The sequence below is a fragment of the Salinisphaera sp. S4-8 genome, assembly GCF_040361235.1.
Lineage (GTDB): Bacteria > Pseudomonadota > Gammaproteobacteria > Nevskiales > Salinisphaeraceae > Salinisphaera.
Genome location: NZ_APNF01000001.1, coordinates 57,672 through 288,357 on the forward strand (window position 1 = coordinate 57,672; position 230,686 = coordinate 288,357).

The following is a 230,686-nucleotide window of genomic DNA, read 5'->3' on the forward strand; positions in this document are numbered from 1 at the left end:
GTGCAGGTGGTGACCATTCGCCCCGGCATGGTCGACACGCCCATGACCGCCGACTTCGACAAGGGCCCGCTGTTCGCCAGCCCCGAGAAAGTAGGCAGCGATATTCACAAGGCCATCGAGAAAGGCACGGCGGTGTGCTACACACCCGGCTTCTGGCGTTTGATCATGACCATCATCACCGCGCTGCCGCGGGCGATCTTTCATCGCACCGGGCTTTAGGGATCAACGGTCCATGAAGAAAGACGCGTTTCATTATCCGTCGGACCATCCGGCACTCTGGCTGATCGGTATTTATGTGATATCGCGGCTGTGTTTCTTCGCCGCGGGCGTACGGTTCGACCTGGAGCCGATCGCGACCTCCTGGCAGCTACTCGATCCGATACTGCTGCGCGAAAACCTGGCCGAAAGCCTGTTCTATATGCCGGGCCAGCCGCCGCTGTACAACCTCGTCATCGGCCTCGTGCTCAAACTCGGCGACGATCCGCTCACGTTGACCATTGCGTTTCGTGCGCTCTACAGCGCGCTGGCCATTGCCAGCGTGCTACTGCTGTATTCGTTGGTGCGCAAGCTCACGGACAACGCGAAGCTGGCCTTCGGCGTAGCGACGCTGTTCATGCTCACCCCCGCGCTCGTACTCTACGAGGCGATTCCCTATTACACGCTGATGATTCTGGCGCTGCTGGGCGCCATCGCCTGGCTGTTTCATCTGTGCATGGAACGCTTCACCTTCGTGCGCGCGCTGGCACTGTTTTTCGCCATGGCCGCGTTGATCTATACGCGCTCCATGTTCCAGTGGCAGTGGTTCGTGGTGCTGGCCTTGTTCTGTGCGCTGGTGCTGCCAGGCTATCGCAAGGCCGTGTTCGCAGCAGCGCTCGTGCCGCTTGTGCTGGTGTTCGCCCTGTACGGCAAGAATCTGATGGTCACCGGCCATTTCGCCACCTCCGACTGGATGGGCATGAGTCTGTCCAAGCTCACGACCCTGGCCATCGACAAACCCGAGCGCGAGCGCATGGTCGCCGCCGGTACGCTCACTGACATGGCGCTAATGGATTTCCCCTTCAACACGCCCGAGGCGTATGCCGACATCTTCGACAAGGTCGAACCCACCGGCATCACCGTGCTCGATCAGAAGCGCAAGTCCACCGGACACGTGAACTACAACCATCTGGCCTATGCGGATGTGTCGGAACAGGCGCTGGCCGATGCCATCACTGCGGTGCGCATCCATCCCGAGGTCTATCTGCAATCGATGGGCACGGCGTGGCTGATGTTCATGCGCCCCTCCAGCGATTATCCGTTCCTGCAGGACAACCGGGCAGCGATCGAGCCCTACAGCCGCGCGTTTTCGCTGTTGCTGGCCGGCCAGCCGGCCTATCCCACCGAACCGAAATTTGATCTCGAAGACGGCCAGATCGGTATTCTGATTACGATCGGCTATGCGCTGGCCGTGCTCTACGGTCTGTTCGTGCTCGTTCGCTGTGCGATCAGGCGCCGGGTGAGCGCAGTCGATGCCACGCTGATCTTTCTGTGTCTCAACATCATGTACGTCAGCGTGATCGGCAACGCCTTCGAAGTGGACGAAAACCAGCGCTTTCGTTTTGCGGTGAACCCGTTTATCGCGGCCACACTGGCGGTGCTGGCCAGCCGGATCGTTGCCACGCTGCGCAGGCGCAGCTGACCCGCCCCAGCGCTTGCGGGCTTTCAATCCGCCTGCGTACCGAAAGTCGTTCGAATCCGACAGAAAACCGGTTTCAAACGCATGTACAGCCCGCGAAAGACATCACGATAGATCGTGTCGTAGGCCGCGATCGCGAGCGGATTGGGCACGAAATGCGCGCCCGCATGCACCATCGCCTGGACCGCGGCCGCATGGTCGGTATACCAGCCCAGGCCCACGGCCGTATTGATCGCCGCACCCAGCCCACTGGTTTCATGCGTATGCGCACGCTCGGCCGGCAGGCCGAATACATCGGCCAGAATCTGCATCGCCTGATCGGACTGGGAGCCACCGCCGGACACACGCAGGCAGGTGATCGGACTGTGGGTACGTTTTTCGATACGCTCGCGGCCTTCGCGCAGGGCGAATGCCAGGCCTTCGAGGATGGCGCGATAGACATGGGCCCGGGTGTGGGTATCGGTAAAGCCGATAATCGCGCCCCGTGCTTCCGGGCCGGGTATGCGCACGCCGGGCGACCAGGTCGGCAATACCACCAGGCCGTCGCTGCCGGGGCCGATCGGCGCGATGCGCTCGTCGAGCAGGGCCTCGGCGGCGCGCTGTTCGCGCGCGGCGGCATCCACGGTGTCCAGCGCGAATTCCTGCTTGAACCACGACACCAGCCAGAAACCGCGATAGATCTGGATCTCGTCGGTGAAATAGCCCGGCACTGCTGCCGGGTAGGCCGGCACGAAGCGTGTGACCTCCCGATAGACAGAGCGGCAGGTATTGATCGTGGCCGTGGTGCCCAGCGATACGCAGGCTGTCTGCGCATCGATTGCGCCACAGCCGAGCACCTCGCAGGCCTTGTCGGCACCAGCGCTGAATACGCCCAGCCCCGGCGCCAGGCCCAACGCACGTGCCGCTCCGTCGGTGAGCATGCCCAGCGGTTCGCCCGGCTCGACCAGTTCCGGCAATTGATCGCGTGCGATCGCCACCGCCCGCCATTTCCAGTCGAAGCGCGATGCCCAACGCCGGCGTTTGTAGTCGAACGGCAGATAGCCGACCTGGGCACTCACGCTGTCGCGCCAGAGGCCAGTCAGTCGGTGCACCAGATAACCTGATAGCAGCACGGCGCGGCGGGTTCGTCGATGCGCCTCGGGCGTGTGGGCGGCGCGCCAGTTCGCGGGGGCAGCACGCTGAAAACGATCGATGGTGCGGGTCAGCCCCAGCACGGCAAACAAGGTTCGCCACAGCCGCGGCAGGGCCGGCACTTGCGTCGCGCGTCGCTGGTCGAGCCAGGAAATCGCCGGACCGATGGGCTGGTCATCGGCATCCAGAAATACGCTGGTCGCACGTTGTGCGGTCAACGCCATGCCGGCAATGCGCGCGCCTATGTCGGGATGTTCGCGGTGCAGGGCCTTGCACGTCGCCACGATCGCATCCCAGAACACCGACGCCTGTTGTTCGGCATAGCCCGGCTCGGGGGCATGATACGGGGGCTCGATGGGACTCTGTATGCGGGCATGCAGTGTGCCGTGGCGATCGAATACCAGCGCGCGCACGCTCTGGGTGCCGACATCGATCGCCAGCAGCCGGTCGCGCGTGCTCATGCTGGCGCGTGCACCTGCTGCCAGTGCGCAAGATAGCGCTCGACTTCCGTATTCCAGCGCGTTGCGTCCCAGCCGAGCGTGTCGCGCACCAGCGATTCCAGAGCCGGCAGTTCGGCCAGCCCGCCCTCCGCGAGCAACAGCCCGGCCCGGGTGCGACGCAGCAACAGGTCATCGAGATGAACCACCGCTTCGTGCGCCAGCGCATAGCGCAGTTCGCGCCAGCGGTAGTCGGTCGCCCCCAGGCGCGTGTCGTCGTCGGGCCGAGAGGCCATCTGCGCAAATTCCGGCCCGTGCCGCACCGCGCCACGAGCGTGTTCGCCACCCTGCACGCCGTGAATGATGGGTGCCTTTTCATTACGCACGAAGCGCCGGCCGAGTGCGACGCCTACCTGTTCGAGCACATCGTTGGCGGTTACGCGAAAAGTGGTGAGTTTGCCGCCGGTGACGGTGATCAACCCTTTCTCGCGCTCGATCGCCGATTCGCGCGATTCCTCGGACGCCGAGGCGCCCGGCGCGCCGCGCACGATCGGGCGCACACCCGCGAAGCCGGAGAGCGCATCGGCTGCCTTTATATCGCGGCCGGGAAAATAATGGCGTGCCGCTTCGATCAGATAATCGGACTCGGCCGCGCTCATGCGCGGCGCCTCGTCCATCGACTGGTCGTGATCGAGATCGGTGGTACCGAACACGGTCGCCCCCTGCCAGGGAATGGCGAACAACGGCCGCCGATCGGTGGGGTGAAACAGCGTGATCGCGCGTGCCACCGGCAGCACATGAAACGGGAAGACAAAATGCGAACCGCGCAGCGGCCGCAGCTGGGCCGGGCCATCGACCTGGGCACGCAGGCGATCGCTCCAGGGCCCGGTCGCATTGACTACCACGCCGGCACGAATATCGAAGCCGTGCCCGGTTTCGCGATCACTAACCCGCGCGCCGACCACGGTATCGGCCTCGAACAGCAATTCGTCGGCGCGCACATAGTTGGCCGCCAGCGCGCCATGCGCGCGTGCTTCGATGAGCACGCGCAGGGTCAGGCGTACGTCGTCGGTGAGCGCGTCCCGATACACGAAGCCGCCCTTGAGGCCGTCGCTGTTCAGATACGGCATATGGCCACAGAACGCAGCCGGCTTCATGTAGTGCGAATAGCGCTTGTGCGCCATCAGATCGTAGACGCCCAGCGCGGCATACAGCGCCCAGCGGCCCGGCTTGTCATGCGCATAGACTGGCAGCATGAAATCCAGCGGCGACACGAGCCCCGGCAGATCGTGCATCAGGCGCTGGCGTTCCTGCACCGATTCACGGGTGAGCCGCCAGTCGCCGCTGGCCAGATAGCGCAGCCCGCCGTGCACGAGCTTGGACGACCAGCTCGACGTGCCGGACGCAAAGTCGTTCTGCTCGATCAGCGCCACGCGCAGGCCGGCCCTAGCGGCTTCCAGCGCCACCCCGGCGCCGGTGATACCGCCGCCGATCACGAGTACATCGAATGACTGCTCGGCGGCGGTTTCGAAATCCGATCGCCAGTGCTGGCTCCACATAGGCCTGCCTACCTCGAAACGAGTTTGTGCGGGTTCATCATGCCCTGTGGGTCGAGCTCGGCGAGCGCAGCGCGGATCAGGCCCAGGCCAGCCTCGCCCTTCTCGGCGCCCAGATACCGCGCGTGGTCGAATCCCACACCATGCTGATGGCTGATGGTGCCGCCACAGGCGACGATCGCCTCGCTCACAGCTTGCTTGAGTGCGCGCCAGCGCGCCATGTCGGTCGCGTAATCGCGCCCACGCCGCCAGACCACGGTCATGTAGATACTGCAGCCCGCCCCATAGACATGCGACAGATGGGCGAAGGCGAGCGCGCGCTCATCGAAACCCTGCAGCGCCAGATGGGCCGCCTGCTGCATCGCGGTCATGGTCGCAGTCGCCTGCGACCAGGGCACGGCTGTTTCCATGGTGTCGACCGCAAAACCGGCATCCCACAGCCCATTACGCAGATAGGCCCCGGCAAATCGGTTTTTCGCCCAGACGCGGCCCATGGCCGTGCCCACGTGCACCCCACCCGCATCCCGGGCCAGGGCCAGCGCATCCGCGCGTAGGCGGCGCGTGTCGCGCCGGCTGCCGGTGATGCCAATCATCATCACGGCCGGACGATCGCCGATACGACGCACGTTCAAATAACGGCGCAGCCAGGCGATGGCCGATTCGTGGCCCGCAATACGCAGCTGGGTATCGGTTTCCTCTTCGTTGGATACGCGCAGCATCGATACGGGCAACCCGGCCTGCGTCATCGCGCGGGCTGCCGCGAACGCGGCCTGCCAGTCGGCAAAGAACACGGCATGAAAGGATTCGCGCTCGGCGATCGGGGTGATATGCACTGTCGCCTCGGTCACGATACCCAGCCGGCCTTCGCTACCGAGCACCAGTTCGCGAAGATCCGGCCCGGCCGATGAAGCCACCTGGCCGCCGACCTCGAAATCCGTATTCGGGCAGGCCAGGCGTGCGCCGTGCAACAAACGCTCGATACGCCCGTAACGACGCGACTGCTGGCCGGCCGAACGGGTGACGACCCACCCGCCGAGCGTGGAATAGTCGAACGACTGCGGATAGTGGCCGAGCACGAAACCCTGCGCACGCAACTGGGCTTCGACCACCGGCCCGGCAGCACCCGCGCCAATACGCGCAATACGATCGTGCACATCGAGATCTAGCAGACGTGCACAAGCACTCATATCCACGCTGACTACCGGCCGGCCGTCGTCGACCACCTTCAAATGGCCGACCACGCTGGTGCCACCGCCATAAGGAATGACCACGGCCCCGGCCCTGCGCGCGGCATCCAGCGCTGCCCGGGTCTGTTCATGGGTTGCAGGCGACGCCACCGCATCCGGAAAGGGGCCGACATGTCCATGCCGAAGCGCAGCCCAATCGGCAAAACTCTGGCCATGCGCATGGCGTAGCCGGGCCTCGGCGGACCGATCGAACCCCGGCAACGCATCGACGCGCGACTCGGGCACCTGGGCACAGGCGTTCGCCAGACTTTCATCGGGCAGCGCATCGCCCCGGCCCAGCCGCGACTCCAGAAACGCGCGCGCCGTGGCCGGCAGCTTCCTGTCGATCGTATCGTCGCCCCAGCCGTTCCATCGCCGCATGCGCTTGGTATTCCTATGCTGTTGATAGGACGAAATTAGCGAATCTTGGAGTCAAAAAAATTGACCCCAGACGCCATCCTGGTTGAATAATAGGCTTTGCGTATAGCCCCTAGTTCGCCGATGCACGCCACCGTCGCGGTTTCACTGGTCAGCGCTCTGCTCGATCATTTGGAAAACGCGGGGCTCGAACGGGCCGCGTTGCTGCATGCCTGCGGCCTGGAGCCGGCCGCGCTGGTGCTGCCCCAGCGTTGTATCGATGCCGCGTATTACGAACAGCTGTTATGGGCAGGCATCGCCCGGCTGCATAATCCATTGATCGGACTGGAATTCGGTATGGACGCCCAGCCAGGCCGCTGGGGGCGGCTGGGATTTTTGTTGCGTCATTGCGCAACCCTGGGCGAAGCATTGGCCTATCAGGCGCGTTTTGCGCATCTGGTCAATGCCATCGGCGAGGGGCGCTTCGTCGAACGCACAGACGACGTGGCGATCGAATGGCACGGCCCGCGCCCGGTCATGCCCGCCGTGCTCGAAGAAGCGTTTGCGGCCTGGCTCAATTTCGCACGCTGGGCAAGCGGGCACGACGCCTCGCCCCTGCGGGTCGAATTCGAACATCGCGCCCAGGGCGATCCGGCGATTTATCGCCACTTCTTCGGCTGCGACGTGCACTTTGGCTGTAGCGCTTCACGTATCTGTTTCGATGCCGCGCTGCTGGCATTGCCCCTGCGCGGCGCCGATGCCCAGCTGACCGCTTATATGAGCGCCGAAATCGACCAGAGCGCGCGCCGGGTCGCATCGCAGGACATCGTCGACCAACTACAGAACTGGCTACTGGCCAGCCTCGGCATGCCCGCCCCTACCCTGGCCGATGCCGCCGCAGCCCTGCAGATCAACGAACGTACGCTCCAGCAAAGGCTCAACAGCCGCGACACCAGCTTTCGCAAAAGCCTCGACGCGGCCCGCCATACGCTGGCCCTGCGCTATCTCGGCGATGCCGGACTGTCGGTCGGCGATATCAGCCACCGGCTCGGTTTTTCCGAACAAAGCGCGTTTCAACGTGCCTTCAAACGCTGGACCGCGACCACGCCGCTGGCCTGGCGGCGACAGCGCTATCGTCATTCAGATCCTGCTTAGCGCGACCCGCGACGGCTCGCCTAACCCGTGAAAACCGTCTAGATACGCAATTAATCGCCCCATAACGGCAACAGATGGACGCTGCCCAGCGGCCCGGCAAGCGCCATCCCCAGCAACGCGAGCCCGGTATGACGCGCGCTCAGCGGCCGGGATTGGCCGAACCCGCCATCGAGCAGACGTGTGGTCACGACCGTCAGGCTCAGAATGGCGATCAGTCCCATCCAGCGCGCATAGTCGATACCGAAACAGAACAGGGGCAACACGGCCAGCGGCGACAGGATGAACGGGTCGGCGCTGCGCCCGTTGGTACGGGCAAAGCCGATCACCACGGCTACGGCGGCTAACACCAGGGCGGCCATCACCAGCAGCTCGGCCGCGCCGAACAGGCCCTGGTCGAGTCGAGCGAGCACATAGTGCGGATTGTCGAGCCCGCTACGTAGCCAGACATTGAGGGCGTTGTGGTTCGGATCGGCCAGGCGCGTACCCAGGGTGTCGATCAGCGCTGCGCGGCCGGGTTCATAGCGCCCGGCCAGCGCAATCGTGACAAGCGTTGCAAGCCCCGCGGCGACCGGCCATGCCAATCGGACCACGGCCGTGGCTAACGAGACGGGCCGATAACGCACCCAGGCATAGGCCAGGACCGGTATCAGACCATAAAACAGATAGGCCTCGTGGATGAGCAGGCCGGCCACGCTCACGACCGTGAGCCAGACGATGCGGTTTCGATAGACCAGATACAGACTCAGCGCGAGCAACAACAGATTGAGCTGATCGAGGCGGGCGAAATCGTAGCCGAGGTTCATGAACGTCCACGGCGCGGCGATCCACAAAACGGCCAGCAGGCGGAACTGGTCACGATCCATACGTCTGCGCAGCACGTACAGCAGCCGGGTCACGAGCCCGGCCAGCACGGCGATGACCACCCAGCCGAAAACCACGATCGCGGGCGTGCGCGCGGCCTCGGGTACGCCGTGAAAGAGCGTGCCCACGAGCGCGCGTCGGACAAAGCCGTGCTCGAGATAGTTGATCTCGAAATGCAGGGCATTGAAGCTGCTGAAACCCGGGGCCGAGGGCGACAGCACAAACTGCACACCAAAGCCCACCGCGGCGAACAGGAGCATTGCACCCGGCATCAACGCACCGGCCAAGCGCGATCGCGTACCCGCCGGTGAGCCGTGCACCGGCGGCGCGTTGTCGTTCAGGCCGCGCCGCCCAGACTGGTGGGCTGCGCGGTGGCCAGCCGGGCCATGTCGCGTACGGCCACGGTCAGATGGGCATGCGCCGGCTGATCGATGGCCTTGAGCTCGTCCATGCGCGCCGCGATAAAGGCCAGCGTACGGGCATGGGTTTCACGCCATTCGGTGAGCGGATCGTCGCCGGCGAAATCGAGCACCTGGGCGACGATCTGCTGATGAATGCGGTAGCTGTCGCCACGCAGGCTGGTTCGCGCCAGCGCGGCCCAACGCCCGTCTGCCGGCAAGGCATGGATCGCGCCCTGCAGCCAGTGCACCGACAGCGCATCGCCCACCGCGAAATACAGCGCGGCAACCGATTCGACATCGCGCCCGCGCTCATCGGCCAGCGATACCACGTCCATGATGCCGCCGCCGGCATCCGCGCTGGCGATCCGGCAAGCAAAGTCGTCGTCCAGGCCGGCTTCGACCCAGGCGCTGCGATCGGCCTGCCAACGCTGGGCATAGCCGCCGACCAGATAGTCGGGCAGACGCGCCAACAGCCGCTGGGCGTCCTGCTGATAGCGTTCGACCAATGACGACAGATCGCCCTGGATGCCGGGCGTGCCCAGCCACCAGCTCATCGCGTGCTTGAGCAGGCCGATCACGATCTTGTGCAACGCGTACTGATGCTCGGTGGGCAACTGGTTGTCCAGCGCCTCGATATCGGTAAACAGCGCTTCGCCGCCCAGCCAGGCATCGGCCAGCACATAGGCACGCACGGCTGCATCCATACGTGCGCCGAACCCGGCCGGCAGCCGGTGGGCCGTGGCGATACCCAGGCGATCGACCATCTGGTTGGTGATCAGCGTGGTGATGAGTTCGCGCTTGAGGCGGTGGTTCAACACCGCGTCCGGGAACTGTTCGACCATGGCCGACGGGAAGCCAGCTTCCAGCAGATGGGCGAACCAGGGATCGTCCGGCAATTCGCTGGCGAGCACGCCATCAGCCAGCGCGATCTTGCTATAGGAAATGAGCACGGCCAGTTCCGGGCGCGTCAGCCCCTGACGATTGCGGGCACGCTCTTCGATGGTTTCGTCGTCAGGCAGGCGTTCCAGGCGCCGGTCAAGACGGCCTTCGCGCTCGAGCGCACGCATGAAGCTGACCTGCTCGTCGAAGCGGGTGAGCCCCTCGGCTTCCATGAGGCTGATCTGCTGGGTCTGCAGATAGTTGGTGGTCAGCACCAGATCGATCACGTCGGGCGTCATCGAGGCCAGTAATGTATTGCGATCCTCACGGGTGAGCGCGCCGCCGGCCTCGACCGTGCCGAGCGCGATCTTGATATTGACTTCCAGATCGGAGGAATCCACACCGCCGGAATTGTCGATGGCGTCGGTATTCAGCCGCCCGCCAGCCAGCGCATATTCAATACGCCCGGCCTGGGTCAGGCCCAGATTGCCGCCCTCGCCGACCGCGGCACAACGCAAATCGCGCCCGTTCACGCGCAGGCCATCGTTGGCCCGATCGCCGACCTTGGCATGGGATTCGGTGCGCGCCTTCACATAGGTACCGATGCCGCCGTTCCAGAGCAGATCCACCGGCGCCTTGAGGATGCGGTTGATCAGTTCCAGCGGACTCAGGCGCGCTGCATCGATATCCAGGGCCGCACGCGCCTCCTCGGAGAGTTCGATGGTCTTGGCGCTGCGATCGAACACGCCACCGCCGGGCGAAATGAGCGTGCTGTCGTAGTCGCTCCAGGCCGAGCGCGGCAACTCGAACAGGCGCTTGCGTTCGGCAAAACTTACCGCTGGATCCGGGTTCGGATCGATGAAGATATGCATATGGTTGAAGGCGGCGACCAGCTTGATCTGCTCGGAAAGCAGCATGCCGTTGCCGAACACATCGCCGGCCATATCGCCGATCCCCACCACCGTGAACGGCTCGCGCTGAATATCGCGGCCCATTTCCCGAAAATGACGTTTGACGCCCTCCCAGGCGCCGCGCGCGGTTATACCCATGGCCTTGTGGTCGTAACCGGCCGAGCCGCCCGAGGCAAAGGCATCGTCAAGCCAGAAACCATAGGCCTGCGACAGGCCGTTGGCGATATCCGAGAACGTGGCCGTGCCCTTGTCGGCCGCGACCACCAGATAGGGGTCGTCGCCGTCGCGGCGCACTACATCCTTGGGCGCCTCGATCGCCTGACCGACGCGATTGTCGGTGATATCCAGCAGCCCGCGAATGAATATCTTGTAGCAGGCGATGCCACGGGCCTGGCGCAGCTCGCGCGATTCGTCGGCGGGCGCGTTCTTGACCACGAAACCGCCCTTGGCCCCTACCGGCACGATGACCGCGTTCTTGACCATCTGGGCCTTCATCAGACCCAGCACTTCGGTGCGAAAATCCTCGCGTCGATCGGACCAGCGCAACCCGCCGCGGGCGACCTTGCCGCCGCGCAGATGCACGCCTTCCACTTCCGGCGCGTAGACGAAGGTCTCGAACATCGGCAACGGCCGCGGCAGTTCGGGCATCACCGCCGGGTCCAGCTTGATACTGACATAGGGCTTGAATGCGCCCTGGGTGTCGCGCTGGTAGTAGTTGGTACGCAGAGTGGCCTGCACCACGCCATGGAAAGCGCGCAGCACGCGATCGGCATCGAGACTGGCGACATCGTCGAGCAGCTGATCGATCTCAGTCTGCTGCTGGGCATCGTCGGCGCCTGCCTGGCCCGGCTCGAATCGCGCCTCGAACAGGCGCACGAAGCGCTCCACCAGATCCGCATGGCCGGCCAGCTGTTGCTGGATATAGTCGGGCGAGAACGGCAGCTCGGTCTGCAACAGATAACGGGTGATCGTGCGCACCAGCACGACCTGACGCGGGGTGAAGCCGGCAGCCACGATCAGCCGATTGAGGCCATCGTTTTCGGCCGCGCCCGACATGACGTCGGTAAAGGCCTCGGCCACATTCTCGCCGCAGCCATTTTCCGCCAGCGCCTGGGCATCCGGGTGATCGGCTTCGTATTCGTGGATCCACTGGCGATCCTGGCCGGCGCGTTCGACCCGGTATGGCCGCTGCGTATGCACCGACAAGCCGAAATTCTCGAGAATCGGCATGGTCGCCGACAGCGGCGTCTCCTCGCCGCTGCCATAGAGCTTGAGCTGCACGGTATTACCGTCCACGCCGACCACCCGCAGCACGGGCGCGCCGCCGGCCTGGACCGTGGACAGCAGCGTGGCATCGTCGACCGCGGTCTGGGCAGTAAACCGCCCGCGATAGGCGCTGTCGAACGCCCGCGCATAGGCCGGCATGACCTGCCCGCGCGCCTCGGCCACGGCGGCAAAGCGGTCCGGCCAGGCGCGTGTGGCCGCGATCAACGTCTGTTCAAGCGTGCGGGCGTCGGGCGTATCGACCGTCTCGGCCTCGATGGCGATCTGATAATGAATACGCACCAGCGCGCCGCGCAGAAACTGGGCATCCGATTCCTGGGCGCGCCCGCGCAGACTGCGTTCGAGTTCGGCCTGAATCTGTGCACGCAGACGGACCGTGTAGCGCTCGCGTGGTACATACACCAGACAGGAATGAAACCGGGCATAACGATCGCGGCGCATGAACAGGCGCAGGCGCTCGGTTTCCCGCATGCCGAGTATGCCCATGACGGTGTTGTAGAGCTCGTCCTCCGAGGACTGGAACAGCTCGTCGCGAGGGAAGGTTTCGAGGATGTAGCGCAGGCTCTTGGCGCTGTGCGAGCGCGGACGCAGCGCCGCCCGGGCCGCCACGTCACGCACCTTCTGGCGCAGCAACGGGATCTGACGCGGACTCATGGCATAGGCCTCGCCCGAAAACAGCCCCAGAAAACGATGGGCGCCGATCACGTTGCCCATGTCGTCCATACGCTTGATGGCGATCACGTCCATGGTTTCGGCGTGATGAATCCACGAGCGTCGGTTGGCCTTGGCCACTACCAGGATACGCGGCGACTGGCTGTACTTATCCAGTGCCGCGGCCGGCGCCACATAGCCGTCCGGGTCGATATCCTCACGATCCTCACGCAGCAGCCCGAGACTGGTGCCGGGCATGTCGACCATGGTGTCGGTATCGTCTTCGCCGATCTGCACTTCGCGCTGACGATAGCCCAGCAGCGTGAAGTGGTCGTCCGCCAGCCAGCGCAGAAACGCCTGGGTCTGTTCGCATTCGTCGATATCCATGCCGCTGGGCACGGTATCCAGCTCGGCCACAACCTTTTGCAACTGCCGCCGCATCGCCTGCCAGTCGCCGACCACGCGCGCCAGATCGCCCAGGTTGCGATGCACGCGTTCGACCAGCGCGTCGCGATCCAGACCGGCGGGGGCGGCGAATTCCAAACGCAGCAACGATTCCTCGTCGCCGTGTTCGGCGCTGTCCGAGGCGCTGCGAATATCGGTGGGCACGCCGGCCGAATCGCGCGTAACGCGCAGAATCGGATGCATCATCCAGTCGATATCGGCCCCGGCCTCGCGCACGGCCATGCTCACAGTATCCACGATGAAGCTCATGTCATCGGCGAGCACCAGCAAGGCCGTATCACAGGCGCCTTCGCTGGCGTCGAGCGCGCGGGTGAGCACGGCGATGTCCTGCTTCTGGCGCGGCTGGCAAAGCAGCTCGAACTGGTCGCAGACCGCGGTGTAAAGCGCCTCCACCGATCGCGCGGCGAGTTCGTCGAGGGTGATGCCTTCGAACCAGGCATCGACAAAGCGCAACAACAGGTCGCGGCGCTCGGCCGGCTCGAAACCGTTCGCCCTTGCCCGCACATCTGCAACTATCGTGGCTATCGTGCTCATTACCCGCCGCCTACACATCTGGGTGGTCGATGCCGCCACCCTAGACCGGGGTGTGCGTCATTCACAAGCACTACGATCAAACCCTGTCCCGCGCCTTACATGACGCAACATACGCTTGAGCCAACCAGGGCTTCGCCGTTCGCGCAAAACACCGCGCACGGACTGCGACAATAGTCTAAGACGCTACCCTAGCGGCCGGTATCAGGCTGGGTTTCCGGGTCGGCGGCCTGGAATGCGGCAAGTGTCATGCAGGCACGATAAACCCGGCGGATGGTCGGGTAATCGCTGAGGTTGACGTCGTAGCGGGCAGCCATGGATACCTGGGGCACCAGGCACACATCAGCCAGACTCGGCTTTTCGGTAAAGCAGTAGCTTTGTTCGTCGTGCTCGCGCGCATGCGCGGCCAGAATCGATTCCATCGGCGCGAAGGCCTTGTGAATCCAGTGTTCGAACCATTCGCGCCGTTTTTCGTAGGGCACGTTCATGGCATCGCGCAGATAGCGCAGCACGCGCAGATTATTCAGCGGATGGGTATCCGCAATGGCGATCTGGGCAAACGAGCGAATACGCGCGCGTTCGGCAATATCGCCATGCAGCAGCGGTCGTTCAGGATAGCGCTCCTCCAGGTACTCTAGAATGGCCGACGACTGGGAAATCACCAGGTCGTCTTCGGCCCAGAGGGCCGGAATGAGTCCCTGCGGATTGACATTGAGATAGCTCAACCGATCGCCACGGGTATGGTCCATGTCGGTGAATATCGACTTGTAGGACACACCCTTGTAATTGAGCGCGATACGCACGCGATGCGCGGAGACACTGCGATGGTGCGTGAACAGTTGAAGCATGCCGGTTCCGAGAATGTTGAGCATCCAGACGAATCACGAGTCTAGCAAACCGCGACGTACGTACCCCATGTTGCCGCCCACGCATTCGAACAGGTCCAGCCGATGAGCCAGCCAGGCGACAAGCTAATCGACAAGCCAATCGACGATACCGGCGTATCCCGCCGCGAGCTCGAGCGCAATGTGCTGCTGGTGACCTATATCCTCTACGGGCTGGGCTTTTTCAACGGCATTACCGCGATTGCCGGCGTCATCATCAACCACGTCAAGATGGGCGACTGTCGGGATCGCGTGGCCTATAGCCACCACCGCTGGCTGATGCGCACCTTCTGGTTCACGCTGGCGTGGTCGCTGATCTGTTTCGTGCTGAGCTTCGTGATGATCGGCTTTATCGGCTACGCGATTCTCTGGGTCTGGGGCGTGTATCGCTTCATTCGGGGCGTGCTCGCCTTTGCCGAACACCGCGCCATGCCGGGCATGACGCCGTGAACACGCCCGTCAACGCAGACGCCACGCTGGTGACGATCGGCTATATCGTCGCCGCGGCCATCGTGGCCGCACTCTGGCTCGGGGTCGGTATTCTGCTGCTGCCGGTCATGGCAGTCATCGCCCTGCTGCACTGGTGGGCGGCAGCCGGCCAGGAGGCGCTCGTGGCCTCGCATCATCGCTGGCTGGGCCGCCATCATGCCCTGTCGGTACTGACGTTGCTGTTCGTGCTTGTCGCACCGCTGGCCGCCCTGCCGACGCTTTTCACCAGCGCCATGACCGTACTCAACACCCTGGCCTATGCGCCCCATCCGGCAGAGACGCTGGCCGCAGCCTGGCCGGAACTGGGCATCGGCACGCTCATGCTGGCCGTGTTCATTGCCACCGCCGGCTGGCTGCTGGTCACGCTCTGGCTGAGTATCCGCCTGGTTCGGCGCTGGTTACGCTGGGCGGATCGACGCCCGGCCTAGGCGCGGGTTCGCGCTAAGGCCCGATCACCTGCAAAGCCGTGGCCGCCGCGGCCGCGCGCGTCTCCACGCCCAGCTTGGGAAAGATATGCTCGAGGTGTTTGTTCACCGTGCGCGGCTTCATCGCCAGGATTTCACCGATATCGCGATTGGTCTTGCCCCGCGATACCCAGAGCAGCACCTCGGCCTGACGCGGGGTGAGCCCGAAGCGCTCGACGAAATCGTTGATCGAGGCTTCGTCGTCGAATTCGATGAGCGTGAGTATCCAGCCATCGCCACCCGCGGGCCCGGCCAGCCGGATCGACAACCGCGCCTGGCCGTCGGCGACTTCATAGGGCCGGGACGACGGCTCGGCCTGGCGCATCCAGCGCACCAGCGCGCCCGGCAATAGGCCCTGCCGGTCGACACCGAGATAGCGTTGCAGAAAAGCCGCCGCACGCGAGCTGTGCCAACGGACCCGGCCTTCGTGATCGGCGATGATCGCCGCACGCCCGCCCGCATTGACGACCATATCCGCCCGGCGCTGGGCCTGGGCGCGCTTGAGGTGTGCTTCCACGCGCACACACACTTCATCCGGCTTGACCGGCTTGGTTACATAGTCGGCGCCGCCGGCCCGAAAACCCTTGACGATATGTTCGCTTTCGGTGAGTCCGGTCATGAAGATCACCGGCACGCTGGCAAGTACGGCATCCGCACTCATGCGCAGACATACTTCGAAGCCGTCCATGCCCGGCATCAGCGCATCCAGCAGAACCACATCCGGGGTGATCATGCGGGCCCGCTCGAGCGCGGTCGCGCCATCGGTGGCAACGATCACGGTATAGCCTTCGTGATCGAGCACTTCCGATAGCAGTGCCAGCGTTTCCGGCTGATCGTCGACCACGAGCACCACGCCGCGCACGAGCGCCGGCGCAGATGTCGTCGGCCAGTCCGTCGTATTGTCGTAAGCCACGCTCATAGGCTGTCTCCCTCGCTCGTCGCGCTCGATGCCGAGGCCACCAGCCGACGCAGGCGATCGAACTCGAACCGGCGTGCGGCCTCTCTCAAGACGCGCGTTTGCGCCTCGCCGTCCGGCACGGCGCGTTCGATATCGTCGATCACTGCCTGCACCCCGTTCATGACCCCGGTTTCGAGCGCAGCGGATAGCCGCTGCAAAAGCCTTGGCGGCAGCCCCGCCCCGGCCAGGGTTTCGCCATCCTCGGCCCCGCCCACGGCCGGTGGCAGGCGCGCCGGCGACGCCGGTATCCATTCCAGATGCAATAACGTTGCCAGCGTGGATTGCAGGCGGGTGATATCGACGGGTTTGGGCAGGAACGCATCGCAACCGGCAGCCTGGCTACGCGCGACATCCTCGCCGTAGGCGTTGGCCGAAACCACCACGATCGGCGCGCTACACAGGTTGCGCGCGCGGATGAGCCGGGCGGTTTCGAAACCATCCAGGCCGGGCATGGCGACATCCATGACGATGGCATCGGTCTGTTCGGTGGCCAGCCAGTGCAACGCGCTCGCGCCATCGCTGCATTCGTCGATGGCAAAACCCAGCGGTTCCAGAAAATCGCGCAGAATCGCGCGTTGATCGGCCAGATCATCGACCAGCAATACATGCCGCCGTGGGCCGCTATAGCCGGTGGTCGACGCATTCTCGCCTGAGTCGGCGCCGGCCAGGCGCTGTTTGCTGCGGGCTAGAAACAGGCGGAGGGTGAAATGGCTGCCGCCGCCGTCGGCGTGCTTGACCGCCAGTTCGCCGCCCATGAACTGGGTCAGTAGCCGGCAGATGGTCAAACCCAGGCCGGTGCCACTGGTCAGACCGCTCAGATCGGCGTCCAGCCGTTCGAACGGTAGGAATATCTGTTCGAGCTTGTCCTCGTCGATCCCGGGACCGGTGTCGATGACCTCGAATGTGGCGACTTCCCAGGCATAGCCGATCCGCAAACGCACCAAACCGGTGCGGGTAAAGCGAATCGCATTGCCGACCAGATTGATCAGAATCTGGCGTAGCCGTTGTTCGTCGCCACGCACGACGGGCGGGATACGCCCGATTCGCTCGATCCGAAAATCCAGGCCCTTGGCATGGGCCTGCGGAGCGAACATGGCATCGATCTGATCGAGCAGTGCCGCCGTATGGATCTCACCGATATTCAGGCTGATGCGTCCGGCCTCGATACGCGCGATATCCAGCAGACCGTCAACCAGCGCGAGCAGATGTTCGCCGCTGCGCTGAATGGTGGCCAGCTTAGCCGACTGGTCGCTTGCCAGGCGATGATCACGCAGCAGCAACTGGGTATAACCGAGCACGTTGTTCAAAGGCGTACGCAGTTCGTGGCTCAGGCCGGATACATAGCGGCTCTTGGCCCGGTTGGCGGCCTTGGCTTCCTGGGTCGCTTTCTGCAGCTTGGCATCGGTTTCTTCATGGGCGCGGATTTCGCGCATGAGTAGCTGGGTCTGACGCGAGGTTTCCTGCTGGGCGACGGTGCGTGCTTCGCGGGTAAGCACCAGCCACCAGGCCAGCACGCCGGTCAGCGCGGTCATCAGCAAAAATGTGCGGATGAAGATATCGAACAAAAGCGCCGTATCGCTGGCCGATACCAGCGGCGCGACCTGCGCATAGATTGCGACCAGCGCACCGAATACGACGACGCTGAGCAATCCCAGCACCAGCCCATAGCGCACAAGCCGCGTATAAAGATGCGGCAAGACCGACTTCGGCAGTACACGGCGCACGACACTCGCGGCCTGGGCCGACACCGTGGCCTGCGGCCGGCACCGATCGCCACAACGCATATCCAGGCTGCAGCACAACGAACAGATCGTGCCGCGATAGGCCGGACACAGCGCCATGTCCTCCACTTCGAAGCGGTTGCGACACAGCACACAACGCGCCTGGGCGGCGCCATCGGGGGCCAGCTGCAGGGGGCTGGCCGGGCGTCGGGCGCGATAGAAGCGCCCGCCGGTCGCCCAGGCAATCAGCGGTGCGATGGTGAAGGCCCCGCCCAGGGCCAGCAGCGGCGCGGCCGCGCGCAGGGCATGGCCGAACAGGCCGGTATAGGCCGCCAGCGATAATGCACTGGCAATCGCGAGGGCGCCGATGCCGACCGGGTTGATGTCGTAGAGATGCGCACGCTTGAACTCGATGCCCTTGGGCGAAAGGCCGAGCGGCTTGTTGATCACCAGATCGGCCGCCAACGCCCCGATCCAGGCGGCGGCGACATTGGCATACAGCCCCAGCACCCGTTCGATCGCGGAGAAAACGCCGACTTCGAGCAGGATGAGTGCAATCAGCACATTGAATACCAGCCATACGACCCGCCCGGGATGGCTACGCGTGACCCGGGCGAAGAAATTCGACCAGGCCAGCGAACCGGCATAGGCATTGGTGACGTTGATCTTGACCTGGGAGACGATCACGAACGCTACGGTCGCAGCCAGCACCACGCCGGGCGAATCGAACACATAGCCAAAGGCCACCTGGTACATATGCGTGGGTTCGGTGGCCTGTTCGAAGGGCAACTCATGCTGAAGTGCGAGAAACGCTAACAACGCCCCGCCGAACATCTTCAGGCCGCCCATGATTACCCAGCCCGGCCCGGCGACGATGACTGCCGACCACCAGCGCAGCCGGTTGGCGTGTTTTTTCTCGGGCAGGAAACGCAGGTAATCCACCTGTTCGCCGATCTGCCCAATCAGCGCCAGCGCCACCCCGCAGGCCGCACCGAATGCGCCCCAGCTGAAACTGCCGTCATGCTGGCGGCCGACGAAACCGACGAAATCGGTAAAGGTTTCCGGCCGTTTGAGGGCCACGCAGATATAGGGCAACACCAGCAGCACCAGCCAGATCGGCTGGGTGAACCATTGCAGGCGGTTGATTGCGGTAATGCCGAAGGTCACCAGCGGAATGACCGCCAGCGCGCTGACCAGATAGGCCACCGGCAACGAGACCCCGAAATACATCGAGATCGCCTGACCCATGATCGCGGCTTCGAGCGCGAAGAATAGAAACGTGAAGCTGGCATAGATCAGCGACGTGAATGTCGAGCCGAGATAGCCAAAGCCCGCGCCGCGGGTAAGCAGGTCGATATCCACACCGTAGCGCGCAGCGTAGTAGCTGATCGGCAACCCGACCAGGAATATGGCGGTACATACGGCAGCGATCGCCCAGGCCGCGTTGACGAAGCCGTAGCTCATCATCAGCACCGCACCGATCGCTTCCAGCGCCAGAAACGAAATACCGCCCAGCGCGGTATTGGCGATCCGCAGCTCGGACCATTTACGAAACGTGCGCGCGGTAAAGCGCAGCGCGTAGTCCTCGAGCGTTTCGTCGCCGACCCAGCGGTTATAGGCACGCCGGATCTTGACGATGCGTTGGGGTGCGTTGTCCATGAAACAAGTCGTTCTAAAGCCCGCAACGGGCACAGCAAAAGGCCGATAGCCCGCCTGCAGGAAACGCGCCATTACGCGCGCATGGCGCGGGCCACGGCCACCCAGCATCGGCCGCGTGGCTGCAGCAGGCGAATGCGTCAAATGACGTAGGCCGGTGCGTTGATCGGCGTATGGGCGGCTCGGATGAGACAGGCCAGTCTGAATGACGAGCGAGGCCGCCGGCGCCGATCCGGCTTTACCCGATGGCGGCGAGCGCGGTCTGTTTCGTTACCCAAAGGGAGACTATCGATGAATTTGCATACCCTGAGCCGATCATGGCTCGCCGGCCTGACCGCCGTGACGCTGGGCGCGTCCACGCTGTTCGGCGCCGCCCAGGCCGCGGCACCGGCCACCGACGAGGTCATGACCACGGGTCTGGCCGTGACCGACGACACCGTGAATGTGGGCATTCTGCATTCGCTGACCGGCACCATGGCGATCAGCGAAACCGGCTCGATCCAGGCCGAAAAGCTCGCCATCAAGCAGATCAACGAACAGGGCGGCGTGCTGGGCCGTCAGATCAAGTACACGGTCGAAGACGGCGCCAGCGACTGGCCGACCTTTGCCGAAAAGGCCCGCAAACTGCTCCAGGGCGACAAGGTCGCCACCGTGTTCGGCTGCTGGACCTCGGCCTCGCGCAAGGCCGTGCTGCCGGTGTTCGAACAGAACAACGGCCTGCTCTACTACCCGACCTTCTACGAAGGCCTGGAGCAGTCGCATAACGTGTTCTACACCGGCCAGGAGGCCACCCAGCAGATCCTGGCAGCCCTGAACTGGGCCAACAAGGAACTGGGCGCCAAGACGTTCTATCTGGTCGGCTCCGACTATATCTGGCCGCGTACGTCCATGAAGATCGCACGCACCCATATCGAGAAGCATCTCGGCGGGCGCGTGGTCGGTGAGGACTACTACCCGCTGGGCAATACCCAGTTCGGTTCGCTGATCAACAAGATCAAGCTCAAGCGTCCGGACCTGGTCTTCGCGGCCGTGGTCGGCGGCTCCAACGTGGCGTGGTTCAAGCAGCTCAAGGCGGCCGGCATGACCGCCAAGCGCCAGCCCATGCTCACCATTTCCGTCACCGAAGACGAAGTGCTGGGTATCGGCAAGCAGAACGTCGAAGGCTTTTACTCGTCGATGAAGTATTTCCAGAGCCTGGATATCCCGGCGAACAAGGACTTTGTCGCCGCATTCAAGAAAGAGTACGGCGAGGACGCGGTCATCGGCGACGTGACCGAATCCGCCTATCTCGGCCCGTGGCTGTGGAAGCGCGCGGTGGAAAAAGCCGGCAGCTTCGATGTCGACAAGGTGGTCGCCGCCTCCGACAACATGGAATGGAAGACCGGCATGCCGCACGGCTATACCAAGGTCGACCCCAACCATCATCTGTGGATGCGTACCCGTATCGGCCAGTGGGGCAGCGACGGCCAGGCCAAGGTGGTCTGGGAATCCGACGTGATCGAGCCGAACCCGTTCCCGGAAGGCTACTAGGCCAACCCCTGACCGCTTGAGCAACACGCGTCTGCCGGGGCATCTCAGCGCCTCGGCAGACGCCCAAGGGAGCAACCATGGGCGACTTCACCGCACAGGAATTGACCGCAATCTTTGTGATGCAGGGGTTTTCAGGCCTGAGCCTGTTCTGCGTCTTTCTTCTCATGGCCCTGGGGCTGGCGATCATCTTCGGCCAGATGGGCGTGATCAACATGGCCCACGGCGAATTCCTGACGCTGGGCGCCTATATCACCTATCTCGTGTCGTACCAGGCTGCCGAATGGGGCGCGACCGCGCTTACCTGGTACTTCCCGGTCGCCATCGTCGCGGCCTTTATCGGCACGTTCGCGCTCGGCTATCTGGTCGAGCGGTTCATGATCCGTTATCTCTACAACCGACCCCTGGATACGCTGCTGGCCACCTGGGGCCTGGGCCTGATTCTCCAGCAGGTGTTTCGCTCGGTCTTCGGCCCGCGCGAAAAGACCGTGACCATGCCGGACTGGCTGCTGGGCTCCTACCGCGCCACCGACATGATCGATATCCCGCTCAACGGGTTGTTCATTCTGGCGATCACGCTCGTGCTGACGATCGCCCTGTTTGCCCTGCTTTATCGCTCGCGCTGGGGCATCAAGGTCCGGGCGACCACCCAGAACCGCAGCATGGCGAATGCCGCCGGCATCAATACCGACCGCGTCGATCGCATGACCTTCGCGCTGGGCTGCGGCATCGCAGGCGTGGCCGGCGCGGCGTTCACCACCATCGCCTCCACCGGGCCGACCACCGGCTCGCTGTATATCGTCGATACCTTCCTGGTGGTCGTGTTCGGCGGCGCGGCCAGTCTGCTGGGCACCGTGGTGTCGGCGTTCGGCATCGCCCAGTCGCAGTCGATCCTGTCGTTCTTCTGGTCGGGTTCGATGGCCAAGGTCTTCACCCTGCTCACCGTGGTCGTGATCCTCATGCTGCGTCCGCAGGGCCTGTTCGCCAGCAAGGTGCGCCGCTAGGCGGCCCGGGAGAGTCATCGTGCAACGTCTCATCAAGGCATTCGGCGGCACATCGGCACTGATCCAGATCGCGGTCATCGCCGCGATTCTGATGGTGCTGCTGCCCGCTACCACCGAAATCTTTCGTCTGAATCTGTTTGGCAAGTATCTGACCTATGCCTTCGTGGCCGTCGGTCTGGTGCTGTGCTGGGGCTATGGCGGCATCCTGAGTCTCGGCCAGGGCGTGTTCTTCGGCCTGGGCGGCTATTGCATGGCCATGTTCCTCAAGCTGGAAGCCTCCACGCCCGAAGCCACCAAGATCCAGACCACGCCGGGCATTCCCGACTTCATGGACTGGAACCAGCTCACCGAGCTGCCCTGGTTCTGGGAGCCCTTCCACAGCTTCGCGTTTACCGTTTTCGCGGTGATCGCGGTGCCCGCCTTCTTCGCCTGGCTGATCGGCTATGCCATGTTCAAGCGCCGGGTGGGCGGTGTGTATTTCGCCATCATCACCCAGGCGATCGCGGTGATTCTGACCATTCTCATCGTCGGTCAGCAGGGCTATACCGGCGGCATCAACGGCATTACCGACCTGCGCACCCTGCTGGGTTGGGACATTCGTACCGACGGCGCGAAATACATCCTCTACTACGCCTGCTGTATTGCCCTGCTGCTGTGTCTACTGGTGGGCAACTTCATCATCAACAGTCGCTTCGGGCGCCTGCTCATCGCCATGCGCGACCAGGAAGACCGGGTGCGTTTCTCCGGCTACGACGTGGCCAACATGAAGGTGTTCGTGTTCGTCATGGCGTCGGTGTTCGCAGCCATTGGCGGGGCGTTCTTCACCCTGCAGGTGGGTTTCATGTCGCCCACCTTCATTGGCGCGGTGGCCTCGATCGAAATGGTGGTGTTCTGTGCCGTCGGCGGGCGTCTGTCGATCGTGGGTGCCGCCTGCGGCGCCTTCATCGTCAGCTGGGCCAAGACCTCGCTATCCGACAGCTTCCCGCAGATCTGGCCGGTGGTCATGGGGGCGTTGTTCATCGGCGTGGTCATGTTCTTTCCGCGCGGACTCGCGGGCCTCGTGTCCGACTACGGCACGAAGCTCATGCCGGGGCGTAAATCCCAACGCCCGGTCAAGCCATCGACCAGTGCGCAAGACACCGCCAAACCGTCATCCACCGGCGCCACCGCCCAGGAGCAAGCCTGATGAACAACGCCATGATTCTCGAGGTCGAGGACCTCGGCGTGTCCTTCGACGGCTTCAAGGCCATCGATGCGCTGAACTTCTATGTCGAACGCAACGAGCTGCGCGTGGTCATCGGCCCGAATGGCGCCGGCAAGACCACCCTGCTCGATCTGATCTGCGGCAAGACCCGTGCAACCAGCGGCAAGATCAAGTTCAAGAACAAGGACCTGACCAAGCTCTCGGAGCACCAGATCGTGCATGCCGGCGTGGGCCGCAAGTTCCAGACGCCGTCGATCTACGAAAACCTGACCGTCCGCCAGAACCTGGAGCTGTCCTCGCCCGGCGGGCGCACCGTGCTTTCCAGCCTGTTCTTTCGGCGCACGCCCAAGCTCGTCGCCCGTATTCAGGAAATTGCCGAGACCATCTATCTGGTCGACGAACTCGATATGAGCGCCGGCCTGCTCAGCCACGGCCAGAAGCAGTGGCTGGAAATCGGCATGTTGCTCATCCAGGACCCGGAGCTGCTCATGCTCGACGAACCCGTGGCCGGCATGAGCGTGCCCGAACGCGAAGCCACGGCCGCCCTGCTCAATCGCATCAAGGAAAACCGGGCCGTCATCGTGATCGAACACGACATGGATTTCGTCAAGGACATCGGCCGCAAGGTCACCGTGCTGCATCAGGGCAAGATCCTTGCCGAGGGCCCTATGGAGAAGGTGCAGGCCGACGAACGCGTCATCGAAGTCTATCTAGGCCACTGAGGACATCATCATGCTCAGCACACAGGATCTGCGCGTCAGCTACGGCATGAGCGAGGTCATCCACGGCATCTCGTTCGACGTGGGCGAAACAGAAACCGTGGCCATCATGGGCCGCAACGGCATGGGCAAGACCACGCTGTTCAAATCGCTTATCGGCATCATGCCCGCCAAGGGCAGCATTCGTATCGGCGACGAGGACGTCGGCAAGCGCCAGCCCTACGAACGCGTGCAACGCGGGCTCGCCTACGTGCCCCAGGGGCGGCTGGTATTCGGCACCCTGACGGTCGAAGAGAATATCGCCGCGGGTCTGGAAGCCACAGGCCGGCGCAAGATCCCCGGCGATATCTACGACCTGTTCCCGGTATTGCGCGACATGCGCCGCCGCAAGGCCGGCAACCTTTCCGGCGGCCAACAACAGCAGCTGGCCATCGCCCGGGCGCTGGCGGCCGACCCGAAAGTGCTGTTGCTCGACGAACCCACCGAAGGTATCCAGCCGTCGATCATCAAGGACCTCGCCAAGACGCTCAACGAGATCAAGCGCACGCGCCAGATCAGCATCGTGGTGTCCGAACAGGTGTTGAGCTTTGCCACCGCGATCGCCGACCGGATGCTGGTGCTCGACAAAGGCAAGATTGCCCACGAAGCGGCGGGCGACGAGATCGACGCCCAGCAGATCAGCCGCTACCTGACCGTCTGATGTGCTGCCTTGCGACCAACACGGCGTTACGTCATCCAACGTATTGCCGCGAACCCGACCGCATTCAAGACTGATTCCCGACCCACGCGAGCCGCGCTCGCACCGTTGAAACCGTTCGCAGGAGAACAACGCCATGACCGATACGCTCATCAAGGTCGATCTCGACACCCCGGCCACCCAGAACGAAAAGGTGCACAACCGCTGGCATCCGGATATCCCCATGGCCTGCTGGGTGAACCCGGGCGACGATTTCATCCTCGAAACCTACGACTGGACGGCGGGCGCGATCGCCAACGACGACGACGCCTCGGACGTGCGCGACGTGGATCTGTCGACGGTGCACTACCTGTCGGGCCCGGTGGGCGTGAAGGGCGCCGAGGCCGGCGATCTGCTGGTGGTCGATATTCTCGATATCGGCGCCCTGCCCGGCGCGGAATGGGGCTTCAACGGCTTCTTCTCCAAGCAGAACGGCGGCGGCTTTCTCACCGAGCATTTCCCGCATGCCCAGAAATCCATCTGGGATTTTCACGGTCTGTACACCACCTCACGGCACGTACCGGGCGTGAATTTCGCCGGGCTCATCCATCCCGGCCTGATCGGCTGCCTGCCCAGCCAGGACCTGCTCGATACCTGGAACAGCCGCGAGGCCGATCTGATCGCCACCGATCCCGATCGCGTGCCGCCGCTGGCCAACCCGCCGGTGGCCGATACCGCCCATATGGGTGCGCTCAGCGGTGACGCCCGCGACAAGGCTGCGGCCGAAGGCGCGCGTACCGTGCCGCCGCGCGAGCACGGTGGCAACTGCGATATCAAGGATCTGTCGCGCGGCTCGAAAGTGTATTTCCCGGTCTATGTCGATGGCGCGGGCCTGTCGGTGGGCGATCTGCACTTCAGCCAGGGCGACGGCGAAATCACCTTCTGCGGCGCCATCGAAATGGCCGGCGGCTGGGTGCACATGAAAGTCGAGCTGATCAAGGACGGCATGAAGAAATACGGGATCAAGAACCCGATCTTCAAACCCAGCCCGATCGTGCCGACCTACAACGATTACCTCATCTTCGAAGGCATCTCGGTCGACGAATCCGGCAAGCAGCATTATCTGGATGCCAACGTGGCCTATCGCCAGGCCTGTCTGAACGCGATCGAATACCTCAAGAAATTCGGTTATTCCGGTGCCCAGGCCTACTCGATTCTGGGCGTAGCCCCGGTCCAGGGTCATCTGAGCGGCGTGGTGGATATTCCGAACTCCTGCGCAACGCTGTGGATTCCGTCGGAAATCTTCGACTTCGACATCATGCCCGGCGCCGATGGACCGACGAAATTCCTCGACGGCAGCGTCGATATGCCCATCGCCTACGACCAGTAGGAGATTCGTCATGCCGATGTACGAATACGCCTGTAACGACTGCGGCACCTTCAGCGCCATGCGCCGCATGGCCGAATGCAACCAGCCGACCGACTGCCCCGACTGCGGGGCGGCGTCGGCCCGCATCATTTCGGCGCCGCGTCTTTCGCTGATCTCCAGCCATGCCCGTGTAGCTCACGAGACCAACGAACGCAGCGCCGACCGGCCGCATACGTCCAAGACCTACGACAAGCGCCATCCGGTGGGCTGTGGCTGCTGTTCGAGCAGCAGCCGCAAGGCCAGCAGCACGGGCGCCCCACCGGCGATCAAGACCAAGACCGGCCCGCGGCCCTGGATGATCAGCCACTAACGTTTGCTCCCGGCGGCGTCGACCTTTTTCGAACGGCGGCGTCGCCACCTATCACCGCGTACCGGCGCTGCCGGTACGACAGCCGGAGACACCATGCGACACGGAGATATTTCCAGCAGCGCCGATACTGTCGGCGTGGCCGTGGTCAACTACAAGATGCCGCGTCTGCACACTCGTGCCGACGTGCTCGACAACGCCCGCAAGATCGCGGACATGATCCAGGGCATGAAGGTCGGCCTGCCCGGCATGGATCTGGTCGTGTTCCCCGAGTACAGCACGATGGGGATCATGTACGACCCCGACGAAATGATGGACACGGCCGCCACCATTCCCGGCGACGAAACGGCCGTCTTTTCCGAAGCCTGCCGCCAGGCCAACACCTGGGGCGTGTTCTCGATCACCGGCGAGCGCCACGAGGAGCATCCCAACAAGGTGCCCTACAACACGCTGATTATGATCGACAACCACGGCGAGATCGTCCAGAAATACCGCAAGTGCATTCCCTGGTGCCCGATCGAGGGCTGGTATCCGGGCGACCGCACTTATGTGGTCGAGGGGCCCAAGGGCCTCAAGATCAGCCTGATCATCTGCGACGACGGCAACTACCCGGAAATCTGGCGCGACTGTGCCATGAAAGGTGCCGAGCTGATCGTGCGCTGCCAGGGCTATATGTACCCGGCCAAGGAACAGCAGATCATGATGTCCAAGTGCATGGCCTGGGCCAACAACTGCTATGTGGCCGTGGCCAACGCCGCCGGCTTCGACGGCGTCTACTCCTATTTCGGCCATTCGTCGGTGATCGGCTTCGACGGCCGGACGCTGGGCGAATGCGGCACCGAGGAAAACGGCATTCAGTATGCCCAGCTGTCGGTTTCGGCCATTCGCGATGCCCGCGCCAACGACCAGTCGCAGAATCATCTGTTCAAACTGCTGCACCGTGGCTACAGCGGCACGAACGATTCCGGCGAAGGCGACAAGGGCGTCGCGGATTGCCCATTCGAGTTCTATCGCAGCTGGGTGCTCGATGCAAAACAGACCCAGGCAAATGTCGAAGCCATGACCCGTAGCACCGCGACCACGGCGGATTGCCCGGTCGGCACGCTCTCGCATCCCGAGGTGGAAAAAGAGGCCGGCGCCTGAGCCGAAGCGCCCTGTTCGCTGCCCGTGCCCGTACTGCGTGACAACGCGGGCACGGGCAGCAGCACCAGGCCGCCGCTGTCATGCCGTTCATCAATGACATGCTCACCGACGGCGAACGCAGGCCACGCCCTGCGCAGACGCCACCCAATCGCAGTTCGCGTTTTAAATTCGAGCCCGCGGCGGTCATGGGCCTGCTGCGCGAACGCATCGTCGGTCAGGAATCGACCCTGGAGACGATCGAGGCCACACTGAAAATCATCAAGGCCGATATTGGTGATCCGGAACGTCCACTGCACGTCGGCCTGTTGCTGGGCCCGACCGGGGTCGGCAAGACCGAACTGGTACGCGTGCTCGCCGAAGCCATCCATGGCCGGCGCGATGCGATCTGCCGTATCGACATGAACACACTGGCCCAGGCGCACTATGCCGCCGCGCTGACCGGCGCGCCACCGGGCTATGTCGGCAGCAAGGAAGGCACCACCCTGCTCGATGCCGACCGGATCGCCGGCCATTTCAGCGCCCCCGGTATCGTGCTCTTCGACGAGATCGAGAAAGCCGATGACTATGTGCTGCGGGCATTGCTCAACGTGTTCGACACCGGCTGGCTGACACTGACATCCGGTGCAAAGCGGATCGATTTTCGCAACGCGCTGATCTTCATGACCAGCAACCTGGGCGCCCGTGAGGTCGCCGCGCATCTTCATCGCATGCAAAAGGGCTGGCGACGATTATTGCCATCTTTTTCACGCCGGCGCCTGCACGACATCGTCGATCATGCGCTCACGCAACGATTCGACCCCGAGTTCGTCAATCGTATCGATACCGTCAGCCGGTTCGACGCGCTGGAATACGACACGCTCGATACGCTCATCGATATCGAACTGCGCAAGCTCAACAGCCGTCTGGCCCGTATCGGTCAACAGGCCGAACTCGACGCCTCGGCCCGTGCGCTGCTTCGAAAGCGAGGCTTCGACCGACGCTACGGCGCCCGCGAGATGCGCCGGGCCTTTCGCCGCCATGTCGAACTGCCGTTGGCCGAAGTCTTGGCTGACGCCGACCTGCAAAAACGCGACGCCACCCGGCTACAGACTTGCTACGGCCGCGCCTATAAAGCGGATCAGCTGAAGTTTTATAGCGACGATCCTTCTGACCAATCTTAAACCGATTTCTGTATGCGTCATTTGACTTATATCAGGGTGTTACCGACACATATTCAAAAACAATTATTGGCGCGCTTCGTGCTTTTCAATGACCGGGAAACCCGGTTTCGGGTCGTTTCTAATCGGACATTTTTCAGGGAGACACATGAACACCAAAGTCACTACCTCGCTGGGCTGCGCTGTCGCCGTGCTGCTATCCGGCGTGAGCCCCCTCGTCTTCGCACAGATGGGTGAAGACACCACCCATACTGCGCCCAACAGCGATTCGCCCTCGCAGGCCCAGTACGAAGCCGCCACGCCAGCGGGGCCTGCGGACAAGATCCATGGCTCAGTGGGCCTGGACTTCGCCTCGCATTTCGTATCCTACGGCGGCGATGTCTGGGGCGGCGGCCATGATTTCTATGGCTCGCAATCCACCAAATTCGCCTATATCGATCTCGGTGCCGATCTGCCCAACGGCTTCGCGCTCACCTTCGGCGCGTGGAGTGATATCAACAACAACGCGGACGAAGACACCATCGGCGGCAATATTCAGGAAATCGACGTCTACGGCGGTCTAACCTATACCACGGGTGCGGTCACACTCGGCGCGATCTACCAGCAGTGGTATTACGGCGGCGATACCGAGCGCGTGCTCGATTTGAGCGTCGGCTACGACGACAGCGCCCTTTGGGGCGGCGATTTCGCGCTCAACCCCAGCTTTTTGACCCATATCCGGGTCAACGGCCAGGAAGGCCAGGACGACGGCGCCGTATTCGTCGGCGCGATCGAACCCGCCTTCGATCTGGTCGACAGCCCGAGGACACCGGTCACCCTGTCGATTCCGGCCAGTATCGGTTTCATGACCGACGACTTCCAGGGCGGCGACAGCGGCTTCGGCTATGCCTCGATCGGCGCAACCGCGAGCATGGGGCTGGGCTTCATCCCGGCGGGCTACGGCGATTGGTCGGTCGCTTTCAATACCACCTACTACCACACCGATGAAGACGTCATCCCGGGCAATCCGGAAGACGACTTCCTCACCGGCACGGTGAGTATCGGCATGGCGTTCTAGCCCACCAAGAAAATCAGCTACGACAGCCGGCTGCAACGGCCGGCTGTCGCTTTCAAACCGACCACTGCGACACAGCCCGGCAGATCGCCGCAACACCGCCCATCGTTAAGCAACCGGCATTTGCGCCGATAACATGGCTACGACCATGCATGGCAGGTGCGTAGAACGCCGGCCGCGCTGTGTTAACGTCCACCCTTTAATTTTAACGGGCAGACAACCGGTTGAGGACGTTCGACCGTCGGCGAGCCAGCGTACGACACCCGAACCGCACGCCAGAACGACCAACGCCGGAGCCCGTGCCCGATGGCCCGTCAAGGCCATCCGTTCACTGGAGGGCGATCCATGGCCCAGGTCACAGTGGGCAGCCTGAGCGATCCAGGCCGCCTCGCAGAAGATTTCGAACAGGTACTCGAACGCCTGGAAGCCGCGCGTTCCTTTGGCAAGGCGATGCAGCAGCAGCAACTGCTCGCCCGTGCCCAAAAACTGCTCAGAAGCCGCGAAGGCGTGGGTCATCTCTATGCCTATGCGCCGCGCTTCGATGCTGCGGGCGTATTCGCCAATGGCGACTGGGAAAACCCGGAAGCGCTCCAGCCCGCGCTGGTCAGCACCACCCTGCGCGCCGGCGGTGTCAACGCCACGCTGGAATGCCTGAGCGAACTGCGCATGCTGGCCATTGCCGAGCAGCTTACAGACGCCCAGAGCATGACGCCCGACCAGGCCCGGCGTTTTCTGCAACAGATTCTGGCCAGCAATCTCGATCTGCTTTTCCCGGTGGCCACCGAAGAAACCCGCGAAGCCGATCCCGCGGCCGCCGAGCGCGTCAAGAACCTGTTCGAATTCATCCTCGATCGCCTGGGGGCATCGGCGATTCTGGATGCGCTGGTCTACGAAGCCGAGCGCGTACTGCTGCAACGCCCGATCATGGTTCAACGCGTCGAGGCGCTGCTGCGCGCAGCCGATCGCGCCACCACCGAACTCCCCGACGACGACCCGTCCGTCGCGCGTGCACGCGAATGGATGCACGCGCTCAACGGCCCGACGCCGCTATCGCGTATCGGCACGCGCGAGGATTATGCGGCCGCGCTCGAACAACTGGATATCAACGCCCTGGCCGAAGAGGCCAACAATTTCGGCCAGGCCATGGCCCGTACCGGGCTGGTATCCGCCCAGCATGCCGACCTGTTGCGGCATCTGGTCGATAATGCCCCGGAACTGGTTGGCCCGGCGCTAGCCCTCAACGCCGTCGGCAAGGTCAGTCTCGGCGCCCATCAGACGCTCATATCGGACATCATCCGTTTCGCCATCTGGCGCGAAACCGCGCGCTCGATCTACGGCCTGTCGAAACTGCTCGAACAGGGCATGACCTTCATTCGCCCGGTACTGCCGGGGCTGCGCCGTCTGATGGTGCTGGCCATTCATCCAACCGTGGCCGAAAACCTGCGCGCAGCCAGCGAGTGGCAGGATCCGCCCGATGCCAACGTGCTACTGCTTGCCGGTACGCTGTCGGTACTGGGCCAGCCGCGCGGCGTCGACCAGGGCCACAATCCGACCTGTCAGGCCGCACGTGCGATCAGCCTGTGGGCACAGAACGATGTCGGCTATCTGCTGGAGCTGATCGCCTTCGCCGCCCGCGAGAACGAACTGCTCATGCATTTCGAAGGCCAGACCATTCGTTCCAGCGAGCTGTCGTTCGGCCTGGCTACCACCCTGCATACCGAGCTCGACCCGGTCTCACTGCTGCTCACCCCGCATCTCGACCGTATCTATATGGAAATGAGTCGGCGCACCATCGGGCGTGAAGGCGATGGCCACCGCTGGGTCAACCCGGAACTGCACGGCTGGTGGGTACACCGCGGGTTTGGCGAACTGCTGGATACGGCCACCGGCGATGTGCATGGTTTCGACGCATTCGTGCGCGATTTCTATGCCTCCTACCATCCGCTCTACAACGGCGGTCGGGATCTGGTCTATGCCCAGCCCTGCGGTATCGCCACCACCAACTTCAACGCCGAACTCGTCGGCTGGCATGCCATTTCCATTCAGCGTGTGGCCTACGATCCGGCCGGCGAGTGGCGCGTGTATTTCTTCAATCCCAACCGCGACAAGGGTCAGAACTGGGGCCAGGACATCGTCACCTCGACGCACAGCCACGGCGAGCTCGAAGGCGAATCCTCGCTGCCGTTCGAACAATTCACCTCGCGGTTGTATGTCTATCACTACAAGAACCGCGAAATCGGCGATGCCGAGGCCGTGCCCGACGAAGCGGTCGCCCGCATCCGTAGCCTGGTCGCCGAGGGCTGGGCCGCTGGCCGCGGCTGGCAGGACTAGGCTTTAGCCGGGCTCGAGACCGCGGATCACGCACATGAAAAAGGCCGCATCGGTTAACCGATGCGGCCTTTCTGATTATGCGGCACAACGGCCGCAAGCCATCAGGCGCGACTAGACATAGAAGTCCAGTTCTTCCTGATGCTTGAGCAGATCACGCAACTGATGCGGATTGTCGCCAAAGAAGAACACCAGCCCCCAATGGGTACCGAAGGCGGTGCGCTTGGTGACCGTATCCTGCAACGGTGCAGTCAGCTCGTGGAAATCGAAGTACGGATGCTCTTCGGTTTCCTTCGGGATTTCGAGCTTGCTGACCACACGCTTGCGCGGATACACGCCAAAGCAGCCGGCATAACCCTTGGCATCCTTGACCGGCTCGGGGAAGAACGCGTCGATCTCGTCCTGCTTGGTCTTCGGATCCATGACCAGGATCGTGGCCTGATAGGCGTTGAAGCCGTAGGCACGCTCGATCAGCTCGAAGGCCTTGAAGCCCGGCGGGCGATAGGCGACTTCACCGAAGTACATGGTGCCATCGGAGGTCACGAAGTACTCGGGGTGGATCTGGCCGAACTTGATATCGAAGGTCTTGATGAGCTTCTCGATCTGTTCGGTGATCGCGTTACGCCAGCTCTCCAGCTCCGGCGTGGCCGGCACAAATACCGAGTAACCCAGGGTCACGTACTCGGAGATGTTCAGGAACTGGATCTTGCCGTCCCAGATCCAGGCTTCGACCGCGAATTCCCAGCCATCGAGATGGCTTTCCATGAGCAGCGGATATTCGCTGTCCGGAATGGAATCGATCTCTTCGGCCGACTTGATCATGCGATGACCCAGACAGCCGGCCTTGTCAAAGGCCTTGAGATGGATCGGATCTTCCGGGTCACCGTCGAGCTTGAGCAACGTCTGGTTCACGCGCTTGAAGAAACGATAGACGTCGTCCTTTTCGTGCGCTTCCTCGAAAATGCCCACGCGAATGCCGCCGAGCTGGGCACGGCGTTTCATCAGTGCCTTGTCACGGAACAGTACCGCCTGACCGTGCAGGCGCGGGTTGTCCATGAGCACCGAGTTGATGGCGCCGGCCCATTCCACCGTTTCCTCGAACAGCGGAATGGCGACGTCGACGCCCTCTTCCTTGAGCTTTTCCGCGATTTCCATCGAGCGGTCGTTCAAACGCTCGAAATTCCACGGAATATACGGGATATCATGTTGTTTACAGTAGTCTTCTGCCCAATCCGGGGCGACGACTACATAGCGCCGATCAAAACGATCCGCCGCTTCGACTGCGCCTAGCGACCAACCCAGCAGGGCCACATAGCCCTTTTCGGGATTCTTCTCGGCCATAACCACTCCTCTTGGAGAAAATACCCTATTGACTCTAGCATAGTAACTTGTGAGTCCAAGCCGGCGGCGCCCGGTTTCATGCCGTCTTAAGGCGGATACGCACGCACAAACCGCCCATACCGTCGCGTTAAAGAAGTTCCAGCTCAGCCCCGTGCTGCTCGGCAATTCGCGCGCAGATCGCCAGGCCTAGACCGCTGCCCTGCCGGTTCGAACTCAGCCGGCCGAAGCGCGCCATGGCCGCGGCCCGCTGGCTTGCCGGAATGCCCGGCCCTTCATCCTCGATAAGCAGGGTCGGGCGCCCCGCCGCCAGGAGCGCCCGAATATGTACGGTGCCACCGGTGGGCGAATGGCGGATCGCGTTATCGATGAGATTGCGCAGCATCAAACCGAGTAAGCCGGCTTCGGCGCGAACCGCGGGTATGCCTGGCTCTGCCTCGAGCGACAGCGATATACCCGCCCGTTCGGCCAGTGGCGCCATCAGCGCGGCTTCTTCGCGAAGCAGCGGCGCCAGCGCCGTGGGCTTGAGGGCGACCGCGACCTCGTTGGATTCGATACGGGCCAGTGTCAGCAACTGTGACGCCAGATGCGAGCCCCGATTACTGGCCTGGAGCAGGCGATCGAGACTGCGCGCGCGTGCTTCGGGATCGGTTTCCGTAGCCAGGGATTCGGCATGCAGCTGAATCGCTGCCAGTGGCGTACGCAACTCGTGGGCGGCCTCGTCGAGGAAGCGGCGTTCGCGCGACCATGCACGCTGCAAACGCGCGAACAGCGAATCCAGCGCCGTGACGATCGGTCGCAAGTCGCGCGGCGCGCGAATCGCAAGCGGGCCGAGATCGCTTTCGTTGCGTGCCCGGATGGTCTCGGTGAGCCGTGACAGCGGCCGCAAGCCCAGGCCGACCACAAGCCAGACGAGCAACGCCATCAAAGGCATGCCGTACAGACTCTTCTGGACGGTTTTCCAGGCAATGCGACCTTCCAGTTCGCCGCGGATATCCTCGCGCTGGCCAACCTGCAAAGTACCATCGGACTGAGCCAGCGGCAGCACGAACACGCGCCATGCACGCCCACTCAGGCGCACCGTGTCGTAGCCCTGCTCGATACGGGTGAACGGCGCCTGGGGCGCACTCAGCGTCTTCGCCTGTATCCGGCCCTGGGCATCGAGCAGTTGAAAAGCCAGCTTGCTTTCATACTCGTGTCCGGTGGCCGCGATTTCTGCGCCTTCGTGCTGATCCTCGGCCTCGTCTTGTTCGTCGTAGTCGCCCATGCCCTGCCAGCCGTGACGCTTGAGCGACTCGCGCAATACCGATGCCGACTCTGGCGTGCCCGCGGCGAGCAGGCCCTCCAGCACGCGTGCGGACTGGGCCAACTGGGCATCGAAGATTTCGTTGATTTCGTGGCGGGCCGCGGTATAGCTCGACGATAGCAGCGCGGCGTTCATGCCGAGCATGACCACGATCAGCCCGATCAGCAGCCGTGCGCGAATCGATCCGGGCAGCAGGCTCACGAAGCCTCGGGCACCATGTAACCGACCCCGCGCACGGTACGAATCAACCCGTGCGGCAACTTGCGTCGCAACGCATGGATATGCACCTGGATCGCGTTGCTCTCGATATCGGTATTCCAGCCGTAGACCGCGGCTTCGAGATGATCCGAGGTCAGCACCCGCCCTTCGTTGCGTAGCAGTTCGGCCAGCAGCGCGAATTGGCGCCGGCTCAACGCCACCCGTGCGCCGTCGACACGTGTTTCCCAGGACGCCGTATCCAGTTCGACCGTGCCGTGACTGAGCCGGTGACTGGCCTGCCCTACGCCACGGCGAATCGCCGCGCGTACACGGGCCAGCAGCTCCTGGAGGGCGAACGGCTTGAGCACATAGTCATCGGCACCGGCATCGAGTCCACGTACACGCTCGTCGAGCGCATCACGCGCACTCAGGATCACCACCGGTATCGCATAGCCGTCACGTCGGATTCGCTTGAGCAGGGTGACGCCGTCGATATCCGGCAGGCCCAGATCGAGCACGATCGCCGCAAACTCGTGCGCGGCGAGCGCCGCCAGCGCGCTGGCGGCATCAGCCGCGGTCACGATGCGATAATGCGCCTGGCGCAGACCGCTATCCAGGCCGGCACGCAGCGATTCGTCGTCCTCGATGACCAGGACGGCCGGTACCGGATCAGTGGCCGTGGCCAATGCGTGCCTCCACGTCGTCGCGCAGCGCACGAATCTCGTCCCGGCGACCGGCATCGGCAAGCGGGCGCTCCGGCCGTTTCGGGGCTGCCAGCGCCCGGTCGAGATACGGCAGTGCGCCGCGATAGTCCGCTTTTTCCTCGGCAAGGTACTGGGCATAGAAATAATTGGGATCGATCCCGTCCGGGTTGATCGCCAATGCCTGTTTCAGATGCGCCTCGGCCTTGTCGTCACTGCCGAAGCCGATCGGCCAGCCCGGCACCTTGTAGTAAAGCACACCCAGACTGGTATACGCGGAGCCCGCCAGCGCCTGCGAATCGATATCAATGGCCTGTTCGTAGTCCTTGCGGGCGCGTTTGACCAGGCCCAGTGCCCCCAGACCACCCTGCGCGCCCGCCTGGCTGGAAAGAATGATGCCGTCCCAGATCAGCGGCTCGGCGCGGTTTGGATAGTCGGCAACCAGCTCTGCAGCGCGCTGCTCGAGCGCTTCGAACGCCTTAGCCTGGGCATCGTCGCCCTGGACCTCGTAATTCACATGCGCCCAGTCATGCTGCAGATCGAGCAGCCGGGCATCCATCGTGTCAGCCGCACTGGCGGCCAACGGCAACCACAGGGCCAGCAAGACCCCGATCAACATCTTTTTCATGAATCACCTCGAACCGACTCTGTCGGCAGATACGTCAATCGGGACCGAATGAGGGGCAACTGCTTGCGCAGTGCACCGTCGACCACACCGGGTGCCATACGGTTCACCCGGGCGAAGAACCGCTCGGGCCAGCCAATGCTGCGCTCTGCACGCGGGCTGCGAATCATCGCGGCCACGGCATCGGCAATGCGTGCCGGCGGGTCCACCTTCATGTTCATGGCCGTATGCAGCGCGCGAATACGGCTGTCGTTCAACCCGGTATCGACCGCCCGTGGCGACAGCAGCGCCACGCGCAGGCCCGTATCGGCATATTCGCGGCGCAGGGCTTCGGCGAAACCGCGCAGCGCGAACTTGGTGGCGCTGTAGGCCACAAAGCCCGGATAGCCGAGCGTGCCGAAACCCGAACCCATGAACAGTAATAGCGTCTCGCGCTGGCCCTGCAGCGCGGGTAACAAGGCACGGGTAAGCTGCATCGGCGCGCTGATGTTGGTGGCCACGATATTGTCGATCTGATTGTCGTCGAGCGACTCGAACAGCCCGCTCACATTGCGTCCGGCGTTGTGAATGACCACGTTCACCCCGCCCTGCCATTCGCTGGCCAGCGCGGCCAGCTCGTCGCGGTCGGCGGCATGGGTCAGATCGGCCGGCATGATGGCCACTTGAGCGCCGCGCTCACGCAGTACCCGCGCCAGGCGTTCGAGTTCGCTGGCGCGGCGCCCGGTGAGCAGCAATGCCGCGCCTTCGCCCGCCAGGTGCTCGGCGATCGCCTCGCCGATACCACCGGTCGCTCCGGTCAACAGCACGCGTGCCTGTTCGAGCTTCACGAGGCCACCTGCGTGTCGGCCGGCAACGGCAGGGTACGGAACATGTCGCCGTAGAGGGTAAAGACCACACGCGCGGCATGGGTGACCGCGGCCTTGTCCGCCTCGTCGTCGAGCCGGTTCATGAGTTTCTCGAAGAACTTGATATGGTCCTGATCGAGCGAGCCGTGCGTGTTCAGATAGGTCAGTGCCTTGTCGGGCAGGCCGAGTTGTTTGCGGATGATCTCGGCAGCCGGCGTGGCCAGCTGGATGCTCGTGCCCTCGAGCACGTTGACCATGCCGAAAAAGCCGACCGGATTACCGCGGTCGATCACGTGATAGGCATAGCTGACCATCAGCTCGGTGGGTAGTGCGGGCGTGCCATGGCGTACGGCATCGGCATCGCCGCCCATGCGCTCGATATCGCCGAGGATCCATTCCTGATGGCCCATTTCCTCTTCGATGTATTCGCCCAGGGCCTCGCGCAGCCATTCCAGCCGGGCCGGCAACCGCGAACCACAGGCCATGAGCAGCGGCACGGTGTGCTTGACGTGGTGATAAGCCTGGGTCAGAAACGCGATATAGCTCTCGCGCGAGGCGCGGCCATCGAACACCGCCTTGATGATCGGCGCCGAATGCAGGTATGCACGTTCGGCCTCGGTATCTTTTTGTAGCTGATCGTAGAAATTCATGGGGTCAGAGCTCCGTTGATGTTGGACTGGATAGCCTGGGCGCGAGCGCCTGGGCTGTTTCATGAATGCGGCTTTGGTAGTGCTGCCAGATCGCGTCACGGCGTAGCCGCCCGTTCGCCGTGGCCAGGCCATTGGCGGCAGTAAACGGCGCGTCGGCGACGAACCAGCCGCCGATGCGGGCATAACGCGGCAGCTGGGCATTCGCCGTGGCGATCGCGGCTGTCACCGCGGCCAGCTGGGCCGCACCGGGCGCGCCTGGCACGACCACGGCGATGTTCACCGCCATCGCCTCGCCGAAAATCGCCACCTGGCGTAATGCGCTCGTCTGGGCGAGCAACGACTCGGGCCACTCCGGATTGACGTTGCGCCCGAAGCTGGTGGTGAACTGGTTTTTCTTGCGGCCGCGCACATACAGAAAGCCGTCTTCGTCGAAGGCCCCCAGGTCCCCGGTGGCAATCTCGCCGCCCACGACCGGCTCGCCGAGATAGCCAAGCATGGCGTTGCCCGAGACATGGATTTCGCCGTCCTCTGCGATGCGCACCCGCACATGCGGCAACGGCCGGCCCACACTGCCCGCGCGCGTATGGCCCGGCCGGTTCAGGCTGACCACCGACGCGCATTCCGACAGGCCGTAGCCTTCATGCACCGGCAATCCGAGCGCCCGGGCGCGCTCGATTAGCGCAGCGCCGACCTTGCCGCCCCCGACCGCCATGAAGCGCAGGCTCGCCGGCATCGGGGCACCATGTTCACCCATCACCACCAGCGCCTTGAGCAGTTCCGGCAGCACGATGACGCTATCCGGTGCCCAGTAATGCAGACAGGCGAGAAAGCGCTGGGGCTCGAAGCCGCCATCGGCCGTGAAGCCGACTTCGGCGAGCGGCGGCGCGCAGACCGCCGCGCCGATACCCAGGGCCGCATAGCTGCCGGCGACGTTCTCGAGCAAGGTCGCATAGGGCAGTACGCTCAGGTGGCGCCGGATACCCAGCGCTGCCAGCGTGCCGGCCAGCGACTCGGCCAGCCGGGTGGCGCTCGCCGCGCCCAGGCACACGCCTTTCGGGCGGCCGGTACTGCCGGAGGTGAACGTCATTTGCACCGTATCCGGATGCAGCGCAGGCGCCGCCGCGACCTCGCGGGCGAGCACGGTGAAACCGCGATCGCTGCCTACGTGCCGCAGCCCGCTATCCAGACCAGTCAGACGCTGCGGCGTATCGGTGAGCACATGATTGATGCCGGCGTGGGCGATGACGTGTTCAAGCTGGGTGTCGGCAAAGAACGATGGCAGCGCCACGCATACGGCGCCGGCCGCGCGGATGCCCAGATCGGCGGCGATCCACTCGGGGCTGTTGTCGGCCAGCAGCCCGACCACGCGTGCCGCGCGGGCGGTAACAAGCGCGCGCCAGCCATCGATTTCGTCGAGTAGTGCATCACGCTCGAACGACCGCCCGGGCGCTAAAACCGTACAACCCCGGCCCAGCATGTCGGCAACACTCAACATGCCTGGGCCTGGCATGCAGCAGGTAGCGTGCGTGCGGCACTGTCGCCAATCAGGCCGGCATAGACGCGTGGCGCGTGGGCGTAGTAACGGCCCCAGTCGGTATCGGCCGGCATGAGTCTCCCGGGCTCGGCGCTGCCCAGATCGAGCGGGCTCAGGCCCAGGCGGATAAAGCTGTTGACCAGTCCACGCGTGGCCGTAAAGGCCGCCACGCTGTAGCCCGCGCCGTGCAGCCAGGCGATGGCCATGACGATCAGCCGTCGGCCGGCGCCCGCCCAGTCGGCAGCCAGCCCGCCCACTTCGACGATATGAGAACGCACCAACGACGGCCCCAGGCGCCCGCTAATCGCCCGTTCGACGGGCATCTGCAGGTATTGCTCGAGAAAAAGCGGCCCGTCACTGGCGGTACGAAACCCCAGACAGGCACGCAGACCCTGATTGTCGAACAGCGCCAGCTGATGCGGATAGAATTCGGCGACCTGGGCCGAATAATGCAGCGCGTACTGATCGGCGGCGAAGCGTTCCACAACGCTGCGCCCGCAGGTTTGCGGCTGGTAATAGCGCAGCCACGGCCCACGGATCGGTTTCGACCTGCCTGTCATCGCTCGCTCCACGAATAATGAGGATTCGCAGCGAGACTAGGGATCGAAACTTAAGGTTCGCTTATGTATCTACCCGGACGTATTGACCCTGAGGCCGATAAAGTTGTCAGCTGTCCGAGTCCAGCGGCCAGAGACGCGCGGCGCCGCGCACGCCGGAGGCATCGCCGTGGATCGCGGCGACCAGGGGCGTGTCGATATGCTCGGCGAAGGCATGCTGAGCCCAGATCTTGGGGACCTCGCTGTAGAGCCAGCGAATCTGGGAGAGCCCGCCGCCCACGACGATGACATCCGGATCGAGAATATTCACGATCATCGCCATCGCCCGCGCCACGCGTTGCAACCACGCCTTGAGGGTAGCGCCGGCCAAGCGTTCGCCGGCCTCGGCGCGCTCGACGATGGCCCGCGCCGGTATATCGTAGCCGCCGCGGCGTACATGGTCGGCCGTCATGCCCGGCCCGGAAATCCAGGCTTCCAGGCAGCTGTCGAGCCCGCACCAGCAACGCGGCGGCTGGCGTGTTTCCGCCGCCGACGGCCACGGCAGACACACATGGCCCCATTCACCAGCCAGGCCGTTGCGGCCGGTGATCAGCTGTTTGTCGACGACCACCCCACCGCCTACACCGGTGCCCAGAATTACACCAAAGACATTGCGATGCGCAGCGGCCGCGCCGTCACGGGCTTCCGAAAGCGTCAGGCAATCGGCATCGTTGGCCAGGCGCACCGGCCGCGACAGCGCGGCTTCGAGATCAGCGCCGAGCGCACGGCCGTTCAGACACTGGGAATTGGCGTTGCGCAGCCGGCCCGTGCCGGCCACGACACTGCCCGGGGTGCCCACGCCCAGCGGCAATCCGCTGGCGCCGACCTCGGCTTCCAATGCCATGACCAGATCGATGATCGCCTCGAGCGTGGCGTTGTAGCCGTTTTCCGGCGTGTCCACGCGCCGCTCGGCCCGGACTTCGGCTTCGCCATCGAGCACGATACCGGCGATCTTGGTACCCCCGAGGTCGATACCGACACGCAGATTGGGATGGGCGCTGGGCTGGCTCATGTCACGCTCGCGTCACAGTGGCGAACCATACTGTCGATCACGGGACCGGATGACACGACACGCACATTCGGAGATGGATTCATGGTTCGCAAGCAGATCAGATTTGTCGGCTATGTTATCGCGACGCGCCTCGTTGTGGGGGCCGTGCCTTTCGGCAGTGTCGATGCAATGCCGCGCACACCGCGCTAAGCGCCTTTTTGATGAGACATGAAACGCAGCTGGCTATGCGCAAGCAAGCCGTTTGTCCGCCAATGAACGCGAATACACGCGAATAAGGCGAAAGACAGAGCGCTCAAAGGCTGCGAAAGCTGCTGGCCACGCCGCATACAAAAGGCCATCGCAGACGCAGCGCGATATATACGGCTACCGGTAATCGACCCTGCGATGGCTTCGTTCCTTAAGAGCAACCGCAGATTTCGCAGATTACACAGATGAACAAGCGCGGCCCATGCGCCGGACAAAAGCGAACGACCTCGATGGCCTATCTTAGACCCGTGTGATTTGCGTCGATCTGCGGACTTGTCCATCAAGCAAGCAGGTTGTCCGCAAATGAACGCTAATACACGCGAATAAGGCAAAAGTCAGATGGTTTGACGGCCACGTGGGCTGCCGTGCGCGCCGGATGCCCACCTGTTGGCATAACCCATAGCTACCCAACATTTGCGTTCATTGGCGTGCATTCGCGGACCGTTTTCCTTGTCGCAAGACGAAGAGCAACCGCGGATTACACGGATGAACAAGCGCGGCCGGTGCGCCAGCCGAAAGCGAACGACCGCGATGCCTGTCTTCGATCTGTGTGATCTGCGTTGATCTGCGGACCTTGGCTTACCGCTAGTGCCAACCCAGCCAATGCGCCAATGCAGTCGATCGCCCACGACGGCCGAATCAAAAAATCGGCGTAATCTGCGGATAAACGGCTTTGCTCGCGAGCAGGTTGTCCGCCAATGAACGCGAATACACGCGAATGAGGCAAAAGTCAGAAGGCTCGATGGCTAGACGTGCCATTCACGCCGGATGCGTACCTGTTGGCATAACCAGCTACCCAACCTTTGCGTTTATTGGCGTGCATTCTCGGACGGTTTTTTCCTTGTTTGAAGAAGAAAAACCGCAGATGTCGCAGTTTGCGTGTCCAGCGGGGGCACGCGAATAAGGATCACTCGAGGCCGAGTGGCTGGCTGTTCGCGTCGTATGCGCAACCGTATACATGATCAAGAACGCTTTTGAACCGTCGGGCGAAAGGCCGGGCGCCGGCGCCGTTGGTATCAATCGATTGCAGTGCGCAGTAATGCGACGCAATCGGCGTCGAGCTTGTGGGTGATCAGTTCGTCGGCACGCGTGCGTCCATGATTGATCGCCATGATCGGCAGCCCGCGTGCCGCTGCCTCGCGTACGAAACGAAAGCCCGACCACACCATCAACGACGAGCCCACGATGAGCATGGCCTCGGCGCGGGCCAGCCCGGTCCAGGCTCGGGCGACCGTCTTTCGCGGTACCGCCCCGCCGAAAAACACGACGTCCGGTTTGAGAATGCCGCCGCAGACCGGGCAGTCGGGCACCACGAAACGTTGATAGTCGACGTCGCCGAGCTCGATATCGCCGTCCGGGCGAATGGCATCGCTATCGTGCAGCCAGTTGCTATTGCGTTCGACCAGCATCTCCTGCACGCGGTGGCGCGCTAAGCGCGTATCGCAGGCCAGGCAAATCACGCGGTCGAGGCGGCCATGCAGATCGATCACGCTGCGATGGCCCGCTGCCTGATGCAGACCGTCGACGTTCTGGGTCACCAGCGTACCGATATGGCCGGCCGTGGCGAGACGGTAGAGCGCATGATGCGCCGCATTCGGCCGGGCACGGGCCACCGCGGGCCAACCGGCCATGCTGCGTGCCCAGTAGCGCTGGCGTTTGCCGGCCTGGCTGATGAACGCCTGGTGCTGGATCGGTTTTGCCCCCTTCCAGCCGCCATCACGATCGCGATAGTCGGGAATACCCGAACCGGTGCTGATACCCGCGCCGGTAAGCACGAACAGACGCTGGCCGGCGGCCAGGAACTGGCGTAGCGCATCGACCTGATCGGCACGCGGCGCTTCATCGCCATCGCCAGGGGCGCGCAGCGCGTCGGGGATATTCATGCCACCCCCGCCACGCCAAGCGCGGCCAGATCGCGACGCAGAGATTCGATATTCTCGAACCGCAGCGCCTGCCAGCCGGCGGCTTTCGCGCCGTCGACATTGATCTGGCGATCGTCGATGAGCAGACAGGCGCCCGGCTCGGCGTCGAGCGCGTCGGCCACATGGGCGAAACCGCGCCGATCGGGTTTTGCAAAGCCGATTTCCTGCGAGGCGAACGCGCGCTCGAGTACATCGAAGAAACGAAAATGCTGTTGCATGTAACGCCAGTGCACCGCATTGGTATTGCTATAGCAGGCCAGACGATGATGCCGCGCGAGCGTCTGCATGAGCGCGCGCATTGCTTCGTGCTCGCCCAGCAGCATCGCTTCGAGTTCATGGGTGAGCCGGTCGGGCGCGATCGGCTCGACCAGGGTGTGATTGAGCGCGGTATGAAAACCGGCTTCATCGAGTTCGCCGATCTGAAACCGCTCGGCGAGCGAGAACGGCTGGGTAGTAAATCGCTCGCGCAATACCTCGGCCAGATGGCCGCTGCTCGTGCGCGTCTGCTCGGCGAGTTCGGCCAACATTTGCGCAGCGGGTTTAACGTCTACGACCACGCCGCCCAGGTCGAAGACCAACCAATCGATGGAATCGTTCATGGCGCGCAGTTTACGCAAAGCGGGCGAACCCCGATGCGTCGTGGGCGCGATACCCGCGCATCGGGCCGCCCTGCACTAAGCAAAACCCCTGGCCGAATCGGCTCGAATTCGCGCACGGCGTTGGATACGTGCTGCCAAGCCCGGCTCGGCCCGCGCGAGCACGCGGGTCGAGCCATGGACCGTCACCAAGCCTGCATTGCAGCCAGGCGGCGGCTTATTTGTCAGCGTCGAGCAGCGAATTGACCTTGTCGATATAGGCCTGCATCGCGGTATCGGTATCCATGCCTTCGAGCTTGGCCCAGGCGTCGTACTTGGCGCGGCCCTTGAAATCGGTCATGCCGGGGCGCTTGCCTTCGACATCGCCGACCGTGGCTTGTTTGTAATGGGCATACAGGGCGAGCAGGTCGTCGTTCTTGGGTCGCGACGACAGGGTTTCGACATCTTTCTGGGCCTGCTCGAAACGCGACTTGAGGTCTTCTGCCATGGTTTTCTCCTTGGGGCCTGCGGCGGTTGCCGGACATACCGTATCGACGTACACGACTTGCAAAAGCCGCGTCGTGAACGCGGTGTCCCAATGCTACACGAGCCACCGGCCGCGCCGTAGCGCGGATGCGCGACTTCGCGTCGTCGACCATCGTCATGCGCCGGACGACCTGCCGGCGCTGACGAGCGACAGGCTTCGAACGCGGTGTTTCAGACCCGCCGCTGCCAGGTCATGAACCGATGCGCGGGCGTATCGGCGGTGGCGGGTACGTAATCTTCGTAGACCCGCTGCCACTGGGGCCAGTCGATTTCGGGAAACCAGGTGTCGCCGCGATAGGTGGCTTCGATACGGGTCAGCTGCAGCGTATCCGCACGATCGAGGGTGAGTCCGTAGACCTGGGCGCCGCCGATGACCATCAGCTCGCCTGCCCCCTCGGCCGCCGCCAACGCGATCGCCGTGTCGATATCGCCGACGCGCTGTACACCCTCGGCGTAAAAGCCCGCATCACGGGTCAGCACGAGATTGTCTCGCTTGGGTAACGCCCGGCCGATGGATTCGAATGTACGCCGGCCCATGAGAATCGGTTTGTGCAGCGTTTGTTGCTTGAACCAGCGCAAGTCGCCCGGGATATGCCAAGGCATGCCGCCGTCGGCGCCAATCACGCCATTCTGATCCATGGCGGCGATCAGGCTCAGGCGGACATCGGCCGGCGATAGGTCGGTTGCTGCGGACATGGCGTGCTCGGTCAAATTCGAAAAAATGGATAACGCCGGGCCGACACGCGCGGCGGCTCAATCGTGCGCGGCGCTCCCCTGTTCGGGCAGATCTCTGAGCTCCAGAATAAACCGGGTGCCGGTTTCGTCGGTACGCTCGATACGCAGATCGCCGCCGTGGCGACGACAGATCCGCCGGCAGAGCGACAGCCCGATACCGGTGCCATCGGCGTGCGCCGAACCCGCGTCGCGCCGAAATGGCTGAAACGCTTGTTCCGGCGAACCGATACCGCGCGCATTATCCTGATAATACACGATTTTTATACCCGAACCGGTGTGTTCGAGATCGGCTTCGATCCGAATGACCGGTGCCTCGTCGGGGCGTCGGTAACGAATGCTGTTGTCGATGAGATTCTGGAACAGTGCGCGCAGCTGAGCGCCATCACCCCGAATCGCGCCCAGAGGCTTCAATTCGAAGCGGACCTGATGTTCTTCAATCAGCAAGGCCAGGTCATCGCGCACTTCGTCGATGAGCGTATTCAGATCGTGGCGTTCGATCGTGCCCGTACCCGTGTCGATACGTGCCAGGCGCAGCATGCCGCCAATCATGTGCTGCATGCGATCGGCCGCGCCGCGCAGTGCAGCGAGCTGTTGGCGCCCGCTTTCGCTCATACGCGGCGCTTCGCTGGCTTCCAGCTGGCGGGCGTTATGTTGCATCTTGCGCAATGGTTCGCGCAGATCGTGTGCCGCGGCCAGCACGCCGGCCCGATCACTGGCCCGATCCAGCCCCAGGCGCGATTCGCCGCCGGTAGGCTCGGCCGACCGTACGGCATCGCCGGCATCGATGAGCAGGGTAAAGCCGTTCAAACGGCCATCCGCACCGCGTAGCGGTAATACACGCGCCGTACGCGTGGGCATATCGGCCGCCGCGCCGACCGGGCGAACCGCCAGGCTGATGGGCTCGCCCGAACGAACCGCGCGATGGAGCACCACCGGCCAGGCCGGCTCGTCGCGCAGTTCGACACAGGCCTGAATGCCACGCCCGAGGGTGTCTTCGACATCGCAGCCCATCCAGCGTGCCGCGCTTTCGGCCAATCCCGCGATCCGCGCGGCCATATCGATACCGATCCAGGCCGGCTCGTCGCTGGCGCGGGTCAGATTCAGGCGATGCGCAGCCAGCAGATTTTCATTGGCGTTGACCGCATCGGCAGCCCGCCGCGGCCCTGTCGCCCGCAACAGCACGATAAAGCCGATCACATCGTCAGCGGCATCGGTACGTGGCGTCAGATCAATACTGCACAGCCGGCGTTGACCGGTGCGCGTCATCAGCGCGGCCTCGAAACGCGCCCGACCACGGGCACTGGCTTCGAACAGGGCGCGCGGCAGATCGGCTTCGAAACGACGCTCTTCGGGCAACAGGGTTTCCAGCCGCTGGCCTTGGACCTGCGATGCGATATGGCCGAACAGCGCTTCCGCACTGGCGTGCCACATTTCGATCACACCCGCGCTGTCGAGCAGGCACAGCCCCGCGTCCGGCATCTGCTCGAGCAGCAATGCCAGCGCGGCCGTGCCCAGCGAGGCATGCTCTGTTTCCGGGCCGTCACTCGTGGCAGAACTCATGACACACCGCCACATGCGCGCATAGCGCGCTGCTGAGCCGCCGCCCGAGGAACCCTCCCCATCGCGGCGCCCACCGCGCTGCGGCGCGAACTGCGCCGAGCAAAGGCGCTAGTGATAAAGCATGCTGGCGGGCGTTTCTTGCTGGAGCAAGCGGGTGCAATCGGCGACCGGCAAACCCGGTGCATAGAAAAACCCCTGGCCGAACGCGCATTTGTTGTCGACGAGAAACTGGCGCTGATCGCTGGTTTCCACGCCCTCGGCGACCACGCGCAGGCCCAGGCTGGCGCCCAGGGCGATGATCGCCCGCGCCATGGCACGGTCGCGGCTGTTGTCGGATACGCCATGTAAAAAGCTCAAGTCGATCTTGAGTGAATCCACCGGTAGCCGGGTGAGATAGCTCAAGGAGGAATAACCTTTCCCGAAGTCGTCTATAACGACCTGAACCCCCAATCGCTTGAGCTGTTCGACCAGCGGGTTGGTATCGTCCGGGCCGAGAATGAGCGCGTTCTCGGTAAATTCGAGTTCCAGCAGCTGGGCCGGCATGGCCAGCGTCTCGATGAGCTGACGCACCATCGGCAGGAAATCTTCATCGCGGGCATGCTGCGACGAGACATTGACCGCCAGCACGACATCGGCGTCCAGCACACCCGCATCGCGCCAGTTCAGATACTGGCGGCAGGCCGTGGTCAGTGCCCAGCGGGTAAACGCACGGATACAGCCGCGCGATTCGGCCATGGGCACGAATTCTTCCGGCGAAATCGGGCCCAGGCGTGGATGATTCCAGCGGGCCAGCGCCTCAAGGCCCACGACGCGCCCGGAGTCCAGATCGAACTGGGGCTGGTAGACCAGATGCAGTTCGCTGGCCTCGATCGCGGCATGCAGTTCGTTATCCAGGCCGCGACGCGAGCGCGAACGGCCGTCGTTTTCGCCGTCGAACCAGTGCACGGTATCGCGCCCGCCCTGCTTGGCCTGATACATGGCCGCGTCGGCGTTGTTGATCAGCGCATCGGCATCATCGCCATTGGCCGGGTACATCGCCACACCGATGGAAATGGTTACGAAGATGCGGTGGGTATCGATGACGATGGGCTGGCGAAAAGTCTCCAGCACGTCGGCCACGAGTGCTTCGACTTCGCGGCGATCGGGACTGTCGACCACGGCCACGAACTCATCGCCCCCCAGGCGCGCAAGCAACGGATGGGCTGCACAGACCTTGCGAAGACGACTCGCCGAGGTATACAGCGCCCGATCGCCCACGCCATGACCCAGGCTGTCGTTGATCGATTTGAAGCCGTCCAGATCGAAATAGATCACGGCAAACGCATGGCGTTCGGCTTGCGGGCGTTCGAGCATGTATTGCAAGCGCTCGAGCAGCACCGCCCGATTGAAAAGACCGGTCACCTGGTCGTGGCGCGCCAGATAGGTGAATTTTCGCTGATTTTCATAGTGCTGGATCGAGTAGCGGATGGTGCGCTCGAGCAGGGTCGCGTTGAGATCCCCCTTGGGCAGGAACTCTGCAGCCCCGGCTTCCATCACGGCGACATCGATCTCGTAATCGTCGTGGCCGGTGAGCACCACGATCGGCGCATGCAATGCCGCCGCGGCCGGGCTGCGCAGCAGATCCAGACCGGTACGGCCGCCGAGTTCGTAATCGAGCAGGCAGATATCGAAACCGCCCTGGGCGAGCGCCGCGAGGCCTTCGTCATAACTGGCCGCCATGGTCAGCGCATAGCGATGCCGCGGCCCGGAATGCAGCAAATCGGCCAGCAGCGCCCGATCTTCTGGATCGTTGTCGATAACCAGCACGCGTACGGTTCGAGATCGAGACATTGATGCACACACCAGTCAACCAGGCTGGAGCGCAGTCTAGCGTACAAGCCAGTCGAGTTGCGGACCTTTCGGGCACGATTAATTAATGGCAACGATATCTGGCGACATCGCGCTTTATCGTGACGATACGCTCGCCATGTCGAATACTGCGCTACGCAAGCTGGAAAATCGAAAAATGTTTCGTTTTGCCTTCGAAGCCATGCCCGAGGCGCAAAGCGCCTGAGCATGACGGTATCGCATGACTATTGAATAACCGAGACCGGTTTGGCAAGCAAGCGCGTGCTTAGACGGCCACCGGCGCGCTGATCCGCGCATGGCTTTCATAACCCTCGAGGCGAATATCGTCGAAGCCAAAGGCAAACAAATCGTCAATTTCCGGGTTGAGCCATAGCGTGGGCGGCGCCAACGGCGCGCGCGCGAGCTGTTCGTCGGCCTGATCCAGATGGTTGAGATACAAATGCGCATCGCCGAGCGTATGCACGAAATCGCCCACCTGTAGCCCGCAGACCTGCGCGATCATATGCGTGAGCAGCGCATAGGAGGCGATATTGAAGGGCACGCCGAGAAATATATCCGCACTGCGCTGATACAGCTGGCAGGACAGACGCCCCTCGGCGACATAGAACTGGAACAGCAGATGACAGGGCGGCAGGGCCATATCGTCGACCTGGGCCGGATTCCAGGCGGTCACGATATGCCGGCGCGAATTCGGGTTGTGGCGGATCGACTCCACCACCCGGGCAAGCTGGTCGACCGATTCGCCATTCGGGGCCGGCCAGCTACGCCATTGATAGCCGTACACCGGGCCGAGGTCGCCGTTTTCATCGGCCCACTCGTCCCAGATACGCACTCGGTTGTCCTTGAGATAACCGATATTGGTATCGCCCGCGATGAACCACAGTAGTTCGTGGATGATCGCGCGCAAGTAGAGCTTCTTGGTGGTGAGCACCGGAAACCCCCGGCTCAGGTCGAAACGCATCTGACGACCGAACACCGATAACGTGCCGGTGCCAGTGCGATCGGCCTTGCGGGTGCCGTGCTCGCGCACCTCGCGCATGAGATCGAGATAGGGCTGTTCGAGCGACGGCATACTCATGAGGCCACCCTATCGCGACGATACGCCAGCGCCAGCAACACAATGCCGCCCAGAATCATCGGCGTGCACAGCACCTGGCCCATGGTCATCCAGTCGAAGGCGACGAAGCCGAGAAACGAATCGGGCTGGCGAAAGAACTCCGCGAAGAAACGCAGGCAACCGTAGCCGATCAGAAACAGCCCGGACACCGCCATGCGCGGGCGCGGCTTGCTGGCGAACCACCACAGGATCGCGAACAGCAAAAGACCTTCCAGGCCGGCTTCATAGAGTTCCGAAGGATGGCGCGGCGCCATATCGACCCGCGGATAGATCATCGCCCAGGGCACATCCGTGACCCGGCCGATGAGCTCGCCATTGATGAAATTGGCGATACGCCCGAAGAACAGGCCGACCGGCACGATCGGCGCCACGAAATCGGTGATATCGAAAAAGGCGCGCTGGGTACTGCGCGCGAACCAGCCGGCAGCGGCGAATACGCCGAGCATGCCGCCATGAAAGGACATGCCGCCCTGCCAGATATAGAACAGCTGCAACGGGTTTTCCAGCAACAGGCCCGGCTGATAAAACAGCATATAGCCCACGCGTCCGCCCACGACCACGCCGAGCACGACATAGAACAGCAGATCGCCCACTTCCTCGCGCTGCCAGTGGATATGCGCCTGCTTGGTGCGCACGATGCCCAGCCCCCAGCCGATGAGAAAACTCAGCAGATACATCAGCCCGTACCAGTGCACGGCAAGCGGGCCAATGGAAACGGCGACGGGGTCGATATCGGGATGCACGAACATGGCGACGAATTCTATGGCGTGTTGCGCTTTGTTGCGAGCGCCGCGTGGGCGCACACCGCGCGTGGATGGCAGGCCCGCGACCGACAGCGCGTCATATCACGCTGGGCACGGCCCCCCTCTAAACGAGCGTCATGTTATGGCAAGCGCGCATTGCAGCGTTCTTACGCAACCGGCACGCGACGCGCTGTAATCACCGGGCGACCGGTCAACGTACCCAGGCATACATGAACACATCCCGCGGCGCGCGCTCGGCATCCGGATGATTCGGCCGTGACGACCAGCGCCGCAGCCGCCCTTCGCAGGTCATGTCCAGGGCTTCGAGAATACGGCGCGAGGCGATGTTTTCGGTATCGCAGGTCGCCCAGATCCGATACAGATCGTCGATCGCCTGCGCGGCCTCGAATACCGCGGTGGCCGCCTCGCGCCCAAAGCCCTGGCCCCAGGCCGAGCGCGCCAGGACATAGCCGATCTCGGCGCCATGTTCGTTGAACGAACAGGCCACGGTACCGATGCCGCCGCGCTCGGGGTGTTCGATCAGCCAGCAGAAATCCTCGCCGGACGACCAGCCCTCGGCCACGTCGTCGAGAAACTCGACGCTGTCGTCGATATCGACATGCTGCGCCCAGGTCATGAACTGCGTCACCGTCGGGTCGCTGGCAAAGGCGAAGATCGCCTCGGCATCGCCACGCTCCGGTTCGCGCAACAACAGGCGCGGCGTGGCCAGGCGCGGTGGCATGCTGATCATCATCGAACCTCCGGCTGTATCAGGCCAGTTCGCGTTCGAACTCCTGCTTGTAGCGCGCCTTGAACTCATCCATTGTGAAACGGTGGTTCTGGGTGCCCGGGCGTTCGATCTTTATCGTACCCATGAGCGAAGCCACGCGGCCGATGGTCGGCCAGTCCAGGCCCTGCTGCAGGCCCCAGATCAGCCCGGCACGAAAGGCATCGCCGCAGCCGGTCGGGTCGGCCAGCGCGGTGGGCGAACCGGCCGGGATCTTGATCTGTTCGCCGTCGGCATGAATCACCGAGCCTTCGCCGCCCTTGGTCACGATCATGGCCTTGAGCTGTTTGGCCATATCGGTCACCGACAAGCCGGTACGATCGCACATGAGTTCGGCTTCGTAGTCGTTGACCGTGACATAGGCCGCCTGCTCGAGAAAACGCCGCAGTTCGTCACCGTTGAACATGGGCAGGCCCTGGCCCGGATCGAAGATGAAATCGATCCCCGCTTCAGCGAACTGGGCGGCATGCTGGACCATGCCGTCCTTGCCATCGGGCGAGACGATACCCAGCGTGATGCCGGCATCGGCGGGCACCTGCTGCTCGTGCGCATAATTCATCGCGCCCGGATGAAAGGCCGTGATCTGGTTATCGTCCAGATCGGTGGTGATATAGGCCTGCGCGGTGTAGGCATCATCCACGCCCTTGAGGTATTCGCGGCTGATGCCGTGCTCATCCATCCAGGCGGCATAGTCGTCGAAATCGGTGCCGACCGTGCCCATGGGCACGCCCTCGCCACCGAGCAGTTTCAGCGAATAGGCGATATTGCCGGCACAGCCGCCGAACTCGCGCCGCATTTCCGGCACCAGAAACGAGACATTCAGCATATGCACGCGATCCGGCAGGATTTCGTTCTTGAAATGGCCGGTATAGACCATGATCGTGTCGTAGGCGAAGGATCCGCAGATCAGAGCTGACATAGCTTGTCCTTTGTTCGGTGAAACTGGGCGCAGGCAAGCGCGCCGCACTTCAAGATCAGCCGCGCATCATGCCACAGCATGCGCGCTCGCCCGGCTCAAACGCCGGCGGCGGTGGCTGAATCGTGTTTGAGATCGAGATGCTTGGCTGCCGCGACTTCGTCGAGACGCCGGATCGGCAGCTTGACCGGTGCTTCTTTCAGGGTCGTGGCATCGACCTTGGCTTCTTCCCAGATCGCGACCATCGCCGCGACGAAGGCATCCAGCGTTTCCTTGGATTCGCTTTCGGTCGGCTCGATGAGAAAACACTCGGGCACCAGCAACGGAAAATAGATCGTGGGCGCATGAAAACCGTAGTCGAGCAGCCGCTTGGCCACATCGGTGGCGGTGATATCCAGCTGCTGCTTCTGGCGCTTGAGGGTGACGATGAATTCGTGGCTGGCACGGCGTTCGGGAAAGGCCAGATCGAAGCCTGCCGCGCGCAAACGCGTCATCAGATAGTTCGAATTCAGCGTGGCGAATTCGGCGACCCGGGTCATGCCCTCGGCACCCAGCAGCCGCGCATAGACATAGGCCCGCAGCAGCACGCCAGCATTGCCCATGAAGGCCGACAGCCGCCCGATGGTGTTCGGAATATCCTTCTCGGTGAGCCAGCGATAGGTTGCGTTATCACCCTCGCCGTCGCGCCCCACCACGGGAATGGGCATGAAATTGCGCAGGCGCTTGCCCACACCGACCGCACCCGAACCTGGCCCGCCGCCGCCATGCGGCGTCGAGAAGGTCTTGTGCAGATTCATGTGGATGACGTCGAAGCCCATATCGCCCGGGCGTACCTTGCCCAGAATGGCGTTGAGGTTGGCCCCGTCGTAGTAGAGCAGCCCGCCCGCGCCGTGCACGATCTCGGCGATTTCGAGAATGTCCTGTTCGAATACGCCCAGCGTCGAGGGATTGGTGAGCATGATGCCGGCCGTGCGCTCGGATACCGCCTCGCGTAGCGCGGCGATATCCACGTCGCCGTCGGCATCGGTGGGGATCTCGACCACGGTGCAACCGCACATGACCGCCGTGGCGGGATTGGTGCCATGGGCCGCATCGGGCACCAGAATCTCGTCGCGTGCGTGATCGCCCCTCGCCTCGTGATAGGCCTTGATCATGGCCACGCCGGTGAATTCCCCCTGCGCGCCCGCCATGGGCGTAAGCGAGACTGCCTGCATGCCGGTGACCGTGGTCAGCATTTCCTGCAGCTCGTAGAGACAGGCCAGCATGCCCTGGCCGTGGCTGGCCGGCGCCAGCGGGTGCCGGTTGAGAAAGCCGGGCAGCGAGGCGAGCGTATTACAGGCCCGCGGGTTGTACTTCATCGTGCACGAACCCAGCGGGTAGAAATGCGTATCGATGGAGAAATTCAGCTGCGACAGCCGGGTGTAATGGCGTACCACATCCATCTCGGAAGCTTCCGGCAATCCGACCGGCGATTCACGCCGCAGCGCCGCCGGAATATCGTCGATCGCGGGTGCCTCGGCCGGCGCCTGCGCCAGCGCCCGACGGCCGGGCCGGCTGTGTTCGAAAATGAGTTTTTCGGTCATGACGTGGTTACTTTCGATGTTCGGGGTCTTCAAGACGAAGCCATTGGAGTCCGCGAATGAACGCCAATAAACGCGAATGCAGAGAACATCGGCTGCCCAAGTGCCTATCGACCGGGCTACCGCCTATCCTCTTAATCTTTTATTTGCTTTTATTTGCTTTAATTCGCGTTCATTTGCGGACTACCGCCTTACAGCGACGACTCAGACCTTGAGTGCGGCCAACGCGTCTTCGTAGTTCGGCTCGTCGGCGATTTCGGGCACGAGTTCGCTATGCAGCACGGTGCCCTGCTCGTCGGCCACGATCACCGCGCGGGCACACAGCCCGGCCATGGGGCCGTTGGCGATGAGTACGCCATAGTCCTTGCCGAAGCGCTTGTCGCGCATCATCGACAGCGTCGTACCGTTGTCCAGGCCCTCGGCGCTGCAAAAACGCGAGTGCGCAAACGGCAGGTCGGCCGAAATCTGCAGCAATGCAATATTGTCCAACGCATCGGCCTCGGCATTGAAACGCTTGACCGACATTGCACAGGTCGGCGTGTCCATGCTCGGAAAAATATTGAAAATCTTGCGCTTGCCGGCGAAAGTGTCGAGGCTGACGTCCTTGAGATCGGCCCCGGTCAGGCTGAAATCGGGCAGCGTGTCGCCCGGTGCGGGCAGGCGGCCTTCGACATCGATCGGATTGCCTTTGAGCGTAATCTGCTGGGTCATGAGGTGTCCTTTAACAAACGTGAATAATCGGCGAATCGCTTCGTGTCAGGCCGCGTCCGCCTGTTCGGCGAGCACCGTGCGCAAGGCCTGGGCATAGGCATCCAGGTCGGCCTCGGTCTTGGTTTCGGTGGCACAGACGAGCACGGTGTCTTGCAGTCCGTCGTAGAAATCGGCCAGCGCCAGACCGCCGAATATGCCGCGCTCGGCCAGCGCATCGAGCACGCGCTGGGCATTCGCCGGCAGGCGGAGCACGGTTTCGTGAAAGGCCGCGCTGTCGAAAACGCGTTCCACGCCGTCGATCGCGGTAAGTCGTTGCACCAACGCGCGTGTATTGGCGATACAGGTCGCGGCGGTGTTTTCCAGCCCCGTCGCGCCCAGCAGGCTCATATGGATGGTGGCCGCGGTTACCAGCAGGCCCTGATTGGTACAGATATTGGAGGTCGCCTTGGAGCGGCGAATATGTTGCTCGCGCGGCTGAAGGGTCAGTACATAGCCCGTGCGACCGTCCATGTCCTGCGTTCGCCCGACCACGCGCCCCGGCATCTGGCGGACATGCTTCTTGCGACAGCACAGAATGCCGAAATACGGTCCGCCGGAGGCCAGCGGCGCACCCAGCGGCTGGCCTTCGCCGACCACGATATCCGCGCCCTCGCCCGTGCCCCAGCGGCCCGGCTCCTTGAGTACGGCCAGCGCAAGCGGGTTGATCACGCCGATAGCCAGCGCACCATTGGCCTGGGCCCAGTCGGTGAGCGTGTCCACGTCTTCGAGCACACCGAAGAAATTGGGCTGGGGGATCACCAGCGCGGTCACGTCTTCGCCGGCCCAGCGTTCCAGATCGGCGCTGTCGATACGACCGGTGCCCGGTTCATAGGCGACGGTTTCGAACACGATGCCCTGATTCGCACAGATATTGCGCGCGACCTGGCGATAGAACGGGTGCATGCTCGCCGGCATGAGAATACGGGCCGATTTGGACTTGCGATTGGCGCGCACCGCCATCAGCACTGCCTCGGCCAGCGCCGATGCGCCGTCGTAGAGCGAGGCATTGGCCACATCCATGCCGGTCAGCCCGGTCATCATGGTCTGGTATTCGTAGACCACCTGGAGCGTGCCCTGGCTGGCTTCCGGCTGATACGGCGTATACGCGCTATAGAATTCGCCGCGCGTGGTCAGCTCCCACACCGCAGCCGGAATATGATGCTCGTAGGCCCCGGCACCGATGAAGCACAGGCCACCCGCATCGCGTGCCGCGCGTTCCTGCATCAACCGGCTGACCGCCTGTTCGCTCGCTCTCGGCGGGATCGAATCCAGGCTGACATCGCGCAGGCGCGGGTCGATCTCGTCGAACAGATCGTCGATCGTGTCCACGCCGATGGTGGCCAGCATCGACTGGATATCGTCTTCGGTATGCGGAATGAAGGGCATGAATCCTCGCAGAACGTAATACGCGGGCACAGCGGCACCGACGCCGGGCAATACCGGCGCCAGTGCGAGCGCCGCTAGTCTTCCTCTTCTTCGACGATGCCTTCGTAGGCATCGGCATCCAGCAGTTTTTCGACTTGTTCGGAATCGGATACCGTCATCTTGAACAACCAGCCTTCGCCGAAGGGATCTTCGTTGACCAGTTCCGGCGAATCCTCGAGCTGTTCGTTGATTTCGGCGATCTCGCCATCGAGCGGGGCATAGATATCCGATGCCGCCTTGACCGATTCGACCACGGCCACGGCATCACCGGCACCGACCTTGGTCCCGGCCTCGGGCAGTTCGACGAACACCAGATCGCCCAGCGACGACTGGGCATAGTCGGTGATACCGACCGTGCAGGTGCCATCGCCGTCGTAATCGATCCATTCGTGGGTCTTGGTATAGGACAGATCCTTGGGTACTTCGCTCATGGGGCTCCCTTGCAGCAGATTCGCGCGGTGCGCGCTATGTTTTGGTGGATAAAGGCTACTGAGAAACGGGCTCAGTCGTCGATACGGCGCTTGCCGTGGCGCACGAAGGGATAGCGCACGATGCGCGCGCGCTGCCACTTGCCGCGCAGACACACCTCGACGCTTTCTTCCCAATCGGCCGGTACCCGCGCGAGCGCGATCGAGCACGACAAGGTGGGTGAATAGCTGCCACTGGTGATTTCGCCTTCGGCTTCTTTTTCGTCGACATCGCTGTCGGCGGCCCGTACCGCGGTTTCGCTGCGCATCACGCCGCGGCCTTCCAGCACCAGCCCGACGAGCTTCTCGCCGACGCCCTCGGCGCGCATGTGCTCGAGCGCCGAACGGCCGACGAAATCCCGTTCTTCGGGCTCGAATGCCACCGTCCAGCCCAGGCCGGATTCCAGCGGCGTGTGGTCCTCGTCCATATCCTGGCCGTAAAGATTCAGCCCGGCTTCCAGGCGCAGGGTGTCGCGCGCGCCCAGGCCGATCGGCGCTACACCCTTGCCGCGTAGCGTTTTCCAGGCATTGACGGCCTCCTCGGCCGGCAACACGAGTTCGAAACCGTCCTCGCCGGTATAGCCGGTGCGCCCGATCGAGCGATCATCCTGGGTCGCGACCCGAAACGGCTTGAGCTTGAGCGCGGCGGCCTTGAAATCGTCGTCGAAGAGCTCGGCGGCAATATCGCGCCCGCGCGGGCCCTGCACCGCGATGATGGCCAGATCCTGGCGGTGATTGATCGCCACGTCGTAGTCGCGCGCCTGGCTGTCGATCCAGGCCAGATCCTTTTCCGTCGTCGCGGCATTGACCACGATGCGATACAGGTTGCCACTCAGGTGATAAACGATGAGATCGTCGATCACCCCACCGCGGGTGTTGAGCATGCAGGTATAAAGCGCGCGGCCGGCCTCGTCGATCTTGGCGACGTCATTGGCCAGCAGCCGACGCAGGAATTCGCGTGCCTCGGCGCCGCTGATATCGACCACTGCCATATGCGAGACGTCGAACATGCCCGCGCTTTCGCGCACGGCATTGTGTTCCGAAATCTGGGAGCCGTAGTCGATCGGCATATCCCAGCCGGCGAAGTCCACGAGCTTGGCGCCGTCGGCGACATGCGCGTCGTAAAGCGGGGTTCGTTTGGCCATGACAATCTCTTTGCAGATGAATCAACAGAACACGGGCCGGCCCGGGCTTTCGCCTGCCGCCCCTCTGTCCTGGCACCTGAGAGATTCGCCCCTTCGGTGAGCCGGACTGTCGCCGGCTGCTCTCCAGAGTCGATCAAGCTGGCGTATAAACGCCCGCATGCACGTGGTTCGGGTACCTGAGCGTTTCCGGGCGGAAATTTGCGCCTTCGGTGACGAGCGACTGCCCGTTCTCTCCCACGCGGTTATTGACCGTGCCCTCGACTATACCGGCGACATCGACACAGGCCAAGCGCCAACCGCGAGGCCCTACTTACCTGCAAAATACAGCAGATTTTTCGACTACTGCAGCAACCGCGGGCCGTTGGCGGATAACCCTACGGCGTGATGAATCATGATCTGGCGAATCGGCGCGAGATTAGCCGCGATCCCGATTGCGCTCTGGCGCAGCGTGCGCAGCAACGGATTGGCACTGCCGTAAACGCGTTTGAAGGCGTCGGTCGTGCCCAGCATCATCAGATTCTCAGCCATGCGTGCGCGCTGATAGCGGCGCAGATAGGTCATGTCGCCGGCATCGCGATTCGCCGCGCGCCCCGCCTCGAGCGCTTCGACCATGCCCGCCACGTCGAGAAGGCCGAGGTTGACCCCCTGACCTGCCATCGGGTGAACCACATGCGCCGCATCGCCGGCCAGGGCCACACGGGGGCGACAATATTCGCGTGCATGCTGGAGCTTGAGCGGGAACGAGGCACGCTTGTCCATATGCTCGATTTCGCCCAGCACGCCGCCGCTGGCCTCGGTCAGCCGCGCGCAGAATGTATCGTGGTCGAGTTCAGCCAGCTCGGCGGCCAGTGCATCATCGGCATGCCAGGCCAGCGAACAGCGACCGTCCGACAGCGGCAAAAACGCCACGGGCCCGGTTTCGGTGAAACGCTGCCAGGCGATATGGCGATGATGACGCGCCGGGGTCACCGTCCCCACGGTACAGCGCTGACCGTAGGGCCAGCCGGTGGTTTCGATACCCGCGGCCGCGCGCACCGGTGAATTCGCACCTTCCGCGCCGACCACCAGGGCCGCGCTCACGACCGTGCCGTCGTCCAGTCGCAGCCGGGCTGCGTCGCTGTCGATGGCCAGACTTTCCATTTTCGCCGGGCAATAGATATCGACATCGGTCAGCGCCTGCCAGGCGCTGTCGACGATCAGATTGTTCTCGACGATATGCCCGAGTTCCGGCAGACCGACCGCGGTATGCTCCAGAAACAGCTCGCTCGCGCCGCCGGCCTCCCAGACCTTCATGCCGGTAAACGCACAGCAGCGCCGGCGCTCGACCGAGGCCCACAGACCGAGATTCTCGAGTACGCGACGCGTCCCTGGCGCAATGGCCGATACGCGCAGCTCGTAGTCGTCGCCGAGCTCGAACCGCGATGGACGCTTGGCTTCGACAAGCGCGACCGAGAAATCGGCACGCGAAAGCGCCACCGCGAGCACGGCGCCCACCATGCCGCCACCGACAATGGCGATATCGTAACGGGGGCTTTGCTTGCTCATGACTTGGCCTCGCGAAGACGTGCCGGCGCCAGGGCCAGACCCATGCTGCGCCGGGCCATATCGTCACGAATCGATGGCAACAGCGACAGGCCGAACAAGCCCGCGCCGCGGGCGTGATCGAGCATGGGAATACGGTTGGAGAACAAACGCACGATGGCGTCGGTGAAATTGGCCACGCGATGCTGGTCGGGCCGCCGGGCCTCGGCCCAGCCGGTAAGCAGGTCGGCATCGCCAGGATCGAAATCGGCATCGCCCGCCAGGCGCTCGCGCAGCATCGCCGCCAGCAGCAAGGCATCGCGAATCGCCAGATTAAAGCCCTGCGCGGCCGCCGGATGCAGCGCATGGCCGGCATTGCCGATCAGCACGGCCCGCTCGACCGCGGCCCGGTCGCACAACACCCGCGCCAGGGGATAGCTGCCACGCGGGCCGGCCAGCTTGAGCGTACCCAGGCGCTGGCCGAATGCGGCTTGCAACCTGTCGATGAATTCATCCTCGCTGACCGCGCACATCTGCTCGGCGCGCTCGCTGGGCAACGTCCAAACCGCCGCACAGCTGGCACGGGTACAGGGCAACAGGGCAACCGGGCCGTCCGGGGTGAAGCGTTCGTAGGCACAGCCGCCGTGCGCGCGTTCGGGTTCGACGAAGGTCACGATCGCGCGCTGGCGATAATCGTCGATGCGCGCGCCGATACCCAGCGCGCCGCGCACCGAGGATTGCGCGCCATCGGCGCCGACCAGCAGCCGTGTGCGCAGCGTTTCGCTCGCCCCTTCGCCGCGCGCGCAGTTCAGCTCGATACGCCCACCCGTGGCATCCCGGGTGAGTGACTCGAAACGCGCCGGCGCGACCACATCGACCTGATCCATACGCGCCAGGCGTGCACGCAATACCTCGATCATGGTGACGTTATGCAGCACATAGCCCAGGGCCGACAGATCGTAATCCGCGGCATTCACGCGCACGCTGCCAAAGCGGCCCTGCTGGGATACATGCAAGCGCTTGATGGGCGCGGCATCGTGGGCCATGTCGGCCCACAGATCCAGTTCTTCGAACATCGCCCGGGTGCCGGCCGCAATCGCGGTGGTACGGGCTTTCATGTTCTCGTCGGCCGGGGCATCGAAGGCCACCGCTTCGACCAGCGCAATCTTCAGGCCGGTATCGGCCAGCGCGCAGGCGAATGTCGCCCCGGCCAGCCCGCCGCCGACCACGGCGATATCGTAGTCGCGGCTCACGGGGTTTCGCTCCGGTAGGGTTTGGCCATGAGTGCCTCGATCTCGTCGGCGTCCTTGGGCACATCGGCCGTGAGCACGTCACAGCCGGTTTCGGTGATCACGATATCGTCCTCGATGCGAATGCCGATATTGGCAAAACGCGAGGTCGGGTTGTCATCGGCGCGGACATACAGCCCGGGTTCGACGGTCAATGCCATGCCCGGTTCGAGCGCTCGCCATTCGCCATCGATTTTATAATCGCCCACATCGTGTACGTCCATGCCCAGCCAATGGCTCGTGCCGTGCATGAAATAGGCGCTATAGCTTTCCTCGGCGATGGCGTCGTCCACGCTGCCCTCGAGCAGGCCCACCTCGATCAGCCCGGCCACGAGTACATGCAGCGCGGCCTGATGGACCGCGTTCATCGGCTCGCCGGGCCTGGCAGCCTCGATCGCGGCCCGGTTGGCCGCAAGCACGATGTCGTAAAGCGTGCGCTGCGCCTCGGAGAATCGCCCGTTGACCGGAAACGTACGGGTGATATCGCCGGCATAGCCGCGATGTTCCGCGCCTGCGTCGATGAGCACCAGATCGCCATCGGCCATGGGCGCGCTGTTTTCGATGTAGTGCAGCACACAGGCGTTTTCGCCCGCGCCGACGATCGTGGGATAGGCCCACTGCATGCCGTCGCTTTCGAAGGTGTAGTGCAACACCGCCGCCAGCTGGTACTCATGCATGCCCGGGCGTACTGCCTGCATCGCCGCACTGTGCGCGCGCGCGGACGTCGCGGCGGCCTGGCGCATGAGCGCGACCTCCGCGGCCGATTTGCGCAAGCGCATCTCGTGGAGTACTGGCTCGAGCACAGCCAGCTCGCAAGGCGGCACGCCGCCGCGGCCCTGGCTGCGTAGCGCCGACATGTGATCGAGCACGCTCTGTTCGAATTCCGGATGCGTACCGAGGGTGAGATAGAGCTTTCGGCGGCCGTCGAGCAAACGGTCGATCCAGTCCTCGAATTCATCGATGGCGAAGGCGCGATCGGCGCCGTAATCGGCCATCGCGCCCTCCGGGCCGGCGCGCCGGCCGATCCAGACTTCCTGCTCGGCATTTCGCGCCCGGCAGAACAGCAGGTAGTCGCCGGCGTCGAAACCCGGCGCGATCACGGCAATGGCCTCCGGCTCGAGAAAGCCGGTCAGATACCGGAAGTCGCTGTTCGGCCGGTAGGGGTAATCGACATCGTTATTGCGATTGCGCTCGGGCGTGGCGGCGATCATGGCCACCCCGTCGCTACCCACGATGTCGGCCAGGCGTGCGCGGCGCGCGGCATGGAGCGCCGGATCGTCGCGATGCTGCAGCTGTGATTGATCTCTCATCCGGTCCCTCATCAAAGCCTTGTCACGAAAACAGCCTGGCCCGGGCGCTGCGCTTACCCGCGCACCCTTAATGCAGCGATTCGCGCCGCGTGGGGCCTTCGCGCTTGGGCTGAAGTTCGAGAAATACCATCTGCACGCCCACCCGTACGTATTCCACCAGCTCGGCGTAGTCCGCCTCGGCGGATTCGTGGTCGGCGTCTTCGGCGGTCAGCCCCGCACGCGAAAGTTCGGTGAGGTCGTTGACCACCTCGCGCACCTCGCCCGAGAGGCTGTTGATCTCGAAACTGCCGTCCGCGCTCAGGCCATAGAGAAAGCCGGCACACCAGCGCGCCAACGCCTGCACGCGGCGCTCGAGATCGACATCGTCGCCCGGCAACAAGGGCGTGAAACTCAGATCGGGATCGAACAGACCTTCCAGCGTCATTTCGCGCAGCGCGGCGAGCGCGCCTTCGATCTTGTCGTTCTTGACGTCCTCGACCGCGCGCGTAGCGCTGATTTCGTTATCGATACACAGCATGCCGGTGAGCGTGCCATGCACCTCGCCCGGCGTCTGTACCGATTCGGCCTGGGTCAGGCCCACCTGCAGGGCGTCGAAGATATTGTTCTGACTTGTGCCTTGGCTCATATCGCGCAACTCGTTTGCAATACGCCATGGTAGCAAAGCCGCGTATTGACCCAGCGCACAAGCGCGCCTGCGCGAGTGTGCTTGGCGGGTTGAACGCCTGGGTCGCGCGCCTTGAGCGGTCAGGCGCTATGCAGCCGCCAGGCAGCAGAAATAGACGAGGTTATAGAAGGCGTGCACGCTCACCGGCGACCATAGCCTGGCGTGGCGCTCCCAGAGCGCGCCGAACACCAGGGCAGGAAAAAAAGTCGCCAGCGCCCAGGTCGGTGGGTGCGCCAGCAGATGGGCGACAGCAAACAACGCAGCGGTGAGGAGATTGGCCGCGCTCAGCAGCCCCCAACGCCTGCGGATACGGCTACGCAGCCAGTCGTGCACGCCCAGCCGGAACACGATCTCTTCGAGCAGGGGCAGCACGCCCGCTGCCATGATCAGAACAGGGAAACCGGGCCAGCGCAGTACGAACTGCGCGGGCGTCGCGAGCGTGATCAGCCAGAGCGCAGGCACGGCGGCGACAAGCGCCGCCGCATACACCGGGTCTCGCCCAGGTGATCGCGTTGCCGGCTCAGCCGAGCCGGCGACGGCGACACACCCCGAAGGCCGCGACGGCGAGCAACAAGGCCCAGAGCGGGTCGAAACGCCCGTCGCCGGTCAGCGTACAGCCACCACCGCCGCCCCCGTCATCGCCGCCGCTCGTGGAGCCGCCGCCGGCCGGCTCGCTGACCGGCTCGGTCGGCGCTTCGTCGGTGGGCTCTTCTGGATCAGCGATGGCCTGATCGGCTTCGTCCGGACAACGCGCACCGTTGGCCAGCGTCCAGCCGATATCCTCCAGCACGCAGGTGGTCAGGCCGATGCCGCTGGCCACATCGTCATTGCCGGTGGCAAAGGGTTCCATGATCTGATCGGGATCGAGCGAGGTATCCCAGTGCGATATCGAGCTGCCCTCGGCGACCCGCGACGGCGCGTAAAGCATCACCCGACCTTCGTTGAGGCCGTCGGTGAGAATGCTGGCCGCGCGGCTACCGGTATTGATATCGCTCCAGACCACATTCGGGCCGTTGGTCAACGACTGGGCGCGCTGCTCGTCGGTGAGATCTGTCCAGAGCGGGTCGTTGGGGAAGGACAGATCCTGGATGAAGGTGCTGTAAATATCGGGAAAGCGTGCACCGCCGCCACTGACCTGCGGAAACTGGCCGGCCTGCGGCTCGGCACTGTCGGTCAAGGCCACCAGCGATACGAAACCCACGCCATGGGTGAGTTCGTGCTCAACGGTGCTCACGAAACTCGGACGACCGTCGGGCGTTGCACCGTCGGTGCCGTAATACCAGCGCGCCCCGCCCAGACAATCGGTGCCCTCGTCGAGGTTGGGGTTGAAGCTAGCCCGAATATCGTTGTCGGTATCGGCCACGCGCTCACCAAGCAGCGCATTGGCTAGCGGCAGCGGGTAGAACACATCGCGCGCCACGCGCGAGGCCTGGGTAAAATTGGCGACATAACTGATTGGCCCGGCCGCGCCCAAGGTCGCGCTGTTGCGCTCGCAGGTCAGCGCGGCGTTGAAACCCGCGACGATACGAATCGGCACGCCGCTGTCGATACGGCTGCCGAGAATGTCGGCCGCGTATTCGAAGGCGATCCGCCGCTGTGCGCCCAGCGTCACGCCGGTATTGCCGCCTTCCGGGACGGCCGGGGTGGGATCGTTGAACCCGCTGTCGGCATCGTCACTGACCACCAGCACCATATCCGCGGCCTGCACCGCCGCTGTGCCGAACAACAGCGCGAGGCTGATGCCCGCCATGCCGACTAACGATTGTGCGCCGCGCATAGGGCCTCCGTATCATCGCTGGCCTCGTCGTGGCCGACGTGACCCATATGCAAGCTGCCATCCGGGCAGCGCACCGCGCGCGCCATCGGCGCGGATTCGAAGCTGGGTGTGAGCATCTGCGCGCCTTCGCTGTTCTTCCAGGCTTTCGGCGCTGCGGCACGGGCCTTCTGACCGACCTCACCCGGGTTCGTGCCTTCGGACTTCTGCGCCGGCGGCTTAACGATTTCACCGGTTTCCGGATCGATAAAGATTTTCTGCTCGGCCGCGGAGACCGTGCCGGTCGCGGCCAGACTGGCAGCCAGCGTTAACGCCAGCGCGGTTATTTTCGACAATCGCATCGGCTTGATCATGTACATATTCCTCATACGGGGCGCCAGCGTGTTTTACGCGACTCACCATGACCGGGTTTCGGCGCCCGGTATACCATGGTTATTCCGATACCCGGCAAGCCGGGCCGACCTCGACGCTCGCTATCGCATATGACAACACTGGACTGGCAAGACACCCTCGAAACCCTGATCCGTCATCGCACCATCAGTAGCGGTGATCCGGCATGGGACTGCGGCAACCGTGTCGCCGTCGAAGACCTGGCCGATCGACTCGAACAGGCCGGTTTCGATTGCCAGGTCATGCCGATGCCCGAGCGCGACGACAAGGTCAACCTGATCGCACGCCTGGGCCCGGCCGAGCAGGCCAGCGAAAACGGGCTGGTGTTCGCGGGTCATATCGATACCGTGCCTTTCGACGATAACGGCTGGGAAACCGATCCCTTTAGTCTCACCGAACGCGACGGCAAGCTCTACGGTCTGGGCAGCTGCGACATGAAGGGTTTCATCGCAATCGCCGCGGCCGTGGCCAGCGAATACGCGGCGCGCGATCTCGCCGCGCCCGTGAGCCTGCTGGTATCGGCCGACGAGGAATGCGGCATGGACGGCGCCCGTGCCCTGCTCGATGCCCACCGTGAACACGGGCAGCGCCCGGGGCGCTACTGCGTGATCGGCGAACCGACCAATCTGGTGCCTATTCGCCAGCACAAGGGCATTTTCATGGAAACGCTGGAAGTGCACGGCGCTTCCGGGCATTCCAGCAACCCGGCCCTGGGTGCGAACGCCATCGAGGGCATGTATCGCGCGCTGAGCGCCATTCGCGAACTGCGCGATGAACTGACCGAGCGCCAGCGCATCGCCGGTTTTCCCGTACCCCATGCCACGCTCAACCTGGGCGCGATTTCCGGCGGCGACAACGCCAACCGTATCCCCGCGCGCTGTCGGCTGGATATCGATCTGCGGTTTCTGCCCGGCATGACCGCCGAGCAGCTGCGCACCGAGCTACGCGAGCGCGTCGCGGCCGCGCTCGCGGACAGCGATTGTCGGGTGACATTCCGCGAGCTGTTTACCGGCACACCGGCTTTCGAAACGGCGGGCGATTCGCCGATCGTCAGCGCCTGCGAGGATTTGTCCGGCCACGGCGCAGCGGCCGTCGATTTCGGCACCGAAGGCTCGTTCTACAACGCCATGGGCATGGACAGCGTGGTGCTGGGCCCGGGCGATATCGCCCAGGCGCATCAGCCCAACGAATATCTGGCCCTGGAACGGGTCGCGCCGATGCAGCGTATCCTGCACGGGCTCATCGAGCGCTTCTGCCTCGCCCGCTAGCCGCGACATCCGCATAATACGCGGATGAACACGCCGCACACTGCCTCGAAGCCACACGCGCCCGCGCGCGACGACGAACCGCGCCACGCCGACATGGTCGCCTCGCTGCGCGCGAGCGCGCCCTATGTGCATGCCCATCGCGGGCGTACCTTCGTGATCCATGTGCCCGGCGAAGCCGCAGCCTCGCCTGCGTTTACCGATCTGATCTACGACATCGCCCTGCTGGCAAGCCTGGGCGTACGGCTGGTGATCGTGTTCGGCGCACGCCCGCAAATCGATGCCGCCCTGGCCGATGCGGGGCTCGAAACCCATTTCGTCGACGGCGTGCGGGTAACCGACAGTGCAGCACTTGCCTGCGTGAAACGCGCGGTCGGCAGCCTGCAGATGGATATCGAAGCACTGCTATCCACCAGCCTGGCAAGCACGCCCATGGGCGGCGCCCGCATCGTGACCGCCAGCGGCAATCTGGTGACCGCACGGCCCGTGGGCATTGCCGGCGGTATCGATCATGGCCATACCGGCGAGGTCCGGCGTATCGACGTGGCCAGCATCAATGCGCATCTGGAGCGCGGCGCGATCGTGCTGATGTCCTGTGTGGGCTATTCGCCGTCCGGCGAGATCTTCAATCTTTATGCCGAGGAAGTGGCCACCGCCACCGCCACCGCGTTGTCGGCAGACAAGTTCGTGGTACTGCATCCCGGAGCCGCGCTGCACGAACGCTTTGCGGATACGCCGGCCGAGCTGGACACCTACGCCGCACGGCGCTTGCTCGCAGCCGAGTCCGCCCCATTGCAAAGTGCCGACCGGGCTCGGCTGCAGGCGGCCATCAACGCCTGCCAGGCCGGCGTGGCGCGCGCACATCTGGTGAGTTTCGATACCGACGGTGCGCTGCTGCGCGAGCTGTATTCGCGCGATGGCGCCGGCACCATGATCGCAGCCGATACCTACGACATCACCCGCACGGCCACGGCCGACGACCTGGGCGGCGTGCTGGCGCTTATCGAGCCGTTGGCCGAGGCGGGCATTCTGGTGGCACGTTCGCGCGAGCAGATCGAGCTGGATATCGAGCGCTATATCGTGCTCGAACGCGATGGCCTGATCACCGCCTGCTGCTCGCTCATGCCCTACGCAGACGAAGGCGTGGGCGAATTGGCCTGTGTGGCCGTACACCCGGATTATCGCGGCCAGGATCGGGCCGAACGGCTGCTCGTGGAAGTCGAACGCCGGGCACGTGCATCCGGGCTGACACGCATTTTCGTGCTCACGACCAAGACACCGCACTGGTTCGTCGAACACGGCTTTGCCCCGGCCGATCTGGATGCCCTGCCCCTGGCCAAGCGCGCGCTCTACAACTATCAGCGCAACTCCGCGGTGCTGATCAAGCGCCTGAAATGAGCCGGCGTGGTCATGTACCGCGGGTGTTCGTCGACACGCCGCTGGCCGTGGGCGGCACGCTCGACCCGGGTGACGACAAACGCCATCACCTGGCCACCGTGCTGCGGCTCGGCGTCGATGCCCCGGTCACGCTATTCAATGGGGATGGCCACGAATACGACGCCCGGATCGTAAAAGCCGAGCGCAAGCGCATGACGCTGGCGGTCGAGGCCCGGCATTCGCCGGAACGCGAATCGCCGCTGTCGATCACCCTCTATCAGGCGATCGCCCGCGGCGATCGTATGGACTTCGCCCTGGCCAAGGCGGTGGAGCTGGGCGTAACCGCCGTCCGCCCGGTCTTCACCGAACGCGGCAAGGTCAAGCTCGAAGGCGAGCGGCTGGCCAAGAAACAGGCGCACTGGCAGGCCGTGGTCGAATCCGCGGCCCAGCAAAGCGGGCGTCTGGTGTGTCCGCCGCTCGAAGCGGCCACCGCCCTGTCCAACTGTCTCGATCACGATACCGATCGTGTGCGGCTCATGCTGGCGCCGAGTGCCACCGGCGGCCTCAACGCGCTGACCCGGACCACACACATCAGCCTGCTCGTCGGCCCGGAATCCGGCCTGTCGGACACCGAGATCGACAACGCCACTGCCGCCGGCTGGCAGCCCATCACCCTGGGCCCGCGCGTGCTGCGTACTGAAACCGCGGGCATGGCGGCACTTGCCGCGCTGCAGTCGCTTTGGGGCGATCTGGCTGGCTAGGGAAGCTCTGCATCACCTCTCGCGGGTCGCGTTCGCCCTGAAAAGACTTTCGAGGTCACATGCGTTGCGACAAGGCGTCCAAGCGCAGCGCCTGCCTCATTGCCAGGCCAAGCCTGGCAACGCAGCCGCGGCGTCTGTGAGGCCGAACACCGCAGGGGCCGCCGGCTTTGCGCGCGCTTGATCGGCGTCAGTGTTCGCTACCGTGCAACTTGTTATTGGCTTGGGCGCGCTACGCTCTCACTTGACTGTCAATCGCGCGCAACGCACGCGGCGCGACCGCGACCGGTTGTGCAGAGCTTCCCTGGGCCGGCCCCGCACACTGACCGGCCGGGCAATGGCCCCGCACGCCACGCCCGCACCCCTGCCGCTTTTTCAGCATTCATTCGCGACCGGTACGGCCTGCGCCCGCGGTGGCCCAACCGACCTGCGTTGCCTTCCGGTCGGTCGGACATCCGCGGCCCGCGCCGGAGCGGATCTCGCAGCGACGGCCCACCCGGTTGACGCATGTAAAACGATCGTTTTACATTGAACGCATGGATATTGATCAACAGCTGCTGGCGGCTGCAGAACGCCTGTTCGATCGCAACGGTTTCAATGCCACCGGCATGGGCAAACTGGTTCGCGAAGCGCGGCTTTCGAGCCGAACCGTCTACAAGCATGCGGGCAACAAGAATGCGTTGATGGCGCAGGTACTGGCGGAACGCCACCGGCGTTTCTTCGAACACACCGACTTCAGCACGACCACCGCGCTGTTCGACTCGCTCGCCGAGTGGTTCGCCGAAGAAGGCATACGCGGCTGCCTGTTCTTCCGGGCCGAGGCCGAGACCGGCGGCGACATACCGGAGATCGCCGCCGAGGTCGCGGCCTACCATCAGCAGTTGACCGAGCGCATCGCCGATCTGGTCGTGCGCGAAACCGGCCAGGCGGATCCACAACTGGCTGATCAGGTCCTGGCCCTGTTCGAAGGGGCAACCACCGCTGCCACCTACCGTGGCGCGGCCGTAATCGAAGCCGCACGCACCTGTGCCTGTCAGCTGGTAAACGCACGGGCCCGGCCATGACGCCCGCGCTTCGTATCGGCGCGACCGGCTTCGGGCTGATCGCGGTCTGCTACGGCTTTGCCCGCTTTGCCTTCGGCCTGTTCCTGCCCCAGATCCGTAGCGACCTGGGGCTGTCTCCCACCCTGGCCGGCGTCATCTCCGGCGGCGCCTTTGCTGCCTACTGTGTCGCCATCATCGTCTCGGCCCGCTGCTCGGAGCGTTTCGGCGCGCGCGTCGTCGCGGTCGCCGCAGCGACCGTGGCTACGGCTGGGCTGGTCGGCATCGCGGTTTGTACATCACCGGTATGGCTGGCGGTATTCGTCATTCTTGCCGGCACCAGTACCGGCCTGGCCTCGCCGCCATTGGCCGACGCGGTGTCGTTTGCCGTGGCCCCGGCGCGTCGCGATCTCACCAACACCATCATCAACGCCGGCACCAGCGCGGGCGTGGCGCTGTCGGGGCCGTTCGCGCTGGGGCTCGGTGAGCAGTGGCGCCTCGTTTTCATGATTTTCGCTGCCACGGCCGCCGCGCTGGGCGTCGCCTCGTACCTGGCCTTGCCGGCCAGCGGCTCGAAAAACAGTCGTATCGACGGGCTGGGTATGCCGCCGTTGCACGCCAACCTGCTACGCCTGGTCGCAGCGTCGTTTCTCATGGGCGCCGCCAGCACCGCGCTCTGGTCATTTGGCGGCGAGATCGCGCAGGCACGGCTCGACTGGTCCACCCGACTGACCGGCATGCTCTGGATAGCGATCGGCGCGGCCGGCATCCTGGGTGCCGCGGCCGGCTGGCTGGTCGCGCGCCTGGGCATCAATACCGTACATCGATTGTTCCTGGTGGCGCTCGTGGCCAGCATCGCCATGACCGGGCTGGCGTTCACCACGCCCACCCTCATGCTCGTCGGCGGCGCGTTGTTCGGCGCGGCCTACGTGATGCTCACCGGCGTCTATCTCGTCTGGGGCACCACGACGCTACCCGATCGCCCTGGCACGGGCCTGATGATCGGATTTCTAACGATCGCCGTGGGCCAGACCGCGGGCGCACCCCTGTTCGGCGTACTGATGAGCCAGCTGTCGTTGCAGACGGCCGTGTGCGTTTTCGCCGGCCTGGGACTGGCGCCGGGCCTGTTCTGGTTTCGCACGGTAGCCCACTGATGGAAAGACGCCGACAATGCCGCTCGGAAGACGTCTTCAAGTCCATTCAATACGCCTATCGGACTGCCACAGAAATTTAATTTCTCAAGTTCTTCAGAAGCGCTTGCAAGCGCCGTAATATATGGCGTCGCAGCCCATTCGGCGGTCGCCGGATGTCGTTCATCAGCCTTAAGTAGTTGCCGTGAAAGCGCTGATTTCTCTCGAACTTTCTTTTCGTCGCGAATATGCGTCGGTCGTCGTGCGTCTGTCGCGTTGGCGCGCGGCACTCGCCTGGTGGTGGATGCTGCGCTCACGTCGCTATATCGTACTGCGCAATCTGGCCGTACAGACCCCGGGCGCGCTGATTCATCTCGGCCTGGTACTGGTGAGTACGCGCGGTCTGTTCATCATCGAACCGCTGGATGCCGGCATCGCCCACGACCTGGGTTCCACGGACTGGGCGCAGCGGCCCATGCCGGATGCGGCCAACGACGCCGATCCGGTCGAGCGCTGCGAACAGCAGGCCCAGGAACTGGCCGAATTGCTCGAGGAAAACCGCAGCTTCGTCAGCCCGGTGCTGGTAACGCTAAGCGATCTGCCGGCCGAACGTCCGGCCAATATGGTGCACGGCCCCGAGTTGGCCGAGTACATTCGCAGCTATCGGGTGGAAGTCTTTTCCGCGCGGCGCCTGCAGCAGATCGTCACCCAGCTGTCCGGGCAAACCCCGGCTCAACTGAAAACCGCTGCCTGAGCGAACGACCCGGCGTAGAGCGTCTGAAACGCCACGTCGAATCCGTCTGACTGGCTGCTGGTTAACTATCCATCAAGGCGCGCTTCGGGTAGTGCGTTATCTTTGAACGAAAGGCAGGAACCGCAGATTACGCAGATCAACGCAGATTGCGTGACAGGCCGCTTCACGCTACTTCCGCATGCAGGAAGCTTGGCGCGAGCGCGAGGGCCGAAAACACCCCCTTCTTAATCCCTTGAATCTGCGCAATCTGCGGTTGCCTTCAAGGAACGAAGCCATCCCGACCAGCCGCGGGCATGTGTTCGCAGAAAACGCGGCGACTCAAGGTTGCGTGGACGAAAGCCAGGCATGGCATGCCTGCGCTACCATGCGCGCTGATCGATAATCGTTGCGCGCGCCCCGCGCTCGCACTCTTTTTGCAGGAGCTGTGGCATGGCCACCCGTCTCGGCGTCGTGATGGACCCCATCGCGGATATCACCCCTTACAAGGACACCACCCTGGCATTGCTGCTCGAAGCCATGCGCCGCGAGTACGAAATCATCTATTTCGAGATGTCCGATCTGTTCGTGCGCGACGGCGTGGGCTACGGCACGGGCCGCCGCCTGGAAGTATTCGACGACAACGACGACTGGTATCGCTTTACCGGCGAGTCGGAGATTCTGGCCCTGGCCGATCTCGATACCATCCTCATGCGCAAGGATCCGCCGTTCGATACCGAATACATTTATGCCACCTATATTCTCGAACTCGCCGAGAATGAAGGCACGCTGGTGGTCAATCGCTGCGATGCGCTGCGCGATGTCAACGAAAAGATGTCGATCAACCGCTTCGCCCATCTGACCGCGCCCACGCTCGTGGCCCGGCGCAGCGACGATTTCAAGCGCTTCATCAAAGAACATGGCGATGCCGTGATCAAGCCGCTCGACGGCATGGGCGGCTCGCGCATCTTTCGGGTCAAGACCGGCGACGACAATATTTCCGTGGTCCTGGAAGTGCTCACCGAGCACGGCACGCGCTATGCCATGGCCCAGGCCTATCTGCCGGCGATCAAGGAAGGCGACAAGCGCATTCTGGTGGTCGATGGCGTGCCGATCGACTATGCGCTGGCGCGCGTACCGGCCGAGGGCGAGCTGCGCGGCAACCTGGCCGCCGGTGGGCGCGGCGTGGGCCGGCCGCTCACCGATAGCGATCGCGCGATTGCCGAGGAAATCGGCCCCTACGTCCGCGACAAGGGACTGCTGTTCGTCGGCCTGGATGTGATCGGCGACAAGCTCACCGAAATCAATGTCACCAGCCCGACCTGCGTACGCGAGCTGGACAAGCAGTTCGGCATCAACATCGCCGGCAAACTGTTCGACGCGATCGAGCGGCGGCTGACCTAAAGCGGCGATGTCCAGCGTTCGTGCGCGTTTTTGTTTCTGCCTGGCGATCGCGCTGATCGTGCACGCGCTGCTGCTGGGCTGGTCGAATGAATCCGACCCGTCCAGGGCCAACGACGCCCGCCTGCTGTCGGCCACGCGCACCGTGGCCGACGCCGCCGACACGGCCCCGGACACCGCGATACGCGCCACACGCAATCAGCAAGGCGCGGATGAGCGCTCGCAACAGGCCATTGCCGCCAACCCGACCATGCCCCGGCCACAGCCCACACGCGCGCAGCCGGCCGGCGCGAGCACGGTCACGCGCTTCGTGATGGTCGCCGAACCCAAGGTCAAGGCAAGCGAACAGACGCCGCAACCGCCCAGCCCGCCGATCGAGATCCTCGAGCAACCGCAGCCCGCAAAAATCTCGGCGGCCGCCGAAGACGCACGGGCCGAATATCTCGCCAGCTGGCAACAGCGCATCGAAGCGCGCGGCAGCCGGCGTTATCCGAGCGCGTTGCTGGACGCCGCCCATCCGCGCCGGCTGACCATGGCGGTTCGCGTGCGCGCAGACGGCACCCTGCTGGCCGTGCGCGTACTGCGCTCCTCGGGCAACGACGCGCTCGACAACGCCGCACTGGCGATCGTACGCTCCGCCGCGCCCTACCCGCCGTTCGCCGATGCGCTGGCCTCTCTGACCGACGAGTTGAGTTTTGCCTACGACTGGCTGTTCGAACCCGGTAGCGCGGGCGAAATCGGCGGCAACAACTGACTGCCGGCGCGCACCCATTTGCCCGTATGCAAGCCGTCGGCGGATAATACGGCCATGACAGAGGGAATTTTTCGCAACCAGTTCCTGCTCGCCATGCCGGGCCGTGTCGGCGGCGATTTCGCCGACAGCGTGACCTTTATCGCCGAACACAACGAGGACGGCGCCATGGGGCTCGTGATCAACAAACCGGGGGATCTGTCCGTACGCGACATGCTCGCGCATATGGATATCGAGGCGCATGTGCCGGCCGAGCAGCCGGTGTTCTGGGGCGGGCCGGTTCAAACCGAGCGCGGCTTCGTGCTCCATCGCGACGAGGGGCGCTGGGAATCCACGCTCAAGATCGCCGGCGGGCTCGCGCTCACGACCTCGCGCGATGTGCTGGAGGCCGTCGGCAACGGCTTCGGCCCCAGTGACTATCTGATCACACTCGGCTATGCCGGCTGGGGCGAAGGCCAGCTCGAAGACGAAATGCTGGCCAACAGCTGGCTGAATACGCCGGCCAGCGACGAGATCATCTTCTCGACGCCGGTCGAAAGCCGCTGGTCCGCGGCCGCACGCCTGCTGGGCGTTGAAGCCCATCAGCTGTCGGCACTGATCGGTCATGCCTAGGAAGTACATGTATGGCCGGTGATGCCAATGTGCTGCTGGGCTTCGATTTCGGCACCAAGCGAATCGGCGTGGCCGTGGGCAATGCGATTACTGGCAACGCCCAGGCGCTGACTACCCTGCACCACAGCAATGCCGGCAACGCCCCGGACTGGCCGGCACTGACCCGAATCGTGGCGGAATGGCGCCCGGGCGCGCTGGTGGTCGGGCTACCGCTGGCCAACGATGGCTCCAGCCAGCCGATGACCGAAAACGCCCAGCGCTTCATGCGTCAGCTCGGCGAGCATTTCGATATCCCGGTGCACGCCATGGACGAACGCTTTTCCACGATTGAAGCCATGGAACGCCTGCGCACCGCACGCGCCAGCGGTAGCCGCGGCAAACGCCTGGCCAAGGGCGATTCCGATTCGATGGCAGCCCAGGTCATTCTCGAAGGCTGGCTCGCCAACGCCGGTGCTTCGTAATGCAGTCGTTTTTGTCCGCCATTCGCCAACCCGAGCCATGCCATGACGCCCGCTGATCCGAACCCGCCCCAGACCTTCGATGTCGATGCTGCGCTCGCCGCGCTCGAATCGGCCCTGGCGCCGCTCATCGCCGCCGACCCCGAGGCCGTGATGGTTGGCGTGGAAACCGGGGGCGCCTGGATTGCCGAACGCCTGCATGCCCATTTCGGTCTGGCCGCGCCACTGGGTACGCTCAATATCAGCTTCTACCGTGACGATTTTTCCACCATCGGCCTGCACCCGAGTGTGGGCCCGTCGCGCATTGATGCCGATATCGACGGCAAGACCGTGATTCTCGTCGACGACGTGCTCTATACCGGGCGTACCGTGCGCGCCGCGCTCAACGAGCTGTTCGACTACGGCCGACCGGCCGCGGTCAAGCTGGCGGTGCTGGTGGATCGCGGTGCCCGCGAACTGCCCTTCGCCCCGGATGCCGTGGGGCTGCAGCTGGATATCGCCCGCGGCGAACGCATCAAACTCACCGGCCCCGAGCCGCTGCGCCTGATCATGCAGTGAGCCCGCCCCCGGCCCGCAGCGACGACGGCATACAGGATCTCGCCGTATTGCTGCGTGATCTGCGCGCCGAACGCCAGGCAGGCATTTATCGCTTCGCACGCATCGATCATGTCGACGCGATCGATTTGGATCGGCTCGTGTGCCTGATGCACGAGCCCGAGGGCCTTTCGATCGTGGCCCGCGAAAGCGAACTGCCCGCCGGCGCGCGCGCTGCCGAGCCGCCTTGCTGCTGGATTACGCTGCAGGTGCATTCATCACTCGCCGCGGTCGGGCTGACCGCCGCGGTGGCCAGCGCGCTGGCCCAGGCGAACATCGCCTGCAACGTGGTGGCCGGTACATGCCACGATCATCTGTTCGTGCCGGTGAACCAGGCCGACGCGGCGATGGCCGTGTTGAAGGCCCTGCAAAACCGATCCGACGACTACGGAACGACCCCATGACCGACGATATTCAGCTCGACCGCGACGGCGGTCTACGACATCTGATCACCACGCAAGGCCTGCCCCGTACGCTGGTCGAGCAGATTCTGGATACAGCGGAAACCTTCGTGCCCGAGCCCGGCACACCGCCCAAGAAAGTGCCGCTGCTGCGCGGCAAGACCGTATTCAATCTGTTCTTCGAAAATTCCACCCGTACACGCACCACCTTCGAGCTCGCCGCCAAGCGTCTGTCTGCCGACGTAATCAACATGGATGTGGCGCATTCCTCGCGCGCCAAGGGCGAAGACGATCTCGACACGCTCTACACACTGCAGGCCATGGGCGCGGACATCTTCGCCATCCGGCACCCGGAAAACGGTGCAGCGGCGCGCTTTGCCGCCCATGCGGCCGACAACGTCGCCATCATCAACGCCGGTGATGGCAGTCATGCCCATCCCACCCAGGCATTGCTGGATGTCTTCACTATTCGCCGCCACCGCCCGGATTTCGACAATCTGCGCGTGGCGATTGTGGGCGATGTGCGCCACTCGCGGGTCGCGCATTCGACCATCCATGCACTGCGTACGCTCGGCACCACCGATATTCGCGTGATCGGGCCGGATCGGTTTCTGCCCGACGACGCCGAGCGTCTCGGCGTACGGACCAGCGGCGATATCGCCCAGGGCCTGAGCGATGCCGATATCGTCATGGGCCTGCGTATTCAACGCGAACGCATCGACGGCGACGCGCTCGAGGGCGTGGATGACTATCACCAGCGTTTCGGCCTGACCGCCGCCAATCTCGCCCATGCAAAGCCCGATGCGCTGGTCATGCACCCGGGCCCGATCAATCGCGGCGTGGAGATCAATGCCGAGATCGCCTATGGCGATCAGTCGGTCATTCTCGAACAGGTGCGTAACGGTATCGCCATTCGCATGGCGGTGATGGCCATCATCGCCGGCAATCGCAACGCGCGTTAACAAAGCTAAAGTGTTTCCCAGAGCGCCGGGCCGGGCGCCTCGAGGCTGTCGCGAATCACACCCAGGGCGCGCCCGAGTGCTACGCGATCGGATGCCGCGCTGATACACACACGCACGGCCTGCGGTGCGGGTTCGCTGCCGACACAGAACGGCTCGGCCGGGGTGACCCGCACGCCGCGCTCGGCGAGTTGTTCGACGAACGGCCCGGCACGGCGCCCGGGTGGCAATCGCAGCCAAATGTAGAAACCGTCGGCCTGGGCGCTGTAGTCGTAGCCCGCCAGATAGTCCTTCACCAGCGCATGGCGTGCCGCCATTTCTTCGCATTGCCAGGCCAGTAACCGGTCGGCATCGCCGCTTTCGATCCAGGCACACACGAGACTGGCAATCAGTGGCGGCGGCATCCAGCTTTGATTGCGCAGTACCGCGGCCACCTGCGTACGTAACGACGCCGGCACTCGGATCGCACCCGAGCGCATGCCCCCACCCAGGATCTTGGCGACCGAAAACAGATAGAGCGTGCGTTCAGGGGCCAGCCGATACAACGGCGTACCACGCTCGCCAATGTACTGCACGCCGTCTTCGATCAGCCAGAAGTCACGTTCGCGCGCGAGTGCGGCCAGCGCATGCCGGCGCGATTCGGACAATGCCGCGGTGGAGGGGTTCTGGTGCTCGGTCATGACATAGAGCGCGCCAAACGGCTGGCGTTCGTGGCGCATTGCCAGGGCGTCGATATCGATACCCTCGCCGTCGTGTTCGATGCCGACCGTGCGAATACCCAGCTGCTGGGCGACGCTGATGACCCCGGGATAGGTCAGCGTCTCGGCCGCCAGCCGTTGCCCGGGCGAAAGCAGAGCCGACAGGCTTACGAAGATGCCGTTCATGCCGCCCTGATCGATGAGCAATTCATCGGCGCTCATCGGCAGGCCCAGGCGCGTGAGCCACTCGGCATAGATTCGACGATGCCGATCCAGCCCACCCTCGGGCTGATAATCCATGGCATGAACGAGCGCACTACGGTCGCGCTGAATCGCACCCATGGCACGGGCCAGCCCATCAGCACGCGCCGCGCAGGGCGGCGGCAATGACAAGGACAAATCCACCTGGGCGGAAGCCTCGGCAGGGCTGACGTGGCTGAATGCTTCGGTCGTCGGGCCACGCACATAGGTACCGCTGCCGACCCGCGCCTCGACCCAGCCGCGACGCTCGAGCTCGGCATAGGCGCGGGTGATCGTGCCCGTGGTCACGCCCAGCGCATGGCCCAGGCGACGCTGGGGCGGCAGTTTCTCCTGCTCGCCGAGCTCGCCCGACTCGATCGCGGCGACGACCGCCTCAACCAGCTGGCGGTAGCGCGGCCCCGACCCTGACAGTTGTGGCACCCAGATTGTCATGGTGACAATAAAAACATTGACGGTGAAAAATCGATATTTAGAGTAACGAAAACCGGAACATTAAAAGCTTACCCGTAAAATTGAACCCGTACAATTCATTCGCTCACCGATCGCCCGAGACGCCATGATCTCCGCCAGCTGGTTACTTTCGGTCACCCTGTTCAGCGTGGCCATGTCGGGTACGCCCGGCCCCAACAACATCATGCTGACGGCCTCCGGCGCGCGTTTCGGTTATCGCCGCACATTGCCGCATATGGTGGGTATTCTCGGCGGTTGTGTGCTGCTGTTCATGGCCACCGCCCTGGGGCTGGGCGCGATATTCGAGCGCTACGAAAGTGTGCAATGGGGGCTGCGCCTGGCGGGCAGCGCCTATCTGCTGTATCTGGCCTGGCGTATTGCCACTGCGCCGCCGCCCGCGCTGGCCGACGCCGACACCGCACGCCCGCTGACGATCTGGGAAGCTGCCGCATTCCAGTTTGCCAACCCCAAGGCCTGGATCATGGGGCTGACGCTGACCGCCTCTTTCCTGCCGAATGACGGCCCGCTACTGCTCAACGCGTTGGCTTTGGCGATCTTCATGGAGATCGTGGCCTTTCCCTGTATCTCGTTCTGGGCCTTGTTCGGCCGGACGCTGGGCACGCGGCTACGCTCGGCCCGGGCATGGCGCGTGTTCAATGCCGTGATGGGCGCTTTGACCGCCGCCTGCGTGGTACTGATCTTTAGCGACTGAGCCGTCCCGCACCGGCGGGCGGCTACACGATGGGTGGCTCGCCGGATTCGCCGCGGTCGTCGAAATCGTCCGGTTCGTTGTCAGATTGATAGGCTTCAACCCGACTGGCTAGCTTCTGGGCGCCTTTCACCCGGGCGACGTGGTAGAGCGCATCGCCGGCGTGGGCCAGCGGCAGATAGGAACGCCCGATCACGATACCGGGATGCTCCGAGGTCACCGCGACCTCGGTTTCGCCGAACGGGTCGGCGATATAGGCCAGCACCTGATCCTTGCTCACATATTCGCCAAGCTCGACCAGCGAACGCAGAATGCCGGACTCGGGCGCGCGCTCCCAGTTGGAGTCGAGCGCGACCACCGACTTGTGCGGCGCGCGCTTGCCGCGCATGGGCAGCATCTTGAGTTCGCGCATCACCCCGGAGATGCCGCGCACGCCCGCGCGAATGGAAAACTCGTCGAAGCGCAAAGCCTCGCCGGCCTCGTAGAGCAACAGCGGTACGCCCTTTTCATTGGCGTGTTCGCGCAACGAGCCTTCGCGCAGGCTGGCATCGATGAGCAACGGGCAGCCAAACGCCTCGGCGAGCCGGCGGGTTTCGTCGTTGGATAGATCCGCCCGGATCTGGGGCAGGTTCGCGCGATGAATCGCACCGGTATGCAAATCGATCCCGTAATCGGCCTTGGCCAGGATTTCGTCGACGAAAACCTTGGCCAGGCGCGAGGCTACCGAGCCCTTCGAGGTGCCGGGAAACGAACGATTCAGATCGCGCCGATCCGGCAGGTAGCGCGAATGGCGCAGAAAGCCGTGGACGTTGACGATCGGCACGGCAATGAGCGTACCGCGCATCTGCTTGAGCCCGCGCAGTTTGAGCAGCCGGCGGATGATCTCCACGCCGTTGAGCTCGTCGCCATGCACCGCCGCCGAGACGAACAGCGTCGGCCCGGGCCGGCGCCCGCGGATGACGTTGACCGGCATGGTGAGTTTGGCGTGGGTATACAGATCGGTAACCGGCAGATCGATGCTCGTGCGCGTACCGGCTTCGATGGTCTGCCCACCGATTTGCAGCGGCTTGAAGGACGGGTACTCATCGGCGCGACTGGACTTGTGATCGGTATCGCTCATACGCGGGCTCGATTCCAAATGACTGATGCAACTCAAAGAAAAACGGCAGCGCCAAAGACGCTGCCGTTTTGCAGTATAGCGGCTTGCTCGGCGCTAGCGCTCAACCACCGCCACGCGTGCGCGTTTTACCACGTTTGGAGTAGCTCTCGATAAAGCCGATGATCTGGCCGGCCACGTCCTTGCCGGTAGCGGTTTCGATACCTTCCAGGCCCGGCGAGGAATTGACTTCCATGACCACCGGCCCGTGATTGGAACGCAGCAGATCCACACCGGCGACATTCAGACCCATGATCTTGGCCGCGCGCACGGCGGTCGAGCGCTCTTCGGGCGTGATCTTGATAACCGAGGCCGAGCCGCCGCGATGCAGGTTGGAACGGAACTCGCCTTCCCGGCCCTGGCGCTTCATCGACGCCACGACCTTGTCGCCGATCACGAAGCAGCGGATATCCGCGCCCTTGGCTTCCTTGACGAACTCCTGCACCAGAAAGTGCGCATCCAGGCCACGAAAGGCATCGATCACCGACTCGGCCGCGCCGCGGGTTTCGGTGAGCACCACACCCTTGCCCTGGGTGCCTTCGGTGAGCTTGATGACGTACTGGTTGCCACCCACAAGCTCGAGCAGATCGTCGGTATCGTCCGGCGAATGGGCAAACCCGGTCACCGGCAGGCCGATGCCCTTGCGCGAAAGCAGCTGCATGGAGCGCAGCTTGTCGCGCGAGCGCGAGATGGCCACCGATTCGTTGAGCGGATAGACGCCGATCATCTCGAACTGGCGCAGCACGGCCGTGGCGTAGAACGTGATCGAGGCGCCGATACGCGGAATGATGGCATCGAAGCCTTCGAGCTTCTTGCCCTTGTAATGAATTTCGGGCGCGTGCGGCACGATGTTCATATAGCAGCGCAACGGATCGATCACGGTCATTTCATGGCCGCGTGACTTGCCGGCCTCGACCATGCGACGCGTGGAATACAGATTGCGGTTACGCGACAGAATTGCGATTTGCATAGCGATCAGGCCTCAGGCGGGCGGCCGGTGAGAAAGGAAGCGAGCGGGTCGACGCGAAGACAGCGCATGGCGGTTCGGCCGAGCAGCATGCGGAATAACATTGTATCGCGCGCGGTCAATGTAATCTCGATCGGCCATTCGCGTTGCGCCATGCGCACCGGCGTTTCGATCACGAAACGCCATTCCTGATGGCCGCCGGAGTCGCGCACGCTGCGCTCATCCACCACCGGCGCCTGGCACCAGGTGATGGTGTCGTTATCGCGCTGAAACGGATGCACGCCAAAACGCGCAACCTTGGCGCCGTGCTCGTGCTCGACATCGAGCTGAAAGGTATGCAGCGCCGAGGTCCGCGCGCCGGTATCGATCTTGGCCTTGATCCAGTCGATACCCAGCGCGGGCAGGCTGACCCATTCGCGCCAGCCGATCACCGCCGGATTGGCCGGGTCGGGTACGCCCTGCGAAGACGCCGCGCTAGCGGGCGATTGCGAACTCATCCACCATCCAGTTAGACAAACAAGTCCAATCCTCGCCGCAATACACCACCCGTGGCAAGACGAGTGCCACGGCCATGCCGCAAAAAATGGGCCTGGAAAGCGCTGCATAACCTCTCGCGGATCGCGTTCGAGCCCTCACAGAGGCGCGGCAAGGCGTCCAAGCGCAGCGCCTGCCTTGTTGGCAGGTCAAGCCTGGCAACGCGGTCGCGGCGTCTGTGAGGCCGAACCCCGCAGGGGCCGCCGGCTTTGCGCGCGCCTGGTCGGCGTCGAGGCAGGCGCGCCGTGCAACCAGCACGCTACGCCCACCTCTGCCTGCCAGCCACGCGCAAAGCACACCGGCGCGACCGTGACAGGTTGTGCAGCGTTTCCCTAAAGATGCTCGAAGGCCATACGGCTTTGCAGGTTTTCGCGCGAGTCGGCATAGGCCAGCGCCTGTTCCTGGCTGATCTGGCCCTCGCGCACCAGCGCCAGCAAGGAGTCGTCGAATGTGGCCATGCCTTCGCCGCCATCGCCTTCCGACATGGCTTCGCGTACCGAATCGATACGCCCCTGGCGGATCAGATCGGCGATATACGGGGTATTGAGCAAAATCTCGAAGGCGGCCACGCGCTTGCCGCCGACGCCGCGCACCAGCCGCTGCGAAATGATCGCGCGCAGATTCAGCGACAGATCCATGAACAGCGCTTCGCGCGCATATTCGGGAAACAGCGCGATCAGGCGTTGCAGTGCCTGGTAGGCATTGTTGCCATGCAGCGTGGTGAGCGCGAGATGGCCGGTGCCGGCCAGCTGAATGGCGGCTTCAGCGGTGGCCAGATCGCGGGTTTCGCCGATCTGTACGACATCGGGCGCTTCGCGCATGGCGCTGCGCACCGCGCGCGCAAAATCCAGCGTATCGGTGCCCAACTCGCGCTGATTGACGATCGAGCGCTTGTGGCGATACATGAACTCGATCGGGTCCTCGATGGTGAGGATATGGCCGTTCGCATTCTCGCTGCGATGATTGATCATCGCCGCCAGCGTCGTCGACTTGCCCGAGCCGGTCGCGCCCACGACCATGATCAGCCCGCGCTTTTGCATGGACAGACGCTTGAGCACCGCCGGCATGTCGAAGGTATCGAAACTGGGCACATTGCCGATATTGCGCAACACCATGGCAGCCGAACCGCGCTGGCGAAACACATTCACACGAAAGCGCCCCTGCAGCCCGTAGCGGTAGGCGAAATCCACCTCATGGTCGCGCTCGAAGCCGGCTTTCTGCTCCTTGGTCATGATACTCAAGGCCAGCGCTTCGACGCGTTCCGGCGTGAGCGGCTCGCGCGTTTTGCTCTTGACCGGGTAGATCTCGCCCTCGACACGCAACATCACCGGCGCATGCGTGGTGAAGTACAGATCGGAGGCGTTCTTGTCGATCGCCAGTTGCAGATAGGGCTCGACCGCCTCGAGGGCGTCGTCGGTTTGCTGCTCGCTATCGCTCATGGCGGGACATCCCTTCGTCGGCAGCCGCTTCGTCCTCGTCTTCGTCGTCGTGCATCGAAAGCGCATTGACGTCGGCGTCGTCGGCCAGATTCTTGCGCGCGCGCTTGCTGTTGAGCTTGATGTTCAGACGCAGTTCGTTCTGGGAATCGGCATGGCGCAGCGCCTCGGCGTAGTCGATTTCGCCCGCCTCGAAGAGTTTGAACAGACTCTGATCGAAGGTGATCATGCCCTGCTCGTTGCCGCGGCTCATCACGTCCTTGAGCTCGCCGACCTTGCCCTTGAAGATCATGTCGGCCACATGCGGCGTGTTGAGCAAAATCTCCATCGCCGCACAGCGCCCGCCGCCTTCCTTGCGCACCAGCCGCTGCGACAGCAGCGCGCGCAGATTCAGCGACAAATCCATGAGCAGTTGCTCGCGCTTGGCTTCGTCGAAGAAGTTGATGATGCGATCCAGCGCCTGGTTCGAGCTGTTGGCGTGCAGCGTACACAGCACCAGATGCCCGGTTTCGGCGAAGTTGATCGCGTATTCCATGGTTTCGCGCGTACGCACTTCGCCCACCAGAATGACGTTGGGCGCCTGGCGCAGGGTGTTCTTGAGCGCGTTGTCCCAGGATTGGGTATCCACGCCCACCTCGCGCTGGGTGACGATCGATTTCTTGTGCGGATGCACGAATTCGATCGGGTCCTCGATGGTGATGATATGCCCGGCCGCGTTGTTGTTGCGATGGCCAAGCATCGCCGCCAGCGACGTGGATTTACCCGAGCCGGTCGCGCCGGCCATGATCACCAGCCCGCGCTGGCTCATGACCACATCCTTGAGCACCGGCGGCAGACCGAGTTCGTCGAAATCCGGAATTTCGGTATTGATCACGCGCATGACCGCGCCAACCCGACCCTGCTGCACGAACGCCGAGACACGAAAACGCCCGGACGGCGGCGAGATCGCGAACTGGCACTCCTTGTATTCGTCGAATTCGCGCGCCTGGCGATCATTCATGATCGAGCGCACGATCAACGAAGACTGCTCGTGGGTGAGCGGGCGCTCCATGAGCGGCGAAATCTGGCCGTCGTGCTTGATCGCCGGTGGGAAGCCGGCGGTAATGAACAGATCCGAGCCGCCCTCTGAAACCAGTCGCTCGAGCAGTACGGTGAGAAGCTTGGTCGCCTGTGCGCGGTCCATCGTGCGTCTCCTCTAGTTACCCAGCGACTCGCGATTGACCGCCTTGCGGCCGGCCTCGTCGCGCGCGACCACGCCCCGGCGCACCAGATCCTGCAGGCACTGATCGAGTGTTTGCATGCCGGTGGACTGCCCGGTCTGAATCGCCGAGTACATCTGCGCGATCTTGCCTTCACGGATCAGGTTACGAATGGCCGGCGTGCCCATCATGATCTCGTGGGCAGCCACACGTCCGCCTGCCTTCTTCTTGAGCAGGGTCTGGGAGATCACCGCGCGCAGCGATTCCGACAGCATGGCGCGCACCATGTCCTTCTCCGCGCCCGGGAAGACGTCGATAATACGGTCGATGGTCTTGGCCGCCGAGCTGGTATGCAGGGTGCCGAATACCAGATGGCCGGTTTCGGCCGCGGTCAGCGCCAGGCGAATGGTTTCCAGATCGCGCAGCTCGCCGACCAGGATGGTGTCCGGATCCTCGCGCAGCGCGCTGCGCAGCGCGGCGGCGAAGGAATGGGTATCGCGCTCGACTTCGCGCTGGTTGACCAGGCATTTCTGCGAACTGTGCACGAACTCGATCGGGTCCTCGATGGTCAGGATATGGCCGAGTTCGGTTTCGTTTTTGTGGTTGACCATCGCCGCCAGCGTGGTCGATTTACCCGAGCCGGTCGGCCCGGTCACCAGTACCAGACCGCGTGGCAGGCCCGCGATTTCGCGAAAGACCTTGGGCGCGTCCAGTTCCTCGAGGGTCAGCACCTCCGAGGGAATGGTGCGAAATACCGCCGCCGCGCCCCGGTTCTGGTTGAACACGTTGACACGAAAACGCGCGAGGTTCGGAATCTCGAACGAAAAGTCGGTCTCGAGATGCTCGTCATACGCCTTGCGCTGACGATCGTTCATGATGTCGTAGATCAGATCGAACACTTCCTTGTGTTCCATCGGCGGCAGATTGATACGCCGCATATCACCATCGACACGGATCATCGGCGGCAAACCGCCCGACAAATGCAGATCCGAAGCATTCTGCTTGACCGAAAAGGCCAGTAACTGGGAAATATCCATGGGTCCCCGACGTGCTCCCTACTAGGCTGGCCGCGTTATCCTAATCCTAACCCAACGCAGCCGAACGAATACTGTTTCCATGTCGACCGATTCAACCCCATCCGTAGCCGACGCGCTCGATAAAGTCCGCGAACGCATCGCGCGCGCCGCGCACGCCGCTCATCGCGATCCGGCCGATATCACGCTGGTCGCGGTATCCAAGACCAAACCGGTCGCGCGCGTGCGCGATGCGCTCGATCACGGCCAGCGCGATTTCGGCGAGAACTATCTGCAAGACGCCCTCGCCAAGATCGACGCGCTGGCCGCGCGCGAACCCCTCTGGCACTTTATCGGCGACATTCAGTCGAACAAGACCCGTGATATCGCATCCAATTTCTCCTGGGTGCATGCCATCGACCGTTTCAAGATCGCGCGCCGCCTGTCCGACCAGCGTCCGCCAGACCTCGCGCCGCTGAATCTGTGTATCCAGGTCAACATCGACGGCGAAGCCAGCAAATCCGGCCTCGCCCCCGACGCGGTCGCCGAACTCGCCGATCAGATCGTCGAGCTCGACCACGTCAAACTGCGCGGACTGATGACCATCCCGGCGCCCAGCCACGATGAAGCCAGCCAGCGCAAACCCTTTGCCGCGCTGCGCGAACTCATGCAACGCCTCAACGAGCGCGGCCATACGCTCGATACCCTGTCGATGGGCATGAGCGCCGATCTCGAGGCCGCGATTGCCGAAGGTGCGACGCATGTACGCGTGGGCACCGATATATTCGGCGCCCGCGACCGATAATTTCACTCACGCTTTTATTCTCGACACGCAAGCAGGAAAGCTTTAATGGGCAAACAGGACGATCTCAAGCGCGCCGCGGCCGAAGCCGCCTACGAATACGTCAGCGAAGGCGAATATCTGGGCGTGGGCACGGGCTCGACGGTCAATCATTTCATCGACGTACTCGGCGAGCGCAAGCCCGACATCCCCGGCTGTGTGTCCAGCTCGAACGCCTCCACCGAACGCCTGCGCGCGGCCGGTTTCGATGTGATCGATCTCAACAGCGCCGGCGAACTGGGCGTGTATATCGACGGCGCCGACGAAGCCAACGAACACCTGGAACTGATCAAGGGCGGCGGCGGCGCGCTTACCCGCGAAAAGATCATCGCCGGCGCGTCGCGCAAATTCATCTGCATGGTCGATGAATCCAAGCAGGTCGATCTGCTGGGACGCTTCCCGCTACCCATCGAGGTCATCGAAATGGGTCGATCGAGCGTGGCCCGGGCGCTGGTCAAGCTCGGCGGCGAACCGGAATTGCGTGCCGGTTTCGTTTCCGACAACGGCCACCCGATTCTCGATGTCTACAACCTCGAGATCATGAACCCGATCGAACTCGAGGATACGATCAATGCCCTGCCCGGCGTGGTCACGGTCGGCCTGTTTGCCCGCCGCCCCGCCGATGTGCTGATCGTGGCCGCCGCCGGCGGCGTGCAGACGCATACGCGCTAGGGAAGCTCTGCATAACCTCTCGCGGTTCGCGTTCGCCCTGAAAAGACTTTCAAGGTCAAATGCGTTGCGACAAGGCGTCCGAGCGCAGCGCCTGCCCCAGGAAATCGGTCAAGCCTGGCAACGCAGCCGCGGCGTCTGTGAGGCCGAACCGCGCAGGGGCCGCCGGCTTTGCGCGCGCTTGATCGGCGTCAGTGTTCGCTACCGTGCGACTTGTTATCGGCTTGGGCACGCTACGCTCTCACTTGCCTGTCAATCGCGCGCAAAGCACGCCGGCGCGACCGTGACAGGTTGTGCAGAGCTTCCCTAGGCCCCGCCTGCAGATTTCGGTAACCGCAGGCGGGCCGACAGCCCACCCAACCCGGCGCGCTCGAGTATCAGTTCGCCGCCATAGGCCTCGGCCAGATCGCTGACGATCGCAAGCCCCAGCCCGGAACCGGGCACGGTTTCGTCGAAGCGCTGGCCGGGCTGGATCGCCTGTTCGCGCTGGTCGCCACGCATGCCGGGACCGTCGTCGTCGACATGCAATACCAGCGTGTCGGCATCGGCCGTCGCGCTCACTTGCACGACCCCACGGGCCCATTTACAGGCATTTTCCATCAGGTTGCCCAGCATCTGTTCGAGATCGCGCTGCTCGCCGGCAAAGCGAACCGCCGGGTCGGCCTCGATTTCGATAATCACGCCGCGCTCGCCATAGAGCCGCTGCAAGGTGCGTTGCAGCCGGGCCATGACCTCATCGACCGGCGTGGCCAGACCATGGCCCGCGCGCCCGGCGATACGGGTACGCGCCAGATGCCAGTCGATATGACGCTGCATGGCCACGACCTCGTGGCCAAGGCGTGCGGCACGGCGGGTTTCGCCGTCCTGGCCCATGCGCTGTGCTTCGTTGTCGATAATCGATAGCGGCGTTTTCAGCGCGTGGGCCAGATTGCCCGCCTGCCGGCGCGCGCGCTCGATGAGTGTTTCGTTATGGGCCAGCACGCTGTTGAGATCGGCCACCAGCGGCGCGACCTCGGCTGGGTAGTCGCCGGATAGACGGGTGGCCTCATTGGCACGAATCCGCGCCAGCTCGCCGCGCAACTGACCCAGCGGTCGCAGTCCGAGGCGCACCTGCAACGCGGCCGCGAGAATCAGCCCCGCCGCCAGCACGCCCAGTGCGATCAGCGTGGTGCGCCGGAAATCGGCCACCGCAGCGTCGACCGGCGACAGGCTCGCGGCCACGGTCAAGCGCAGCGGTTCGTCGACATCGGGTAGCGTGATCTGGCGCACCACAGCCAACAGGGGCTGGCCGCGCGGGCCGTTCATACGGATACGATCGCCGCTGTGCTGCGTGTTGGTTTCAAGACGGGCATCCCACAGCGAGCGCGACCGCAGGCTCACGGCTCCGGCGCGCTCGATCTGCCAGTAGCGCCCGGACAGTACGCGCTGATAGAGCGGATCGCTCATCGCCACCGGGTGCAGCAGCCGCCCCTGGGCGTCGACATCGAACTGGGACACCAACTGCAGGAAATCCGCATCCAGGCGGCGGGCGAGTTCGTTTTCCAGATGGTCGCGAAACAGCACCGACAGCACCACCGCCGTGGTCACCAGCGCAAGCACGATCCAGATGGCCGCGCCCACGAACAGACGCCGCTGTAACGAAGCGCGAGCCATGTTCAGCCGCTCGCGCGCTGCGTTTGCGCCTCGAAGCGATAGCCGAAGCCGCGCACGGTCACGATCGCGCCGTTGTCGAGTTTCTGGCGCAGCCGCCGGATGAAGACTTCGATGGTATTCGAGTCGCGATCGAAGTCCTGCGCATAGATGTGCTCGATGAGCTCACTGCGCGATACCACCTCGCCGACATGGTGCATGAGATAAGCCAGCACCCGATATTCGTGGCCGGTGAGCTTGACCGGTCGCCCGGCCACCGCGACCCGCGCGCTGCGGGTATCCAGACTCACATCGCCGACTTCGACAACCGGCGAGGCCATGCCGCTGGCGCGGCGGATCAACGCCCGTAAACGCGCGAGCAGTTCTTCCATACGAAAAGGCTTGGCCAGATAATCGTCGGCACCGGCATCCATGCCGTCGACCTTTTCATGCCATTCGCCGCGCGCGGTCAGCACCAGCACCGGTACGTTGATGTCGTCGCCGCGCCAGCCACGCAGCACGCTCAGCCCGTCGAGGCGCGGCAGGCCCAGATCGAGCACGATTGCGTCATAGGGCTCGGTGGCACCGCGATAGGCACCGTCCTCGCCGTCCCGGGCGATATCCACGGCATAACCGGCCTCGCTCAAGGCTTCGAACAGCTGCTCGCACAGCGTGGGTTCGTCTTCGACAACCAGCAGTCTCATAGGGGAACTCTTCGAGGTCAGTCCGGGGTGCCGGGCGGCACGCATTCCAACGCATCCAGATGCCGGCCTTCGGCTTCGAGCAGGCGCAGATCGGCGGCATCGTATTCCAGTTCGGCGACATCGCCGTGCGGGCCGATGAGCTTGATCTCGTAGGTCCACTGGCCGTCGTCCTCGTCGAGTTCCATTTCCACGAAACGGCCACGGCATTCGCGCTCGACCTTGTCGAACAACTGTTCCAGTGGCGCAATGTCGCCGGCGGCGCGCGCGCGGCGTGCCTGCTCGGCATCGACATCGTCGGCATGCAGCGCCGCACTTGCGCCGAGCAGCAAAACGCCGGCGCATACACAGGACAGGCAGATGATCATCCAGCGTGACATGGCGCCTATTGTCGACGCGGCGCCGATTAATTGGCGATGAACACGGTATTCACCACGCATTCGACAACGCGGCCCCACACTCGGCGCCGAACTCAACCAAGGAGGACACCATGTCCCATCGCAACCGTCGTATCGCTACCCTCGCCCTGGCCACCGCGCTGACCGTCGGCCCGGCCGTGGCGTTCGCCCAGAACGATGCCAACGCCAACGCCAACACGAACGCCGATGCCAATATGAAGTCGGTCGCCGACGTCGTACAAATGCTCGAAAGCCAGGACTACACCCAGATCGACGAAATCGACCGCGATCTGGACCGCTACGACGTCGAGGCCACCGACCCGGCCGGCCAGCGCGTGGAACTCACGATCGACGCCAACAGCGGCGAGATCCTGCGTAGCGAGCGCGACGACGACTGATCGATCGCCCGATCGCAGCGTTTCGCCGCCTCGCGGCCATCGGCCCGCCTGCTTTCAGGCGGGCCTTTTTCATGCGCCGTCCACACCTGATTCGCGTTCACCACTGAACGCCCTAAAAGCCGCCTGACCCGAATCCCAGCGTGGAGGGATTAGCCAAGCGTAATCCGGCAAGAACATGCCCGCTGGGCGGGTTACAGCGCGCAGACGGCCCAACCACCGCGCACGGGCGCTCAAGCACTGCGGCGGCATCGTTTGCCGGCTATTTCGACGACACGGGCGAATCCATCCGGGTTCGCGATGCCGTACCCCCACCCCTGTGCAATACAGCGTTAGAATCCGCCTCCTTTTTCACGAGGCCCGCACGCCGTGACCCACGAACACAGCGAACTCACCCCGTCGGCGCCGCTGGCCTGGTGCATGGCCGTGGCCTGCGGGCTGTCGGTCGCCAATATCTACTATGCCCAGCCGTTGCTGGACCTGCTCACCCGCAGTTTCGATATTTCCTCGGCGGGCGCGACCAGCATCATCACCGTCACCCAGCTCGGCTATGCGGCCGGGCTGGTGTTCATCGTGCCCGTGGGCGACTTCTTCAATCGTCGTCGCCTGATCACGCTGGTGTGTCTGGTAACCGCACTGGCGCTGGCCGCGGCTGCGCTTTCGCCGGCCTTCGGGTATTTCGTGCTCGCGAGTTTCGTGATCGGGCTGGCGGCCACCTCGGCCCAGATCATGGTGCCGATGGCGGCCACGCTCGCCGCGCCCATGCAACGCGGCGCGGTGGTCGGACGCGTAATGAGCGGGCTGCTGATCGGCATTCTCCTGGCGCGCGCGTTTGCCGGCATCGTGGCGGATATCGCCGGCTGGCGCGCCGTGTTCGGCTGCGCGGCGCTGGCGATGCTGGCCCAGACCGTGGTGCTATGGCGCGTATTGCCCGATAACGGCCCGCCAGCCAACGCCCTGCGCTACGGCCAGGTGCTGCGCTCGGTGGGCGCGCTGCTGGTTGAAGAACCGCTGCTGCGCCGACGTATCGTCTACGGCGCGTTCGGCTTTGCCGGTTTCACCATCACCTGGACCGTACTGCCGTTTCTGCTGGCGGATGCGCCCTATCACTACAGCGAAACCACCATCGGCCTGTTCAGCCTGTTCGGCGCAGCGGGCGCGCTGGGTGCGTCGCTGGCCGGGCGGTTCCACGACGCGGGTTACGGACGCTTGGCGACCGGCGCGTTCCTGTGTATGGCCTGCGCTTCGTTCGTGTTCATGGGCCTGAACCCGCACAGCCTGGGTGCGATCATCGCCGGCCTGCTGCTCATGGATCTGGGCGTACAGGGCGTGCAGATTCTCAACCAGAGCACCATCTACACCCTGCGCCCGGACGCGCGCAGCCGGATCACCACCGCGTATATGGGTACGTTCTTTTTATTCGGCGCGCTGGGTTCGCTGGTATCCGGCATTGCCTATGAAGCGGGCGGCTGGCCGGGCGCGCTGGCAGTCGCTGCCCTCCTGGAAGGCTGCGCGCTGGCATTCTGGTGCACTGAATGGCGCGCACGGCCGCGCGCCAACGCCGAACCTTGAGCAGGCCGCAAAGCCGGCGTTCGGCGTATTGCCTGCCCGCCTGTCAGAATCTAGGGCCTGATATTTTCACGAGTCGACCATGAGCGATGCCATTACCGTGAACCTGGAATGCTTCGGCGAGCTCGAGGCACGCATGGGCGCAGCCGCACTGGCGTTACCGGTGAGTGCGCCGTATACGCCGGCCCAGCTGATTGCCGAGGCCCAGCGCCAGTTTCCCGGCGCGGCCGATCTGCTCTCGCGTACGGCCTGCGCGCGTGGCGATACGCTGCTGGCTGCCGACACACCGCTGGCCGATGGCGACCAGGTTGCACTGATTCCGCCGGTCTCCGGCGGCCAACCGCCAGCCGATACCGCCCACCTAACCGCCGAACCGCTTGATCTCGACGCCCTGATGGCCGAAACCGACAACCCCGAGTGCGGCGCGCTGGTGGTGTTCGGCGGCACGGTACGTCTGAATAACGCCGGCCGCGAAGTCACATCCATGGATTATTCTGCCTACGGGCCGCTCGCCGCGCGCACCCTGGCCGATATCGAAGCCGAGGCGATGGAAAAATTCCAGGCACACGCCTGTCGTATCCAGCATCGCACCGGCCGGCTGGGTCTGGGCGAGGTCAGCGTGTATGTGGTGGTACGCGCGGTGCATCGCGAGGCTGCATTCGAGGCGGCGCGCTACGCGCTGGAAGAACTCAAGGCGCGGGTCGCAGTCTGGAAGAACGAATACTATGCCGACGGCAGCAGCGCCTATCTGGAAGGTACGGAAGTGCCCCAGCCGGAACGCCCACGCGCTGCAGATAACGCGCGCGAACAAGGACCGCAATCATGAAAGATGTCGGCATGAAGCCCGAGACACTCCGCTCGGCGACAGCCACGGCCAGCTTCTATGCGCCCGCGCATTGCCTGCAGCGGATTGCCGAGCGGGATACCGAAAAGGGCGACCCACAGGCCAGCGCCCGTATCGCCGGTATTCTCGCGGCCAAGCGCACCGACGAACTGCTGCCGCTGTGTCATCCGCTGCCGATTCATGCGGCCGAGGTGCATTTTAATGTCGAGGCCGAGCGCGTGGTGATCGAAGCCGAGGTGCATACGATCGGCCCCACCGGCGTGGAAATGGAAGCGCTGACCGCGGCCAGCATGGCCGCGCTCACCCTCTATGACATGCTCAAGCCCTATGCCGAACCCGAAGAACTGGCGATCGGCGAGACGCGTCTGCTGGACAAGACCGGCGGCAAGAGCCACTTCAAGCGCCACCTCAAGCAACCACTGTCGGCCTGTGTGCTGATGGTGTCCGACCCGGTAGCCGACGGCCACAAACCGGATACGGCCGGGCGCCAGGTCGCCGACGGCCTCGCCGGGGCCGGGTTCGAACCCCTGGATTATCAGATACTGCCCGACGACGAGACCCGCGTTGGCGACGCACTCGATACCGCCATCGCCAACGGCACGCAGCTGATCATTACGGTCGGCGGTACCGGCATCGGGCCCAAGGATCGCGTGGTCGAAACTGTCACGCCGCGTCTGACCACAGCCATGCCCGGGCTGATGGAGGCCGCGCGCGCCTTCGGCCAGCGACGTACGCCCTATGCGGTGTTGTCGCGCGGGGTGTCAGGGTTTGCCCAGCAGTCGCTGGTACTCACGTTTCCGGGCAGCCGCGCCGGCGCCGAGGAAACCCTGGCGGCCTTGCTGCCGAGCATCGTGCACGTGCTCGAAATCCACCAACGTTTTGCCGGCCACGCCGGCTGAAGCGATAAAAACCGCCGGGCCGTCATTGCCCGGCGGTTAATACATCGACACTTATCCCATCAAGCCGGCGCTTTAGCCCTCGGCCTCCATGGGCACCCAACTCAAGGCGCCCGTACCGGCGTTCTTGTCCATTTTGCAGACGTAGGGCTTTTCGTTCATCGTGACCACGGCCCCTGCGCTGTAGATATCGCTGCGCTGGAGACAGACCTTGTCCAGCGGCAATTCCCCGGCCTTGGCCGCGTCCGCAGATTTCGAACTCATCGTTTCCGACTGCTGCGCGAACGCCGGCGCACACAGCACAGCGGTCAGCGCCACCGCACCGGCTGCAAACAACCCTTTCTTCATTTTCCTCTCCGTAGGAAGACATGCGCCTTGAATCTAGCAGAAAGTTTGAAGCTAGAGTCCACCCAGCCGTTCCCAGGCCTGTTCGGCCAGGGCGAGACTTTTGATTACGGCATGAATCGTCTGGCCCGGCGCGAGCGCCAGCGCCTCGGCCGAGCGCTGTGTGATCCGCGCTTCCAGCGGCTGTTCGCCCACGCGCATATGCACATTGACTGCATAGTCGCCATCGGCCACGAGACGATCGATACGCGCAGCGAGCACATTCAAGGCACTGATACCGGTCGGCCGTTCACGGGCGAGCATGACGTCGCGGGCGCGTACATGCAGTGTAATCGCCGCCCCGGCCGGATATGCGACCCGCGGCACATACAACGACTGCCCCGCGCAGGTCAGCTCGGATAGTCCGTGCTCGCCTAGCTGGGCGAGCACCTGCGCACGCAACAGCACACCCGCGTCTCGAGCCTGCTCGGCGCCCAGCAGAGACGGGCGAGCCAGAAACTCGGCGGTCGCACCGCTGAATACGATATGCCCGTCGCGCATCGCGACCACATGCCGGTTGGCCAGGCGCAGCAGTTCGTCGAGCTGATGGCTGACGAACACGATCGGCAGTTCCGCGCTCGCACTCAGGCGTTCGAGATAGGGCAGCACCTCGTCACGCCGGGCCGCGTCCAGCGAGGCCAGCGGTTCGTCGAGCAACAACAACGACGGGTTCGACAACAGCGCCCGCCCGATCGCCACGCGCTGTTGCTCGCCGCCGGACAGCCCGGCGACCCGGCGACCCAGCAACGGGCCGATATCGAGCATGTCGACGATCTGCTCGAAGCGTGCACGGCCCGGCTTTGCGCGCGCGAACCAGGCCCCGTAGCCGAGATTGTGGCGAACGTTGAGATGCGCGAATAGCCGCGCACGCTGAAAGACATAGCCGATGCGGCGTTTGTGGGCCGGCACATGCACACCGGCCGCGCTATCGAACACGCACCGGCCGGCCAGTTCGATACGCCCGTGATCGGGGACGACGAGCCCGGCCATGATGCGCAGCAGACTGCTCTTGCCCGCACCCGACGGCCCGAACAGACCGGTAACCCGGGCATCACTTTCGAACGCGCATTCCAGGGTGAAATCGCCCTGCCGGTGTGTGATGTCGAGCGCCAGCATCAGGCCGCTGCCTGCAGGCGTTTGACCCGGCGCGCGATCAGCTCGGACACCACCAGCGCGGCCAGCGATACCGCTACCGATATCAGAATCAGCCAGGCCGCCCGGCTTTCACCGCCGGGTACCTGGATGAAGGTATAGATCGCGATCGGCAGGGTGCGCGTTTCGCCCGGAATATTCGAGGCGAAGGTAATGGTCGCACCGAATTCACCCAGCGCCCGGGCGAAGGCCAGCACCAGCCCCGCGATCACGCCCGGCAACGCCAGCGGCAGGGTCACCGTGAGCGCCACCCATAGCGGCGATGCGCCCAGCGTGGCCGCTGCGTGCTCGACGCGTTGATCGATGGCTTCCAGCGAAAGCCGAATCGGCCGTACCAGCAGCGGAAAACCCATGATGGCCCCGGCCAGCGCCGCACCGGTCCAGTGAAAGGCAAACACCAGCCCGACGGTGTCGGCCAGCCATGCGCCGAGCACGCTGTTGCGCCCGAGCGCGATCAGCAGCAGATAGCCGGTGACCACCGGCGGCATGACCAGCGGCAGATGCACGAGTGCGTCGACGAGCATCTTGCCGCGCCAGCGCGAACGGGCAAGAAACCAGGCCACCGCCAGCGCCGGAACCAGGCTGAACAGCACCGCGGTCGTGGCGACCCACAGGCTTAGCGACAGCACTTCGAGCGTGGCGGGATCGACCATCGTGGATCAATCGGCAGGCACGACGACGAAACCCCAGCGCTCGAAGATCGCACGCGCACGATCGCCCCGCATGAAACGCAAAAGCCGCTCGGCCGAGGGGTTGTCGACATCGGCGAGCAGCGCCGCCGGGTAAACGATGGGATCGTGGCTATCCTCGGCAAAGTGGGCCACCACGCGTACACGATCCTCGGCCACGGCATCGCTGGCATAGACCACGCCCAGCGGCGTCTCGCCGCGCGCAACCAGTGCCAGCGCGGCGCGTACATCGTCGGCCTGGGCGATATGCCCCTGTAACGCCGACCACGCCCCCAGCGACTGTAACGCCTGCCGGCCGTAGATGCCGGCCGGTACGGCATCGGTATTGGCCATCGCCAGATAGCCGTTACCCCCCAGTGCGGCGCGGATATCGACGCCAGGTTCGAGTTCGAGCGTGATATCGCTCACACGGGGCGCGATCAGCACGAGGCGATTGCGCAACAAGTCGAAACGCGAGTCGGCGCGAATCGCGTGGTTTGCTTCCAGCCGGACCATCCAGCGGCGGTTGGCCGAGACATAGATATCGGCCGGCGCGCCCTGCTCGATCTGGCGCGCCAGGGTGGAACTGCCGGCATAGCTGACCCGGATATCCGTATCGTGCTCGCCGGTATAGGCGTCGACGACACCGTCCATCGCATTCTTCAGACTGGCGGCGGCAAACACGAGCACGCGATCGTTGTGTGCAAACGCGGGGGTGACCGCCAGGCCCAGACAAAGCGTCAGCACGACGGCGCCAGCCAACCCGCACAGGCGACGATAGGTCTTCATGCCTTCACCTCGTCATACCCATGTCCCAAACCGACGAACTCAAAAACCAACATTACCGATCGGCCGATAAAATATCCCATATCCCTACAAATGGTTGTGTAGATCCCTCGCGTTTACCTGGCGACGATTTCCGGCTGCGTGTAATTGCGGATGTCGTATCGCACGTGCCGTCTCTAGTATCCACCGTGTCATCACGTTGCGGTGCGAGGCTTCGTTCAGTCGCCATTCAAAACGCACCGGTACGCTGCCCCCGACGATCCATTTTGAGTTCGGGAAACGACATCAACAGGAGTTGCAGTATGCGTTCCATCAAGAATTTTACCCCGTCCGTTCTGACCTCGCTCGTGGTCGCCGGCGTCATCAGCTTCACGCCGGCCGCTTTTGCCGCCCAGACCAGCGGTAGCGCCGACACCAGCGCCAACGCGTCCACCAATACGGATTCGGGCCTGTCCGCCGAAGCCGGCATGAACAGCGATAACGGCATGGCCGTCGAAAGCGGTACAGAAGACGAAGGCACGCTCAGCGGCCAGAGTCAGACGCGTGACGATAGCTACGGTAGCAGCGAAGGCCAGCAGGGCAGCGCGGACTACAATGCCGAGCAGTCCAACGAAGGTACGCTTTCCAACGACAACCGCCGCCAGGGTCAGCACCAGGGCCAAAGCCACGGCTCGATGTCCAACGACGCAGACATGGGCCACCAGGACACCATGTCCGGTGGCGACACCATGGGCAACGGCAACAGCGTGGGCGGCGAAACCGGCATGCGTGAAAGCGGTAGCACCAGCGCCGACGAGCTCAGCCAGCAGGACGATTCCAACATGTAATCGGCCATCCGGCAGAGGTCGACCACGATCTTCCAATGCCGGATTGATAAGCTGGACTGATAAAGGGCAGCCTGCGGGCTGCCTTTTTTATGCGCCGCACCTATCCGGCGGCAGCGCACACGGCCGCAACGGCCGGGCCCTGTGAGCCGGCTCGCTGATATGCTCTAGCAACTATTTGTGCGAATCCGCTTATCGCGCACGCGCGTCAACGATACGCACGGCTTGCGAGGCGATATGAACGAATCCAATCATGCGGTACCGGCGCCCTGGCAGCTGTCCGGGCGCGGTTATATCATTGCCCTGTCCTGCTCGCCGGCCTTCGGCGAAATCTGTGCCCGGGATATGCCGGCACTGGCCGGGCGCGCCCGCGGCGGCATGGGTGTGTTGATGGTGGTTGACTACGCCAGCTCGAACGTCGGCCCCTACCGGGAACTGTTGCTGTGCCCGGGCCGCTTCGATATCGGTCAGCGCCCGACCGCCGCGATTACGCATATCTGGGTATCGACCCAGGCCAGTGTCGATAACGGCCAGCGCAACTGGGGCCTGCCGAAGCGCCTGGCATCCTTCGACACACTCGCACATGACGCCCACAGCGAGCGTGTTCGTGTCCAGCTGCCCGCTCATGCACCACTGACCTTGGCCTTGAGCCGTCACGGGCCGCGTCTACCGTTGGGCACCGGCATGCTGCCGAGCGCATGGCATACGCTCGAACAACCCTGGCACGGCCATTTTTACCGCACCGTGATCCAGGCAAACACGCGCGGGCGCTTCGCGCGCCTGCGCAACCATGACATCCCGCACGATAGCGGCTTTCCGGATATTGGGTCGCAGGCGCTGGGCATCGGCGTGTATGCGGATGGCTTCGATCTGCGCTTTCCACCCGCGACACGCCGGCCGATCGATACCGCATAACCGCTGCCCAGGCGATCGGCGGCAGCCAAAGCCCGTGCGACTCGATCATGGCATGGGCCTTGCTCAGCTTCGGCTCGCCCTATAACTCGGGGATAATACGGCGGGCACTGCGCTGTCACGGTGCAAACCCGGTGTCGTGCATGGCCACGGCGCAATGTATCTCCTCGCTCACGCTACCGATTCACGATGGCCCATACCGAACACGATTTTCAGGACTTCGAATTCTCTGCCGTCCCGGCCGGCGCGCGTCGTGGCTTCTGGACCATGCTCGCCGTCATGCTCGGCTTCACGTTCTTTTCGGCCAGCATGTGGGCCGGCGGTACGCTCGGCAAGGGACTGACCCTGTTCGAATTCGCCAGCGTGGTGCTCGCCGGTAATCTGGTATTGGGGCTCTATGCGGTGCTGCTGGCCTTCATCGCCAGCCGTACCGGACTGTCTACGCATTTGCTCAGCCGTTATGCGTTTGGCGTACGCGGCTCCTGGCTGCCCTCGTTTCTGCTCGGCGGCACCCAGGTCGGCTGGTTCGGCGTAGGCGTGGTGATGTTTGCGTTACCGATCGAAGCCGCGACCGGGATCAATATCTATCTGTTGATCGCCATCGGCGGCGTGCTCATGACCGCTACGGCATGGGTCGGTTTCAAGGCCCTCACGATTCTGAGCTTTATCGCCGTGCCGGCGATTTTCGTGCTCGGCAACATGTCGGTCGCAATGGCGGTCGGCAAAGCCGGTGGCATCAATGCACTGGCCGCGATCACGCCGGACGACCCGATCACGCTTGCCGTGGCGCTGACCGCCTGTATCGGTTCGTTCATCAGTGGCGCCACACTTACCCCGGATTTCGTGCGCTTTGCCCGCAGCCCGACAATCGGCGTCAGCACGACATTGATCGCGTTCTTTCTCGGCAACTCGCTGATGTTCACTTTTGGTGCAGTGGGCGCACTCGTCTATAGCGAAGCCGATATTTCCCAGGTCATGTTCGCCCAGGGGCTGATTCTGCCGGCCATTCTCGTGCTCGGACTCAATATCTGGACGACCAACGACAACGCGCTTTATGCCGCCTCGCTCGGCTTTGCGAACATCACCCGCCTCCCCAAACACTGGATCGTGATCGTCAACGGCACGATCGGCACGCTCGCTGCCCTGTGGTTGTACAACAACTTCGTCGGCTGGCTGTCGTTTCTCAGCTCGGCCCTGCCGCCGATCGGCGCGATTCTGATCGCCGACTTCTTCATCATCGCGCGTCGCCACTACCCGGCTCTGGCCGCGGCCGATCTCAAGCCAGTGAACTGGATCGCCGTCGGGTCGTGGGCGGTCGGCTTTGCCGCCGCCAACCTGTTGCCGGGCATCCCGCCGGTCAACGCGGTCCTCAGCGCGTTCGTCGCTTATCTCGCGGCCAGCTACGGATTCGGCCAGCTCGCCGGTCGCCGCGCCGCCACTGCCGAATAGTCGACCGACAGCGCTCGCTCGCCCGGCATCGACAAGATGCCGGCGGCGTTCGCCTTACCGCGACAGGAAACGACCGATTTCGCGATACGTTTCGGCACAGACCTCCGGCACCAGCGCTTCGAGATTGAGATAGGCATGGATCATGTCGGCAAAGTGTCGATGCCGATACGACACGCCGTTGGCGGCTAGGCGCTCGACATAGGCCATCGCTTCGTCGCGTAAAGGGCAATAGCCGGCACTGATCACCAGCGTGGCCGGCAAATCCGGCGTGATCGGCAGATACAACGGCGACACGGCACGGCGATCCTCGTGCTGCTGAAAGTAGTGATCGAAATACCAGACCATACGGGCTCGCTCGAGCAGATAGCCCTGGCCGTTGTCGTTAACCGAGGCCTGATCGAGGGTGTAATCGAGGCTCGGGTAGATCAACACCTGGGTATCGATGGCTAGCGTCGGATCATGCTGAGCAGCGGCACTGATCGTCGCGGCCAACGCCCCGCCCCCGGAATCGCCCACAAGCGCAAGGCGCCGTTCGAACAGCCGATCCTCGGATTCCAGCAGGGGCCAGATATGCCGCACGACGTGCAGACAGTCATCCAGCCCTGCCGGGTAGGGATGCTCGGGGGTGAGCCGATACTCGACCGATACGATCAGCCAACCGCAGGCCTGGGCGATACGGCGGCAGATCGGATCGTAGACGGCAACGCTTCCGGCCATATGGCCGCCGCCATGCAGAAACACTGCAATAGGCTTCGCGCGCCCCGGCGCCGGATCGTACAAGCGCACGCCGACCGACCTGCCGAGGGCTTCGACGAAACGATCTTCGACCCAGGCCACGTCCGGCCCGGCACTGACAAACTGGGCCGTCATCTTTTCGAGATTGCGGCGTACCGCCTCCGGCTCGGCCGCGCTTTCGGTGTCGTCCGATTGCGCAGTATGCCGGTTCACCTGTTCCAGCCAGGCCCCAAGTCGTGAATCGAGCATCCGATCAGCACGCAAAGAGGACCAGCGCCCGACCGGCACAGATCATGCGCCCGTCGCTGCCAGTACACGTGGTATCAAGATCGACCAGCGCTTTGTCCCGCCGCAGGCGGCTGACACACACCTCGACAGTCAGTGTTTCGCCAATACGCGCCATGCACTCGAATTGCATGTCCTGTTTGAGATAGTTCGTTCCGTGCCCGGGCAATTTTTCCCCCAGCAAATAAGAAAACAGCGCCGCGACCAGCGGTTCGGGCACCTGAGAAGGGGCTGTGGCCAGCGCCATGGTTTCGCACCACCGCTCCATGTCCGCAGCCGTAAAACAGCGTGTGGTCGTTGCCCGATCGCCGACGGCCAGGGCATCGAAGCGCGGAATCCGTTGTTCGCTCATCGGCTATCCCCTGGCGGCGGCAAAACCGTGCAGACGCCGTCCAGGCAGAGCTGTCCGTCCGGCTTCATAACCCGGGTCGCAAGCGTCAGGACATCGGCGTCGGACCCGTCTTCGCTGATGAGCTCGATGCGTAGCGGCTCGTCGGCATAGGCCGGTGCCGGAAACTTGAGCGTCTGTGTCTGCAACCGGCTGTTCGCATATAAGTCGTCGACGAATGCCCGTACCGCCCCGAACAACAGCATGCCGTGCGATACGGTGGCGCCAAAGCGGCTGGCCGCTGCATAGACCGGGTCGACATGGATCGGATTATGGTCGCCGCTCAATTCGGCGAACGCATCGAAGTCGGCCTGTGTGAGTATCAGTTCACGCTCGAACCGCGTACCCGGCCGGCAGCTGTCGAGCGCTTGAGCGCTTATATCGTCACGTATTCTCACGCAGCACCTGTTTGGTGACCTTGCCAAGGGCATTTCGTGGCAACGCGTCCACCTGCGTGAACGTCTTGGGCACCTTGTAGCCCGCAAGACGATCGCGACAGAACGCGCGCAGCGTTTCGGCATCCGGCGTCGGAGCGCCCGGCCTCACACCGTAGAAGGCAGCGCCGACTTCGCCCCAGCGCTCATCCGACGCAGCGACCACTGCAACCTCCGTGATCGCCTCGTGCTGGCCCAGCACGTATTCGACCTCCGCGGGATAGACGTTTTCCCCGCCCGAGATATACATATCCTTCAGGCGATCAACGATGAAATAATCGCCATCCGCATCGCGCCGGGCGATATCGCCGCTATGCAACCAGCCCTGTTCGTCGATGGCCTGTGCGGTCGCCTCGGGCTGGCCCCAATAACCAGGGGTAATATTGGGGCCGCGAATCCAGAGTTCGCCCGCTTCGTCACAGCCGACATCGTCACCCGCCAGGTCGACGATACGAACTTCGGTCAGCAGCTGCGGGCGGCCGACCGAACCGATCTTTTCGATCACCCTGTCTTCGTCGAGTAAAAAGACGGTCGGGCCGGTTTCGGTCATCCCCATACCGGTACGTACATGGATACCGGCATCGACATACTGTTGTGCAACCGACAGAGACAACGGCGCGCCGCCACACCCCCAGGAACGCACGGACTTAAGCCGCTCGCCGGAGAACTCATCCTGTGCCAACAGGGCCTGATAAACCGCCGGCACCCCGAAGAAAACCGTGGCTCTTTGCTCGAGCACCTGTAGCGCCTGATCCGGCTCGAAGCTACGCGGCACCAGTACACAGCCACCGACCAGAAATACGGCCGAGGAATAGAGGTTTATCCCGGCGGTATGAAACAGGGGCAGCACATTGAGCAATACATCGCTGCTTGTCAGTTCTACCGCCAGGCCGATATTGAAATAGTTGGCCATCATCATGCGAAAGGTCTGAATCACGCCCTTCGGTTTGCCGGTGGTGCCCGACGTATAGAGCAGATACCAGGGCGTGTCGGGATCCTTGTCGGGATGCGCGCTCAGATCCGGCGCGGTATCGGCCAGATCACGCTGATAATCGCGCTGCTCGCCAGCGGCCCCGTCTAGAGCCACGAGTTTCAAGCCCGGCTGTTGATGCGCAAGCGCAGCCGCCGCGTCACCGAACTCCGCGCCGAAAATCAATGCGCGCGGGGTGCAGTCGTCCATGAGCACGGTCAGCTCCGGCACCGCCAGACGCCAGTTCAACGGCACGAGGATCAAGCCCGCCTTGGCACAACCGAACAACATGGCAAAGAACTCGGCCCGGCTGTGGCCCAGATAGGCAAGACGGTCGCCTTCCTCCAGCCCCCAATGCTCGCGAGCGGCCGCAGCGAGACGCGCCGCCCTTTCGTTCAAACCGGCGTAGTCATAGCGTTCGCCGCTTTCCAGATCCTCCAGCGCCGGCCGCTCCGGCGTGACCCGGGCGCGGTGGGCAAGCAGGTCGAACATCTGCATGTCTGCCTCCTCCGTCATTGTTTTTATCGATGTCTGTGCCAGGTGCCAGCACGGATCACTGCTCGAGCTCGGACCAGTCAAACCGGGTGACACGATTGCTGATCAGCGAGAAGACAAACACCTGTCCGTTGCCCACCGCGACCTGCTCGGTATCGAACAGACCGCCCGGGCGGGTCCCCAGGGAACGATCCAGCCAGTGGCCTTGATAGGCCGGCTCGATCACACCGCCGGCATTGGGCGGGTACGAATCGGGATTGCTCCAGACCCGTGCGACCATGTTGAAGCCATCGGCCACGACGAGCGCATTCTGGGCGGCGTCATAAGCCAGACCGGCGGGCAGGAACAGCCGGTCCGGATCGAGCCCCTCCGGGTGGTCATAGGTGCCTCCGCCGAGGCCGATCTGGCCGAGTCGGACGCCGGTGGCCGGATTCAACGCCTGCAGCCGCTGGTTGCGGCGATCGGTGACATAGACCCGGTCGTCCAGCGCCAGCACGTCGCCGATCTGGTCGAAGGTGCCGGCGGCGCCCTGTGCAAAGAAGTCCGGGCCCAGGCTCCAGTTCTCGCCCAGGTCGTTGCCCTTGCTGGCGTCCGGGCCGCCGGCGTACCAGTTGCCGTTCAGGGTGCCGCTGCCGCTGTCGTAATCGAAGCGCCACACATAGTTGCCGAAGCTGGTGATATAGACGGCATGCTCGTCGCCCCCTTCAGCATGTACAGAGACCGACACCGGATAGTTCGTGTTACTGGTGGTGAGCGCTATTCTCGGTGCCGACAGGCCGCCGGTGCGGTAACTCAGGTTGAACAGCTCTTCGAGATTGCCATTGGCATCATAGATACGCAGGCTGGCATCACCCGTATAGGGCCAGGGCAACGTGGCGTCTGCGCCTACCAGCACCGCGACCGCCTCGCCGATGTTGACGTCGTCGAAGGTCGCGATACCGGTGACGCCGTAGCTGATATTGGTGCCCGGAAAGCGGCCCAGGTAGTCGCCGTCGGCGTCGTACATGTTGATACGGGTATTGGGGGTATCGCTGACCAGCAGCCGGTTCTTGCTTGCCAGCCAGGCCATGCCGCTGGCGGAGTGCAGTTGGCCGGCCAGGTCGCGCGGGTGGCCCCAGAACTCATGATCGGCCACGGTGCCCACACCAGCGGACACCGAGCAGCGCAGCACGCTGGTGCCGCTGGCATTGGTCCAGCATTTCTTGATGCGGTTGTTGCCGGAATCGCTGACCAGATGCACCCGGGCGTTGCTGTAGTAGTAGCCCCAGGCGTAGATGTTCTCGCGGTAGAAGCTGCCGTCGGCACGGATCACCGGCACCAGATCGTTCGGCAACTGAAAAGCCTCGTCCTCGGTACCGGCGTTGGTCGGCGCCCGCATTTCTACCTGATGGATGCCAAGACGACCATACATCCACGCAGCGCGGGCATCGCTGCTTTTACTGGCGCGATAGCGGATCGGATTGCTGTCGCTGGTGGCGGCCAGGTTGTCGAAGCGCAGGATACGGCCATTGTAGGTGTCGGCCACGTAGAGGTTGCCGTCCAGGTCGGTGCGCACGCCGCGTGGGCGTTTGAGGTGGTCCACATCGCCGTCATCGTCGCGGAAACGGCCCAGCATGTCGTCCAGGGTGAGCTGGCCGGTCGCGCTGTCGACACGGAAGATCTTGATGCGGTTGTTGCCGTTGTCCGCCACGTACAGATAGGTGGCGCCGTTGTCCGGGGATTGGTAGTAGGTCATCCCCTGTGGAATACGATAGCCGTCACGCTTGGCGGGTTCGCCGGCGTAGTCGTCGTAGTAGGTGGAGTCGCTGCCGTAGTCCTTGTCCACGCCGCGAATGATCGGGCCGGCTTGCACATAGTCGCCACTTTCCTGGTAGCCCAGGGTCTGGATCAGGCTGACCTGATAGCCGTTGTCCGGATCGATACTGAACGCCTTGACCCGGTGGTTGAACTCATCGGAGACGTAGATAAAGCCCTGTGGCGTGATGGTCATGTTGCGCGGCAGGTACAGCTCCTCGCCGCCGCTGTGGCCGGGCTGGCCGATAGAGGTAACGTACTCGAAATCGCCGGCGGCGCCGGCCACGGTACGGAAGAAGTGGATCTGCTGGCGGCCTACGTCGTTGACGTAGAGGCCGGCCAGGCGGTCGTCGTCCGCTTCGCTTTTCGACAGGAAGGCGATACCCAGCGGCGCGCGAATCTCCGGTACCGCGGCGCGCGGACTATCTGCCGCCAGACTTTGATCGGCATCGTCCAGCCGCCCGATCAGGGCGCCGTTCAGATTCAGCACCTTGATTTCATGATTGCCCATATCCGCGACGTAGACGCGGGCGCCGGTGGCGCCGCCGCCCAGCGAATCCCGGTCGTAGGTCACGGTCGTGGGGGTATTGAACTGGTAGCGCTGCTGCACCGGTTCGCCAGTGAGTTCCGCGGATCGATCCTCATCCGCGAAGGTCTGAAACGCACCCGCCGTGGCGGGCAATACGCCGAGTAAAAGCGCAACCGCCCAAATCGTTGTTTTCATGATCCGCACTGCCAGATTTTTATTCTGCTGTTGCCGGCGGCCGAGGGCCGATCCCGAACGTGACCGACATGCGATCCCTCGACAGAAACTGTCATCGCTTCAGAAAGGCGGCCATGCCCTTGTCCGCTTCTTCGCTGTCGATTTGTTCAAGAAAGGACCGGTACTCGGCTTCGAGACCGGCGGCCACTGTGGTTCGATCGGGTCGCGTCAGGGCCAAGGTGTGGCCGACGCTGCCGGGGCGTGCGGCACGGATGACGCGCGCCACGTCCAGAGCACGTGCCCCGGTGTCGTGCGCACCGGCGCGATACTGCGCGAGACCCAGGCGATAGGCCTCGTCGGCATCGACGGCGCGGTTGGTCAGCTGTATATCCAGTGCCCGCGCGCGGCCGATGCGTTCGGGCATCAACGTCGTCCATCCGCCGTCGGGGCTGAAGCCCACCACGGTGTACCAGGGCGCAAAGCTGGCGCCATCGCCTACCACGGCGATGTCACAGGCCAGCACCAGACCCACCGAACCGCCCGTGACCATGCCATGAACGGCCACCACGGTCGGGACCGGCATATCGAGCAGATCGAGCAATGTGGCGTTGAGTTCGCCAACCACCTGCTGTGCATAGGCCTTTCGGTTGGCACGGCGGGTGTCGTAGAAAGCGGCCACGTCGCCACCGGTAGAAAACGACGGGCCGCTGGCATCCAGAATCAGGACCTGTGCATCGGATTCCCGGACTTCAGCAAGCCCGTTTCGTACGGCGCGGAGCAATTCCGGCACGAGTGCGTTATGGCGTTCCGCCCGATTGAGCGTCAGGCGCGCGATACCGTCTTCAATACGGGTCCGTACCGCACTCATGGGTTTCTTTCCTGCCCGTCCATCGCAAGGCCATGGCGAAACAGATCGGAAATGGTGGCCACGATGTCGTCGAAAGGCACGTCGTCGTCCCACAGGGCATAGCGCAAGCCCAGAAAGTTCGCCATGCCCATCAATGCCCAGACCCGGACTTCGTTGTTACCCGAGCGAATCTCGCCCTTGCGCGTGGCATCGGCGAGCATGCGCAGATAACCACGGCCGAAGGCTTCGTAATATTCGCGATAAATCGACTCGTCGACGAACTGCGCTTCCTGCAACACGCGATAGAGGTACGGATTGTCGTGCAGGTATTCGAGGAAGGCGCGCAGGCCTTTCTCTTCGGCCTCGAGTCGATCGCGCGCATGGACGACTTCCGCAGCCAGGCGCGCACGCACCTGATGGCCCATATCTCGCACCAGCTCGCGAAGGATCTCTTCCTTGCCGACGAAGTAGTTGTAGAACGTGCCTTGTGCGACACCGGCATCACGCGTGATGTCGCTCACGCCGGCCCGGTGATAACCCAGCGAGCCGAAGGTCGATTCCGCTGCCTTGAGTATGCGGGCACGCGTACGCGCGCCGCGCGCCGTCTTCGGCGCGCCCGGGCCCGATTGGGCCGCGGCATCAGCATGACCTATGGGCATCGAAAGCAACCTTGGTTGAATGAATCCTGACTCACTCGTCATTTATAAGCTAAGTCAGCGCGACCAGTTTCGTCAACAAATTGACCGACCAGTATTGCGCTCCAAAGGCTAAATCAATTCATCTTACTGTTTTATATAAGATTTTTATTATTCAAGACGGCTTGCACGGCTTTATAACTCGATCGACCAAATCGCTTGCCCAAACGTGACTGAGGTGTCATATTTACCTCCAGCGCTTTTCGATACAACACAGCGCCCCCGGCAGGGGCCAATAAATCAAGGAGATCCGATGAAGCGTTCCATTACAGCGATTGCATTCGCCCTCGCCTCGGTCGTCGCCACGCCCGCTTCGCTGGCGGCCGACTCCATTCGTATCGCCCATGTCACCGGTTTCACGGGGCCCTTATCGGCCTATGCCGAACAGCTTCGCGTAGGCATGAAGATGGGTTTCGAATATGCGACCGACGGCTCGATGGAAATCGAAGGCCGTTCGATCGAGATCATCGACAAGGACACACAGCTCGACCCGGCCCGTGCCCGCGCACTCGTTGAAGAAGCCTATGCCGAAGACGATGCGCATATCGTCGTCGGGCCGGTATCGTCCGGCGTTGCACTGGCCACGCTGCCGATCGCGCAGATGTACGAGCGCGTGATCATGCCGGGAGGCGTCGCTGACGCGATTACCGGCAAGGACTGGAATCGCTACGTGTTCCGGGTGGGCCGCAACTCATCTCAGGACGCGGTCTCGAATGCCGTCGCCCTCGGCGCGCCGGGCGTTTGCGTGGCCACGATCGCGCAGGACTATGCCTTCGGGCGCGACGGCGTCGCTGCCTACACGGAAGCCATGCAGGCCGAAGGCGGCCAGGTCGTACACGAAGAATATCTGCCCACGGATGCGACGGACTTCACCGCAGCCGCGCAACGGCTGTTCGGGGCACTCAAGGATCGCGACGGTTGCGACAAGGGCAAGTACATCTTCGCCATCTGGGCCGGCAGCGCGAACCCGCTCAGCCGTATCCAGGATCTCAAGCCGGGCCGCTTCGGCATCAAGCTCGCGACCGGCGGCAACATCCTGCCGGCCCTGGTGAGCTACGCCGAATTCCCCGGTATGGAGGGCGCAGGCTTCTATTATTTCGAATCGCCGGATAACGATATCAACGACTGGTTCGTCGAGCAGCATATGAAGCGTTTCAATGCCGCACCGGACTTCTTTACCGCCCAGGGTTTTGCCCAGGCGATGGCGATTACCGCGGCAATTCGCAAGACAAACGGCTCGACCGACACCGAGGACCTCATCGAAGCCCTTGAGGGCCTCGACTTCGATACCCCGAAGGGGCCGATGAATATCCGCGCTGCCGACCATCAGGCCATGCAGCAGATGTATCACTTTCGCATCGACGCGCAAGAACGCGACGACTGGTTTGCCGATCGCACCGTCGAGGCCGGCGTACCCACCCTGGTCCGCGTAATCGAAGCGGACGAAATGGATATTCCGGTACGTAACGGCCGTTGAAGCGGCATCGCAAGGCAGTGAAGGCGCCACGGCATGGCGCCTTCACGCCGCGACCAGACGATCGGCGGACAAGCAATGCAACCAAATGATTCCGACGTGGCGAACGATACGTCGATGCCCGATTCGCAAGCCGCGCCGCCGGATCAGTCGGGTCTCGAAATCCGCGATCTGAGCATCACCTTTGGTGGGCATACCGCGGTTAACAAGGTGTCCTGCGCCTTTCATGCTGGCACGCTGACATCAATCGTCGGCCCGAACGGCGCGGGCAAGACCACCCTGTTCAATCTCATTTCCGGCCAGCTCACGGCTACGTCCGGCAGCGTCAGATTGTTCGACGAAGACATCACCGCACTCGGCGCGCCCGCGCGTGCCGACAAGGGCCTGGGGCGTGCCTTCCAACTTACCAATTTGTTCCCAGGGCTCAGCGCGCTGGAGAACGTACGCCTGGCCGTGGCATCGCGTTACCACATCGGCCATATCTTCTGGCAGATGGCCGCCGGCCGGCGCGATATCAGCGACCGCGCTGTCGCCTATCTCGAGCAGGTCAACCTCGGCAAACGTGCCGACACGCCGGTGGCCAACCTGCCCCACGGCGACCAGCGCAAGCTGGAAGTGGCATTGCTGCTCGCGCTCGAACCGGAGGTATTCATGTTCGACGAACCGACCGCCGGCATGAGCGTCGACGAAGTCCCGGTCATTCTCGACCTCATCGCCGATATCAAGAAGCGCCAGAACAAGATCATCCTTCTGGTCGAACATAAGATGGATGTGGTGCGTTCGTTATCGGACCGCATCGTGGTACTGCATAACGGCGAACTGGTCGCCGACGGCGAACCCGCACAGGTGATCGCCTCGCCAGTGGTCCAGCAGGTCTATCTCGGCGCCAGCCCCGAGCAATCTGCCGCCGGGAGTCTTGCCTGATGAGCGACGCATTGCTGTCATTGACCGAGGTCTGCGCGGATATCGACCAGTACCATATCCTGCACGGGGTCGACCTCGTCGTGCCCAAAGGCGAACTGACCATGCTGCTCGGGCGCAACGGCGCCGGCAAGAGCACGACGCTGCGCACGATCATGGGGCTGACCACCGTCACCGCCGGCGATATCCGTTTTCAGGGCCAACAGATCACGGGCCAGAGCACGCCGCGTATCGTGCGCCGCGGTATCGCCTTCGTACCCGAAAACATGGGTATCTTCAGCCTGCTCACGGTTCGCGAGAACATGATCCTCGCCGCGATCGGCGGGGCCATGGACTCGGCTCGGCTGGAATGGATCGTCGATCTGTTTCCGCCGCTGAAGAAATTCTGGGACAAACCGGCCGGCAATCTGTCCGGCGGGCAGAAACAGATGCTCGCCATCGCCCGCGCCATTATCGAGCCGCGGGAACTGTTGCTGATCGATGAACCCACCAAAGGACTTGCGCCGGCCATCATCGACGACCTCGCCGACGCCTTCGAACAGCTCAAGCGTCAGCAGGTCACCATCCTGCTGGTCGAACAGAACTTCAACTTCTCACGCCGCCTCGGGCAATCGGCCGCGGTCATGAACGACGGCCGCGTGGCCTGGTCCGGCTCGATGGCCGAACTCGCCCACGACGACGATCTGCAGCACCAGTTGTTAGGGCTGGGCATGGGCGAACATCAATGAAGACAGGAGCCTAGGCATGGCGGCTGACGACGTGCGTATCGAGGAACCGACCGGGCGCGCGGGCCCCATGGCGCGCTTTCATGCCTTTCGGCGTGACAAGCCACATCTTTTCGTCCTGCTGGCGATGATGCTCGCAGCGCTGGCATTGATGGAGCCACGCATATGGGTGGTACTCACCATCAGCGGCCTGGCCATGGGCGCGATGGTCTTTCTCATGGCATCCGGCATGACGCTGACCTTCGGCCTGATGAACGTTCTCAATCTGGCCCATGGCGCCTTTATTTCACTGGGCGCATTCGCCGGTGCCAGCGTGCTGCTCTGGCTGAGCACGCAAGCCAATCATCCGTCGTTATGGATGAACCTGATCGCAATCCTGCCAGCATTCTGTTTTGCACTGCTCGTAGCCGGCCTGCTCGGGCTGGTGTTTGAGCGCCTGATCATCCGGCCGGTCTACGGCGATCATCTCAAACAGATACTGGTCACGGTGGGCGGCTCGATCATCATCATGGAGTTGATCCAGGTCGTCTGGGGCCCGAACGAACTGCCCGTCCCACGGCCCGACGCGCTCAAGGGCGCCGTGTTCCTGCCGGAATGGCTGCCGGTGGCCGGTGGTATTGCACTGGAAAAATACCGTCTGATCGCCGTCGTGCTCGGTCTGGCCATTTACGCGCTGTTGAGCTGGATCATCGAACGCACGCGTGTGGGCATTCTCATTCGTGCCGGCGTGGAAAGCCGCGAGATGGTGGAAATTCAGGGCTATCGCATTCGCCTGCTGTTTCTTGGCGTATTCATCGCCGGCTCTGCCCTGGCCGGCCTGGGCGGCACCATGTGGGCGATGTATCGCGAAATCATCACCGCGCATATGGGCGATGAACTGATGATATCCGTGATCGTCGTCATCATTCTCGGCGGGCTGGGCTCGATCAAGGGGTGTTTCTACGGCTCCGTGCTCGTCGGGCTGATCAACCTGTATGTCGGCTATCTCGAACCTCGCCTTGCGGCCGTCGCGACGGTTGCGTTGATGGTCGCCGTGCTGATGTGGCGCCCCCAAGGCCTGATCCCGGTCATCAAACTTTAGAGGAGCCGCCGTTTTGAACCGCTTGTTTTCCGGCGACTACCCGCGCAGTCGGTTGCTCAGCGCCGCACTGCTGCTCATATTTCTGGCTCTGGCTTTCGGACCGTTCCTGTTCGACGGTATCCGCACGTTTTCCATGCTCGGCATGATGTGCGTGTTCATCATCGTCGTCGCATCCTACGACCTGATGCTCGGCTATACGCATATCGTATCGTTCGCCCATACAATGTTCTTCGGCATCGGCGCCTACGGCATCGCGATCGCCAGCGATCATTACGGCAGCGGCTATGGCGCCCTGATCATCGGCATCGGCGCCGCGCTGGTCGCGAGTTTGCTGCTGTCGCTTTTGCTCGGCCTGCTGTCGCTACGCGTGAAGGCCATTTTCTTCGCGCTCGTCACGCTTGCCGTCGCATTCGCGTTTTTAAGTCTGGTAACCCAGCTCTATAACGTGACCGGCGGTGAAGACGGGCTGGCCGTACGCAGCCCGCGCGAGCTGGGGCCGGCGTTTCGCCCATTCGATTTCAAGCTGCCCGGCTTCAATATCTTCGGTTTTATCGGCGGCGCGCTCTCAAGCCCCGGCGAGATCGGTCAGGCTTTCGACGAGGCGCTTTTCAGCGTGCGCTTGAGCGGGCGACATCTGACCTACTACATCGCCTTCGCGACCATGATCGCGGTCTTCATTTTTCTGCTGCGCATGGTCAACTCGCCGTTCGGGCGCGTACTGCAGGCCATTCGCGAAAACGAATTCCGAGCCCAGGCGCTCGGCTATCGCACGGTGCTGTATCGAACCGCCGTGGTCGTCGTATCCGCCCTGCTGGCCACCGTGGCCGGGGTGTTATTCGCGTTGCTCAATCGCTACGTTAACCCGGAAAACACGCTCAACTTCGAACTGATGATCTTCATTCTGTTGATGTGCGTGATCGGCGGCATGGGCACGCTTTACGGGGCGATCATCGGCACCGTGCTCTTTCTGCTGGCCCAGAACTATTTGCAGGATCTGCTAAAGCAGCTCGACGCACTCGTTCCCGCCGATACGCTGCTCGCCGAACTGATCAATCCCGATCGCTGGCTGCTGTGGTTCGGCCTGCTGTTCATTCTCAGCGTCTATTTCTTCCCGGCCGGCATCGTGGGCCAATTACGAATCCGGGCCGCGACGCGGGCAAAACGCCGGAACTGACAGCCGAAAGCGCGCGTACGCACAAAACGCCATATCGACCGGGCGCTTTGCCCCAGCGCCCGATCGATATGCGTTCTCCCTGAACTCTAATACGTTAGAACTTGACCACGATACGGCCGTCCACACGCCCGTGCTCGAGATCCTCGAAGATGGTGTTGATGTCTTCCAGGCGTTTTTCGTGCACGTGGGTCTTGACCTTGCCTTCGGCAGCAAAGGCGAGTGCTTCGCTCAAATCCTTGCGGCTACCCACGATCGAGCCGCGCAGGGTGATGCGTTTGAGCACGACATCGAAGATCGGTGTGGGGAATTCGCCGGGCGGCAGGCCCACCATGGCGATCGTGCCCTTGCGCCGCACCATGTGCAGGGCCTGCGAGAACGCCGGTGGCGACACCGCGGTCACCAGCATGCCGTGCGCGCCGCCGCCGGTCGCGGTCATGACCTGATCCACGGCGTCGTCGTCGCGCGCGTTGATCGCGACATCGGCGCCCAGTTCACGCGCCAGCGCCAGCTTGTCCTCACCCACATCGAGGGCGACCACCTTGAAACCCATCGCCTTGGCATATTGCACGGCGACATGCCCCAATCCGCCGATACCGGAAATAGCGACCCATTCGCCGGGCTTGGCATCGGTTTCCTTGAGGCCTTTATAGGTGGTCACGCCGGCACACAGAATCGGCGCGATCTGGACATAGTCGGCGCCGTCGGGCAGCCGGCCGACATAGTCGGCATGGCCGATGGCGTATTCGGCAAAGCTGCCGTTGACGCTATAGCCACTGTCGTTTTGCTGTTCGCAGAGTGTTTCCCAGCCGGTAATACAGTATTCACAGGCACCACAGGCATCGTGTAGCCAGGCTATGCCGACCGAATCCCCTTTCTTGAGATGGGTGACGCCTTCGCCGACCTCGACCACCACGCCGGCGCCTTCGTGGCCGGGAATCAGCGGCAGGTTGGGCTTGACCGGCCAGTCGCCGTTGGCCGCATGCAGATCGGTGTGACACACGCCGGTCGCCTTGATCTGCACAAGCACTTCGTTGCGTTTCGGCGTGGGGATATCCACTTCTTCGATCGTCAACGGCTCGCCAAAGCGATGCACGACGGCCGCTTTCATCTTCTTGGCCATGATTGCGCCTTTCGGGTTCAAACCATTACCCGAATCTAGCGCCGCACGCCGTGCACGGGTTGATCCAGATCAACCCGTGGGTCAATCGGGGCGCGCCATAGTCATGACAATCAGTTCGCGCGACCCACCCAATCGATCGGCGATCAGCGATCGGCCGACGGCGCGGACAGCCTCCATTTCAGCTCAGGAGCGACGTCATGGACGAAAAGGTCGACCCCCGCACACTCGAACAGCAAAACCTGCGCCAGCGCTACGATAACTTCATCGGCGGCGAGTGGCGTGCCCCGAACAAGGGCCGCTACTTCACCAACAAAAGCCCGATCGACGAAAGCGTGCTCTGCGAAGTCGCCCAATCCGACGCCAGCGATGTGGAACAGGCGCTGGATGCCGCCCACGGCGCACGCGCAGCCTGGGCACAGACATCGCCGGCCGAACGCGCCGACGTGCTCTACAAGATCGCCCAGCGCATCGACGACAACCTCGAGCTGCTCGCACGCGTGGAAACCCGCGACAACGGCAAGCCCATTCGTGAAACGCTCAATGCCGACATCCCGCTCGCGGCCGATCATTTCCGGTATTTCGCCGGCTGTATTCGGGCCGAGGAAGGCTCGATCGGCGAGATCGACCACGACACCGTGGCCTATCATTTTCGCGAACCGCTGGGCGTGGTCGGCCAGATCATTCCCTGGAACTTCCCATTGCTCATGGGCGCCTGGAAACTCGCACCGGCGCTGGCCGCTGGCAACTGCGTGGTGATCAAGCCGGCTTCGAATACGCCGATGAGCATGGCGGTCCTCATGGATCTGGTCGGCGACCTGCTACCGCCCGGCGTGCTCAACGTGGTGTTCGGCCCCGGCGGTGAGGTGGGCAATGCCCTGGCTTCCAGCCCGCGTATCGCCAAGATCGCGTTCACCGGCGAAACCACCACCGGCCGGCGCATCCTGCATGCTGCGGCCGACAATCTCATCCCGCAGACCATGGAGCTGGGCGGCAAGTCGCCGAACATCTTCTTCGCGGATGTCATGGACGCCGACGACGACTTCCTGGACAAGGCCCTGGAAGGCCTGGCGCTGTTCGCCTTCAACAAGGGCGAAGTCTGTACCTGCCCGTCGCGTGCGCTGGTACAGGAATCGATCTTTGATGCGTTCATGGAGCGCGCGGTCGAACGCGTGGCCAATATCCGTGTGGGCGACCCGCTGGACCCGCAGACCCAGATGGGCCCGCAGTGCTCGAGCAGCCAGTACCACAAGATTCTCGAATACATCGATATCGGCAACAACGAAGGCGCGAACTGCCTGACCGGCGGCGAGCGCGCACAGCTCGACGGCAATCTCGCCAACGGCTACTTCCTGCGCCCGACCGTATTCTCCGGCAACAACAAGATGCGGGTTTTCCAAGAAGAGATCTTCGGCCCGGTGCTGTCGGTGACCACGTTCAAGGACATCGACGAGGCCATCGAAATCGGCAATGACACGCCCTATGGCCTGGGCGCCGGCGTCTGGTCGCGCAGTGTGCACAACACCTATCGCGTGGGCCGCGCCATCCAGGCCGGGCGCGTATGGACGAACTGCTATCACCAATACCCGGCCCATGCCGCCTTTGGTGGCTACAAGGAATCCGGCTTCGGCCGCGAGACCCACAAGATGATTCTCGACCACTATCAACAGACCAAGAATCTTCTGGTGAGCTATTCCACCAAGGCCCAGGGTCTGTTCTAGGGCCGCACGACCGAGCGCACGCCCTTGGCGCGCGCTCGGTCGCACCGCTTTCCACAACAGGACTGCCGCCGCAACGGACCCGGGCTGCCCGCCGGGCAGGCATACGCTAGACTGGCGCGCCTTTCGTAATCCGGCGCCATGTCGCCCGTTCGCCCATGTTTGGTCTGTTCGAACGCCTGGTCGTACCCTTTCCCGACGAGGCGCGCACGCCACCGCGCGACAGTCTGCTGCGCTATATCGTCTTCTATGCGAAGCCGGTGTGGCCGTTGCTGGTGGCCATGGCCGTGCTGACCACGGCCATTTCGGTGATCGAAGTCTCGCTGTTCGCCTTTCTCGGGCATATCGTCGACTGGTTTGCCAACTCGCCGCGCGAGACATTCGTGGCCGACAACGCCCTGGCGCTGACCGGCATGGCGCTGGTCATACTCGTGGTTCTGCCGCTGCTGGTGTTCGTGGAAGGGCTGGTAACGTTTCAGGCGTTATCCGGCAATTTTCCGATGCGTTTTCGTTGGACGGTCCACCGCTGGCTGCTCGGCCAGTCGCTGACCTTCTTTCAGGACGAGTTCGCCGGGCGCATCGCTACCAAGCTCATGCAGACCGCACTCGCCGTGCGCGAAACGGTGATGAAGTTCCTGGACGTGATGCTCTACGTGGCGGTGTATTTCACCGGCATCGTGGTGCTGGTCGCCGGTGCGGACTGGCGCCTGGCGATACCGTTCGTGTTCTGGCTGGCGGGTTATATCGCCCTGCTGCGCTATTTCGTGCCCCGCCTGGGCCGGGTGGCCGAGCGCCAGGCCGATGCGCGCGCGGCAATGACCGGGCGCGTGGTCGATGCCTATACCAATATCGCCACGGTCAAGCTGTTCGCCCATACCGAGCGCGAAGGCGACTATGCCCGCCAGAGCATGCAGACGTTTCTGAGCACGGTCTATGCGCAGATGCGCAAGATCAACGGCTTCTATGCCAGCCTGTATCTGCTCAACTCGCTGCTGTTGATTGCGGTGGCCGCCCTCGGTATCGGGCTGTGGCAATCGGCGGCGATCAGCGCTGGCGCGGTGGCGGCCGCGCTGGGTCTGGTGCTGCGTATCAACGGTATGGCGCAGTGGATCATGTGGGAGGTGTCGCAGCTGTTCGAGAATATCGGCACCCTGCGCGACGGCATGGCGACATTCTCGAAAAGCCGGGCCCTGGTGGATGCGCCCGAGGCCAAACCGCTGCTGGTGCGCGACGGTGCGATCGCGTTCAACGATATCGGCTTTCACTACGGCCGTGGTTCTGGGGTGATCGAGCATTTTTCGCTTGCCGTCGCGCCTGGCGAAAAGATCGGTCTGGTCGGGCGTTCCGGCGCCGGCAAGTCCACGCTGTTGTCATTGCTGCTGCGCTTTCACGACGTGGAATCCGGCCGCATCACCATTGACGGCCAGAACATCGCCGACGTGACCCAGGCTTCGCTGCGCGCGAATATCGGCATGGTCACCCAGGACACGGCCCTGCTGCACCGTTCGGTGGGCGACAACGTGCGTTATGGCCGGCCCGAGGCCAGCGATACGCAAGTCGAGGCCGCGCTGATTGCCGCCCAGGCACGCGATTTCATCGACGATCTGGTGGATGCCCAGGGCCGGCGCGGCTTGGAAGCAATGGTGGGCGAACGCGGCGTGAAGCTCTCCGGCGGCCAGCGTCAACGCATCGCCCTGGCCCGCGTAATGCTCAAGAACGCGCCAATTCTGTTGCTCGACGAGGCCACCTCGGCGCTGGATTCCGAAGTCGAGGCGGCCATTACCGGCAACCTGCATCGCCTGATGGAAAACAAGACCGTCATCGCGATCGCGCATCGTTTGTCCACCATCGCCGAACTCGACCGGCTGATCGTGCTCGACGAGGGCGCGATCGTGGAGGCCGGCACGCATGCCGAGCTGCTGGCCGCGGGCGGGCTGTATGCGCGTCTGTGGCAGATGCAATCCGGCGGCTTTCTCGCCGAACAGGTCACACCCGAAAATCGCACGCATACGGCGTAATGCGATCGTTCGCATCGAAGGCCGCACTGGCGTATCCGCTGCTCGTTGCCACCACGCTGGCCTGGGGGCTGAACGCGGTGGCCGGAAAATTCGCGGTCGGCCATATCAGCCCGTTGCTACTCACCCATTTGCGTTGGGGGCTGGCCGGTCTGGCTGCCCTGCCGTTCGCCTGGCCGCATCTCAAACACGACTGGCCGGTGATTCGCCGCCATATGCCGCTGCTTTTCGCCTACGGCGCGATCGGTTTTACCGGTTTCAACGCCGCCCTCTACAGCGCACTCAATCATACGAGCGCGATCAACGTGGTCATCGAACAGGCCGGCATGCCGGGCGTGATCTTCGCGCTCAATTTTCTGGTGCTGCGCGAAACCATTACCGCCCGACAGTTGCTGGGTTTCGTGATTACCGTGGCCGGGGTGGCGCTGATCGTATCGGGCGGCCAGTTGTCGCGTTTACTGGCGCTGGATCTCAATCGCGGCGATGCGCTCATGCTGGTCGCGATCACCTGCTATGGCGGCTATACCGCCGCCCTGCGCATCAAACCGCCCATGCACTGGCTGAGCTTCATCGCCGTGATTTCGGCCACCGCCTGGCTCGGTTCGTTGCCCTTCGCGGGCTGGGAATACGCCCGCGGCACGATCATCTGGCCGGATGCAGTCGGTTTGGCGGTGGTCGCATTCGCCGCCCTGGTGCCGGGCCTGATCGCCCAGACCGCCTTCATTCGCGGCAACGAGCTCATCGGCGGCAACCGCGCCGGCGTCTTTCTGAATCTGGTGCCCATTTTCGGGACGTTGCTATCGGTGGTTCTGCTCGGCGAAAGCCTGCACCTGTTCCATGTGGTGGCACTGAGCCTGGTACTCGGCGGCATTACTCTGGCCGAACGCGCCGGGCGTTCTTATTAACGCGGCAGGCTGGCCCGACACATGATCCCGGCTGCGACCGATTGTCGCAGACATACCGATACGTCGGGCCAGCCGCTATCATGGCGGGCTGGCGCCCGAATCCATGCCCGAGGCCCGCTCGCCGCAGCGCCCGGCACAGGGCAACACTGCCCATGCAGACTGTGTTCAAACTCACGCCCCTGCGTCTGCTCACCTGGCTGTACTGGCTGCGCTGGGCCGCGATCGCCTGCGTACTGCTGGCCGTGGCCGCCGCGCCCGCGCTGGCAACAATCAGCCTCGATAGCCGTGCGCTGATCGCCGTCACCGCGGTCGTCGCCGGGGTTAATCTGCTTATTGGCTGGAGCCTGCGCCGCACGCGCCCGGCCACCGAAGCCGAACTGCTGGCCCATCTGCTATTCGACGTGGCCGCACTCACTGCCTGGCTTGTCTGTACCGGCGGCTCGGCCAGCGCCTTCGTTTCCCTCTATCTGTTGCCGATCGCGATCGCGGCGACCACCCTGCCGCGCCGGCGTGCCTGGCTGGTCGCGGTCCTCGCGGCCAGTGCCTATACCGTATTACTGCTGCGTTTTTTCTACGCCCAGCCGATGGCCCATCACGGCGATTTCGCCCTGCATGTGCTGGGTATGTGGGCGAGCTTCGTCGTCAGCGCGGCATTGCTGGTAATCTTCATCGGCCGTATGGCCACGGCCGTACGCCAGCGGGATCGCGCCCTGGCCGACGCACGCGAACAGATGCTGCGCAACGAACAGATCACGGCCATCGGCGCGCTCGCCGCAGGCGCGGCGCATGAACTGGGCACGCCGCTGTCGACCATGGCCGTGATCGTGTCCGAACTGCGCGACACCCAGGCTGCGGATACATCACTGCAAGCCGATCTGGCGACGCTCGACCAGCAACTGGCGCTGTGTCGTCATCAAATCGGCCAGCTGCTGGGCGTGGCCGAGCCCGCCGAAGACGCATCCCGGCCCGTCGCCGTCACCGGCGCGCTGGAAAATATCGTTGCACGCTGGCGACTCATGCGCCCGGATATGCAAGCGCCGCTATCGATCAGCCCCGACCTCGACTCGGCCAGGCTCGCCGACGAGCCCGCCTTCGGCCAGGCGCTGACCAATCTGCTTAACAACGCCGCCGACGCATCGCAGGCCAACGCCAGCGATCGGGTCGACATCGCGGCCGGACGCGATGCCGATCGGCTGGAGGTGGTTATCGACGATCAGGGCACCGGTATTGCCGATACGGATACCGCCCGCGCCGGCCGGCTGCGTTTTTCCAGCAAACACGATGGCCGTGGCCTGGGGTTGATCGTGTCGCATGTCAGCCTCGAACGTCTGGGCGGCGAAATCAGCCTCAGGCGCCGGCCCGAAGGCGGCACGCGTACCCGACTTCTCCTGCCACTTGCGTCGATATGAAATCGAACACCGACACAACGCCCATGCGCGTACTCATCGTCGACGACGATCATGTATTCGCCGCCACACTGGCACGCGCCCTTGGCCGCCGCGCAATCGAAACCGCGATTGCCCATGACGGCGACAGCGCGCTGGCCCGGGCCACGCAATGGCAACCCAGCCATGCCCTGCTCGATCTGAACCTGGGCAGCGATACCTCCGGACTGGCGCTGATCGAGCCACTGCGCGAACGCGTGGGCGATTTGAAAATCATCGTGCTGACCGGCTATGCCAGTATCGCCACCACGGTGACCGCCATGCAGCGCGGCGCGGCCGGCTATCTGGCCAAACCGGTGGATGCGCCGGCCGTGCTCGCCGCATTGGCCGGCGAGGCCGACGACCGCCCCGAGCACGACCCCGGCGAGCGCATGTCACTCAAGCGTCTCGAGTGGGAACATATCCAGCGCGTACTCGCCGAGCACGAGGGCAATATCTCGGAAGCCGCCCGTGCGCTGGGTCTGCATCGGCGGACCCTGCAGCGCAAGCTCGACAAGAAGCCGGTGCGGTACTAGCTCGGCACGGGCGCGCCGCGCCGCAGCATCTGAAACAAGCGGTCCCCGATCAGAACCGCAATCAGGCTGGCCCCGGCGAGCGGGAACAGCACGGCCATGGCGATCATGATCACGCCCAGATAACGCAACCGGATCGGTGCGCGCCGCGGCGGCGCACCCAGGCCGCCGGCCGGGCGACGACGCCACCACATCACGAAACCGGTACTCACGAGGATGACGATCGCCAGGCAGGTGGCGAGCATGACGAGCTGGTTGGCCAGTCCGAAGTAATTGCCCATATGCAGGGCAACGCCCAGTTCGATGGCCTTGCCCGCCACGCCGTAATCGCTAAACGTGATATCGCCCAGCACCGCCCCCCTGTAGCGGTCGATGAATAACGTGCGCTGCCCCTGTGGGCGATCGGGATACGTCTGCGCCTTGTACACGCCGGTGGCACCGGCGGGCAGCATGAGCCAGTAGTCCTCGGCCAGGCCCTGTTCGGCAAGGATCCGACGAACGCGATCGACGCCAATATCGGGCGCGGGCAGCGGGTGTTCATCGCGTGGCATGGCACCGCCGTGGTGGTCATGCCCGCCGGATGACTTTGGCGATGACTTGGGCGCAGCCATGTTTTCCAGCGCCCAGGGCGTGCCGCGGCCGCGTTCGGCCGGGGTGGTTCGCGGCGCCTCGGCCGCCGACGTCGGCGGCGTGCGGGCGCCGGCATACCCCAGGCCCAGGGCTTCGACGGCGGGCGTGAACAGCTGACCGCCCCAGATACCGGCCCAAGGCAAGCCAGTGAAGATCAGAAACAGAATCAGCGCCGCCGCATAGATTCCCGTAATCGCATGCAGATCGCGCCAGAAGCGCCGGCCGCGCGCCGCCAGACGTGGATACCACACGCCCGCCCGGCCGCGGCGTCGTGGCCACCACAAATACAGACCGGTCACGATCAGAATCGCCGCCCAACAGGCCGCCAGTTCGACGAGCGCATCCCCCATCCAGCCGAGCATGAGCGACCCATGCACGGTATCGGCAATGCCCACGAGCGTGCGTTCATAGACGAACGAACCCAGCACCGCGGCCGTGGCCGGATCCACGAATACGCGCCGCGGCGCGCCCTGCGCCGGGGTCACGAACAGCATCGCACTACGCCCGACAGCGGTCGGCATATTGATTCGCGTGACGGAGGCGCCCGGAAAGGCCTGTTCGGCGCTGGCGACCCAGTGGCTGGCGGGCATCGCCGGGGCGCTGCTGCCGACGAACATCAGATCCGGATAGATCAGGTCGTTGAGCTCGGTATTGAACAGATAGATCGCGCCCGTCACCGCCAGAATCAACAGAAACGGCGCCACCACCAAGCCAGCATAGAAATGCCAGCGCCAGACCGTGGCATACCAGCGCTCGGCCGGGCGTACTTTCGACGGCGTGGCGTCAGCGCCGTCGCGTCGCACCGCGTTCAAAAGGTGCCCGTCCAGGCCAGCTCCACACTACGCGGCGCACCGATATAGATCTGGCTCGCACTGTAACCCGACCACTCGCCATAGAATTCATCGGTGAGATTGCGCCCGCGCAGGGTCAGCGTGCCGTCTGCGCCGACGGTATCGAGCGGCATGCTCACCCAGGCGCCGAATATCGTATGCCCGTCGACCCGAATGGTATTGGCCGTATCGGTATGGAAATCGCCTGCGTGCTGCACATCCGCGCCCACGGTGAATGGCAGTTGCGCGAGTGTGTAATAGCTGGACAGATTGGCCACACGCTCCGGTACGTTCACTGGCGTGTTGCCGGACAGATTGCGTCCGCTGCCATCGAAAAGCCGGGCGTATTCGGCATCCAGCACGGCGAGATTGGCATCCACCTGCCAGCGCTCGGTCAGGGCCAGCCCCAGATCCAGTTCCACGCCGCGCGATTGCAGGCTGCCACCCTGCACCGTCTGCTGCGGGTTGTTGGGGTCCTGGGTGAGGATATCGTTCTGCTTGATCTGGTAGAGCGATGTGGTCAGCGTGGCGCGGTCGTCCCAGAAGCGATTACGCAGACCGATTTCGATGGCATCGCCCTCCGACAGATCGAACTCCGCGCGCGCGGTGTTCGACAGCAGCAGGCTGCCAACGGGCGCGACCGCATGGTTGAACTGGGCATAGAGCTGATCGCGGTCGCTGAGTTCATATACCGCCCCCACACGCCAGGACACCGGATCGAACGAACGGCCGAAGGTCGTGCGCGTATCGGCGGCCAGGTCGTCGATACGCCGATCCAGATCGATATGTTCGTAGCGCACGCCGGCCACGAAGATGAATTCGTCGGTGGGGTTGAGCGCGTTCTCGGCGAATACGCCGACCGTATCGACCTGACTGTCGTAGTTCACGCGGGTGGCGAAGTTGGCCGCGCTATCGCCCGGCACATGGCCACGATCTGGGTCGGCGACAGTCACCGACGTCGCGCTGCCGAAACGCCGCGGGGTGGTGAAATTGCTGTGTTTGTATTCGCCACCGACGGCGAAGCGATTGCGATGGCCGGCCAGTTCGCCGTCGAAGTGGGTATAGGCGCGTTCGCTGACGAAATCCTGATCGTGGGCGATCCGTCCGGTCGAGCGATCCAGCAGCCCGGTCGCCGGATTGAAGGTATAGCTGTCGGTTTCCACCCAGTTGCGATCGGCCGTGTAATAGGCCAGTTCGTTGATGAATTCCCACCGATCATTAAGCGTGTAGGCCGCGCGTGTGCGCAGCCAGTGGCTGTCCGATTCCATCACCGAATTGCGCGGGTTGTAGTTGGTATCGCGCTCGGCTTTGTCGAGCACGAGATCGCCCGGCGCGCTGACGATATCGGCGGGATCGCGGGCCACTGCACGGCCCACCAGCGGCGCGCCGTAGTACGACGCCTCATAGTGGTCGCGAAAATAATCATAGGACGCCGACAGCGACAGACGATCCGTGGCTTCGAAGAGAACGCCGGTGGTGAGCTGGGTGGTGCGCGAATCGTTGTCGTCGATGAAACCGTCCGAGCGGCGATGCGACAGATCCGCGCGCACCGCGACCCGATCCGAGAGCACGCGATTGCCGCCGATGCCGGCACGCAGCGTATCGAAACTGCCGACACTCGCCAGCGCTTCGGCGCTGTTGGCCTCGAGCGAGGGTTTCTTGGTGACCAGATTTACGGTGCCGGCCAGTCCGCCGTCGCCGTGCAAAACCGAGGCGGGGCCCTTGAGAATCTCGATACGCTCGAAGTTGAAGGTATCGAAATCGCGCACCACCAGTTCCGAATCGGCCGCGCGCATGCCATCGAACAGGTAGTTCACATTGCCGCGCGGCAAACCGCGCATCGACAACGATGCGGGCGAACCCGGGATATTGCCGCCGGTCACGCCCGGCAAGGTGCGCGCGGCTTCGGTAAACGTGGCCAGTCCGCGGCGCTGCATGGTGTCGCTTGTGAGCGTATCGACCGTGGCCGGGGATTCCTCGGCGCTGAGATTCAGGCGATTGCTGACTTCGGTTTCGCCGGCAATGGCTGGCACCAGGGCACTGTCTTCGATGGTCAACGGCGCGAGCGTCTCGCCTGCCACATTATCGGGCTGGGCCAGACTCGGCGCTGCACTGAAAGACAAAGCCACAAGAAAACCCACACGCGGCCACGCCGCGGCAATACGAATCCGCATGAATCATTCCCCTGAGCAAGCGACGGCAAGCTTAGGGGCGGCTCGGGCAATTGCCCATGAGGCAAATTGTCGCAGCACGGTGCCAAACGACTGTCATGGCTCGAAAAAACGCGGGCGGCGCTAAGGCCGCGCGCAGCTCAACCGTGGGGTGTGATCCCGCTTTCGCCGAGGGTGACCACATCGGTGATACGTACGCCGTCCCAGATATAGCCGAAATGCCGGCCCTGAACCGCGGGGGCGAGTACCGGCGTACGCATGACGGCCACACATTCGCCGCCGGGATCGCGCACGCTGGGATAGACGATGCCCGGCTCGCCGGCCATATACACCTGCACGCCGTAGCGCTGCGACTGGGCATAGCTGTCGCCATCGAGCAGCGGCAGGGCGGCAGGTCGATCGCCGCGCAGGTCGCGCAGATCGCCGTCGAGATCGACCCGATAGACCCGCATTTCGATGGTCATCGGCGGCTGCTGGCTATCGGCAAGAAACCGCTCGCGATGAAACACCGTCTCGCGCACCGCGGTGGCTTCGCTCTTCGCGGCATAGAACACGCCGAAACTGCCGTCGGAAAAACGCGAACCAGCCGGATTGACGTGGGTGAACGCCGCCATCACCGGCGTCGCGCCCGGGCCGGTCATACGCTCGTCGACCGGCACCCGCGACAGCTCGCCGACTTCGTCGCGCAGACGGTCGTTGGTGAGCGACTCGACCGCGAAAGTAGCCTCCAGATCGGCCGCGTCGGCTACACGATCGAACAATCCGCGGGGCGGAAAACGCGAGGGCACGAGCCGATAGCTGGGCTGCCAGCGCACAGGCCGGCGCGCGAAATCGTCGAGGGCCAGCCCACTCATGCCCAACCGCCCCGCTCGGCATCGAGATGACGCCGTACCACGGCCAGATCTTCGATATGTCCGGCCAGCATGCGCTCCAGCGGGGTCTTGCCGCCGAACAACGGGTTGCGGTTGGGCTGCTTGATCCAGCCATCAGCCGCGTCGGCACGCGGCAGCAGCATTTCCAGGCTCTTGTAGATACCCAGTAATAGCGACAAACGCTCCATCTGGCCGACGTCGAGGGTGATATTCGGGGCGCGCTTCCAGCGCCGGTAGGTACTCACCGGCGTGCCCAGCAGGCGTGCCGCCTGAATATCGGTCAGCCCCCATTGCGTGGCGATCGCAAACCAGGTGCGCAACGCCCCGGGGCTGACCCGCCGCCGCAGCTCGGCGTCGTGAATATCGCCCGGGGCGGCCTGTTGGACAGCAGCAGATGTCATGACCGACTCCGATTAATCATATGATCACTTTATACTATTTTACGATCATTTGATACTTCGCATGCCGGCGCCACGTTTGGCCTCGATCCGCCGCTGTTCGATAATGCGCACCCGTTGCATGAGCCAGACAGTATTTATGAGTGCCGACACTATTCAGATCGATGCCCCGGACGGCAGCCGTTTCGACGCCTACCGCGCCCTTCCCGAAGCCGGCCACGGCCCGGCCGTGATCGTGCTGCAGGAGATATTCGGCGTGAATCGCCATATTCGCGAGGTGTGCGATTTCTATGCCGAGGAAGGCTATGTCGCCATCGCGCCGGACCTGTTTCATCAGTTCGAACCGAATATCGAACTCGGCTACGCCCCCGAGGACTTCGAACAGGCATTCGGCTATTTCCAGAATCTGGATATCGAACGCACCATGGCCGATATCTCCGCCACCGTGGCCGCCGCTCGGGCGCTGGATGAAGTCGTCGCCGAACCCGGTCGTGGCGATGTGGGCGTCGTCGGTTTCTGCCTGGGCGGCAAGCTCGCCTATCTGGCGGCTGCCCATTGCGACGTGGACTGCGCGGTCGGCTACTACGGGGTAGGCATCGACGAGTCGCTGGATTTGGCCGAGGCTATCGACTGCCCGATGGCCCTGCACTTCGGCGGCCTGGACAAGTTCTCGCCGCCCGAGACGATCGACAAGATCCGCAGCGTCTTTGCCGGCAACCCGGACGTGCAGGTGTTCGTCTACGACAACGCCGATCATGCCTTCAACCGCTGGGGCAACGACCACTACAACCCGGGCGCGGCCCGACTGGCGCATACGCGCACGCTGGGTGTGCTGCGCGCCGCCCTCGGCCCGCGCTACGACCTGGCTGCCCTGGCCGATCATCACTTCGAGCTGGAATTCGCGGCCCGCGACGTCGACGAAACCATGAAGACCATGGTCGCCGAGCCCTATGTGAATCATGTGCCGACCATGACCGGCGGCACCGGCCACGACTATCTCAAACGCTTCTACAAGCACCACTTCATCCCGAAGAACCCGGCCGATCTTCAGATGAAGCCGATTTCGCGCACGGTCGGCGTGGACCGCATGGTCGACGAATTCGTGCTGTGCTTTACCCACGACTGCGAAATCGACTGGCTGCTGCCGGGTATCGAGCCCACCGGCAAATACGTCGAGATTCCTTTCGTGGCGATCGTGACCTTTCGTGGCAACAAGCTCTACAACGAGCATATCTACTGGGATCAGGCCTCGCTGCTGGTCCAGATCGGCAAGCTCGACCCCACCGGCCTGCCAATTGCCGGGGTGGAAACCGCGCACAAGCTGCTCGACAAGGAACAGCCCAGCAACGACCTCATGCCCAACTGGGCCACCAGTGCCGATCTCGACTGATGACGGCACATCGCGCGCCATATCGCCGTCGCCCTGAATCGACCGGAGCGCCGTAATGCTCGCCCGTGCCCTGCCGCTGCTGTTCGTACTGATCTGGTCGACCGGCTTCATCGCCGCGCGGCTGGTCGCGCCCTATACCGATCCACTGACCTTTTTGTGTTATCGCTATCTGCTCACGATTGCCGCCTTTGCGGTAATCGCGATCGCGGTGGGCGCGCCCTGGCCGCGCGGTCTGCGCGCCTGGACGAACGCACTGGTCGCTGGCGTGCTGTTACAGGGTATTTATCTGGGCGGGGTGTTCTGGGCAGTCAATGACGGACTCCCCGCCGGCATCGCTGCGCTCGTGGTGGGCCTGCAACCGCTGCTCACTGCGGTGCTGGCCTTCCCGCTGCTGGGCGAAACGGTGGGCATACGCAAATGGCTCGGCATCGCCCTGGGTTTTGGCGGCGCACTACTCGTGCTGGAACCGCGTCTGGCCGTGGATATGGCCGATATCAGCGCCGCCCCGCTACTGGCCGTGTTCGCCGCCATGTTCGGGATTACGCTAGGCACCATCTGGCAAAAACGCACCGGCTCGGCAGCCGATATCCGCACCAACGCCGCCGTACAGTTCATCGGCGCGACCATCGTCACCGCGCCGGTCGTGCTCTGGCTCGAAAGCGGGCGTTTCGAGATGACCTGGCAGGCCTGGACCGGCTTGCTGTGGTCGTCGCTGGGGCTGTCGGTAGGCGCGATTTCGCTGCTGCTGTTTCTCATCCGCCGCGGCTCGGTGGCCAGCGTGGCCTCACTGTTCTATCTGGTGCCGCCGGTGGTCGCGATCCTCGCCTATCTGTTGTTCGACGAAACACTGAATACGCTTCAGATCGTCGGCATGGGCGTGGCTGTGGCCGGTGTGGCGATTGCCAGTCGAAGTGGACCGGCGGCCAAAACCTAGCAAAGCCCATCGCGATACTCCGTGCATCATGCACGTGATAGCGTATGACGCCTTTCTCGTCCTGACTCGGAGCGATTCATGAAAACAGCTTTTCTGGGGCTCGGCACCATGGGCGCGCCCATGGCCCGCAACCTCCTGGCCAGCGGCGCGGACCTGACCGTCTGGAACCGTTCGCAGGCGGCGGTGGATTCGCTGCGCGAGGCCGGCGCACAGGCCGCCGATTCACCTGCGGCCGCGGTGGCCGATGCCGACGTCGTGTTCTCCATGCTCGCCGACGATGCGATCTGCGAACAGGTGATGGTCGAATCCGGCGCGCTCGCGGCGATGAAGCACGGCGCGATCCACGTCAACATGGCGACGGTTTCCGTACCGTTTGCCAAGCGCATGGCGGCCCTGCACGCCGAACACGGGGTGGCCTATGTCGCCGCACCGGTGATGGGTCGGGCCGATGTGGCCGCTGCGGCGAAGCTCAATATTCTGGCGGCTGGCGATCAACAGGCGATCGACACCGCCACCCCGCTGCTGGAAAAAATCGGCCAGAAGGTCTGGCCGGTAGGCGATTCGGCCGAAATGGCCAATGTGGTGAAGATCCAGGTCAACTTCATGCTGGCGGTGGCGATCGAGTCCATGGGCGAAGCCTGTGCGCTGGGCGAGGTCTACGGCATCGAGACGGGTAAATTCCTGGATATCGTCACCAACACACTGTTCGCCTGTCTGGGCTATCAAAGCTATGCCGGCCTGATTCGCGACTCCCAATACCGGCCCGCGAACATGCCGGCCACCCTTGGCAACAAGGATGTCGGCCTGGCGTTGTCGGCCGCCAACGACCGTCAGGTACCGCTGCCGCTGGGCGGCGTGGTGCGAGACAGCCTCAACGAGATCATTGCCAACGGCGACGGCGACAAGGACTGGGGTGCCCTGGCCGAATACGCGGCCAAACGCGCGCGTATCGACCGTTCGCGGGAGCGTTCTTGACTCGCCAAGGAATAGCGTTAATTGTGTATGAGGTCGGCCGCGTTCATACAAGCATGCTGTCCGCAAATGAACGCCAAGAAGCGCAAATAAGGCATCAAAGCGCGAGATCGAAGTAACTGAAATCGGCGTCGCGGACCTGGTGCCGGACTTTGTACATCAGAAATGACGCTGCGGTGCCGGATTGTTAAGGCGTGCGCGATTACGAGCGAGCGCGAAGCAGACGCTCGAGCAGCCGGTCGGCCTCGGCCTGTAGCGCGGCGCGCTGGCCGGCCAGCTGGCGCCGCTCGGCTTCGTCTTCGAGCCCGTCGATGTTGGTATCCACGTTGATCAACACCATCGACAGGCCGGCATGGATGAGCTGTGCGCCGGCCCGGGCATCGCTTTGCAGGGCAGCCTTGATATCGCCTATGGCCTGTTCGGTGTATTCGAGGGCCTCGAGACAGCAGCGGGCCGTATCCAGCGGCACCTGATTGATGCGTTCGACGGCGCGCTCCAGCGCCTGTTCTGAATCGTTTTCGTCGGCGTGTTTCTTGGCTGCCAGATAAGCCTTGAAGGCGGCGATATCTTCGTCGGCATAGTCGCCGAGCTGTTCCATCAGGCGCTCCGCCTGCGCGATCAACCGCCGAGCCCGGGCGTCGTCATCGTTGGATTGCGTCAGCCGCAGCCCCTTGAGCACCAGGGCCAGACCGTTGGCCGCGGCGTTGGCCGCGACCGCGCCGCAGCCCGGCATGGCGCGGGACTGGATATCGTCTCGAAACGCGTCCAGCGTGATCTGCGTAATGGTTGATGTGGCCATGCCAATCGGCTCGTGTCGAATCAGATCGCCGAGTGTCGCACGGGCTGCCCGGCGCACCTCGCCCCGTGTCATCGAAACGCCGGCCATCTCTGATAGCGTGACGGTTCATTTCGAAACCGTAGAGCTACACGATGCTACGTATTGCCCCGTTCAAGCCCGATGTCGACTATGTCGTGCCCATCGAAATCGACGGCGAAATCAATTCCCGCGATTTTTCGAATGTGCTGTCCAAAATGGAAGAACAGCTGGCCAAGCACGACAAACTGCGCCTGTATGTGGAAATCAAGTCGCTGGGCGGCATGTCGGCGTCGACCGCGTTCAACGAACTCAAGGACGCGATCAAGCACTGGGAGCGTTTCGACAAGCTGGCCGTGGTGTCCGACGTGGAAGGCATTCGGACCGCCACCACGGTGATCGACAAGCTCTCGCCGAACACCGAATGCGAAACCTTTCGCTCGGCCGACCGCGACTCGGCCCAGGCCTGGGTGGCCTGAAGCCTGCGATGCGCCCGCGCTGGCCGGCGGCTAAGCCGGCGGCCGTGCGATCGGGTTGGCCAGCGTACCGGCAAACTGCAGATTACCGGCCGGATCGTCCAGATCGATCATCTGGGCGTTGTTGCGCAGTTGCAGCCGGTTCAAACAGGAGCGCTTGAACTCGGGCGCGAACAGGTCGTAGCGCGCGAACTTGGCGGCGAATTCCGGATGGGCAGCCTGATAGTCGTGCACGCAGTTGGCCACCTGCTGCCAGAACGCCTGCTGCGAATAGCCGCGTTCGGTATGCAGGATTGCGCCGATATAACGAAAGATCAGGTCGAACAGATCGGTAAACAGGCTGAGCACCTTCAGCTCTTCCGGCACCTCGACCGATAACCGGGCAACCTCGCCGGGCAGCTCGACCTCGGTGTTCATGATGCCGACCTCTTCGGCGATATCCTTCATGATCGCGCGTACCGGCACATTGTCTTCCAGCACCAGAATGATGTTCTCGCCGTGCGGCATGAACACCAGATCGTGGGCGTAGAAACAGTGCAGTAGCGGGCTCATGTACGCGTCCAGATAGCGCGCCAGCCAGCTGTCGATATCCAGCGGTGAGGCATCGATGAGCGCGCCGATCACGGACACATCATCGGCGTCACGATGCAGCAGCGCGGCCATGGTCATCAGGCGCTGACCTTTCTCGATCTGGTTGATCGGGCTTTCCCGCCAGAGCGCGGCCAGCATTTTGTTGTAGGCGTCGGTTTTCGGCGCGGCCGCTTCGAACTGCGGATGGCGGTAACCGATAGAGGCGACTTCGCGCAGGATGGAAAAGCCCTTGGTCTGCAGATAGGCATCGCTACGTATCAGCGTGTCGATCCAGTCGTTGATCTCGGGCGTGCCGCGCATGTAATACGGCGACAGGCCACGGGTGAAGCCCATATTCAGAATCGATAGCGCCATCTTCACATAGCAGCGCGCCGGATTGTCGCGATTGAACAGCGTGCGTATCGATTGCTGGGCCTGGTAGGTGTCCTGACCGAAGCCGAGATAAACCAGATGCCGGCTCGCGATCTCGCCGGCAAACAGATAGACCAGCTTGTTGTGCCATTGCCAGGGATGCACGGGCATAAGCAGATAGTCGGCGACATCCAGTCCAGCATCGGCCAGGCGCTCGGTGAACGCGGCATGGGTTGCGCCGTCCAGCTCGGCAGCCATATGTTCGGCGTAACTGCGGTCCGCGCTGCAGGCGAACTCGGCACGACTGATATGGGCCGCGACCCAGACCAGCCGGATGGGCGCGGCGGCTTCCGGCGTATAGGCACGATAGTCGATACTGTCGAAGCCGATACGCCCGCTATTGGCCACGAAGGCGGGGTGGCCTTCGGTCATTGCTGCTTCGATACGCTGAAAGTCGCCGTCGACGAAATCGGCGGCCACCGGCCCGCCATGCACGATCTTGTAGGCGATGCTGTAGAGCGTGGCGGTGATTTCTTCCAGATAGATGGGCAGCGCGGCCGGGCCGATGCCCAGCACGTCGCGCAGCTCGGTGACGAGCATGACCGCATCCAGGGCCGCGGGCACGTCGTCGACCGTCTTTTCCAGTGTGCCCGGTTCGATATGCCAGTGTTCGAGTTCGAGCACACGCGCAGCAAAGCGATACTGCACGCCCTGTTCGAGTGCCAGCGTATAGATACCGTCGTTGCCTGCCTCTGGCGCCGGCGTGATCAACAATTCGTGGCTGAATTCGCTGAGCATCTTCGTGACCATACGGGTATTGGCCGCACGCCAGGTACGTTCGTCGAGATGGGCGATGGCCTGTTCGGTGGCGGTGATGGGCATACGGGTCATCAGGCAGAATCCTTGGCTGTGAAGTCGCAGAGTGCGTCGCGGTAATCGGCGCGCGTACAGGTCGCAAACCAGGCGGTCTTGCCCGGCAATGCGACCTGACGGTGGTAGACGAAGCCGGCCCGACGGTTGATCGGATGAATCGCTTCGTTGGTGACGTCCGGCTCGACCACCACGCGCTCGACGCGCGCGTCGCTGAACAGAAAATCCATGATCTGAACGAACACCGCCCAGGTGAATCCGGGGATGCGCTTGTCGGCCGGGGCGACCAGCACATGCATGCCGATATCGCCGGGCTGCACATCGTAGTGCGCGCCGACGGCTTCGGCGGCCGGCGCATAGCGCTCCATGAGAAACGTGGGCCGCTCCTCATGCAGGCCGATGAAGGCATCGAAATCGGGCGCGGCTTCCACGTCGGTGAAGTAATCTCGAATCTGGTCTGCATCCAGCGACTGCATGCCCCAGAAACGGGCATGGTCGCTACGCAGCCAGGCGTGGGCCGTGGGCACATGGCGCTCGATATCGAATGGCGTGATCGCCAGTTCGCCGATACCAGGAATCTGGCGTGCCTGAAGCACGGGGCTATCGCTCACGCGGGTTTCCTTGCTTGAAGTTGAAAAGATCGAAGTCGACCGATGTACGGGCCGCTCAAGCCGGGGCACGGCGTCGATCCGTGGCCGGCGCGCCGGGCGTATTCACCGCGAAATGCTGGAATGCGATGCGCTGCTCGATCGGGTAGTGCTCGACGCCAGTCAACGCCCGCAGAATGCAGGCATTGCGATAACAGGCCATGCCCAGATCGGGCGTGACGAAACCATGGGTATGAATTTCGGCGTTCTGTACGAAGATCTCGGCGTTGTCGTGGTCGACTGCGTAGTAACGCGATGCATCGAAACGCCCCTGGGCATCCCAGCGGATACGATCGGCGATTCCGTCGATATAGTCCGGCACGCGATAGGCAAAACCGGTGGCCAGCACCACGCGCTCGCTGCGATGGGTGAAACCCGCGCCCTGCTCGTGCTGGAAGAAGTCCAGCTCCACGCCAAGGCCATCGGCGGAATTGCGGGCATCGCGCAATTCCACATTCGCCTGTAGGCCAACATCCAGCGTGCCGGCCACGTCGCGTTCGTACATCAAGTCGTAGATGGTGTTGATCAACGACTCGTCGATGCCCTTGTAGAGCGCCTTGTGTTCCTCGCCGAGCTTGTGGCGCCGGTGTTCCGACAGGCCATGGAAATAGTCGACATACTCCGGCGAGGTCATCTCCAAGGTGAGTTTGTCGTAGTTCAGCGCAAAGAAACGCGGCGAGCGGGTGAACCAGTCCAGCCGATAGCCGTGGCGTTCCTGCTCCAGCAGCAGGGCATGAAAGACCTCGGCCGCGCTCTGACCACTGCCGACCACGGTGATCGAATCGCTGGCCTGGAGACGCTCGCTTGCCGGGCCGAATTCGCAGGCATGGATCGCGCGTTGGTCCAGGTCGCGACAGCACGCCGGCACATACCGATCGGGGCCGCTGCCGAGCACCAACGCCCGGGCGTAGAGCGCACGTCGCTCGCCGCTGGCGGTATCCTCGAGGGTGAGCACGTAGCAGGCGTTGGCGTCATCGTAGTCGGTGGCCACCACCCGCGTGGCAAAGACGAGGTTATCCAGTCGCTCGGCAACCCAGCGACAGTATTGGTTGTATTCGCGCCGGAGCATGAAGAAGTTTTCGCGAATATAGAACGCGTAGATCCGCCCGGTCTGCTTCAGGTAGTTGAGAAAACTGTATTCGCTGGTCGGATCGGCCAGCGTGACCAGATCCGCCATGAACGGCGTCTGCAGGGTCGCGCCGTCGAGCAGCAGACCCGGATGCCAGTCGAAATGCGCGTTTTCGTCGATGAACACCGCGTCGAGATCGTCGATGGGTGCGGCGAGCGCGGCCAGACCGAGATTGAACGGCCCGATACCGATACCGGCCACGTCGTGGATGGGTCGATCGAGCTCATCCATGACGGCGATACCCTCGGTTCGCGCTCGACTCGACGGCGATCGACGGCGCGCCGGTCTCGGCGGCCATGCCGTAGGCCACGATCAGATCGACGATCTCGCTCATCTGGGCGGGCGTGGTCGCCGGATTGAGCAGCGTGAACTTGAGATAGCGACGTCCGTCGACCTTGGTGGCCGCGATCATGGCTTCGCCGTCGCGTGCCAGCTGCGAGCGGATGGTTTGGTTGAGCCGGTCCAGCGCGGCTTCAGATGTAGTCAGGCACGGCCGGTAACGAAACACGATCGTGCTCAGTTCGGGGCGGTGCAACAGTTCCAGGCGTGGCTCGGCGAGCATGAGCTCGTAGGTCGCACGGGCCAGCGCCACCGCGCCGTCGAAGGCCTCGCCGATCGTATCGGCACCCAGCGTACGCAGTGTCAGCCACAGCTTGAGCGCATCGAAACGCTTGGTGGTCTGCAGCGATTTGTTGACCTGATCGGGCGTACCGGCCGCCGCTTCGCGCGGGTTCAGGTAATCCGCATGATGGGTGATCAGCCCCAGGTCGGCGCCGCGACGCACGATGAACGCACTGCAGCTGACTGGCTGGAAGAACGCCTTGTGGTAATCCACGGTCAGCGAATCGGCGTTGTCGATACCGGCACACTTGTGGCCATGGCGGTTCGAAACCAGCAGCCCACAGCCGTAGGCCGCGTCGACGTGCATCCAGAGCTTTTCGGCGCGACAGATATCGCCGATGCTCTGCATGTCGTCGATACTGCCGAAGTCCGTCGTGCCACAGGTGGCCGCGACCGCAATCGGAATATCGCCGTTTGCACGGCAATCGGCGATCGCGGTTTTCAGCGCATCGATATCCATGCGTCGGGCCGCATCGCAGGGCACGGCCACGATCGCATCATGACCCATGCCCAACAGTGCTGCGGCCTTGGACAGACTGAAGTGGCTGACCTCGGAGACGAACACGCGCAGCCTGGCCGCCTCGGCCGGCAGTCCCTGCTTCTGCACCGTGCCGTGGCCGTATTGGCGTGCACACCAGCCGTCGCGCATGAGCAGCATGGCCATGAGATTCGATTGCGTCCCGCCGCTGGTAAACACGCCGTCGGCGGCCTCGCCCAGACCCGCGCGTTCGGCCGTCCATGCGATGAGCTTTTGTTCGATGAACGTCGCCCCCGCGCCCTGGTCCCAGGTATCCAGCGACGAGTTGATGGCACTGAGCACGACCTCGGCGGCGATGGAGGGCACCAGCACCGGGCAGTTCAGATGGGCGGCATAACGCGGATGATGAAAATACACTGCGTGATCGAGATACAGCCGACGTAGCTCGGCCAACGCCGCGCCCATGTCATCACAGGTGTCATCGAGGTCGAGCTTTTCGAAGTCGGGCGCGAGTTCGCTGGGCAGAACCCCGCTATGTACACGCTTGGCGCGCCGCATGGCCGCAGCCACCGCGTCGGCGGCCTGATCGACCTGGTCACGAAACAGGTCGAGATTGTGTTCGTTGAATATCTGCGCCCGGCGGGCGGTTTCGGCTGCTTCGATCGACTGTTCGCCGTGTATCGATGCCGTCTGATTCGAGGTGCGCAACACGCAGGCCTCCTTTTCGAGATAAAAACGCACGATCCCGCGCACGCAGGCTGCGCGGCCCTTCTCCCCTCGCTTTTATTTCGACATATCAGCGGCCCGTCATCGTCGCGACGACGGGCCACCTCATGAGTGGGTCAAAACCCTAGAACTGATAATCCAGCGTAGCGATCACCTCGCGGGCATAGCCGTAGTAGCAGTTGTTGGGGCTGAAGCAGGCCTCGACGTATTCCTTGTCGAATACGTTGTTGGCGTTCAACCGCAGCGTCGCCCCGTCAAGTGACGGCGCGAATTCGCCCAGCTTCACGCTGACCATGGCGTCGCCCAGGGTGTAGTCCGGCACTTTCACGTTGTTCGCGGCATCGGCATAGCTTTCGCCCACATAGCGCACGCCGGCGCCCACATCGATCGCGGAAGTCAGGTCGTATTTCGCCCAGGCGGAGGCCAGCTGATCCGGCGTACGGGTGAAGGTATTGCCGGCAATCACACCCTGATCGGGCACGCTGTCCTGATACTCGACATCGCTATTCGAGTAGGAGGCGATTACGTTGAGTCTGTCGGTGATATCTGCACGCGCGGACAACTCGATGCCTTTGGACTGTACGTCGCCCACGCTATCGAAGCGGGGCGGGCTCACGGCGAAACGCTGCAACACGTTTTCCTGCGTGAGGTCGTAGACCGCCAACGTAAACATCGCATCCACGCCGGGTGGCTGGTATTTCAGACCGGCTTCGTATTGATGGCTTTCCACGGGCGGCGCCACGCTGCCGTTGGCCGGCGTATAGGCCGTCGGGTTGAAGCCTTCGCTATAGGACACATAGGGCGACAACCCAAAGCGAGACTGATAGAGCAATGCAGCACGCCCGGTAAATGCATCGTCGCTACGATCGGTGCGTTCGCCGCTGGTGCCGTTGACGTATTCACGCTTGAGATAATCCTGGCGCCCGCCCAGCACGAGATGGAACCGGTTCCATTCCATCTGATCCTGCAGATAGAAGCCGACCTGGCGGGTCTTGCGATCATTGGGTGCAAGCAGGCTGTCGTCGTCGAGAATCGGGGCGCCGCCGTAGTTCGGGTCGAACGGATCCAGCGAGGTCGCCTGAAAGCCGCCCGCATAACGTACCGTGTTGTCGCGCTCTTCGTAGCCGAAACCGACGACCATACGATGCTCGATATCGCCGGTATCGAATGCGACTTCGCCGTAGTTATCGAAGCTCAGCGCCTTGAGATTTTCTTCGGCCCGGGAGTAGAAACGCGTTAGCGTGGCCGGCGGATCGCTGGGGTCGGCGGTGAAGCCGTTCTGATAAACCTGCTTCAGCGAGGTATCGACGTCGGAGTATCGACCTTTCGAGGTCAGCGTCACGTTGTCGTTGACTTCGTGATCGAGCTGGAACGAGAACAGGTTGATATCGCGGTCGAAATCTTCGTAGTTGCGTGCGCTATCCACCCATTCGTCATCCACCGTGCGGCCGAAGCGATCGCCGTTCACGCTGATGTCGTAGGGCACCGACCCATGGAAGCCACCTTCCGGGTCGCGCTGGATATAGGCCTGCAACAACAGCGAGGTGTCGTCGGCGAGATTGAAGCTGACCTGCGGCATGATCGTGAAGCGTTCGCGCTCGACCACGTCGTACTGGGTATCGCTGGTTTCGCCGCTGACCGTCACCCGGTAATTACCGATATCCGCGTTCGGCAAAGGCCCGGTCACATCGAGGCCCGCGCCGTAGGTGCCGAAACTGCCGCCATAAACCCGGGCCAGGCCCTGCTGTTCGTCGAGCGGCTTCTTGGTGACATAGTTGACCAGCCCGCCCGGCTGGGCGCGCCCATAGAGTGCCGAGAGCGCGCCCTTGATCACGTCGATGCGCTCGAGAAAGAACGGATCGATCTGGATGTTCGAATAGGCGCCGGGATCGTTGGCCAGGCGCATGCCATCGAGGAAGGTGTTGTTGATATCACCGCCCGGAAAACCGCGCAGTGCGATGGTGGTCTGGCGCGACGACGAGCCCGCCAGGCCGGTGAATACGCCGGGCGTATAGCGCAGCGCATTGTTGATCGTGCGCGCGCCCTGATCTTCAACCTGCTCACGCGGAACCACGTCGATGGCCTGCGGCGTTTCGATCAAGGGCGTATCGGTCTTGGTCGCCGCGCGCGTGGCATCGGCGGAATAGCCGGTGGTGGGCGCGTCCGCACTGTTGATCGCCTCGCCTTCGACCATCAGCGGGGCCAGCGTCTGCGAACCCAGGCGCTGATTCCTCGCGCCGTCGTTGCTGCCGGCATCAATCGTGGGCAGCGATTCGACGGCGCCGTCGGCGTTTTCAGAATCACCCGACTGCGCGAACGCGCTCGCCGGTAACACCGATATCCCGAGGCCGAGTGCGCTACAGACGGCGATATGCACCCAGAACCGGCGGTTGATTTGCGCGTGCGCTGCCTTGTGTTCGAAATCCGACATTCCCCACGTCTCTCCCTGACGAAATGAACCCGGTGCCACAGTCGAATTACGCGACACCCCTGTTAATGAGAATGATTGTTATTCATATTATCGATCCCGTCAATGAAACTGGCATGACAGTTTCGCCCGGGCACAAAAAAGCCTGGACACAGACGATGCTGTGTCCAGGCTTGGGGAAAGCCGCTGTTGAGCCGCGGTCGCTGGCAGCTTGGCTGCCTTAGGTATTGAGAATGACCCCGCCGTTGAGATGCAGCGTCTGGCCGCTCATGTAGGACGACTCTTCACAGGCCAGATAGACATAGGCCGGAGCGATTTCACTGGGCTGCGCGGCCCGATCCATGGGCACCTGGCCACCGAAGTGGGCGGTTTTTTCAGCGTCGAAGCTTGCCGGAATGAGCGGCGTCCAGACTGGGCCGGGCGCGACCGCATTCACGCGTATGCCACGCCCGACCAGCGACTGGGCGAGCGAACGCACCAGCCCCTGGATCGCGCCCTTGGTGGCTGAATAATCGATGAGCGTATCGTTGCCCTTGAAGGCATTCACCGACGAGGTGGCGATGATCGTATCGCCCTCGCCCATCTGCGCCGATAACGCCTTGCACAGATAGAAGTGGCTGAAGATGTTGGTCTGGAAGGTGCGCAGCAGCTGGTCGTCGGGAATCTCGGTGATATCGTCCCAGTCGTACTGCTCAGCGGCATTGTTGACCAGGATATTCACGCGCCCGAACGCGGCCAGCACGTCATCGGCCAGCTGATAACAGAACGCGGGATCCCCGACGTCGCCGGCATATACCGTACAACGCGCGCCGCGGGCTTCGACCAGGCGTTGCGTCTCGGCGGCATCGTCGTGCTCTTCCAGATGCACGATCGCCACATCCGCGCCTTCTGCGGCGTAATGCACCGCGACCGCGCGCCCGATGCCGCTATCACCGCCGGTGATGAGCGCGACCTTGCCCTTGAGCCGATCCGTGGCCCGATAGCTATCACGGATATATTCCGGCTCGGGCCGCATGGCCGACTCGTCGCCGGGCTGTTCGGACTGGGACTGCTTGGGCTGCTTCTGATCACTCATGGCGGCAGAACTCCTTGGGGATAAACGCTCCCGACTCTAGTTCTGCCGCCGCGGTGCAACCATCCGTTTAAATGCCGAGACGCCAGGCGCTGGCGTCCTGCGGCAGGGCCCTAATGGAAAATCGCGACGTTCTGGCGACCCACCACGATCGGCTGGCCGGCATGATTCCAGACCCGCATGGCCTGCGAGGAATAGCCATCGGCGCTGTGCTCGGCCACGCTCTGGCTCAACCACCAGCCGTTTTCGGTACGCGGGTCGTCGTCGAGCACATCGAACATCCACGTCATGGTGCTGATCGGCGCCAACTCGCTGAAACTGGCCATCGCCGCCGGCGGCAGCGCATCTGCCAGGGCCGCCAGGCCCACCACCACCGGGTCGATTTCAGCGTCCCGGTGGCGTAGCCAGATGACATATTCGGGATTATCCGATCCGCTGACCGGCATCGAGCCGCCGGCGAAACGGCCTTCGAAATGCTGGGTGAAATTCGGGGCGGTGCCGCCGGCGCGCTCGAAGAAGGACTCACACGCATCGGGGTCAGCCACCTTCGGCGCTGCAAGATCGGCCTGGTCCACTTTCGAATCCCGTGCCTTGCCGAAGCAGAAGGTGGCACGCGCGGCGATCTTGTCGTCGCTGAGCATGTCGACCGTGATGAACGCCGTGGACTTGCCCTGGCGCACCACCACCGGGCGCAGGGCCACATCGGGCCCGGCGGGGCCGATGAAACTCAGCAGCGCGCTACGCAGGGGCGGCAAGTCCCGGCCGTGCTGCTCGTAGATCGACTGCAGACACAGCGCCGCGGTCAATCCGCCGTAAATGGCGCGCCCTTGCAGCCAGTCATCCGGCACATGAACACGACAGACATCGTCATCACAGGTCATGCCCGCCAGCAGTTGCGATAGCGGCGTACGCGCATCGGCATCGGTCATCTTCGAAATCCTTGCACAAATCAAAGCGCAAAGATTAGCGCAATACGCTAGCGTATGGAAAAATAGCGGATGCTGTCAGGCGCGACAGGACAACAGCGTGCGCTGCATATCGGCCAACGTGGGGAAATAGTAGTCGGGCGCTTCGGCCTCGAGTTCGGCGCGACTGCCATAGCCGTACCCCACCGCCGCGTTGGCCACGCCGTTGTGACGCGCACCCATGAGATCGAACGACCGATCGCCGATCATCAGCGCATCGCCGGCCGCGATCTTCTCTTCGCGCAGGATATGCGCGATCAGAGCATGCTTTTCGGTACGCGTGCCGTCCAGTTCGCTGCCGTAGACACTGCAGAAGTACGAATCCAGCCCGAAATGCTGCACGATCTGGCGCGCATAGAACCAGGGCTTGGAAGTCGCCACGAACAACTGGCGACCACTGCCCTTCAACGCGGCGAGCAGTTCGACAATGCCCTGATAGAGCCTGTTCTCGTACATGCCGCTACGCCCGAATCGCACCCGATAATCGTCGACCGCGGCCTGTGCCTGCACCGCGTCGAACCCATAGAATTCGATGAACGATTGCTTGAGTGGCGGCCCGATGAAACATTCCAGCCGGGCGAGATCGTCGACCTGAACGCCCTGACGGGACAACGCATACTGCACGCAGCGCGTGATGCCTTCACGCGGATCGGTGAGCGTACCGTCCAGATCGAAAAGCAGAACCTTATGGCGCATAAACGAAACTCTCTCCTGGCCCTCGCACCGTATTATCGCTTGCGCGCCGCGAATGGCTCGCGACGCCTATGAAACATATGCAAGAACCCGGCCGCCCGCGGTTTAGCGCAATCGCGGTGTTGCTAACCGTCGTGCTGCTCGCGTCGCTGGCCGGCTGTGCCAGCCTGCAAAGCCAAGGCGCGATCTATCAGCGCGGCGAGGCGGCCTATTATGCAAGCGCGTTCGACGGGCGCCGCACGGCCAGCGGCGAGCGCTTCGATTCGCGCCGTCTGACCGCCGCCCACCGGAGCCTGCCTTTTGGTACCCGGGTGCAAGTCACCAATGAGAACAACGGCCGCCATGTCGTTGTGACCATCAACGACCGCGGGCCCTATACGCGCGGACGCATCATCGACCTGTCGCGGCGCGCGGCTGAACAAATCGGCATGATTCGTAGCGGCGTAGCACCCGTTACGCTGCGGGTGATCGACTAGCGGATATTCCTAGAGTTGTGCGGCCGCATGCCGGCCGGCACAGCGCCCGGAAAAGATGCAGCCGCCGAGGAATGTGCCTTCGAGCGCGTTGTAGCCGTGATAGCCGCCGCCGCCGAAACCGGCGACTTCGCCGGCCGCATACAGGCCGGGAATCGGCTGGCCTGATCCATCGAGCACCTGCCCGTCGAGATTGGTATGCAGGCCGCCCAGCGTCTTGCGGGTGAGGATATGCAGACGCACCGCGATCAGCGGGCCGTTGGCGGCATCGAGCAGCTTGTGCGGCGTGGCGGTACGAAAGAGCTTGTCGCCGAGATACCGGCGCGCGCCGTAGATGGCCGTGATCTGGGCATCCTTTGAATAGGCGTTGTCGATCTGGGCATCTCGGGCCACGATCTGGGCTTCGAGCGCAGCGCGATCGATCAGATCGCTGCCGGCCAGCCGGTTCATGCCCGCCACCAGTTCGTCGAGGTTGTCGGCCACGACGAAATCCTCGCCGTGCTGCTTGAACGCCTCGACCGGCGGCGGCGCGCCTTTCGACAGTCGGCTCTTGAGCACTTCGCGCCACTGCTGCGAGGTCATGTCCGGATTCTGTTCGGAACCCGACAGGGCAAACTCTTTTTCGATGATCTTCTGGGTGAGTACGAACCAGGAGTAGTCGTAGCCCGTTGCCAGAATTTCGCGCAGTGTGGATAGCGTATCGAAGCCCGGCAGACAGGGGGCGGCCAGGCGCTGGCCGGTCGCATCGAACCACAACGAAGACGGCCCGGGAATGATACGAATGCCGTGCATGGGCCAGATCGGATCCCAGTTCTTGATGCCTTCGGTGTAGTGCCACATGCGATCGCTGTTGATAATCGCCGCGCCCGCGTCACGGCTGATATCGAGCATGCGTCCGTCCACGTGATGCGGCACGCCCGAAATCATGTGCGCCGGCGCCGGCCCCAGTCGTTCGACCGGCCAGTTGGCCCGCACGCGTTCGTGATTGCCGCCGATGCCCCCGGCCGTGACCAGCACCGCGCCGGCACTGAATTCGAATTCGCCTTGGATGTCGCGGCTGGATTGCTGGCCCCGCTCGACGGTGCTCGGCGCGAGGACCTCGCCGGCCACGCCGGTGGCCGCGCCGTCGGTCATGATCAGCCGGCTGACCTGATGCCGGCACTTGAGCGTGATCCGCCCGCTTTGCATGTGTTCGCGCACGCGGCGTTCGAACGGCGCCACCGTGCCGGGGCCGGTGCCCCAGGTCAGATGAAAACGCGGCACCGAGTTGCCGTGCCCGCTGGCCAGTGAACCACCCCGCTCGGCCCAGCCCACGACCGGAAACCAGCGCATGCCCTGTTCGTACAACCAGGGCCGCATTTCGCCCGCGGAGAATTCGATGAACGCCTCGGCGACCTTGCGCGGCCAGTAATCCTCGTCACGATCGAAGGCGGCCGAGCCGAGCCAGTCATTGAGCGCGAGTTCCGGACTGTCCTTGATGCGCATGCGCCGTTGCTCGGGCGTATCGATCATGAACAGCCCGCCGAGCGACCAGAACGCCTGGCCGCCGATCGAGTTCTCGCCTTCCTGTTCGACGATCAAAACGGACTTGCCGGCGTCCGCCAGCTCGGCGGCTGCGACCAGCCCGGCCAGCCCTGCGCCGACCACGATACTGTCTGCGTCTTCCGCCATTCGCTGCCCCTCGTCCCGCACTATTTTTTATCTGGTCCGAGTGTAGCCACCCGCTCTAACAGCGGCTAGTCGACACCGATAGTAAATTTCTAGTCACGTGCGATCAGCCAATCCGCAATCTCGCCCCAGGTTTCGGCCAAGGCCGTTTCGCTGGACACGATGCCCACATGCCCACCCTTGATCGTACGGCAAGTCACATCGTCGGTGGCCACGAAACGCGTCATCGCCTAACTGCAGGATGGCGTGACGATTGGGTCGCCCCGCCCGCTGATATTGAGAATCGGCGCCTGCACGTCCGACAGGTCGGCGGGTGGATCGGGCATGGGCAGATGGCCTTCACCGAGCACGTTGTCGATCCACAGATAATCGATGAAATCAGCCACCACACCGCCTGGGTAGGCCACCATGTCGTCGAGAAAGGCGGCGTTGGTGGCGTGATTGCTGACGTAGTCTTCGTCATGCAGATTCGCTAGAAGGCCCATATAGCTGCGAATCGCGGCGCTCGGACTCGTCGCCTTGAACACCAGCGAGTTCAATACGCCCGGGGAGCGCAACAACGACGTGGGCAGGCCATGCGCGGTCAGCCCGGTCTTGTCGTGGGTCCAGTGCCCGGCGCGGGCCAATGCCTTGTAGCGCTCGCCGAGCACGCCGTTGTCGTGGTAATCCACCGGCGCGCCCACGAGCACGAGGTTGGCGATTCCCTGCGGCGCGATCGCGGCATGACAAAGACTGAACAGGCCGCCGAAACTCCAGCCGTGCAGATTCAACCGCTCGACGCCACTGTGCGCACGCACACGATCCAGCGCGGCCGGCAACAGCCGATCGAAATAATCCGCCAGATGCAGATCATCCTGGCCGCGGCCGGGACGGCCCCAATCCACGAGATACAACTCGAAGCCGCGGGCGCGCAGATACCGCACCAGGCTGCGCTCGGGGAACAGATCGTAGATGAGCATGTTCACCGCCAGCGGCGGCACGATCACCAGCGGCGTGCGTTGTGCCGTCTGGGCCACCGCGACGCGGCTGCCATTGGCGAGCACGATTTCTTTCTCGGCCAACGGCGGGTAATAGCGCAACGACACCAGACCGTCGTCGTGGATGATCTCAAACGGCGTCTGGCCAGCCTGCACGAGCGCCTGCCGGTCGAAAACACGCTGTCGCAAATGCCGCACCCGCGCCCGGTTACGGTCGAACTGACGGCCGATACGTGTACCGACGGAGGATAACAAGGACATGGACAAACGCGCCTCGATCTCGAAAGGGACCGAGTCTAGGCGATTTTGCTGCGCCGCAACAACTCGCCCCGATTGTGTTCGATCGCCTGTATCGGATTCCGGCGCAACGCCGATCTTGGTTTGAAACGTCGATCGGTCATACCAACCGTCCTCGCACATACAGCGACGGAGCCCGTCATGCAGTACCGCACGCTCGGCAATAGCGGCCTGAAAGTTTCCAAACTCACCCTCGGCACCATGACCTTCGGCGGCGAAGGCTTCATGTCCAAGCTGGGTAACACCGGCGTCGAAGACGCCCGCAAGCTCATCGATATGAGCATCGACCACGGCGTGAATCTATTCGATACCGCCAATATGTATTCGGCCGGCATGTCCGAGGAAATCCTCGGCAAGGCGCTGGGCGACAAGCGCAACGATGTGCTCGTGACCACGAAGGTGCGGTTTCCCATGGGCGACGGCCCCAACGAAGGCGGGCTGTCGCGACTGCATATTCGCGAACAGGTCGAAGCCAGCCTCAAGCGGCTGAATACCGACCATATCGATCTCTACCAGCTGCATATGTGGGACGGCACCACGCCGTTGGAAGAAACGCTGCAGCTCATGGACACGCTCGTCGGCCACGGCAAGATCCGTTACTACGGCATCTCCAACTTCTCGGCCTGGCAGGCGATGAAGGTGATGCAGGTCTGCGAACGCGAGGGCTTCACCAAGCCGATCAGCCAGCAGATCCACTACACGCCGCAGGCGCGTGAAGCCGAATACGAGCTCATGCCGATGGCCTATGATGCGGGTCTCGGCACCATGATCTGGAGCCCGCTGGCCGGCGGCCTGCTCTCCGGCAAGTATCGCCGCGACCAGGATGCGCCGGAAGGTACGCGCTTCTCCGAGGGCTGGCAGGAACCGCCGATCCACGACGAAAAGCGTCTGTTCGACCTGATCGAAACCCTGGTCGAGGTCGGCGATGCCCACGGCGTATCCGCGGCCCAGGTGGCCCTGGCCTGGATCACCGAACGCCCGGGCGTGACCACGGCGGTAATCGGCGCCCGCAAGGCGCATCAACTGGAAGACAACCTCGCCAGCGCACAGCTCGAACTGAGCGCCGACGAGCATGCAGCGATCGAACGCGTCAGCCGGCCGCGGCTGATCTACCCGTACTGGCACCAGGCCATGAACGCCAACGACCGCTTTAGCGCGGCCGACTGGGTGCTGCACGCCGACCATGCCGAGGACTATCAGGACTGATAGTCGGTAAACCGGCCCGAAGGTCGGCCGTCAATTACGGCCGACAGACTGCCCCCCCGGCATGGGAACGTGCCGTGGGGTTTTTTGTTTCAGTCACCGTCTCGGAGCGGGATGCTCGCCGCACGTTTTCAATCGACGCTGAGTTCAACCTGCGATTGGTTTTCACGCTGCGCCGCGGAAAAAATTCGAGCGATGGGGGAGAGATTGAAGACTTAAAATCCGAAGCGTTCGCTTTCGGAATCGACGTTGCGGGTTGATTTCGGCTTGGGGTTTCGCGCTGCTGCGCGAGTGACTTTCATTTGCTTGTCCAAATGAAAGTAACCAAAGCAAAGGACACCCTGTCTTGCGTCGGCGCTTCGCGCCGATACCCTCCCATCGCAGCCAGCAAGCGGGACGGCCGGAAACTCGCTGCGCTCAAACATCCGGCCGTCTTTTCCGCTTGCTGGCTGCGCTGCTCAGCGCTGCGCCCAAGGGGCCCGAATACAGACAAGCTCGCTGGCGCTCGCTCGATGCCCCGTTTTGTTTATGTCGGATTGGCCACGGGCTAATCCGGCGGTAGCTCGGTGCCTGGAGGTTTTGGCGTACCCGTACTAATAGCTTGACCGAAGGGCGTCTTCGGTTTGTATGCGGGCCCCGTTAGTACAGCGACGCAGAGGCGTAGTGGCGACGGGTGTCCGGCGCACTGCGCCGGTGCGCGCAGCATGTCTGAGGATCGCCAAAGCGATCCGAGTTCTGCGCGCATCCCGTCGACTCTGCGCATCGGAGTGCACCGGCGAAGCCGGCGCTGTGCCGGGTGTCTTTTGTGTTGGTTACTTAAATTTGGACAAGCAAATGAAAGTCACTCGCACAGCAGTGCGAAACAGAAGGAACGACTAGCTCGCGAATACCAAAAAGCGCGTGGCTCAATCGCGGGATTTCTTCAGCCAGAACAGGAACGAGTGCCGACTCTTATCCAGTACCCAACCTCAGTAACAATACCCGCCAAAGAGTTTGAGCAGAACAACATGCGACCATACGACCCGTGATCGACCTCCACAGCCATTCCACGCGCTCCGACGGCCGCCTGACGCCCACCGAACTCGTCGCCCGCGCCGCCAACGCCGGCGTCGAAACACTGGCGCTGACCGACCACGACACGATCGACGGCCTGGCCGAAGCACGAACGGCCGCCAGCGCGCACGGCATACGCCTGGTCAACGGCGTGGAAATTTCGGTGACCTGGCAACGGCGTACGCTGCATGTCGTGGGCCTGGCGTTTGAGGCAAACGACGCCGGCCTAACCGAAGGCCTAGCCGCCCTGCAGCAGGTCCGCCGCGATCGCGCCGAGCGCATCGCATACAAGATCGAAAAACAGGGGGTTGCGAATGCGCTGGAACGCGCACAAGAACTCGCCGGCGACGGCCAGATAACGCGCCCGCATTTCGCCCGGCTGCTGGTCGAGGACGGCATTTGCCGCGACAACGCCCGGGCCTTCAAACGCTATCTACGCCCCGGCCGAGACGGCCATGTATCCGTGGAGTGGACGACTTTGCTGCGCGCCGTGCAATGGATCCACGGCGCGGGCGGGATTGCGGTACTGGCGCATCCCTTCGGCTACGGGTTTTCGGGCGCCTGGCGTCAACGCGCGGTGACCGCGTTCGCGGCGGTCGGCGGCGACGGCCTGGAAATCTGTACCGGCACCACCGACCGCCAGCAGGAAGTCACCGCCGCCCGCGATGCGGATCAACACGGGCTGGCCGGATCAGTGGGTTCCGATTTTCATGCGCCGGAACAGTTCTGGCTCGCGCTCGGGCGACTGCGCGCGCTGCCGGGCGGCATGCGCAGCGTCTGGGACGATCCGCGCTTTGGCGACTGATGGCCGATCAGTACACGTCGCGCAGATAGCGATGCTCTGAGGACAGCGTTTCCACATACCGCTTGGCCTGGGCCTCGTTCATATCGCCCTGCTCCATGACGATATCGTGCAGGGCTTTGTCGACATCCTTGGCCATACGCTCGGCATCGCCACAGATATAGATCACCGCGCCCGCTTCCAGCCAGGCCCAGAATTCGCGTGCCTGTTCACGCATGCGGTTCTGTACGTAGACCTTTTCCTTCTGATCACGCGAAAACGCCAGCGTCAGCCGGCTGATCAGCCCGCTACTGCGCCATTTTTCCAGCTGTTCCTTGTAGATATGATCCTTGGCCGACTCGGGGTTGCCGAAGAACACCCAGTTCTTGCCCGCGTCGCCACGCGCCTCGCGTTCCTGCAAAAACGCCATGAACGGGGCGATGCCGGTGCCGGGGCCGATCATGATCGCCGGGTGATCCGGATCCTTGTTGACCCGAAATTCCTGACTGGGCTGGATGTACATCGGCACTTCACCGTGGCGCGAAAGACGCTTGGCCAGAAACGTCGATGCCACCCCCTTGTAACCGCGCCCATACACGGCCGTCTTTACCACCGCGACCGTGGTATGGATTTCGTTTGGGTACTGCCGCGACGAGGAGGCAATCGAATACAACCGCGGCTGGAGCGGGCCGAGCGCATCGACCATGTCCTGTAATTTCGGCCGGGCACTCGGGTAGACCCGCACGATTTCCAGCAAAGTCTGGCCTTCTTCCACGCCGCGCTCGGCGAGCATGCGCAGATCTTCGGCTTCATCCGCATCGGTAGCCGATTCCGCCAGCACCGAGACGACATCGTCGCTGGGCTTGGTGATATCGACGTCCTTGAGCAGCACCTCGCGCAGGAGCTTGTTTTCGCCGTCGTGGGATTTGACCTTTTCACCGCCGGAGGCATCGATATCGGCAAGAATGGCGTCCACGGTGCGCGGGTCGTTCTCGGGATAGATCCCCATGGAATCCCCGGCCTCGTATTCGATGCCGGAATCCCCGAGGTCGATCACCACATGGCGGGTGTCCTTGCTCGAGCCTTCAGCGTTGAGCGGCGTGCTCGACTTGAGCTTGGCCATGTAGGGGTTGTCGCGTGTGCCCAGCGGCGCTTTCTTCTTCGGCTTGGGTTCGGGTTTGGGCTTGTCTTCCTCTTCGCTCGCACCGCCCTTGGCCGCCTCCTGCTCGGCCACCAGCTCCTTGAGCTTGCGTTCGGTTTCCTTGGCGCCCGGCACACAGCGGTTGAGATCCTCGCCTTCGAAGGCGATGGCTTCTGCATAGGTCTTGCACAGATAGCCGCACTGTCCGCAGTCAAGCTGGGCCATGGCGGCCATGAGCTGGCGTTCATGCGGCTTGCCTTCGGCAAGCTCCATACGCTCGTCCATTTCCAGGCCCGGATCGTGCCAGGGAAAGGATTCCTTGGCCTCGCCGCTGCCCTGCTCGGCGCCGCCGAGCGAGCCTTCCCAGCCAGCCAGCGCCGATATCAGGCCGTTGAGCCATTCGCGCTGTTCGGCCTCGAACGGCGCGTCTTCGGGGATCAAATCGACTTGTGTGGGCATCCTGTTCTACCTCGTACGCGGGCATACGATGCTGTTGCCCGCTTCGAAAAATTCCATCCGCAGATTGCGCAGATGACGCAGATTTGAAGAAAGTCGAAATGGCTGTTCCTGGAAAACGCCGATAAGCGACTTCGCATGCAAATATTGAGCAACGCCCTTATTCAATCTGTGAAATCTGCGTAATCTGCGGATCACTGCCTTCGACCCTGAAGGCCTAATCAGGCGGAGTGCTGCTGCGTTTCGTCGGCTTCCTCGGGCCTACGGTCGTAGTCATCCGTGGCGGCTTCGTCGCGCTCGGTTTTGACCTCTTCCGGCGTATCGGCCTGGGCCTCGGCTTCGGAATAGGCTTTTTCCTCGGATTCGGTTTGCGCCGCGGCTGCCTTGTCCGAGCGCTGGGCGAGGCGCTCGCGCAGCTCGTCGATGTTCTGGCGCCGTGCAAAGGCAACGAAGCGCTCGCCGTCGTGGCGTTCTTCCAGATACAGACCGAGCAGGTTTTCCAGATAGGCGTTCAGGTGTACGACCGGAATCGAGCTCGCCAGCTCGCGGGCGATGCCTTCCTCGCTTTCGTAGCCGCCGCCGATATAGACGTGGAAACCATCGACCTGATCGGCCTCTTCCGGATCGTCGGCGTCCGGGTCGGCCACGCGCGCACCGAGCAGGCCGATATCGCCCACATAATGCTGGGCACAGGAATTCGGGCAGCCGGTCATATGGATATTGAGCGGCTCGTCGAGATCCAGTTTGGCTTCGAGATGGTCGACCAGCTTGAGCGCGTTGCCCTTGGTTTCGGCGTTGGCGAACTTGCAGCCAAAGCTGCCGGTACAGGCCACCATGCCGGTACGTGCGGGGCTGGCGTTCACGTGCAGGCCGAGTTCCTCGATACCGCTGACCAGGGCGTTGATGTCGGACTTGTCGACGTTGCCGAGCACCAGGTTCTGCCAGACGGTGGTACGCATCTTCGAATCGGCATAGCGGTCGGCAAGATCCGCCAGGCCGTGCATCTGTTTTACGGTGAGCTTGCCAACCGGCAGTACTACGCCGGCGTACTGTTTATTGTCGCCGTGGTCGTGAATACCGATATGGCCGGCTTTTTCGACCGGATGCCGGGCCTCGCAGCGCGACAGCGGATAACGCCGCAGGGTGAACGGCAGCTGCTTCTGAACCTCGCGCATGAACTTGTCGAAGCCCCAGCGATCGAGCACGTATTTCAACCGTGCCTTGTCGCGACTGGTGCGATCGCCGTTGGCCAGAAATACATGCAACACCGCATGGGCCACGGGTACGCATTCCTCGGGCTTGAGCATGACGCCGGTATCGCGGGCGAAATCCTTGTGCCCGGTGATGCCGCCCAGGCCCATCCGGAAATACGGCCGGCGTGGCAGCGGGCCGTCGGCTTTCGGGAGCACCGCCGAAAAGCCGATGTCGTTGGTGCCTTCCAGCGCGCTGATACGCCCACCGCCGTCGAACGCGATATTGAACTTGCGCGGCAGCCCGTAGAGCTCGCGATGATTGAGGATATGGTGGTGCATCTGCTTGCAGTACGGCGTGACATCGATCAGCTCGTCCGGATCGATGCCGGCCAGCGGGCTGCCGGTAATGTTGCGAATGTTGTCGCCGCCCGAGCCCTGCACGATCAAGCCGACGTCGGCCAGGCCGCTGAGTACGTTCACCGGATCCTTAGCACCGATCTCGCGAATCTGCAGATTGGCGCGCGTGGTGACATGGGTATAGCTACCGCCGTAGGTTTCGGCCAGATCCGCCACTGCCCGAAACTGGTGGGACGAGAAAATACCGCCGGGCATACGCAGCCGACACATGTAACTGTCCTGATTGGGCGCGACATAGAACATGCCGCGGCCCTTCATCAGAAAGACGTCTTCGCCCTTGGGGTATTCGCCGGCGTTGGCCAGCTGCACCATCTCGTCCCACATGTCGTTGGGGTTGAGATCGGCCTTGGCCTGTTCCTGGCTGGTCAGCTCGCCGCCCATCGCCTGGGCACGAATGCGCGCCTGCGAATGAAAATCGTCGGGGCGCAGACGCTTGCCGGTCGTCAGCCCCGTCATGCCGGGCACGCCGCGGGCGATATGCAGCCCGGCGGTCACGCCCTTGAGATAGCGCTGCTGTTCTTCGTCGAAACTCTGGTCGGTCATGTTGGGCTCCGAATCGTTAAATCACGAGTCGTGTTCTTGAAGGCGTCATCCGCGGATCAACGCCGGTCTACGCAGATAAAGGACGCAACCGACCGCGAATGTCGGTTCGCGAGGATCGATTGAATTCGTTCGCGGGCAAGCGATGAACGAAGAAATCGTCCGCAAATGAACGCGAATAAACGCGAATGGCACAGCGGCTGTAAGAACCCACCGGCCGCGAGCGCAACAGGGCGTTCCGGACGACCATCCTTTCTTCTACAAAAACTTTTCCATCTGTTCTCATCTGTCCATTCGCTCGCGCCGGTTCTCTTCTTTCCTGTCTTGTCTGCGTAAATCTGCGTCGATCTGCGGACAAAGGTCTTGTCTGGAATCCGCGTAGACGGTGACGTCTGTTCATAACCATCGTTGTCGTCATTCTTCGCCCGCTTCGGCAATCAGCGCGGCGATTTCGGGCTTGCAGGAACCGCAGTTGGTGCCCGCGTCGAGCGCTTCGCCCACGGCCGCAACTGAACCCAGCCCCTGTTCGTTGATCGCGCGCAGAATGGTGTTGCGGCCCACGCCGAAACACGAACACACCTGCGGGCCCGGATCGGCACCCGGGTCAGCGGGCCGGCCAGCCAGCAGGCCGATACGCTCGGCCTCGTCGACCGGTTCGCCGGTGAACAGCCCGGCCAGCCAGCTGCGTTCGGGCAGTGCAGCCGGCTCGGGGGCAACGAATACACAGGCTTCGATATGCCCGGCATCCATATGGGCGGCGCGATAGCGGCCGGCTTTCGCGTCCGCGGCTTCCATCCAGTCGGCCGTGCGCTCGCCCACGCCAATCCAGCTGCGTGCAGTCGTCGCCCAGTCGCCGGGCACGTTCAGGCCGGCGACTTCGTAGCGATAGAAACGCTCGCCCGGCACCTTCACCCAGTAGTCGATGCTCGCCTCACCGGCCAGCAGCAGCGGCCGGCTGGCCAGAATGAAGCCGTGCCAGGCAGCCTTGAAGGGCGCGATCGCGGCCGGCGTATGTTTGAATTCGGGTTCGCCCGAAATCGGGCAGACCGCCGGATTGGCCAACGCACCCACTCGTGCTCGCGCGGCGAACTGGTCATTCCAGTGCATGGGCACAAACAGCGTGCCCGCGCGTTGTGCTGTGGTCACGATCACCCGCACATGGGCCTGGCCCCACGCCGTCGAGACGGTCGCGATCGCCCCGTCGACCACGCCGTAGCGTTCGGCATCGGCGGGATGTACCTCTACGAACGGTTCGGGAATATGGGCCGACAGGCGCGCCGACTTGGCGGTACGCGTCATGGTGTGCCAGTGATCGCGTATGCGCCCGGTATTCAGTGCCAACGGCCATTGTTCGCTCACCGCATTGGCCGGGCCGCGCGGCGTGACCGCCACCAGATGCGCCTTGCCATCGGCGGTGGGATACACCCCGTCGACAAACAGACGCCGGCTGTCCTGTTCGGCGGCCATCGCCCCCACCGCACGCAGCGCCTGGGTGGCATGCACCGGCCAGCGCACGGGTTCGAGGGCGTCGTATTCGGCGTCGTCGATCTCGGCCAGGCCTTCGAGATTGAGCACGCGATCGCCGTCGTTTTCGAAGGCGGTCAGCGCGGCATGCTCACGAAAGATCGCGGCCGCGCTATCGAAGGCGAAGCCCTCGGCAAACCCCATCCGGCGGGCCACATCGCAGATGATGTCCCAATCCGCACGCGCCGCGCCCGGCATGGGCAAGAACGAACGCTGGCGGGAAATGATGCGCTCGGAGTTGGTGACCGTGCCGCTTTTTTCTGCCCAGGCCGCGGCAGGCAGCAGTACGTGGGCACGGTCGACCGTATCGGTATGCCGCATGCAATCCGATACCACGACGAACTCGCAGGCCTCGAGCGCGCGCCTGGCACGATCGGCATGCGGCAGGCTCACCAGCGGATTGGTGGCCATGATCCAGACGGCCTTGATCTCGCCGCGCTCGATGGCCTCGAACAGCTCGACGGCTTTGAGTCCCGGTTCGTCAGCAATGGCCGGCGAGCCCCAGAAGCGTTGTACCCGCTCGGCCGCGTCGAAGCCCATATGCGCGGCCAGCGTGCTGGACAGCCCGCCGACCTCGCGCCCGCCCATCGCATTGGGCTGGCCGGTGATCGAGAACGGACAGGCGCCCGGCTTGCCGATCCGATCGGTCAGCAAATGGCAATTGAGAATAGCGTTGACCTTGTCCGTGCCCGCCGAGGACTGGTTCACACCCTGAGAAAACACCGTCACCGTACGTTCGGTTTTTGCGAATAGCGCGAAGAAGGCGGCCACGGTTTCGGCGTCCACGCCACAGGCTTCGGCCACCGCTTCGATATCGCTCATCGGCTGCGCTTGGGCGAGCGCCTCGCTAGCACCGGGCAGATCGCTTTCGATGCCCTGGCCGGCCAGATAGGCCAGCAGGCCGTTGAACAGATGGACGTCGGTGCCCGGCGCCAGCGGCAGATGCAGATCGGCGCCTTCGGCGGTGGCTGTACGGCGCGGATCGATCACGACAAGTTTCTTGTTGGCATCCCCTTCCTGCGCCGCGACGATGCGCTGGTAGACCACCGGATGACACCAGGCCGTATTCGAGCCGACCAGCACCACCAGATCTGCAAGCTCCAGATCTTCGTAGCAGCCGGGCACTACGTCCTCGCCAAAGGCTCGCTTGTGGCCGGCCACCGCCGACGACATGCACAGCCGCGAGTTGGTATCGATATTGGCCGAGCCGATATAGCCTTTCATCAGCTTGTTGGCGACGTAGTAATCCTCGGTGAGCAGCTGGCCGGAGACATAGAACGCCACCGCGTCGGGGCCGTGCTCGGCGATGATCTCGCCAAAGCGCGTCGCGACTTCATCGAGCGCGTCGTCCCAGCTCGCCCGCCGACCATCCACCATGGGATACAGCAGCCGATCATTCAGGCCCACGGTATCGGCCAGGGCCGTGCCCTTGGAGCATAGACGGCCGCGATTGGACGGATGCGCATCGTCGCCGGCCACACTGACCGCATCGTCATCGACGACGGCATTCACCCCGCAGCCCACACCGCAGTAGGGACAGGTCGTACGTGTGGTCACGGCGCTCATCACGCGGCCTCCGCGTCGATCGGTTCCTGCTGCGCTACATAGGCCTGGCCGAACAACAGCAGATCGCGAAAGCCCGATACATCCACGCCTTCGCGCATGAGTTTGAAATACCAGCCGCCGTCGCGGGTATCGCCATAGAGCACGACACCGGCGATACGGTCGTCACGCAGCACGATGCGCTTGTAGACGCCGCGGCGCAGATCGGAGAACACCAGCGCCTCGCTGCCCTCGCTGTCGGAAAAATCGCCAGCGGAATAGACATCGATGCCGGTAACCTTGAGCTGGGTGGCGGTTACCGAGCCTTCGTATTGGGTATGGCCGCGATAGGCCAGATGGTTGGCACAGACCTTGGCCTGATCCCACAACGGCGCGACCAAGCCATAGACCGCCTGGCGATGCTCGACACACTCGCCCACGGCATAGATCCGCGGGTCGTAGGTCTGCATGGTGTCGTTGACCACCACGCCCTTTTCGCAATGCAGACCGGCTTTTTTCGCCAGTTCGACATTGGGCCGAATGCCCACCGCCATGACCACGATATCGGCGGCCAGCTCCGAGTCGTCGGCATCGTCGAAACGCAGGCCGGTGACCTGACCGTTTTCATCGCCGAGAATGGCCGCGGTCTTGGCGCCCATACGAAACGACAGACCGCGCTGGGCCAGCGAGTACTGCAACAGCTCGGCCGCACGCGGGTCGAGCTGGCGCTCCATGAGCGTTTCCATCAAATGCACGATGGTCACGTCCATGCCGCGCTTGTGCAGGCCGTACGCGGCTTCGAGGCCCAGCAGGCCGCCGCCGATGACCACCGCCTTGCCCCCGTTGGTACTGGCCTCGACCATGCGATGAACATCGCCGATATCACGAAAACTGATCACGCCATCGAGCGTGTGGCCGGGCACGGGCAGAATGAACGGCGTGGAACCGGTGGCCATGAGCAGCCGGTCGTAGCCGATCTCACGCCCGGATTCGGAGACCACCATGCGCCGGCGCCGGTCGATATCGACCACCGCTTCGCCGGTATACAGAGTGATGTCGTGGTCTTCGTACCAGTCGCGTCCGTGGGTTTCGATTTCAGCGAAATCCTTGTCGCCCGCCAGCACCGGCGAGAGCATGATGCGGTTGTAGCTGGCATGCGGCTCGGCACCGAATACGGTGATGTTGTAGCGCTCGGGCGCGGCGTCGAGCAGGTCTTCGAGCACGCGCACGCCAGCCATGCCGTTGCCGATGACCACCAGATCGAGCCTGGGTTGGGTTGCGTTATCGCTCACCGCACGGCTCCTATGCCGGTTCCGGCGAATCGCTGCCACGGACCTTGATCGGGTCGTCGCCGGCCGAGGCGGTATCGAAGGCCGCTTTTTCTTCGGCCAGCACCTCGGCCGAGAAGCGCACGAAGAAGGCGAAGAACGAACACACGATCACCGCGCAGCCGAGAATCATCAGCCCCTGGCCGTAGGACAGCGATTCGCTCTTGAACAGAAAGCCGGCCAGTACCGCGCCGGCATTGCCGCCCGCACCCACGATGCCGTTCACACCACCCAGCGCCTTTTTGTTCATGAACGGCACCAGACCGAAGGTCGCGCCTTCGGACATCTGTACGAACAGACTGAACACGATCATGGTGGCGATGGCGGCGGCCAGCACTTCCATCTGCGAAAACGCAATCAGTGCGATGCCTTCGATGAACATGGCCAGAAACAGAAAGCGCACACGCCCGTTCAGGCCCATGTAGCGGGCAGACAGATCAGAAAAGAAGCCGCCCATGGTGCGCGCGAAGATGTTCATCAGGCCGAACAGGCCGGCGATGAGCCCCGCGGTTTCCAGATTCACTTCAAAGTTGTCGAAGAAATAGATCGCGGCGACGTTGTTGATGGTCAGCTCGACCCCGAAGCAGCCGGCATAGACCACGAACAGTGCCCAGACCCGATAGTCCTTCGCCGCCTTGCGAAAGCTAGACCAGCCGCTGTTTTCGTCCTTGGCCTCGGGGATCTTGCCGGCGGCGCGCAAGTCCGAATAGTTGCCGTCGGGCGCGTCCTGGGTGAATTTCCAGTAGGCGATACCCAGCACAAACAGAATCACGCCCGGCACCACCATGGCCAGACGCCAGCCCAGTGTTTCGCTCACCCCAAGCGATACGATCGCAGCAAAGATCAGCGGCATGACGATCTGGGTGGTCCCGCCGCCGAGATTGCCCCAGCCCGCGGTGGTGGCATTCGCCGTGCCCACGATATTGGGCGCGAACATCACCGAGGTGTGGTACTGGGTAATTACGAACGATGCACCGATTGCGCCGATACACAGCCGCGCCAGCAGAAAGCTTTCGAAGCTGTCGGCAAAACCGATACACATCACCGGAATCGAGCCCAGAATCAACAGCGACGAATAGGTCTTCCTCGGACCGAACTTGTCGCACAACGGGCCGATGAGCAGGCGTACCAGCACCGTAATCGCCACCGAGGCGATGATGGTCGAACCGATCTGGGACTTGTCCAGCCCGAGGTCTTCACGCACCACCGCCATGAGCGGCGCGATGCCGAACCAGCCAAAGAAGCACAGATGAAAGGCCAGCCAGCTCATGTGGAAGGCCCGCATCTGTACCGATTTGAAATCGAACAGGCGGATGCGGGTCGCTTTATTGGCAAGTTCCATGATTCAGGCGCTCCAGCGGATGAAATCGATAAGCAAAGACAAGGGGTTACACAGGCGCATCAGTGGGTCGCCGCGGTTTTTGGCATCCCTTCGACACACGCCGCGAGGGGCGAATTGAGCGCCTTGAGGCGTCGGTATAGCGCCGGTTCAAGGCGCGGCGCATGGGCTGTGAGGTAGGCCATGACGTCGCCCGGATCGAAAATCTCGCCGTCGAAAAACCGATCCGAAGCCATGGCGATACGCCGACCGTCGCTGGCCGCAAGCGACCAGGGCTGGCTGTGCGTGCCTTCGATCTTGTGATCGCCGGCCGGGCAAGCGATGCCAAGCGGCTGTACCGCCGCGCGATAAATATCCGGGCGATACACGCAGTCCGCAGTCGCGGCAATATCCACCGCTTCGCCGAGCTGGCCCCAGCGCAGCATCTGGGCGATGAACCACATGGCATGCGAACGCCAGGCAAACGTCGCCGCATGCCGATGAAAGACGTTGAAAAATGGTGCCGGGCGCGGCGCCGCCCCGGGTTGATAGCAGAACCGCCCGGACAGGGTGCGCCGGATGACTTCGGCCGGTGCGTCCACATAGCTGGGCGCGGCAATGATGTCGGCCGCAGCTTCGCGATTATCGTGACTGTCCAGCCACGCCGCGGTTCGTACGATCGCGCGCACCAGCGCGCGGTGGGTGCGCGGATAAGCTTCGGCCCATTCTCGGGTTACGCCCAGCACTTTTTCCGGGGCGTTGTTCCAGATTTCGTAGCCGGTGATCAGTGCCCTGCCCAAGCCCGCACGTACCGCCATCTGGTTCCAAGGCTCGCCCACGCAATAACCGGCCAAACGGCCGGCGCGCAGATTGGCCACCATGCGCGCGGGCGGCACGACAATCAGGCTTACATCGCGGTCGGGATCGATACCGGCCGCGGCCAACCAGTAGCGCAGCTGGTAGTTGTGCGCCGAGGTCGGGTGCACCATGCCGAACGTCATTGGCGCGAGCCCGGCCGCGCGATCGGCCTCGATCACCTTGCGCAGCGCCTGGGCGGAACAGGGGCGCGACAACGTCGCCTGCGAATCCAGCGCCTGCATGCGCTCGAACAACGCATTGGAGACGGTGATCGCATTGCCGTTCAGGCCCAGCGATACCGCGGTGACCATGGCATGCGGCGCAGCCCCCACGCCGAGGGTGGACGCAATCGGCATACCGGCCAGCATCTGCGCGCCATCGAGCAGGCCGAGCGCCACCTTGTCGCGAATCGCCGCCCAGGAGGATTCGCGCGACAGGGTCACATCGAGGCCTTCCGCGGCAAAGAAGCCGGCTTCCTTGGCCATCACCAACGGCGCACAGTCATTGAGCGCGATAAAACCGAGCCTGAGCCGCGGCCGCTCCACGCATGGATCCACCGCGTGCGGCATACGTCCAAATGTTGCTTCGTGCCAGTTGGTCATCGCGTTGCGTCCTTTTCCACCCGCCGCTGCGGGCCCGTTTTCGCGCATAAAAAAAGCCCGGCTGCCTGCGTAGCGAGATGCGCCACGCGGCATGCCGGACTTCGTTGTCCTGATCGAGTTGTGTCGTGCGTCGCGATTGTTCGCGCTATCGCACTCGGGGCTTATCCAAGCGAAAACCGTGCCACCTACTGCTGGCGGCATCCGCATCCATTTCAGTTCATGCACTTGCCCATCGAACGGAATGCGCCAGCCGAAGCGAACACGACGCCGCTACGACCCGCATCGACGTTTCGCAGTGCACAATCGCACTCTATTCGTGCAGTCGAGGCGTCACTCGTTGGCCGCGTGAACCATGAGCTGACGTGCGATTTCGGGCAACGGCACGCCGCGGTCCATGGCGGTCTTGCGCAGCCGCGTATAGGCCTGTTTTTCGCTGATCGCGCTGCGCTCCATGAGCAGGCATTTGGCACGATTGACCACCTGACGATCCGCCAGGGTTTCGCGAGTTTCCGCCAGTTCGCGCTTGAGCGACTCCATCTGCCGGTACTGACGCATCGCCACGTCCACGAGCGAGCGCACGAGCGCCGGTGACAGCCCTTCCATGACATAAGCGCTGATACCCGCCTCGGACGCCTGCGCCATGAGCCGGCGATCGTCTTTCGAAGACAACATCAACAGTGGTTTGGGATAGCGCTCGCCGAACGTGGCCAGGTCCTCCAGCACGTCGCGCGAGGGCGACTCCGCGCCCACCACGATCGCATCGGGCGCATGGCGATCGACCGCCGCATACAGATCGGCGTCCTCGTCGAGCACATCGACGACCTCGAAGCCGGCCTGCTCGATGACGGCACGAAGCGTCGACAAGCGAGCCGAATGACGATCTACGAGCAACACACGCATGTCCGTGTCCCATGGACGATTCACACATGTATTGGAGCAACAAACGTGCCATTGGCGACTGTTTTCGAGCGGAGCGGTCGCATAGCGATCCAGTCGGTTGCTCGACTGAGTGACGCCGGTTTAATGGCGGAATCTCTGAATAGTGCTCAAATGCGTTGCGACAGGGCGTCCGAGCGCAGCGCCTGCCTCATCAGCAGCTCAAACTCGCCAACGCCGACTCGGCGCTTTGAGGCCGGACACCAAAAAGCCCGCCGATCGCGGGCTTTTGATGCTAGGTAATTCTGTTTGCTGCGGCGGCGATAACCGTCTGACGAGCGTTCACTGACGGATTGCTCGCGGCTGCGCCGCTCGGCCCTTCGGGCCCAGTCGCGCGCAACGCGCGACTGTCCTTCACACGCCGTTGGCGTGCTCGTCGAACCGAGCGGTTCGAACCAGGACCTCTCCCCCAGCCGGCATCCATAAAAAAAGCCCGCCGATGGCGGGCTTTTGATGCTGGCTGGGGGAGAGGGATTCGAACCCCCGTTGACGGAGTCAGAGTCCGTAGTCCTACCACTAGACGATCCCCCAGCAAACTGGGCTGACCGCTCACCGGGTAGGCAGCAAGCGGTCGGCAATCGTCGCTAGCGCTTGGAGTACTGCGGCGATTTACGAGCTTTGTGCAGGCCGATCTTCTTACGTTCGACCTTACGCGCGTCGCGGGTCATGTAGCCAGCGGCACGCAGCGGTGCGCGCATCATTTCATCGTACTGAACCAGCGCACGGGACAGGCCGTGGCGAATCGCGCCGGCCTGGCCGTTGGGGCCGCCGCCGGCGACGGTCACATTGATATCGAACCGGTCGCTCGAATCGGTGGCTTCCAGCGCCTGACGCACGATCATGCGCGAGGTCGGGCGGCCGAAGTATTCGTCCAGCGTCTTCTTGTTGACGGTGATCTGGCCGCTACCCGGCTTGATGAAAACGCGGGCGGTGGCGGTCTTGCGACGGCCGGTACCGTAGGCTTGTTCGGTTGCCATTGACTAAATCTCCAGCGTCTGCGGCTGCTGTGCGGTATGCGGATGCTCGGCGCCCGGATAGACGCGCAGCTTGCGGGCCATCTGACGGCCCAGCGGGTTCTTCGGCAGCATGCCCTTGACGGCGTGCTCGATCACGCGCTCGGGATGGGCGGCGAGCTGATCCTCGAGCGTGACGGACTTCATGTTGCCGACATAACCGGTGAACCGGTAATAGATCTTCTGCTGCGGCTTCTTGCCGGTCACCTTGATCTTGGAGGCGTTCACGACCACGATGTGATCGCCCACGTCCATATGCGGGGTGTATTCCGGCTTGTGCTTGCCGCGCAGGCGCGTGGCGACTTCCGAAGCCAGACGACCGAGCGTCTTGCCGTCGGCATCGACGACATACCAGTCACCGGGGACTTCGTCTTTCTTTGCAGAAAACGTCTTCATTGCACTGTATCCTGAACCAACGCGATTAGGCAGCCGGGCGGCTGCGAAAGCGCGCAATTCTATCGGGGGTACGCGGGTTTTGCAACGCCCGTGGCGTGCCGATTTGCAACGCGGGTCAGGGCCGCTGTGTGAGTATCTCGTCGAGATCGCGGCGCTGACTGCGCGGGCGGCGTTTCGGATAACCGTACCATAGCAGACCCACACAGTATTCGTGCGTGCTGTCGATCTCCAGTATCGGCGCCAGATCGGGGTGACGCGTGGCCTCGCCGCTGATCCATTTGCTGCCCAGGCCCGCGCTATGCAGATACAGCGCGATATTCTGAATCGCGCAGGCACAGGCGGCATAGTCTTCGCGCGCGGTGACCGGGTCTTCATCAACAACACAGGTGATGGCCAGCCAGCCGGGCACCGATTGCCAGCGTTCGCGCTTGGCCACCGCCACTTCGTCGCCCTTGCGTTCGGCGACCAGCCGGGTGTTGAGGTCGATGATGGCGTCGCGCGTTCTGGGCCCGAGCGTATAGAAACGCCATGGCTCGGTCAGATGATGGTTGGGTGCCCAACGCGCCAGTTCGACGGCCTCGCGGATGATCGCCGGGTCCGGGATATCGCCGGTGAATTGATCGACGGTTCGCCGCCCACGGATGAAGGCAGCCGCGTCAGCGGGCGTGATCGGGCTGGGCTTGAGGATGCTGCGATCGGTCATGCGCGCGGTTTCGATTGCGACGGTTCGCGCGCCAGTCTAACGCGCGAGCTTTTCATTCGCGCTGGCGACGCGTAACAGAATCAGGTTGGCCAGTTCTTCGTGCATGCTGGTCAGCAGTTCGCTTTGTTCCTGTTCGGCGCCCAGACGTTCGGTGTTGTCGAAACTGTAGCTGCGGGTCACCGACAAGGTTTCGTTTTCCAGCTGGGTGGCGCCGTTGACCTCGTAATCGAAGGCGACTTCGGTGGTGAGTTCGTATTCGGCGACCTGACCATCGACGGGGCTGACCGAGACGATGCGCTGGCGGTTGTCGATTTCGTCGATGGACAACCGCGCCGGCGCGCTGCTATCGCCCAGCACATGACGTTCACGCAGCCGTTGGCGCAGGGTTTCCACCAGCGGCGGATCACCGACCCGATAGTCGTCGCTGTAGCTGACGTACATGCGATCAATGCCATCGGGCAGCGGCGACGCCCCCATCAGATGAAAACCACAGCCGGCGAGCATGGCGGTGAGCGCGATCAGTACGCCACCCAGGGCCACACGTCGGTCGAACAGGACAGCAGATATCGATTTCATGAGGCGATCTATACCACGAGATTGACGAGCTTGCCCGGCACGACGATGGTCTTCTTGATCGGCGCGCCGTCAATGAAGCGCACCACATTGGCCTCGGCCTGGGCAATCTCGGCCACGGCATCGCGATCGGCCGCGGCCGGCACGTCGATCTTGGCGCGCACTTTGCCGTTGACCTGGACCACCAGCGTGAGGGTATCGCGGGTCAGCGCGGATTCGTCGGCCTGCGGCCAGGCGACATCCAGCAGCAGATCGTCGTGGCCCAGTTCGCGCCACAGCGCATCGCAGACATGCGGGATGATCGGCGCGAGCATTTTCACCACCGCTTCCAGGGCTTCCTGGCGCACGGCCTGGTTCGACGGCTGGCCGCCATCGATCTTGCCCAGCGCGTTGCACAGTTCCATGACCGCCGCGATCGCGGTGTTGAACGTGGTGCGACGGCCGATGTCGTCGCCCACCTTGGCAATGGTTTCGTGCAGCTTGCGGCGCAGCTCACCGGCTTCGCCGTCCGCCTGCGTGGCCGGGGCGACGATGCCCGCCTCCACATGTTCGGCAACCAGACGCCACAAGCGCTTGATGAAGCGATTGGCCCCTTCCACGCCGGCATCCGACCATTCCAGCGACTGGTCCGGCGGCGCGGCGAACATGGAGAACAGACGCACGGTGTCGGCGCCGTAGGTTTCGATAAGCGCCTGCGGGTCAACCGTATTGCCCTTGGACTTGGACATCTTCGCCCCGTCCTTGAGCACCATGCCCTGGGTGAGCAGGCGCTTGAACGGCTCGCCGGCCTCGGTGAGCCCTTCGTCGCGCATGACTTTCTGGAAAAAGCGCGCATACAGCAGATGCAGAATGGCGTGCTCGATACCGCCGATGTATTGATCCACCGGCAGCCAGTAATTGGCGCGATCGTCGAGCATCGAATCGGCGTCCGGGCAGGCAAACCGCGCGAAATACCAGGACGATTCCATGAAGGTATCGAAGGTATCGGTTTCGCGGCGGGCCGGCTTGCCGCACTGCGGGCAATCCACGTTCACGAACTCGGGCATGTCCGGCAACGGCGAGCCCGCGCCCTCCGGAGTCACGTCTTCCGGCAACACCACCGGCAGGTCGGCTTCCGGCACCGGTACCGCGCCGCAATCGTCGCAGTGAATGATCGGAATCGGCGCACCCCAGTAGCGCTGACGGCTCAAACCCCAGTCACGCAGACGATATTGTGTCTTGCGGCGGGCGATACCGCGGCCTTCCAGCCGATCGGCGATATCGTTGAATGCCGTGTCGAAATCCTTGCCGTCGTCGTCGCCGGAATTGATAAGCACGCCTTTTTCCACGCTCGCCTGCGCGCTGACGTCGGGCGTATTGCCCTCGGCCGTGGCGATCACGGGGACAATGGGCAGATCGTAGGCGCTGGCGAATTCCCAGTCGCGCTGGTCATGGGCGGGCACGCTCATGACCGCGCCGGTGCCATATCCCATCAGCACGAAATTGGCGGCAAAGATCGGCATACGCTCGCCCGAGAGCGGGTGCTGCGCCTCGATCGGCAGGCGATAGCCTTTCTTCTCGCGTGTTTCCAGGCTCGCTTCGGCAGTGCCAGCCTTGCGACATTCTTCACAGAAGGCGGCCAGTTCGGCGTCGTGCTCGGCGGCGGCCGCGACCAGCGGATGATCGGCGGCGACGGCCATATAGGTGGCGCCGTGCAGTGTATCCGGGCGTGTCGTATAAACCGTCAGCGGATCGTCGTAGCCCACGACTTCGAAATCGATTTCCAGACCGGTCGAACGCCCGATCCAGTTCGCCTGCATGGTCTTGACCGCCTCGGGCCAGCCCTCGAGCGCATCCAGGTCGTCCAGCAGTTCGTCGGCATAGTCGGTGATGCGGGCAAACCACTGCGGGATGGCGCGTTGTTCGACGACCGCGCCGGAACGCCAGCCGCGCCCGTCCACGACCTGCTCGTTGGCGAGCACGGTCTGGTCGACCGGGTCCCAGTTGACGATCGATTCCTTGCGATAGACCAGCCCTTTTTCGAACAGCTTGGTGAACAGCCACTGCTCCCAGCGGTAGTAGCTCGGATCGCAGGTGGCGATCTCGCGGGACCAGTCGTAGGCAAAACCCAGCTGTGCGAGTTGCTCGCGCATGGCCGCGATGTTTTCGCGGGTCCATTTCGCCGGCGGCACGCCGTTCTTGATCGCCGCGTTTTCGGCCGGCAGGCCGAAGGCATCCCAGCCCATCGGCTGGAGCACGTTCTTGCCGCACATGCGTTGATAACGCGAGATGACGTCGCCGATGGTGTAGTTGCGCACATGCCCCATATGCAGCTTGCCGCTGGGATACGGGAACATCGACAGGCAATAGAACTTCTCGCGGTCGTCGCGCTTGACTTCGAACGCGCGCGCGTCGCGCCAGCGGGCCTGGACATCGGCCTCGATTGCATCGAAACGGTAGGTGGAATCCATCGGCGGCTATCGATCGGAAAGCAAAAACGGCCGCCTAGTGTACTCGATACATTCGCGCCGCTTCACTGCACTTCTAGCCAGGCAATGCTGACTGGCGATCGGCATGCCTGCACGACCGCGGCTCATGACATCAGCGGGCGCCGGTGGCTTGGAATTCAATTCCATTGCACTCAATCTAAATGAGAATCAGTTGTATTACTGATCAAGATGACTATGCTCTCCCGGAATTTCTATGGGGGAGATCATGCACAGACTTTTGTTTCTACCGCCGCTGCTGGGCGCAACCTATACCGTGCAAGCCGAGCCAATTCGCGCGAGCGAAGACGATCGCGCGTCCCGGCAAGCCATCACGGGCGATTCCGCAACGTCAGCCGAAAAAGACAGCCTGACCGACGCCCTATCGCTGGACATGCCGGCGCTGCACCAGATTCTGGTTACGGCCGACCCGCTCGATGCCCAGGTACAAACCCTGCCGGCCGAATATATCCGCAGCGCGGCGCGCTCGGATCTGGCCGAGGCGCTATCGGTCATTCCATCGGTGCGGGTAGCCGACAGTGCGAGTTCGAGCCAGCAGCAAGGCGATATCAAGCCGGCTGAATTTTCCATTCGTGGCGCCTCGCCCTATCAGAACCGTTTCGCGCTGGACGGCGCTTCGGTCGACAACCTGATCGATCCGGCGCAAAGCGAGCGCGCCGACAACTATGCGCGCGTGGCCGGCCATTCCCAGGGCCAGTTCATCGATACCCGTTTCTTACAGAACATCGAGGTCAGCGATACCAACATTTCGGCCCGCGAAGGCGGCTTTACCGGTGGCGTGGTCAAAGCCGAAACACGTGCTTATGCCGGCCGAAACGAAGGCCATGTGTCCTATCGCGGCACCAGCGACAGCCTCACCAACCTGCATATCGACAAAACCCAGGAACGCGAGTTCGAAAGCGCCGCCGCGCAAATGCCCAACGGCGTGCCCGGCGAGTTCCAGCCCGATTTCCGCAAAAGCGAGTTCACCCTCGACGGGGCGACGCGCGTGGGCGACCTCGGCATCTTTGCCGGCTATAGCGAAAAGCGCTCGACCATCAGCCAAAAGCAGTTGCTCACGATGGATCTGGATAATTTTCTGGAGACCGGCCAACTCTACACGCCCAGCCAGAGCCGCAAACTCGACAGCAAGTCGCGCTACGGCGTGGTGCGCATGGATCTGCTCGATCGCGACTACGAGCTTGATGCGTCGCTGTCGTATACGAACTTCGATGAAGACAGCTTCCTGATCAACTATCTCGACTCCGACTTCGTCGGCGGCCACGAGGGCATCAACCTGAGCGTCAACTATGGCAATCACATCGGCGCCACACGGGTGGACGCCAATCTCAACGCCGGACTGACCACGGATGTGCATCAATACGAGAACCACAGCCTCACCCAGTTCAAGAGCACGTCGCTATTCGATGGCGGCATCATCGGCGGCCTGGGCGATCTCGAGAACCGGCAACGCAAGCTCGGCGGATCGCTGACATTCACCACGCCCATCAACACTATCTGGAGCACCGATTACGGTGCCGAAATTTCCTATCTCGACTACGAACAGCACCGCGATCAGGACTTCGTCTTCCGAGAGTACCGACTCGACTACACCCAAACACCACTGCCCGACCCGATCGGCCCTGGCTCCTATGCGCCGTCGGACCAGTTTCTGAGCCGCGTGGCGACCTATCGCGCCGGGGATATCGCGTTTTCCAACACCAACGGCGCCGTGTTCGGCGAGCTGGCCGCCGACGGCCAGCGCCTGTTCGGCCGCGTCGGGCTGCGTGTCGAACGCGATGGCCTGCTGGAAAACACCAACGCTGCGCCACGTGTGAAGGCCGGCGTCTATCTCGACAACAGCCAGAACATGCGCCTGATCGCCGGCGCCAATCGCTACTACGGAAAGTCGTTTCTTGCCTACAAGCTGCGCGCCGAGGAAACACGACTGCGCGAGACCCGCGAACGCGATAACCCGGACGAGGCGTTCGTCACCGTCGACAACCGCGCCGAATACACCTACCGCGATCTCGATACGCCCTACGACGATGAATACTCGATCGGCATCGCCGGCACGCTGTTGCACGGTGATATCGGCCTGACCTATGTCCGTCGCCAGGGCAAGGATCAGATTCGCACGAATTACGATGACAGTGGCGACTTGTACAACTACGACAACTCGGGGCGCAGCAACACCGACCAGGTCGATCTGTACTGGCGCTCACAGCCGTTTGTCTGGATCGGCGCCGATTGGGGCGTCAATCTCAGCGTGTCGTGGATGGACAAGGAAACCGACGCCCGCTACGCCGACGACGACAAGGGCTATAACGACACGCTCACCGACGAGGACGTGCTGTTCAAAGGCCGGCGTATCCGCCGCTCGGAGCTGCCCGCAGAGGATTTCGCCACGCCGATCAGCGCCCAGGTCGACATCGTCACCTCGGCGTTCAACGACCGCCTGTGGCTGCGCAACGCACTGAGCTATACCGACGGTTACCGGTACGTGCTGCGCGACGGCAAGGACCCGGCCACCGGACTGCAACGCTACGACATCGAAAAACAGGACGATACGCTGCGCTGGGATCTCAGCACCCGACTGCGGTTGTTGCCCGGCGATCACTCGCCCTATATCGGTGTCGACGTGCTCAACGTCACCGACAGCCGCAATATCGTGCGCAACGAGGCAGGAGTGCAGCTGTTCGGCGTCGGTCGCCAGTACTGGCTGGAAGTTGGCTATGACTTCTGAAGCAAGCGCCCAGCCACCGCGGGGCGCCGGCACGCCGGGCTACAACCAGACGCTTTCACATGCGCCCGCGCTGGCGTATCCGCTCGCCAGGGCGTGGCGCGAATACGCCGCTCCCATCGCCACCGTGCGCCTGCGGGCCCAGGGCGCGCCCCGGTGAACCAACCTGGTGTCCGGCACCGTATCGGCGTATCGCGGCGGATGCGCTGCGAATGGATCGTCGTCGCGCTCATCGCGCTAGCAACAGCGGCGTTTATCGGCCTGGTATGGCTGCTGGCCCCGGCCATCGAACGCGCACGACTGGTCGAACGTTACCGTGGCCCCCAGGCCGACTGGCCTCGGCTTCAAACACTGGACGGCCGCGATATCGAACCGCTGGCAGCCTTGCCCGAGCAGCCGTATTTTCCAGCCGACAATCCCTTCAGCGAAGCGAAGGCGGCGCTGGGCAAGCGGCTGTTCTTCGACCCGCGCCTGTCCGCGTCCGGTCAGATTGCCTGTGCATCCTGTCACGATCCCAGCCTCGGCTGGGCCGACGGCCGGCATACGGCCGTCGGTCACGATCGTCAGGTCGGGCCCATGAATACGCCGACCGTGCTCAACACCGGCTACAAGAACCGCCTGTTCTGGGACGGTCGTGCCGCGAATCTGGAAACACAGATCGTCGCCAGCTGGTCCAACCCGATCGAAATGGCCGGCGATCCCGAGCACAGCGCCGGGCAGCTGGGCGCCATCGCTGCCTATGCGCCGCTGTTCGCGGCGGCCTACGGCGATTCAACGGTTACGGTCGAACGGATCAGCCAGGCGATCGCGACGTTCATACGCACGCTCAACACGCCCGACACACGCTTCGATCGTTTCATGCGCGGCGCACGCGATACATTTACGGCCGCCGAGATTCGGGGGCTCGACCTGTTTCGCGGCAAGGCGAACTGCATTCGCTGCCATAACGGCGCGCTGCTGTCCGACGGCGATTTTCATCATCTGGGGACATCGGTTCACGGCGTCGGCAATTATCTGGGCCGTTATCGACAAACCGGCGCAGCCGAAGACGTGGGGGCGTTCCAGACGCCGGGACTGCGCAACATCGGCCGCACGGCGCCGTATATGCATAACGGCTTCGGCGACGGCATCAACCTGAAATCGCTGCTGGCGCTATACAACATGGGCTGGTGGCAGAACGCGCCGCCGGCAGAAAAAACGAGCGACGTACCGCTCGCCAGACTATCGCCACTAATCGAACCGCTGGGCCTGACGGCCGACGAAATCGACGATCTGGCCGCGTTTCTCGACACGCTCGACGGCGACTCGTACTACATGACGCAGCCGAATCTACCCTGAGGCGCCCGCCTTTTTGCGGCGGCGCGCGATCAGCAGACCGCCCAACAACGACAACAACGTCACGGCCGCACTCGCCCACCACAACGGCCGATCGCCGATACGCATATAGGGCGTTTCGCCGCTACGCGGCTGGACCTGCGATTCGATCTGGGCGATCTGGAACTCGGGCGTGCGCTCGCGCAGGCGGCCGTCGTAGTCGATGATCGCGGAAATGCCGGTATTGGCTGCACGCAGCATGGGCCGCCCGGCTTCGAGCGCGCGCATACGTGCGATTTCCAGATGCTGGGCCGCGGCGGTCGTGCCGGCAAACCAGGCATCGTTGGTCACGTTTACCAGAATGCCGGCCTGCGGCAGCGCCTTGGCGATCTCGTAACCGAAGGCATCCTCGAAACAGATCGACAGCCCAAGCTTCACGCCGTCGACTTCGATCAGGGCCTGATCATCGGCGCCGAAGCCGAAGTCGCTGTAGCGCATATTCACGCCATCGAGCAGCGTCTTGACGAATTCCGGGACCGGAAAGTACTCGCCGAAGGGCACAAGATGGCGCTTGTAGTAACGGCCCTGCCCGGCGCCGAGCGCCAACACCGCGTTGTAATACGGCGCGTCGCTGGCTTCATGAACCAGGATCCCGGCCAGCACGGTCTGATCGCGTTCGCCCGCCAGCGTGGCGATATCGTCGAGATAGGCCTGCACCTGATTGGCCGGTGCGGGGATGGCCACTTCCGGCCACACCACCAGATCGGCATCGGAGGCCTCGGTCATCGCCCGGTAGCGTTCCAATGTGGTGCGAAAGACATCGCGATCCCACTTGACCGCCTGGGCGAAGTTGCCCTGAACGACATCCACGCTCACCGGCGCGCCGCTGGCCTGTGTCCATTCGGTGGTCGGCGGCGTATACCACAGCCCCAACGGCGCCAGGCCGATGAGCACGACCACTAACGCCCGCGCGGGGATGGAGCCGGCGAATAACAGCACCACCGTGCCGGCGCTGGCCACCATCAGCGCGCCGAGGAAATACACACCGCCGATCGGGGCGAGCGCGGTCACCGGTGCATCGATGAGCGAATACCCCAGCGACAGCCAGGGAAAGCCGGTCATCACCCAGCTGCGTACCAGCTCGGCGAGCAGCCAGGCACAAGGCACCACCAGCAGCGCCCAGAGCGTGCGTGGCAGCACGCGTGTCGCCCCGGCGAGTGCGCCCACCAGCGCTGGATACAGCGCCATGTAGACCGTGAGCAGGCACACCAGCGCGATCGCCATCGGCAAGGGCGCGCCGCCGTAGTAATAAGTGGAGACAAAGGTCCAGTAGATGCCGGTGCCGAAATGGGCCAGCCCGAACACGAAACCGCGCCAGGCACCGCGACGCGCGCTCGCCGGCCACCACAGCGCAAGCAGGCCCACGAGCGCGACCAGCGTGAGCCCGTAGTAGCCGAACGGGGCGAAGCCCAGGGTTGCCAGCCCGCCGAACAGGGCGGGCAGCAACACATCCAGGGCGGCGATACGCGCGATGCGTTTCGCAGCCATGCGCTACTCGGACGCCTCCGGCAGTACCGTCATCTGGAACAGATGGATACGGCGCGAATCCGCGCGCTGCACATTGAACTGGAAGCGGTCGATGATGGTGGTTTCGCCGCGCTTGGGCATATGCCCGAACTCGTGCACGACCAGCCCGCCGATGGTGTCGAAATCCTCGTCCGAGAAATCGGTCTCGAAATAGTCGTTGAATTCCTCGACCGGGGTGAGGCTGCGAATGAGAAACCGGTTGTGTTCCTGGCGCAGGATATTCGCGCCTTCGGCCTGGTCGTATTCGTCGTCGATCTCGCCGACGATCTGTTCGAGCGCATCCTCGATGGTCACCAGCCCCGCCACGCCGCCGTATTCGTCCACGACCACGGCCATATGGTTGCGGGAAGCCTTGAACTCCTTGAGCAGCACGTTCACGCGCTTGGATTCGGGCACGTAAACCGCCGGGCGCAGCACCGCGCCCAGTTCGAACGCGTCGCTGTCCTGGCGATCCTCGGCGAGCTGGAGCATGTCCTTGGCCAGCAGAATCCCCACGACCTCGTCGCGGGATTCGCCAATCACCGGAAAACGCGAATGGCCGGACTCGATGGCGATCGACAGGATATCGGCCGCGGCCGCATCGGACTCGACCACCACCATCTGCGAGCGCGGCACCATGATGTCGCGCACCTGCTGTTCCGACACCTTGAGCACGCCCTGCATCATCCACAGGGCATCGATATCGAGCAGTTCGTTTTCCTGTGCCTCGGTGAGCACCTCGACCAACTCGTCGCGATCGCGCGGTGGCCCGGCCAGGCTCATGCCGATCTGGCGCAGCCAGTTGCCGCTACTTCGACTCTGCTCGCTGTCGTCCTCGTCGCTCATCGTATGCGGCCGCAGCCGCGCCCTCCTCTCAAGCCCTGATGTCTGGCTCGGCCCTACGGCCTGCGGAATCGATTTCAGGCACTCACGGTGCGGTAAGGATCGTCGTGGCCGAGATCCGCCATCACCCTGCGCTCGAGCGCCTCCATGGTTTCGGCCTCATCGTCGCCGATATGGTCATAACCGAGCAAGTGCAAAACGCCGTGCACGACCATATGACATAGATGCGCATCGCGGCTTTTGTGCTGCTCGCCGGCCTCGCGCGCAATCACCGGCATGCAGATCGCCAGATCGCCGAGCACGGTCAGCCCGGGCAGTTCGGCGCCGGCCGGGAACGACAGCACATTGGTCGCATAGCGCTTGTCACGATAGTCGCCGTTGAGCTGGGCCGACTCGGCCTCGTCGATCAGACGTACGGCCAGCTCGTAGACGGGTTCGTCACTGCAACGCGCGCCTTCGAGGGCGGCGATTGCCGCGCGCTCGAGCATGTGCGGATCGGGCACGTCGATGCCGGGCGCGCAGTCCAGCGCGAGTTCGATATTCATGCGGTTGCCGCCGACTAGCCGTGCTCGCCTGCTTCGCTTTCGCGATCGTAGGCCTGAACGATGCGCTGAACCAGCGGATGACGCACCACATCGCGCGCCGAGAACTTGGTCACGCTGATGCCTTCGATATCCTGCAGCAGCCGTACCGCATGGCGCAGGCCCGATTTCTTGGCTACCGGCAGATCCACCTGGGTCATGTCGCCCGTGACCACGGCGGTCGAGCCGAAGCCGATCCGGGTGAGAAACATCTTCATCTGCTCGACGGTGGTGTTCTGTGCCTCGTCGAGAATGATGAACGCCTCGTTGAGGGTACGACCGCGCATATAGGCCAGCGGTGCGATTTCGATGACATTACGCTCGATGAGCCGCCCCACCCGGTCGAAACCAAGCATTTCGTAGAGCGCGTCGTAGAGCGGGCGCAGATAGGGATCGATCTTCTGGGCCAGATCGCCCGGCAGAAAGCCAAGCCGCTCGCCCGCTTCCACCGCCGGTCGCACCAGCAGCAGGCGGCGCACGCGTTCGGATTCGAGCGCATCCACGGCTGCAGCCACCGCCAGATAGGTCTTGCCGGTCCCCGCCGGGCCGATACCGAAGTTCAGATCATTATCCGCCAGATTGGCCAGATAACGACGCTGGCTGGGCCCGCGCCCGCGTACCAGGCCCAGACGGGTCTTGATCACGACATCCCGCGGCTCGGCGCTGGCACCGTTGGCGCCGCCGTGGAGTTCGCGCTCGGCCGTACGGGCCACGATATGCACGCGATCGGGGCCGATCTCGCCAGCTGCGGTCGCGCTGTAGAGCTCGTTGAGCGCGTCGATCGCGGCCGTGGCCGCGCCCTCGTCGCCCTCGACCTGAAATAGATGACCGCGGTTATGCACCTGCACGTCGAGCGTGCGCTCGATCAGGCGCAAATGCTGATCCTGCGGGCCACATAGATAGGCCAGCCGTGTCGTGTCCGGCGGGGTCAGTTCGAGGCTCTTGCGGATAGGTTCGTTCAAAATGATTCGTGTGGTTGGCGGCGGGACCGATCAGCCGGCCGCGGCCGCGAGATCGGGCAGGGGTGCATCGGCATCGCGCGTGACCACCCGCCCGCGCAGCGAATTGTCGAGTGCTTCGGTGATTTCGATCTCGACGAAGTGCCCGACCATGCGCGGGTGACCGTCGAAGTTGACCCAGCGGTTGGAATCGGTACGCCCGGCCATCTGGCCGCCGCCGCGTTTGGATTCGCGCTCGACCAGCACGCGCTGGGTGGTGCCGATCATGTTCTGCATGTATTCGCGGTTGAATTCGGCGATTCGTGCCTGCAACCGCGCCAGGCGTTGTTTCTTGACCTCGCGCGGCGTGTCGTCGGCCATATCGGCCGCCGGCGTGCCGGGACGCTTGCTGTAGACGAAGGAAAACGCGGCATCGAAGCGCATGTCCTCGACCAGTTGCATCGTCTGCTCGAACTCGGCCTCGCCCTCCCCGGGATGGCCGACGATGATATCGGTCGACAGGCTGATATCCGGACGCACGGCGCGCAGCTTGGCAATACGTTCGCGAAAATGATCGGCCGTATAGCCGCGTTTCATATCCGCGAGCACGCGGTCCGAGCCCGACTGCACCGGTAGATGCAGATAGTTGGCCAGCTTGGGCACCCGCGCATAGGCCTCGATCAACGCATCCGAGAATTCCAGCGGATGGCTGGTGGTATAGCGAATCCGTTCGATGCCCTCGATCTCGGCCACGAACTCGACCAGCATGGCCAGATCGCAGATCGAGCCATCTTCCATCGGCCCGCGATAGCCGTTGACGTTCTGGCCCAGCAGCGTGATTTCCTTGACGCCCTGGTCGGCCAGTTCCGCGACTTCCAGAATCACGTCGTCGAAGGGCCGCGAGATCTCTTCGCCCCGCGTGTAGGGCACCACACAGAAGCTGCAGTATTTCGAGCAGCCTTCCATGATGGACACGAACGCCGTCGCGCCCTCGGCTTTTGCCGGCGGCATGTGATCGAACTTGTCGATTTCCGGAAAGGCGATATCGACGATGCCGGCGCCATTGTCCTGTACGGCATCCAGCATTTCCGGCAGCCGGTGCAACGTCTGCGGGCCGAACACCATATCCACGAACGGTGCACGCTCGCGAATCGCATGGCCTTCCTGGGAGGCCACACAGCCGCCCACGCCGATCACGATATCGGGGCGTTCGGCCTTGAGCTCACGCCAGCGCCCGAGCTGCGAAAACACCTTCTCGGCCGCTTTCTCGCGAATCGAGCAGGTGTTGAGCAGGATGATGTCGGCTTCTTCCGGCGTATTGACGCGCTCGGCATTGCGCTGCTTGCGCAGCACCTCGACCATCTTGGCCGAGTCGTATTCGTTCATCTGGCAGCCCCAGGTCTGAACGAAGACTTTGGGTTGGGTCGCGCTGTTCATGGCCCGTCCGGCCCGTCGTGGGGCGAATTCAAGCAAGCCATACAGTGTAAACGATCCGGCAAGGTGCTTGCCTGCGCGCAGGCGCCTGCCTGGCCGGTGTCACGACTGATCGGCCACCCAGGCGCCACGGCTGGAGCGTTCGCGCAGGGCATCGCGATCGAGAATATCCACTTTATTCTGGGACACCTTAATTACACCCGCGCGTTGCAGCCGCGTGAGTACGCGGCTGACGGTTTCCAGGCGCATCGACAGAAAATTGGCCAGATCCGCGCGTTTCATGTTCAACGGCACCGGCGTGGGCGGCATGCCACGCAGTGCACGCCGACGACTCAGACCCAGCAGCAGACTGCTGATACGGCCCTCGCTGTCCTTGCGGCCCAGGGTAAGCATCATGCGCCCGTCTTCGGAAAGCACCTGGCTCATCAAGCGCACCAAACGCTGGCGCAGACTCGGCAGCTCGTCGACGAGCACATCCAGCTGATCGACCGGGATCCGGCAGAAATGGCTCGTTTCCAGCGCCACCGCGCTGCAATGGTGCTGCTGATCGGCAAAGCCGTCGAAACCCAGAATATCGCCCGGGTAGTAGAAGCCCAGAATCTGTTCGAAGCCTTCTTCGTCGATGCGTACCGTCTTGGCCGAACCGTCGCGTACCGCATAAATATGGGTCAGGCCGTCACCCTGGGCAAACAACTCCGTTTCCGCGGGCACGGCTTCGCCGGAGTCCACCAGACGTTCGAGTTTTTGCAGATCGTGACTATCGAGATGATCTGGCAAACACAGGTAGCGTAACGAGCAATGGCTGCAGGTTTCGCTCAACTGCTGCATTTGCTGGGAGAGTGCCGGCATGGACAATTGCCCTGGGTTGGCGATACGAAATAAACACGTGTGTCAGCGCAAGCTTAGCCAAATAACAGACAACTTTCAGACTTCTTGTATGGCGGACAACCACATTGCGCATTAACCGTTAGCGCACAACCTTTTGCGCGAGCGGCGAAGACGGTGTGGCCATATTGACCTGGATCAATACACCAATATGACAATCCAGCCAATCTTTGCTCCAGACACTTCCAAAATAGAACAGGAGCCCTGCCATGACGTCCCTTCCGCGCGCCGTAATCGCCCCCGCGGCCCTCGCACTGACCTCGGTCTTCGTCACGGGCGTCGCCCAGGCCGAAGCCGGCGATTGGATCGTGCGGGGCGGCGTGACCTACGTCGCACCCAACGATGATACCTCAAGCCGTAACGGCCAGCTCGCGCCCGCGCTACAGGGTACCGATGTCAACGTGAGTTCCGAGCCGCAATTCGGGCTGACGATCGCCTACCTGATCAGCGACAATCTGGCGGTCGAACTGCTGGGCGCCTCGCCGTTCAAGCATGACCTCACCCTGAGCGGCGGCGCACTCGACGGCACCCCGCTGGGCGATATCAAGCACCTGCCGCCGACGGTGAGCCTGCAGTACCGCTTCAACAACGAATCGGCGTTCACCCCCTATGTGGGTCTGGGCCTGAACTATACGTTCTTCTTCTCGGAAGACGTATCGGACGAAGCCCAGGCGATCGGCGTCGAGAAGATCGAGCTCGACGACTCCTTCGGACCGGCTGCCCAGGTTGGCGTGGACTACGCGCTCACCGACAACTGGCTGATCAACGCCGATGTGCGCTATCTGCAGATCGACACCACGGCCAAGGTGAGCACCGCCACCGGCACCACCCATGTGGATGTGGATATCGATCCCTGGGTGTACACGCTGGCGCTGGGCTACCAGTTCTAGTGTCGACACGGTAACGGGCGCCCGGCCAAGGGCGCCCGATTGCCGGGGCCATAGCGTCGCTACCTGCCCCGGCTTATGTCGAACATCCACCCGCCCCTCTGCCCGCTTCATACCCCATGCCCGACCGGCCAACGCCCGCGGCCTGGCTCAAGCGTGAAAGCGATGCGGTACGTCGCCCGGTAACCCGTGCGATCGCCATCGAAAGCGCTGGAGGTGGCCTGCTCATCGGCCAGGCGATCGTACTCGCACATATCGCCAACGCCGTCATCTTCGGCCAGGCGGCGCTCAGCGCCCTAGCCGGCTGGCTTGGCGGCTTATTCGCGCTCATCGCAGCGCGGGCCGTACTGGCCTATCTTGCCGAACGCGCGCGTTTTGATGCCGCGACCACGATCAAGACCGATATACGCAAACGGCTGCTACTCGCAATCGAACAGCTCGGGGTGACCTGGCAACGCCGCAACGCCAGTGGCGATGTGGTGGAAACACTCACCGACGGCGTGGAAAAACTCGAAGCCTATTACGGGCGCTATCTGTCGCAGACCGCGCTCGCCGTGCTGCTGCCGCTGGCCATTCTGGCGGTCATCGCCCCCATCGACTGGCTTTCGGCGCTGATCCTGCTGATCTGCGGGCCGTTGATCCCGGTGTTCATGATCTTCATCGGCAAGGGCGCGGAAAAACTCAACCAGCGCCAATGGCGCCGACTCGGGTTGCTGTCCGCGCACTTTCTGGATGCGCTGCAGGGCCTGACCACGCTGCGTATCTTCAATCTGGGCGCACGCGAGGCCCGGCTGATCGAGCGCCTGTCCGACGATTATCGCCAGAGCACGATGGCCGTGCTGCGTGTGGCGTTTCTGTCCTCGCTGGTGCTGGAGTTTCTGGCGACGGTGAGTATCGCGCTGGTCGCCGTGCTCATCGGTTTTCGCCTGATGTGGGGCGAAATCGGCTTCGAAGCCGGATTCCTGGTACTGCTGCTCGCCCCGGAGTTCTATCTGCCGTTGCGCAATATGGGCAGCGTCTATCACGCACGCATGGAAGCCATTGGCGCAGCCGAGCGCATGGTCGAGATACTCGCCACACCGGCCCCGGACTGGCCGGGTACCCGCCGTGATATCGCCCGCGACAGGCCGCCGCGGGTGACATTAAGCGGCCTTGGCTACCGCTACCCCGACAGCGACACGCCCGCGCTGGCGGATATCGATCTAGATATCGCCCCCGGCGAAACCGTGGCCGTCGTCGGCGCGACCGGGGCGGGCAAGAGCACCCTCGCGCTGGCCCTGCTGGGGCTGATCAAGGCCGAGCACGGCGATCTGCGTATCGACGGCGTATCGCTCGACGACATCGCCATCGAGGCCTGGCGCGAACGCCTGGCCTGGGTGCCGCAACGCCCACGACTGTTCAACGCCAGTGTGCGCGCCAACCTGCAACTAGGCGCGGCCGATGTCGATGATGCCCACCTCTGGGACGCCCTCGAACGCGCCCAGGCCCGTGATTTCGTGGCGGCCCTGCCCCAGGGACTGGATACCCCGATTGGCGAACGCGGTATGCGACTGTCCGGCGGCCAGGCCCAGCGCCTGGCCATCGCCCGGGCTTTCGTACGCGATGCGCGCTTTGTGGTGGTCGACGAAATCAGTGCGCATCTGGATGCCGACAACGAACAGCGACTGGTCGCAGCGCTGAAAACGCTGGCGCACGAGCGCAGCATGCTGTTGATTGCACACCGGCTGGCCAGCGTCGCCCATGCCGACCGGATCGTGGTCATGGACGCCGGGCGTATCGTCGAACAGGGCACGCACGACGCGCTGTTGGCCGCGCAGGGTCTGTATGCCCGCCTGGTCGCGCATGACGAGGCGATCGCGGCATGAAAGCGCTGCTCGACGATTTTCGCTGGTGGGCTTGGCAGGCACGCCCCTATGCGGGCCGCTTCGCCTTGGGTATCGCGATATCGATCGCGACCGTGGGCGCCAATATGGCGCTGCTGGCCGTAGCCGGCTGGTTTATCGCGAGCATGGCCGCGGCCGGGCTGGCGGGCGCGAGCATGAATTATTTCACCCCGGCGGCGGTGATCCGCGGGCTGGCGATCGTACGCACTGGCGGGCGTTATCTCGAACGCCTGGTGACCCACGATGCCACCCTGCGCCTGCTCACAGGCCTGCGGCTGTGGTTCTATCGCCAGATCGAGCCACTATCCACGCTCGATCTGCACAACGGCGATCTGCTGGCGCGCCTGCGCTCGGATATCGATACGCTCGACCATATCTATCTGCGCCTGGTGGTGCCCGTGGTCGTGGGCGTCGTCTGCCTGAGCGCGGCGGTGGTGGTATTTGCCTGGTACAGCCCCGCGCTGGCGCTGGTCAATCTCACGCTTCTGCTCGCGGCCGGCGCGATCGTGCCAACACTGGTGTATCGCCTGGGCCGGGCACCGGGCCAGGCCGCCGTTGAAACCGGCGCGCGCCTCAAGGCCGCGGCCGTGGACTGGGTCGAGGGTCTGGGCGAGCTCACCGTATTCGGCGCAGTCGAAACACGCCGGGCGGCGATCATCGAACTGTCCGACGAGTGGATCACCCAGCAACGTCGGTTGTCGAAACTCAGCGGCCTGTCCAATGCCGGCGTATTGCTGCTGACCAATCTCGCCCTGGTGGGCAGCGCCGTGGTACTGATCCCGCTGATCCGCACGAACGCACTGCACGGCGTGGACTTCGCGCCGCTGTTGTTGCTGGTAATCGGCTGTTTCGAGGCGGTCGCACTCATGCCTGGCGCATGGCAGGCACTGGGCCAGGCGCGTGCAGCCACGGCCCGCCTGCGTGCCTTCGAACACCGCGCGCCGGTGATTAACGAGCCGGCACGTCCCGCCCCGGCCCCCACGCGCGATACGATCCGGCTGGTCGATGTCGGCGTACGTTATACGCCCGACGGCCCCTGGGCGCTGCAGCAGGTTACGTTATCGATCGCGCCGGGCGAGCATATCGCGATCGTCGGGCCCAGCGGCGCAGGCAAATCCACGCTGGTGAACCTGTTGCTGCGGCTGACTCCCAAAAGCCGGGGCGAAATCTGTTGGGACGCACGCGCGCTATCGGCCTATCGGGCCGCGGATCTGCGCGCGCGGATCGCGCTCGTACCGCAGCAGGTGTATCTGTTTCATACCAGCGTGCGCGAGAATCTGCTCGTCGGCCGCCCCGAGGCCAGTGCCGACGACATGATCGCGGCTGCGCGTACCGCCGGCATCCACGACGAGATCGTCGCCCTGCCCGAAGGCTACGACACGCTCGTGGGCGAGGAAGGCCAGCGTCTATCCGGTGGCCAGGTAAGGCGTATCGGCATCGCCCGCGCGCTGTTGCGCGATGCGCCCATCCTGATCCTCGACGAACCATTCGAAGGCCTGGATCGGGCCACCTCGGCCCGCCTGTGGGCACGTCTGCAACGCCAGCTGGCCGATCGCACGCTGATTCTGATTTCGCACGACCTGGCGCGGGTACGCACGTTCGAGCGCATTCTCGTATTCGAAAACGGCCGCCTGGTGGCCGACGGCGACCACGCCCGACTCAGTCAGGCGTGCGAGAGCTATCGCCGGCTGCATAGTGCCTATTTCAAGCGCGAGCCGGCCGCCGTGCCTGCCCACGGCCCGACCCCGGCGCAACGTCGGCGCGCCTGATCGCCTGCGACCCATGCGCGGCCTGCATACCTGCGCACATCGTTTGACATAAATCAACGGCCGCACACCGCACTTGGTCTAGCGTGATTTTGTGTCGTTGTGAGGTGTGGCGCCGCGTTTGGCACAGGCGCCAGACAGCGAGGCCGATCATGCAGGAACTCGAAACCGTCATCGCGTTGTCCCGAACCCAGTTTGCGGCAACCGCGCTTTATCATTACTTGTTCGTACCGCTCACGCTGGGGCTGTCGGTACTGCTGGCGACGATGGAAACCATCTACGTCATCAGCGGCCGCGAGATCTACCGACGCATGACCCAGTTCTGGGCCAAGCTGTTCGCGATCAACTTCGCGCTCGGCGTGGCCACCGGGCTGACCATGGAGTTCGAATTCGGCACCAATTGGTCGACCTATTCGCACTTCGTGGGCGATATCTTCGGCGCGCCCCTGGCCATCGAAGGCCTGATGGCCTTCTTTCTCGAATCCACCTTCGTGGGGCTGATGCTGTTCGGCTGGGACAAGCTCTCGCGCGGCAAGCATCTGCTAGTGACCTATATGGTCGCCCTGGGCTCGAACCTCTCCGCCCTGTGGATTCTGGTCGCCAACGCCTACATGCAGCATCCGGTGGGCTCGGAGTTCAACCCCGAAACCATGCGCATGGAGCTGGACAGCTTCACCGCCCTGCTGTTCAGCAGCGATGCGCAGGCCAAGTTCGTGCATACCAGTATCGCCGGCTTTCTGACCGCTTCCATCTTCGTGATCGGCATCAGCGCCTACTACATGCTGCGCAATCGCCATCGCGCGATCGCGATCCGCTCGTTTCGCGTGGCCGCTCTGTTCGGCGTGTTTGCCAGCATCGGCGTGATCTGCCTGGGCGACGCGCTGGGCTTTGTCAGCGGCGAAGGCCAGCCCAACAAGCTGGTGGCCATGGAAGGCCTGTGGGAAACCGCCGAAGCCCCGGCCGGTTTCAACGTCGTCGCCTGGCCGGATCAGCAGGCCATGGAAAATCGCTTCGAGCTGCAGATCCCCTATGTGCTCACGCCGCTGGTCACGCATAGCTTCGATGGCAGCATCGCCGGCGCCGATGATCTGGTGCGTCAGGCCGAAGTGCGTATCCGCGACGGCATTCCGGCGCTGCGCGCGCTGGAAACGCTCAGCGACAACCCGAAAGACCCCGACGCGCTGCGCCAGTTTCGTACCCACGGTGACAACCTGGGCTACGCACTGCTGCTCAAGCGCTATGCGCCCGATGTCTCCCAGGCCACGCCCGAACAGATCAACCGCGCCGCGCGCGACACCATTCCGCCGGTCGCGCCCGTGTTCTGGTCGTTCCGGATCATGGTCGCCGCGGCATTCGGCATGCTCGCCTTCCTGATTCTGGCCACCATCTATTCGCTGCGCGGCCAGATCGCCGACAAGCGCTGGTTCCTGAAGATCGCGCCCTGGATGATCCCGGTGCCCTTCATCGCCAACGAAGCCGGCTGGGTGGTCGCCGAACTCGGTCGCCAGCCCTGGACGGTCTATGGTCAGCTACCGACCTGGGTATCGGCATCCACCCATTCCGTGGGCTACATGATCTTTTCGCTGACCGGTTTCGTGGCGATCTACACCCTGTTCATCGTCGTCGAGATGTATCTGATGGTGAAGTTCATCAAGCAGGGCCCGGACGACACGCCGAGGCACGGATCGTCGCCCGCGCTCGCCACGCCCGGCCATACATCGCAGTGGAGCGAGGCCTGAGTCATGGAAACCTATATCGTTCTCAAACTGGTGTGGTGGGCGCTGCTCGGCGTGTTGCTGATTGGCCTGGCGGTCATGGTCGGCATGGACATGGGCGTGGGCGCAGGACTGCGCTATTTCGGCCGCACCGACAACGAACGTCGCGCCACGATCAACATGATCGCGCCGCACTGGGACGGCAACCAGGTATGGTTCATCCTCGGCGGCGGCGCAGTGTTCGCCGCCTGGCCGACGATCTATGCCACCGCCTTTTCCGGGCTGTATGTGGTCATGCTGGTCTTGCTGTGGAGCATGATCGTGCGCCCGCTGGGCTTCGAGTATCGCAGCAAGCTGACCTCGCAGCGCTGGCGCAACGTCTGGGATACGACGCTATTCATTTCCGGAGCGGTGCCGATGATCGTGTTCGGCGCGGCCATGGGCAACATGCTGCGCGGCGTCCCGTTCAATTTCGAGTGGAACATGGTGTCGCACTACACCGGTAGTTTCATCGCGCTGTTCAACCCATTTGCCGTGCTCTGCGGGTTGATGTCGCTGGCGCTGGCGCTCTACCAGGGCAGCGCCATGGTCATGAATCGCGGTACGGGCGTCATACGCGATCGCGCGGCCAATCTGCTGACCATGACGGGCCTGGCCGCCCTGGCGCTGTTCACCATCTGTGGTATCTGGGTGGCTTTCATGCCGGGCTATGTGATTACCGCAGGCGCGGACCCGGGCGGCGCGGCCATACCGCTGCGCAAGAGCGTGGAAACCGCAGCCGGCGCCTGGCTGAACAACTTTTCGGCCTATCCCGTGCTGTGGCTGATTCCGGGACTGGTGTATGCGGGCGTGCTCGCCGGCATCGTATGCGCCCGCCGCGGCCTTTCGCATGTGGCCTGGTGGCTGGGCGCGCTCGCCTGGGCCGGCACGATCGGCACCGTAGGCACGGCGATGTTCCCGTTTCTCATGCCCTCGTCGAGCCAACCGGCCCACAGCCTGACCGTATGGGATGCCTCCTCGAGCGCGACCACGCTGGCGTGGATGGTGGTATTCACGGTGATATTCATACCGATCGTGGCGATCTACACCAGCTGGGCATTCTGGGTGATGCGCGGCAAGGTCACCCCGGAGAAGATCGAACACGACGAGCACGCCTATTAGCGGAGCGAAACGATGAAAAACATTCTGCTTTTCGTATTCTGGTTCGCCGTCGGCCTGATCGCACTGTTTCTGGCCATCGTGCTCGGCGACTCCGGCGCCTGGTATCTCGCATGGGTGTTGGGCACGGTCATGATGATCCTGATCGCCGCCGCCGGCACCGTGGTGCTCGAAGTCGACGACGAACCGCACGAGCACTGAGTTCACGCCACGCATGCGTCGCGGCCGGTGTCGAGTGCTCATCGACGCCGGCCCGGGCCACATCGCCGCTCGCCCAATGGAACGCCGTTACCGATGCTCAACCAAGCGGGTTGTCCGCCAATAAACGCGAAGACACGCGAATAAGACGAACGCCAGATCGCACGAAGGCTGGGCGATCCGCTGTTAACGCCGCACGCTCAACTGTTTGCGTAATCAATAGCGACCTTGCATTCGCGTTGATCGGCGTGCATTCGCGGACGGTTTTTCCTTATTTGAAGGTATCAACGGCAGATATCGCCGTTTGTCTGGCCAAAGGCGTCGTGCTTATTCGCCACTGACGAACGCTTTCGACCGCCCCGCCAGCATGATCGTCCTTATTTTTCGAGCGGTTCGTTGCTCAGAATATAGCCTGTGAACAACACCTTGCGATCGCCGACACGGGGCTGTCGTGAATTGTGCGGGCATATACGCCAGTTGATTCAGATCAAGCCTGTCGACGAGCGCCCAAGCGATACTGCAATCACCGACAAAAAGAGGAGATTGTTATGTCTCAGACCCTTCTAGTACCGCTGGACCTGAATCAGGACGCTGTATTCGACAGCGTGTTCGAGAACGTCAATAAGGTGGCTGCCAATACCGGCGCGACCATCGTTCTGTTGAGTGTGATTCCGCAGATCGATGCCGGGGACTTTCCCTATGTCGGCACCGACTACGTCAGAAAACTCGGCGAAACGGCCCATGCCCAGCTCGAGCGTATCGGCCGGCAGTATCTCGGCAGTGACGACAACTGGCAGGTCGACGTTCGCGTGGGCCCGGTCGCGCGCACGATCGTACGGCGGGCCGATCACTTCGGGGCCGATCTGATCATCATGGCCTCGCACAACCCGAAATTCTGGGATGTGCTGCTCGGTAGTATCGCCAGTCAGGTGGTCAAGCATGCCCAGCATTCGGTCCTGGTGGTACGCCAGAAACGCGACGCCCACGCTGCCGACATCCACGACGAAAGCCGTGATGCCCTGGACGACTGATAACACGTCGTCCTTTGGTCCAGGCTGGCTCAGGCGGATGCCGACATGAAAAAGCGCGTGCTTGTTCCCATCGATCTGTCGCATGAGGCCAATTTCGACCTGATCTTTTCGGCCACCACCACCCTCGCACGTCGCCACGATGCGACTTTGCATGTGTTGACCGTGGTGCCCACCGAGATCTCGGTCTGGCCTTATGTGCCGCAGAGTTTCGCGGGCGAAGCCCAGAAACTGGCGGAGTCGCAACTCGAGGAACTGGCCCGGCTCGAATACGCCGACGATATCCGCTGGACCAGCGAGGCCGTGATCGGCCCCATCGCCGCGACCATCGTTCAGCGCGCCGAGGATGTGCGCGCCGGGCTGATTGCGATCGCATCACACGACCCGAGAATGCGCGATCTGCTGCTCGGTGGTACGGCCGATCGCGTATTACGACGTACGCGCTGTAGCGTGCTCGTGCTGCGACATGGCGAAGGCTGGGAATGGTGCTGACAGGCGCACGTCAGCGCCCGGCCTGGTAAGGCCGCGCGTACCCTCTTTCGCCGCCAGCCTGTTTTGAAAACGACAGGGTATACGGGCCGGCCACGCCGGCCCGTTCTTTTATAGCGCCTGCCGGCATGGGCCGGAGCTCATGGCTCCTGAACGGTGGATTGCCAGCCCCCGTTGGGGGCGCGTTCGAACAGCCGGCGCGAATGCAGGCGATGCCAGCCGGCCGCCCAGAATTCCAGCCGTGTTGGCAATAACCGGTAGGCGACCCAATGCTCCGGGCGCGGCACCCGCTCGAAATCGTAGGTCTCGCGTTCGTGCTCGCGTCGCTCGCGAAAGGCCTCGGGATCGCCGAAGACCGCATGCTGCTCGGAACTGCGCGCGGTCAGCTGGCTCTCGCGCGAACGCTGGGCCCACAAACGGTCGGCAGCGTCTGCATCAAGCACTTCGACCACGCCTTCGATAGTGATCTGTTGCTGCAAGCCGTGCCAGAAAAAGCACAGCGCGACATAGGGGTGCCACTGCAGATGCTGGCCCTTGCCGGTATGGGCATTGACGAAGAACACCAGCGCATCTTCATCGATCTGGACATTGATCGTACGCACGCTGGGCTTGGCGAATGCGGGATCGACCGTTGCAAGCGTAGCCGTTTGCGGGTCCGGCTCGCCCCGCTCGCGCGCCGCGGCCAGCCAGTCGAACAGACCGCGGATCGGATCGGAAATATCAGGTGCATTCATACGCTGTCCCTCGTATGGCGCCGCGGCCGTCGTTGCCACGCCTTGGGTCGCTGCGCCTGGCTGGCATGGGCTGCCCCGTGCCGGTGTGATCGAAGCGATCGTTTTATCCGAGACTAGCGCGTTCGCCAGCGCGAAAATTGATCCGGATCAAAATCAGGACGCCTGTGCCGATTTCGTGCGCAAGGCGTGGCGCAGAAGCTTCGGGTTGGGCACCTCGATGGTGCGCCCGCCACACAGCACGATCGTGCCGTTTTCGGCGAGTTGGCGCAGCGTGCGCGAAAAGGTCTCGGCACGAATCGCCAGCCGTCCGGCGATCGCACTCTTCGAGGTCGGCAGGCTCAGCCGTACCGGCCCGTCTGCGGGCTCGGGGATCAGTTCCAGCAGATAGTTCACCACGCGATAGCGGCTATCACGCAGAGTCAGCGACTCCACCTCGTCGAGCAGGCGTTCAATACGCGCGGTGAGCTTGCACATCACCGACATGCAGGTCTGAAAGGAATACTGCAATTCGGCCAGGTATTCGGTCCTGTTAATCGCCACGATGCGGCTTTTTTCCAGCGCCTGCGCACTCACCGGATAACGCGGCGTGGACATGAACAGCACACCCTCGCCAAAACTCTCGCCACTGCCGACCAGACCCATGATCTTTTCGTCACCGTCGATCGACAGCCGATAGAGTTTGACCCGGCCGGCCAGCACGAGGAAAAAGGTGTCGGCCATATCACCGCGATGAAACAGCGTCTGGCCAGCGGCAAAGGGCTGGATCGTCATGCCGCGGACCAGGCGAGAGCGCTGGGCATCGCTCATGCCGTCGACAAAGTACTGATGCTTGAGTGCTTCGCGTATTTCTCGTGCGCTGGCACCATCGTTAGCGGCCATCGTCGCCTCTTCGCACACCGCGCATCGCGTGGGCGCCAGCGCAGCGCGCGGTGATTAGATCGAAACTGCGTGCCCGGCCAATGAAACACGAGCGCCCGAAACGAAACTGGCTCATCGCGATACCGTGGCCCTCGGCATGACCCGTAGGCGCGCAACACACGCGGCTAAACACCGGAACCACAGGCGGTAGTGGCGCGCTGCGCGCGCCTTCGCGAAAAAAGGATTCATGCCCCGATGATCGCCTGCGCCGATCGGACAGGCCTTGATCTGGATCAATGTGTTACGTGGGGCACCGGACGATATGTCGGCCTTTGCCGTGCCGGCGTCAGCCCATCAAATCACTCGCGTCACGGTCGCGCCACATCTGCGACGAGGCGATCCAGCTGGAATCGGGTGGGATACGCCGCCCGGTGATCTGGTAGATCGACAAACGCAGGAGATATTCGCGTGTGCCGCCGGGCAGCGGTTGTGGCAACGATGCACGAATCTCGCCTTCGGGCACGATATCCAACGCACCACGCACCATCACGCTCCAGCCCGAACGCCGTTGCGTATCGTGGCCATCGACCTGAAAGGTCGCCGGCTCACGCGCAAGCGCCGCGTCATGCTTGGCGCCGGGTCCGCTGCAAATGAGAATGCGCTCGTCATCTACCAGATAGTTGACCGGCAGCACCTGCGGGCTGGGATCGCTGTTGAAGGCGAGACGGCCGATCGAATGGGTACGCAGCAGTTGTAGACAGCTACGGGCATCGAGCACGCTAAGGCGCCCGGATGGAAGATCCTGGGACATGGCGGTGTTCCATCGGTGGTTCTAGCGAACCACCAGTCTGGAACAGCGCCGACGCGCGGGCTTTGATCTGCATCATATCGCTGCCGAGCGCCGGGCTTGCCAGCGCGCGCCTGCAAAAGGCTGCGGCGCTGCTATGCGTCTCGTCCGCCTAGAACGGAATATCGTCGTCCAGATCGTCGTCGAAGCCGGGGTCGCCGCCGGCCGGCTCACGCTGCGGCGGCTGATAGGACGACTGGCCGCCTCGGCCGCCCCCCTGACCGCCGCCATAGCCACCACCACCGCCCTGCTGCTGGGGCGCGCGCTGCTGGCCGCCGCCACCACCACCAAACGGCGCGCTGGCGCCGCCACTGCCGCCCTTGGTGTCGAGCATCTGCATCTCGTTACCAACGATCTCGGTGGTATAGACGTCCTGGCCTTCCTTGTTCTGCCACTTGCGGGTCTGAATCCGGCCCTCGACATAAATCTTGGAGCCCTTGCGCAGATACTCGCCGGCCACTTCGGCCAGCCGCGCGAAGAAGACCACGCGATGCCATTCGGTGCGTTCCTGCATCTCGCCGCTGGACTTGTCGCGCCAGGTGTCTGAGGTGGCGAGATTGACGTTGGTCACCGCGGTGCCGCCGGCGGTATAGCGCGTTTCCGGGTCGGCGCCGAGATTGCCGATCAGAATCGCCTTGTTAATGCCCCTACTTGCCATTGCAACACTCCATCGATGTTAGGTCGGCTGGCTCGCACCCGTGTGTGCGGAGCGCCGGGAAAATGCGTCGAGATCGACATCGTCTGCCTTCGCGCTGTCGACTTTTATATAGGCCACGCCTTCGTCGAGCGCAACCGCGGCCTCGACCACGCCGGGCTGGGCCAGCAGCTCGGCTTCAAGCGCGCGTGCCTGGGCGGCATCGTTGACCGCGACGCTGATCATGCGCGTGCGGGTAAAACGTGGCGCTTTCATGGTGACCGCTACCGCAAACCATAGCACCGCCACGATCGCAGAGAAGATGAATACTCCGGACGGGCCTTCCAGCCCGTAGGCCCAGCCGCCGATCGTGCCGCCCACGAAAATACCGAAAAACTGCGAGCTGGAATACACGCCCATGGCCGTACCCTTGGCGTCCGCTGGCGCGGCCTTCGAAATCAGCGACGGCAGGCTGGCCTCCATCGTATTGAAGGCCGCAAAGAACAGCGTGAGCACGACCACCAGTTCGACCAGGCTGGTATGCCAAGCCAGCAACGCGACCTGGCTCAGACCCAGCGTCACCACGGCGCCGACGAACACCGCCTTCATCTGGCGCTTGGCCTCGGCGATGATGATCATGGGCACCATGATCATGACCGATACGGCCAGCACCGGCAGATAGACCATCCAGAGTTCGTTTTCGCCTACGCCCACCACATCGCGCAGCAGTACCGGCACGGCGATGAAGCTCGCCGTGAGCATGGCGTGCAGCGCGAAGATGCCGAAATCCAGACGCAGCAGCTGCCCGTCCGTGAGCACCCGCTTGAACATCGCCGGCACCGCCCCCGTATCGCGATGCGATTGCAGCACCCTTGGCTGCGGGGTGACACGATAGAGCACGCCGATGCCGGCCAGGGCCATGACGGCCGTAGTCCAGAAGATGCCGGATACGCCGATCACGGCATTGAGCAAGGGCCCGAGCACCAGGGCGAGCGCGAACGACAGGCCGATGGTCATGCCGATGACCGCCATCGTCTTGGTGCGCTGTTCTTCCCGCGTCAGATCCGCGCCGAGGGCAAGAATCACGGAACCGACCGCGCCCGCGCCCTGCAGGATTCGCCCGGCGATCACACCATAAATACTGCCCGAAAGCGCGGCCACCACGCTGCCCAGGGCAAAGATGAGCAGACCGATACAGATCATGCGCTTGCGCCCGAAGCGATCGGAGAGCATGCCGAAGGGGATCTGCAACAGCGCCTGCGTCAGGCCGTAAGCCCCCAGCGCGAGGCCCACCGTGAACGGCGTCGAGCCGTCCAGATGCTTGGCATAGAAGGTAAACACCGGGTAGATCATGAACAGGCCGAGCATGCGCAGGGAGAAGATGCCTGCCAGGGAAAAGGCCGCCCGGGTTTCGAATCTGGTCATGAAGCAACTCTTGCCAGGGTTGGATGCAATACCGGCGGCCGTACGGCGGCATGCCTGCCGTGGGCGCGTCGCTTGCCGGTTGCAGCCGGTGGTCAGGCGGCATCCTCGAGCCATGCGAGCACGCGATCAGGGGCACGAACGCTCGGCTGCCGAGCCGTCGATTGGCGCTGCCAATCAGGCGGCGCATTCTAGCATAGGGCCGGTCGCAGCCCGTGTGTAACGTGCTTTTGGGGCGTGCTTGCGGCGCTGCGTATACTGGTCGGCTATTCCTTCTCATCGCGCCCGCTTCATGGACAGTATCCGCATTCGCGGTGCCCGCACGCACAATCTTCAGAACGTCGATCTCGATCTGCCGCGCAACAAGCTGATCGTGATTACCGGCCTATCCGGTTCCGGCAAATCGTCGCTGGCCTTCGACACCGTCTATGCCGAAGGCCAGCGCCGCTATGTCGAGTCGCTATCGGCTTATGCACGCCAGTTTCTGTCGATGATGGAAAAGCCGGACCTCGATTCCATCGAGGGCCTGTCGCCGGCCATTTCGATCGAACAGAAATCGACCTCACACAATCCGCGCTCCACGGTGGGCACGGTCACCGAAATTCATGACTATCTGCGCCTGCTGTTCGCACGTGCCGGGACCCCCTATTGCCCGGATCACGACGAACCGCTGACCGCCCAGAGCGTGTCGCAGATGGTCGACCAGACGCTGGAAAAGGAGGCCGAGTCGGCCTGGATGCTGCTCGCGCCGGTGATTCGCTCGCGCAAGGGCGAGCATCGCGACGTCTTCGAGCAGATGCGTGGCCAGGGCTTCGTGCGTATGCGGGTGGACGGCGAGATCGTCGAAATCGACGAAGTGCCGGAACTCAACCCCAAGGTGAAGCACGATATCGAAGTGGTCGTGGACCGCTTCAAGATTCGTGACGGCATTCAGCAGCGCCTGGCCGAATCCTTCGAAACCGCCCTGCGCCTGTCGGAAGGTATTGCCTGGATTCTGCCCTGGCGCGGCGACGGCGAGCCGGAGGTTTTTTCCTCGCAGTTCGCCTGCCCGGTCTGTGGCTATTCGATTAACGACATGGAACCGCGGCTGTTTTCCTTCAACTCGCCGCATGGCGCCTGCAGCGCCTGCGACGGCCTGGGTTCGCTGGCGGTTTTCGATGTCGACCGCGTGATCACCGACGACTCGCTGAGCCTGGCCGGCGGCGCGGTCCGCGGCTGGGACCGACGCAACCCCTATTTCTTCGGCCTGATTCAGTCGCTGGCCGAGAAATACGGCTTCGACGTGGACACGCCGTGGCGCGAGCTGCCCGAAAAAGCCCGCAAGATCATCCTGCACGGCTCCGGCCGCGAGAAGATCGAGTTTCGTTATGTGAATGCCCGCGGGCGCACGCGCGTGCGCAAGCATGCCTTCGAGGGCGTGCTCGACAACATGCAGCGCCGCTATGCAGAAACCGATTCGATGGCGGTTCGGGAAGAACTGGCCAAGTATCTGTCTGACAAGGCCTGCCCGACCTGTGGCGGTGCGCGCCTGAACCAGGCCGCGCGGCATGTCCGTGTGGCCGATCGCACCCTGCCCGAAATCAATGCCGCCAGTATTGCCGGCGCCTACGAGATCGCCGAAGCGCTGGATATTCCCGGCCACCGTGCCGAAATCGCCGAGCCGATCCTCAAGGAAATCAAGGCCCGGCTGAAGTTTCTGCTCGACGTCGGCCTGAATTATCTGACCCTGTCGCGCAGCGCGGAAACGCTGTCCGGCGGCGAGGCCCAGCGTATTCGTCTGGCCAGCCAGATCGGCGCGGGGCTGGTGGGCGTGATGTACGTGCTCGACGAGCCCTCCATCGGCCTGCACCAGCGCGACAACCGGCGCCTGCTCAACACCCTCGAACGCCTGCGCGATCTGGGCAATACCGTGATCGTGGTCGAACACGACGAAGACGCGATCCGCGAAGCCGAATATGTAGTCGACATGGGCCCGGGCGCGGGCGATCACGGCGGCCATATCATCGCCGAAGGCAGCGCCGAACAGATCGCCAACCACGAAGACTCGCTGACCGGCCAGTATCTGTCCGGGCGCCTGACGATCCCGATTCCCGAAAACCGTATCGCCTTCGATAAAGAACGCGTGATCAAGATCAACGGCGCGCGCGGCAACAACCTCAAGAACGTATCGGTCGAGCTGTCTATGGGCCAGCTGACCTGCATCACCGGCGTATCCGGCTCGGGCAAGTCGACGCTGATCAACGAAACCCTGTTCCCGGCCGCCGCGCGCCAGGTCAACCGGGCGGTCGCACGAGCCGCACCCATGACCTCGATCGAGGGCCTCGAGCATCTCGACAAGGTCATCGATATCAGCCAGGCCCCGATCGGGCGTACGCCGCGTTCCAACCCGGCGACCTACACCGGCTTGTTCGGCACTATCCGCGAGCTGTTCGCCAATACGCCGGAAGCCCGGGCACGCGGCTATCAGCCGGGCCGGTTCTCCTTCAACGTCAAGGGCGGACGCTGCGAGGCCTGTCAGGGCGATGGCGTGATCAAGGTGGAAATGCACTTTCTGCCGGATATCTACGTGACCTGCGATACCTGCAAGGGCGCGCGCTACAACCGCGAAACCCTGCAGGTGCACTACAAGGGCAAGACCATTTCCGACGTACTGGAAATGCGCGTGGAAGCCGCGCTCGAGTTCTTTGCCCCGGTGCCGAGCCTGAAACGCAAGCTGGAAACGCTCATGGACGTGGGCCTGAGCTATGTGAAGCTCGGCCAGAACGCGACCACCCTGTCGGGTGGCGAGGCCCAGCGCATCAAGCTCGCCCGCGAGCTGTCCAAGCGCGATACCGGGCGCACGCTCTATCTGCTGGACGAGCCCACTACCGGCCTGCACTTCCACGACATCAACCAGCTGCTGAAGGTGCTGTTACGCCTGCGCGATGCCGGCAACGCGGTGATCGTGATCGAGCACAACCTGGACGTGATCAAGTCTGCCGACTGGCTCGTCGACCTGGGCCCGGAGGGCGGCGAAGGCGGCGGCGAGATCATCGCCACCGGCACGCCCGAAGACGTGGCCGCCATCGAAGCCTCACACACCGGACGTTTCCTCAAACCCATGCTGGGCGATAGCGCGCCCGGCACCGGACACAACACCTCGGGCGACGAGCGCGATCTGGCGCTGCCGCCGAAGAAGGAGAAGAAGACGGCTGCCAAGAAGGCGTCCGGCTCGGCCGAGAAGAAGACCACCGCCAGCCGCAAGAAGCCGCGTTCGAAGACCAGCAGCTGACGCGGATTACGCCGGGTTTGAAGCGGTAGCGGCCGGGTTCTTGGGCATTGGTGGTTGCGTGCCGCCGGCCCTGGGTTGGGTTCGTTCTTTGACGCTATCCACAGATTTCGCGGATTACGCAGATTGGGCGGGCGGCCTCTGTGGGTTTATGAACTGCGGGGCGCCATCGGGTGGGTCGGCTTCGTTCCTTCTAGGGCGATCCGCAGATCTACACAGATCGACGCAGATGGCGGGTTGGCGCTTGCGTTGGTAAGCAGTTCGGGCTGATTAGCCGGTGGTGGCTTCGTTCTTTAAGGGCATCCGCAGATTACACCGATTACGCAGATTGGGCGGGCAGCGTCTGTGGCTTTACGAACTGCGGGGCGCCATCAGGTGGGTCGGCTCCGTTCCTTCGAAGGCGATCCGCAGATTTGCGCAGATCGACGCAGATGGCGGTTTGGCGTCTGCGTTGGTAGGCGGTTCGGGCGCGTTCGCCGATGGTGGCTTCGTTCTTTGAAAGTATCCACAGATTTTGCGGATTACGCAGATTGGGCGGGCAGCGTCTTTGGATTTATGAGCTGCTGGGCGCCATCTGGTGGGTCGGCTTCGTTCTTTCGAAGACAGTCCGCAGATTCGCGCAGATCGACGCAGATGGCGGTTTGGCGCTTGCGTGGGTATGGGTTTCGGGCGCGTTTCGCCGATGGTGGCTTCGTTCTTTGAACGACATCCGCAGATTCAGGCAGATCAACGCAGGTGGGCGGGCAGCTTTTTGGGGCGTACTCGCTTGGGTGGCGCAGCCGGGTGACTTGGCTGCGTTCCTTCAAAGGCGATCCGCAGATCTACACAGATCGACGCAGATGGCGGTTTGGCGCTTGCGTTGGTAGGCGGTTTGGGCGCGTTCGCCGGTGTTGGCTTGGTTTGTTGAAGAAGAATAGGCCGCGTTGGATGGCTCCCTCGGCTTGAACCTGGCCAAAGCCGCTAGTTCGGCTCGCGGGCGTGCCAGATGAGTGAGGCCATGCGGCCGGTGCGGGCGCCGTTGCGGCGATAGGAATAGAAACGGGCGGCGTCGTCGATCGTGCACCGGCCGCCGCCGTAGATGGCGTGCACCCCGGCGCGTTCGAGGCGGGCGCGGGCCAGTGCATAGATATCGGCGAGATATTTGCCCGGCGTGTCGCGGGCAACGAACGCCGCTGCATCGCCCGGCGCGCGGTCGCAGAACGCCGTACGCACGTCCTCGCCCACTTCAAAGTTGTGGGCGCCGATCGACGGGCCCAGCCAGGCCATGAGATCGTCCGGGGGCGCGGCCAGCGCATCGATCGTGGCTTCGAGCACGCCTTCGGCCAGTCCGCGCCAGCCGGCATGGGCTGCGCCCCAGCAGCTGCCCGCAGTGTCGCAGAACAACACCGGCAGGCAATCGGCGGTCATCACCGCACAGACGGCATCGCGATGGCGGGCGATGCTGGCATCGGCCTCACCCGCGCTATCGCAGCCGGCATCGACCACGCGCGTGCCGTGGACCTGGTAAAGCCAGGCAGGCTCATTCGGCAGATTGAGGGATTCGCGCACCCGTTGGCGGTTGGTCGCCACCGCGGCCGGCTCATCGCCGGCCCGATCGCCGAGATTGAGGCTGTCGAACGGCGGCAGGCTCACGCCGCCGCTGCGTAGCGTGGTGCCGGCCTTGATATGGGCCGGCGCCGGCCAGTCGGCAGCCAGAAATCCGATCGGCTCAGCCATGGTCATGTGCCCTGGCATCGTCGGCCAGCGCGGCGAGCAGCTGTTCGAAATCGTCAGGCCTTGGCGCGCTCCAGCTCATGTATTCGCCGGTCACCGGATGATTGAGCCCGAGCCGGCGCGCATGCAGCGCCTGACGCCTGAAGCCGCGCAACGCCGCAGCGAATGCATCGCTGGAATCACGCGGCAGCGCCAGGCGGCGGCCATAGGTGGCATCGCCCAGCAGCGGGAAACGGATATGCGCCAGATGCACACGAATTTGATGGGTGCGCCCGGTTTCCAGCCGACAACGCACATGGGTATGCGCGCGATAGCGGTCGATGATGCGATAGTGCGTAATCGCCTCACGACCGGTGTCGCGTACGGCCATACGCTTGCGATCGACCGGGTGGCGATCGATGGGCGCATCGACATGCCCGCCTGCGGTCATCACGCCAACCGTCACCGCCTCGTATTCACGCTTGACCGTGCGTTCGGCCAGATCGGCGACCAGCTTGGCATGGGCGGCAAAGGTCTTGGCGACGACGAGGATGCCGGAGGTGTCCTTGTCCAGCCGATGCACGATGCCGGCGCGCGGCAGCGCGGCCATCGATTCGTCGTGATGAATCAAGGCGTTTTGCAGTGTGCCGTCCGGATTGCCCGCCCCCGGGTGCATGACCAGCCCGGCCGGCTTGTCGAGCACGATGATGGCCTCGTCCTCGTAGATGATGTTCAGTCCGATCGGCTCGGCGACCACGCGCGCATCGTCCGGCTCGCTGGGCACGATCAGGGCGACATACTCGCCGCCGGCGACCTTGGTCTTGGCCGGCGGGGTTTCGCCGTCAACGGTCAGCGCGCCGTCGGCCAGCCAGTTTTGCAGGCGCGAACGCGAATAGTCGGGCAGCATGGCCGCCAGCGCGCGATCCAGGCGCGCACCGGCGAACTCTTCGGGAATCGGCGCTTCAAAATCGGGGGTGCGGCCAGTTGCCGACATGGCGTTTTCTCTCGGTTTGCACAAACAAAGCGTGACATGGCGTATCGCGCGGCCGTATAGGTATACTCCGCGTTCGTTTTTGATCTGTCGACGTGCGGCGCACGTCCGGGACTGGCATGCGGAAATTCTTTCTCGCGCTTTGTATTTTGATGGTTGTTGCAATGGCCGGTTGCGGCGGCGACAAGGGCATCAACGAAACCGGCTACAGCGACGAACCGCTGGTCGACCGCGAGGGCAACAAGCTCGATTCGGCCGATGCCGAGCGCCTGTATGAATCCGCACGCGAGTTTCTGGTCGACAACGACCCGGACCGCGCGCTCAGATTATACGCCGAAGTCCAGGCACGCTTTCCGTTTTCGCCCTATGCGGCCCAGTCGGAACTGGAATCGGTCGCGGCCCACTACAAGGCCCAGGAATACGATGCCGCCGTGTCGGCCGCGGATCGCTTCATCAAACAGCGCCCGCGTAATGCGCATATCGATTACATCTATTACCTGCGCGGGCTTTCGAACTACGATCGCAACGACCCGGGCCTGCTCGGCGGCGATCCGGACAAGCGTGATACCCGCTTTCTCGAACAGGCATTCACCGACTTCAACCTGCTGGTGGAAAACTATCCGCAGAGCGTCTATCGCAAGGACGCGCAGCTGCACATGATCGAAATCCGCAATCGTCTGGCGGAGTTCGAGATCAATGTGGCCGAATACTATCTACGTCGGCGTGCCTATGTCGCAGCCAGCCGGCGTGCAGAAAACGTGATCGAGCGTTACCAGGGCTCGGATTCGGTGCCGCGCGCGCTCGAGATCATGGAAGAAAGCTACGCCAAGCTGGGGCTGTCGGATCTGGCCGAGGACGCACGTGCGATCCTGCAGGTGTCGTATCCGAACTACATCCTGCATCGCGACGAGTTCTATCGGCAGCGCGCCGGCGAAAAACCGCGCTATGGCCTGCCGGCGATGGATGCGCCTGCCAGCGCCGGCGAAGTCGACGCCGAACCTGGCGATAGCGAAGCCCAGTCGCAATAAGTCCCGGCCTGCGCAGGCCTGGCGCCTGATCGAGGCGGCCAGGCCGCGTATTTGGCGAAACGGGGCTGTTATACCGCTGAGCTTAACGGCCACCAGCCCAGGACAGGCGTGTGCATGCCCCAAGCGGCGTCTCGACGGGCGTGGCGGCTATAGATCCCCATACACTGCGGTAATCGGATAACGCCGATCGCGGCCAAAGGCACGCCGGGTGACCTTGGGCCCGGGCGCGGCCTGGCGGCGCTTGTATTCGTTGCGGCGAATCAGCCCGGCGACCTGACGCACATCCTCTTCGTCGAAGCCACGCGCACAAATTCCTTCGATGGATTCACCATCTTCGACATAGGCTTCGATAATCGGATCGAGCACGTCGTATTCGGGCAGCGTATCGGTATCGGCCTGATCGGCACGCAGTTCCGCCGAGGGCGGGCGCGTGATCACGCGCTCGGGAATCGCGTCGCTGCGCGTGTTGCGGAATTTCGCGAGCCGGTAGACCCAGGTCTTGTAGACATCCTTGAGCGGCGCAAAGCCACCACACATATCGCCATACAAGGTGGCATAGCCGACCGCCATTTCCGACTTGTTGCCGGTGGCCAGCACCACATGGCCGAACTTGTTGGACAGCGACATCAACAACGCACCGCGAATGCGCGATTGCAGATTTTCTTCGGCGGTATCGGGCTCGCGGTCGCCGAATAGCGGTGCCAGCGTATCCAGCAGCGCGGTAAAGCCTTTTTCAATGGGCAGCTCGTCGTAGTGCACGCCCATGCGCTCGGCCTGATCGGCGGCGTCGACATTGCTGATATCGGCGGTATAGCGCGAGGGCATGGAGACCGCCCAGACACGCTCGCCACCCAGCGCGTCGGCGGCGATCGCCATGGCCAGGGCGGAGTCGATACCACCCGAGGCGCCGATCAATGCACCGGGAAAACCGTTGCGATCGACATAATCGCGGGTCGCACGTACCAGGGCATCGTAGATCAGGGCCTCGTCGGGTTCGTCGGCCACCACATCGCCGCGATCCGGGCTGTCGTGACCGCCGAGCGTATCCACACAGAACACGCCGGACTCGAATGCCGGCGCGCGCAACGTCAAGCGACCACTGCGATCCACGGCACAGGAGCGCCCGTCGAAGACCAGTTCGTCCTGCCCGCCGACGCAGTTCACATAGCAGATCGCCAGATCATTGGCCTGGGCGCGTTCCGTGAGCAGGCCTTCGCGCTGTTTCTGTTTTTCGACATGAAACGGCGAAGCGTTGAGGTTGACCAATACCTCGGCGCCCGCGGCCTTGGCCTGGGCCGCCGGACCCTGTTCCCAGATATCCTCGCAGATGGTCACGCCGACCCGGTGCGCGCCGAGCTCGAAAACACAGGCGCTCTCGCCCGGCCGGTAGTGGCGACGCTCGTCGAATACGCCGTAGTTGGGCAGGCACTGCTTGCGATAGTGGGCAATGCGTTCGCCGTCGCGGATCACCGCGGCCGCGTTATAGATCACCTCGCCGGCATATTCGGGGTAGCCCACCACCGCGGTGATGCCGGTCAGGCGTTCGGTAAGCATGGCCAGTGCGGATTCGATCGCATCCGGCAGACCACGCCGCAGCAGCAGATCGTCGGGCGGGTAGCCCAGCAGCGACATTTCCGGAAACGCCACGATATCGGCGCCGTCACGATCGCGCGCGGTAGCCGCGGCATCGAGCATCTGGCGCGCATTGCCGTCGATATCGCCAACCCAGACATTGAGCTGGGCCAGCGCGATACGTAGCGAAGATTCGCCCATGACGTGTTCCATTCCCCGGCGTACCGCGACATTCACAGCCGCGACACGATATGCATGACAGGCGCCAAGGATACGTCAGCTGTTGCCGCTTGTGGCTGCTGGCAGCACGTGCAGGCGCGTACGCTATTCGCCTGCGCGCGCGACGGACCGTATTCGTGACGCGTTTGCTTTGTCGAATTGCTTGCAGCGAAAAAAAAACCGGCGCCACGAGCGTGACGCCGGTTCGATGGTGCAAAGACCGCGGTCCGTTCTAACCGAGGATTTCTTCCATCTTGCTGCCGATTTCGGCGGTCGAACGCACGGTGGCCACACCGGCGGCTTCCAGTGCTTCGAACTTGTCGTCGGCCGTGCCCTTGCCGCCGGAGATGATGGCGCCGGCATGGCCCATGCGCTTGCCGGGGGGCGCGGTCACGCCGGCGATATAGGCCACGACCGGCTTCTTCATGTTGTTCTTGATGAACTCGGCGGCCTCTTCCTCGGCGGTGCCGCCGATTTCGCCGACCATCACAACGCCTTCGGTCTGGTCGTCGTTTTCGAACATTTCGAGCACGTCGATGAAGTCGAGACCGTGGATCGGATCACCGCCGATGCCCACACAGGTGGACTGGCCGAGGCCGATGTTGGTGGTCTGGAAGACCGCTTCATAGGTCAGCGTGCCGGATCTGGACACGATGCCGATCTTGCCCTTCTTGTGAATATGCGCGGGCATGATGCCGATCTTGCATTCACCGGGGGTGATCACGCCGGGGCAGTTCGGGCCGATCAGCACGGAGTTGGATTCATCCAGCACCGAGCGCACCTTGAGCATGTCCATGACCGGAATATGCTCGGTGATACAGATGATGGTTTCGATGCCGGCGGCTTCGGCTTCGAGAATCGCGTCGGCCGCGAACGGCGCCGGCACGTAGATCATGGTGGCGTTGGCGCCGGTTTCTTTCACCGCGTCCGCACAGGTGTTGAACACCGGCAGATCGAGATGGGTTTCGCCGCCGCGGCCGGGCGTCACACCACCGACAATGTTGGTGCCGTAGGCGATGCACTGTTCGGAATGAAAGGTGCCCTGCGAGCCGGTGAAGCCCTGGACAATGAGTTTGGTGTCGTTATTGACGAGAATGCTCATGATTTGATCCTGGTCTAAAGCGTGTTCTTGGGAAGATCGATCGGCGGGCCGGGTTTTAACCCTTGGCCTCGGCGACGACCTTCTTGGCCGCGTCGGTCAGATCCTGAGCGGCGATGAGATCGAAGTCGCTCTCTTCGAGCAGCTTGCGGCCCTCTTCGGCGTTGGTGCCTTCCAGGCGCACGACCACCGGCACGCTGATGCCGACATCCTTGGCGGCGGTGATGATGCCTTCGGCGATCAGATCGCAGCGCACGATACCGCCGAAGATGTTGACCAGAATCGCCTTGACGCCTTCACCGGCGGTGATCAGCTTGAATGCTTCGGTCACGCGCTCGGTGGTGGCGCCGCCGCCTACGTCCAGGAAGTTGGCCGGCTCGCCGCCATGCAGCTTGACCAGATCCATGGTGCCCATGGCCAGGCCGGCGCCGTTGACCATGCAGCCGATGTTGCCGTCGAGCTGGATGTAGTTCAGATCGTGCTCGGCGGCCTGGGCTTCGCGCCCGTTTTCCTGGGTGAGATCGCGCATGTCGGCGAACTCCTTGTGCCGGAACAGCGCGTTGTCGTCGAAGTTGAGCTTGCCGTCGAGGGCGACCAGACCGCCCTGTTTGGTGGTGACCAGCGGGTTGATCTCGACCAGCGAGGCGTCGCACTCGACGAACATTTCATACAGGCCTTTCATGACCTTCACGAATTCGCCGACCTGCTTTTTGTCCAGGCCCAGAAAGAAGCCCAGCTGGCGGCCCTGGTAGGCCTGAAAACCCGCGGCCGGGTGAATCGCGACCTGGGTGATCTTTTCGGGGGTGGATTCGGCGACTTCCTCGATATCCATGCCGCCTTCGGGCGAGGCGATGAAGGTCACGCGGCGCGTGGCGCGATCGACGAGCACCGACAGATACAGCTCGGACTCGATATCGGCCGGTTTTTCCACATAGACCGAGTTGATCGGCAGGCCGACATCGCCGGTCTGCTTGGTCTTGAGCTCGCCGCCGATCATGTCGCCCGCGGCCTGCTTGACCTCGTCCGTGCTGGAACAGATCTTCACGCCGCCGGCCTTGCCGCGCCCGCCGGCATGCACCTGGGCCTTGACCACCCATTTGTCACCGCCGAGCGATTTCGCCGCCTCGACTGCCTCGTCGGCAGAACGCGCGACCTTGCCTTCGCCGGCAGGTACGCCATAGCGCGCAAAGATTTCCTTGGCCTGATATTCGTGAACGTTCATGGCATCGCCTTTTTGCAGAATCAATTCGTCGAGATGCCGCGCATTGTCGCTCTTGAGTGTGCATGCGACAACTTTGCATGCATGCGAGCCACCCCGACCTCGGCGACATCGGCACGCGTGCCGTATGATGAGACCCTCGTCACGCGCGGCTTTTTTCGATCGATTTCATGCCATGGCACGTCTGCTCGGACTTCTTCTACTCGTCGGTCTCGGCTGGCTGATCGTCAGACAGCTGCTCGGCACGCGTCGACCGTCGCGCGATACGTCGGCCACGCCGCGCTTTGAAAAAACGGTGCGCTGCAGCCGCTGCGGGGTGCATTTGCCCTTGGCCCTGTCCACCCGGGATGCCAGCGGCGCGCCGATCTGTAACGACAGCGACTGCGACAAGCGCGCCTTTCGAAACGACCCCGACCGCTGATGCGCACGCGCGCCCGGGGCGGTCTGATCCGCCACGCCGAGGACTGGCGGGCGATTACCTCGCTCAATATCTATCGCAGCCTGATCAGCTTCGGACTCGTGGGGTTACTGCTATTCGGTGCCGCCGAAGGCATGTTCGATGTCGCGCTGCCGGATACGTTTCGTATTACCTCGCTGCTGTATCTGGCCCAGTGCGCGCTCGGCTTGATGGCCGCGTTGTCGCGCAAGCCTGCCCTGCGCGTTCAGGTGGTCGTGGCCTGCGCGGTGGATATCGCCGCATTCACGGCGCTAACACTGGCCAGTACCGGCGTGTCGGGTGGCCTGGGCATGTTGCTGATCACGCCGATCGCCGCGGCCGGCATGCTGCTTCCGGCCCGGCTGGCAGCGCTGTTCGCGGCCTGTGCCGCAATCGGCATCATCGGTCAGGAAACCTGGCGCGCACTCGAACTGCCCGGTCAGGGCGCCGAATTCATCCAGGCGGGCATCCTCGGCGCGGTATTCTTCATCACCGCCGGCGTGGCCCACTGGCTGGCGCGGCGCGTACGCACCAGTGAGGCCCTGGCCGCGGAGCGCGCCAGTGAGGTGCGCGATCTGGCCACGCTCAATCGCCACATCATCCAGCAGATGGATATCGGCGCCGTGGTCGTGGATAGCCAGCGGCGTGTCCAGCTGATCAACGATGCCGCCATTCGCATGCTGGAACTGGAACACCGTTCGCATACCGACCGCGCGCTACGCCGGCTGTCGCTGGCACTGGATCGCGCGCTGTCGCAATGGTCGGAACAGAACCCGGCGGCCAGCGAAATCATCCGCGCCGGTTCGCATGCCCTGCTGCCGACCTTCTCGACGCTGGGTGACAACGACCAGGCCGGCACGCTGATCTTTCTGGAGGATGCGCTACGTCAGAGCGAGCAGGCCCAGCAACTCAAGCTGATTTCGATCGGGCGACTGTCGGCGAGCATCGCCCACGAAATCCGCAATCCGCTGGGCGCGATCAGCCATGCCGGGCAGCTGCTGGCCGAATCCGATGCCCTGGGCGCCGACGATCAACGCATGCTGGCCATCATCCATCGGCATACGCGCCGTATCGACGGCATCATCAACAGCGTGCTCGGGCTATCGCGACGTTCGCAGACCTCGCGGCGTACGCTTGCGCTGGCGAACTGGCTCGATGATGCGATCGACGACTACCTGACCTACAACGACGACTCGCCCGATTTCGATGTCGATACACTCGACCCCCAGCTGCAGGTCGAATTCGACCCCGATCATCTGCGTCAGGTGCTGTTCAACCTCTGGGACAATGCACAGTCGTACGCGCGTCGCGACGGCGTGGTTCTGACCATTCATCTGAGCGGGCAGCGTAATCGCAGCAACCGCTTCTGCCTGGACATCCGTGATAATGGCCCGGGTATCGACACGGCGATTTTCAATCAGATCATGGAACCGTTCTTTACCACCACCCGCGAGGGCACCGGTCTGGGCCTGCATATCGCCGCCGAACTGTGCGAAGCCAACGGCGCCCAGCTTTTGCCGGTTGCACATTCCGCCGGGGCCTGCTTTCGTATTGTCTTTGCCCACGTGCGCGCGCCCGCTAGCCCGGCACGCTCTGCCTCCATGCCAGACAACCTTCATGACTTCGACTGATACCGCGCCCTATGCCCTGATCGTCGACGACGAAGCCGATATTCGCGAACTCGTCGAGATCACGCTGGCACGCATGTCGATCAACACGCTCGCGGTGGCCAACCTGAGCGATGCCAAACAAGCCTTCGACGAAGAACGCTTCGATCTGTGCCTGACCGACATGCGCCTGCCCGACGGCGACGGGCTGGAACTGGTGCGCTTTATCAGCGAACACGTCCCGCACTGCCCGGTTGCGGTGATTACCGCCTATGGCAGCGCTGACAGCGCGGTGGCCAGCCTCAAGGCCGGCGCCTTCGATTTCGTATCGAAACCGATCGATGTCGCTGGCCTGCGCGCGCTGGTGGCCCAGGCGCTCAAACTGGCGGGTCTGGACAACGACGCGCCGCCACATCCCTCGCTCGATGCCTCGCCGCGGCTGATCGGCAATACGCCGTCCATGCAACAGCTGCGCGAAACCATCGCCAAGCTCGCCCGCAGCCAGGCACCGGTCTATATCACCGGCGAATCCGGTACCGGCAAGGAGCTGGTCGCGCGCATGATCCATGCCGAAGGCCCGCGCATGGGCAGCGCGTTCGTGCCTGTCAATTGCGGGGCGATCCCCTCGGAACTGATGGAATCCGAGTTTTTCGGCTATGTGCGCGGCGCGTTCACCGGCGCCATGCGCGATACCTCCGGGCTGTTCGCCCGCGCCGATGGGGGCACGTTGTTTCTCGACGAGGTCGCCGATTTGCCGCTGACCATGCAGGTCAAGCTGCTGCGCGCAATTCAGGAGCGTGCGATCCGCCCGGTGGGCGCCAACGACGAAACCGCGGTCGATGTGCGCGTGATCTGTGCCACCCATCGCGATCTGGCCGCGGAAGTCGCGCGCGGGCGCTTTCGCGAGGATCTGTACTATCGCTTGAACGTCATCGAGGTGCATGTGCCGCCGCTGCGCGAACGGCGCGCCGATATCGCGGCGCTGGCCACACGCATTCTCGAGGCGCTGTCCCGCAAACTGCGCCTGCGCCATGCGCCCACGCTCGCGCCGGACGCATTGCGCGCGCTCGAGCAGTACGCCTTTCCGGGCAATATCCGCGAACTCGAAAATATTCTGGAACGCGCGGTGACCCTTAGCGAACACGCGGTCATCGAGCGTCAGTACCTGCGCCTGAACTCGCCGCTGCTGGAAAGCAGCGCGCGAGCGGAGGCCATGCCGGTAACCGCGCCTGCTGCGGCCGAAACCGCCACCGCGCAGGCGGTACCGGTGCTGGATACCAGTGTCGATCTGGAAACCCAGCTCGAGGCACTCGAGCGCGAGCGTATCCAGCAGGCCCTGGAAACGTGCCACTACAACAAGACCAAGGCGGCCAAGCATCTGGGCATCACCTTTCGCGCGCTGCGCTATCGATTGGCCAAGCTCGGGATGAATTAATCGCGAGCGCCGCCGATAACGCTCTATGCGGCGGGCAGGCCGCGTCGACCGACATTGGGCAGCACGAAAAACACCATGGCAAGCACGATGAGCGAGAACCAGACCTTCTTCTGGATCGGTACCGATCGCAGCGGCGCGCGTATCAAGGGTCAGACCGATGGCCCCAACGAAGCCATGGTCAAGGTCGCGCTGCGCAAGCAGGGCATCAACCCCATCCGGGTACGCAAACAGACCACCATCTTCGGCCTGGGCGGCAAGCGCAAGAAAAAGATCAAGGCCGGCGATATCGCGATCTTCGCCCGCCAGATGGCGACCATGCTCTCTGCTGGCGTGCCGCTGGTGCAGTCGCTGGATATTATCGCCAAGGGCGCGGACAACCCGTCGCTGGGCGAACTGGTCGACGCGATTCGCGACGATATCGAAGACGGCCTGCCGCTGGCCCAGGCGCTGGCGCGCCACCCGAAATACTTCGACGATCTGTTCGTGAATCTGGTCGATGCGGGCGAGAAATCCGGCACCCTGGAATCGCTGCTCGACAAGATCGCGACCTACAAGGAAAAGACCGAGGCCATCAAGGCCAAGGTGCGCAAGGCCCTGTTCTACCCCAGCGCGGTGATCGTGGTCGCGATCGTCGTCATGGGTATTCTGCTGTACTTCGTGGTGCCGCAGTTCCAGTCGCTGTTTCAGGGCTTCGGCGCCGATCTGCCCGCATTCACGCTGCTGGTCATCAGCCTGTCCGAGGCGATCCAGGCCTGGTGGTGGTTGATCCTGGGTATTATCGCTGCCTCGTTCTATGGCTTTTTCCAGGCCCGATTACGATCGCGATCATTCAGGCGCATGAACGACCGCCTGGCGCTCAAGCTGCCCGTGATCGGCGATATTCTTTACAAAGCCGCCGTCGCCCGCTTCGCGCGTACCCTATCGACCATGTTCGCGGCCGGCGTACCGCTGGTCGAAGCGCTGGATTCGGTAGCCCGCGCCTCCGGCAACATCGTGTTCGAGGAAGCGATCCTGCAAATGCGCGATCAGGTCTCCTCCGGCGTGCAGTTGCAGCTGGCCATGACCAACACCGGCCTGTTTCCGAGCATGGCGCTGCAAATGGTCGCCATCGGCGAGGAATCGGGTTCGCTCGATGCCATGTGTTCGCGTGTGGCCGATTTCTATGAAGCCGAGGTCGACAACCAGGTGGATGCGTTGTCATCGTTGCTCGAACCCATGATCATGGCGATCATCGGCGTACTGGTCGGCGGCCTGGTGATTGCCATGTATCTGCCCATCTTCAAGCTCGGCTCGGTCGTGTGATGGTCGTCGATACAACGCGCAACGGCCCCATGCACCATCGCGCCGGCGACACGGAATCCGATTGACGTCGATGCAGACACTCTTCGCCCAGCAGCCGGTCTTTTGCTATATCGCCGTGGCGCTGTTCGGGCTCATCGTGGGCAGCTTTCTCAACGTCGTCATTCTGCGGCTGCCGCGCATGATGCAGGCCGAATGGCGTGCCAGTGCTGCGGAAATTCTCAATCAACCGGTCGCGGTCAGCGCGAGCAGCCGGGTCACGCTATCGCAGCCGCGTTCGACCTGCGGGCATTGCCAGGCGCCGATCAAGCCGTGGCACAACATCCCGGTCGTCAGTTTCCTGTTGCTACGCGGTCAGTGCGCCAACTGCGCCCATCCAATCTCGCTGCAATATCCGGCAGTCGAGATCACCAGCGCGGTGCTGGCGGTTATCGTGGTCGCAGTGTTCGGCATGACGCCATTCACCGGCTTCGCGCTCGTATTCACCTGGACGCTGATCGCGGCGGCCATGATCGACTGGCAGACCCAGTTTCTGCCCGATGCGCTGCTGCTGCCCCTGCTCTGGCTGGGTCTGCTCATCAGCCTCGGTTACGCGCACGACTTCAGCCTGGTCGATCCGGGCACCGCCATCATCGGCGCCGCCAGCGGTTATCTCGTGCTATGGCTGGTCTTTCACCTGTTTCGTCTGGTGACCGGCAAGCACGGCATGGGCTATGGCGATTTCAAGCTACTGGCGGTGATCGGCGCCTGGCTGGGCTGGCAGGCGCTGCCCATGGTGCTGCTCATGTCGTCGCTGGCCGGAGCCGTGGTCGGCGGCACGCTCATGCTCACGGGCTTTCTGGAGCGCGGCAAGCCGATGCCGTTCGGCCCCTGGCTGGCGCTGGCCGGCTGGCTGACACTGGTTGCAGGCGATACAATCGGCGGCGCGTATTCATCGCTTGCCGGTTTGCGCTAGTGGCAGACACCCCTATTCGCTTGGGTGATCACGCCGCTGGCGATGCATCGTGTTCCGGCTGCAAAGGACAGTAGCAAATGCCGAGTAGTCTCGTCGTCGGCCTTACCGGCGGCATCGCCAGCGGTAAGTCGTTGGTTTCCAGTGCATTCGAACGCCTTGGCGTGACCGTGATCGACGCCGACGTGGTCGCCCGCGACGTGGTCGAACCCGGTCAGCCCGCGCTGGAAGAGATCGTCGAGCGCTTCGGCGCCGACATCGTCGACGATCAGGGTCGGCTGCGCCGCCGCGCACTGCGCGAGATCGTGTTCGCCGACGATGCGCAGCGCAGCGACCTCGAGCGCATCACCCATCCACGGATTCGCGAAGAGCTCGCGCGCCGGCGTGATGCGGCCCAATCCGATTACTGTTTGCTGGTGGTGCCGCTGCTGGCCAAATCCAGCATGCGCGATCTGGTCGATCGCGTGCTCGTGGTCGACGCACCGGAAGTCGTACAGATGGACCGTCTGATGTCGCGCGACGATATCAACGAGGACCTCGCCCGGCGCATGATCGCCGCCCAGGACAGCCGCGCCGAGCGCCTGGCCCTGGCCGACGACGTGCTCATCAACACCGGGCCACGCAAGGATATCGCCGATCTCGCCGCGGCTCTGCACGCCGGTTATCTGCGTCTTGCCCAGGGTGAGGTGGCCGATCTGCCGCCGCTGCATCTGCCCGGTTAGATACCACCTTGGCATGCAGCGCACTTTGATTGCGCTGTGCACACGCATAGACTGATCGCCTGATTCATCCACCGAGGGTTGTCTGTGGCAGACCACGGCGCGTTCTGTTACGAGCAGCCGCTCAACGAACGCATACGCACTTTTCTGCGTCTGGAACATCTGATCGCGCGTCTGCGCCATCATGAAGTCGACGAAAGCCCCCTGGGCCGACGAGCCACGCTCGACGCACTGATCGATATCCTCAACGTGATGTCGCGTTACGACACACGTGCCGAGGTGAGCAAGGAACTGGGCAGTCGCTATGCGGCATTCGAGAAACTCGCCGACCGCGACGATGTCGATGATCGTGCGCTGCGTCAGGTACTCGACGAACTCGATACTCTGGGCCGGGCGATGCAGACCATGCCGCCCCAGTTTGCCTCCTATCAGCTGCGCGATAACGAGTTGCTCAACAGTCTGAACAATCGCAGCGCGATTCCCGGCGGCGACTGCGGCTTCGATCTGCCGGCCTATCAGCACTGGCTGGCGCAGGGCAGCGCTGCCCAGAGCCGCGATCTGAAAGCCTGGACCGGCTATCTCCAGCCGTTCGAGCAATCGATCAATATGCTGCTGCGGTTGCTGCGTGACAGCACCGAACCGGGGCTGCATACCGCCAAGAAAGGGGTACTGGTCCACAATATGGACCCGAGCACGCAGCTCATCCGGGTCTTGCTCGACGATGGTCGCGTGTTTCCCGAAATCAGCGCCGGACGCCACCGCGCGACCATTCGTTTCGTGGAAATTCAGGACAAGAAACTGCGCGTGCGCCAGTACCCGTCCAATGTCGAATTCCGTATGGCCTGTTGCCGTTTCTAATGACCCAAACGATCGAATGCCCGCAATGCGGCAAACCCGCCCGTATCAGCGGCGATAATCCCTACCGCCCGTTCTGCTCGCGTCGCTGCAAGCTCATCGACCTCGGCGACTGGCTCGACGAAAGCAACCGTATTCCCGACCCCAGCGGCTCCGCAGGCCCCATGCCGACCGACGGCTCGGACGATTCAGGCCTGCCCCACTGATCGATGACGCGCGCCCGACATGGGCGAAATCAGCCAACGTCCGGCCAGAAGGCACGTATGGCCGCCACGCCCTGCGCATTATGCTGGCGCGCGTTCTGCAGATCGGCTTCGCCCAGCCCCCCCAGGGCATACACGGGCAGCCCGTAATCGGCGCGGGCTGCGTGCCAGCCATCCCATCCCAGCGCTTTGGCGCCGGGATGCGTGGGTGTCGCAGCCACCGGCGAGAGCACGGCAAAATCGGCACCGCGTTCCACCGCCATGGCCAGATCCGTGCCGGTATGGGCCGAGACGGCCAGTCGCTGACCCGACGCCAGCGCGGGCCGGCCGGCCTCGATCAGGCGTGCCAGCGGCCAGTGCAGACCATCGGCACCGACCGCCCGACAAAGCGACAGGGAACGATCGACAAGCACCGCAACACCCTGTGCATGGGCGGCCTCGATCACCTTTGCGGCCAAGGCCTGGTATGCGGCATCGTCCAGGCCCTGATCGCGCAGGCGCAGCAGCGGCATGTCCGGCCGGGCAATCAACGCCTCGAAACGCGCCCACCACTGCTGTGAATCGGCTGCGCTGAGCGCCGGGGTAATCGCATATCGTGCCGGCAGATCGAGCGCGCAGAGAATCACATCGGTGGCCGGCAACAACCGGTAGTCGGCCAACGCGCCGCGTTCGGCCCAGGCCAGTTCCTGGCCTTCGAGGCCGCTCGGCTCGCCCTGCCACTGATCGATACGCCAGACATGCAGGCGTACCGGCCGCTCGCCCTTGTGGTGGGTGAAACGAATCAGCGGCGCATCGAGCCGGCAGTCGTGTACGCCGATTTCCTCGGCCAGTTCGCGGGCCAGGCAGTCGGCCATGGGCTCGTCGCCTTCGCGCTTGCCGCCGGGGAATTCCCACATGCCTTCGCCGGGTGTTCCGGCGCGGCGACGCGCGATCAACAACCGGCCGGCGTTGTCGACCAGTATCCCGACCGCAATATCCAGCGGCGCCTGCTCAGTCGCGTTCATCGTGTTCAACTACGGTATTCGGCGTTGATTCGCACGTATTCGTAGGACAGATCGGACGTCCAGATACGTGCATGGGCGTTGCCACGGCCCAGGTCGATGCCGATGGTGTATTCGCTTTTGGCCATCACCGCGGCCGCGTCGGCTTCTGCATAGTCGTCGCGCGGCTCGCCATCGGCGACGATCGCGACATCATCGAGCGCAATCGCTACTCGATCGATCCCGAAGTCGGCAACGGGCGCGCGACCCACTGCCGCCAGGATACGCCCCCAGTTGGGGTCGCCGGCAAAGCAGGCAGTCTTGACCAGCGGCGAATGGGCGACCGTGAATGCGACTTCGCGCGCCTCGTTCGCGTCGCGCGCGCCGGTGACATCCAATGTGATGAAGCGGGTCGCCCCCTCGCCGTCGCGCACGATGGCCTGTGCAAGCTCGCGGGCCAGATCGGTGAGCGCTTCCATGAAGGCAGGCCAGCCCGCGCTGTCGCGCGCAAGCCGCGCCCCGGCGCCGGTGGCGCAGGCGATACAGGCATCGTTGGTGGAGGTGTCGCCATCGACGGAAATGGCATTGAAAGAAGCGGTCATCGCCTCACGCAGGGCGTGGTCGAGCGTGTCGCGATCGATCGCAGCGTCGGTGGCGATGAACGACAGCATGGTCGCCATATCCGGACGAATCATGCCCGAGCCCTTGGCGATGCCGGTGAGCGTTACCGTCGCGCCATCGCCGATATCGACATGGCGCGATGCGCCCTTGGCGACGGTATCGGTGGTCATGATGGCCTGGGCGGCATCCAGCCAGTGATCGGCATCCAAACGCCCGCCCAGCGCGTCGATGCATGCCTGCATACGCGCGAGCGGCAGATGCTGGCCGATCACGCCGGTGGAAAACGGCAATACCTGTTCGGGGTCGATCGACAGCGCGGCCGCGGTGCGCTCGCAGCAGGCAAGCGCATCGGCTTCACCGCGCCGGCCGGTACCGGCATTGGCGTTGCCACTGTTGACCAGCAGTGCACGAACGCGACCGCCCGCCAGATGCCGCTGGGCCACGCGCACCGGCGCGGCCGCGAAGGCGTTTTGCGTGAATACGCCGGCAACCGTGGCGGTATCGACGAGTTTGAGCACGGCCATATCGTTGCGACCGGGCTTTTTGATCGCGGCCTCGCCCACGGCCCATTCGGCGCCGGCCACCGGCGTCAAACGCCCCGGCGCACTCAGATTGACGGCCATATCGGTTCAGTCTCGTCCGTGACAGTGCTTGAATTTCTTGCCCGAACCACAGGGGCAGGGTTCGTTGCGTCCGATCTTGCGTTCGTTACGCACGAAGGTTTCGGGACGCTGATCGCCATCACCCGGCTCGCGCGCGGGCGGGGCATCGGAGCCCGGCAGGTTGGCGCGCGCTGCCTGTTCGGCCGGATCCGGGGTTTCGCCGCCCGGCTGTTGCTGGGCGGCGGCTGCGGCGGCCACGGCCTGATCGGCCGCGCTGGACGCCTCCGCATGCTGGAAGTCGAGGTTTTCCATCTGCTTGCGGCGTTCTTCGCGCGCCTCTTCGGTGGCTTCCGCACGCACACGACCACGCGCGAGCACGGTCACCGTTTCGTGCTTGAGGCGCGTGAGCATGTCGTTGAACATCTCGAAGGCTTCGCGCTTGTACTCGTTCTTCGGGTCCTTCTGGGCATAACCGCGCAGGTGGATGCCCTTGCGCAGATAGTCCATCGAGGCCAGATGCTCGCGCCAGAGCGAATCGAGCACCTGCAACAGCACCGCTTTTTCGATCTGAGCCAGAACGTCGGCGCCGGCTTCTTCGCGCTTTTGCTCGTAGGCCTGTTTCAACTGACTGGCGATGCGTTCGCGCAGGCCTTCTTCGTCGAGCGTCTTTTCTTCGTCCAGCCACTGCTGGATGGGTAGCTCCTGGCCGAAGTCGCGCTGTATCGCTTCGACCAGCCCGTCGATATCCCACTGTTCTTCCAGGCTTTGCGGCGGAATATGCTGGCTGATGACGTCGTTGACGACCTCGTCCCAGATATTTTCGACGATGTCGCCGACGTCTTCGGCGTCCATGATCTCGTTGCGCTGCTCGTAGACGACCTGGCGCTGGTCGTTGGCGACGTTATCGTATTCGAGCAGCTGCTTACGGATATCGAAATGGTGGGATTCGACCTTGCGCTGGGCGTTCTCGATCGCACGCGTCACCCATTTGTGCTCGATCGCCTCGCCTTCTTCCAGGCCCAGGTTCTGCAGCATCGAGCGCAGGCGCGGCGGCGTGAAGATGCGCATGAGGCTGTCTTCGAGCGACAGATAGAAGCGCGATGCACCCGGATCACCCTGACGGCCGGAGCGCCCGCGCAGCTGGTTGTCGACACGCCGCGATTCGTGGCGTTCGGAGCCGATGACGTACAGCCCGCCGGCTTCGAGCACGGCCTCGTGGGTCTTTTGCCATTCGTCGCGCAGACGCTGGCGGCCGAGTTCGTCGTCGCCCATGTTCTCCAGGGCTTCCTCGATATTGCCGCCGAGTACGATATCGGTACCACGACCGGCCATATTGGTGGCAATAGTCACCGCACCCGGGCGGCCCGCCTGAGCGATGATTTCGGCCTCGCGCTCATGCTGCTTGGCGTTGAGCACCTCGTGGCGAATGCCGAGCTGGCGCAACAGCCGCGATGACAGCTCGGACGCCTCGATGGAGGCAGTACCGATAAGCACCGGCTGCCCGGCTTCGCTGGCGCGCTTGGCCTCTTCGGCGATGGCCTGAAATTTCTCGCGCCCCGTCATGAAGATCTGATCGGGCAGATCCTTGCGCAGCAACGGTTTGTTGGTAGGGATGACCACCACTTCCAGACCGTAGATGGACTGAAATTCGAAGGCTTCGGTATCGGCTGTGCCGGTCATGCCGGCAAGCTTGTCGTAGAGACGGAAGAAGTTCTGGAAGGTGATCGACGCCAGCGTCTGGTTCTCCTTCTGAATCTTGACCCCTTCCTTGGCCTCGATGGCCTGGTGCAGGCCGTCCGACCAGCGCCGGCCGGGCATGGTGCGGCCGGTGAATTCGTCGACGATCACGATCTGGCCGTCGGCGATGATGTAGTCGACATCGCGCTGATAGAGCACGTGCGCGCGCAGGGCGGCATTCATGTGGTGCATGAGCGCGACGTTGTTGGCGTCGTAAAGGCTTTCCTGTTCGTCGAGCAGCCCGGCTTCGCGCATCAGGCGCTCGACTTTCTGGTGACCGTCTTCGGTAAGAAAGACCTGCTTGTTCTTTTCTTCCGGCGAATAATCGCCCGGCCCGTCCTCTTCTTTCTGCTCGTCGAGATGCTTGACCAGCCGGTCGACGCGCATCGAGGTTTCCGGGTCGTCGTCGGTCGGCCCGGAGATAATCAGCGGCGTGCGCGCCTCGTCGATAAGGATCGAGTCGACTTCGTCGATGATGGCGTAGTGGAGTGGGCGCTGTACGCGATCGGCCGGCGAAAAGGCCATGTTGTCGCGCAGATAATCGAAGCCGAATTCGTTGTTCGTACCGTAGGTGATATCGCAGGCATAGGCCGCGCGCTTGGCCTGCGGATCCTGGCCGGAATAGATCACCCCGACGGTGAGCCCGAGAAAACGATACAGCCGGCCCATCCACTCCGCGTCGCGGCTGGCCAGATAATCGTTGACGGTAATGATATGCACGCCCTCGGCCGGCAGCGCATTCAGATAGGTCGTAAGCGTGGCGACCAGGGTCTTGCCCTCGCCGGTCTTCATTTCCGCGATCTTGCCCTGATGCAGGACCAGACCACCGACGAGCTGGACATCGAAATGGCGCATGCCCAACACGCGCTTGCCGGCCTCGCGCACGGTGGCAAAGGCTTCGGCGGTCAGATCGTCGAGTTTGGCGCCCTGCTCGAGCCGCGACCGGAATTCTTCGGTCTTCGCCTGCAGCTGTTCGTCGGTCAGCGCTTCGTATTCTGCCTCGAGCGCATTGACCGCGCCGACGATGCGGTGCAACCGCTTGACCACCCGCTGATTGCGGCTACCCAGAAGTTTGGTCAGAAAATTGCTCATGAACCCTCGTCGTCTGGCCCGATCGAAGCGCGGCGCACGGCGCGCGCGATTCAAAACGGACATGATACCGCAGGCCCTGCACGCCTTTCAGTGACGCGGGCCAAACCCGGCTGCTACGCTTTCATCTATCGCTTTGCATTGGCCAGTTACACAGCATGGGGACGACACCGCGTTCAATCCAGTCCCTGCTGCATACAGCGACCCCGGATATGGCCGATCTGATCGGTCGTGCGCGTTTTCTCGAACGTATGCGCCAGTCGATTCTGGATATTCTGCCGGAGCAAGCCGCCGCGCATGTCCATGTAGCGGCCTATGAAGGTTACCGGCTACGCCTGCATGTAACCCACGGCGGCTGGGCCACACGGCTGCGCTATATGCAGCCCATGATCGTCCAGGCATTGGCTCAACGCATGCGGCTGCATGTGGAGGGTGTGGAAATCAAGGTGCGCCCGAACCCGATGCCCGCGCCGAAGCCGGTGACGGCCCGGATCATGGGCGACGATGCGCGCCGTCATCTGCGTCAGACCGCGCGGTATATCGGCGATGCCGATCTGGCCGCCGCGCTCGAGCGCCTGGCGGCCGCCGGACGGCCCGGGTAGAGCGCTAGGCCGCCGCTACCGGGCGCGCGTTGATATAGGAAATCGGTGAATCCTCGATATCCTCGTAGGTGACCTCTTCCCAGGCTTTTTCATCCTCGAGCAAGGCGCGCAACAGCTTGTTGTTGAGCGCATGGCCGGACTTGTAGCCGGAATAGCTGCCGATCAGACCATGACCGAGCAGATACAGATCACCGATCGCGTCGAGAATCTTGTGGCGTACGAATTCGTTGTCGTAGCGCAGACCATCGGCGTTGAGCACGCGATAGTCGTCAAGAACAACGGCATTATCCATGCTGCCGCCACGCGCGAGATTGTTCGAGCGCAGGAACTCGATATCGCGCATGAAGCCGAAGGTGCGCGCACGGCTGACTTCGCGTACGAACGAGGTCGTGGAGAAATCTACGGTGGCCGACTGGGTGTCGGAATCGAAGGCCGGATGATCGAAATCGATACAGAAACTGACCTTGAACCCGTCGAAGGGATCGAAGCGTGCCCATTTGTCACCGTCGGTGACCTGCACCGAACGCTTGATTCGGATGAACTTCTTGGGCGCATCCAGTTCCTGAATGCCCGCCGACTGAATCAGGAACACGAAAGGCCCGGCGCTGCCATCCATGATCGGCAGTTCGTCGGAGGACAATTCCACGATGGCATTGTCGATACCCAGCCCGGCCATGGCCGAAAGCAGATGCTCGACAGTTTGCACACGCACGCCATCATCCACTAGCGTCGTGGCCAGCGTGGTGTCGCCCACCTTGAACGCATCGCCACGGAACTCTTTGACCGGCGAACAGTCCGTACGACGGAATACGATGCCCATATCCGCCTGTGCCGGACGAAGCGTCATATAGACCTTCTGCCCCGTATGCAGGCCGACGCCAGTCGCGCGGATGGGATTCTTCAAGGTGCGTTGTCTAAGCATCGAGTTCTTGTCCTTGTGGCGGTTCAGTCATGCTCGGCGCGCCATGTCATAAAGCCGTCACCTAACGGTCAGATACTTTATTCACAGTGGCTTAATTTCGCCTTAACTCGCCGCGTCCTGGTCCTGCTTGCGCCCGAAACTCGATCACGCCCGGCCGCAAAGCCGCTTAGATTAACATAGGGATGCCGGTTGGCAGCGCACGGCTACCGCCAACCGGCATACACGCGCCTGCGACCGGGCCGAAACCCGGGCCTTGCAGACGTTGCCCGCACATGCCGTTTAGTCGGCCTGATTGCGCAGGAAAGCCGGCACGTCGAAATAATCCATATCGACCGCCGCGTTCTCACGCGTGGACTGCTGCGGGCGATTGCGGATTACCGTCGGCCGATCCAGGTCTTCGTAGCGCATCTGGCCACCGGCATCGCGCTTGACTGCGCGAATGGCTTCGCGTTCCTCGGCCTGACGGCCCAGGCCCGTGGCCACCACGGTGACGCAGATTTCGTCGCCCATGGTCGGGTCTTCGGCCATGCCGACGATGACTTCGGCATTGTCCGCGCCCATGTCGGCGATGACTTCGTTGACGATCTGGAATTCGTGAATACCCAGATTCTCGTCGCCGGAGACGTTGACCAGCAGGCCCTGGGCGCCATGCAGGCTCAGATCGTCGAGCAGCGGCGAGGCCAGCGCGGCTTCCGCGGCTTCGCGGGCACGATCGTCGCCGACGGCCGTGGCGCGGCCCATCATGGCCATGCCCTGTACCGACATCACACGACGCACGTCGGCAAAGTCGACGTTGATCACGCCCGGACGGGTGATCAGGTCGGAAATACCCTGCACGGCGTTATGCAGCACGTTGTTGGCGGCCTGGAAGGCGTTCTTGAGCGTGGTGGCCTTGCCCAGCGCGGTCAGCAGCTTTTCGTTCGGGATCACGATCAGCGAGTCGACATAACGACCCAGCTCTTCGATACCCTGCTTGGCGATTTCCATGCGACGGCCGCGCTCGAACGGGAACGGCTTGGTGACTACGGCCAGGGTGAGAATGCCCATTTCACGGGCGATCTCGGCCACGACCGGTGCCGCGCCGGTGCCGGTGCCACCACCCATGCCGGCGGTGATGAACAGCATGTCCGCGCCTTCGATGGATTCACGAATACGATCGCGATCCTCTTCGGCGGCCTGACGGCCGATCGCCGGGTCGGCGCCCGCGCCCAGGCCACGGGTGACGTTCATGCCGAGCTGGACGAGCACATCGGCATCGCAACGCTCCAGATGCTGGGCGTCGGTGTTGGCGCAGATGAAATCCACACCCTCGATGCCGCCGTTGACCATCTGGTTGATGGTGTTACCGCCACCACCGCCGACGCCGATGACCTTGATGATGGCCTTATCGGTCTTTTGATCTGCAAATTCAAATACTTCTGGCATGATGCACCTCTATCTTGGTTGCCGTGCTTTTTCCTTGCGGAAAAACTTGTGTGTCGGGTCCGGCGATTACCGGCTCATCCGACGTTGATCGAACGCGAAACTAGAAATTCCCCTGGAACCAGGCCTTCATACGCTCCCAGACCTGCGCAAACGAATTATCGTTATTGGAAACGTCGATTCCCGGCCGCGGCTGGGACCGATTACCGAACTCGAGCAGACCCACGCCGGTGGCATGGATCGGGTTCTTGACCACATCCGACAGCCCCTGCACACGCTGCGGCGTGCCCAGGCGCACCGACATGTGAAACACCTCTTCGGCCAGGTCGGTCAGGCCTTCCATCTTGGAAGAGCCACCGGTAATCACCACGCCGCCGGCCAGCAGATCCTCGAAACCGGACCGCACCAGCTCCTTGTGGATGAGCATGAACAGCTCTTCATAGCGCGGTTTGATGACTTCGGCGAGCGTGTAGCGCGACAGCCGCCGCGGCGGGCGCTCGCCCACGCTGGGGACCTCGATCGCGTCGTCGTCCTCGATCAGCTCCGGCAAGGCACAGCCATAACGGATCTTGATGCCTTCGGCGTGCTGGGTCGGCGTACGCAGGGCCACGGCGATATCGTTGGTGACCTGGTCGCCGGCGATCGGAATCACCGCCGTATGGCGAATGGAGCCATTTACGAACACGGCGATATCCGATGTGCCGCCGCCGATATCCACCAGGGCCACACCCAGATCCTTTTCGTCGTCGGAGAGCACCGCATAGCTCGAGGCCAGCTGTTCCAGCGACAGCTTGGAGACTTCCAGGCCGCAGCGAGCCACGCATTTCTGGATATTCTGGGCCGAGGTCACCGCACCGGTGACGATATGGACCTTGGCTTCCAGGCGCACGCCGGACATGCCGACCGGCTCCTGAATGCCTTCGTTATCGTCGACGGCAAATTCCTGCGGCAGCACGTGCAGGATCTTCTGATCGGCCGGGATCGCCACCGCACAGGCGGCATCGATGACGCGCTCGATATCGGATTCGGTGACTTCCTTGTTACGCACCGCCACGATGCCGTGCGAATTCAGCGAACGCACATGGGCACCGGAAATACCGCAATGCACGGACTGAATCCGGCAACCCGCCATCAGCTCGGCTTCCTCGACCGCGCGGCGAATGGAATCGGTGGTCGATTCGATATTGACCACCATCCCCTTTTTCATGCCGCGTGAGGGCGCACTACCCAGACCAATGATCTCGAGCTTGCCCTCGTTCACCTCGGCGACGATACAGGCGACCTTGGAGGTCCCGATATCGAGGCCGACGACGAGATTCTGGTCAGGCCGCTTGCTCATCACCTTTCTCCTGATTGCCGGTCGCGGCACGTGTGCCGCCGACTGCAAAACCGTCGCTATAGCGCAAATCGATATAGCCGGCCTCGGCCAGTCGACTGCGCGCCTGTTCATCGCCCAGCGCATAGCGCACGAAGCGCTGTACCCGGGCATCGATATCGTCACGCCCAAGGCGCAGTTCCAGACCATCGCCCAGCTGCGCGCTCCACGAGCCGCGTGCGTCGAGCGTGAGGCTTGCCAGCTCGACATCGTGCGCGGCCAGCGTCTTGGCCAGCTTGCGATATCGGTTGTAGACCTTCAGACCCGCGGTATCGGGCCCATCGAGTTGCACCAGCCCCGTCGGGCGCGTCTGTGCCGAGGGTGTAAAAACCTGACCATCCTTGGCAAGCACGCCCCGCTCGCCCCACAGGGCAACCGGCTCATGCTCACTCACGCGCACAACCACGCCATCCGGCCAGTGGCGCGAAACCTTGACTTCGCGCAACCAGGCCAGATTACCGAGTTTCGCCTGCAGCCCTTCCAGATCCACCTCGAAGAACGAGGCATCCAGATACGGAGCAGCAATTTCGGCGATCCGATCGTCGCTGACATGCACGGCATCGCCGCTAATATACAGGTGTCGAGTGGCTTCGCCTTCGGGTTTGATCCCTTGCCAGGTACAGGCCGCCACCCCCAGCAGCAGCCCAGCGCCCAGCAGGGCGTCCCGCCAGCGCTTGGGTTCACGCCAGTTCATTGTCTTTCTCCTGATTGGGCGTCGTGAGCGTGGCCGCGAGAATGCGCCACACCAGTTCGTCGAAATCCATCCCCGCCGCGCGCGCGGCCATCGGCACCAGCGAATGCGAGGTCATGCCGGGAATGGCGTTGAGTTCCAGAAACCACGGCTGGCCGGCGGCATCGAGCATGAAATCCACACGACCCCAGCCACGCGCGCCGGTAATTTCGAATGCACGCAGGGCGAGACGCTGCAGTTCTGCCTCGCGGCCCTGCTCCAGATCACAGGGGCAGTGATAGAGCGTGTCATTGGCGACGTATTTGGCTTCGTAGTCGTAAAAACCACTCGAGGGCTCGATATTGATCAGCGGCAGCGCCCGCCCGTCGAGAATCGAAGCCGTATATTCGGGTCCGTCCACGAACTGTTCAGCCATGACCTCGCGGTCGTACTTCGCCGCCGCCGCGCGGGCTGCGTCCAGATCCTCGATGCGCTCGACCTTGCTGATGCCGATGGTCGAGCCTTCATGCACGGGCTTGACGATCAGCGGCAGCCCGAGCGCTTCGACCACGGCCTTGGAATCCGTGCGCGCATCCAGCAGGCGATGGGCGGGCGTGGGAATACCCTGAGCGGCCCACAGTGCCTTGGTCCGCACCTTGTCCATGGACAACGCGCTGGCCAGCACACCGCTGCCGGTATAAGGCAGACCCTGGAGTTCCAGCGCGCCCTGAACCACGCCGTCTTCGCCGCCGCGCCCGTGGAGGGCCAGCCAGACGCGATCGAAGCCTTCCTCGGCCAGGCCCAGTACGCGGCGCTGGTCGACATCGATAATCGTGACATCGACACCACGCCGTTGCAGGGCCGCACCGACGGCCGCGCCCGAATCCAGCGATACCGCGCGCTCGGCCGACCAGCCGCCCATCAATACGGCGACACGGCCGAACGCGCTTGCATCGGTAATACGCGAATTGCTCATGTCGTTGTTTCCTTGAAAGTACGTGCCATCTGCTGGGCCACGGCGCCGATGTCGCCAGCACCGAGGGTGAGCAGGACATCGCCCTCGCGTACCACGCCGCCCAGCACGTCGCTGAGCTGATGCACGTCGTCGACGAATACCGGGTCGACCTTGCCGCGTGCACGCACGCCACGTGCCAGCGCGCGACCGTCGGCACCGGCGATCGGATGCTCGCCCGCGGCATAGACTTCGCAGAGCACGAGCACGTCCAGTTCCGCCAGCACCTGGCAGAAGTCGTCGAACAGATCGCGGGTCCGCGAGAAACGATGCGGCTGGAATACCACCACCAGCCGGCGATCGGCCCAGGCATTACGGGCCGCGCTGATAATGCTCACCAGTTCGCGCGGGTGATGGCCATAGTCGTCGACCAGCAGCACCCGCTGGCCGGCAAGCACGATCTCGCCATGCACTTCACAGCGCCGACCGATGCCCGCGAACTGCGACAGCGCCTGGCCAATCGCGGCCATGTCCACGCCCAGCTCATGGGCCACGGCCGCCGCGGCCAGCGCATTGAGCACGTTGTGCTTGCCGGGCAGATTGAGATGAACATCGTGGCCCGGCTCACCGGCACGGCGCAGCGTAAAGCGCGTACCCGTACCGTCGAAGGCCAGGTTCTCGGCCATGATGTCGGCGTCGTGGTCGATACCGTAGGTCACGATCGGGCGGCCGACATCGGCCAGAATCGAGCGCACCACCGGGTCGTCGGCACACAGCACGGCCAGCCCATAGAACGGCAGGTGGTGCAGGAATTCCACGAAGGTTTCGGTCAGGCGCGAGAACTCGCCGCCATAGGTTTCCAGATGATCGGCATCGATATTGGTGACGATCGCCATCATCGGGGTCAGAAACAGAAAGCTGGCATCCGATTCGTCGGCCTCGGCGACCAGATACGGCCCCTCGCCCAGGCGCGCGTTGCTGTTCGCGCCCAGCACCTTGCCGCCGACGATGAAGGTCGGATCCAGCCCGCCGCCGGCCAGCAGCGCCGCGACCAGGCTGGTGGTGGTGGTCTTGCCGTGCGTGCCGGCCACGGCGATGCCATAGCGAAAACGCATCAGCTCGGCGAGCATTTCCGCGCGCCGCACCACCGGCACGAGCCGTTCATGGGCGGTGGCGACTTCCGGATTGTCCTCGGCCACCGCGGTGGATACGACCACCACGTCCGCGCTTTCGACATTCTCGGCCGCATGGCCCATGAATATCTTTGCGCCCTGGGCCGCCAGCGCCTGGGTGGTGACGCCGTCCTTGATATCGCTGCCGGTCACGGCGTAGCCGAGGTTGAGCAGCACGCTGGCAATACCGGCCATGCCGACGCCGCCGATGCCGACCATATGCACCGTGCGCACGCGCCGCATCGGCCGCTCGGCCAGCGGCTGGAAGTCGCCGTTGCTGCTACGTCCGTCGGCGGCAATCATGCGGCCTCCATGGTGTCGAAGCAGGCGGCGACGATATCGTCGGTGGAATGCGGCCAGGCCACGCGCCGCGCCGCTTCGGCGCGATCGCGCAGGGCGTTGCGATCGGCACACAGGCGCTCGATTTCCTCGGCAAGGCGCTCGACACTCAATTCGGACTGATCGACGAGCGTGGCCGCGCCGGCATCGACCAGATACTGGCCGTTGGCGCGCTGGTGATCGTCCACCGCGTAGGGATAGGGCACCAGCAATGCCGCCACGCCGGCCGCCGCCAGTTCGGCCACGGTCAGTGCGCCGCTGCGACAGATCACCACGTCGGCCCAGGCATAGGCCGCGGCCATGTCGTCGATGAACGCGCTCACGTCGGCCTCGACACCGGCCTGCGCGTAGGCCGCCTCGGCCTGCTCGAGCGTACGCCCGGCCTGGTGGCGTACCTGCGGGCGTTTGTCGGCCTCGATACGCGCCAGTGCCGCCGGCACGCGCTCGTTGATCGCCAGTGCGCCGCCGCTGCCGCCGAGTACGAGCAGACGAATCGGGCCCTCGCGATCCGCAAACCGCTCATCGGGCGTCGGCAGATCGAGAATTTCTGCGCGTACCGGATTACCCACGCTACGGGCCTTGTCGCCGGCAAATGTATCCGGAAACGCCTGCAAAACGGTGGTCGCCATGCGCGCCAGCAGGCGATTGGTCAGGCCAGCCGCGGCATTCTGTTCGTGGATGAGCAACGGCCGGCCGGTCAGGCGCGCAGCCAGACCACCGGGGCCTGCGGCAAAACCGCCCATGCCCACCACCAGCTGCGGGGCCACGCGTCGTACCACGCCCAGGGCCTGCAGGCAAGCACGGGACAGACGCAGCGGCGCGGCCAACCACGACAGCATGCCCTTGCCGCGCAGACCGGCGACGTCGATCGTATGCAGGGTGAGGTCGTTGGCCGGCACCAGCCGTGCTTCGATGCCCGCGGCCGTCCCCAGCCAGCTCACCTGTACGCCGCGCGCAATCAGCGCCTTGGCCACGGCCAGCGCCGGGAACACATGGCCACCGGTTCCGCCGGCCATGATCAGCACGTGTGGCGTGTTCAGCGTGTGGCTTGCGGACGCGCTCATCGGGCGCCTCCTTTTTCCGGGACACGGGTTTCCATGTCGACCCGGATCAGCAGCGCACAGAGCACGCACATCATGACAAGGCTGGAACCGCCATAGCTCATCAACGGCAGCGTCAGACCCTTGGTCGGCAGCAGCCCCATGTTCACGGCGATATTGAGAAACGCCTGCAACACCAGCCAGCTGGACATGCCGTAGGCGACGAAGCCGGCAAACAGCTGATCGGCCACGATCGCGCGGCGCGCGATGACGAAGCCGCGCCAGACCACGGTCGCGAACAGGCCGATAAGCACCACCGTGCCGATCAGGCCGAACTCCTCGGCATAGATGGCAAAGAGGAAATCGGTATGGGTTTCCGGCAGATACAGCAGCTTCTGAACCGAATTGCCCAGCCCCACGCCGGCGATCTCGCCGCGCCCGATCGCGATCAGCGACTGGGTGAGCTGAAAACCGCTGGCATAGGGATGCGCCCAGGGGTCGGAAAAGCTCAGCAGACGCGCGAGGCGGTACGGCGACGACAGCACCAGCCCCACCACCGCGGTGCCGGCCAGGCTGCCGAGCACGAGCAGATAGGTCAGCCGCGCGCCGGCCAGAAAGAGCACGATGGCGGCGACCGCGACCATCACGGCAGCAGCGCCGAAGTCCGGCTCGATGAGCAACAGAAAACTCGCCAGCGCCATGAAGAACATGGGCCGGAACAACCCGCCCCAACTGGTGGCCAGTTCGGTCTGGCGGCGGGCGGCATAGCCGGCCACGTACAGAATCAGGCAGAAGCGCGCCGGCTCGGAGGCCTGCATGGCCACCGGGCCAAGGTCGATCCAGCGCCGCGCCCCGTTGACCGCATGGCCGATACCGGGAATGAGCACGATCAACAACAACAGCAGGCCGATCCCCAGCAATGTGAAGGTATTGGCCTGCCACACACGCATCGGCACGTGCAGCACGATAAAGCCGGCCACCAGACCGATCAGCGCGAACACGGCCTGACGGTAGAAAAAGTACATCGGGTCGTCGGTCAGGCGATCGGCGACCGCGACCGAGGCCGAGCCGACCATGACCAGACCGATACCGCCGATCAGCGCGAGCGCGACCAGCAACGCGGTGTCCGGGCGTACCCGCGGCAGTTGGATGGTCTGCAACGCGCGGATCATGCCGCCAACTCCTGTACGGCAGCGACGAAGCACTCGCCGCGGTGCATGTAATTGTCGAACTGATCGAAACTGGCACAGCCCGGCGAGAACAGCACGGTGTCGCCGCGCTCGGCCTGATTCGCGGCCGCGCGTACGGCCTGTTGCAGCGTATCGACCCGCTCGACGGGGACATAGGCGTCGACCGCCGCCGCGATCGTGTCGCGATCCTGGCCGTACACGATCACCACCCGGGCCTTGTCGCCGGCAAGTGGGCCGAGCTCGGCGAAGTCCGCGCCCTTGGCCTGGCCACCGGCGAGCAGCAGCACCGGCGTATCCATGCCAGCCAGCGAGGCCATCATGGCGCCGGGATTGGTGCCCTTGGAATCGTTGATCCAGCGCACGCCGTCGATTTCGGCAACGGTTTCGCAGCGATGCGGCAAGCCGGCAAAGCGCGTCAGGCCACGGCGAATCACTGCCTGGTCGATGCCGGCGGCCTCGGCCAATGCCCACACCGCGAGCGCGTTGAGCTGGTTATGACGCCCGGCCAGGCGTAGTTCGTCGCAGGCCAGCCACGGCTGATCGCCGCGTGCGAGATAGCGTGCATCGGCCGTATCGAGCAGGCGATAGTTCGCCGACGCTGCCACGCCGAAGCGCAATACACGGGCCGAGCCGATGGGCATGGCCGCCACGCGGGCATCGTCCGCATTGATCACGGCCACTTCGGCCGCGGCGAAAATACGCGCCTTGAGGTCGGCGTAGTGCTCGAGCGAGCCATGCCGGTCGATATGATCGGCGCTGATGTTGAGCACGGTCGCCGCGCGCGCGGCCAGCCGGTGCGTGAGTTCGAGTTGAAAACTCGACAGCTCCAGCACATAGAGTTCGATATCGTCGGCAAGCAGATCCAGCGCCGGCGTACCGAAATTGCCGCCGATGGCGTAATTCAGACCCGCGGCCTGCGCGATCTCGCCCATCCAGGCGGTGACCGTGGACTTGCCGTTGGAACCGGTAATGGCAACCACCGGTGCATCGACGACCTGGGCAAACCATTCGATATCGCCCACCACGTCCAGACCGCGCTCGCGCGCGGCGACGATCAGCGGCTCGCGCAGATCCACACCCGGCGACACCACGATATGGGTCATGCCGTCGAGCAGCATGGGATCGAGTTCGCCCACGATCAGGCTCGCCTTGGGGCAATGTTCGAATAGCGCCGGCGCGCCCGGTGGCTCGTCGCGGCTGTCCACCACCCGCACGCGCGCGCCACAGGCGCTGGCAAAGCGTGCGGCCGATACGCCCGACACACCGCAGCCAACCACCAGCACGGCGGCGTTGGCGAGTTGTTCGCGCAGGCCACTCATCGGATCTTCAACGTGGACAAACCAATCAGGACCAGCACCAGCGTGACGATCCAGAATCGCACGATGATCTTGGGCTCGGGCCAGCCCTTGAGTTCGAAATGATGGTGCAGCGGCGCCATGCGAAACATGCGCTTGCCGGTGAGCTTGAAGGTCGCCACCTGCAGAATCACCGACACGGTTTCGGCGACGAAAATGCCGCCCATGACCACCAGCACCAGCTCCTGGCGCACGGCCACGGCCACCACGCCCAGTGCGGCGCCCAGCGCGAGCGCGCCAACATCGCCCATGAACACCTGGGCCGGATAGGCGTTGAACCACAGAAAGCCCAGCCCCGCACCGCCGATCGCGGTACAGAAGATCGACAGCTCACCCACGCCCTCGATATAGGCAAAGCCCAGATAGTCGGCAAACTGCACGTTGCCGGCCACATAGGCGAAGATCGCCAGCGCCGAGGCCACCAGCACACAGGGCATGATCGCCAGCCCGTCGAGGCCATCGGTGAGGTTGACCGCGTTGCTCGAGCCCACGATCACCAGATAGCTCCACAGGATATAACCCGCGCCCAGCGGCACCGACACATGCTTGAGCATGGGAATGAGCACGCTGGTTTCGGCCGCACTGGTCGCGCCCAGATACAGCCACAGTCCGGCGGCAAGGCCAACCAGACTCTGGGCGCCATATTTCGCTTTTGCCGACAGACCCTTGCTGTTGCCGAACTTGAGCTTGCGGTAGTCGTCGACGAAACCGATCGCGCCGAACGCGGCGGTCACCAGCATCACCAGCCACACCCAGCGGTTGCCCAGATCGCCCCAGAGCAGGGTCGCCACCAGCACGGCGGCGATGATCAGCGTACCGCCCATGGTGGGCGTGCCGGCCTTGACCAGATGGCTTTGCGGGCCGTCGTCGCGCACGTGCTGACCGATCTGATGAAAGGTCAGCTTGCGAATCATGATCGGGCCGAACACGAACGAAAACACCATCGCCGTGAGCACGCCCAGAATCGCGCGCAGCGTAATGAACTGGAAAACACGAAAACCGCTGTGCAGCGGTTCGAGCCATTCGGCAAGGAACGTCAGCATGACACCCCCGCCCTGGCATTGTCTTCGACAGCCAGCGCATCGACCACACGATCCATGCGTGCGCTGCGCGAGCCCTTGATGAGCAGGGTCGTATCGCGCTGGCGTACCGACAAGGCGGTTTCCAGCGCCGCGATCAGCTCGCCGTGGTTGGCGAACCACTGCGCGCCCGGACCAAAGGCTTCGGCCGTCAGCCGGCTGAGTTCGCCGGTCACCCAGAGCCGTTCGATGCCCGATTCGCGCGCTGCCCGGCCGGCATCGCGATGGGCCTGTTCGGCCTGCTCGCCCAGTTCGGCCATATCACCGAGCGCGGCCCAGCGCGTACCGCGCTGCTGGGCCAGCCAGCCCAGCGCGGCTGCCAGCGAATTGGGGTTGGCGTTGTAGCTGTCGTCGATCAGACGCGCGCCGTGGCGCCCGGCAATGATCGTCATCCGCCCGCCCACGCCGACCATCGCCGCCAGCGAGCGCGCGATCAGATCGGCGTCGAGATCGATCGCGCTGGCCACGGCCGCGGCCGCCAGCGCATTGCTGATGTTATGCGCCCCAGCCAGCGGCAGCACGACATCGGCCGCGCCGGTGGGCGTATGCAGGGTGAAACGGCTGCTGTCGGCTTCCAGCTCGATATCGCTGGCGAATACGTCGGCCTCCGCACGGGCATGGCGCGCAAATACGACCCGCGCGCGATCACCGGCGAGTTCGTGCCAGAGCGGTGCGAAATCGTCATCGCCGTTGATCACGGCAATACCGTCGGCCGCCAGGCTCGAGAACATTTCGCCCTTGGCCCGGGCCACGCCCTCGCGGCTGCCAAAGCCTTCGATATGGGCCAGGCCGGCATTGTTCACCAGCCCGACGTGCGGGCGGGCAAGCTCGGACAGCATGGCGATATCGCCTGCGTGCGAGGCGCCCATTTCGATGACGGCACGGTTGATGCTGTCGTTGAGCCGCATGAGCGTAATCGGCACGCCCAGCTGATTGTTCAGATTGCCTTCGGTGGCGAGCACCGACCCGGCCTCACCCAGAATCGCGGCCAGCATCTGCTTGACCGTCGTCTTGCCGTTGCTGCCGGTCACGCCAATCACCGTGCCGCTAAAGGCCTGACGCGCAGCTGCGCCGGCCTGCTGCAACGCCTTCTCGACATCGGCGACCTGCAACTGCGGCAACGGCGAATCGACCTCGCGGGCAACCACCGCGCCGGCGGCGCCGAGGCTTGCCGCCCGGGCAACGAAATCGTGCCCGTCGACGCGCGTGCCCGGGAGGGCGAAGAACAGCGCATTACGCTCGAGCCGGCGCGTATCGATACTCGCGCCGACGTACTCGGCGTCGTGACCGTGCAGGGTCGCGCCCAGTGTCTGTGCTAGTTCGGACAGGCGGCCGTTCATAGCGCCTCCAGCACGGTGCGCGCGACCACGCGGTCGTCGAACGGACGTCGTGTATCGCCGGTCTGCTGAGTGGTTTCATGGCCCTTGCCGGCAATGAGCACGACATCGCCAGGCTCTGCAGCCTGGATCGCTGCGGCAATCGCGGCCGCGCGGTCGTGCTCGATGGTGACCGGCGCATCGGCATGCATGCCGGCACGGATGGCGTTCGCGATCACAGCCGGGGCTTCGCTGCGCGGGTTGTCGTCGGTAATCCAGATGCGATCAGCCGCTTCGGCCGCCGCGCCCATGAGCGGGCGCTTGCCGGTGTCGCGATCGCCGCCACAGCCGAATACGCACAACACGCGGGCCTGCGCATGCGCGCGCACCGCGGCAATCGCCTGGGTCAGCGCGCCCGGCGTATGGGCAAAATCGACCACCACCATCGGCTGGTCATCGCGCCAATCCACGCGCTGCATGCGCCCGGGCACCGTCGTCAGGCGTGCAAGTACCGCCGTGGCACGCGCGAACGCCACGCCACGAGCCAGCAGCACGGCCAGTACCGCGGCCAGGTTCATGGCATTGAAACGCCCGACCAGCATGCTTTCGACATGTGCCCGACCCCAGCTGGTATCCAGTGTCAGCGCGAGACCGTCGATACGGGTTTCGACCGACGCGATACGCACATAGCGCTCGGCCAGAGCGGCCATATCGCCATGCCCATAGACGACCGGCATGACGGCGTCGGCCAGCGTGGCCAGCCATTGCCGGCCATAGGCGTCGTCCCCGTTGAGTACCGCGACATCGAGGCCGTCGAAGGCGAACAGCCGCTGCTTGGCAGCCGCATAGGATTCGACATCGCCGTGATAATCCAGATGATCGCGCCCGAGCTGGGTGAGCACGGCCACGTCGAAGTCCACGCCATCCACGCGATACTGATCCAGCGCATGCGAGGACACTTCGAAGGCCACCGCGTTGGCATCGGCCGCGGCCAGACGCGCCAGCCAGTCCTGGACGCCGACCGGATCGGGCGTGGTGTGGGTCGCTTCGGTCAAGTCGTTGGCAAAACCGAGGCCGAGGGTGCCGATATAGCCACAACGCTCGCCCAGCGCCTCGATGGCCTGCGACAACAGCCAGGCACAGGAGGTCTTGCCATCGGTGCCGGTAATACCGGCCACGAACAACTGCTGCGACGGCTCGCCATAAAAGCGCCCGGCAATACGGCTGGCCTGCCGCGCCAGCCCGTCGACACGGACATTGGCGATATCCAGCGCCGGCGCACGCCCGCGATCCCAAACGACGGCCGCAGCACCCGCCGCGATCGCGTCATCGACATAATCCAGCCCGTGACTGCGCGTGCCCTGATAGGCCAGAAACACGCCATCGCGCGCGACCTGGCGGCTATCGATCGCCACGCTGTCGATATCCACGTCCGGCACGTCGTTGGCCAGTCCGGCAAGCAGACTGGCCAAGGGCTGACGCGGCGGCTGTACAGGCGCAAGCGTACTCATGTGCCTGCCCCCTTGCCGCGGCGATCGGCCGAGGCCGTCAACACGCTGGGATTGTCCGGCGGCACGCGCAACAAACGCAGCGCATCGCGCATGACCGCAGAAAACACGGGCGCGGCGACCGCCCCGCCGTAGTAGGCATCCTTCTTGGGCTCGTCGAGCATGACCAGCGTCACCAGCGCGGGTTTTTCGGCCGGCGCCATGCCCACGAACAGCGCCTGATGGCGATCGGCGTTATAGCCCCCGCTGCCGGCCTTGCGGGCGGTGCCGGTCTTGCCGGCCACCCGGTAACCGGGGATCGCGGCCCGCGTCGCGGTGCCGGCCGGCGTGATCACACCTTCCAGCAGGTGGCGCATGGTGCGCGCCGTTTCGGGCTTGAGTACACGCTTGGGCGGCGCATGCATATCCGCGCCGTCGCCTTCGATCAGGCGCAGGCTGCGCAGCATGCCGTCATCGGCAATCGCGCCGTAGGCACGGATGAGCTGGAACGCGGTCACGGCCAGGCCATAGCCATAAGAAGCAGTCGCCGTCTCGACGTTATTCCACTCGTAGAAGTCCTTGAGCACGCCAAAGCGCTCGCCCGGGAAACCGCTGCCGGTGATATCACCGAAGCCGAAATCGTTATAGGCACGCCACACGCCTTCGGCGCCCATTTTCAGGCCGACATGGGCGGCGCCGACGTTGCTGGATTTCTGCAGGATCTTGGCGAAGTCGACATCGCCGTAGTTGCGGAAATCCTTGACCGTCAACCGGCCGACCATGAACCAGCCCTTGGTATGGATCACGTCATCGGTATCGAACAGGCCGCTATCCAGCGCCTTGGCCAGCAGCAGCGGCTTGACCGTGGAACCCGGCTCCATGACATCGGTCGCCGCGCGGGCGCGTACACCGGAGGGGTCGATGGAATCGCGATCATTCGGGTTGAAACTCGGATACGAGGCCACCGCGCGCAATTCGCCCGTGGTCGGATCGAGCATGACCACCATGCCGCCCTTGGCATTGTTCTTGATGACCGCGGCCTTGATATGGCGATACGCCAGATACTGCATGCGCGAGTCGATGGTCAGACGCAGTTCGTGGCCGGCCTGCGGCGGCTGGAACTCGGCCAGATCCTCCACCACGCGGCCGACGCGATCCTTGACCACGCGGCGGCTGCCCGGCTCGCCGTGCAGATACTCGTCGCGATTGAGTTCGAGGCCTTCCTGGCCACGACCATCGATATTGGTCATGCCCACGATCTGGGCCGCCGCTTCGCCGGCCGGGTAATAGCGTTTGTATTCGCGCTGCAGGAACACGCCCGGCGCATCGACCGCCATCACGGCCCGCGCATCCGTGGGCGCGAGCTGGCGGCGCAGATACAGAAACTGCCGGCTCTTGTAGCTTTCCAGACGGCTACGCAGCTCGGACACCGGCATGTTCAGTTCACGCGCGAGCGGAGCGATCTTGTCCGGCGCTTCTAGCACCGCACCGGGCACCGCCCAGACCGATTCGGTGGGCGCGGACAGCGCCAACGGTTCGCCGTTGCGATCCTTGATCTCGCCACGCCCGGCCGGCACCGACACGGTGCGCAGATGGCGCTTGTCGCCTTCCTTGGTCAGAAATGCCTGGTCGAGCACCTGCAAATCGAACGCACGGCCGGCCAGCACCACGGCAAAAACGGCGAACAACGATAGTACGAACCAGCCACGCCAGCGCGGCGGCGCGGGCGGCGTATTGCGTTTCGCGCGCTGACCGCGCGGCTGATCATGCCGGCTCATCGCTTGGACTCCAGCACGACATACTGGCGCGGCTGCACCATGCCCAGATCACGACGGGCAACCTGGGCGACGCGGTCGGGATTGGCCCAGGCGCTTTCCTCGAGCTGCAGCTGTGCCCATTCGGTGGACAGCTTGTCGCGCTCGACACGTTCGACCTGGAGCTCGTGGGCCATTTCGCGGGTCTTGTGCTTGGCCTGGACGACCGCGACCGCGCTTACCAGAATGGCCAGCGACAAGGCGCCAATCGTGAGTGCCTGCCGGCTCATGACGACACCTTCGGGGCGTGGGTGCGCTCGGCGATACGCAGAATGGCGCTTCGGGCGCGGGCATTCGTCGCCAGCTCCTGCGCATCGGCACGTACGGGCTTGCCGATTTCGTGCAGCGCCGGTTCATGCGCCGGCGCCATGGGTACGGGCGGCGGCGCGGGACGCGCCTGGGCGCGAATGAATCGCTTGACGCGCCGATCCTCGAGCGAATGAAAACTGATCACGGCTAGACGCCCACCCGGCGCGAGCACATCGAAGGCGGCATCGAGGCCGCGCTCGAGCGCGCCGAGTTCGTCGTTGACATGCATACGAAAGGCCTGAAACGTGCGCGTGGCCGGATGCACCCGTTTGCCGGCCGCCACACGCGCCGGAATGGCACTGGCCACGATTGCCGCCAGACGGGCCGTATCAGCAATCGGTGCGTGCGCGCGAGCATCCAGAATCGCAGCCGCGATGCGTCCCGCCATCGGCTCTTCGCCATAGCGCTTGATCACGGATGCGATCTCGCCGTGGCTGGCGGTATGCAGCCAGTCGGAGAGCGGCCGACCGGCGTCGGGGTTCATGCGCATATCGAGCGGTCCCGCATGCCGGAACGAAAAACCACGCTCGGCGACATCGAACTGGGGTGAGGACACACCCAGATCGAAGAGCACACCGTCGATATGGCCGGCCAGCCCCAGCGCCTGTACACGTTCGCCCAGTTCCGCGAAGGAGGCACGTACGAAGGTAAAGCGCGGGTCGCGCTCGGCGAGCGCCCGGGCATGGCGCTCGGCGTCCGGGTCCTGGTCGAAGGCAATCAGCCGGCCGGCCTCGCCCAGCTGGGCGAGCACAGCACCACTATGGCCGCCGCGCCCGAAGGTGGCATCCACATACACGCCATCCGCGCGCAGGCCGAGGCCCGCCAATGCGGCGTCGAGCAGTACCGGTTGATGTTCGGCCTGCGACATGTGGGCAGCGATCCTCATGGCTTTTATGAACGGCGATGTTTGATGAAGGGGGTCACAGGCTCAGGTCCATCAGCACATCAGGCAGCTCGCCACTGGCGGCGTCCTGTGCCAACTGGGCAGCGATATCGGCCGAACGCGCCTGATAGGTGGCTTCGTCCCACAGCTCGAAGAGATTGCCCATGCCCGAAAGCACGGCCTTGGATTCCAATTGCGCATAGGCGCGCAGATTCGACGGCAGCAACAGGCGGCCCTGCTTGTCCATGTCGACATCGCGCGCGTTGCCAATCAGAAAACGCTGGATATTTCTCACCTTCGGATCGAGCCCGCCTTTCGCCAGCAGCTTGTTCTCAAATGTCTGAAATTCGGACAACGGGTAGATCAGCAGGCAGCCATCCCAATGCTGGGTCACGACAAGCCGGCCCGCGCAGTCGTCGACCAACGACTGGCGATACGACGCCGGGATCGCAATACGACCCTTGGCATCGATAGTGACCGGATGCGACCCCTTGAACACGCTGCGGCCTCATTATCGCCGTTGAACCACTTTGCCCCACTTCCTACCCCTCGGCGCCACTATAGGCAGCGCCGCTTTCGGGTGTCAAGCAAACAGCGGATGGCAAAAAAACCCAGCAAAACAGTGCTTTCTGACGCCTTCCCAGCCCGATTTGGGACGAAAATCGCGGTTCTTATTTTGTTTTGTTTTTTAGGGTTTTAGCGGTTCTAGCTCGACGATTTTATGAGCCGACAGGGCCCGCCGGCCCTTGTAATGCCATAAAAATTGACGAACGGGGGATAGGTGGCGTGCGCAAACCGGCGCGCGATTTGCGCAGGTGGGGCGTGAGCCCATGCTTGGCGCAAACCGTCGACTGGCAGACATCGTCGGATATCAGAAAAGAGGTTCGGAGCCGGCCGATAAGCCGGGTTCTGTCGTACGCAATCATTCATCTGGGACATGCGTCGCCACATGCCTCTTGCGACCTACCCGAGGACTGTGCGGGCCGCACGTCGTCCTCCTATTTGGTCTTGCTCCGGATGGGGTTTACCGTGCCGCGAACCGTTACCGGACGCGCGGTGCGCTCTTACCGCACCGTTTCACCCTTACCTGGCTCGTGAACGAGCCATAGGCGGTCTACTCTCTGTTGCACTTTCCGTAGGCTCACGCCTCCCAGGCGTTACCTGGCATCCTGCCCTGTGGAGCCCGGACTTTCCTCCGTGCCCATGCGGGCACCGCGATTGCGTGGCCGGCTCCGAGGGCGAATTCTAGCACCCGTGGCTACGCTGCGGTGCATCAATCGGCAGCCGCAAGCGCCAATGCCCGGGCATAAATGTCGTTGGTGGCCGCGCCGGTCAGGCGCGCGGCCGCCTTGGCCGCCTGCTTGGTGCCGGTGAGTGCCAACAGTTCGCCGAGCAGGTCGTCGAGTGCGATCTCGGCGCCATCGCGCCGTTGGGGGGGTCCGCCTTCGATCACCAGCACGAATTCGCCGCGCCGGCGATTGTCGTCCTCGGCCAGCCACTGCCCCAGCGCCTCGGCCTCGAGCACGACGCTTTGTTCGTGCAGTTTGCTCAGCTCACGGCACAGACCAATACGGCGCGTGGCACCGAATACCGCAGCGATATCGCGTACACAGCGCTCGATACGGTGGCTGGACTCGTAGCATATGAGCGTCCGGGTTTCGTCGGCGAGCTCGCCGAGCCGTGCCTGGCGTGCCGTGGCCTTGGCCGGCAGGAAGCCTTCGAACACGAAACGATCGCTGGGCAGCCCGGCCACCGACAGTGCGGCGATCGCGGCACAGGCGCCGGGCACGGCCAGCACCGGATAACCGGCCGCGCGTACCGCACCCACCAGCGTATAGCCGGGGTCGCTGATCAGCGGCGTGCCGGCATCGCTGATCAGCGCGACCGACTCGCCTGCGGCCAGGCTTTCGAGAATACGCTCGACGCGCGCGTGTTCATTGTGTTCGTGCAGCGACACCATCGGCGTATCAATACCCAGATGGCGGGTCAGACGCGCGCTATGGCGCGTATCCTCGGCAGCGATCAAGGCCACATCGGCCAGCGTACGGCGGGCGCGATCACTGAAATCGCCCAGGTTGCCGATCGGTGTGGCCACGATCCAGAGCGCGGCAGGCATCGATTGCATGGTCGTTTCACGACGTAGAGGGATGGCGCTGATATTATGCCGGTCATACTCGCGCGCCTGGGGGGATCTGGCGCGCACACCCGGGAGTTCCAACATTATGACGATCTATAAAAAGCCATCGCTGGGCGTACTGGCCCTGTTGCTGTTTGCCCTGACGATGGCCGGTTGCGCACAGCAACTGCGCGATGCCCAGAGCCGCGACAGCGCCGCGCCGGCGACCAGCCCCGAACAGGCGATCGCGCAGGGCGACTATGCCCGTGCCGCCCAGCTGTATGCCCAGGCCTCGGCCAGCGAATCCAACCCGGATCGCTCGCGCCAGTTGCGCTTCGAAGCCGGGCTGGCGGCCGCCCAGGCGAGCGATGCGCAGATGGCCAAGCAGATCCTGTCGAGCTTTCCGCCGTCCACGCTCAACGACCTCGAACGCGCCCGCTACGAGCTGGCCCGGCGCGAGGTCAATCTGGTGGGCACGCCGCCTGCGTCCGCGCTCGAACAGTTGCCGCCCCCGAGCAGCGGCACCCCGCCGGCGGTCGCCGAACGGGTCTGGGAAAAACGCGCCCAGCTGTACTTTCAACAGAACGACCTGATCGCCGGTATCAACGCACTGGTTCAACGGGGCGTGTGGCTGGTCGACGACCGCATGCTGCGCGGTAACGACGACGCGATCTACAGCAAGTCGCTGGATGCCATCACCGCCGGTCAGGGCCCGCAAAGCCCGGCCGCGCAAAACGCCGACAAGACCACCGTCGGCTGGCTGGCGCTGGCCGAGATC

General features: G+C 63.5%; 205 protein-coding genes, 1 tRNA gene, 1 other RNA gene, 1 pseudogene and 2 riboswitches (2 of these 210 only partly in view). Of the genes and pseudogenes, 81 read left to right on the forward strand and 127 right to left on the reverse strand.

Annotated elements, in window-relative coordinates; genetic code table 11:
* Both S4A8_RS00285 and S4A8_RS00290 read left to right on the forward strand, forming a co-directional pair.
* On the forward strand, positions 1-219 hold the final stretch of the coding sequence (locus S4A8_RS00285) for an SDR family oxidoreductase (RefSeq protein WP_353218568.1). 519 nt of this gene lie to the left of the window's left edge; the window shows 219 of its 738 coding nt (coding positions 520-738); its start codon lies beyond the left edge, outside the window; its stop codon occupies positions 217-219.
* Positions 220-232: 13 nt separating this feature from the next.
* Positions 233-1,678 carry a hypothetical protein gene (locus S4A8_RS00290; protein WP_353218569.1) on the forward strand — a complete coding sequence of 482 codons (1,446 nt, stop codon included), beginning with the start codon at positions 233-235 and terminating at the stop codon, positions 1,676-1,678.
* 23 nt (positions 1,679-1,701) lie between these two features.
* Here the strand turns inward: S4A8_RS00290 and S4A8_RS00295 are convergent, their stop codons facing one another.
* From S4A8_RS00295 to S4A8_RS00305, 3 genes are read right to left on the reverse strand one after another with little or no spacing between them, the layout of a single operon-like run.
* Complete coding sequence (locus S4A8_RS00295) at positions 1,702-3,267, reverse strand: FGGY-family carbohydrate kinase (protein WP_353218570.1); 1,566 nt, start codon at positions 3,265-3,267, stop codon at positions 1,702-1,704.
* Positions 3,264-4,802: a glycerol-3-phosphate dehydrogenase/oxidase gene (locus S4A8_RS00300; protein WP_353218571.1), complete on the reverse strand. Its 1,539-nt coding sequence runs from the start codon at positions 4,800-4,802 to the stop codon at positions 3,264-3,266. Before S4A8_RS00300 ends, S4A8_RS00295 begins: the two co-directional genes overlap by 4 nt.
* An 8-nt stretch (positions 4,803-4,810) precedes the next feature.
* Complete coding sequence (locus S4A8_RS00305) at positions 4,811-6,406, reverse strand: FAD-binding oxidoreductase (protein WP_353218572.1); 1,596 nt, start codon at positions 6,404-6,406, stop codon at positions 4,811-4,813.
* A gap of 120 nt (positions 6,407-6,526) precedes the next feature.
* Between S4A8_RS00305 and S4A8_RS00310 the strand changes: the two genes are divergently transcribed.
* Positions 6,527-7,537, forward strand: coding sequence for an AraC family transcriptional regulator (locus tag S4A8_RS00310; protein ID WP_353218573.1), 1,011 nt, complete (start codon positions 6,527-6,529; stop codon positions 7,535-7,537).
* Between the two features lie 50 nt (positions 7,538-7,587).
* Here S4A8_RS00310 and S4A8_RS00315 read toward each other — a convergent pair whose 3' ends face one another.
* From S4A8_RS00315 to maiA, 3 genes are all read right to left on the reverse strand, one after another.
* On the reverse strand, positions 7,588-8,685 hold the full coding sequence (locus tag S4A8_RS00315) for a hypothetical protein (protein ID WP_353218574.1): 1,098 nt from the start codon (positions 8,683-8,685) through the stop codon (positions 7,588-7,590).
* A 50-nt stretch (positions 8,686-8,735) separates the two neighbouring features.
* Positions 8,736-13,523, reverse strand: coding sequence for an NAD-glutamate dehydrogenase (locus S4A8_RS00320; RefSeq protein ID WP_353218575.1), 4,788 nt, complete (start codon positions 13,521-13,523; stop codon positions 8,736-8,738).
* Positions 13,524-13,711: 188 nt separating this feature from the next.
* A complete protein-coding gene (gene maiA, locus S4A8_RS00325) occupies positions 13,712-14,368 on the reverse strand; it encodes a maleylacetoacetate isomerase (RefSeq protein WP_353177229.1) in 657 nt (218 codons plus the stop codon).
* Positions 14,369-14,470: 102 nt separating this feature from the next.
* Between maiA and S4A8_RS00330 the strand changes: the two genes are divergently transcribed.
* Positions 14,471-14,854 carry a DUF4870 family protein gene (locus S4A8_RS00330; RefSeq protein WP_353177228.1) on the forward strand — a complete coding sequence of 128 codons (384 nt, stop codon included), beginning with the start codon at positions 14,471-14,473 and terminating at the stop codon, positions 14,852-14,854.
* Positions 14,851-15,321 (forward strand): hypothetical protein, encoded by a 471-nt coding sequence (locus S4A8_RS00335; protein WP_353218576.1) that lies wholly within the window; start codon positions 14,851-14,853, stop codon positions 15,319-15,321. Before S4A8_RS00330 ends, S4A8_RS00335 begins: the two co-directional genes overlap by 4 nt.
* 13 nt (positions 15,322-15,334) lie before the next feature.
* Here S4A8_RS00335 and S4A8_RS00340 read toward each other — a convergent pair whose 3' ends face one another.
* Positions 15,335-16,276, reverse strand: a complete 942-nt coding sequence (locus S4A8_RS00340) for a response regulator (protein ID WP_353218577.1) — start codon at positions 16,274-16,276, stop codon at positions 15,335-15,337.
* Positions 16,273-19,695: an ATP-binding protein gene (locus S4A8_RS00345; RefSeq protein WP_353218578.1), complete on the reverse strand. Its 3,423-nt coding sequence runs from the start codon at positions 19,693-19,695 to the stop codon at positions 16,273-16,275. Before S4A8_RS00345 ends, S4A8_RS00340 begins: the two co-directional genes overlap by 4 nt.
* A gap of 288 nt (positions 19,696-19,983) precedes the next feature.
* Between S4A8_RS00345 and urtA the strand changes: the two genes are divergently transcribed.
* From urtA to S4A8_RS00400, 11 genes are all read left to right on the forward strand, one after another.
* Complete coding sequence (gene urtA / locus S4A8_RS00350; RefSeq protein WP_353177220.1) at positions 19,984-21,222, forward strand: urea ABC transporter substrate-binding protein; 1,239 nt, start codon at positions 19,984-19,986, stop codon at positions 21,220-21,222.
* 77 nt (positions 21,223-21,299) lie between these two features.
* On the forward strand, positions 21,300-22,223 hold the full coding sequence (gene urtB / locus S4A8_RS00355; RefSeq protein ID WP_353177218.1) for an urea ABC transporter permease subunit UrtB: 924 nt from the start codon (positions 21,300-21,302) through the stop codon (positions 22,221-22,223).
* A gap of 91 nt (positions 22,224-22,314) precedes the next feature.
* Positions 22,315-23,409, forward strand: a complete 1,095-nt coding sequence (gene urtC, locus S4A8_RS00360; RefSeq protein WP_353177340.1) for an urea ABC transporter permease subunit UrtC — start codon at positions 22,315-22,317, stop codon at positions 23,407-23,409.
* A complete protein-coding gene (gene urtD, locus S4A8_RS00365; protein ID WP_353177217.1) occupies positions 23,409-24,149 on the forward strand; it encodes an urea ABC transporter ATP-binding protein UrtD in 741 nt (246 codons plus the stop codon). The genes urtC and urtD overlap by 1 nt, the downstream gene beginning before the upstream one ends.
* A gap of 10 nt (positions 24,150-24,159) precedes the next feature.
* The gene (urtE, locus tag S4A8_RS00370; protein ID WP_353218579.1) at positions 24,160-24,846 is read left to right on the forward strand and encodes an urea ABC transporter ATP-binding subunit UrtE; all 687 of its coding nucleotides are present in this window, start codon (positions 24,160-24,162) and stop codon (positions 24,844-24,846) included.
* A gap of 133 nt (positions 24,847-24,979) precedes the next feature.
* Positions 24,980-26,212: a formamidase gene (gene fmdA / locus S4A8_RS00375; protein ID WP_293624386.1), complete on the forward strand. Its 1,233-nt coding sequence runs from the start codon at positions 24,980-24,982 to the stop codon at positions 26,210-26,212.
* A gap of 10 nt (positions 26,213-26,222) precedes the next feature.
* Positions 26,223-26,561 carry an FmdB family zinc ribbon protein gene (locus tag S4A8_RS00380; protein WP_353218580.1) on the forward strand — a complete coding sequence of 113 codons (339 nt, stop codon included), beginning with the start codon at positions 26,223-26,225 and terminating at the stop codon, positions 26,559-26,561.
* Positions 26,562-26,654: 93 nt separating this feature from the next.
* Positions 26,655-27,701 (forward strand): aliphatic amidase, encoded by a 1,047-nt coding sequence (locus tag S4A8_RS00385; RefSeq protein WP_353218581.1) that lies wholly within the window; start codon positions 26,655-26,657, stop codon positions 27,699-27,701.
* An 80-nt stretch (positions 27,702-27,781) separates the two neighbouring features.
* Positions 27,782-28,861, forward strand: a complete 1,080-nt coding sequence (locus S4A8_RS00390) for an AAA family ATPase (protein ID WP_353218582.1) — start codon at positions 27,782-27,784, stop codon at positions 28,859-28,861.
* A 145-nt stretch (positions 28,862-29,006) separates the two neighbouring features.
* Positions 29,007-29,915 carry a hypothetical protein gene (locus S4A8_RS00395; RefSeq protein ID WP_353218583.1) on the forward strand — a complete coding sequence of 303 codons (909 nt, stop codon included), beginning with the start codon at positions 29,007-29,009 and terminating at the stop codon, positions 29,913-29,915.
* Between the two features lie 342 nt (positions 29,916-30,257).
* Complete coding sequence (locus tag S4A8_RS00400; RefSeq protein WP_353218584.1) at positions 30,258-32,243, forward strand: hypothetical protein; 1,986 nt, start codon at positions 30,258-30,260, stop codon at positions 32,241-32,243.
* A 111-nt stretch (positions 32,244-32,354) separates the two neighbouring features.
* Here the strand turns inward: S4A8_RS00400 and S4A8_RS00405 are convergent, their stop codons facing one another.
* The 15 genes from S4A8_RS00405 to S4A8_RS00475 form a co-directional block, all read right to left on the reverse strand.
* Positions 32,355-33,581, reverse strand: a complete 1,227-nt coding sequence (locus tag S4A8_RS00405; RefSeq protein WP_353177204.1) for an ATP-grasp domain-containing protein — start codon at positions 33,579-33,581, stop codon at positions 32,355-32,357.
* A gap of 127 nt (positions 33,582-33,708) precedes the next feature.
* On the reverse strand, positions 33,709-35,085 hold the full coding sequence (locus S4A8_RS00410) for an ATP-binding protein (protein ID WP_353218585.1): 1,377 nt from the start codon (positions 35,083-35,085) through the stop codon (positions 33,709-33,711).
* Positions 35,082-35,768: a response regulator gene (locus S4A8_RS00415; protein WP_353218586.1), complete on the reverse strand. Its 687-nt coding sequence runs from the start codon at positions 35,766-35,768 to the stop codon at positions 35,082-35,084. The genes S4A8_RS00410 and S4A8_RS00415 overlap by 4 nt, the downstream gene beginning before the upstream one ends.
* Positions 35,752-36,411: a tetratricopeptide repeat protein gene (locus S4A8_RS00420; protein ID WP_353218587.1), complete on the reverse strand. Its 660-nt coding sequence runs from the start codon at positions 36,409-36,411 to the stop codon at positions 35,752-35,754. The genes S4A8_RS00415 and S4A8_RS00420 overlap by 17 nt, the downstream gene beginning before the upstream one ends.
* Entirely contained in the window at positions 36,408-37,235 is an 828-nt protein-coding gene (locus S4A8_RS00425; protein WP_353218588.1) for an SDR family oxidoreductase, read from the reverse strand. Before S4A8_RS00425 ends, S4A8_RS00420 begins: the two co-directional genes overlap by 4 nt.
* Entirely contained in the window at positions 37,232-37,903 is a 672-nt protein-coding gene (locus tag S4A8_RS00430) for an iron-containing redox enzyme family protein (RefSeq protein WP_353218589.1), read from the reverse strand. The genes S4A8_RS00425 and S4A8_RS00430 overlap by 4 nt, the downstream gene beginning before the upstream one ends.
* Before the next feature lie 4 nt (positions 37,904-37,907).
* Complete coding sequence (locus S4A8_RS00435; protein ID WP_353218590.1) at positions 37,908-39,398, reverse strand: AMP-binding protein; 1,491 nt, start codon at positions 39,396-39,398, stop codon at positions 37,908-37,910.
* Positions 39,392-39,997, reverse strand: coding sequence for a thermostable hemolysin (locus S4A8_RS00440; protein WP_353218591.1), 606 nt, complete (start codon positions 39,995-39,997; stop codon positions 39,392-39,394). Before S4A8_RS00440 ends, S4A8_RS00435 begins: the two co-directional genes overlap by 7 nt.
* 106 nt (positions 39,998-40,103) lie before the next feature.
* Positions 40,104-41,045 (reverse strand): ROK family protein, encoded by a 942-nt coding sequence (locus tag S4A8_RS00445; RefSeq protein ID WP_353218592.1) that lies wholly within the window; start codon positions 41,043-41,045, stop codon positions 40,104-40,106.
* A 1,262-nt stretch (positions 41,046-42,307) separates the two neighbouring features.
* Positions 42,308-43,174, reverse strand: a complete 867-nt coding sequence (locus tag S4A8_RS00450) for an NAD-dependent protein deacetylase (RefSeq protein ID WP_353218593.1) — start codon at positions 43,172-43,174, stop codon at positions 42,308-42,310.
* Positions 43,171-43,812 (reverse strand): HAD-IA family hydrolase, encoded by a 642-nt coding sequence (locus S4A8_RS00455; RefSeq protein ID WP_353218594.1) that lies wholly within the window; start codon positions 43,810-43,812, stop codon positions 43,171-43,173. Before S4A8_RS00455 ends, S4A8_RS00450 begins: the two co-directional genes overlap by 4 nt.
* 214 nt (positions 43,813-44,026) lie before the next feature.
* Positions 44,027-44,296 carry an acyl-CoA-binding protein gene (locus tag S4A8_RS00460; RefSeq protein ID WP_353177183.1) on the reverse strand — a complete coding sequence of 90 codons (270 nt, stop codon included), beginning with the start codon at positions 44,294-44,296 and terminating at the stop codon, positions 44,027-44,029.
* Positions 44,297-44,505: 209 nt separating this feature from the next.
* Positions 44,506-45,030 carry a dihydrofolate reductase gene (locus S4A8_RS00465; RefSeq protein ID WP_353218595.1) on the reverse strand — a complete coding sequence of 175 codons (525 nt, stop codon included), beginning with the start codon at positions 45,028-45,030 and terminating at the stop codon, positions 44,506-44,508.
* 57 nt (positions 45,031-45,087) lie between these two features.
* The gene (locus tag S4A8_RS00470; protein WP_353218596.1) at positions 45,088-46,629 is read right to left on the reverse strand and encodes a sensor histidine kinase; all 1,542 of its coding nucleotides are present in this window, start codon (positions 46,627-46,629) and stop codon (positions 45,088-45,090) included.
* 108 nt (positions 46,630-46,737) lie between these two features.
* Complete coding sequence (locus S4A8_RS00475) at positions 46,738-48,459, reverse strand: putative bifunctional diguanylate cyclase/phosphodiesterase (RefSeq protein WP_353177179.1); 1,722 nt, start codon at positions 48,457-48,459, stop codon at positions 46,738-46,740.
* An 85-nt stretch (positions 48,460-48,544) separates the two neighbouring features.
* Here S4A8_RS00475 and S4A8_RS00480 point away from each other — a divergent pair, with 85 nt between their 5' ends.
* Positions 48,545-48,682 carry a hypothetical protein gene (locus S4A8_RS00480; RefSeq protein ID WP_353177177.1) on the forward strand — a complete coding sequence of 46 codons (138 nt, stop codon included), beginning with the start codon at positions 48,545-48,547 and terminating at the stop codon, positions 48,680-48,682.
* 60 nt (positions 48,683-48,742) lie between these two features.
* On the opposite strand, the gene S4A8_RS00485 is transcribed toward S4A8_RS00480, so the two are convergent.
* The 16 genes from S4A8_RS00485 to S4A8_RS00560 all read right to left on the reverse strand — a co-directional run bounded on the left by S4A8_RS00485 (position 48,743) and on the right by S4A8_RS00560 (position 64,318).
* Positions 48,743-49,549 (reverse strand): thymidylate synthase, encoded by an 807-nt coding sequence (locus tag S4A8_RS00485; RefSeq protein WP_502950689.1) that lies wholly within the window; start codon positions 49,547-49,549, stop codon positions 48,743-48,745.
* Positions 49,550-49,551: 2 nt separating this feature from the next.
* The gene (gene lgt / locus S4A8_RS00490; RefSeq protein WP_353218598.1) at positions 49,552-50,343 is read right to left on the reverse strand and encodes a prolipoprotein diacylglyceryl transferase; all 792 of its coding nucleotides are present in this window, start codon (positions 50,341-50,343) and stop codon (positions 49,552-49,554) included.
* Between the two features lie 205 nt (positions 50,344-50,548).
* The gene (locus S4A8_RS00495) at positions 50,549-51,091 is read right to left on the reverse strand and encodes a GNAT family N-acetyltransferase (protein ID WP_353177172.1); all 543 of its coding nucleotides are present in this window, start codon (positions 51,089-51,091) and stop codon (positions 50,549-50,551) included.
* Between the two features lie 16 nt (positions 51,092-51,107).
* Complete coding sequence (locus S4A8_RS00500) at positions 51,108-52,043, reverse strand: carbohydrate kinase family protein (protein WP_353218599.1); 936 nt, start codon at positions 52,041-52,043, stop codon at positions 51,108-51,110.
* Between the two features lie 95 nt (positions 52,044-52,138).
* The gene (gcvPB, locus tag S4A8_RS00505) at positions 52,139-53,623 is read right to left on the reverse strand and encodes an aminomethyl-transferring glycine dehydrogenase subunit GcvPB (protein WP_353218600.1); all 1,485 of its coding nucleotides are present in this window, start codon (positions 53,621-53,623) and stop codon (positions 52,139-52,141) included.
* Between the two features lie 201 nt (positions 53,624-53,824).
* On the reverse strand, positions 53,825-54,331 hold the full coding sequence (gene tpx / locus S4A8_RS00510; RefSeq protein ID WP_353177167.1) for a thiol peroxidase: 507 nt from the start codon (positions 54,329-54,331) through the stop codon (positions 53,825-53,827).
* Positions 54,332-54,376: 45 nt separating this feature from the next.
* Positions 54,377-55,756 (reverse strand): aminomethyl-transferring glycine dehydrogenase subunit GcvPA, encoded by a 1,380-nt coding sequence (gcvPA, locus tag S4A8_RS00515; protein ID WP_353218601.1) that lies wholly within the window; start codon positions 55,754-55,756, stop codon positions 54,377-54,379.
* 74 nt (positions 55,757-55,830) lie between these two features.
* Entirely contained in the window at positions 55,831-56,226 is a 396-nt protein-coding gene (gcvH, locus tag S4A8_RS00520; RefSeq protein ID WP_353177163.1) for a glycine cleavage system protein GcvH, read from the reverse strand.
* Positions 56,227-56,297: 71 nt separating this feature from the next.
* The gene (gcvT, locus tag S4A8_RS00525) at positions 56,298-57,407 is read right to left on the reverse strand and encodes a glycine cleavage system aminomethyltransferase GcvT (RefSeq protein ID WP_353218602.1); all 1,110 of its coding nucleotides are present in this window, start codon (positions 57,405-57,407) and stop codon (positions 56,298-56,300) included.
* A gap of 54 nt (positions 57,408-57,461) precedes the next feature.
* Positions 57,462-57,544: riboswitch (glycine riboswitch) on the reverse strand.
* A gap of 17 nt (positions 57,545-57,561) precedes the next feature.
* Positions 57,562-57,654: riboswitch (glycine riboswitch) on the reverse strand.
* 92 nt (positions 57,655-57,746) lie between these two features.
* Positions 57,747-58,952, reverse strand: a complete 1,206-nt coding sequence (locus tag S4A8_RS00530) for a UbiH/UbiF/VisC/COQ6 family ubiquinone biosynthesis hydroxylase (RefSeq protein ID WP_353218603.1) — start codon at positions 58,950-58,952, stop codon at positions 57,747-57,749.
* Complete coding sequence (ubiH, locus tag S4A8_RS00535; RefSeq protein ID WP_353218604.1) at positions 58,949-60,181, reverse strand: 2-octaprenyl-6-methoxyphenyl hydroxylase; 1,233 nt, start codon at positions 60,179-60,181, stop codon at positions 58,949-58,951. The genes S4A8_RS00530 and ubiH overlap by 4 nt, the downstream gene beginning before the upstream one ends.
* Complete coding sequence (gene pepP / locus S4A8_RS00540) at positions 60,178-61,527, reverse strand: Xaa-Pro aminopeptidase (protein WP_353218605.1); 1,350 nt, start codon at positions 61,525-61,527, stop codon at positions 60,178-60,180. Before pepP ends, ubiH begins: the two co-directional genes overlap by 4 nt.
* 67 nt (positions 61,528-61,594) lie before the next feature.
* Positions 61,595-62,152, reverse strand: a complete 558-nt coding sequence (locus S4A8_RS00545) for a UPF0149 family protein (protein WP_353218606.1) — start codon at positions 62,150-62,152, stop codon at positions 61,595-61,597.
* A 126-nt stretch (positions 62,153-62,278) separates the two neighbouring features.
* Complete coding sequence (mrtJ, locus tag S4A8_RS00550) at positions 62,279-62,680, reverse strand: JDVT-CTERM system glutamic-type intramembrane protease MrtJ (protein WP_353218607.1); 402 nt, start codon at positions 62,678-62,680, stop codon at positions 62,279-62,281.
* Positions 62,681-62,711: 31 nt separating this feature from the next.
* Positions 62,712-63,968 carry a JDVT-CTERM domain-containing protein gene (locus S4A8_RS00555; RefSeq protein WP_353218608.1) on the reverse strand — a complete coding sequence of 419 codons (1,257 nt, stop codon included), beginning with the start codon at positions 63,966-63,968 and terminating at the stop codon, positions 62,712-62,714.
* Positions 63,947-64,318 carry a hypothetical protein gene (locus S4A8_RS00560; protein WP_353218609.1) on the reverse strand — a complete coding sequence of 124 codons (372 nt, stop codon included), beginning with the start codon at positions 64,316-64,318 and terminating at the stop codon, positions 63,947-63,949. Before S4A8_RS00560 ends, S4A8_RS00555 begins: the two co-directional genes overlap by 22 nt.
* 129 nt (positions 64,319-64,447) lie before the next feature.
* On the opposite strand from S4A8_RS00560, the gene argE reads away from it, so the two are divergent.
* The 13 genes from argE (at position 64,448) to S4A8_RS00625 (ending at position 75,834) form a co-directional block, all read left to right on the forward strand.
* Complete coding sequence (argE, locus tag S4A8_RS00565; RefSeq protein ID WP_353218610.1) at positions 64,448-65,623, forward strand: acetylornithine deacetylase; 1,176 nt, start codon at positions 64,448-64,450, stop codon at positions 65,621-65,623.
* A gap of 24 nt (positions 65,624-65,647) precedes the next feature.
* On the forward strand, positions 65,648-67,018 hold the full coding sequence (gene argA / locus S4A8_RS00570) for an amino-acid N-acetyltransferase (protein WP_353218611.1): 1,371 nt from the start codon (positions 65,648-65,650) through the stop codon (positions 67,016-67,018).
* Positions 67,015-67,758, forward strand: a complete 744-nt coding sequence (locus S4A8_RS00575; protein ID WP_353218612.1) for a 16S rRNA (uracil(1498)-N(3))-methyltransferase — start codon at positions 67,015-67,017, stop codon at positions 67,756-67,758. The genes argA and S4A8_RS00575 overlap by 4 nt, the downstream gene beginning before the upstream one ends.
* A 533-nt stretch (positions 67,759-68,291) precedes the next feature.
* A complete protein-coding gene (locus S4A8_RS00580; RefSeq protein WP_353218613.1) occupies positions 68,292-68,819 on the forward strand; it encodes a TetR/AcrR family transcriptional regulator in 528 nt (175 codons plus the stop codon).
* Positions 68,816-69,949: an MFS transporter gene (locus S4A8_RS00585; RefSeq protein WP_353218614.1), complete on the forward strand. Its 1,134-nt coding sequence runs from the start codon at positions 68,816-68,818 to the stop codon at positions 69,947-69,949. Before S4A8_RS00580 ends, S4A8_RS00585 begins: the two co-directional genes overlap by 4 nt.
* A gap of 181 nt (positions 69,950-70,130) precedes the next feature.
* Positions 70,131-70,679 (forward strand): NERD domain-containing protein, encoded by a 549-nt coding sequence (locus S4A8_RS00590; protein ID WP_353218615.1) that lies wholly within the window; start codon positions 70,131-70,133, stop codon positions 70,677-70,679.
* 429 nt (positions 70,680-71,108) lie between these two features.
* Positions 71,109-72,059, forward strand: a complete 951-nt coding sequence (gshB, locus tag S4A8_RS00595; protein ID WP_353218616.1) for a glutathione synthase — start codon at positions 71,109-71,111, stop codon at positions 72,057-72,059.
* A 7-nt stretch (positions 72,060-72,066) separates the two neighbouring features.
* Positions 72,067-72,810, forward strand: coding sequence for a TonB family protein (locus tag S4A8_RS00600; protein ID WP_353218617.1), 744 nt, complete (start codon positions 72,067-72,069; stop codon positions 72,808-72,810).
* A 54-nt stretch (positions 72,811-72,864) separates the two neighbouring features.
* Complete coding sequence (locus tag S4A8_RS00605; RefSeq protein WP_353218618.1) at positions 72,865-73,419, forward strand: YqgE/AlgH family protein; 555 nt, start codon at positions 72,865-72,867, stop codon at positions 73,417-73,419.
* Between the two features lie 11 nt (positions 73,420-73,430).
* Complete coding sequence (gene ruvX / locus S4A8_RS00610) at positions 73,431-73,880, forward strand: Holliday junction resolvase RuvX (protein WP_353177132.1); 450 nt, start codon at positions 73,431-73,433, stop codon at positions 73,878-73,880.
* A gap of 42 nt (positions 73,881-73,922) precedes the next feature.
* On the forward strand, positions 73,923-74,435 hold the full coding sequence (gene pyrR, locus S4A8_RS00615; protein ID WP_353218619.1) for a bifunctional pyr operon transcriptional regulator/uracil phosphoribosyltransferase PyrR: 513 nt from the start codon (positions 73,923-73,925) through the stop codon (positions 74,433-74,435).
* Positions 74,432-74,875: an ACT domain-containing protein gene (locus S4A8_RS00620; protein WP_353218620.1), complete on the forward strand. Its 444-nt coding sequence runs from the start codon at positions 74,432-74,434 to the stop codon at positions 74,873-74,875. Before pyrR ends, S4A8_RS00620 begins: the two co-directional genes overlap by 4 nt.
* Positions 74,872-75,834 carry an aspartate carbamoyltransferase catalytic subunit gene (locus tag S4A8_RS00625; protein WP_353177127.1) on the forward strand — a complete coding sequence of 321 codons (963 nt, stop codon included), beginning with the start codon at positions 74,872-74,874 and terminating at the stop codon, positions 75,832-75,834. Before S4A8_RS00620 ends, S4A8_RS00625 begins: the two co-directional genes overlap by 4 nt.
* A gap of 5 nt (positions 75,835-75,839) precedes the next feature.
* Here S4A8_RS00625 and S4A8_RS00630 read toward each other — a convergent pair whose 3' ends face one another.
* Entirely contained in the window at positions 75,840-77,222 is a 1,383-nt protein-coding gene (locus tag S4A8_RS00630; RefSeq protein WP_353218621.1) for an aminotransferase-like domain-containing protein, read from the reverse strand.
* Positions 77,223-77,346: 124 nt separating this feature from the next.
* On the opposite strand from S4A8_RS00630, the gene S4A8_RS00635 reads away from it, so the two are divergent.
* A complete protein-coding gene (locus S4A8_RS00635; protein ID WP_353218622.1) occupies positions 77,347-77,952 on the forward strand; it encodes a LysE family translocator in 606 nt (201 codons plus the stop codon).
* A gap of 22 nt (positions 77,953-77,974) precedes the next feature.
* Here the strand turns inward: S4A8_RS00635 and S4A8_RS00640 are convergent, their stop codons facing one another.
* The 6 genes from S4A8_RS00640 to S4A8_RS00665 all read right to left on the reverse strand — a co-directional run bounded on the left by S4A8_RS00640 (position 77,975) and on the right by S4A8_RS00665 (position 84,278).
* Entirely contained in the window at positions 77,975-79,069 is a 1,095-nt protein-coding gene (locus tag S4A8_RS00640) for a succinylglutamate desuccinylase/aspartoacylase family protein (protein ID WP_353177124.1), read from the reverse strand.
* A gap of 100 nt (positions 79,070-79,169) precedes the next feature.
* Positions 79,170-80,075, reverse strand: coding sequence for a 30S ribosomal protein S6--L-glutamate ligase (gene rimK / locus S4A8_RS00645; RefSeq protein ID WP_353177122.1), 906 nt, complete (start codon positions 80,073-80,075; stop codon positions 79,170-79,172).
* Between the two features lie 5 nt (positions 80,076-80,080).
* Positions 80,081-80,569: an ATP-dependent zinc protease family protein gene (locus S4A8_RS00650; protein ID WP_353177121.1), complete on the reverse strand. Its 489-nt coding sequence runs from the start codon at positions 80,567-80,569 to the stop codon at positions 80,081-80,083.
* 369 nt (positions 80,570-80,938) lie between these two features.
* On the reverse strand, positions 80,939-82,045 hold the full coding sequence (locus S4A8_RS00655; RefSeq protein WP_353177119.1) for a PilT/PilU family type 4a pilus ATPase: 1,107 nt from the start codon (positions 82,043-82,045) through the stop codon (positions 80,939-80,941).
* Positions 82,035-83,225: a PilT/PilU family type 4a pilus ATPase gene (locus tag S4A8_RS00660; RefSeq protein ID WP_353177117.1), complete on the reverse strand. Its 1,191-nt coding sequence runs from the start codon at positions 83,223-83,225 to the stop codon at positions 82,035-82,037. The genes S4A8_RS00655 and S4A8_RS00660 overlap by 11 nt, the downstream gene beginning before the upstream one ends.
* A gap of 12 nt (positions 83,226-83,237) precedes the next feature.
* Entirely contained in the window at positions 83,238-84,278 is a 1,041-nt protein-coding gene (locus S4A8_RS00665) for a type IV pilus twitching motility protein PilT (RefSeq protein WP_353177115.1), read from the reverse strand.
* Between the two features lie 79 nt (positions 84,279-84,357).
* Between S4A8_RS00665 and S4A8_RS00670 the strand changes: the two genes are divergently transcribed.
* Both S4A8_RS00670 and rpiA read left to right on the forward strand, forming a co-directional pair.
* A complete protein-coding gene (locus S4A8_RS00670) occupies positions 84,358-85,059 on the forward strand; it encodes a YggS family pyridoxal phosphate-dependent enzyme (protein ID WP_353218623.1) in 702 nt (233 codons plus the stop codon).
* Between the two features lie 45 nt (positions 85,060-85,104).
* Entirely contained in the window at positions 85,105-85,767 is a 663-nt protein-coding gene (gene rpiA, locus S4A8_RS00675; RefSeq protein WP_353218624.1) for a ribose-5-phosphate isomerase RpiA, read from the forward strand.
* A 303-nt stretch (positions 85,768-86,070) separates the two neighbouring features.
* Here rpiA and S4A8_RS00680 read toward each other — a convergent pair whose 3' ends face one another.
* From S4A8_RS00680 to S4A8_RS00690, 3 genes are read right to left on the reverse strand one after another with little or no spacing between them, the layout of a single operon-like run.
* Positions 86,071-87,417 carry a sensor histidine kinase gene (locus S4A8_RS00680; protein WP_353218625.1) on the reverse strand — a complete coding sequence of 449 codons (1,347 nt, stop codon included), beginning with the start codon at positions 87,415-87,417 and terminating at the stop codon, positions 86,071-86,073.
* Between the two features lie 2 nt (positions 87,418-87,419).
* On the reverse strand, positions 87,420-88,097 hold the full coding sequence (locus S4A8_RS00685; protein ID WP_353218626.1) for a response regulator transcription factor: 678 nt from the start codon (positions 88,095-88,097) through the stop codon (positions 87,420-87,422).
* A 17-nt stretch (positions 88,098-88,114) separates the two neighbouring features.
* On the reverse strand, positions 88,115-88,474 hold the full coding sequence (locus S4A8_RS00690) for a PepSY domain-containing protein (RefSeq protein WP_353177105.1): 360 nt from the start codon (positions 88,472-88,474) through the stop codon (positions 88,115-88,117).
* A 110-nt stretch (positions 88,475-88,584) separates the two neighbouring features.
* Between S4A8_RS00690 and S4A8_RS00695 the strand changes: the two genes are divergently transcribed.
* The 4 genes from S4A8_RS00695 to moaCB all read left to right on the forward strand — a co-directional run bounded on the left by S4A8_RS00695 (position 88,585) and on the right by moaCB (position 92,199).
* On the forward strand, positions 88,585-88,890 hold the full coding sequence (locus S4A8_RS00695; protein ID WP_353177103.1) for a PepSY domain-containing protein: 306 nt from the start codon (positions 88,585-88,587) through the stop codon (positions 88,888-88,890).
* A gap of 366 nt (positions 88,891-89,256) precedes the next feature.
* Positions 89,257-90,459: an MFS transporter gene (locus S4A8_RS00700; protein WP_353218627.1), complete on the forward strand. Its 1,203-nt coding sequence runs from the start codon at positions 89,257-89,259 to the stop codon at positions 90,457-90,459.
* Positions 90,460-90,538: 79 nt separating this feature from the next.
* Positions 90,539-91,282 carry a molybdenum cofactor biosynthesis protein gene (locus S4A8_RS00705; RefSeq protein WP_353218628.1) on the forward strand — a complete coding sequence of 248 codons (744 nt, stop codon included), beginning with the start codon at positions 90,539-90,541 and terminating at the stop codon, positions 91,280-91,282.
* Positions 91,279-92,199, forward strand: coding sequence for a bifunctional molybdenum cofactor biosynthesis protein MoaC/MoaB (moaCB, locus tag S4A8_RS00710; protein WP_353218629.1), 921 nt, complete (start codon positions 91,279-91,281; stop codon positions 92,197-92,199). Before S4A8_RS00705 ends, moaCB begins: the two co-directional genes overlap by 4 nt.
* Before the next feature lie 72 nt (positions 92,200-92,271).
* Here moaCB and S4A8_RS00715 read toward each other — a convergent pair whose 3' ends face one another.
* From S4A8_RS00715 to modA, 4 genes are read right to left on the reverse strand one after another with little or no spacing between them, the layout of a single operon-like run.
* Positions 92,272-92,544, reverse strand: coding sequence for a hypothetical protein (locus tag S4A8_RS00715; protein WP_353218630.1), 273 nt, complete (start codon positions 92,542-92,544; stop codon positions 92,272-92,274).
* Positions 92,545-92,595: 51 nt separating this feature from the next.
* On the reverse strand, positions 92,596-93,696 hold the full coding sequence (gene modC, locus S4A8_RS00720) for a molybdenum ABC transporter ATP-binding protein (protein WP_353218631.1): 1,101 nt from the start codon (positions 93,694-93,696) through the stop codon (positions 92,596-92,598).
* On the reverse strand, positions 93,696-94,385 hold the full coding sequence (gene modB / locus S4A8_RS00725) for a molybdate ABC transporter permease subunit (protein WP_353218632.1): 690 nt from the start codon (positions 94,383-94,385) through the stop codon (positions 93,696-93,698). The genes modC and modB overlap by 1 nt, the downstream gene beginning before the upstream one ends.
* Before the next feature lie 6 nt (positions 94,386-94,391).
* Entirely contained in the window at positions 94,392-95,189 is a 798-nt protein-coding gene (modA, locus tag S4A8_RS00730; protein WP_353218633.1) for a molybdate ABC transporter substrate-binding protein, read from the reverse strand.
* A gap of 299 nt (positions 95,190-95,488) precedes the next feature.
* Here modA and S4A8_RS00735 point away from each other — a divergent pair, with 299 nt between their 5' ends.
* The 3 genes from S4A8_RS00735 (at position 95,489) to codB (ending at position 98,371) form a co-directional block, all read left to right on the forward strand.
* Positions 95,489-96,013, forward strand: a complete 525-nt coding sequence (locus S4A8_RS00735; RefSeq protein ID WP_353218634.1) for a hypothetical protein — start codon at positions 95,489-95,491, stop codon at positions 96,011-96,013.
* A 234-nt stretch (positions 96,014-96,247) separates the two neighbouring features.
* Entirely contained in the window at positions 96,248-96,925 is a 678-nt protein-coding gene (locus tag S4A8_RS00740) for a hypothetical protein (RefSeq protein WP_353218635.1), read from the forward strand.
* A 186-nt stretch (positions 96,926-97,111) separates the two neighbouring features.
* Entirely contained in the window at positions 97,112-98,371 is a 1,260-nt protein-coding gene (gene codB, locus S4A8_RS00745; RefSeq protein ID WP_353218636.1) for a cytosine permease, read from the forward strand.
* Between the two features lie 54 nt (positions 98,372-98,425).
* Here codB and S4A8_RS00750 read toward each other — a convergent pair whose 3' ends face one another.
* The 7 genes from S4A8_RS00750 to S4A8_RS00780 all read right to left on the reverse strand — a co-directional run bounded on the left by S4A8_RS00750 (position 98,426) and on the right by S4A8_RS00780 (position 105,681).
* A complete protein-coding gene (locus S4A8_RS00750) occupies positions 98,426-99,355 on the reverse strand; it encodes an alpha/beta hydrolase (RefSeq protein WP_353218637.1) in 930 nt (309 codons plus the stop codon).
* Positions 99,356-99,359: 4 nt separating this feature from the next.
* The gene (locus S4A8_RS00755; protein WP_353218638.1) at positions 99,360-99,743 is read right to left on the reverse strand and encodes a hotdog family protein; all 384 of its coding nucleotides are present in this window, start codon (positions 99,741-99,743) and stop codon (positions 99,360-99,362) included.
* Entirely contained in the window at positions 99,740-100,177 is a 438-nt protein-coding gene (locus S4A8_RS00760; protein ID WP_353218639.1) for a MaoC family dehydratase, read from the reverse strand. Before S4A8_RS00760 ends, S4A8_RS00755 begins: the two co-directional genes overlap by 4 nt.
* Complete coding sequence (locus tag S4A8_RS00765; protein WP_353218640.1) at positions 100,164-101,681, reverse strand: AMP-binding protein; 1,518 nt, start codon at positions 101,679-101,681, stop codon at positions 100,164-100,166. Before S4A8_RS00765 ends, S4A8_RS00760 begins: the two co-directional genes overlap by 14 nt.
* Before the next feature lie 55 nt (positions 101,682-101,736).
* Positions 101,737-104,196 carry an NHL repeat-containing protein gene (locus S4A8_RS00770; protein ID WP_353218641.1) on the reverse strand — a complete coding sequence of 820 codons (2,460 nt, stop codon included), beginning with the start codon at positions 104,194-104,196 and terminating at the stop codon, positions 101,737-101,739.
* A gap of 91 nt (positions 104,197-104,287) precedes the next feature.
* Positions 104,288-105,043, reverse strand: coding sequence for an enoyl-CoA hydratase/isomerase family protein (locus S4A8_RS00775; protein WP_353218642.1), 756 nt, complete (start codon positions 105,041-105,043; stop codon positions 104,288-104,290).
* Positions 105,040-105,681, reverse strand: a complete 642-nt coding sequence (locus S4A8_RS00780; RefSeq protein ID WP_353218643.1) for a TetR/AcrR family transcriptional regulator — start codon at positions 105,679-105,681, stop codon at positions 105,040-105,042. Before S4A8_RS00780 ends, S4A8_RS00775 begins: the two co-directional genes overlap by 4 nt.
* Positions 105,682-105,970: 289 nt before the next feature.
* Here S4A8_RS00780 and S4A8_RS00785 point away from each other — a divergent pair, with 289 nt between their 5' ends.
* From S4A8_RS00785 to S4A8_RS00805, 5 genes are all read left to right on the forward strand, one after another.
* The gene (locus S4A8_RS00785; RefSeq protein WP_353218644.1) at positions 105,971-107,194 is read left to right on the forward strand and encodes a substrate-binding domain-containing protein; all 1,224 of its coding nucleotides are present in this window, start codon (positions 105,971-105,973) and stop codon (positions 107,192-107,194) included.
* Between the two features lie 114 nt (positions 107,195-107,308).
* On the forward strand, positions 107,309-108,115 hold the full coding sequence (locus tag S4A8_RS00790) for an ABC transporter ATP-binding protein (RefSeq protein WP_353218645.1): 807 nt from the start codon (positions 107,309-107,311) through the stop codon (positions 108,113-108,115).
* Positions 108,115-108,840: an ABC transporter ATP-binding protein gene (locus S4A8_RS00795; RefSeq protein WP_353218646.1), complete on the forward strand. Its 726-nt coding sequence runs from the start codon at positions 108,115-108,117 to the stop codon at positions 108,838-108,840. Before S4A8_RS00790 ends, S4A8_RS00795 begins: the two co-directional genes overlap by 1 nt.
* 16 nt (positions 108,841-108,856) lie before the next feature.
* Positions 108,857-109,918, forward strand: a complete 1,062-nt coding sequence (locus S4A8_RS00800) for a branched-chain amino acid ABC transporter permease (RefSeq protein ID WP_353218647.1) — start codon at positions 108,857-108,859, stop codon at positions 109,916-109,918.
* 13 nt (positions 109,919-109,931) lie between these two features.
* Complete coding sequence (locus tag S4A8_RS00805; RefSeq protein WP_353218648.1) at positions 109,932-111,092, forward strand: branched-chain amino acid ABC transporter permease; 1,161 nt, start codon at positions 109,932-109,934, stop codon at positions 111,090-111,092.
* A 94-nt stretch (positions 111,093-111,186) separates the two neighbouring features.
* On the opposite strand, the gene adhP is transcribed toward S4A8_RS00805, so the two are convergent.
* The gene (gene adhP / locus S4A8_RS00810; protein ID WP_353218649.1) at positions 111,187-112,212 is read right to left on the reverse strand and encodes an alcohol dehydrogenase AdhP; all 1,026 of its coding nucleotides are present in this window, start codon (positions 112,210-112,212) and stop codon (positions 111,187-111,189) included.
* A gap of 197 nt (positions 112,213-112,409) precedes the next feature.
* On the opposite strand from adhP, the gene S4A8_RS00815 reads away from it, so the two are divergent.
* From S4A8_RS00815 to S4A8_RS00835, 5 genes are all read left to right on the forward strand, one after another.
* Entirely contained in the window at positions 112,410-113,930 is a 1,521-nt protein-coding gene (locus S4A8_RS00815) for an aldehyde dehydrogenase family protein (protein ID WP_353218650.1), read from the forward strand.
* 155 nt (positions 113,931-114,085) lie between these two features.
* Positions 114,086-115,945: an ABC transporter ATP-binding protein gene (locus S4A8_RS00820; RefSeq protein WP_353218651.1), complete on the forward strand. Its 1,860-nt coding sequence runs from the start codon at positions 114,086-114,088 to the stop codon at positions 115,943-115,945.
* Positions 115,945-116,847, forward strand: a complete 903-nt coding sequence (locus S4A8_RS00825; protein WP_353218652.1) for a DMT family transporter — start codon at positions 115,945-115,947, stop codon at positions 116,845-116,847. Before S4A8_RS00820 ends, S4A8_RS00825 begins: the two co-directional genes overlap by 1 nt.
* Before the next feature lie 152 nt (positions 116,848-116,999).
* Entirely contained in the window at positions 117,000-118,256 is a 1,257-nt protein-coding gene (locus S4A8_RS00830; protein WP_353177058.1) for an ATP-binding protein, read from the forward strand.
* Positions 118,253-118,807 carry a response regulator transcription factor gene (locus S4A8_RS00835; protein WP_353177057.1) on the forward strand — a complete coding sequence of 185 codons (555 nt, stop codon included), beginning with the start codon at positions 118,253-118,255 and terminating at the stop codon, positions 118,805-118,807. Before S4A8_RS00830 ends, S4A8_RS00835 begins: the two co-directional genes overlap by 4 nt.
* Here S4A8_RS00835 and S4A8_RS00840 read toward each other — a convergent pair.
* From S4A8_RS00840 to S4A8_RS00855, 4 genes are all read right to left on the reverse strand, one after another.
* Positions 118,804-120,237, reverse strand: a complete 1,434-nt coding sequence (locus tag S4A8_RS00840) for a PepSY-associated TM helix domain-containing protein (RefSeq protein WP_353218926.1) — start codon at positions 120,235-120,237, stop codon at positions 118,804-118,806. The two genes, S4A8_RS00835 and S4A8_RS00840, sit on opposite strands and share 4 nt — an antisense overlap.
* Positions 120,238-120,242: 5 nt before the next feature.
* On the reverse strand, positions 120,243-122,438 hold the full coding sequence (locus S4A8_RS00845; RefSeq protein WP_353218653.1) for a TonB-dependent receptor: 2,196 nt from the start codon (positions 122,436-122,438) through the stop codon (positions 120,243-120,245).
* Positions 122,439-122,575: 137 nt separating this feature from the next.
* Positions 122,576-123,289, reverse strand: a complete 714-nt coding sequence (locus tag S4A8_RS00850; protein WP_353218654.1) for an RES family NAD+ phosphorylase — start codon at positions 123,287-123,289, stop codon at positions 122,576-122,578.
* Positions 123,286-123,708, reverse strand: coding sequence for an antitoxin Xre/MbcA/ParS toxin-binding domain-containing protein (locus S4A8_RS00855; RefSeq protein WP_353218655.1), 423 nt, complete (start codon positions 123,706-123,708; stop codon positions 123,286-123,288). The genes S4A8_RS00850 and S4A8_RS00855 overlap by 4 nt, the downstream gene beginning before the upstream one ends.
* Before the next feature lie 136 nt (positions 123,709-123,844).
* Here S4A8_RS00855 and S4A8_RS00860 point away from each other — a divergent pair, with 136 nt between their 5' ends.
* From S4A8_RS00860 to S4A8_RS00870, 3 genes are all read left to right on the forward strand, one after another.
* A complete protein-coding gene (locus tag S4A8_RS00860) occupies positions 123,845-125,095 on the forward strand; it encodes a dienelactone hydrolase family protein (RefSeq protein ID WP_353218656.1) in 1,251 nt (416 codons plus the stop codon).
* Between the two features lie 55 nt (positions 125,096-125,150).
* Positions 125,151-126,029: a DMT family transporter gene (locus S4A8_RS00865; RefSeq protein ID WP_353177046.1), complete on the forward strand. Its 879-nt coding sequence runs from the start codon at positions 125,151-125,153 to the stop codon at positions 126,027-126,029.
* Between the two features lie 78 nt (positions 126,030-126,107).
* On the forward strand, positions 126,108-127,004 hold the full coding sequence (locus S4A8_RS00870) for an NAD(P)-dependent oxidoreductase (RefSeq protein ID WP_353218657.1): 897 nt from the start codon (positions 126,108-126,110) through the stop codon (positions 127,002-127,004).
* A 199-nt stretch (positions 127,005-127,203) separates the two neighbouring features.
* On the opposite strand, the gene S4A8_RS00875 is transcribed toward S4A8_RS00870, so the two are convergent.
* The gene (locus S4A8_RS00875) at positions 127,204-127,800 is read right to left on the reverse strand and encodes a cyclodeaminase/cyclohydrolase family protein (RefSeq protein ID WP_353218658.1); all 597 of its coding nucleotides are present in this window, start codon (positions 127,798-127,800) and stop codon (positions 127,204-127,206) included.
* A gap of 131 nt (positions 127,801-127,931) precedes the next feature.
* Between S4A8_RS00875 and S4A8_RS00880 the strand changes: the two genes are divergently transcribed.
* Entirely contained in the window at positions 127,932-128,294 is a 363-nt protein-coding gene (locus S4A8_RS00880) for a SpoIIAA family protein (RefSeq protein ID WP_353177040.1), read from the forward strand.
* 30 nt (positions 128,295-128,324) lie between these two features.
* Here the strand turns inward: S4A8_RS00880 and S4A8_RS00885 are convergent, their stop codons facing one another.
* The 8 genes from S4A8_RS00885 to S4A8_RS00920 all read right to left on the reverse strand — a co-directional run bounded on the left by S4A8_RS00885 (position 128,325) and on the right by S4A8_RS00920 (position 138,865).
* Positions 128,325-130,124, reverse strand: coding sequence for an IucA/IucC family protein (locus tag S4A8_RS00885; protein ID WP_353218659.1), 1,800 nt, complete (start codon positions 130,122-130,124; stop codon positions 128,325-128,327).
* Entirely contained in the window at positions 130,124-130,714 is a 591-nt protein-coding gene (locus S4A8_RS00890; RefSeq protein WP_353218660.1) for a GNAT family N-acetyltransferase, read from the reverse strand. The genes S4A8_RS00885 and S4A8_RS00890 overlap by 1 nt, the downstream gene beginning before the upstream one ends.
* Before the next feature lie 55 nt (positions 130,715-130,769).
* Positions 130,770-132,110 (reverse strand): lysine N(6)-hydroxylase/L-ornithine N(5)-oxygenase family protein, encoded by a 1,341-nt coding sequence (locus tag S4A8_RS00895; RefSeq protein ID WP_353218661.1) that lies wholly within the window; start codon positions 132,108-132,110, stop codon positions 130,770-130,772.
* Positions 132,103-133,686, reverse strand: a complete 1,584-nt coding sequence (locus tag S4A8_RS00900; protein ID WP_502950690.1) for a pyridoxal phosphate-dependent decarboxylase family protein — start codon at positions 133,684-133,686, stop codon at positions 132,103-132,105. The genes S4A8_RS00895 and S4A8_RS00900 overlap by 8 nt, the downstream gene beginning before the upstream one ends.
* 142 nt (positions 133,687-133,828) lie before the next feature.
* On the reverse strand, positions 133,829-136,135 hold the full coding sequence (locus tag S4A8_RS00905; protein WP_353218663.1) for a TonB-dependent siderophore receptor: 2,307 nt from the start codon (positions 136,133-136,135) through the stop codon (positions 133,829-133,831).
* 217 nt (positions 136,136-136,352) lie between these two features.
* A complete protein-coding gene (locus S4A8_RS00910) occupies positions 136,353-137,207 on the reverse strand; it encodes an SDR family oxidoreductase (protein WP_353218664.1) in 855 nt (284 codons plus the stop codon).
* A gap of 110 nt (positions 137,208-137,317) precedes the next feature.
* Positions 137,318-138,133 carry a thioesterase family protein gene (locus tag S4A8_RS00915; protein ID WP_353218665.1) on the reverse strand — a complete coding sequence of 272 codons (816 nt, stop codon included), beginning with the start codon at positions 138,131-138,133 and terminating at the stop codon, positions 137,318-137,320.
* Between the two features lie 75 nt (positions 138,134-138,208).
* On the reverse strand, positions 138,209-138,865 hold the full coding sequence (locus tag S4A8_RS00920; protein ID WP_353177029.1) for an HAD hydrolase-like protein: 657 nt from the start codon (positions 138,863-138,865) through the stop codon (positions 138,209-138,211).
* Positions 138,866-138,942: 77 nt separating this feature from the next.
* Between S4A8_RS00920 and S4A8_RS00925 the strand changes: the two genes are divergently transcribed.
* On the forward strand, positions 138,943-139,338 hold the full coding sequence (locus tag S4A8_RS00925) for a septal ring lytic transglycosylase RlpA family protein (protein ID WP_502950691.1): 396 nt from the start codon (positions 138,943-138,945) through the stop codon (positions 139,336-139,338).
* A gap of 9 nt (positions 139,339-139,347) precedes the next feature.
* Here S4A8_RS00925 and S4A8_RS00930 read toward each other — a convergent pair whose 3' ends face one another.
* The 3 genes from S4A8_RS00930 to S4A8_RS00940 form a co-directional block, all read right to left on the reverse strand.
* On the reverse strand, positions 139,348-141,006 hold the full coding sequence (locus tag S4A8_RS00930; protein ID WP_353218667.1) for an FAD-binding dehydrogenase: 1,659 nt from the start codon (positions 141,004-141,006) through the stop codon (positions 139,348-139,350).
* A gap of 89 nt (positions 141,007-141,095) precedes the next feature.
* Positions 141,096-141,230, reverse strand: coding sequence for a hypothetical protein (locus tag S4A8_RS00935; RefSeq protein ID WP_353218668.1), 135 nt, complete (start codon positions 141,228-141,230; stop codon positions 141,096-141,098).
* A 3-nt stretch (positions 141,231-141,233) separates the two neighbouring features.
* A complete protein-coding gene (locus S4A8_RS00940) occupies positions 141,234-142,241 on the reverse strand; it encodes an alpha/beta fold hydrolase (RefSeq protein WP_353218669.1) in 1,008 nt (335 codons plus the stop codon).
* 177 nt (positions 142,242-142,418) lie between these two features.
* On the opposite strand from S4A8_RS00940, the gene S4A8_RS00945 reads away from it, so the two are divergent.
* The 3 genes from S4A8_RS00945 to S4A8_RS00955 all read left to right on the forward strand — a co-directional run bounded on the left by S4A8_RS00945 (position 142,419) and on the right by S4A8_RS00955 (position 145,338).
* Positions 142,419-143,483, forward strand: coding sequence for an aldo/keto reductase (locus S4A8_RS00945; protein ID WP_353218670.1), 1,065 nt, complete (start codon positions 142,419-142,421; stop codon positions 143,481-143,483).
* A 74-nt stretch (positions 143,484-143,557) separates the two neighbouring features.
* On the forward strand, positions 143,558-143,740 hold the full coding sequence (locus tag S4A8_RS00950; protein WP_353218671.1) for a hypothetical protein: 183 nt from the start codon (positions 143,558-143,560) through the stop codon (positions 143,738-143,740).
* A 764-nt stretch (positions 143,741-144,504) separates the two neighbouring features.
* A complete protein-coding gene (locus S4A8_RS00955) occupies positions 144,505-145,338 on the forward strand; it encodes a PHP domain-containing protein (protein WP_353218672.1) in 834 nt (277 codons plus the stop codon).
* Positions 145,339-145,345: 7 nt separating this feature from the next.
* On the opposite strand, the gene S4A8_RS00960 is transcribed toward S4A8_RS00955, so the two are convergent.
* The 13 genes and pseudogenes from S4A8_RS00960 to leuS all read right to left on the reverse strand — a co-directional run bounded on the left by S4A8_RS00960 (position 145,346) and on the right by leuS (position 162,304).
* Positions 145,346-146,914, reverse strand: a complete 1,569-nt coding sequence (locus S4A8_RS00960; RefSeq protein WP_353218673.1) for a sulfite reductase subunit alpha — start codon at positions 146,912-146,914, stop codon at positions 145,346-145,348.
* 218 nt (positions 146,915-147,132) lie between these two features.
* Positions 147,133-149,064 carry a NirA family protein gene (locus S4A8_RS00965; protein WP_353218674.1) on the reverse strand — a complete coding sequence of 644 codons (1,932 nt, stop codon included), beginning with the start codon at positions 149,062-149,064 and terminating at the stop codon, positions 147,133-147,135.
* Positions 149,065-149,475: 411 nt separating this feature from the next.
* Entirely contained in the window at positions 149,476-152,151 is a 2,676-nt protein-coding gene (locus tag S4A8_RS00970; RefSeq protein ID WP_353218675.1) for a molybdopterin-dependent oxidoreductase, read from the reverse strand.
* A 35-nt stretch (positions 152,152-152,186) separates the two neighbouring features.
* A pseudogene (locus tag S4A8_RS00975) lies at positions 152,187-153,365 on the reverse strand (NAD(P)/FAD-dependent oxidoreductase); the annotation flags it as partial.
* 64 nt (positions 153,366-153,429) lie between these two features.
* On the reverse strand, positions 153,430-154,797 hold the full coding sequence (locus S4A8_RS00980) for a NarK family nitrate/nitrite MFS transporter (RefSeq protein ID WP_353218676.1): 1,368 nt from the start codon (positions 154,795-154,797) through the stop codon (positions 153,430-153,432).
* Between the two features lie 59 nt (positions 154,798-154,856).
* On the reverse strand, positions 154,857-156,233 hold the full coding sequence (locus tag S4A8_RS00985) for a CmpA/NrtA family ABC transporter substrate-binding protein (RefSeq protein WP_353218677.1): 1,377 nt from the start codon (positions 156,231-156,233) through the stop codon (positions 154,857-154,859).
* A 330-nt stretch (positions 156,234-156,563) separates the two neighbouring features.
* Positions 156,564-157,133 carry an ANTAR domain-containing response regulator gene (locus S4A8_RS00990; protein ID WP_353218678.1) on the reverse strand — a complete coding sequence of 190 codons (570 nt, stop codon included), beginning with the start codon at positions 157,131-157,133 and terminating at the stop codon, positions 156,564-156,566.
* Between the two features lie 493 nt (positions 157,134-157,626).
* Positions 157,627-157,700, reverse strand: a tRNA-Gln gene (locus tag S4A8_RS00995).
* A 53-nt stretch (positions 157,701-157,753) separates the two neighbouring features.
* A complete protein-coding gene (rpsI, locus tag S4A8_RS01000) occupies positions 157,754-158,146 on the reverse strand; it encodes a 30S ribosomal protein S9 (protein ID WP_353218679.1) in 393 nt (130 codons plus the stop codon).
* Between the two features lie 3 nt (positions 158,147-158,149).
* A complete protein-coding gene (gene rplM, locus S4A8_RS01005) occupies positions 158,150-158,578 on the reverse strand; it encodes a 50S ribosomal protein L13 (RefSeq protein WP_353178227.1) in 429 nt (142 codons plus the stop codon).
* Positions 158,579-158,693: 115 nt separating this feature from the next.
* Positions 158,694-159,281, reverse strand: a complete 588-nt coding sequence (locus tag S4A8_RS01010) for a nitroreductase family protein (RefSeq protein WP_353218680.1) — start codon at positions 159,279-159,281, stop codon at positions 158,694-158,696.
* Positions 159,282-159,317: 36 nt separating this feature from the next.
* The gene (locus tag S4A8_RS01015; protein WP_353218681.1) at positions 159,318-159,857 is read right to left on the reverse strand and encodes an LPS-assembly lipoprotein LptE; all 540 of its coding nucleotides are present in this window, start codon (positions 159,855-159,857) and stop codon (positions 159,318-159,320) included.
* 8 nt (positions 159,858-159,865) lie between these two features.
* Complete coding sequence (leuS, locus tag S4A8_RS01020) at positions 159,866-162,304, reverse strand: leucine--tRNA ligase (protein ID WP_353218682.1); 2,439 nt, start codon at positions 162,302-162,304, stop codon at positions 159,866-159,868.
* A 244-nt stretch (positions 162,305-162,548) separates the two neighbouring features.
* Between leuS and S4A8_RS01025 the strand changes: the two genes are divergently transcribed.
* The 3 genes from S4A8_RS01025 to S4A8_RS01035 are packed head-to-tail and all read left to right on the forward strand — an operon-like array spanning position 162,549 to position 166,400.
* The gene (locus tag S4A8_RS01025; RefSeq protein WP_353218683.1) at positions 162,549-165,065 is read left to right on the forward strand and encodes a TonB-dependent receptor plug domain-containing protein; all 2,517 of its coding nucleotides are present in this window, start codon (positions 162,549-162,551) and stop codon (positions 165,063-165,065) included.
* Complete coding sequence (locus tag S4A8_RS01030) at positions 165,055-165,222, forward strand: hypothetical protein (protein WP_353218684.1); 168 nt, start codon at positions 165,055-165,057, stop codon at positions 165,220-165,222. The genes S4A8_RS01025 and S4A8_RS01030 overlap by 11 nt, the downstream gene beginning before the upstream one ends.
* Positions 165,219-166,400: a cytochrome-c peroxidase gene (locus S4A8_RS01035; RefSeq protein ID WP_353218685.1), complete on the forward strand. Its 1,182-nt coding sequence runs from the start codon at positions 165,219-165,221 to the stop codon at positions 166,398-166,400. The genes S4A8_RS01030 and S4A8_RS01035 overlap by 4 nt, the downstream gene beginning before the upstream one ends.
* Here S4A8_RS01035 and lnt read toward each other — a convergent pair.
* From lnt to S4A8_RS01065, 6 genes are all read right to left on the reverse strand, one after another.
* Positions 166,392-167,924, reverse strand: a complete 1,533-nt coding sequence (lnt, locus tag S4A8_RS01040; RefSeq protein WP_353218686.1) for an apolipoprotein N-acyltransferase — start codon at positions 167,922-167,924, stop codon at positions 166,392-166,394. The genes S4A8_RS01035 and lnt overlap by 9 nt on opposite strands.
* 3 nt (positions 167,925-167,927) lie before the next feature.
* Complete coding sequence (locus S4A8_RS01045) at positions 167,928-168,788, reverse strand: CorC family transporter (protein WP_353178219.1); 861 nt, start codon at positions 168,786-168,788, stop codon at positions 167,928-167,930.
* 74 nt (positions 168,789-168,862) lie between these two features.
* On the reverse strand, positions 168,863-169,273 hold the full coding sequence (gene ybeY, locus S4A8_RS01050; protein WP_502950692.1) for an rRNA maturation RNase YbeY: 411 nt from the start codon (positions 169,271-169,273) through the stop codon (positions 168,863-168,865).
* Positions 169,274-169,344: 71 nt separating this feature from the next.
* Positions 169,345-170,328, reverse strand: coding sequence for a PhoH family protein (locus S4A8_RS01055; RefSeq protein WP_353218688.1), 984 nt, complete (start codon positions 170,326-170,328; stop codon positions 169,345-169,347).
* A gap of 30 nt (positions 170,329-170,358) precedes the next feature.
* Entirely contained in the window at positions 170,359-171,741 is a 1,383-nt protein-coding gene (gene miaB, locus S4A8_RS01060; RefSeq protein ID WP_353218689.1) for a tRNA (N6-isopentenyl adenosine(37)-C2)-methylthiotransferase MiaB, read from the reverse strand.
* Positions 171,742-171,840: 99 nt separating this feature from the next.
* Positions 171,841-172,587: a helix-turn-helix domain-containing protein gene (locus S4A8_RS01065; protein WP_353178213.1), complete on the reverse strand. Its 747-nt coding sequence runs from the start codon at positions 172,585-172,587 to the stop codon at positions 171,841-171,843.
* Between the two features lie 245 nt (positions 172,588-172,832).
* Here S4A8_RS01065 and S4A8_RS01070 point away from each other — a divergent pair, with 245 nt between their 5' ends.
* From S4A8_RS01070 to S4A8_RS01105, 8 genes are all read left to right on the forward strand, one after another.
* On the forward strand, positions 172,833-173,513 hold the full coding sequence (locus S4A8_RS01070) for an OmpW/AlkL family protein (protein WP_353178210.1): 681 nt from the start codon (positions 172,833-172,835) through the stop codon (positions 173,511-173,513).
* Between the two features lie 116 nt (positions 173,514-173,629).
* On the forward strand, positions 173,630-175,375 hold the full coding sequence (gene cydD / locus S4A8_RS01075) for a thiol reductant ABC exporter subunit CydD (protein ID WP_353218690.1): 1,746 nt from the start codon (positions 173,630-173,632) through the stop codon (positions 175,373-175,375).
* Entirely contained in the window at positions 175,372-177,162 is a 1,791-nt protein-coding gene (cydC, locus tag S4A8_RS01080; RefSeq protein WP_353218691.1) for a thiol reductant ABC exporter subunit CydC, read from the forward strand. Before cydD ends, cydC begins: the two co-directional genes overlap by 4 nt.
* Positions 177,163-177,311: 149 nt before the next feature.
* Positions 177,312-178,898, forward strand: coding sequence for a cytochrome ubiquinol oxidase subunit I (locus tag S4A8_RS01085; protein ID WP_353218692.1), 1,587 nt, complete (start codon positions 177,312-177,314; stop codon positions 178,896-178,898).
* A gap of 3 nt (positions 178,899-178,901) precedes the next feature.
* Positions 178,902-180,035 (forward strand): cytochrome d ubiquinol oxidase subunit II, encoded by a 1,134-nt coding sequence (cydB, locus tag S4A8_RS01090; RefSeq protein ID WP_353218693.1) that lies wholly within the window; start codon positions 178,902-178,904, stop codon positions 180,033-180,035.
* 12 nt (positions 180,036-180,047) lie between these two features.
* Complete coding sequence (locus S4A8_RS01095) at positions 180,048-180,233, forward strand: hypothetical protein (protein WP_353178204.1); 186 nt, start codon at positions 180,048-180,050, stop codon at positions 180,231-180,233.
* Between the two features lie 545 nt (positions 180,234-180,778).
* The gene (locus tag S4A8_RS01100) at positions 180,779-181,261 is read left to right on the forward strand and encodes a universal stress protein (protein ID WP_353178202.1); all 483 of its coding nucleotides are present in this window, start codon (positions 180,779-180,781) and stop codon (positions 181,259-181,261) included.
* Positions 181,262-181,306: 45 nt separating this feature from the next.
* Complete coding sequence (locus tag S4A8_RS01105; protein ID WP_353218694.1) at positions 181,307-181,750, forward strand: universal stress protein; 444 nt, start codon at positions 181,307-181,309, stop codon at positions 181,748-181,750.
* A 137-nt stretch (positions 181,751-181,887) separates the two neighbouring features.
* On the opposite strand, the gene S4A8_RS01110 is transcribed toward S4A8_RS01105, so the two are convergent.
* From S4A8_RS01110 to S4A8_RS01130, 5 genes are all read right to left on the reverse strand, one after another.
* Entirely contained in the window at positions 181,888-182,481 is a 594-nt protein-coding gene (locus S4A8_RS01110; RefSeq protein ID WP_353218695.1) for a pyridoxine/pyridoxamine 5'-phosphate oxidase, read from the reverse strand.
* Between the two features lie 153 nt (positions 182,482-182,634).
* Positions 182,635-183,360 carry a Crp/Fnr family transcriptional regulator gene (locus S4A8_RS01115; protein WP_353218696.1) on the reverse strand — a complete coding sequence of 242 codons (726 nt, stop codon included), beginning with the start codon at positions 183,358-183,360 and terminating at the stop codon, positions 182,635-182,637.
* 325 nt (positions 183,361-183,685) lie between these two features.
* Positions 183,686-184,150 (reverse strand): pyridoxamine 5'-phosphate oxidase family protein, encoded by a 465-nt coding sequence (locus tag S4A8_RS01120; protein ID WP_353218697.1) that lies wholly within the window; start codon positions 184,148-184,150, stop codon positions 183,686-183,688.
* A 148-nt stretch (positions 184,151-184,298) separates the two neighbouring features.
* On the reverse strand, positions 184,299-184,844 hold the full coding sequence (gene ssb / locus S4A8_RS01125) for a single-stranded DNA-binding protein (RefSeq protein ID WP_353218698.1): 546 nt from the start codon (positions 184,842-184,844) through the stop codon (positions 184,299-184,301).
* 18 nt (positions 184,845-184,862) lie between these two features.
* Entirely contained in the window at positions 184,863-186,245 is a 1,383-nt protein-coding gene (locus S4A8_RS01130; RefSeq protein WP_353218699.1) for an MFS transporter, read from the reverse strand.
* 289 nt (positions 186,246-186,534) lie between these two features.
* Between S4A8_RS01130 and uvrA the strand changes: the two genes are divergently transcribed.
* Positions 186,535-189,513 carry an excinuclease ABC subunit UvrA gene (gene uvrA / locus S4A8_RS01135; protein WP_353218700.1) on the forward strand — a complete coding sequence of 993 codons (2,979 nt, stop codon included), beginning with the start codon at positions 186,535-186,537 and terminating at the stop codon, positions 189,511-189,513.
* A gap of 957 nt (positions 189,514-190,470) precedes the next feature.
* Here the strand turns inward: uvrA and pgeF are convergent.
* Complete coding sequence (gene pgeF, locus S4A8_RS01140; protein ID WP_353218701.1) at positions 190,471-191,226, reverse strand: peptidoglycan editing factor PgeF; 756 nt, start codon at positions 191,224-191,226, stop codon at positions 190,471-190,473.
* Entirely contained in the window at positions 191,219-192,196 is a 978-nt protein-coding gene (gene rluD, locus S4A8_RS01145; protein ID WP_353218702.1) for a 23S rRNA pseudouridine(1911/1915/1917) synthase RluD, read from the reverse strand. The genes pgeF and rluD overlap by 8 nt, the downstream gene beginning before the upstream one ends.
* Before the next feature lie 116 nt (positions 192,197-192,312).
* Between rluD and S4A8_RS01150 the strand changes: the two genes are divergently transcribed.
* Positions 192,313-193,221, forward strand: a complete 909-nt coding sequence (locus S4A8_RS01150) for an outer membrane protein assembly factor BamD (protein WP_353218703.1) — start codon at positions 192,313-192,315, stop codon at positions 193,219-193,221.
* 147 nt (positions 193,222-193,368) lie between these two features.
* Here S4A8_RS01150 and S4A8_RS01155 read toward each other — a convergent pair whose 3' ends face one another.
* From S4A8_RS01155 to sucC, 3 genes are all read right to left on the reverse strand, one after another.
* Positions 193,369-194,994 carry an NAD+ synthase gene (locus S4A8_RS01155; RefSeq protein ID WP_353218704.1) on the reverse strand — a complete coding sequence of 542 codons (1,626 nt, stop codon included), beginning with the start codon at positions 194,992-194,994 and terminating at the stop codon, positions 193,369-193,371.
* A gap of 250 nt (positions 194,995-195,244) precedes the next feature.
* The gene (gene sucD, locus S4A8_RS01160; protein ID WP_353218705.1) at positions 195,245-196,114 is read right to left on the reverse strand and encodes a succinate--CoA ligase subunit alpha; all 870 of its coding nucleotides are present in this window, start codon (positions 196,112-196,114) and stop codon (positions 195,245-195,247) included.
* Between the two features lie 55 nt (positions 196,115-196,169).
* Positions 196,170-197,333 (reverse strand): ADP-forming succinate--CoA ligase subunit beta, encoded by a 1,164-nt coding sequence (sucC, locus tag S4A8_RS01165; protein ID WP_353218706.1) that lies wholly within the window; start codon positions 197,331-197,333, stop codon positions 196,170-196,172.
* Positions 197,334-197,505: 172 nt separating this feature from the next.
* Here sucC and S4A8_RS01170 point away from each other — a divergent pair, with 172 nt between their 5' ends.
* From S4A8_RS01170 to S4A8_RS01205, 8 genes are all read left to right on the forward strand, one after another.
* Complete coding sequence (locus S4A8_RS01170) at positions 197,506-197,751, forward strand: hypothetical protein (protein ID WP_353218707.1); 246 nt, start codon at positions 197,506-197,508, stop codon at positions 197,749-197,751.
* A complete protein-coding gene (locus S4A8_RS01175) occupies positions 197,751-199,397 on the forward strand; it encodes a sensor histidine kinase (protein ID WP_353178184.1) in 1,647 nt (548 codons plus the stop codon). Before S4A8_RS01170 ends, S4A8_RS01175 begins: the two co-directional genes overlap by 1 nt.
* Complete coding sequence (locus tag S4A8_RS01180) at positions 199,384-200,808, forward strand: sigma-54-dependent transcriptional regulator (RefSeq protein ID WP_353218708.1); 1,425 nt, start codon at positions 199,384-199,386, stop codon at positions 200,806-200,808. Before S4A8_RS01175 ends, S4A8_RS01180 begins: the two co-directional genes overlap by 14 nt.
* 75 nt (positions 200,809-200,883) lie before the next feature.
* Complete coding sequence (locus tag S4A8_RS01185; RefSeq protein WP_353218709.1) at positions 200,884-202,110, forward strand: type II secretion system F family protein; 1,227 nt, start codon at positions 200,884-200,886, stop codon at positions 202,108-202,110.
* 70 nt (positions 202,111-202,180) lie between these two features.
* The gene (locus S4A8_RS01190; protein WP_353218710.1) at positions 202,181-203,062 is read left to right on the forward strand and encodes a prepilin peptidase; all 882 of its coding nucleotides are present in this window, start codon (positions 202,181-202,183) and stop codon (positions 203,060-203,062) included.
* 77 nt (positions 203,063-203,139) lie between these two features.
* Positions 203,140-203,781 (forward strand): dephospho-CoA kinase, encoded by a 642-nt coding sequence (coaE, locus tag S4A8_RS01195; RefSeq protein ID WP_353218711.1) that lies wholly within the window; start codon positions 203,140-203,142, stop codon positions 203,779-203,781.
* A gap of 84 nt (positions 203,782-203,865) precedes the next feature.
* The gene (gene zapD, locus S4A8_RS01200) at positions 203,866-204,636 is read left to right on the forward strand and encodes a cell division protein ZapD (RefSeq protein WP_353178176.1); all 771 of its coding nucleotides are present in this window, start codon (positions 203,866-203,868) and stop codon (positions 204,634-204,636) included.
* Positions 204,636-204,839: a DNA gyrase inhibitor YacG gene (locus tag S4A8_RS01205; protein WP_353178175.1), complete on the forward strand. Its 204-nt coding sequence runs from the start codon at positions 204,636-204,638 to the stop codon at positions 204,837-204,839. The genes zapD and S4A8_RS01205 overlap by 1 nt, the downstream gene beginning before the upstream one ends.
* A gap of 29 nt (positions 204,840-204,868) precedes the next feature.
* Here S4A8_RS01205 and S4A8_RS01210 read toward each other — a convergent pair whose 3' ends face one another.
* Genes S4A8_RS01210 through secA form a run of 3 tightly spaced genes read right to left on the reverse strand, consistent with a single transcriptional unit; the run spans position 204,869 to position 209,868 of the window.
* The gene (locus S4A8_RS01210; RefSeq protein WP_353218712.1) at positions 204,869-205,840 is read right to left on the reverse strand and encodes a Nudix family hydrolase; all 972 of its coding nucleotides are present in this window, start codon (positions 205,838-205,840) and stop codon (positions 204,869-204,871) included.
* Between the two features lie 5 nt (positions 205,841-205,845).
* On the reverse strand, positions 205,846-207,060 hold the full coding sequence (gene argJ / locus S4A8_RS01215; protein WP_353218713.1) for a bifunctional glutamate N-acetyltransferase/amino-acid acetyltransferase ArgJ: 1,215 nt from the start codon (positions 207,058-207,060) through the stop codon (positions 205,846-205,848).
* Positions 207,061-207,066: 6 nt separating this feature from the next.
* Entirely contained in the window at positions 207,067-209,868 is a 2,802-nt protein-coding gene (secA, locus tag S4A8_RS01220; RefSeq protein ID WP_353218714.1) for a preprotein translocase subunit SecA, read from the reverse strand.
* Positions 209,869-210,023: 155 nt separating this feature from the next.
* On the opposite strand from secA, the gene S4A8_RS01225 reads away from it, so the two are divergent.
* Positions 210,024-210,467 carry a DciA family protein gene (locus tag S4A8_RS01225; protein WP_353218715.1) on the forward strand — a complete coding sequence of 148 codons (444 nt, stop codon included), beginning with the start codon at positions 210,024-210,026 and terminating at the stop codon, positions 210,465-210,467.
* A gap of 4 nt (positions 210,468-210,471) precedes the next feature.
* On the opposite strand, the gene lpxC is transcribed toward S4A8_RS01225, so the two are convergent.
* From lpxC to rsmI, 18 genes are all read right to left on the reverse strand, one after another.
* A complete protein-coding gene (lpxC, locus tag S4A8_RS01230; RefSeq protein ID WP_353218716.1) occupies positions 210,472-211,389 on the reverse strand; it encodes a UDP-3-O-acyl-N-acetylglucosamine deacetylase in 918 nt (305 codons plus the stop codon).
* 279 nt (positions 211,390-211,668) lie between these two features.
* Complete coding sequence (gene ftsZ / locus S4A8_RS01235) at positions 211,669-212,814, reverse strand: cell division protein FtsZ (RefSeq protein ID WP_353218717.1); 1,146 nt, start codon at positions 212,812-212,814, stop codon at positions 211,669-211,671.
* 100 nt (positions 212,815-212,914) lie between these two features.
* Positions 212,915-214,150, reverse strand: a complete 1,236-nt coding sequence (ftsA, locus tag S4A8_RS01240) for a cell division protein FtsA (RefSeq protein WP_006913126.1) — start codon at positions 214,148-214,150, stop codon at positions 212,915-212,917.
* Positions 214,134-214,880, reverse strand: coding sequence for a cell division protein FtsQ/DivIB (locus S4A8_RS01245; RefSeq protein WP_353218718.1), 747 nt, complete (start codon positions 214,878-214,880; stop codon positions 214,134-214,136). The genes ftsA and S4A8_RS01245 overlap by 17 nt, the downstream gene beginning before the upstream one ends.
* Positions 214,867-215,832 (reverse strand): D-alanine--D-alanine ligase, encoded by a 966-nt coding sequence (locus tag S4A8_RS01250; RefSeq protein ID WP_353178120.1) that lies wholly within the window; start codon positions 215,830-215,832, stop codon positions 214,867-214,869. The genes S4A8_RS01245 and S4A8_RS01250 overlap by 14 nt, the downstream gene beginning before the upstream one ends.
* Positions 215,829-217,283 (reverse strand): UDP-N-acetylmuramate--L-alanine ligase, encoded by a 1,455-nt coding sequence (gene murC, locus S4A8_RS01255; RefSeq protein ID WP_353218719.1) that lies wholly within the window; start codon positions 217,281-217,283, stop codon positions 215,829-215,831. Before murC ends, S4A8_RS01250 begins: the two co-directional genes overlap by 4 nt.
* Positions 217,280-218,383 carry an undecaprenyldiphospho-muramoylpentapeptide beta-N-acetylglucosaminyltransferase gene (gene murG, locus S4A8_RS01260; protein ID WP_353218720.1) on the reverse strand — a complete coding sequence of 368 codons (1,104 nt, stop codon included), beginning with the start codon at positions 218,381-218,383 and terminating at the stop codon, positions 217,280-217,282. Before murG ends, murC begins: the two co-directional genes overlap by 4 nt.
* A complete protein-coding gene (gene ftsW, locus S4A8_RS01265) occupies positions 218,380-219,531 on the reverse strand; it encodes a putative lipid II flippase FtsW (RefSeq protein WP_353178115.1) in 1,152 nt (383 codons plus the stop codon). Before ftsW ends, murG begins: the two co-directional genes overlap by 4 nt.
* Entirely contained in the window at positions 219,528-220,868 is a 1,341-nt protein-coding gene (gene murD / locus S4A8_RS01270) for a UDP-N-acetylmuramoyl-L-alanine--D-glutamate ligase (protein WP_353218721.1), read from the reverse strand. The genes ftsW and murD overlap by 4 nt, the downstream gene beginning before the upstream one ends.
* Positions 220,865-221,947 (reverse strand): phospho-N-acetylmuramoyl-pentapeptide-transferase, encoded by a 1,083-nt coding sequence (gene mraY / locus S4A8_RS01275; protein WP_353178112.1) that lies wholly within the window; start codon positions 221,945-221,947, stop codon positions 220,865-220,867. The genes murD and mraY overlap by 4 nt, the downstream gene beginning before the upstream one ends.
* The gene (locus S4A8_RS01280) at positions 221,941-223,323 is read right to left on the reverse strand and encodes a UDP-N-acetylmuramoyl-tripeptide--D-alanyl-D-alanine ligase (protein WP_353178111.1); all 1,383 of its coding nucleotides are present in this window, start codon (positions 223,321-223,323) and stop codon (positions 221,941-221,943) included. Before S4A8_RS01280 ends, mraY begins: the two co-directional genes overlap by 7 nt.
* Complete coding sequence (locus tag S4A8_RS01285) at positions 223,320-224,810, reverse strand: UDP-N-acetylmuramoyl-L-alanyl-D-glutamate--2,6-diaminopimelate ligase (RefSeq protein ID WP_353178109.1); 1,491 nt, start codon at positions 224,808-224,810, stop codon at positions 223,320-223,322. The genes S4A8_RS01280 and S4A8_RS01285 overlap by 4 nt, the downstream gene beginning before the upstream one ends.
* On the reverse strand, positions 224,807-226,564 hold the full coding sequence (locus S4A8_RS01290) for a peptidoglycan D,D-transpeptidase FtsI family protein (RefSeq protein ID WP_353218722.1): 1,758 nt from the start codon (positions 226,562-226,564) through the stop codon (positions 224,807-224,809). Before S4A8_RS01290 ends, S4A8_RS01285 begins: the two co-directional genes overlap by 4 nt.
* Complete coding sequence (gene ftsL / locus S4A8_RS01295; RefSeq protein ID WP_353178106.1) at positions 226,561-226,830, reverse strand: cell division protein FtsL; 270 nt, start codon at positions 226,828-226,830, stop codon at positions 226,561-226,563. Before ftsL ends, S4A8_RS01290 begins: the two co-directional genes overlap by 4 nt.
* The gene (gene rsmH, locus S4A8_RS01300) at positions 226,827-227,777 is read right to left on the reverse strand and encodes a 16S rRNA (cytosine(1402)-N(4))-methyltransferase RsmH (protein WP_353178104.1); all 951 of its coding nucleotides are present in this window, start codon (positions 227,775-227,777) and stop codon (positions 226,827-226,829) included. The genes ftsL and rsmH overlap by 4 nt, the downstream gene beginning before the upstream one ends.
* Positions 227,778-227,829: 52 nt before the next feature.
* On the reverse strand, positions 227,830-228,291 hold the full coding sequence (gene mraZ / locus S4A8_RS01305; RefSeq protein ID WP_353178103.1) for a division/cell wall cluster transcriptional repressor MraZ: 462 nt from the start codon (positions 228,289-228,291) through the stop codon (positions 227,830-227,832).
* 383 nt (positions 228,292-228,674) lie between these two features.
* An RNA gene (gene rnpB / locus S4A8_RS01310) (RNase P RNA component class A) lies at positions 228,675-229,026 on the reverse strand.
* A 39-nt stretch (positions 229,027-229,065) separates the two neighbouring features.
* Complete coding sequence (rsmI, locus tag S4A8_RS01315) at positions 229,066-229,917, reverse strand: 16S rRNA (cytidine(1402)-2'-O)-methyltransferase (RefSeq protein WP_353218723.1); 852 nt, start codon at positions 229,915-229,917, stop codon at positions 229,066-229,068.
* A gap of 97 nt (positions 229,918-230,014) precedes the next feature.
* Here rsmI and S4A8_RS01320 point away from each other — a divergent pair, with 97 nt between their 5' ends.
* Positions 230,015-230,686: the beginning of a penicillin-binding protein activator gene (locus tag S4A8_RS01320; RefSeq protein ID WP_353218724.1), read on the forward strand. It continues 1,239 nt past the right edge of the window; the window shows 672 of its 1,911 coding nt (coding positions 1-672); it begins with the start codon at positions 230,015-230,017; its stop codon lies beyond the right edge, outside the window.

Coding starts and splice junctions, on each gene's coding strand:
- S4A8_RS00795 (WP_353218646.1), top strand. CDS start 108,115: ATGAGCGACGCATTGCTGTCATTGACCGAGGTCTGCGCGGATATCGAC.
- S4A8_RS00320 (WP_353218575.1), bottom strand. CDS start 13,523: ATGAGCACGATAGCCACGATAGTTGCAGATGTGCGGGCAAGGGCGAAC.
- S4A8_RS00660 (WP_353177117.1), bottom strand. CDS start 83,225: ATGGACCGCGCACAGGCGACCAAGCTTCTCACCGTACTGCTCGAGCGA.
- S4A8_RS00755 (WP_353218638.1), bottom strand. CDS start 99,743: ATGAGCGAACAACGGATTCCGCGCTTCGATGCCCTGGCCGTCGGCGAT.
- S4A8_RS01065 (WP_353178213.1), bottom strand. CDS start 172,587: ATGCCGGCACTCTCCCAGCAAATGCAGCAGTTGAGCGAAACCTGCAGC.
- S4A8_RS00330 (WP_353177228.1), top strand. CDS start 14,471: ATGAGCCAGCCAGGCGACAAGCTAATCGACAAGCCAATCGACGATACC.
- S4A8_RS01015 (WP_353218681.1), bottom strand. CDS start 159,857: ATGAAATCGATATCTGCTGTCCTGTTCGACCGACGTGTGGCCCTGGGT.
- adhP (WP_353218649.1), bottom strand. CDS start 112,212: ATGGCCAAGAAGATGAAAGCGGCCGTCGTGCATCGCTTTGGCGAGCCG.
- S4A8_RS00895 (WP_353218661.1), bottom strand. CDS start 132,110: ATGGATGAGCTCGATCGACCCATCCACGACGTGGCCGGTATCGGTATC.
- secA (WP_353218714.1), bottom strand. CDS start 209,868: ATGAGCAATTTTCTGACCAAACTTCTGGGTAGCCGCAATCAGCGGGTG.
- S4A8_RS00945 (WP_353218670.1), top strand. CDS start 142,419: ATGCAGTACCGCACGCTCGGCAATAGCGGCCTGAAAGTTTCCAAACTC.
- S4A8_RS00380 (WP_353218580.1), top strand. CDS start 26,223: ATGCCGATGTACGAATACGCCTGTAACGACTGCGGCACCTTCAGCGCC.
- S4A8_RS00740 (WP_353218635.1), top strand. CDS start 96,248: ATGAACGAATCCAATCATGCGGTACCGGCGCCCTGGCAGCTGTCCGGG.
- fmdA (WP_293624386.1), top strand. CDS start 24,980: ATGACCGATACGCTCATCAAGGTCGATCTCGACACCCCGGCCACCCAG.
- S4A8_RS01105 (WP_353218694.1), top strand. CDS start 181,307: ATGAAAAAGCGCGTGCTTGTTCCCATCGATCTGTCGCATGAGGCCAAT.
- S4A8_RS01280 (WP_353178111.1), bottom strand. CDS start 223,323: ATGAACGGCCGCCTGTCCGAACTAGCACAGACACTGGGCGCGACCCTG.
- urtB (WP_353177218.1), top strand. CDS start 21,300: ATGGGCGACTTCACCGCACAGGAATTGACCGCAATCTTTGTGATGCAG.
- S4A8_RS01155 (WP_353218704.1), bottom strand. CDS start 194,994: ATGGGCGAATCTTCGCTACGTATCGCGCTGGCCCAGCTCAATGTCTGG.
- argE (WP_353218610.1), top strand. CDS start 64,448: ATGACAACACTGGACTGGCAAGACACCCTCGAAACCCTGATCCGTCAT.
- S4A8_RS00985 (WP_353218677.1), bottom strand. CDS start 156,233: ATGACCAACTGGCACGAAGCAACATTTGGACGTATGCCGCACGCGGTG.
- S4A8_RS00920 (WP_353177029.1), bottom strand. CDS start 138,865: ATGCGCCATAAGGTTCTGCTTTTCGATCTGGACGGTACGCTCACCGAT.
- S4A8_RS00405 (WP_353177204.1), bottom strand. CDS start 33,581: ATGGCCGAGAAGAATCCCGAAAAGGGCTATGTGGCCCTGCTGGGTTGG.
- rluD (WP_353218702.1), bottom strand. CDS start 192,196: ATGTCGGCAACTGGCCGCACCCCCGATTTTGAAGCGCCGATTCCCGAA.
- lnt (WP_353218686.1), bottom strand. CDS start 167,924: ATGGCTGCGAAACGCATCGCGCGTATCGCCGCCCTGGATGTGTTGCTG.
- S4A8_RS00670 (WP_353218623.1), top strand. CDS start 84,358: ATGTCGACCGATTCAACCCCATCCGTAGCCGACGCGCTCGATAAAGTC.
- S4A8_RS01210 (WP_353218712.1), bottom strand. CDS start 205,840: ATGAACGCGACTGAGCAGGCGCCGCTGGATATTGCGGTCGGGATACTG.
- S4A8_RS00830 (WP_353177058.1), top strand. CDS start 117,000: ATGCAGACTGTGTTCAAACTCACGCCCCTGCGTCTGCTCACCTGGCTG.
- S4A8_RS00630 (WP_353218621.1), bottom strand. CDS start 77,222: ATGACAATCTGGGTGCCACAACTGTCAGGGTCGGGGCCGCGCTACCGC.
- S4A8_RS01245 (WP_353218718.1), bottom strand. CDS start 214,880: ATGAACTGGCGTGAACCCAAGCGCTGGCGGGACGCCCTGCTGGGCGCT.
- S4A8_RS00495 (WP_353177172.1), bottom strand. CDS start 51,091: ATGATGATCAGCATGCCACCGCGCCTGGCCACGCCGCGCCTGTTGTTG.
- S4A8_RS00555 (WP_353218608.1), bottom strand. CDS start 63,968: ATGCGCGGCGCACAATCGTTAGTCGGCATGGCGGGCATCAGCCTCGCG.
- ftsW (WP_353178115.1), bottom strand. CDS start 219,531: ATGATCCGCGCGTTGCAGACCATCCAACTGCCGCGGGTACGCCCGGAC.
- uvrA (WP_353218700.1), top strand. CDS start 186,535: ATGGACAGTATCCGCATTCGCGGTGCCCGCACGCACAATCTTCAGAAC.
- gshB (WP_353218616.1), top strand. CDS start 71,109: ATGGCCACCCGTCTCGGCGTCGTGATGGACCCCATCGCGGATATCACC.
- S4A8_RS01185 (WP_353218709.1), top strand. CDS start 200,884: ATGGCAAGCACGATGAGCGAGAACCAGACCTTCTTCTGGATCGGTACC.
- S4A8_RS00915 (WP_353218665.1), bottom strand. CDS start 138,133: ATGACCGATGCCGATGCGCGTACGCCGCTATCGCAACTGCTGGCGGGC.
- S4A8_RS00435 (WP_353218590.1), bottom strand. CDS start 39,398: ATGTTGAGTGTTGCCGACATGCTGGGCCGGGGTTGTACGGTTTTAGCG.
- cydB (WP_353218693.1), top strand. CDS start 178,902: ATGGAAACCTATATCGTTCTCAAACTGGTGTGGTGGGCGCTGCTCGGC.
- S4A8_RS00925 (WP_502950691.1), top strand. CDS start 138,943: ATGCAAGAACCCGGCCGCCCGCGGTTTAGCGCAATCGCGGTGTTGCTA.
- S4A8_RS00705 (WP_353218628.1), top strand. CDS start 90,539: ATGAGCGATGCCATTACCGTGAACCTGGAATGCTTCGGCGAGCTCGAG.
- S4A8_RS00910 (WP_353218664.1), bottom strand. CDS start 137,207: ATGAGTGATCAGAAGCAGCCCAAGCAGTCCCAGTCCGAACAGCCCGGC.
- rimK (WP_353177122.1), bottom strand. CDS start 80,075: ATGCAAATCGCAATTCTGTCGCGTAACCGCAATCTGTATTCCACGCGT.
- S4A8_RS00770 (WP_353218641.1), bottom strand. CDS start 104,196: ATGAAAACAACGATTTGGGCGGTTGCGCTTTTACTCGGCGTATTGCCC.
- S4A8_RS00300 (WP_353218571.1), bottom strand. CDS start 4,802: ATGTGGAGCCAGCACTGGCGATCGGATTTCGAAACCGCCGCCGAGCAG.
- S4A8_RS00420 (WP_353218587.1), bottom strand. CDS start 36,411: ATGAAAAAGATGTTGATCGGGGTCTTGCTGGCCCTGTGGTTGCCGTTG.
- S4A8_RS00880 (WP_353177040.1), top strand. CDS start 127,932: ATGCTACGTATTGCCCCGTTCAAGCCCGATGTCGACTATGTCGTGCCC.
- lgt (WP_353218598.1), bottom strand. CDS start 50,343: ATGTTCGTGCATCCCGATATCGACCCCGTCGCCGTTTCCATTGGCCCG.
- S4A8_RS00545 (WP_353218606.1), bottom strand. CDS start 62,152: ATGAGCCAAGGCACAAGTCAGAACAATATCTTCGACGCCCTGCAGGTG.
- codB (WP_353218636.1), top strand. CDS start 97,112: ATGGCCCATACCGAACACGATTTTCAGGACTTCGAATTCTCTGCCGTC.
- tpx (WP_353177167.1), bottom strand. CDS start 54,331: ATGACCCAGCAGATTACGCTCAAAGGCAATCCGATCGATGTCGAAGGC.
- S4A8_RS00290 (WP_353218569.1), top strand. CDS start 233: ATGAAGAAAGACGCGTTTCATTATCCGTCGGACCATCCGGCACTCTGG.
- S4A8_RS00500 (WP_353218599.1), bottom strand. CDS start 52,043: ATGTCAGCTCTGATCTGCGGATCCTTCGCCTACGACACGATCATGGTC.
- S4A8_RS00385 (WP_353218581.1), top strand. CDS start 26,655: ATGCGACACGGAGATATTTCCAGCAGCGCCGATACTGTCGGCGTGGCC.
- S4A8_RS00750 (WP_353218637.1), bottom strand. CDS start 99,355: ATGCTCGATTCACGACTTGGGGCCTGGCTGGAACAGGTGAACCGGCAT.
- S4A8_RS00390 (WP_353218582.1), top strand. CDS start 27,782: ATGCCGTTCATCAATGACATGCTCACCGACGGCGAACGCAGGCCACGC.
- S4A8_RS00815 (WP_353218650.1), top strand. CDS start 112,410: ATGGACGAAAAGGTCGACCCCCGCACACTCGAACAGCAAAACCTGCGC.
- S4A8_RS00640 (WP_353177124.1), bottom strand. CDS start 79,069: ATGAGCGATACCGATCACAAGTCCAGTCGCGCCGATGAGTACCCGTCC.
- S4A8_RS00800 (WP_353218647.1), top strand. CDS start 108,857: ATGGCGGCTGACGACGTGCGTATCGAGGAACCGACCGGGCGCGCGGGC.
- S4A8_RS00990 (WP_353218678.1), bottom strand. CDS start 157,133: ATGCGTGTGTTGCTCGTAGATCGTCATTCGGCTCGCTTGTCGACGCTT.
- S4A8_RS00560 (WP_353218609.1), bottom strand. CDS start 64,318: ATGATCAAGCCGATGCGATTGTCGAAAATAACCGCGCTGGCGTTAACG.
- S4A8_RS01205 (WP_353178175.1), top strand. CDS start 204,636: ATGACCCAAACGATCGAATGCCCGCAATGCGGCAAACCCGCCCGTATC.
- pepP (WP_353218605.1), bottom strand. CDS start 61,527: ATGAGAGATCAATCACAGCTGCAGCATCGCGACGATCCGGCGCTCCAT.
- S4A8_RS00395 (WP_353218583.1), top strand. CDS start 29,007: ATGAACACCAAAGTCACTACCTCGCTGGGCTGCGCTGTCGCCGTGCTG.
- miaB (WP_353218689.1), bottom strand. CDS start 171,741: ATGAACAGCGCGACCCAACCCAAAGTCTTCGTTCAGACCTGGGGCTGC.
- rpiA (WP_353218624.1), top strand. CDS start 85,105: ATGGGCAAACAGGACGATCTCAAGCGCGCCGCGGCCGAAGCCGCCTAC.
- S4A8_RS01180 (WP_353218708.1), top strand. CDS start 199,384: ATGACTTCGACTGATACCGCGCCCTATGCCCTGATCGTCGACGACGAA.
- S4A8_RS01175 (WP_353178184.1), top strand. CDS start 197,751: ATGCGCACGCGCGCCCGGGGCGGTCTGATCCGCCACGCCGAGGACTGG.
- S4A8_RS01030 (WP_353218684.1), top strand. CDS start 165,055: ATGACTTCTGAAGCAAGCGCCCAGCCACCGCGGGGCGCCGGCACGCCG.
- S4A8_RS00845 (WP_353218653.1), bottom strand. CDS start 122,438: ATGCGGATTCGTATTGCCGCGGCGTGGCCGCGTGTGGGTTTTCTTGTG.
- S4A8_RS00835 (WP_353177057.1), top strand. CDS start 118,253: ATGAAATCGAACACCGACACAACGCCCATGCGCGTACTCATCGTCGAC.
- S4A8_RS00870 (WP_353218657.1), top strand. CDS start 126,108: ATGAAAACAGCTTTTCTGGGGCTCGGCACCATGGGCGCGCCCATGGCC.
- S4A8_RS00625 (WP_353177127.1), top strand. CDS start 74,872: ATGACCGACGATATTCAGCTCGACCGCGACGGCGGTCTACGACATCTG.
- S4A8_RS00935 (WP_353218668.1), bottom strand. CDS start 141,230: ATGACGCGTTTCGTGGCCACCGACGATGTGACTTGCCGTACGATCAAG.
- sucC (WP_353218706.1), bottom strand. CDS start 197,333: ATGAACGTTCACGAATATCAGGCCAAGGAAATCTTTGCGCGCTATGGC.
- S4A8_RS01130 (WP_353218699.1), bottom strand. CDS start 186,245: ATGACCAGATTCGAAACCCGGGCGGCCTTTTCCCTGGCAGGCATCTTC.
- S4A8_RS00930 (WP_353218667.1), bottom strand. CDS start 141,006: ATGGCGGAAGACGCAGACAGTATCGTGGTCGGCGCAGGGCTGGCCGGG.
- S4A8_RS01170 (WP_353218707.1), top strand. CDS start 197,506: ATGGCACGTCTGCTCGGACTTCTTCTACTCGTCGGTCTCGGCTGGCTG.
- urtA (WP_353177220.1), top strand. CDS start 19,984: ATGAATTTGCATACCCTGAGCCGATCATGGCTCGCCGGCCTGACCGCC.
- S4A8_RS00465 (WP_353218595.1), bottom strand. CDS start 45,030: ATGTCCGCAGCAACCGACCTATCGCCGGCCGATGTCCGCCTGAGCCTG.
- S4A8_RS00850 (WP_353218654.1), bottom strand. CDS start 123,289: ATGAGTGGGCTGGCCCTCGACGATTTCGCGCGCCGGCCTGTGCGCTGG.
- murD (WP_353218721.1), bottom strand. CDS start 220,868: ATGAGTGGCCTGCGCGAACAACTCGCCAACGCCGCCGTGCTGGTGGTT.
- S4A8_RS00310 (WP_353218573.1), top strand. CDS start 6,527: ATGCACGCCACCGTCGCGGTTTCACTGGTCAGCGCTCTGCTCGATCAT.
- moaCB (WP_353218629.1), top strand. CDS start 91,279: ATGAAAGATGTCGGCATGAAGCCCGAGACACTCCGCTCGGCGACAGCC.
- murG (WP_353218720.1), bottom strand. CDS start 218,383: ATGAGCGCGTCCGCAAGCCACACGCTGAACACGCCACACGTGCTGATC.
- urtE (WP_353218579.1), top strand. CDS start 24,160: ATGCTCAGCACACAGGATCTGCGCGTCAGCTACGGCATGAGCGAGGTC.
- pgeF (WP_353218701.1), bottom strand. CDS start 191,226: ATGGCTGAGCCGATCGGATTTCTGGCTGCCGACTGGCCGGCGCCGGCC.
- S4A8_RS00980 (WP_353218676.1), bottom strand. CDS start 154,797: ATGGAACTTGCCAATAAAGCGACCCGCATCCGCCTGTTCGATTTCAAA.
- S4A8_RS00440 (WP_353218591.1), bottom strand. CDS start 39,997: ATGACAGGCAGGTCGAAACCGATCCGTGGGCCGTGGCTGCGCTATTAC.
- S4A8_RS01110 (WP_353218695.1), bottom strand. CDS start 182,481: ATGAATGCACCTGATATTTCCGATCCGATCCGCGGTCTGTTCGACTGG.
- S4A8_RS00715 (WP_353218630.1), bottom strand. CDS start 92,544: ATGAAGAAAGGGTTGTTTGCAGCCGGTGCGGTGGCGCTGACCGCTGTG.
- S4A8_RS01120 (WP_353218697.1), bottom strand. CDS start 184,150: ATGTCCCAGGATCTTCCATCCGGGCGCCTTAGCGTGCTCGATGCCCGT.
- gcvH (WP_353177163.1), bottom strand. CDS start 56,226: ATGAGCGAAGTACCCAAGGATCTGTCCTATACCAAGACCCACGAATGG.
- urtC (WP_353177340.1), top strand. CDS start 22,315: ATGGTGCTGCTGCCCGCTACCACCGAAATCTTTCGTCTGAATCTGTTT.
- S4A8_RS01045 (WP_353178219.1), bottom strand. CDS start 168,788: ATGAGCGACGAGGACGACAGCGAGCAGAGTCGAAGTAGCGGCAACTGG.
- rplM (WP_353178227.1), bottom strand. CDS start 158,578: ATGAAGACGTTTTCTGCAAAGAAAGACGAAGTCCCCGGTGACTGGTAT.
- S4A8_RS00580 (WP_353218613.1), top strand. CDS start 68,292: ATGGATATTGATCAACAGCTGCTGGCGGCTGCAGAACGCCTGTTCGAT.
- S4A8_RS00780 (WP_353218643.1), bottom strand. CDS start 105,681: ATGCCCATAGGTCATGCTGATGCCGCGGCCCAATCGGGCCCGGGCGCG.
- S4A8_RS00940 (WP_353218669.1), bottom strand. CDS start 142,241: ATGTCCTTGTTATCCTCCGTCGGTACACGTATCGGCCGTCAGTTCGAC.
- sucD (WP_353218705.1), bottom strand. CDS start 196,114: ATGAGCATTCTCGTCAATAACGACACCAAACTCATTGTCCAGGGCTTC.
- S4A8_RS00960 (WP_353218673.1), bottom strand. CDS start 146,914: ATGCCCACACAAGTCGATTTGATCCCCGAAGACGCGCCGTTCGAGGCC.
- S4A8_RS00655 (WP_353177119.1), bottom strand. CDS start 82,045: ATGAGCGATAGCGAGCAGCAAACCGACGACGCCCTCGAGGCGGTCGAG.
- S4A8_RS00825 (WP_353218652.1), top strand. CDS start 115,945: ATGCGATCGTTCGCATCGAAGGCCGCACTGGCGTATCCGCTGCTCGTT.
- S4A8_RS00855 (WP_353218655.1), bottom strand. CDS start 123,708: ATGACATCTGCTGCTGTCCAACAGGCCGCCCCGGGCGATATTCACGAC.
- modC (WP_353218631.1), bottom strand. CDS start 93,696: ATGCTGGCGCTCGACATCACACACCGGCAGGGCGATTTCACCCTGGAA.
- S4A8_RS00665 (WP_353177115.1), bottom strand. CDS start 84,278: ATGGATATTTCCCAGTTACTGGCCTTTTCGGTCAAGCAGAATGCTTCG.
- pyrR (WP_353218619.1), top strand. CDS start 73,923: ATGACGCCCGCTGATCCGAACCCGCCCCAGACCTTCGATGTCGATGCT.
- murC (WP_353218719.1), bottom strand. CDS start 217,283: ATGATTGCCGCCGACGGACGTAGCAGCAACGGCGACTTCCAGCCGCTG.
- S4A8_RS00305 (WP_353218572.1), bottom strand. CDS start 6,406: ATGCGGCGATGGAACGGCTGGGGCGACGATACGATCGACAGGAAGCTG.
- S4A8_RS01290 (WP_353218722.1), bottom strand. CDS start 226,564: ATGAGCCGGCATGATCAGCCGCGCGGTCAGCGCGCGAAACGCAATACG.
- S4A8_RS00460 (WP_353177183.1), bottom strand. CDS start 44,296: ATGGCAGAAGACCTCAAGTCGCGTTTCGAGCAGGCCCAGAAAGATGTC.
- S4A8_RS00775 (WP_353218642.1), bottom strand. CDS start 105,043: ATGAGTGCGGTACGGACCCGTATTGAAGACGGTATCGCGCGCCTGACG.
- ssb (WP_353218698.1), bottom strand. CDS start 184,844: ATGGCAAGTAGGGGCATTAACAAGGCGATTCTGATCGGCAATCTCGGC.
- S4A8_RS01070 (WP_353178210.1), top strand. CDS start 172,833: ATGACGTCCCTTCCGCGCGCCGTAATCGCCCCCGCGGCCCTCGCACTG.
- gcvPA (WP_353218601.1), bottom strand. CDS start 55,756: ATGCCCTTCATTCCGCATACCGAAGACGATATCCAGTCGATGCTGGCC.
- coaE (WP_353218711.1), top strand. CDS start 203,140: ATGCCGAGTAGTCTCGTCGTCGGCCTTACCGGCGGCATCGCCAGCGGT.
- S4A8_RS01225 (WP_353218715.1), top strand. CDS start 210,024: ATGGGGACGACACCGCGTTCAATCCAGTCCCTGCTGCATACAGCGACC.
- modA (WP_353218633.1), bottom strand. CDS start 95,189: ATGAAGACCTATCGTCGCCTGTGCGGGTTGGCTGGCGCCGTCGTGCTG.
- urtD (WP_353177217.1), top strand. CDS start 23,409: ATGAACAACGCCATGATTCTCGAGGTCGAGGACCTCGGCGTGTCCTTC.
- S4A8_RS00470 (WP_353218596.1), bottom strand. CDS start 46,629: ATGAGTTCTGCCACGAGTGACGGCCCGGAAACAGAGCATGCCTCGCTG.
- S4A8_RS00905 (WP_353218663.1), bottom strand. CDS start 136,135: ATGTCGGATTTCGAACACAAGGCAGCGCACGCGCAAATCAACCGCCGG.
- S4A8_RS00485 (WP_502950689.1), bottom strand. CDS start 49,549: ATGCCGTCGCTCGAACAGCCCTATCTCGATCTCATGCGCGAGGTGCGC.
- S4A8_RS00295 (WP_353218570.1), bottom strand. CDS start 3,267: ATGAGCACGCGCGACCGGCTGCTGGCGATCGATGTCGGCACCCAGAGC.
- S4A8_RS00530 (WP_353218603.1), bottom strand. CDS start 58,952: ATGAGCAAGCAAAGCCCCCGTTACGATATCGCCATTGTCGGTGGCGGC.
- S4A8_RS00450 (WP_353218593.1), bottom strand. CDS start 43,174: ATGAATATCCCCGACGCGCTGCGCGCCCCTGGCGATGGCGATGAAGCG.
- cydC (WP_353218691.1), top strand. CDS start 175,372: ATGAAAGCGCTGCTCGACGATTTTCGCTGGTGGGCTTGGCAGGCACGC.
- mraY (WP_353178112.1), bottom strand. CDS start 221,947: ATGCTGACGTTCCTTGCCGAATGGCTCGAACCGCTGCACAGCGGTTTT.
- S4A8_RS00600 (WP_353218617.1), top strand. CDS start 72,067: ATGTCCAGCGTTCGTGCGCGTTTTTGTTTCTGCCTGGCGATCGCGCTG.
- ybeY (WP_502950692.1), bottom strand. CDS start 169,273: ATGCTCGAGCGCGCGGCAATCGCCGCCCTCGAAGGCGCGCGTTGCAGT.
- S4A8_RS01150 (WP_353218703.1), top strand. CDS start 192,313: ATGCGGAAATTCTTTCTCGCGCTTTGTATTTTGATGGTTGTTGCAATG.
- S4A8_RS00820 (WP_353218651.1), top strand. CDS start 114,086: ATGTTTGGTCTGTTCGAACGCCTGGTCGTACCCTTTCCCGACGAGGCG.
- S4A8_RS00605 (WP_353218618.1), top strand. CDS start 72,865: ATGACAGAGGGAATTTTTCGCAACCAGTTCCTGCTCGCCATGCCGGGC.
- S4A8_RS00680 (WP_353218625.1), bottom strand. CDS start 87,417: ATGGCTCGCGCTTCGTTACAGCGGCGTCTGTTCGTGGGCGCGGCCATC.
- S4A8_RS00790 (WP_353218645.1), top strand. CDS start 107,309: ATGCCCGATTCGCAAGCCGCGCCGCCGGATCAGTCGGGTCTCGAAATC.
- S4A8_RS00455 (WP_353218594.1), bottom strand. CDS start 43,812: ATGAACGATTCCATCGATTGGTTGGTCTTCGACCTGGGCGGCGTGGTC.
- gcvPB (WP_353218600.1), bottom strand. CDS start 53,623: ATGACCGAAAAACTCATTTTCGAACACAGCCGGCCCGGCCGTCGGGCG.
- S4A8_RS00475 (WP_353177179.1), bottom strand. CDS start 48,459: ATGTCTCGATCTCGAACCGTACGCGTGCTGGTTATCGACAACGATCCA.
- S4A8_RS01095 (WP_353178204.1), top strand. CDS start 180,048: ATGAAAAACATTCTGCTTTTCGTATTCTGGTTCGCCGTCGGCCTGATC.
- S4A8_RS00735 (WP_353218634.1), top strand. CDS start 95,489: ATGCGTTCCATCAAGAATTTTACCCCGTCCGTTCTGACCTCGCTCGTG.
- S4A8_RS00685 (WP_353218626.1), bottom strand. CDS start 88,097: ATGAGACTGCTGGTTGTCGAAGACGAACCCACGCTGTGCGAGCAGCTG.
- ftsL (WP_353178106.1), bottom strand. CDS start 226,830: ATGAGCCGGCAGGCACTCACGATTGGCGCCTTGTCGCTGGCCATTCTG.
- argJ (WP_353218713.1), bottom strand. CDS start 207,060: ATGGCCGTCAATCTGAGTGCGCCGGGGCGTTTGACGCCGGTGGCCGGC.
- S4A8_RS01085 (WP_353218692.1), top strand. CDS start 177,312: ATGCAGGAACTCGAAACCGTCATCGCGTTGTCCCGAACCCAGTTTGCG.
- rsmH (WP_353178104.1), bottom strand. CDS start 227,777: ATGTCGCAGGCCGAACATCAACCGGTACTGCTCGACGCCGCATTGGCG.
- S4A8_RS00865 (WP_353177046.1), top strand. CDS start 125,151: ATGCTCGCCCGTGCCCTGCCGCTGCTGTTCGTACTGATCTGGTCGACC.
- S4A8_RS00480 (WP_353177177.1), top strand. CDS start 48,545: ATGGCAACGATATCTGGCGACATCGCGCTTTATCGTGACGATACGCTC.
- ruvX (WP_353177132.1), top strand. CDS start 73,431: ATGGCCGGTGATGCCAATGTGCTGCTGGGCTTCGATTTCGGCACCAAG.
- S4A8_RS00445 (WP_353218592.1), bottom strand. CDS start 41,045: ATGAGCCAGCCCAGCGCCCATCCCAATCTGCGTGTCGGTATCGACCTC.
- S4A8_RS01010 (WP_353218680.1), bottom strand. CDS start 159,281: ATGACCGATCGCAGCATCCTCAAGCCCAGCCCGATCACGCCCGCTGAC.
- ftsZ (WP_353218717.1), bottom strand. CDS start 212,814: ATGCCAGAAGTATTTGAATTTGCAGATCAAAAGACCGATAAGGCCATC.
- S4A8_RS01025 (WP_353218683.1), top strand. CDS start 162,549: ATGCACAGACTTTTGTTTCTACCGCCGCTGCTGGGCGCAACCTATACC.
- S4A8_RS00340 (WP_353218577.1), bottom strand. CDS start 16,276: ATGAGCGTGGCTTACGACAATACGACGGACTGGCCGACGACATCTGCG.
- S4A8_RS00345 (WP_353218578.1), bottom strand. CDS start 19,695: ATGGACAACGCACCCCAACGCATCGTCAAGATCCGGCGTGCCTATAAC.
- ftsA (WP_006913126.1), bottom strand. CDS start 214,150: ATGAGCAAGCGGCCTGACCAGAATCTCGTCGTCGGCCTCGATATCGGG.
- rpsI (WP_353218679.1), bottom strand. CDS start 158,146: ATGGCAACCGAACAAGCCTACGGTACCGGCCGTCGCAAGACCGCCACC.
- S4A8_RS00885 (WP_353218659.1), bottom strand. CDS start 130,124: ATGACCCGTATGCCCATCACCGCCACCGAACAGGCCATCGCCCATCTC.
- S4A8_RS00695 (WP_353177103.1), top strand. CDS start 88,585: ATGTCCCATCGCAACCGTCGTATCGCTACCCTCGCCCTGGCCACCGCG.
- lpxC (WP_353218716.1), bottom strand. CDS start 211,389: ATGCTTAGACAACGCACCTTGAAGAATCCCATCCGCGCGACTGGCGTC.
- cydD (WP_353218690.1), top strand. CDS start 173,630: ATGCCCGACCGGCCAACGCCCGCGGCCTGGCTCAAGCGTGAAAGCGAT.
- S4A8_RS01190 (WP_353218710.1), top strand. CDS start 202,181: ATGCAGACACTCTTCGCCCAGCAGCCGGTCTTTTGCTATATCGCCGTG.
- modB (WP_353218632.1), bottom strand. CDS start 94,385: ATGGTCGATCCCGCCACGCTCGAAGTGCTGTCGCTAAGCCTGTGGGTC.
- S4A8_RS01285 (WP_353178109.1), bottom strand. CDS start 224,810: ATGAGTACGCTTGCGCCTGTACAGCCGCCGCGTCAGCCCTTGGCCAGT.
- S4A8_RS00585 (WP_353218614.1), top strand. CDS start 68,816: ATGACGCCCGCGCTTCGTATCGGCGCGACCGGCTTCGGGCTGATCGCG.
- S4A8_RS00860 (WP_353218656.1), top strand. CDS start 123,845: ATGAGTGCCGACACTATTCAGATCGATGCCCCGGACGGCAGCCGTTTC.
- S4A8_RS01100 (WP_353178202.1), top strand. CDS start 180,779: ATGTCTCAGACCCTTCTAGTACCGCTGGACCTGAATCAGGACGCTGTA.
- S4A8_RS00575 (WP_353218612.1), top strand. CDS start 67,015: ATGAGCCGGCGTGGTCATGTACCGCGGGTGTTCGTCGACACGCCGCTG.
- S4A8_RS00965 (WP_353218674.1), bottom strand. CDS start 149,064: ATGACCGACCAGAGTTTCGACGAAGAACAGCAGCGCTATCTCAAGGGC.
- S4A8_RS00400 (WP_353218584.1), top strand. CDS start 30,258: ATGGCCCAGGTCACAGTGGGCAGCCTGAGCGATCCAGGCCGCCTCGCA.
- S4A8_RS00635 (WP_353218622.1), top strand. CDS start 77,347: ATGATCTCCGCCAGCTGGTTACTTTCGGTCACCCTGTTCAGCGTGGCC.
- S4A8_RS00765 (WP_353218640.1), bottom strand. CDS start 101,681: ATGCAGATGTTCGACCTGCTTGCCCACCGCGCCCGGGTCACGCCGGAG.
- S4A8_RS00875 (WP_353218658.1), bottom strand. CDS start 127,800: ATGGCCACATCAACCATTACGCAGATCACGCTGGACGCGTTTCGAGAC.
- argA (WP_353218611.1), top strand. CDS start 65,648: ATGAACACGCCGCACACTGCCTCGAAGCCACACGCGCCCGCGCGCGAC.
- S4A8_RS00430 (WP_353218589.1), bottom strand. CDS start 37,903: ATGAATTTCTACGATCAGCTACAAAAAGATACCGAGGCCGAACGTGCA.
- gcvT (WP_353218602.1), bottom strand. CDS start 57,407: ATGGCCAAACGAACCCCGCTTTACGACGCGCATGTCGCCGACGGCGCC.
- S4A8_RS00690 (WP_353177105.1), bottom strand. CDS start 88,474: ATGTCACGCTGGATGATCATCTGCCTGTCCTGTGTATGCGCCGGCGTT.
- S4A8_RS00785 (WP_353218644.1), top strand. CDS start 105,971: ATGAAGCGTTCCATTACAGCGATTGCATTCGCCCTCGCCTCGGTCGTC.
- rsmI (WP_353218723.1), bottom strand. CDS start 229,917: ATGCAATCGATGCCTGCCGCGCTCTGGATCGTGGCCACACCGATCGGC.
- maiA (WP_353177229.1), bottom strand. CDS start 14,368: ATGCTTCAACTGTTCACGCACCATCGCAGTGTCTCCGCGCATCGCGTG.
- S4A8_RS00650 (WP_353177121.1), bottom strand. CDS start 80,569: ATGAGTTCGCAATCGCCCGCTAGCGCGGCGTCTTCGCAGGGCGTACCC.
- S4A8_RS01115 (WP_353218696.1), bottom strand. CDS start 183,360: ATGGCCGCTAACGATGGTGCCAGCGCACGAGAAATACGCGAAGCACTC.
- leuS (WP_353218682.1), bottom strand. CDS start 162,304: ATGGATTCCACCTACCGTTTCGATGCAATCGAGGCCGATGTCCAGGCC.
- S4A8_RS01250 (WP_353178120.1), bottom strand. CDS start 215,832: ATGAGCAATTCGCGTATTACCGATGCAAGCGCGTTCGGCCGTGTCGCC.
- S4A8_RS00970 (WP_353218675.1), bottom strand. CDS start 152,151: ATGAGCGCCGTGACCACACGTACGACCTGTCCCTACTGCGGTGTGGGC.